The sequence below is a fragment of the Mesorhizobium sp. M1004 genome (genome assembly GCF_040318795.1).
Lineage (GTDB): Bacteria > Pseudomonadota > Alphaproteobacteria > Rhizobiales > Rhizobiaceae > Mesorhizobium.
The window spans coordinates 1-223,766 of sequence record NZ_JAMYNB010000001.1 but is presented as its reverse complement, the minus strand read 5'-3'; the positions used below and the strand labels follow the sequence as shown (position 1 = coordinate 223,766).

The 223,766-nt window shown below is 62.9% G+C and carries 219 protein-coding genes, 1 tRNA gene and 2 pseudogenes (1 of these 222 running past the window's edge); 124 read left to right on the top strand and 98 right to left on the bottom strand.

Features of this window, described 5'->3' with window-relative positions; translation table 11 throughout:
* On the bottom strand, positions 1-303 hold the 5' portion of the coding sequence (locus tag NKH54_RS01110; RefSeq protein ID WP_023669704.1) for a hypothetical protein. The gene continues 183 nt to the left of window position 1, outside the view; only the first 303 of its 486 coding nucleotides appear in the window; its start codon is at positions 301-303; its stop codon lies beyond the left edge, outside the window.
* 175 nt (positions 304-478) lie between these two features.
* Here NKH54_RS01110 and NKH54_RS01105 point away from each other — a divergent pair, with 175 nt between their 5' ends.
* Together NKH54_RS01105 and NKH54_RS01100 are read left to right on the top strand one after the other, a co-directional pair.
* Positions 479-844 carry a RidA family protein gene (locus NKH54_RS01105; RefSeq protein ID WP_023707576.1) on the top strand — a complete coding sequence of 122 codons (366 nt, stop codon included), beginning with the start codon at positions 479-481 and terminating at the stop codon, positions 842-844.
* Between the two features lie 104 nt (positions 845-948).
* Positions 949-2,175, top strand: coding sequence for an amidohydrolase/deacetylase family metallohydrolase (locus tag NKH54_RS01100; protein WP_352538408.1), 1,227 nt, complete (start codon positions 949-951; stop codon positions 2,173-2,175).
* Between the two features lie 154 nt (positions 2,176-2,329).
* On the opposite strand, the gene NKH54_RS01095 is transcribed toward NKH54_RS01100, so the two are convergent.
* Positions 2,330-4,120, bottom strand: a complete 1,791-nt coding sequence (locus NKH54_RS01095; protein WP_353027584.1) for a flavin-containing monooxygenase — start codon at positions 4,118-4,120, stop codon at positions 2,330-2,332.
* Between the two features lie 396 nt (positions 4,121-4,516).
* Here NKH54_RS01095 and NKH54_RS01090 point away from each other — a divergent pair, with 396 nt between their 5' ends.
* The 6 genes from NKH54_RS01090 (at position 4,517) to NKH54_RS01065 (ending at position 12,722) form a co-directional block, all read left to right on the top strand.
* On the top strand, positions 4,517-4,606 hold the full coding sequence (locus NKH54_RS01090; protein WP_023691936.1) for a K(+)-transporting ATPase subunit F: 90 nt from the start codon (positions 4,517-4,519) through the stop codon (positions 4,604-4,606).
* Between the two features lie 18 nt (positions 4,607-4,624).
* Complete coding sequence (kdpA, locus tag NKH54_RS01085) at positions 4,625-6,328, top strand: potassium-transporting ATPase subunit KdpA (RefSeq protein WP_353027583.1); 1,704 nt, start codon at positions 4,625-4,627, stop codon at positions 6,326-6,328.
* Positions 6,329-6,560: 232 nt separating this feature from the next.
* A complete protein-coding gene (kdpB, locus tag NKH54_RS01080; protein ID WP_353027582.1) occupies positions 6,561-8,654 on the top strand; it encodes a potassium-transporting ATPase subunit KdpB in 2,094 nt (697 codons plus the stop codon).
* 12 nt (positions 8,655-8,666) lie between these two features.
* Positions 8,667-9,233, top strand: coding sequence for a potassium-transporting ATPase subunit KdpC (gene kdpC, locus NKH54_RS01075; protein WP_023740849.1), 567 nt, complete (start codon positions 8,667-8,669; stop codon positions 9,231-9,233).
* A gap of 67 nt (positions 9,234-9,300) precedes the next feature.
* The gene (locus NKH54_RS01070; RefSeq protein ID WP_353027581.1) at positions 9,301-12,033 is read left to right on the top strand and encodes a DUF4118 domain-containing protein; all 2,733 of its coding nucleotides are present in this window, start codon (positions 9,301-9,303) and stop codon (positions 12,031-12,033) included.
* On the top strand, positions 12,030-12,722 hold the full coding sequence (locus tag NKH54_RS01065; protein ID WP_353027580.1) for a response regulator transcription factor: 693 nt from the start codon (positions 12,030-12,032) through the stop codon (positions 12,720-12,722). The genes NKH54_RS01070 and NKH54_RS01065 overlap by 4 nt, the downstream gene beginning before the upstream one ends.
* A gap of 15 nt (positions 12,723-12,737) precedes the next feature.
* Here the strand turns inward: NKH54_RS01065 and NKH54_RS01060 are convergent, their stop codons facing one another.
* Complete coding sequence (locus tag NKH54_RS01060; protein WP_023669715.1) at positions 12,738-13,328, bottom strand: invasion associated locus B family protein; 591 nt, start codon at positions 13,326-13,328, stop codon at positions 12,738-12,740.
* Between the two features lie 218 nt (positions 13,329-13,546).
* On the opposite strand from NKH54_RS01060, the gene NKH54_RS01055 reads away from it, so the two are divergent.
* Both NKH54_RS01055 and NKH54_RS01050 read left to right on the top strand, forming a co-directional pair.
* Positions 13,547-13,849 carry a hypothetical protein gene (locus tag NKH54_RS01055; RefSeq protein WP_352788425.1) on the top strand — a complete coding sequence of 101 codons (303 nt, stop codon included), beginning with the start codon at positions 13,547-13,549 and terminating at the stop codon, positions 13,847-13,849.
* Between the two features lie 120 nt (positions 13,850-13,969).
* Positions 13,970-14,446 carry an NUDIX hydrolase gene (locus tag NKH54_RS01050; RefSeq protein ID WP_023669717.1) on the top strand — a complete coding sequence of 159 codons (477 nt, stop codon included), beginning with the start codon at positions 13,970-13,972 and terminating at the stop codon, positions 14,444-14,446.
* Positions 14,447-14,452: 6 nt separating this feature from the next.
* Here NKH54_RS01050 and NKH54_RS01045 read toward each other — a convergent pair whose 3' ends face one another.
* The 5 genes from NKH54_RS01045 to NKH54_RS01025 all read right to left on the bottom strand — a co-directional run bounded on the left by NKH54_RS01045 (position 14,453) and on the right by NKH54_RS01025 (position 19,677).
* Positions 14,453-15,319 carry a citryl-CoA lyase gene (locus NKH54_RS01045; protein ID WP_031196006.1) on the bottom strand — a complete coding sequence of 289 codons (867 nt, stop codon included), beginning with the start codon at positions 15,317-15,319 and terminating at the stop codon, positions 14,453-14,455.
* Complete coding sequence (locus tag NKH54_RS01040; protein ID WP_031196007.1) at positions 15,316-16,494, bottom strand: CaiB/BaiF CoA transferase family protein; 1,179 nt, start codon at positions 16,492-16,494, stop codon at positions 15,316-15,318. The genes NKH54_RS01045 and NKH54_RS01040 overlap by 4 nt, the downstream gene beginning before the upstream one ends.
* 15 nt (positions 16,495-16,509) lie before the next feature.
* Positions 16,510-18,033 carry a tripartite tricarboxylate transporter permease gene (locus tag NKH54_RS01035; protein ID WP_023686551.1) on the bottom strand — a complete coding sequence of 508 codons (1,524 nt, stop codon included), beginning with the start codon at positions 18,031-18,033 and terminating at the stop codon, positions 16,510-16,512.
* A 4-nt stretch (positions 18,034-18,037) separates the two neighbouring features.
* Positions 18,038-18,574: a tripartite tricarboxylate transporter TctB family protein gene (locus tag NKH54_RS01030; RefSeq protein WP_353027579.1), complete on the bottom strand. Its 537-nt coding sequence runs from the start codon at positions 18,572-18,574 to the stop codon at positions 18,038-18,040.
* A 125-nt stretch (positions 18,575-18,699) separates the two neighbouring features.
* Positions 18,700-19,677: a Bug family tripartite tricarboxylate transporter substrate binding protein gene (locus NKH54_RS01025; RefSeq protein WP_023691946.1), complete on the bottom strand. Its 978-nt coding sequence runs from the start codon at positions 19,675-19,677 to the stop codon at positions 18,700-18,702.
* Between the two features lie 206 nt (positions 19,678-19,883).
* Here NKH54_RS01025 and NKH54_RS01020 point away from each other — a divergent pair, with 206 nt between their 5' ends.
* On the top strand, positions 19,884-20,657 hold the full coding sequence (locus NKH54_RS01020; protein ID WP_352840850.1) for an IclR family transcriptional regulator: 774 nt from the start codon (positions 19,884-19,886) through the stop codon (positions 20,655-20,657).
* Here the strand turns inward: NKH54_RS01020 and NKH54_RS01015 are convergent.
* From NKH54_RS01015 to NKH54_RS01005, 3 genes are all read right to left on the bottom strand, one after another.
* Positions 20,644-21,744 (bottom strand): OmpA family protein, encoded by a 1,101-nt coding sequence (locus NKH54_RS01015; protein WP_353027578.1) that lies wholly within the window; start codon positions 21,742-21,744, stop codon positions 20,644-20,646. The genes NKH54_RS01020 and NKH54_RS01015 overlap by 14 nt on opposite strands.
* A gap of 119 nt (positions 21,745-21,863) precedes the next feature.
* Positions 21,864-22,403, bottom strand: a complete 540-nt coding sequence (locus NKH54_RS01010; protein WP_023686555.1) for a GNAT family N-acetyltransferase — start codon at positions 22,401-22,403, stop codon at positions 21,864-21,866.
* A gap of 142 nt (positions 22,404-22,545) precedes the next feature.
* Positions 22,546-22,776, bottom strand: coding sequence for a YdeI/OmpD-associated family protein (locus NKH54_RS01005; protein WP_023683083.1), 231 nt, complete (start codon positions 22,774-22,776; stop codon positions 22,546-22,548).
* Between the two features lie 141 nt (positions 22,777-22,917).
* Between NKH54_RS01005 and NKH54_RS01000 the strand changes: the two genes are divergently transcribed.
* The 4 genes from NKH54_RS01000 (at position 22,918) to NKH54_RS00985 (ending at position 26,619) form a co-directional block, all read left to right on the top strand.
* Positions 22,918-23,373, top strand: coding sequence for a DUF2214 family protein (locus tag NKH54_RS01000; protein ID WP_023704193.1), 456 nt, complete (start codon positions 22,918-22,920; stop codon positions 23,371-23,373).
* Positions 23,374-23,551: 178 nt separating this feature from the next.
* Positions 23,552-24,529, top strand: a complete 978-nt coding sequence (locus tag NKH54_RS00995; protein ID WP_023683081.1) for a tripartite tricarboxylate transporter substrate-binding protein — start codon at positions 23,552-23,554, stop codon at positions 24,527-24,529.
* A 98-nt stretch (positions 24,530-24,627) separates the two neighbouring features.
* The gene (locus NKH54_RS00990; RefSeq protein WP_023683080.1) at positions 24,628-25,101 is read left to right on the top strand and encodes a tripartite tricarboxylate transporter TctB family protein; all 474 of its coding nucleotides are present in this window, start codon (positions 24,628-24,630) and stop codon (positions 25,099-25,101) included.
* 9 nt (positions 25,102-25,110) lie between these two features.
* Positions 25,111-26,619, top strand: a complete 1,509-nt coding sequence (locus tag NKH54_RS00985) for a tripartite tricarboxylate transporter permease (protein WP_352839790.1) — start codon at positions 25,111-25,113, stop codon at positions 26,617-26,619.
* On the opposite strand, the gene nth is transcribed toward NKH54_RS00985, so the two are convergent.
* The gene (nth, locus tag NKH54_RS00980) at positions 26,579-27,412 is read right to left on the bottom strand and encodes an endonuclease III (protein WP_353027577.1); all 834 of its coding nucleotides are present in this window, start codon (positions 27,410-27,412) and stop codon (positions 26,579-26,581) included. The genes NKH54_RS00985 and nth overlap by 41 nt on opposite strands.
* A gap of 22 nt (positions 27,413-27,434) precedes the next feature.
* Between nth and NKH54_RS00975 the strand changes: the two genes are divergently transcribed.
* A complete protein-coding gene (locus NKH54_RS00975; RefSeq protein WP_352839788.1) occupies positions 27,435-27,929 on the top strand; it encodes a DUF2244 domain-containing protein in 495 nt (164 codons plus the stop codon).
* On the opposite strand, the gene NKH54_RS00970 is transcribed toward NKH54_RS00975, so the two are convergent.
* Positions 27,926-28,756 carry a class I SAM-dependent methyltransferase gene (locus tag NKH54_RS00970; RefSeq protein ID WP_353027576.1) on the bottom strand — a complete coding sequence of 277 codons (831 nt, stop codon included), beginning with the start codon at positions 28,754-28,756 and terminating at the stop codon, positions 27,926-27,928. The genes NKH54_RS00975 and NKH54_RS00970 overlap by 4 nt on opposite strands.
* Before the next feature lie 115 nt (positions 28,757-28,871).
* On the opposite strand from NKH54_RS00970, the gene NKH54_RS00965 reads away from it, so the two are divergent.
* From NKH54_RS00965 to NKH54_RS00945, 5 genes and pseudogenes are all read left to right on the top strand, one after another.
* The gene (locus NKH54_RS00965) at positions 28,872-29,777 is read left to right on the top strand and encodes a methylated-DNA--[protein]-cysteine S-methyltransferase (protein WP_023669734.1); all 906 of its coding nucleotides are present in this window, start codon (positions 28,872-28,874) and stop codon (positions 29,775-29,777) included.
* A gap of 141 nt (positions 29,778-29,918) precedes the next feature.
* Positions 29,919-30,827: a ribokinase gene (locus NKH54_RS00960; RefSeq protein WP_023726465.1), complete on the top strand. Its 909-nt coding sequence runs from the start codon at positions 29,919-29,921 to the stop codon at positions 30,825-30,827.
* On the top strand, positions 30,824-32,284 hold the full coding sequence (locus NKH54_RS00955) for an amidase (protein WP_353027575.1): 1,461 nt from the start codon (positions 30,824-30,826) through the stop codon (positions 32,282-32,284). The genes NKH54_RS00960 and NKH54_RS00955 overlap by 4 nt, the downstream gene beginning before the upstream one ends.
* A 97-nt stretch (positions 32,285-32,381) precedes the next feature.
* A pseudogene (locus NKH54_RS00950) lies at positions 32,382-32,995 on the top strand (LysE family translocator).
* A 148-nt stretch (positions 32,996-33,143) separates the two neighbouring features.
* The gene (locus tag NKH54_RS00945) at positions 33,144-33,416 is read left to right on the top strand and encodes a hypothetical protein (RefSeq protein ID WP_352839786.1); all 273 of its coding nucleotides are present in this window, start codon (positions 33,144-33,146) and stop codon (positions 33,414-33,416) included.
* A gap of 209 nt (positions 33,417-33,625) precedes the next feature.
* On the opposite strand, the gene NKH54_RS00940 is transcribed toward NKH54_RS00945, so the two are convergent.
* The gene (locus tag NKH54_RS00940) at positions 33,626-34,567 is read right to left on the bottom strand and encodes a nucleoside hydrolase (protein WP_352839784.1); all 942 of its coding nucleotides are present in this window, start codon (positions 34,565-34,567) and stop codon (positions 33,626-33,628) included.
* Between the two features lie 144 nt (positions 34,568-34,711).
* On the opposite strand from NKH54_RS00940, the gene NKH54_RS00935 reads away from it, so the two are divergent.
* The gene (locus NKH54_RS00935; RefSeq protein ID WP_023669741.1) at positions 34,712-35,137 is read left to right on the top strand and encodes an Hsp20 family protein; all 426 of its coding nucleotides are present in this window, start codon (positions 34,712-34,714) and stop codon (positions 35,135-35,137) included.
* 64 nt (positions 35,138-35,201) lie between these two features.
* Positions 35,202-35,459 carry a BQ00720 family protein gene (locus NKH54_RS00930; RefSeq protein WP_023683072.1) on the top strand — a complete coding sequence of 86 codons (258 nt, stop codon included), beginning with the start codon at positions 35,202-35,204 and terminating at the stop codon, positions 35,457-35,459.
* Positions 35,460-35,530: 71 nt separating this feature from the next.
* Here NKH54_RS00930 and ptsN read toward each other — a convergent pair whose 3' ends face one another.
* From ptsN to lptC, 6 genes are all read right to left on the bottom strand, one after another.
* Positions 35,531-35,995, bottom strand: a complete 465-nt coding sequence (ptsN, locus tag NKH54_RS00925; protein ID WP_023669743.1) for a PTS IIA-like nitrogen regulatory protein PtsN — start codon at positions 35,993-35,995, stop codon at positions 35,531-35,533.
* Positions 35,996-36,103: 108 nt separating this feature from the next.
* The gene (hpf, locus tag NKH54_RS00920) at positions 36,104-36,688 is read right to left on the bottom strand and encodes a ribosome hibernation-promoting factor, HPF/YfiA family (RefSeq protein WP_023751408.1); all 585 of its coding nucleotides are present in this window, start codon (positions 36,686-36,688) and stop codon (positions 36,104-36,106) included.
* 396 nt (positions 36,689-37,084) lie between these two features.
* Positions 37,085-38,611, bottom strand: a complete 1,527-nt coding sequence (gene rpoN / locus NKH54_RS00915; protein WP_023683070.1) for an RNA polymerase factor sigma-54 — start codon at positions 38,609-38,611, stop codon at positions 37,085-37,087.
* A gap of 214 nt (positions 38,612-38,825) precedes the next feature.
* Positions 38,826-39,644, bottom strand: coding sequence for an LPS export ABC transporter ATP-binding protein (lptB, locus tag NKH54_RS00910; protein WP_023669746.1), 819 nt, complete (start codon positions 39,642-39,644; stop codon positions 38,826-38,828).
* Positions 39,641-40,225 (bottom strand): LptA/OstA family protein, encoded by a 585-nt coding sequence (locus NKH54_RS00905; RefSeq protein ID WP_023683069.1) that lies wholly within the window; start codon positions 40,223-40,225, stop codon positions 39,641-39,643. Before NKH54_RS00905 ends, lptB begins: the two co-directional genes overlap by 4 nt.
* The gene (lptC, locus tag NKH54_RS00900; RefSeq protein WP_023669748.1) at positions 40,212-40,925 is read right to left on the bottom strand and encodes an LPS export ABC transporter periplasmic protein LptC; all 714 of its coding nucleotides are present in this window, start codon (positions 40,923-40,925) and stop codon (positions 40,212-40,214) included. Before lptC ends, NKH54_RS00905 begins: the two co-directional genes overlap by 14 nt.
* A 295-nt stretch (positions 40,926-41,220) precedes the next feature.
* On the opposite strand from lptC, the gene sppA reads away from it, so the two are divergent.
* From sppA to lhpI, 4 genes are all read left to right on the top strand, one after another.
* A complete protein-coding gene (gene sppA / locus NKH54_RS00895; RefSeq protein WP_023698204.1) occupies positions 41,221-42,177 on the top strand; it encodes a signal peptide peptidase SppA in 957 nt (318 codons plus the stop codon).
* Between the two features lie 80 nt (positions 42,178-42,257).
* Entirely contained in the window at positions 42,258-42,542 is a 285-nt protein-coding gene (locus NKH54_RS00890) for an integration host factor subunit beta (protein ID WP_006200394.1), read from the top strand.
* 53 nt (positions 42,543-42,595) lie between these two features.
* The gene (locus tag NKH54_RS00885; RefSeq protein ID WP_353027574.1) at positions 42,596-42,940 is read left to right on the top strand and encodes a DUF1049 domain-containing protein; all 345 of its coding nucleotides are present in this window, start codon (positions 42,596-42,598) and stop codon (positions 42,938-42,940) included.
* A gap of 31 nt (positions 42,941-42,971) precedes the next feature.
* Positions 42,972-43,937, top strand: a complete 966-nt coding sequence (gene lhpI, locus NKH54_RS00880) for a bifunctional Delta(1)-pyrroline-2-carboxylate/Delta(1)-piperideine-2-carboxylate reductase (RefSeq protein ID WP_023714119.1) — start codon at positions 42,972-42,974, stop codon at positions 43,935-43,937.
* Here the strand turns inward: lhpI and NKH54_RS00875 are convergent.
* The 4 genes from NKH54_RS00875 to NKH54_RS00860 all read right to left on the bottom strand — a co-directional run bounded on the left by NKH54_RS00875 (position 43,927) and on the right by NKH54_RS00860 (position 46,098).
* On the bottom strand, positions 43,927-44,349 hold the full coding sequence (locus NKH54_RS00875) for a VOC family protein (protein WP_023714120.1): 423 nt from the start codon (positions 44,347-44,349) through the stop codon (positions 43,927-43,929). The genes lhpI and NKH54_RS00875 overlap by 11 nt on opposite strands.
* Positions 44,350-44,469: 120 nt before the next feature.
* Positions 44,470-44,901 (bottom strand): EVE domain-containing protein, encoded by a 432-nt coding sequence (locus NKH54_RS00870; RefSeq protein ID WP_353027573.1) that lies wholly within the window; start codon positions 44,899-44,901, stop codon positions 44,470-44,472.
* Positions 44,898-45,308: a VOC family protein gene (locus NKH54_RS00865; RefSeq protein WP_023683064.1), complete on the bottom strand. Its 411-nt coding sequence runs from the start codon at positions 45,306-45,308 to the stop codon at positions 44,898-44,900. Before NKH54_RS00865 ends, NKH54_RS00870 begins: the two co-directional genes overlap by 4 nt.
* Positions 45,309-45,399: 91 nt before the next feature.
* Positions 45,400-46,098: a helix-turn-helix transcriptional regulator gene (locus NKH54_RS00860; protein WP_023683063.1), complete on the bottom strand. Its 699-nt coding sequence runs from the start codon at positions 46,096-46,098 to the stop codon at positions 45,400-45,402.
* A 127-nt stretch (positions 46,099-46,225) separates the two neighbouring features.
* Here NKH54_RS00860 and NKH54_RS00855 point away from each other — a divergent pair, with 127 nt between their 5' ends.
* From NKH54_RS00855 to olsB, 6 genes are all read left to right on the top strand, one after another.
* The gene (locus NKH54_RS00855; RefSeq protein WP_353027572.1) at positions 46,226-47,308 is read left to right on the top strand and encodes an RsmD family RNA methyltransferase; all 1,083 of its coding nucleotides are present in this window, start codon (positions 46,226-46,228) and stop codon (positions 47,306-47,308) included.
* A 34-nt stretch (positions 47,309-47,342) separates the two neighbouring features.
* The gene (locus NKH54_RS00850) at positions 47,343-48,200 is read left to right on the top strand and encodes a TrmH family RNA methyltransferase (RefSeq protein WP_353027571.1); all 858 of its coding nucleotides are present in this window, start codon (positions 47,343-47,345) and stop codon (positions 48,198-48,200) included.
* Positions 48,197-48,685, top strand: a complete 489-nt coding sequence (gene lspA, locus NKH54_RS00845; RefSeq protein WP_023669760.1) for a signal peptidase II — start codon at positions 48,197-48,199, stop codon at positions 48,683-48,685. Before NKH54_RS00850 ends, lspA begins: the two co-directional genes overlap by 4 nt.
* Positions 48,686-48,790: 105 nt before the next feature.
* On the top strand, positions 48,791-49,780 hold the full coding sequence (acuI, locus tag NKH54_RS00840; RefSeq protein WP_023686577.1) for an acrylyl-CoA reductase (NADPH): 990 nt from the start codon (positions 48,791-48,793) through the stop codon (positions 49,778-49,780).
* 142 nt (positions 49,781-49,922) lie between these two features.
* Complete coding sequence (locus NKH54_RS00835) at positions 49,923-52,211, top strand: response regulator (protein ID WP_353027570.1); 2,289 nt, start codon at positions 49,923-49,925, stop codon at positions 52,209-52,211.
* 174 nt (positions 52,212-52,385) lie between these two features.
* Positions 52,386-53,261 carry a l-ornithine N(alpha)-acyltransferase gene (gene olsB / locus NKH54_RS00830; RefSeq protein ID WP_023683057.1) on the top strand — a complete coding sequence of 292 codons (876 nt, stop codon included), beginning with the start codon at positions 52,386-52,388 and terminating at the stop codon, positions 53,259-53,261.
* A 98-nt stretch (positions 53,262-53,359) separates the two neighbouring features.
* On the opposite strand, the gene NKH54_RS00825 is transcribed toward olsB, so the two are convergent.
* Both NKH54_RS00825 and grpE read right to left on the bottom strand, forming a co-directional pair.
* Positions 53,360-53,992: a trimeric intracellular cation channel family protein gene (locus NKH54_RS00825; RefSeq protein ID WP_353027751.1), complete on the bottom strand. Its 633-nt coding sequence runs from the start codon at positions 53,990-53,992 to the stop codon at positions 53,360-53,362.
* Between the two features lie 131 nt (positions 53,993-54,123).
* Positions 54,124-54,753 (bottom strand): nucleotide exchange factor GrpE, encoded by a 630-nt coding sequence (gene grpE, locus NKH54_RS00820; protein WP_023691975.1) that lies wholly within the window; start codon positions 54,751-54,753, stop codon positions 54,124-54,126.
* 259 nt (positions 54,754-55,012) lie between these two features.
* Here grpE and NKH54_RS00815 point away from each other — a divergent pair, with 259 nt between their 5' ends.
* Both NKH54_RS00815 and NKH54_RS00810 read left to right on the top strand, forming a co-directional pair.
* Positions 55,013-55,213 (top strand): hypothetical protein, encoded by a 201-nt coding sequence (locus NKH54_RS00815; protein ID WP_023669766.1) that lies wholly within the window; start codon positions 55,013-55,015, stop codon positions 55,211-55,213.
* An 84-nt stretch (positions 55,214-55,297) separates the two neighbouring features.
* Entirely contained in the window at positions 55,298-56,320 is a 1,023-nt protein-coding gene (locus NKH54_RS00810; RefSeq protein ID WP_023691976.1) for a fatty acid desaturase, read from the top strand.
* Positions 56,321-56,636: 316 nt separating this feature from the next.
* Here NKH54_RS00810 and NKH54_RS00805 read toward each other — a convergent pair whose 3' ends face one another.
* The 5 genes from NKH54_RS00805 to cysG all read right to left on the bottom strand — a co-directional run bounded on the left by NKH54_RS00805 (position 56,637) and on the right by cysG (position 61,473).
* A complete protein-coding gene (locus NKH54_RS00805; RefSeq protein WP_353027569.1) occupies positions 56,637-57,170 on the bottom strand; it encodes a DUF934 domain-containing protein in 534 nt (177 codons plus the stop codon).
* Positions 57,171-57,286: 116 nt separating this feature from the next.
* A complete protein-coding gene (locus tag NKH54_RS00800; RefSeq protein WP_353027568.1) occupies positions 57,287-58,051 on the bottom strand; it encodes a phosphoadenylyl-sulfate reductase in 765 nt (254 codons plus the stop codon).
* Positions 58,026-59,696 (bottom strand): nitrite/sulfite reductase, encoded by a 1,671-nt coding sequence (locus NKH54_RS00795; protein WP_353027567.1) that lies wholly within the window; start codon positions 59,694-59,696, stop codon positions 58,026-58,028. Before NKH54_RS00795 ends, NKH54_RS00800 begins: the two co-directional genes overlap by 26 nt.
* Before the next feature lie 35 nt (positions 59,697-59,731).
* Positions 59,732-60,025 carry a DUF2849 domain-containing protein gene (locus NKH54_RS00790; RefSeq protein ID WP_023669771.1) on the bottom strand — a complete coding sequence of 98 codons (294 nt, stop codon included), beginning with the start codon at positions 60,023-60,025 and terminating at the stop codon, positions 59,732-59,734.
* Entirely contained in the window at positions 60,022-61,473 is a 1,452-nt protein-coding gene (gene cysG / locus NKH54_RS00785; protein WP_353027566.1) for a siroheme synthase CysG, read from the bottom strand. The genes NKH54_RS00790 and cysG overlap by 4 nt, the downstream gene beginning before the upstream one ends.
* Positions 61,474-61,891: 418 nt before the next feature.
* Here cysG and NKH54_RS00780 point away from each other — a divergent pair, with 418 nt between their 5' ends.
* Positions 61,892-62,341: a baeRF12 domain-containing protein gene (locus NKH54_RS00780; RefSeq protein ID WP_353027565.1), complete on the top strand. Its 450-nt coding sequence runs from the start codon at positions 61,892-61,894 to the stop codon at positions 62,339-62,341.
* 187 nt (positions 62,342-62,528) lie between these two features.
* Entirely contained in the window at positions 62,529-64,319 is a 1,791-nt protein-coding gene (locus NKH54_RS00775) for a cation:proton antiporter domain-containing protein (protein WP_353027564.1), read from the top strand.
* A 22-nt stretch (positions 64,320-64,341) separates the two neighbouring features.
* Here NKH54_RS00775 and NKH54_RS00770 read toward each other — a convergent pair whose 3' ends face one another.
* Positions 64,342-65,151 carry an AraC family transcriptional regulator gene (locus NKH54_RS00770; RefSeq protein ID WP_023828327.1) on the bottom strand — a complete coding sequence of 270 codons (810 nt, stop codon included), beginning with the start codon at positions 65,149-65,151 and terminating at the stop codon, positions 64,342-64,344.
* Positions 65,152-65,262: 111 nt separating this feature from the next.
* On the opposite strand from NKH54_RS00770, the gene NKH54_RS00765 reads away from it, so the two are divergent.
* Positions 65,263-66,183, top strand: coding sequence for a zinc-binding dehydrogenase (locus tag NKH54_RS00765; RefSeq protein WP_023669776.1), 921 nt, complete (start codon positions 65,263-65,265; stop codon positions 66,181-66,183).
* Between the two features lie 15 nt (positions 66,184-66,198).
* Here the strand turns inward: NKH54_RS00765 and NKH54_RS00760 are convergent, their stop codons facing one another.
* The 9 genes from NKH54_RS00760 to NKH54_RS00720 all read right to left on the bottom strand — a co-directional run bounded on the left by NKH54_RS00760 (position 66,199) and on the right by NKH54_RS00720 (position 72,783).
* Positions 66,199-66,951, bottom strand: coding sequence for an SDR family NAD(P)-dependent oxidoreductase (locus NKH54_RS00760; protein ID WP_023669777.1), 753 nt, complete (start codon positions 66,949-66,951; stop codon positions 66,199-66,201).
* Positions 66,952-67,081: 130 nt separating this feature from the next.
* Complete coding sequence (locus NKH54_RS00755; RefSeq protein WP_023669778.1) at positions 67,082-69,358, bottom strand: transglycosylase domain-containing protein; 2,277 nt, start codon at positions 69,356-69,358, stop codon at positions 67,082-67,084.
* Between the two features lie 122 nt (positions 69,359-69,480).
* Complete coding sequence (locus NKH54_RS00750) at positions 69,481-70,716, bottom strand: site-specific integrase (RefSeq protein WP_353027563.1); 1,236 nt, start codon at positions 70,714-70,716, stop codon at positions 69,481-69,483.
* Positions 70,680-71,009 (bottom strand): hypothetical protein, encoded by a 330-nt coding sequence (locus NKH54_RS00745; RefSeq protein ID WP_023820563.1) that lies wholly within the window; start codon positions 71,007-71,009, stop codon positions 70,680-70,682. Before NKH54_RS00745 ends, NKH54_RS00750 begins: the two co-directional genes overlap by 37 nt.
* 55 nt (positions 71,010-71,064) lie before the next feature.
* The gene (locus NKH54_RS00740; RefSeq protein WP_352537099.1) at positions 71,065-71,505 is read right to left on the bottom strand and encodes a helix-turn-helix domain-containing protein; all 441 of its coding nucleotides are present in this window, start codon (positions 71,503-71,505) and stop codon (positions 71,065-71,067) included.
* On the bottom strand, positions 71,502-71,735 hold the full coding sequence (locus NKH54_RS00735) for a hypothetical protein (RefSeq protein WP_352792452.1): 234 nt from the start codon (positions 71,733-71,735) through the stop codon (positions 71,502-71,504). Before NKH54_RS00735 ends, NKH54_RS00740 begins: the two co-directional genes overlap by 4 nt.
* Positions 71,732-72,124 carry a hypothetical protein gene (locus NKH54_RS00730; protein WP_352499015.1) on the bottom strand — a complete coding sequence of 131 codons (393 nt, stop codon included), beginning with the start codon at positions 72,122-72,124 and terminating at the stop codon, positions 71,732-71,734. The genes NKH54_RS00735 and NKH54_RS00730 overlap by 4 nt, the downstream gene beginning before the upstream one ends.
* Positions 72,121-72,543, bottom strand: coding sequence for a hypothetical protein (locus NKH54_RS00725; RefSeq protein WP_353027562.1), 423 nt, complete (start codon positions 72,541-72,543; stop codon positions 72,121-72,123). The genes NKH54_RS00730 and NKH54_RS00725 overlap by 4 nt, the downstream gene beginning before the upstream one ends.
* Before the next feature lie 66 nt (positions 72,544-72,609).
* Entirely contained in the window at positions 72,610-72,783 is a 174-nt protein-coding gene (locus NKH54_RS00720) for an Arc family DNA-binding protein (RefSeq protein ID WP_081731199.1), read from the bottom strand.
* 84 nt (positions 72,784-72,867) lie between these two features.
* Here NKH54_RS00720 and NKH54_RS00715 point away from each other — a divergent pair, with 84 nt between their 5' ends.
* The gene (locus NKH54_RS00715) at positions 72,868-73,341 is read left to right on the top strand and encodes an Arc family DNA-binding protein (RefSeq protein ID WP_352534047.1); all 474 of its coding nucleotides are present in this window, start codon (positions 72,868-72,870) and stop codon (positions 73,339-73,341) included.
* 1 nt (position 73,342) lies between these two features.
* Here the strand turns inward: NKH54_RS00715 and NKH54_RS00710 are convergent, their stop codons facing one another.
* Both NKH54_RS00710 and NKH54_RS00705 read right to left on the bottom strand, forming a co-directional pair.
* Positions 73,343-73,702, bottom strand: coding sequence for a hypothetical protein (locus NKH54_RS00710; protein ID WP_155921514.1), 360 nt, complete (start codon positions 73,700-73,702; stop codon positions 73,343-73,345).
* Positions 73,703-73,790: 88 nt separating this feature from the next.
* Entirely contained in the window at positions 73,791-74,438 is a 648-nt protein-coding gene (locus NKH54_RS00705; protein WP_023820555.1) for a LexA family protein, read from the bottom strand.
* An 88-nt stretch (positions 74,439-74,526) separates the two neighbouring features.
* On the opposite strand from NKH54_RS00705, the gene NKH54_RS00700 reads away from it, so the two are divergent.
* From NKH54_RS00700 to NKH54_RS00585, 24 genes are all read left to right on the top strand, one after another.
* Positions 74,527-74,805 carry a transcriptional regulator gene (locus NKH54_RS00700; protein WP_245260507.1) on the top strand — a complete coding sequence of 93 codons (279 nt, stop codon included), beginning with the start codon at positions 74,527-74,529 and terminating at the stop codon, positions 74,803-74,805.
* Between the two features lie 10 nt (positions 74,806-74,815).
* Positions 74,816-75,688, top strand: a complete 873-nt coding sequence (locus NKH54_RS00695; RefSeq protein WP_050589090.1) for a hypothetical protein — start codon at positions 74,816-74,818, stop codon at positions 75,686-75,688.
* 33 nt (positions 75,689-75,721) lie between these two features.
* Positions 75,722-77,338 carry an AAA family ATPase gene (locus NKH54_RS00690; protein WP_081731198.1) on the top strand — a complete coding sequence of 539 codons (1,617 nt, stop codon included), beginning with the start codon at positions 75,722-75,724 and terminating at the stop codon, positions 77,336-77,338.
* A complete protein-coding gene (locus NKH54_RS00685) occupies positions 77,328-77,621 on the top strand; it encodes a hypothetical protein (protein ID WP_353027561.1) in 294 nt (97 codons plus the stop codon). Before NKH54_RS00690 ends, NKH54_RS00685 begins: the two co-directional genes overlap by 11 nt.
* Complete coding sequence (locus tag NKH54_RS00680) at positions 77,608-78,069, top strand: hypothetical protein (RefSeq protein ID WP_352792444.1); 462 nt, start codon at positions 77,608-77,610, stop codon at positions 78,067-78,069. The genes NKH54_RS00685 and NKH54_RS00680 overlap by 14 nt, the downstream gene beginning before the upstream one ends.
* A 176-nt stretch (positions 78,070-78,245) precedes the next feature.
* Complete coding sequence (locus NKH54_RS00675) at positions 78,246-79,097, top strand: hypothetical protein (protein WP_352499011.1); 852 nt, start codon at positions 78,246-78,248, stop codon at positions 79,095-79,097.
* A gap of 52 nt (positions 79,098-79,149) precedes the next feature.
* Positions 79,150-79,755 carry a DUF6456 domain-containing protein gene (locus NKH54_RS00670; RefSeq protein WP_352499010.1) on the top strand — a complete coding sequence of 202 codons (606 nt, stop codon included), beginning with the start codon at positions 79,150-79,152 and terminating at the stop codon, positions 79,753-79,755.
* A 240-nt stretch (positions 79,756-79,995) separates the two neighbouring features.
* Positions 79,996-80,730 (top strand): terminase small subunit, encoded by a 735-nt coding sequence (locus tag NKH54_RS00665; protein WP_353027560.1) that lies wholly within the window; start codon positions 79,996-79,998, stop codon positions 80,728-80,730.
* The gene (locus NKH54_RS00660; protein ID WP_353027559.1) at positions 80,705-82,237 is read left to right on the top strand and encodes a terminase large subunit domain-containing protein; all 1,533 of its coding nucleotides are present in this window, start codon (positions 80,705-80,707) and stop codon (positions 82,235-82,237) included. The genes NKH54_RS00665 and NKH54_RS00660 overlap by 26 nt, the downstream gene beginning before the upstream one ends.
* Positions 82,234-84,465 (top strand): hypothetical protein, encoded by a 2,232-nt coding sequence (locus tag NKH54_RS00655; RefSeq protein WP_353027558.1) that lies wholly within the window; start codon positions 82,234-82,236, stop codon positions 84,463-84,465. The genes NKH54_RS00660 and NKH54_RS00655 overlap by 4 nt, the downstream gene beginning before the upstream one ends.
* Before the next feature lie 13 nt (positions 84,466-84,478).
* The gene (locus NKH54_RS00650) at positions 84,479-84,730 is read left to right on the top strand and encodes a hypothetical protein (RefSeq protein ID WP_353027557.1); all 252 of its coding nucleotides are present in this window, start codon (positions 84,479-84,481) and stop codon (positions 84,728-84,730) included.
* Entirely contained in the window at positions 84,731-85,057 is a 327-nt protein-coding gene (locus NKH54_RS00645; RefSeq protein WP_353027556.1) for a hypothetical protein, read from the top strand. It abuts the gene before it with no gap.
* Between the two features lie 72 nt (positions 85,058-85,129).
* Complete coding sequence (locus NKH54_RS00640) at positions 85,130-85,792, top strand: DUF1353 domain-containing protein (RefSeq protein ID WP_353027555.1); 663 nt, start codon at positions 85,130-85,132, stop codon at positions 85,790-85,792.
* Positions 85,793-85,916: 124 nt separating this feature from the next.
* Positions 85,917-87,074, top strand: a complete 1,158-nt coding sequence (locus NKH54_RS00635; RefSeq protein ID WP_353027554.1) for a hypothetical protein — start codon at positions 85,917-85,919, stop codon at positions 87,072-87,074.
* 24 nt (positions 87,075-87,098) lie between these two features.
* Complete coding sequence (locus NKH54_RS00630; RefSeq protein WP_023831661.1) at positions 87,099-88,115, top strand: phage major capsid protein; 1,017 nt, start codon at positions 87,099-87,101, stop codon at positions 88,113-88,115.
* A gap of 17 nt (positions 88,116-88,132) precedes the next feature.
* Complete coding sequence (locus NKH54_RS00625) at positions 88,133-88,648, top strand: hypothetical protein (RefSeq protein WP_353027553.1); 516 nt, start codon at positions 88,133-88,135, stop codon at positions 88,646-88,648.
* Positions 88,649-88,729: 81 nt separating this feature from the next.
* Positions 88,730-89,551: a hypothetical protein gene (locus NKH54_RS00620; protein ID WP_353027552.1), complete on the top strand. Its 822-nt coding sequence runs from the start codon at positions 88,730-88,732 to the stop codon at positions 89,549-89,551.
* 6 nt (positions 89,552-89,557) lie between these two features.
* Complete coding sequence (locus NKH54_RS00615; protein ID WP_353027551.1) at positions 89,558-90,259, top strand: phage adaptor protein; 702 nt, start codon at positions 89,558-89,560, stop codon at positions 90,257-90,259.
* Positions 90,256-91,839, top strand: coding sequence for a hypothetical protein (locus NKH54_RS00610; protein ID WP_353027550.1), 1,584 nt, complete (start codon positions 90,256-90,258; stop codon positions 91,837-91,839). The genes NKH54_RS00615 and NKH54_RS00610 overlap by 4 nt, the downstream gene beginning before the upstream one ends.
* Positions 91,836-92,279, top strand: a complete 444-nt coding sequence (locus NKH54_RS00605; RefSeq protein ID WP_353027549.1) for a GNAT family N-acetyltransferase — start codon at positions 91,836-91,838, stop codon at positions 92,277-92,279. Before NKH54_RS00610 ends, NKH54_RS00605 begins: the two co-directional genes overlap by 4 nt.
* Complete coding sequence (locus NKH54_RS00600; RefSeq protein ID WP_353027548.1) at positions 92,272-93,285, top strand: tail fiber domain-containing protein; 1,014 nt, start codon at positions 92,272-92,274, stop codon at positions 93,283-93,285. Before NKH54_RS00605 ends, NKH54_RS00600 begins: the two co-directional genes overlap by 8 nt.
* A gap of 3 nt (positions 93,286-93,288) precedes the next feature.
* Positions 93,289-95,805 carry a glycoside hydrolase family 24 protein gene (locus NKH54_RS00595; protein ID WP_353027547.1) on the top strand — a complete coding sequence of 839 codons (2,517 nt, stop codon included), beginning with the start codon at positions 93,289-93,291 and terminating at the stop codon, positions 95,803-95,805.
* Positions 95,806-95,812: 7 nt separating this feature from the next.
* On the top strand, positions 95,813-97,933 hold the full coding sequence (locus tag NKH54_RS00590) for a hypothetical protein (protein ID WP_353027546.1): 2,121 nt from the start codon (positions 95,813-95,815) through the stop codon (positions 97,931-97,933).
* A 206-nt stretch (positions 97,934-98,139) separates the two neighbouring features.
* Positions 98,140-99,276 carry a pyocin knob domain-containing protein gene (locus NKH54_RS00585; RefSeq protein ID WP_353027545.1) on the top strand — a complete coding sequence of 379 codons (1,137 nt, stop codon included), beginning with the start codon at positions 98,140-98,142 and terminating at the stop codon, positions 99,274-99,276.
* Here NKH54_RS00585 and NKH54_RS00580 read toward each other — a convergent pair.
* Positions 99,273-100,235 (bottom strand): glycosyltransferase family 8 protein, encoded by a 963-nt coding sequence (locus tag NKH54_RS00580; RefSeq protein WP_023695655.1) that lies wholly within the window; start codon positions 100,233-100,235, stop codon positions 99,273-99,275. The genes NKH54_RS00585 and NKH54_RS00580 overlap by 4 nt on opposite strands.
* A gap of 239 nt (positions 100,236-100,474) precedes the next feature.
* Here NKH54_RS00580 and NKH54_RS00575 point away from each other — a divergent pair, with 239 nt between their 5' ends.
* Entirely contained in the window at positions 100,475-100,837 is a 363-nt protein-coding gene (locus NKH54_RS00575; RefSeq protein ID WP_353027544.1) for a hypothetical protein, read from the top strand.
* Here the strand turns inward: NKH54_RS00575 and NKH54_RS00570 are convergent.
* Both NKH54_RS00570 and NKH54_RS00565 read right to left on the bottom strand, forming a co-directional pair.
* Positions 100,827-101,606 carry a hypothetical protein gene (locus NKH54_RS00570; protein ID WP_353027543.1) on the bottom strand — a complete coding sequence of 260 codons (780 nt, stop codon included), beginning with the start codon at positions 101,604-101,606 and terminating at the stop codon, positions 100,827-100,829. The two genes, NKH54_RS00575 and NKH54_RS00570, sit on opposite strands and share 11 nt — an antisense overlap.
* Positions 101,603-102,172, bottom strand: coding sequence for a CatB-related O-acetyltransferase (locus tag NKH54_RS00565; RefSeq protein ID WP_353027542.1), 570 nt, complete (start codon positions 102,170-102,172; stop codon positions 101,603-101,605). The genes NKH54_RS00570 and NKH54_RS00565 overlap by 4 nt, the downstream gene beginning before the upstream one ends.
* Positions 102,173-102,236: 64 nt before the next feature.
* Between NKH54_RS00565 and NKH54_RS00560 the strand changes: the two genes are divergently transcribed.
* The 4 genes from NKH54_RS00560 (at position 102,237) to NKH54_RS00545 (ending at position 104,320) form a co-directional block, all read left to right on the top strand.
* Positions 102,237-103,088, top strand: coding sequence for a glycoside hydrolase family 108 protein (locus NKH54_RS00560; RefSeq protein WP_353027541.1), 852 nt, complete (start codon positions 102,237-102,239; stop codon positions 103,086-103,088).
* Entirely contained in the window at positions 103,088-103,387 is a 300-nt protein-coding gene (locus tag NKH54_RS00555) for a hypothetical protein (protein WP_353027540.1), read from the top strand. Before NKH54_RS00560 ends, NKH54_RS00555 begins: the two co-directional genes overlap by 1 nt.
* Positions 103,388-103,490: 103 nt before the next feature.
* Complete coding sequence (locus NKH54_RS00550) at positions 103,491-103,832, top strand: DUF1515 family protein (protein ID WP_352763360.1); 342 nt, start codon at positions 103,491-103,493, stop codon at positions 103,830-103,832.
* Positions 103,833-104,014: 182 nt separating this feature from the next.
* A complete protein-coding gene (locus NKH54_RS00545; protein WP_353027539.1) occupies positions 104,015-104,320 on the top strand; it encodes a hypothetical protein in 306 nt (101 codons plus the stop codon).
* A gap of 175 nt (positions 104,321-104,495) precedes the next feature.
* On the opposite strand, the gene NKH54_RS00540 is transcribed toward NKH54_RS00545, so the two are convergent.
* On the bottom strand, positions 104,496-105,467 hold the full coding sequence (locus tag NKH54_RS00540) for a hypothetical protein (protein ID WP_353027538.1): 972 nt from the start codon (positions 105,465-105,467) through the stop codon (positions 104,496-104,498).
* Positions 105,468-105,824: 357 nt separating this feature from the next.
* Positions 105,825-106,136, bottom strand: a complete 312-nt coding sequence (locus NKH54_RS00535) for a hypothetical protein (RefSeq protein WP_353027537.1) — start codon at positions 106,134-106,136, stop codon at positions 105,825-105,827.
* 137 nt (positions 106,137-106,273) lie between these two features.
* On the opposite strand from NKH54_RS00535, the gene NKH54_RS00530 reads away from it, so the two are divergent.
* Genes NKH54_RS00530 through NKH54_RS00520 form a run of 3 tightly spaced genes read left to right on the top strand, consistent with a single transcriptional unit; the run spans position 106,274 to position 108,324 of the window.
* Positions 106,274-106,540, top strand: coding sequence for a metal-sensing transcriptional repressor (locus tag NKH54_RS00530; RefSeq protein ID WP_353027536.1), 267 nt, complete (start codon positions 106,274-106,276; stop codon positions 106,538-106,540).
* Positions 106,537-107,571 carry a cation diffusion facilitator family transporter gene (locus NKH54_RS00525; protein WP_502907447.1) on the top strand — a complete coding sequence of 345 codons (1,035 nt, stop codon included), beginning with the start codon at positions 106,537-106,539 and terminating at the stop codon, positions 107,569-107,571. The genes NKH54_RS00530 and NKH54_RS00525 overlap by 4 nt, the downstream gene beginning before the upstream one ends.
* A 39-nt stretch (positions 107,572-107,610) precedes the next feature.
* Positions 107,611-108,324: a HoxN/HupN/NixA family nickel/cobalt transporter gene (locus tag NKH54_RS00520; protein ID WP_353027535.1), complete on the top strand. Its 714-nt coding sequence runs from the start codon at positions 107,611-107,613 to the stop codon at positions 108,322-108,324.
* A gap of 5 nt (positions 108,325-108,329) precedes the next feature.
* On the opposite strand, the gene NKH54_RS00515 is transcribed toward NKH54_RS00520, so the two are convergent.
* The gene (locus NKH54_RS00515; RefSeq protein WP_353027534.1) at positions 108,330-108,674 is read right to left on the bottom strand and encodes a hypothetical protein; all 345 of its coding nucleotides are present in this window, start codon (positions 108,672-108,674) and stop codon (positions 108,330-108,332) included.
* Between the two features lie 355 nt (positions 108,675-109,029).
* Between NKH54_RS00515 and NKH54_RS00510 the strand changes: the two genes are divergently transcribed.
* Positions 109,030-109,545 carry a GNAT family N-acetyltransferase gene (locus NKH54_RS00510; protein ID WP_353027533.1) on the top strand — a complete coding sequence of 172 codons (516 nt, stop codon included), beginning with the start codon at positions 109,030-109,032 and terminating at the stop codon, positions 109,543-109,545.
* 141 nt (positions 109,546-109,686) lie between these two features.
* On the opposite strand, the gene NKH54_RS00505 is transcribed toward NKH54_RS00510, so the two are convergent.
* The 7 genes from NKH54_RS00505 to NKH54_RS00475 form a co-directional block, all read right to left on the bottom strand.
* On the bottom strand, positions 109,687-110,097 hold the full coding sequence (locus tag NKH54_RS00505; protein ID WP_023669779.1) for a type II toxin-antitoxin system HicB family antitoxin: 411 nt from the start codon (positions 110,095-110,097) through the stop codon (positions 109,687-109,689).
* Positions 110,098-110,160: 63 nt separating this feature from the next.
* The gene (locus tag NKH54_RS00500) at positions 110,161-110,343 is read right to left on the bottom strand and encodes a type II toxin-antitoxin system HicA family toxin (protein ID WP_023669780.1); all 183 of its coding nucleotides are present in this window, start codon (positions 110,341-110,343) and stop codon (positions 110,161-110,163) included.
* 143 nt (positions 110,344-110,486) lie between these two features.
* Positions 110,487-110,633 carry a hypothetical protein gene (locus NKH54_RS00495; protein WP_023683048.1) on the bottom strand — a complete coding sequence of 49 codons (147 nt, stop codon included), beginning with the start codon at positions 110,631-110,633 and terminating at the stop codon, positions 110,487-110,489.
* Between the two features lie 25 nt (positions 110,634-110,658).
* On the bottom strand, positions 110,659-110,913 hold the full coding sequence (locus NKH54_RS00490) for a GlsB/YeaQ/YmgE family stress response membrane protein (RefSeq protein ID WP_023683047.1): 255 nt from the start codon (positions 110,911-110,913) through the stop codon (positions 110,659-110,661).
* 105 nt (positions 110,914-111,018) lie between these two features.
* The gene (locus NKH54_RS00485) at positions 111,019-111,225 is read right to left on the bottom strand and encodes a hypothetical protein (RefSeq protein ID WP_023683046.1); all 207 of its coding nucleotides are present in this window, start codon (positions 111,223-111,225) and stop codon (positions 111,019-111,021) included.
* A gap of 80 nt (positions 111,226-111,305) precedes the next feature.
* A complete protein-coding gene (locus tag NKH54_RS00480; RefSeq protein WP_023698188.1) occupies positions 111,306-111,926 on the bottom strand; it encodes a ribonuclease D in 621 nt (206 codons plus the stop codon).
* 77 nt (positions 111,927-112,003) lie between these two features.
* Entirely contained in the window at positions 112,004-113,389 is a 1,386-nt protein-coding gene (locus tag NKH54_RS00475) for a M20/M25/M40 family metallo-hydrolase (protein WP_353027532.1), read from the bottom strand.
* 444 nt (positions 113,390-113,833) lie between these two features.
* On the opposite strand from NKH54_RS00475, the gene polA reads away from it, so the two are divergent.
* Positions 113,834-116,761 (top strand): DNA polymerase I, encoded by a 2,928-nt coding sequence (gene polA / locus NKH54_RS00470; protein WP_023700122.1) that lies wholly within the window; start codon positions 113,834-113,836, stop codon positions 116,759-116,761.
* Between the two features lie 203 nt (positions 116,762-116,964).
* Here polA and NKH54_RS00465 read toward each other — a convergent pair whose 3' ends face one another.
* Positions 116,965-117,369: a Fur family transcriptional regulator gene (locus tag NKH54_RS00465; RefSeq protein WP_023669789.1), complete on the bottom strand. Its 405-nt coding sequence runs from the start codon at positions 117,367-117,369 to the stop codon at positions 116,965-116,967.
* Between the two features lie 293 nt (positions 117,370-117,662).
* Between NKH54_RS00465 and NKH54_RS00460 the strand changes: the two genes are divergently transcribed.
* The 5 genes from NKH54_RS00460 to amrB all read left to right on the top strand — a co-directional run bounded on the left by NKH54_RS00460 (position 117,663) and on the right by amrB (position 125,978).
* Positions 117,663-119,882, top strand: a complete 2,220-nt coding sequence (locus NKH54_RS00460; RefSeq protein WP_352460452.1) for a caspase family protein — start codon at positions 117,663-117,665, stop codon at positions 119,880-119,882.
* 101 nt (positions 119,883-119,983) lie between these two features.
* Entirely contained in the window at positions 119,984-120,364 is a 381-nt protein-coding gene (locus tag NKH54_RS00455) for a hypothetical protein (protein WP_245261352.1), read from the top strand.
* Positions 120,361-121,074: a DUF4760 domain-containing protein gene (locus tag NKH54_RS00450; RefSeq protein WP_023700125.1), complete on the top strand. Its 714-nt coding sequence runs from the start codon at positions 120,361-120,363 to the stop codon at positions 121,072-121,074. Before NKH54_RS00455 ends, NKH54_RS00450 begins: the two co-directional genes overlap by 4 nt.
* A gap of 33 nt (positions 121,075-121,107) precedes the next feature.
* Positions 121,108-124,110, top strand: coding sequence for a hypothetical protein (locus tag NKH54_RS00445; RefSeq protein WP_353027531.1), 3,003 nt, complete (start codon positions 121,108-121,110; stop codon positions 124,108-124,110).
* 149 nt (positions 124,111-124,259) lie between these two features.
* Positions 124,260-125,978, top strand: coding sequence for an AmmeMemoRadiSam system protein B (gene amrB, locus NKH54_RS00440; RefSeq protein WP_353027530.1), 1,719 nt, complete (start codon positions 124,260-124,262; stop codon positions 125,976-125,978).
* 29 nt (positions 125,979-126,007) lie between these two features.
* Here amrB and NKH54_RS00435 read toward each other — a convergent pair whose 3' ends face one another.
* Positions 126,008-127,810, bottom strand: a complete 1,803-nt coding sequence (locus NKH54_RS00435) for an MORN repeat-containing protein (RefSeq protein WP_353027529.1) — start codon at positions 127,808-127,810, stop codon at positions 126,008-126,010.
* Positions 127,811-127,998: 188 nt separating this feature from the next.
* Positions 127,999-129,078, bottom strand: coding sequence for a trypsin-like serine peptidase (locus NKH54_RS00430; protein WP_353027528.1), 1,080 nt, complete (start codon positions 129,076-129,078; stop codon positions 127,999-128,001).
* Between the two features lie 402 nt (positions 129,079-129,480).
* On the opposite strand from NKH54_RS00430, the gene NKH54_RS00425 reads away from it, so the two are divergent.
* On the top strand, positions 129,481-130,572 hold the full coding sequence (locus tag NKH54_RS00425) for a S1 family serine peptidase (protein WP_353027527.1): 1,092 nt from the start codon (positions 129,481-129,483) through the stop codon (positions 130,570-130,572).
* A gap of 76 nt (positions 130,573-130,648) precedes the next feature.
* Here NKH54_RS00425 and mgrA read toward each other — a convergent pair whose 3' ends face one another.
* From mgrA to NKH54_RS00390, 7 genes are all read right to left on the bottom strand, one after another.
* On the bottom strand, positions 130,649-131,695 hold the full coding sequence (gene mgrA, locus NKH54_RS00420) for an L-glyceraldehyde 3-phosphate reductase (RefSeq protein ID WP_353027526.1): 1,047 nt from the start codon (positions 131,693-131,695) through the stop codon (positions 130,649-130,651).
* A gap of 57 nt (positions 131,696-131,752) precedes the next feature.
* On the bottom strand, positions 131,753-132,895 hold the full coding sequence (locus NKH54_RS00415) for a Gfo/Idh/MocA family protein (protein ID WP_023683032.1): 1,143 nt from the start codon (positions 132,893-132,895) through the stop codon (positions 131,753-131,755).
* Between the two features lie 11 nt (positions 132,896-132,906).
* A complete protein-coding gene (locus tag NKH54_RS00410) occupies positions 132,907-133,653 on the bottom strand; it encodes a sugar phosphate isomerase/epimerase family protein (protein ID WP_023691997.1) in 747 nt (248 codons plus the stop codon).
* Positions 133,654-133,771: 118 nt separating this feature from the next.
* Positions 133,772-134,872 carry an ABC transporter ATP-binding protein gene (locus NKH54_RS00405; RefSeq protein ID WP_023704231.1) on the bottom strand — a complete coding sequence of 367 codons (1,101 nt, stop codon included), beginning with the start codon at positions 134,870-134,872 and terminating at the stop codon, positions 133,772-133,774.
* A gap of 5 nt (positions 134,873-134,877) precedes the next feature.
* Positions 134,878-135,813, bottom strand: coding sequence for a carbohydrate ABC transporter permease (locus tag NKH54_RS00400; RefSeq protein ID WP_353027525.1), 936 nt, complete (start codon positions 135,811-135,813; stop codon positions 134,878-134,880).
* Entirely contained in the window at positions 135,806-136,699 is an 894-nt protein-coding gene (locus tag NKH54_RS00395; protein ID WP_023704232.1) for a carbohydrate ABC transporter permease, read from the bottom strand. The genes NKH54_RS00400 and NKH54_RS00395 overlap by 8 nt, the downstream gene beginning before the upstream one ends.
* A gap of 81 nt (positions 136,700-136,780) precedes the next feature.
* A complete protein-coding gene (locus NKH54_RS00390) occupies positions 136,781-138,019 on the bottom strand; it encodes an ABC transporter substrate-binding protein (RefSeq protein ID WP_023683028.1) in 1,239 nt (412 codons plus the stop codon).
* A gap of 392 nt (positions 138,020-138,411) precedes the next feature.
* Between NKH54_RS00390 and NKH54_RS00385 the strand changes: the two genes are divergently transcribed.
* Positions 138,412-139,455 carry a LacI family transcriptional regulator gene (locus NKH54_RS00385; protein ID WP_023683027.1) on the top strand — a complete coding sequence of 348 codons (1,044 nt, stop codon included), beginning with the start codon at positions 138,412-138,414 and terminating at the stop codon, positions 139,453-139,455.
* A 33-nt stretch (positions 139,456-139,488) separates the two neighbouring features.
* Here the strand turns inward: NKH54_RS00385 and gnd are convergent, their stop codons facing one another.
* Entirely contained in the window at positions 139,489-140,916 is a 1,428-nt protein-coding gene (gnd, locus tag NKH54_RS00380; RefSeq protein ID WP_352711739.1) for an NADP-dependent phosphogluconate dehydrogenase, read from the bottom strand.
* Between the two features lie 206 nt (positions 140,917-141,122).
* On the opposite strand from gnd, the gene NKH54_RS00375 reads away from it, so the two are divergent.
* Positions 141,123-141,560 (top strand): VOC family protein, encoded by a 438-nt coding sequence (locus NKH54_RS00375; RefSeq protein ID WP_023692002.1) that lies wholly within the window; start codon positions 141,123-141,125, stop codon positions 141,558-141,560.
* A gap of 25 nt (positions 141,561-141,585) precedes the next feature.
* Here NKH54_RS00375 and NKH54_RS00370 read toward each other — a convergent pair whose 3' ends face one another.
* The 5 genes from NKH54_RS00370 to NKH54_RS00350 form a co-directional block, all read right to left on the bottom strand.
* Complete coding sequence (locus NKH54_RS00370) at positions 141,586-143,211, bottom strand: copper resistance CopC/CopD family protein (protein WP_352711741.1); 1,626 nt, start codon at positions 143,209-143,211, stop codon at positions 141,586-141,588.
* Between the two features lie 53 nt (positions 143,212-143,264).
* The gene (locus NKH54_RS00365) at positions 143,265-143,783 is read right to left on the bottom strand and encodes a YcnI family copper-binding membrane protein (protein ID WP_023669809.1); all 519 of its coding nucleotides are present in this window, start codon (positions 143,781-143,783) and stop codon (positions 143,265-143,267) included.
* A 38-nt stretch (positions 143,784-143,821) separates the two neighbouring features.
* The gene (locus tag NKH54_RS00360) at positions 143,822-144,361 is read right to left on the bottom strand and encodes a copper chaperone PCu(A)C (RefSeq protein WP_023824644.1); all 540 of its coding nucleotides are present in this window, start codon (positions 144,359-144,361) and stop codon (positions 143,822-143,824) included.
* A 104-nt stretch (positions 144,362-144,465) separates the two neighbouring features.
* Entirely contained in the window at positions 144,466-144,822 is a 357-nt protein-coding gene (locus NKH54_RS00355; RefSeq protein WP_023728562.1) for a DUF2946 family protein, read from the bottom strand.
* A gap of 216 nt (positions 144,823-145,038) precedes the next feature.
* Positions 145,039-145,941, bottom strand: coding sequence for a GntR family transcriptional regulator (locus NKH54_RS00350; RefSeq protein WP_023700141.1), 903 nt, complete (start codon positions 145,939-145,941; stop codon positions 145,039-145,041).
* A gap of 255 nt (positions 145,942-146,196) precedes the next feature.
* Between NKH54_RS00350 and NKH54_RS00345 the strand changes: the two genes are divergently transcribed.
* The 7 genes from NKH54_RS00345 (at position 146,197) to NKH54_RS00315 (ending at position 153,795) form a co-directional block, all read left to right on the top strand.
* Positions 146,197-147,702, top strand: coding sequence for a UxaA family hydrolase (locus NKH54_RS00345; protein ID WP_023728563.1), 1,506 nt, complete (start codon positions 146,197-146,199; stop codon positions 147,700-147,702).
* Positions 147,703-147,755: 53 nt separating this feature from the next.
* Positions 147,756-148,754: an aldo/keto reductase gene (locus NKH54_RS00340; protein ID WP_023735134.1), complete on the top strand. Its 999-nt coding sequence runs from the start codon at positions 147,756-147,758 to the stop codon at positions 148,752-148,754.
* 73 nt (positions 148,755-148,827) lie between these two features.
* Positions 148,828-149,043 carry a hypothetical protein gene (locus tag NKH54_RS00335; RefSeq protein ID WP_023669815.1) on the top strand — a complete coding sequence of 72 codons (216 nt, stop codon included), beginning with the start codon at positions 148,828-148,830 and terminating at the stop codon, positions 149,041-149,043.
* A 12-nt stretch (positions 149,044-149,055) separates the two neighbouring features.
* Positions 149,056-150,048 carry an ABC transporter substrate-binding protein gene (locus NKH54_RS00330; protein ID WP_023669816.1) on the top strand — a complete coding sequence of 331 codons (993 nt, stop codon included), beginning with the start codon at positions 149,056-149,058 and terminating at the stop codon, positions 150,046-150,048.
* Between the two features lie 147 nt (positions 150,049-150,195).
* Entirely contained in the window at positions 150,196-151,719 is a 1,524-nt protein-coding gene (locus tag NKH54_RS00325) for a sugar ABC transporter ATP-binding protein (protein ID WP_023751427.1), read from the top strand.
* A gap of 23 nt (positions 151,720-151,742) precedes the next feature.
* Complete coding sequence (locus tag NKH54_RS00320; RefSeq protein ID WP_023669818.1) at positions 151,743-152,708, top strand: ABC transporter permease; 966 nt, start codon at positions 151,743-151,745, stop codon at positions 152,706-152,708.
* 70 nt (positions 152,709-152,778) lie between these two features.
* Positions 152,779-153,795 (top strand): zinc-binding alcohol dehydrogenase family protein, encoded by a 1,017-nt coding sequence (locus NKH54_RS00315; protein WP_353027524.1) that lies wholly within the window; start codon positions 152,779-152,781, stop codon positions 153,793-153,795.
* Positions 153,796-154,092: 297 nt separating this feature from the next.
* On the opposite strand, the gene NKH54_RS00310 is transcribed toward NKH54_RS00315, so the two are convergent.
* The 3 genes from NKH54_RS00310 to NKH54_RS00300 form a co-directional block, all read right to left on the bottom strand.
* A complete protein-coding gene (locus NKH54_RS00310; RefSeq protein ID WP_353027523.1) occupies positions 154,093-154,944 on the bottom strand; it encodes a sugar phosphate isomerase/epimerase family protein in 852 nt (283 codons plus the stop codon).
* Positions 154,945-155,069: 125 nt separating this feature from the next.
* Entirely contained in the window at positions 155,070-156,257 is a 1,188-nt protein-coding gene (locus NKH54_RS00305; protein WP_352887795.1) for a Gfo/Idh/MocA family protein, read from the bottom strand.
* Between the two features lie 18 nt (positions 156,258-156,275).
* Positions 156,276-157,331: a sugar phosphate isomerase/epimerase family protein gene (locus NKH54_RS00300; RefSeq protein ID WP_023726430.1), complete on the bottom strand. Its 1,056-nt coding sequence runs from the start codon at positions 157,329-157,331 to the stop codon at positions 156,276-156,278.
* A gap of 399 nt (positions 157,332-157,730) precedes the next feature.
* Here NKH54_RS00300 and NKH54_RS00295 point away from each other — a divergent pair, with 399 nt between their 5' ends.
* The 5 genes from NKH54_RS00295 to NKH54_RS00275 all read left to right on the top strand — a co-directional run bounded on the left by NKH54_RS00295 (position 157,731) and on the right by NKH54_RS00275 (position 162,016).
* On the top strand, positions 157,731-158,618 hold the full coding sequence (locus NKH54_RS00295; RefSeq protein ID WP_023692016.1) for a sugar phosphate isomerase/epimerase family protein: 888 nt from the start codon (positions 157,731-157,733) through the stop codon (positions 158,616-158,618).
* A gap of 9 nt (positions 158,619-158,627) precedes the next feature.
* Positions 158,628-159,797: a mandelate racemase/muconate lactonizing enzyme family protein gene (locus NKH54_RS00290; protein WP_353027522.1), complete on the top strand. Its 1,170-nt coding sequence runs from the start codon at positions 158,628-158,630 to the stop codon at positions 159,795-159,797.
* 2 nt (positions 159,798-159,799) lie between these two features.
* A complete protein-coding gene (locus NKH54_RS00285) occupies positions 159,800-160,516 on the top strand; it encodes a FadR/GntR family transcriptional regulator (protein WP_023686625.1) in 717 nt (238 codons plus the stop codon).
* 85 nt (positions 160,517-160,601) lie between these two features.
* Positions 160,602-161,579, top strand: coding sequence for an NAD(P)-dependent oxidoreductase (locus NKH54_RS00280; protein WP_353027521.1), 978 nt, complete (start codon positions 160,602-160,604; stop codon positions 161,577-161,579).
* 68 nt (positions 161,580-161,647) lie between these two features.
* A complete protein-coding gene (locus NKH54_RS00275; RefSeq protein WP_245261902.1) occupies positions 161,648-162,016 on the top strand; it encodes a hypothetical protein in 369 nt (122 codons plus the stop codon).
* 3 nt (positions 162,017-162,019) lie between these two features.
* Here NKH54_RS00275 and NKH54_RS00270 read toward each other — a convergent pair whose 3' ends face one another.
* The gene (locus NKH54_RS00270; RefSeq protein ID WP_353027750.1) at positions 162,020-163,318 is read right to left on the bottom strand and encodes an amidase; all 1,299 of its coding nucleotides are present in this window, start codon (positions 163,316-163,318) and stop codon (positions 162,020-162,022) included.
* 116 nt (positions 163,319-163,434) lie between these two features.
* On the opposite strand from NKH54_RS00270, the gene NKH54_RS00265 reads away from it, so the two are divergent.
* Complete coding sequence (locus NKH54_RS00265; RefSeq protein ID WP_023669842.1) at positions 163,435-163,782, top strand: GFA family protein; 348 nt, start codon at positions 163,435-163,437, stop codon at positions 163,780-163,782.
* 225 nt (positions 163,783-164,007) lie between these two features.
* Positions 164,008-164,307, top strand: a pseudogene (locus NKH54_RS00260) (DUF4437 domain-containing protein); the annotation flags it as partial.
* Between the two features lie 27 nt (positions 164,308-164,334).
* On the opposite strand, the gene NKH54_RS00255 reads toward NKH54_RS00260, so the two are convergent.
* From NKH54_RS00255 to NKH54_RS00225, 7 genes are all read right to left on the bottom strand, one after another.
* Positions 164,335-165,420, bottom strand: a complete 1,086-nt coding sequence (locus NKH54_RS00255) for an ABC transporter ATP-binding protein (protein WP_023669844.1) — start codon at positions 165,418-165,420, stop codon at positions 164,335-164,337.
* The gene (locus tag NKH54_RS00250) at positions 165,420-166,523 is read right to left on the bottom strand and encodes an ABC transporter ATP-binding protein (protein ID WP_023683000.1); all 1,104 of its coding nucleotides are present in this window, start codon (positions 166,521-166,523) and stop codon (positions 165,420-165,422) included. Before NKH54_RS00250 ends, NKH54_RS00255 begins: the two co-directional genes overlap by 1 nt.
* Positions 166,520-166,741: a hypothetical protein gene (locus NKH54_RS00245; protein WP_023669846.1), complete on the bottom strand. Its 222-nt coding sequence runs from the start codon at positions 166,739-166,741 to the stop codon at positions 166,520-166,522. The genes NKH54_RS00250 and NKH54_RS00245 overlap by 4 nt, the downstream gene beginning before the upstream one ends.
* A complete protein-coding gene (locus NKH54_RS00240) occupies positions 166,738-167,697 on the bottom strand; it encodes a carbohydrate ABC transporter permease (RefSeq protein WP_023682998.1) in 960 nt (319 codons plus the stop codon). Before NKH54_RS00240 ends, NKH54_RS00245 begins: the two co-directional genes overlap by 4 nt.
* Before the next feature lies 1 nt (position 167,698).
* Positions 167,699-168,604, bottom strand: a complete 906-nt coding sequence (locus tag NKH54_RS00235; RefSeq protein WP_023682997.1) for a carbohydrate ABC transporter permease — start codon at positions 168,602-168,604, stop codon at positions 167,699-167,701.
* 67 nt (positions 168,605-168,671) lie between these two features.
* Positions 168,672-169,988 carry an ABC transporter substrate-binding protein gene (locus NKH54_RS00230; RefSeq protein ID WP_023669849.1) on the bottom strand — a complete coding sequence of 439 codons (1,317 nt, stop codon included), beginning with the start codon at positions 169,986-169,988 and terminating at the stop codon, positions 168,672-168,674.
* A gap of 360 nt (positions 169,989-170,348) precedes the next feature.
* Entirely contained in the window at positions 170,349-171,032 is a 684-nt protein-coding gene (locus tag NKH54_RS00225; protein WP_353027520.1) for a TetR/AcrR family transcriptional regulator, read from the bottom strand.
* Between the two features lie 111 nt (positions 171,033-171,143).
* Here NKH54_RS00225 and NKH54_RS00220 point away from each other — a divergent pair, with 111 nt between their 5' ends.
* The 3 genes from NKH54_RS00220 to NKH54_RS00210 are packed head-to-tail and all read left to right on the top strand — an operon-like array spanning position 171,144 to position 173,623.
* A complete protein-coding gene (locus tag NKH54_RS00220) occupies positions 171,144-172,334 on the top strand; it encodes a Tm-1-like ATP-binding domain-containing protein (RefSeq protein WP_353027519.1) in 1,191 nt (396 codons plus the stop codon).
* 13 nt (positions 172,335-172,347) lie between these two features.
* Complete coding sequence (locus tag NKH54_RS00215; protein WP_023712290.1) at positions 172,348-173,202, top strand: phosphoenolpyruvate hydrolase family protein; 855 nt, start codon at positions 172,348-172,350, stop codon at positions 173,200-173,202.
* A gap of 4 nt (positions 173,203-173,206) precedes the next feature.
* On the top strand, positions 173,207-173,623 hold the full coding sequence (locus NKH54_RS00210; protein ID WP_023698983.1) for a cupin domain-containing protein: 417 nt from the start codon (positions 173,207-173,209) through the stop codon (positions 173,621-173,623).
* Between the two features lie 171 nt (positions 173,624-173,794).
* Here the strand turns inward: NKH54_RS00210 and NKH54_RS00205 are convergent, their stop codons facing one another.
* Positions 173,795-174,985, bottom strand: a complete 1,191-nt coding sequence (locus NKH54_RS00205) for a M24 family metallopeptidase (RefSeq protein WP_353027518.1) — start codon at positions 174,983-174,985, stop codon at positions 173,795-173,797.
* 364 nt (positions 174,986-175,349) lie between these two features.
* Between NKH54_RS00205 and NKH54_RS00200 the strand changes: the two genes are divergently transcribed.
* From NKH54_RS00200 to NKH54_RS00175, 6 genes are all read left to right on the top strand, one after another.
* Complete coding sequence (locus NKH54_RS00200) at positions 175,350-176,954, top strand: ABC transporter substrate-binding protein (RefSeq protein WP_353004541.1); 1,605 nt, start codon at positions 175,350-175,352, stop codon at positions 176,952-176,954.
* Positions 176,955-177,224: 270 nt separating this feature from the next.
* Positions 177,225-178,211, top strand: a complete 987-nt coding sequence (locus tag NKH54_RS00195) for an ABC transporter permease (protein ID WP_353027517.1) — start codon at positions 177,225-177,227, stop codon at positions 178,209-178,211.
* Entirely contained in the window at positions 178,208-179,038 is an 831-nt protein-coding gene (locus NKH54_RS00190; RefSeq protein ID WP_353027516.1) for an ABC transporter permease, read from the top strand. Before NKH54_RS00195 ends, NKH54_RS00190 begins: the two co-directional genes overlap by 4 nt.
* A complete protein-coding gene (locus NKH54_RS00185) occupies positions 179,035-180,036 on the top strand; it encodes an ABC transporter ATP-binding protein (RefSeq protein ID WP_353027514.1) in 1,002 nt (333 codons plus the stop codon). Before NKH54_RS00190 ends, NKH54_RS00185 begins: the two co-directional genes overlap by 4 nt.
* The gene (locus NKH54_RS00180; RefSeq protein WP_353027513.1) at positions 180,033-180,818 is read left to right on the top strand and encodes an ATP-binding cassette domain-containing protein; all 786 of its coding nucleotides are present in this window, start codon (positions 180,033-180,035) and stop codon (positions 180,816-180,818) included. Before NKH54_RS00185 ends, NKH54_RS00180 begins: the two co-directional genes overlap by 4 nt.
* Positions 180,815-181,324: an L-2-amino-thiazoline-4-carboxylic acid hydrolase gene (locus NKH54_RS00175; protein WP_023704257.1), complete on the top strand. Its 510-nt coding sequence runs from the start codon at positions 180,815-180,817 to the stop codon at positions 181,322-181,324. Before NKH54_RS00180 ends, NKH54_RS00175 begins: the two co-directional genes overlap by 4 nt.
* A 10-nt stretch (positions 181,325-181,334) precedes the next feature.
* Here NKH54_RS00175 and NKH54_RS00170 read toward each other — a convergent pair whose 3' ends face one another.
* From NKH54_RS00170 to NKH54_RS00150, 5 genes are read right to left on the bottom strand one after another with little or no spacing between them, the layout of a single operon-like run.
* A complete protein-coding gene (locus NKH54_RS00170) occupies positions 181,335-182,117 on the bottom strand; it encodes a DeoR/GlpR family DNA-binding transcription regulator (protein WP_023686645.1) in 783 nt (260 codons plus the stop codon).
* A 2-nt stretch (positions 182,118-182,119) separates the two neighbouring features.
* Positions 182,120-182,923, bottom strand: coding sequence for an HAD-IIB family hydrolase (locus NKH54_RS00165; protein WP_023692036.1), 804 nt, complete (start codon positions 182,921-182,923; stop codon positions 182,120-182,122).
* 7 nt (positions 182,924-182,930) lie between these two features.
* A complete protein-coding gene (locus tag NKH54_RS00160; RefSeq protein ID WP_081731567.1) occupies positions 182,931-184,223 on the bottom strand; it encodes an iron-containing alcohol dehydrogenase in 1,293 nt (430 codons plus the stop codon).
* 14 nt (positions 184,224-184,237) lie between these two features.
* Entirely contained in the window at positions 184,238-185,695 is a 1,458-nt protein-coding gene (locus tag NKH54_RS00155; RefSeq protein WP_023754216.1) for a xylulokinase, read from the bottom strand.
* The gene (locus NKH54_RS00150) at positions 185,695-186,372 is read right to left on the bottom strand and encodes a beta/alpha barrel domain-containing protein (protein ID WP_023743084.1); all 678 of its coding nucleotides are present in this window, start codon (positions 186,370-186,372) and stop codon (positions 185,695-185,697) included. Before NKH54_RS00150 ends, NKH54_RS00155 begins: the two co-directional genes overlap by 1 nt.
* 237 nt (positions 186,373-186,609) lie before the next feature.
* Here NKH54_RS00150 and NKH54_RS00145 point away from each other — a divergent pair, with 237 nt between their 5' ends.
* The 5 genes from NKH54_RS00145 to NKH54_RS00125 all read left to right on the top strand — a co-directional run bounded on the left by NKH54_RS00145 (position 186,610) and on the right by NKH54_RS00125 (position 190,992).
* Positions 186,610-187,923 carry an ABC transporter substrate-binding protein gene (locus NKH54_RS00145; RefSeq protein ID WP_023826303.1) on the top strand — a complete coding sequence of 438 codons (1,314 nt, stop codon included), beginning with the start codon at positions 186,610-186,612 and terminating at the stop codon, positions 187,921-187,923.
* 67 nt (positions 187,924-187,990) lie between these two features.
* Complete coding sequence (locus tag NKH54_RS00140) at positions 187,991-188,920, top strand: carbohydrate ABC transporter permease (protein ID WP_155922446.1); 930 nt, start codon at positions 187,991-187,993, stop codon at positions 188,918-188,920.
* A gap of 10 nt (positions 188,921-188,930) precedes the next feature.
* Positions 188,931-189,764: a carbohydrate ABC transporter permease gene (locus NKH54_RS00135; protein WP_031196887.1), complete on the top strand. Its 834-nt coding sequence runs from the start codon at positions 188,931-188,933 to the stop codon at positions 189,762-189,764.
* 11 nt (positions 189,765-189,775) lie between these two features.
* Entirely contained in the window at positions 189,776-190,831 is a 1,056-nt protein-coding gene (locus NKH54_RS00130; protein ID WP_023743081.1) for an ABC transporter ATP-binding protein, read from the top strand.
* A complete protein-coding gene (locus tag NKH54_RS00125) occupies positions 190,828-190,992 on the top strand; it encodes a hypothetical protein (protein WP_023701459.1) in 165 nt (54 codons plus the stop codon). The genes NKH54_RS00130 and NKH54_RS00125 overlap by 4 nt, the downstream gene beginning before the upstream one ends.
* 22 nt (positions 190,993-191,014) lie before the next feature.
* Here NKH54_RS00125 and ggt read toward each other — a convergent pair whose 3' ends face one another.
* Genes ggt through NKH54_RS00100 form a run of 5 tightly spaced genes read right to left on the bottom strand, consistent with a single transcriptional unit; the run spans position 191,015 to position 197,562 of the window.
* Complete coding sequence (gene ggt, locus NKH54_RS00120) at positions 191,015-192,601, bottom strand: gamma-glutamyltransferase (protein ID WP_353027512.1); 1,587 nt, start codon at positions 192,599-192,601, stop codon at positions 191,015-191,017.
* 35 nt (positions 192,602-192,636) lie between these two features.
* Positions 192,637-193,938 carry an NAD(P)/FAD-dependent oxidoreductase gene (locus NKH54_RS00115; RefSeq protein WP_353027511.1) on the bottom strand — a complete coding sequence of 434 codons (1,302 nt, stop codon included), beginning with the start codon at positions 193,936-193,938 and terminating at the stop codon, positions 192,637-192,639.
* A 2-nt stretch (positions 193,939-193,940) separates the two neighbouring features.
* On the bottom strand, positions 193,941-195,323 hold the full coding sequence (locus tag NKH54_RS00110; RefSeq protein WP_353027510.1) for a glutamine synthetase family protein: 1,383 nt from the start codon (positions 195,321-195,323) through the stop codon (positions 193,941-193,943).
* Between the two features lie 6 nt (positions 195,324-195,329).
* The gene (locus tag NKH54_RS00105; protein ID WP_023698837.1) at positions 195,330-196,613 is read right to left on the bottom strand and encodes a glycosyltransferase; all 1,284 of its coding nucleotides are present in this window, start codon (positions 196,611-196,613) and stop codon (positions 195,330-195,332) included.
* Positions 196,614-196,623: 10 nt separating this feature from the next.
* On the bottom strand, positions 196,624-197,562 hold the full coding sequence (locus NKH54_RS00100; protein WP_023685712.1) for a GntR family transcriptional regulator: 939 nt from the start codon (positions 197,560-197,562) through the stop codon (positions 196,624-196,626).
* A 234-nt stretch (positions 197,563-197,796) separates the two neighbouring features.
* On the opposite strand from NKH54_RS00100, the gene NKH54_RS00095 reads away from it, so the two are divergent.
* From NKH54_RS00095 to NKH54_RS00055, 9 genes are all read left to right on the top strand, one after another.
* Positions 197,797-198,861 (top strand): polyamine ABC transporter substrate-binding protein, encoded by a 1,065-nt coding sequence (locus NKH54_RS00095; RefSeq protein WP_023685711.1) that lies wholly within the window; start codon positions 197,797-197,799, stop codon positions 198,859-198,861.
* Positions 198,862-198,955: 94 nt separating this feature from the next.
* Positions 198,956-199,798, top strand: a complete 843-nt coding sequence (locus NKH54_RS00090) for an ABC transporter permease (RefSeq protein ID WP_023672945.1) — start codon at positions 198,956-198,958, stop codon at positions 199,796-199,798.
* Positions 199,799-199,984: 186 nt separating this feature from the next.
* A complete protein-coding gene (locus NKH54_RS00085) occupies positions 199,985-200,776 on the top strand; it encodes an ABC transporter permease (protein ID WP_023672946.1) in 792 nt (263 codons plus the stop codon).
* On the top strand, positions 200,773-201,846 hold the full coding sequence (locus NKH54_RS00080) for an ABC transporter ATP-binding protein (RefSeq protein WP_023692047.1): 1,074 nt from the start codon (positions 200,773-200,775) through the stop codon (positions 201,844-201,846). Before NKH54_RS00085 ends, NKH54_RS00080 begins: the two co-directional genes overlap by 4 nt.
* 9 nt (positions 201,847-201,855) lie before the next feature.
* Complete coding sequence (locus NKH54_RS00075; protein ID WP_353027509.1) at positions 201,856-203,130, top strand: glycosyltransferase; 1,275 nt, start codon at positions 201,856-201,858, stop codon at positions 203,128-203,130.
* Entirely contained in the window at positions 203,127-203,477 is a 351-nt protein-coding gene (locus NKH54_RS00070; RefSeq protein WP_023672949.1) for a cupin domain-containing protein, read from the top strand. The genes NKH54_RS00075 and NKH54_RS00070 overlap by 4 nt, the downstream gene beginning before the upstream one ends.
* Positions 203,478-203,498: 21 nt before the next feature.
* Positions 203,499-203,840: a cupin domain-containing protein gene (locus NKH54_RS00065; RefSeq protein WP_023672950.1), complete on the top strand. Its 342-nt coding sequence runs from the start codon at positions 203,499-203,501 to the stop codon at positions 203,838-203,840.
* 23 nt (positions 203,841-203,863) lie between these two features.
* Positions 203,864-204,208: a cupin domain-containing protein gene (locus tag NKH54_RS00060; RefSeq protein ID WP_023672951.1), complete on the top strand. Its 345-nt coding sequence runs from the start codon at positions 203,864-203,866 to the stop codon at positions 204,206-204,208.
* Between the two features lie 20 nt (positions 204,209-204,228).
* Positions 204,229-205,746 (top strand): aldehyde dehydrogenase family protein, encoded by a 1,518-nt coding sequence (locus tag NKH54_RS00055; protein WP_353027508.1) that lies wholly within the window; start codon positions 204,229-204,231, stop codon positions 205,744-205,746.
* Between the two features lie 45 nt (positions 205,747-205,791).
* Here NKH54_RS00055 and NKH54_RS00050 read toward each other — a convergent pair whose 3' ends face one another.
* On the bottom strand, positions 205,792-206,331 hold the full coding sequence (locus NKH54_RS00050) for an invasion associated locus B family protein (protein ID WP_460221636.1): 540 nt from the start codon (positions 206,329-206,331) through the stop codon (positions 205,792-205,794).
* Between the two features lie 270 nt (positions 206,332-206,601).
* Between NKH54_RS00050 and NKH54_RS00045 the strand changes: the two genes are divergently transcribed.
* From NKH54_RS00045 to NKH54_RS00025, 5 genes are all read left to right on the top strand, one after another.
* Entirely contained in the window at positions 206,602-218,940 is a 12,339-nt protein-coding gene (locus NKH54_RS00045) for an inverse autotransporter beta domain-containing protein (protein WP_353027507.1), read from the top strand.
* A gap of 118 nt (positions 218,941-219,058) precedes the next feature.
* Entirely contained in the window at positions 219,059-219,565 is a 507-nt protein-coding gene (locus NKH54_RS00040; protein ID WP_023672955.1) for a phage tail protein, read from the top strand.
* 12 nt (positions 219,566-219,577) lie between these two features.
* Positions 219,578-220,099, top strand: coding sequence for a phage tail protein (locus tag NKH54_RS00035; protein WP_023672956.1), 522 nt, complete (start codon positions 219,578-219,580; stop codon positions 220,097-220,099).
* A 9-nt stretch (positions 220,100-220,108) separates the two neighbouring features.
* Complete coding sequence (locus tag NKH54_RS00030) at positions 220,109-220,636, top strand: phage tail protein (RefSeq protein ID WP_023672957.1); 528 nt, start codon at positions 220,109-220,111, stop codon at positions 220,634-220,636.
* 10 nt (positions 220,637-220,646) lie between these two features.
* The gene (locus tag NKH54_RS00025) at positions 220,647-221,174 is read left to right on the top strand and encodes a GNAT family N-acetyltransferase (RefSeq protein ID WP_031203583.1); all 528 of its coding nucleotides are present in this window, start codon (positions 220,647-220,649) and stop codon (positions 221,172-221,174) included.
* Positions 221,175-221,189: 15 nt separating this feature from the next.
* Here the strand turns inward: NKH54_RS00025 and NKH54_RS00020 are convergent, their stop codons facing one another.
* Entirely contained in the window at positions 221,190-221,768 is a 579-nt protein-coding gene (locus tag NKH54_RS00020; RefSeq protein WP_023672959.1) for a 2OG-Fe(II) oxygenase, read from the bottom strand.
* A gap of 39 nt (positions 221,769-221,807) precedes the next feature.
* On the bottom strand, positions 221,808-222,077 hold the full coding sequence (locus NKH54_RS00015; protein WP_023672960.1) for a DUF6916 family protein: 270 nt from the start codon (positions 222,075-222,077) through the stop codon (positions 221,808-221,810).
* Positions 222,078-222,315: 238 nt separating this feature from the next.
* On the opposite strand from NKH54_RS00015, the gene NKH54_RS00010 reads away from it, so the two are divergent.
* Positions 222,316-223,110 carry a SapC family protein gene (locus NKH54_RS00010; protein WP_023737477.1) on the top strand — a complete coding sequence of 265 codons (795 nt, stop codon included), beginning with the start codon at positions 222,316-222,318 and terminating at the stop codon, positions 223,108-223,110.
* A gap of 319 nt (positions 223,111-223,429) precedes the next feature.
* Here NKH54_RS00010 and NKH54_RS00005 read toward each other — a convergent pair.
* Positions 223,430-223,506, bottom strand: a tRNA-Met gene (locus NKH54_RS00005).
* Positions 223,507-223,766 lie beyond the last annotated feature (260 nt).

The following is a 223,766-nucleotide window of genomic DNA, read 5'->3' as shown; positions in this document are numbered from 1 at the left end:
CATGTTGGTGACGCGAAACAGCGCCTCGCGCAGCGGCTCGGCGAATCTGGCCGCCGCCGTCTCCTTGGCCTGGCGCAGCCATTCGTCGCGATAGACGGCAAGGCTCGGGAATTGCAGACGCCAGGCGTCGGCATCGCTGAGGAAATGCGCATGCATGCCGAAGAAGCTGTCGGCGAGGAAATCATCCTCGACCATCGACCAGTCCTGACCGATAAAGGCGTCGATGTCGCGCCGCACCAACATTTCCCAGAGCGCGTGGCGATCGGCATCGCCCTCTGGAAACGGGTTCTTGTCGAAGGTCATTGAAATCTCCTGTCGGGAAAATGCGACGCGCAAGATGCTGGCGAGCCTGCGATAAAGCAACACGCGTTTGGAAAAATGCTGCTTTCCAAAAAGCCCCCTATGAGGATCACCGGGACAGGCGTAGAGCGGTCGTCGAAAACGGGGCGCGGACCGCCATTCTGAACAGGAGTTTCCTTTGCCTAAAGAGTGTTTTGGAACATCCCACGTGCCGCTGTCGCCGGCCGTGCGCGCCGGGGATTTCGTCTACATCTCAGGCCAGGTGCCGGTCGACAGCGACCGCATCGTGGTCAAGGGCGGCATCACCGAGCAGACCGAGCAGGTGCTGCAGAATGTGAAGGCGGCACTCGCGCTGGCCGGTTGCACCATGGACGATGTCGTCAAGACCACGGTCTGGCTCGAGGACGCGCGCGACTTCGGCGCCTTCAATGCCGTCTACGCCAAGCACTTCCCGAAGAATCCGCCGGCCCGCACCACGGTCGAATCGCGGCTGATGATCGACATCAAGATCGAGGTCGAAGCCGTCGCCTACCGGCCGGTTTGACCAGCCGGGGCATGATCCCGAAAAGTGGAGACGGGGTTTTCTCGGACAAACGGAAACCGTTTTGTCCAGAGATCATGCCCCAAAACGAAGAGAGGCAGGCGCCGATGCAGTTCGATCTCCTGATCAAGGGCGGCCGTCTGATCGATCCGGCCTCGGGCCTGGACGCGCCGCGCGATGTCGCCGTTGCGGGCGGACGCATCGTGGCCATCGAGGCGGCGATCGATGCCGAGCACGCCACCAAGATAGTCGACGCTCGTGATTGCATCGTCACGCCCGGCCTCATCGATTTGCATAGCCATGTCTATTGGGGCGGCACCTCGCTTGGCGTCGATGCCGACCGGCTGGCGGCCAAGAGCGGCACCACCACCTTCATCGACGCCGGCAGCGCCGGCGCCGGCAATATTCTGGGCTTTCGCCGCCATGTCATCGAGCGCTCGAAGGTGCGCATCCTGGCCTATGTCAACATCTCCTTTGCCGGCATATTCGGCTTCTCGCAAAGCGTCTCTGTCGGCGAATGCAGCGATCTCAGGCTCTGCGAGCCACGCGAGACGGTGGCTGCGGTGCGCGAGCACGCCGATGTCGTCGTCGGCGTAAAAGTGCGCTCCGGCAAGCATGCCGGCGGCGCCAGCGGCATCGCGCCGGTCGATCTCGCGCTGGAAGCCGCCGACCAGGCCGGCCTGCCGCTGATGGCGCATATAGACGAGCCGCCGCCCGGCCGCTCCGAAGTGCTGCCGCGGCTGCGCAAGGGTGACATCCTCACGCACTGTTTTCGCCCGTTCCCCAACGCGCCGGTCTTCGCCTCCGGCGCGGTGCGGCCGGACATGCGGCTGGCCCGCGAACGCGGCGTCATCTTCGACATCGGCCACGGCATGGGATCGTTCGACTTCGCCGTGGCGAAAGCGATGCTGGCCGAGGGCCTCGCGCCCGACGTCATCTCCAGCGACGTGCATCTCTATTGCGTCGACGGTCCGGCCTTCGACATACTGGTCTGCATGTCGAAGCTAATGGCGCTGGGCATGCCGCTGGTCGAGGTGCTGCGCGCCGCCACGCAAAGGCCAGCCGAGGCGATCGCCAGGCCGGAGCTTGGGACGCTGAAAGTTGGCGGTGTCGGCGATGTCGCGGTGCTGAGACTGCGCCCCGGGCGCTTTACCTTCGTCGATGCGGTCGGTGCGGCGCTGATCGCGGATCAGCGGCTCACATCGGACGGCATCGTCGTGGGTGGTGTCTGGTGGCCGAACGAAGCCGCCGACCACAACGAGACCGAGCGCTTCGAGGCCCACACGCACCATACGCATGTCGAGGTCGCGGCACGGCATTTCGGGCGCGGATAATCTCCCTCCTTGAGGGGGAGATGGCCGGCAGGCCAGAGCGGGTCGGTTCGACCGGACGCAAGCTCCTCGCGGCAGCTGGAGGTCAGCGCTCCACGCGCGGCGACCCCCTCTGTCGCCTTCGGCGACATCTCCCCCTCAAGGGGGGAGGAGATCGCTAGCGCCCTGCGTTACTCACCGCCCCAAACACCGGCGTCGCAATCCCTTCCATCCGCGCCTTGATCTGCAGCGCCACATATTTCGAGTAAAACCGCGACAGCGCCAGATTGCCGCCGTGGAACCACAGCGCGTCCTGCGCCGTCGGCTTCCACATGTTGCGCAGCTCGCCTTGCCAAGGACCGGGATCGCCCTTGACGCCGGAGCCGAGGCCCCAGCATGGCCCGACCTTGTCGGCGACCTCGCGCGAGACGATGGCCGCCACGGTCTCGTTCATCGACTGGTAGCCGGTACAGGCGACGATCGCATCGACGGCCAGCTCGCTGCGGTCGTCGAACAGGATGCCGGTCGGCGTCAATGAACTGATGCCGACGCCGCTCTTCACTTTGATCTCGCCATTGATGATCAGTTCGCAGGCGCCGACATCGATGTAGTAGCCGGAGCCGGTGCGGTAGGCCTTCATCAACAGCCCGGTCTCGTCCTCGCCGAAATCGATGGCGAAGCCGGCGGCGCATAGCTGGTCGTAGAAGTCTGCGTCGCGTGCCTTGATCACCTCGTAAAGATCCCGCTGGCCCTTGGGTACAAGCGCGAACGGCGTGGACGCGACGATCAGGTCGGCCTTGTCGGTGCTGATGCCGCGCGCCAAAGCCTTTTCCGAGAAGATCTCGAAGCCGACTTCCATCAGAGTGTCGGATTTCACCACTGTCGTCGGCGACCGCTGGATCATGGTGACGTCTGCGCCGCTCTCCCAGAGGTCGACGCTGACATCGTGCCCCGAGCTTGCCGCGCCGATGACAGCGACACGTCTGCCGCGGAATTTCTCGCCGCTTGCATACTGGCTGGAATGCAGGAGTTCGCCCTTGAAGGTCTCGGCGCCGGGCAGCGCGATCTGGCGTGGCGGGCCATAGGCGCCGGTGGCAAAGACAATGTGCTTCGGCTTCAGCGTGATCTGCCGGCCGACGCGGTCGACCACCACAGTCCACACCTTCTCGGCCTCGTCATAGCTGGCGCTGAGGCATTTGGTGGCGACCCAGTAGTTGAGCTCCATCACCCTGGTGTACATCTCCAGCCAGTCGCCCATCTTGTCCTTGGGCGTGAACACCGGCCAGTTCTCCGGGAACGGAATGTAGGGCAGATGGTCGTACCAGACCGGATCGTGGAGCACGAGCGAGCGATAACGGTTGCGCCAGGAATCGCCGGGGCGCGCATTTTTCTCGATGATGATGGTGGGCACACCGAGCTGCCTCAGCCGCGCGCCGAGCATGATGCCGCCCTGCCCGCCGCCGATCACCAGGCAATAGGGCTGCTCAGTGGCGCCGAGATCGCGCGTCTCGCGCGCCCGCGCCTCCGCCCATGTCTCGCGTGCAGGGTCGGCCTTGTGGCGGATGCCGAGCGGCCGCGCCGGTCCCTTTTTCTCCTCGAACCCTTTGAGCTCCCGCACCGCCGTGAACAAGGTCCGGCAGCGGCCGTCCGTGAGGCGCACAATCCCTTCGCCCCGCGCGACCGACGTTTCGAACGTGAACCAGGCCTCGACGGTGCCCTCATCCGAGGTCGCCTCGCCGGACAGCGTCCAGTGTGAGGGCTTCGCTTCCGCCAGCGTCGCTTGCAGCATGTCGCGGATCGCACCGCGGCCTTCCATCGTGGTGATGTTCCAGGTGAAAGCCAGCAGATCGCGCCAGTAGCAATCCTCGACGAACAGGTTGGCGGCCGCCTCGGCGTCATCAGCTTCCAGCGCCCGTGCAAGCGCGCAAAGCCATGTCGCCGCCTGTTTCGATGGTGCCATGTCGAGCATCTGTTTTTCCCTCGTTTTGCGTTCCCATTGTTTCGAAAGACGGCGGCGCCGCAAGAGGGGTCGCGATGTCATGGCGTCGGTTTCTAGCGGCCCGGAACGGAGCCATCTCCCGGAAATCTTTATAGGAATTTTATATCTTTCCTCCCGGCCCCGTCTCGAACCTTTATGGCGATCGGGTCCATATTCCACCACGAGCAAAACGCTCCGGACGCCGTAGCCTTCGAAGCTACGGCGGGTCGTTCTCACGGAATTTACGGCCTGCCAGCAACTGGCGCCAAGTACAAGCAAGGACCAACACAATGGACATTGTCGTCATCGGGATCGAGGTTTTGTTTTTCGCCCTTTCCCTCGCCTACATCAAAGCCTGCGACGCTCTTTAAGCGGAAGGATCGCAACATGTTTGTCGATTACATCCTCGGTGGCGGCGTGACCTTGTTCCTGCTCGTCTACCTCACATACGCCCTCGTTCGCCCAGAACGCTTCTGAAGCAAGGCACGGAAAGCCATGACACTCAACGGATGGATACAGATCCTGGTCTATTGCGGGATCGTCGTTTTGCTGGTGAAGCCGCTCGGCGGCTACATGTACCGCGTCTTCAATGGCGATCGCACCTTTCTCTCGCCCATACTCGGGCCCGTTGAGCGCGGCCTCTACCGCATTTCGGGAACCAGCGAGCTCGAGGAGCAGCACTGGACGACCTACGCGGCAGGAATCATCTTCTTCAGCCTTGCCAGTTTCCTGGTGCTGTACTTTCTGCAACGCCTGCAGGGCGTCCTGCCTTACAATCCGGCCGGGATGGCATCGGTCGAACCCAATCTCGCCTTCAACACTGCCGTCAGCTTCGTCACCAACACCAACTGGCAGAATTACGGCGGCGAAAGCACGTTGTCCTACCTCGTGCAGATGGCCGGCCTGACTGTTCAGAACTTCATGTCCGCCGCCGTCGGCATTTCCATTGCGGTGGCGCTGATCCGCGGCTTCGCCCGCGCCTCGGCCAAATCGATCGGCAATTTCTGGGTCGATATGACCCGCTGCACGCTCTACATCCTGCTGCCGCTCAGCATCGTGCTCACCCTTGTCTATGTCTGGCTCGGCATGCCGCAGACGCTCGGGCCTTATGTCGACGCCACCACGCTCGAAGGCGCCAAGCAGACGCTCGCCCTTGGGCCGGTCGCCTCGCAGGTCGCCATCAAGATGCTCGGCACCAATGGCGGCGGCTTCTTCAACGCCAACGCCGCGCATCCTTTCGAAAACCCCGACGCCATCTCCAACATGATCCAGATGGTGACGATCTTCGCGCTGGGTGCCGCACTCACCAACGTCTTCGGCCGCATGGTCGGCAACCAGCGCCAGGGCTGGGCGATCCTGGCCACGATGGGTGTGCTGTTCATCGCTGGCGTCGTTATCTGCTACTGGGCGGAAGCCGCGGGCAATCCGCTGGTCCATGCGCTGGGCGTCGACGGCGCCAACATGGAAGGCAAGGAGAGCCGCTTCGGCATTGCCGCTTCGGCACTATTCGCCGTCATCACCACGGCTGCGAGCTGCGGTGCGGTGAACGCCATGCATGACTCGTTCACAGCACTTGGCGGCCTGGTCCCGATGCTCAACATGCAGCTCGGCGAAGTCATCGTCGGCGGCGTCGGCGCCGGCTTCTACGGCATCGTCATGTTCATCGTCATCACCGTGTTCGTCGCCGGCCTGATGGTTGGCCGCACGCCCGAATATCTCGGCAAGAAGATCGAGGCCAAGGAGGTCAAGATGGCAATGCTCGCCATCCTAGCTCTGCCGCTGGTCATGCTGGTCTTCACGGCAATAGCGGTCGTGCTGCCAAGCGCCGTCGCCTCGATGGCCAATGGCGGTCCGCATGGCTTCTCCGAGGTTCTTTATGCCTACACTTCGGCGGCGGCCAACAACGGCTCGGCCTTTGGCGGCCTTTCCGGCAACACGCCCTGGTACAACATCACGCTCGGCATCTCCATGTGGGTGGGTCGCTTCTTCGTCATCATTCCAGCGCTTGCCATTGCCGGCTCGCTAGCGACGAAGAAGACGGTTCCGGCTTCCGCCGGCACCTTCCCGACCGACGGCCCGCTGTTCGTCGGCCTGCTCGTCGGCGTCATCCTGATCGTCGTCGGCCTGACCTTCTTCCCGGCACTGGCGATCGGACCGATCGTCGAGCACCTGGCTGCCATCAACGGCCAGACATTCTGAGGCTTGTCATGTCCTGGTTCTACCCAAAACGCATGAAGGCCCGGCCGCGAGCCGGCCCACGAGCCGGCAATGAGGGGGAGGAACCGCCCCCTCCCTTCCCCGGCGTATCTACCTTCCTCGGCCTCGCGGCAGTCATGATCGTGATCTGGCTGCTGGCCTATGGTCCGCCGCCCCTTTTTTCGGCATCCGATCGGTCGGTGCCGGCCAACAGTTCAGATACTGGAGCCACCAAATGAGCCAGTCCAAATCCGCGAGCATCATGGATGCCCGCATCCTGTGGCCGGCCATCGGCGGCGCCTTCAGGAAACTCGACCCCCGCACGCTGGTCAGGAACCCGGTGATGTTCGTCGTCGCCATCGTCTCGCTTCTCACCACGGTCCTGTTCGTCAAGGATCTCGCCACCGGCGGCGGCGATTTCGGCTTTACGCTGCAGATCATCATCTGGCTGTGGTTCACCGTGCTGTTCGCCAACTTCGCCGAGGCCGTCGCCGAAGGCCGCGGCAAGGCGCAGGCCGATTCGCTGCGCAAGGCGCGCACCGAAACCCAGGCCAAGCTGCTTGCCGGCGAAGACCGCTCCAGGTTCAAGCTGGTGCCCGGCACCAGCCTGAAGGTTGGCGACATCGTGCTGGTCGAAGCCGGCGACATCATCCCGTCCGACGGTGAAGTGATCGAAGGCGTGGCCTCGGTCAACGAGGCGGCAATCACCGGCGAGTCCGCACCCGTCATTCGCGAATCCGGCGGCGACCGTTCGGCGGTCACCGGCGGCACGCAGGTTTTGTCCGACTGGATTCGCGTGCGCATATCAGCCGCCTCCGGCCACACCTTCCTCGACCGCATGATCTCGCTGGTCGAGGGTGCCTCGCGCCAGAAGACGCCCAACGAGATCGCGCTCAACATCCTGCTCGTCGGCATGACGCTGATCTTCGTGCTGGCCACCGCCACGATCCCGAGCTTTGCCTCCTATTCCGGCGGCTATATCCCGGTGACGGTGCTGGTCGCGCTGTTCGTCACCTTGATCCCGACCACCATCGGCGCCCTGCTGTCGGCCATCGGCATTGCCGGCATGGACCGCCTGGTGCGCTTCAACGTGCTGGCCATGTCCGGCCGCGCCGTGGAAGCGGCGGGCGACGTCGATACGCTTTTGCTCGACAAGACCGGCACCATCACGCTCGGCAACCGCCAGGCCACCGAATTTCGGCCGGTCAAGGGTGTGACCGAGCAGGAACTGGCCGATGCGGCACAGCTTGCCTCGCTCGCCGACGAGACGCCCGAGGGACGCTCGATCGTCGTGCTGGCCAAGGAAAAATACGCCATCCGCGCCCGCGACATGGCGACATTGCACGCCAGTTTCGTGCCCTTCACCGCGCAGACCCGGATGAGCGGCGTCGACATCGATGGCTCGTCGGTGCGCAAGGGCGCCGTCGATTCGGTTCTCGCCTATGTCAGCCAGTCGACATCGGCCACCCATGGCGCGCGCCCCGGCAGCGACACCGTCATGGATCTCCAGGCGATCGCCGACGAGATCGCCAAGGCCGGCGGCACGCCGCTGGCCGTCGAGCGTGACGGCCGCCTGCTCGGCGTCGTCCACCTCAAGGACATCGTCAAGGGTGGCATCCGCGAGCGCTTTGCCGAACTGCGCAAAATGGGCATCCGCACCGTGATGATCACCGGCGACAATCCGATGACTGCGGCAGCGATCGCAGCCGAAGCCGGCGTCGACGATTTCCTCGCCCAGGCCACGCCCGAGGACAAGCTGAAGCTGATCCGCGACGAACAGGCCAAGGGCAAGCTGGTCGCCATGTGCGGTGACGGCACCAACGACGCGCCGGCCTTGGCGCAGGCCGATGTCGGCGTCGCCATGAACACCGGCACGGTTGCCGCCCGCGAGGCCGGCAACATGATCGACCTCGATAGTGACCCGACCAAGCTGATCGAGATCGTCGAGATCGGCAAGGCGCTGCTGATGACGCGCGGTTCGCTGACGACCTTCTCGATCGCCAACGACGTCGCCAAATACTTCGCCATCATCCCGGCCATGTTTGCCGTCTTCTACGTTGCGCCGGGACATACAATCGGCCCCCTGCAAGCGCTCAACATCATGCACTTGGCGACGCCGCAGAGCGCCATCCTGTCGGCCATCATCTTCAACGCGCTGATCATCATCGCTCTGATCCCGCTGTCGCTGAAAGGCGTCAAATACCGCGCCATCGGCGCCGGCGCGCTGCTCAGCCGCAACCTCCTGGTCTACGGCCTCGGCGGCATCATCGTTCCCTTCGCCGGCATCAAGGCGATCGACATGATCGTCACCGGCCTCGGCCTCGCTTAAGGAAATACGTCCATGCTCACTCAGATAAGACCCGCTGTTATCATGATCGTCTTTTTCACCGTTTTGACCGGCCTGATCTATCCCCTGGGCATGACCGGCATCGCCCAGGCGCTGTTTCCGCACCAGGCCAATGGCAGCTTGATCGAGAAAAACGGCACGGTCATCGGCTCCGAACTGATCGGCCAGGGCTTTGCCGACGACAAGTATTTCCATGGCCGCCCCTCGGCTGCCGGCGACGGATACAACGCCGCAGCGTCCAGCGGCTCCAATCTCGGTCCAACCAACCCCAAGCTGATCGACCGCATCAAGGGCGATGTTGCAAAGCTGAAGGCGGAGAACCCGAACCAGCCGGTGCCGATGGATCTGGTGACGACGTCCGGCAGCGGCCTCGACCCCACCATCAGCCCGGACGCCGCCTATTTCCAGGTCGCTCGGGTGGCCAAGGCCAGGGGCTTCGACGAAGCCAAGGTCAAGGCGCTTGTCGACAGCCATGTCGAAGGCCGCGAACTCGGCTTCCTCGGCGAGCCGGTCGTCAATGTGCTGGCGCTCAACCTGGCACTGGACGATACCAAGCAGTGAGAGACAATCTCTGAAGCCAGGGGCCAGGGATCGACACGATCCTCGGCGCCGTTCATGATCGAGCCTGATGCCGGACGCCAGAAGCAACTATACCAGACCCTCTCCGGACGCGCTGCTCGAGCATGCGGAACGGGAAGAGCGCGGCCGCCTGCGGATATTTCTCGGTGCTGCACCCGGTGTCGGCAAGACCTACGAAATGCTGATGGCCGGCCGCGCCAGGTTGGCCGACGGCGTCGACGTAGTGATCGGCGTCGTCGAGACCCACGGCCGCAAGGAAACACTGGCGCTGGTCGACGGCTACGAGGTCATCCCGCGCCAGAAGGTCGACTACAAGGACCGCGTGCTGAATGAGATGGACATCGACGCCATCCTCGCCCGCCGGCCGGCGCTGGTGCTCGTCGACGAACTCGCCCACACCAACGCACCCGGCAGCCGCCACCCCAAGCGCTATCTCGACGTCCAGGAAATCCTTGCGCGCGGCATCGACGTCTACACCACGCTCAATATCCAGCATGTCGAGAGCCTGAATGACGTCGTGGCACAGATCACCCGCGTCAGGGTGCGCGAAACGGTCCCGGACTCCATCATCGACCAGGCCGACGACATCGAGATCATCGACCTCACGCCCGACGACCTGATCAAGCGGCTGAAGGAGGGCAAGGTCTATTTCCCCAACACTGCCCAGCGCGCAGTCGAAAACTATTTCTCGCCGGGCAATCTGACCGCGCTTCGGGAATTGGCGCTGCGCCGCACCGCCCAGCGCGTCGACGAGCAGTTGCTCAACCACATGCAGTCGCACGCCATTCCCGGCCCCTGGGCGGCGGGCGAAAGGGTGCTCGTCTGCGTCGATGCGCGTCCGGGCGGAGCGTCTCGTGTCCGCTATGCGCGCCGGCTGGCCGACCGGCTGCGCGCACCGTGGACGGCGCTGCATGTCGACACGCCGCGTTCGGCCGGCATGTCGGAGGAAGACAAGGACCAGCTGGCCACGCTCTTGCGCCTGGCCGAGCAGCTCGGCGCCGAGGTGACGACCATTCCGGGCCAGAACGTCGCCCAGGACATCGTCCGCCACGCCACAGTGAACAATTTCACCCATATCGTCGTCGGCAGGCCGACCCGCTCGCGCTGGCGCGAACTGATCGAGGGCTCGCTCACCTACGATCTGATCCGCAATGCCGGCGGTATCAGCGTCCATGTCATTTCAGGAACGGAGCGCGACAACGAGGCCACGTCGAGGGTCAAGGCGGCGGCCGAGCAGACGCCATTTCAAATCTGGCCTTATCTTTTCTCGACCGTCTATGTCGCCGGCGCGCTTGCCGTCAGTGCCGTCCTCGATCAGTTCCTCGACGTTCGCAACCTTGCCAGCGTGCTTCTGCTGGCGGTGCTGACATCGGCAGTGACCTTTGGCCTGTGGCCGGCGCTGTACGCCTGTTTCCTCAGCGCCATTGCCTTCAACTTCTTCTTTCTCGAGCCGCGCTACACGATGACGATCCGCGATCCGGAGAGCATCGTTGCCTTCGCCGTCTTCCTCGTCGTTGCCGTCATCGCCAGCAATCTGACGGCGCGTGTGCAGCGTCAGGCAGCCGCCGCCCGTTCACGCGCCCGGGCGACCGAGGACATCTACCTCTTTTCCAAGAAACTCGCCGGCGCGGGCACGCTCGACGACGTTTTGTGGGCCACCGCGTTCCAGATCGCCTCGATGCTGAAGCTGCGCGTGGTGCTGCTTTTGCCGGAAGAAGGCACGATCACCGTCAAGGCCGGTTATCCCCCCGACGACACGCTGGCCGAGGCCGACATCGCGGCTGCACGCTGGGCTTGGGAACACAACCGGGCTGCCGGCCGTGGCGCCGATACCCTGCCCGGGGCAAAACGGCTCTACCTGCCCTTGCGGACCGGCCGTACCGCCATCGGCATCGTCGGCCTCGACAATGACAAGCAGGGGCCGCTCTTGACGCCCGAGCAACAGCGCCTGCTCGACGCGCTGGCCGACCAGGCGGCGGTTGCCATCGAGCGCATCCAGCTGGTCGCCGATGTCGATCGCGCCAGGCTGGCGGCCGAGGCCGACCGCTTGCGCTCGGCACTGCTGACGTCGATCTCGCATGATCTGAAGACGCCCCTGGCGGCCATCATGGGCGCGGCCGGCACGCTCAGGGAATTTGCGCCGGCACTGCCCGAGAACGATCGGGCCGAGCTGCTGACCACCGTGCTCGACGAGTCCGAACGGCTGAACCGCTTCATTGCCAATCTGCTCGACATGACCAAGATTGAATCCGGCGCCATGGAGCCGAATTTTGCTCTCCACTATGTCGGCGATGTCGTCGGCTCGGCCTTGCAACGGGCGCGCAAGATCACTGCCGGGCACAAGACCGAGGTTGATATTCCGGCCGACCTGCCGATGCTGAAGCTTGATCCCGTGCTGTTCGAACAAATGCTGTTCAATCTGCTCGACAATGCCGCGAAATACGCGCCACAGGGATCGACAATCCGGCTGCAGGGCTGGGCCGACAATGGCTCCGTCGCGCTGCAGATCATGGATGAGGGACCGGGCATTCCGCCCGCCGACCTGGAGCGCGTCTTCGACAGCTTCTACCGGGTGCGCAAGCGCGATCAGGTCCAGGCCGGCACCGGGCTCGGCCTGTCAATCTGCCGGGGCTTCATCGAGGCGATGGGCGGCACGATCATGGCGGCGAACCGCAGCGATCGCCCGGGCGCAGTCTTCACAATCCGCATGCCGAGGTTGGTACAATCGTCCGATACGGACGTATCAGGTGTGGACGAGCAAGCATCTGGTGATCCGGCATGACAAATTCCAACGTCAGCATACTGGTCGTCGATGACGAGCCGCCGATCCGCAAACTGCTGCGCGTCGGCCTCGGCAGCCAGGGTTATGCGGTCAGCGAAGCGCCCAACGCCAACGCTGCGATCGAACTCGTCGATGCACAAAAGCCGGATCTGATCCTGCTCGATCTCGGCCTGCCCGGCATGGGCGGCCTCGACCTCCTGCGCAAATGGCGCGGCGACGGCCTCGACATGCCCGTGGTCATCCTGTCCAGCCGCACCGACGAAGCCGGCATCGTCGCGGCGCTCGAACTCGGCGCTGACGACTACATCACCAAGCCGTTCGGCATGAACGAGCTGGTCGCCCGCATCCGCGTCGCGCTGCGCCACAAATTCCAGCAGCAGGGCGAAAAGCCGGTGTTCCACACCGGCGATCTCAGCGTCGACCTGGTCAAGCGCATCGTCAAGGTCGAAGGCAAGGAGATAAAGCTCTCCCCCAAGGAGTACGACATATTGCGCATTATGGTGCAGCATGCCGGCAAGGTGCTGACCCACCATTTCATTCTGAAGCAGGTGTGGGGCGATTCGACCGACGTGCAGTATCTGAGGGTCTATGTCCGCCAGCTCCGGCAGAAGATCGAAAAGTCGCCCGACCAGCCGCGCTACATCACCACCGAAACCGGGGTGGGATACCGGCTGCGCGAGGTTGAGTAGCCGCGCGCTCGCTGCTCAGTCCGCCGAGAGTTCCGCGGTCCGTGCCAGTGCGCCGCCGAAGCCGTTGAGCGGGATGGTGAAACTCACCGCTTGACCGGTGTCGGCCGCGAAGGCGTCGATCTTCAGCGTGGTGGCTGCCTTGAGCAGCGGCGTGACGCTGGCATCGAACGCCACCGGCACCAGGCAGCCGACGGCCTGGCAGGTGTTGAACGGCAGGCTGCCTTCCAGCTTCTGGTCGTCGATGGTCAGGCTGACTCCTTTGGCGAGCGCCAGGCCGAACGGCAGCGCCAGCGTTCCGGCGGCATCCTCGCCGCTCTTGCTCGACAGCTCGATCGCCAGCAGGCGCTGGTTGGACTGCTTGTTGAACTGCTGATGCGACAGGCTGCAAACCTTGGCCGTGCCGGTTACCTGGCAATTGACCGTCCAGTCGCCATGTGTCTCGGACAGCGCCGAGGCGCCGCCAGGCAATGTCGGGCCGGCAGCAGGGGCGGGCGCTGCGGCGGCAGGCGCCGCCTTGTCGGTCTTGGTTTGCGCCGCGACTGCCACCGGGCCAAGAATACAGATGCTGCCCAGTAGCGCCGCGAAATATACTTGCCTGCTTTTCATCAATATGCTCCCGATTGTGCCTCGAGTCAGCCGCGATTGAGGCCGAGATCCGCGCCCGATAGAGCGGTCAATCGATCTTTTCTGTCAAGTGCGGCCGGGCCGCTTCCTCAGGGATTTCGCCAACCCGTGGCAGATCGGCCCATGGCAGACCGGCCCATGGCAGATCGAGACGAACGCCCTATATAGAGAGGAGGTTATATCTGTACGGGAATGAACTGATGTCGACGCTTCGCCTATCGACAGTTCTCATGTCGGCAATGCTGGCGGCGGCAACGCTCGTCGGCATCATGCAATCTGCTGCGGCTCAGTCCGTCAATCCCAGCGCCAACCGGCTGATCCAGCAGAACCAGCTGCAGCAATTGCGCAACAGCCTGCAGCGGCAGCAGTTCCAGCAACAGCAGCAGCAATATCGCGAGCAGGACCGTCGGATCGTGCCGCAGCCGCGCCCCGAAGTGCCCGTCGTCCGGCAAGCTTGTCCGATTCAGATCGTCAACAACCAGATTGTGCGTGTTTGCCGTTGATATCGGTCGCTTGCGATTTACTTAGTCGACTTATTTACTAAAAATGCTCATTGCCTCGCGGGCATATCAGGGTTTGCAGGCGGCGTGCGGCGGTGCGCCCGCCGACCGGATTTTCAGCACATGGCGACGACGAAGAAAAAGGCGGTACGCAAGGCAAGGCGAGGCGAACGCATTCGCCAGGTCGCCGCCATTCCCTTTCGTCTGGACGTTTCAGGCAATTTCGAAGTGATGCTGGTGACGTCGCGAGCGACGAAGCGCTTTATCGTGCCCAAGGGCTGGCCGATGAAAGGAAAGAGCGGGCGCAAGGCCGCCACCATCGAGGCGCGCGAAGAAGCCGGCGTGCTCGGCAAGACCCGCAAGGCGCCTGCCGGCAGCTATTCCTACTGGAAACGGCTGGAGCACAATTTTGTGCGCGTCGACGTCGTCGTCTATCTGTTGGAGGTGTCCGAGGAACTGGCCAACTGGCAGGAGGCCAAGAGCCGCCAGCGGGCATGGCTCAAGCCGCAGGACGCGGCGTTGCTCATCGATGAGCCGGATCTCTCGACGCTGATGGCCAACCTGGCGCCGCCTCAGCCGGCAGTGCCGGACCCGGCCTGACCAACCTCACTTGCCCTCGTCCCCTTCAGCGGGACCCTCATCCCCCTCAGCGGGAAATGGCCGCAGCGGCGTGCCCGTATAGGCCCACAGCCATTCGCGCGGCAGCGGCCCTTTGTTGCGCTCGCTTTGCTGCGACTGTTCCCATGCATGCGCCAGGATGCCGACCGAGCGCGAGAGCACGAACAGGCCGCGCGTCAACGGCGGCGGAAAGCCGAGCTCGCCATAGATGACGGCGGTGGCGCCGTCGATGTTGAGCGGTATTTTCTTCCCCTTGCGCCGTGCCACCTCTGATTCGACGGCCTCGGCGATGTCGGCAAAGCGTCCGCTGACGACGCCGCGCGCGGCAAACTCGCGCGTCACTGCGATCAGGCGCGGCGCGCGCGGATCGACCGGGTGGAAGCGATGGCCAAATCCCGGCACATAGCCTTTCTCCTCGGCGAAGAAACGGTCGAGCCGTGCGGCTACGGCTTGGTCCAGCGCAACACCCTGGTCAAGTGCCACGGCAATGTCGCCATAGAAGGACAGCGCCTGTTCGCCGGCGCCGCCATGCACGTCACCCAGCACGTTGACGGCGGACGCCATGGCGCTGTTGATGCCGACGCCGCAGGTGATGGCCATGCGGGCAATGGCGATCGACGGCGCCTGCGGCCCGTGGTCGACGGCCGCCCCCAGCGCAATGCCGAGCAGCGCCGCCTGCTCCTCGCTCGGCAATTCGCCGCGCAGCATCAGCCAGATCGTGGCCGGAAAGCTGACGCGGCCGATCAGCTCCTGGATTTCATAGCCGCGCAGCCGGATAATGCCGGGGCTCATCTCGATGATGCCGGTCTGCCACCATTCCTCGCCGCGTTCGCGGCCGGTTTTTCTCTCGCTCACGCGCTTCTCCTGGCGCGCGGCGGCAGGGTGGAAAAAACCTCGTCCATATGCTCGCCCAGCACAGGCGGCGGCAGGACCGGCAAGGGTGCCGCGCCATCGACCATGAAGCCGCCGCGCACCACGGTCAGCGGCTGCGCCATGCCGGGCAGACCCTGGAAACGCGTGGTCATGTCGCGCTCGACCACCTGGCGCTCGCCAAGCACTTGGGGGATCGTCAGCACCCGGCCCGCCGGCACGCCGGCGCGGTTGAATTTTTCCTCCCAGGCTGCGGCCGAGGCGCTCGCCAAGGCCGTCTCGATCAGCACCTTCAGCACAGCGCGGTTCTGCTTGCGCGTCTCGCGCTCGGCAAAGCGCGGATCGTCGGCCAGTTCCGGCTGGCCGATCAGCCGGCAAAGCGTGACGAACTGCTCCTGCTTGTTGGCGGCGATGTTGAGCAGGCCGTCGCCGGTGCGAAACGCGCCGGAGGGCGCAGCCGTCATGTTCTCATTGCCCATCGGCTGCGGCTCGACGCCGGCGGTCAGATAGTTGGACACCGGCCAGCCCAGCGCCGACAGCGTGCATTCGAGCATCGAGACATCGAGAAACGCGCCCTCGCCCGAGGTCTTCTGCTTGACCAGCGCCGCGGCGATGGCGAAGGCCCCGACCAGCCCGCCCAGCGTGTCGGCGACGGGATAGCCGACCCGCAAGGGTGCGGTCTCCGGCGTGCCGGTGATGCTCATGATGCCGGACAGCCCCTGGATGATCTGGTCGTAGGCCGGATTGTCGCGCATCGGCCCGGTCTGGCCGAACCCCGATATGGCGCAATAGACGAGACCCGGACGAACCGCTTTCAGCGCCTCATAGCCAAGCCCCAGCCGCCCCATCACGCCCGGTCGAAAGTTCTCGACCAGCGCATCGGCGGAGGCGACGAGATCGAGGAAGCGTTCGCGGTCGGCTTCGCTTTTGAGATCCAGCACCACCGATCGCTTGCCGGCATTCTGCGCCAGGAACGACGCGCCCATCCCCGCCTCGTTGAGCGCCGGCGAGGCGCCGAGCTGGCGCGCCAGATCGCCGCCTTGCGGCGTCTCGACCTTGATGACATCGGCGCCGAGCAGCGCCAGCTGGTAGGCACAATAAGGGCCCGCCAGCACATTGGTCAGGTCGAGAATGCGGATGCCGGCAAGCAGATCGGTCATGATGCTCCAGGTCGCTCAGGCATCGCCCGGCACATGCTCGGGTCCGCGCCGGCGCCGATGCTCGATGAAGGCCCAGATATGCGGACCGGCGAGCCCGATGAAGGCAAGGATCAGCAGCACCAGCGACAGCTTGTGGGTGTAGAACACCGACCAGTCGCCGTTCGAGATCGTCATCGCCCGGCGGAACTGCGTTTCGGCAAGCGGCCCCAGGATCATGCCGATGATGACCGGCGCGGTCGGGAAATCGAAGCGCCGCATCAGGAAGCCGGCGGCCCCCAGGAGATAGAGGATGACGAGGTCGATCGGCGATTGCGAGATGCCGTAGGTGCCGACGGTGGCGAACACCAGGATGCCAGCATAGAGCTGCGGCGCCGGGATTTTCAACAGCCGTACCCACAGCCCGATCAGCGGCAGGTTGAGAACGACCAGGATGACGTTGGCGATGAACAGGCTGGCGATCAGGCCCCAGACCAGATCGGCCTGCGTCGTCAACAGCAGCGGTCCCGGATTGATGCCGTAGCTCTGGAAGGCCGACAGCATGATTGCGGCGGTCGCCGAGGTCGGCAGGCCAAGGGTGAGCATCGGCACCAGCACGCCGGCGGCAGACGCATTGTTGGCGGCTTCCGGTCCGGCAACGCCCTCGATGGCGCCGACCGTGCCGAACTCCTCCTTGTGCTTCGACAGCTTCTTTTCGATGGCGTAGGACAGGAAGGTCGGGATCTCGGCGCCTCCGGCAGGCATGGCGCCGATCGGGAAGCCGATGAAAGCGCCGCGCAGCCATGGCTTCCACGAGCGCCCCCATTCGGCCGCGGTCATGTAGAGCGAGCCCTTGAGCGGCACGATCTCGTCCTTGCCGGCATAGCGGCGCGAGGCCATGTAGAGCGTCTCGCCGACGGCAAACAGGCCGACCGCGGCAATGATGACATCGACGCCATCGAGCAGTTCGTTCATGCCGAAGGTGAAGCGCGGCTGTCCCGTCTGCAGGTCGACGCCAATCATGCCGATGACGAAACCGATGAACAGGCTGGTGAGGCCGCGCACGGAGGACGAGCCGAGCACCGCCGACACCGTGATGAAGGCAAGCACCATCAGCGAGAAATATTCGGCCGGCCCGAAGGCGAGCGCGAACTTCACCACCACCGGGGCCAGGAAGGCGACGCCCATCGTGCCGATGGTGCCGGCGACGAAGGAGCCGATCGCCGAGGTCGCCAGTGCCGCGCCGCCGCGACCCGAGCGGGCCATCCTGTTGCCTTCCAGCGCGGTGACGATGGTGGCGCTTTCGCCCGGCGTGTTGAGCAGGATCGAGGTCGTCGAGCCGCCATACATGGCGCCGTAATAGATGCCAGCAAACAGGATGAAGGACGCCTCCGGCGCCACCTGGTAGGTGATCGGCAGCAGCAGCGCGATGGTCAGCGCCGGCCCGAGGCCGGGCAGCACGCCGATGGCCGTGCCGAGCGTGGTGCCGACCAGGCACCACAGCAGGTTCATCGGCGAGAAAGCGACGGAAAATCCGTGGGCGAGATGGCCGAGCGTCTCCATGGCGTCAGCCCCTCGCAGTGGCGATGATCGCGTCGATCACCGTGTTCAGCTGGTTTTCGATGAAGCCGGCGCCAATGTTGACGCCGAGCGCCCTGGCAAAGCCGAAATAGGCGGCAGGCGCCAGGATCAGGCCGGTCAGCGCATCGCGCAGCGTGTGCTTGCTGCCGAAGCCATAACAGACGAGCACGAACATGATGACCGAGGCGGCGGTGAAGCCGAGCGGCTGGATCAGCACCAGATTGGCGACCAGGCCGGCAACGACGATGCCCATGGCCTTCCAGTCGGTCGGCGTTTCCTTTTCCTCCTGCGGCTGCCAGCCGCCGCGCAGCGCGGCGACGATGAGCAGCAGCGAAAGCACGATCATGCCTGTCATGGTGATGTAGGGGAAGACGGTCGGCCCGACCTTGGAATAGAGCGGCGAAACCGGGATCGCCAGGGTCTGCCACGCCACGGCCGCGGCACAGGCGAGAAGCCCGATGCCGATCAACAATTCGGGCATGGCAAGGCGCGGGGGCGCCGGCTGCTGGTCGCTGGTGCTCATCGATGTCCTCCCGAGATGGCCGGCATCCTCCCGCCGGCCGCATCCGCAGTTTCACTCCCAGCGCATGATATGTCCATGCCGCAGGCTAATGTCGGAAGGGGCGGCCGTGGCCGCCCCTGAAGACATCAGGCGAGGCCGAGATCCTTGAGGATCGCGGTGATGCGGGCGGTGTCGTCGACGAGGAATTTCGCATAATCGTCGCCGGTCAGAAGGATGGGGGTCCAGTTGCGGTTCTTGCATTCGGCTGCCCAGGCATCGCTCTTGGCCATGGTCTCGATCATCGTGACCATCGCCGCCTTGTCGGCGTCGGAGACGCCTGGCGGTGCGAATACGCCGCGCCAGTTGAACAGTTCGACGTCGATGCCGGCTTCCTTCATCGTCGGTGCGTCGATGCCGTCCTGGCGCTTGTCGGCGGAGATCGCCAACAGCCGAAGCGCGCCCGCCTTGACCTGCTCGGAGAACTCGCCGAAGCCGGAAATGCCGGCCGCCACCTGGTTGCCGAGCAGCGCCGACAGGGCCTCGCCGCCGCCGGCGAAAGGCACATAGGAGAGGTTGGTTGCCGGAACGCCGACCGTCTTGGCGATCAGCCCGAACAGGATGTGGTCGGAGCCACCGGCCGAGCCGCCGGCCACCGGAACCTTGGTCGGATCCGCTTTGAGCGCGGCGACGAAATCGCCGGCCGTCTTGAACGGCGAATCCGCCGGCACCACCAGCGCCTCGAACTCGCCGGTGAGGCGAGCGATTGGCGTCACTTCGGAGAGGTTGTTGGCCGATTTGTTGGCGATGATGGCGCCGACCATGACCATGCCGGCCACCATCAGCGAATTGCCCTTGCCCTTCCACTGGCTGATGAACTGCGGCAGGCCGACAGTACCGCCGGCGCCGCCGACATTGGTGATCTGCGAGCCGGAGATCAGTTTTTCACTGCGCAGCACCTGGTCGATGGTGCGCCCCGTCTGGTCCCAGCCACCGCCGGGCGCGGCCGGCACGAAGATCTGGATCTGCGGTGCATCCTGAGCGAAAGCGGGCGTCAAATGCGTTGCAACGAATCCGGCAGCGCCTGCGGCCGCGGTGCTCATCAAAAATCTGCGTCTGTTCAGCATGGGATTCCTCCAAATCACGACACCTCCTCCGGTGCCTGCCAGAAACGTAGCCTGAAAACAGACCCGCTCGGCAAAAATTCATGCCGATTTCGGTGCGTTCTGTCAACAGGAACGCGGTTCTGCTAGACAGAACCATGGATGTGCGGCACAATCGCTTCGGCCGGCCTTTGTCCGAGCAGGTAAACTGGAATGAAACTGTTCGTGAGATGACCGAAGCGCGATCCCAGCCCTTACAGGTAGATGGCGTCGCCGCACTCGACCGTGCGATCGCCATTCTCGATGCGTTCGCGACCGCCGACCGCTCGCTCAGCCTGGCCGAGATCGCGGCGCGCACCGGGCTCTACAAAAGCACCATTTTGAGGCTGGCGAACTCGTTGCTGCGCGGGCAGTTGCTGGAGCGGCTCGACGATGGCCGCTACCGCATCGGACCCGCCACCTTTCGGCTTGGCGCGCTTTACCAGCGCTCGGTCGTGGCGGTCGACATCCTGCTGCCGATCATGCGCGATCTTGCCGAACGCAGTTGGGAAAGCGTGGCGTTCTATGTCCGCTCGGGCGACGCCCGCACCTGTCTCTACCGCGTCGAATCCAAGCATCCTATCCGCTACACGATCCGGGAAGGCGACCTGCTGCCGTTGCTCACCGGCTCGGGCGGCCGCGTGCTGGCAGCGTTTTCAGGCCAGCCGGGCGAACCATACGAGACCATCCGCAAGGCCTGCCACTATCTGTCGATCGGCGACCGCGACCCTGAGACGGCGGGCGTCTCGGTGCCGGTGTTCGGACCGGGCCGCGTTCTGCTCGGCGCCTTGACGCTCGCCGGCCCGTCGACACGCGTCGATACGGCGTTCCTGCGCCGCATGACACCGGACCTGCTGGAGGCCGCCGCTCGCGCCACCCGCGCCTTCGGCGAGGATGCCTCGATGCTGGAGCAGGCAGCGCGCCTAGCCGGCGCTGAAACCGTGATCGGCCTCAGTTCGCCTTGACCAGCACCACACGGCGGTTCTTGGCGCGGCCGGTTTCGCCGTCATTGCTGGCGACGGGCGCCATCATGCCGGCGCCGGCGGCGGTCAGCCGGCCGCCATCGATGCCGTATTTCGAGACCAGCGCCGCCTTCACCGACTGCGCCCGCCGCGACGACAGATCGATATTGTAGTCGAAGGCGCCCTGGTTGTCGGTATGACCGACGACGATCACCGCCATGCCGGGCTCGTTGGTCAGAAGCGTCGAGATCTCCTTCAGCGTCGGTTCCGATTCCGGCTTGATGTCGGCCTTGTCGGTGTCGAAGAAGATGCCGTAGAGCGAGATGGAGCCGGTGGCCGACAGCGAATCCGCCATCTTGGCCGCTTCGACCACCACCATCTTCTTGTCGCGCGCCTTGGGCTCCAGCACCTGAACGACGGCGATGGTGCGGCCGTTGAGTTCCTTGCAGTAGAGGTCGTCGATCAGCGAATAGGCCTGAACAGTGACATAGGCGTCGCCGCCATCCTGCAGCACCTTGGCAGCGAAGAAGCGCTGGTCGTTGATACCGGTGGTTACCGCACAGGCGCCATTGGAAAAGGCCGCGTCCTTGACGTCGCTTTCATGGAAGAAATACATCATCAGGCTCATGTCGCCGCCGCCACCGCTCGACGACCGGTCGGCGGCGCCGCCGCACTCTTCCTTCTTGCATTCGAACAGGACTTCGCCGCCGGCGGCCGCGATCACATCCTGGTAGTTGCGCAGCACTTCGAGCGGGGAGCGCTCGGCCGGCAGCACATAGGCGATGCGGGTCAGCGCGCCTTCGACCTCAGCCTTCTTGTCCGGCGCGAACACACGGTTGTTCATCGTGTCACGGGCATCCGGATCGGCGCTCGGCTTCAGCGGCGACAGCGGCACTGTAAAATCGGTATAGGCGAATTTTTCGTAGGAGACGATGAACGACCCCTCGTAGCGCTTGGCCAGATGATTGTCGGCACCGCCCTCGATGTCGGCGGTCGGCACCGTCGCATCGGCGCCCGCCAGTTGCACGGCCGCCAGGAGCAGCAGCCCCGCCCAGAAAAGCTTCAGAAATATCGCATTGATCGCACGCATGGTCGGCTCCCCCAAAGGGCAATTCCAGGAAAAGTGTGAGCGGTTTTCCCACAGGAATTGCTAGCTAGATTAGAATAGCCAATCCTAGCAGCGCGAGGCAATTGCGTCGATGAAGCGCTTCACACCCGCCGTTCGAGCAGGATCGTCAGCCCGTCGTGATAGGTGGTTTCCAGGACCTTGGTGTAGCCGCACTTTGCCGCAACGTTCAACGAGCCGGTGTTTTCCGGATCGATGATGCAGACGGTTCTCGCGCCGGCAAAGGTTTCGTCGCCCCAGGCCAGGGCCCTTCTGACGACTTCGCTGGCAAGACCCTTGCCATGCGCTTGCGGCGCCAGCGCCCAGCCGGCTTCCGGAATGCCCTCGAGCGACGGCTCGATGTCGCGCTTCAGATCGTGGAATCCGGCTTCGCCGATGAAGCGACCGCTGGCCTTGTCCTCGACCGCCCAGAAGCCGTAGCCGAGCAGCGACCACAGGCCGGCATGCCGCAGGAACCGCATCCAGCTTTCCTCCCGCGTCCGCGGCTTGCCGCCTATGAAACGGGTGGTGACGGGGTCGGCCCACATGACGGCATAGTCGTCGAAATCTTCGATCCGGTGCGCCCGCATGATGGTCCGTTCCGTTTCGAGAACCGGGACGCCGGCTGTTTTTGGACTGCCCATGAAACTCTGCCTCCGTTGACGGTCAGCGCTTAGCAAACCAGCGCGCCCGGACAAGGGCCAAGCCGGATCATCATTCAGCCAGGGAAGCTTCCGAACGGCCCGGCGCGACCAGGCGGTCGAAGCGAACAGCGTCGGCTTACTTTCAGCCGTGCCAGACCATCTTCATGTAGAGCCCACCGCGCCGCAATTCGTCCAGCATCTGGTCGAGCCGCTTCTGCCTGGTGTCGCTGCGTTTGGCGCGGGCGACCCAGCCGAGATAATCGTTCTTCTGGTAGTCCGGCCGCGCCTCGTAGGCCGCTGTCAGTCCTTTTTCGGTCAGGGCGATGCGGATGTCGTCCGGCATCGGGTTCAGGGCGCGCTTCAGTCCGGTCATTTCAGAAAACCCCAGCTGTCAGGATGGCGACGCCGATGGTCCAACCCAGGTCCGCCTCTGGGAATTCTGCCGAACGATGCTACCTTTCGCAACCGGTCCGGCAAGGGCCGGTCTCGATACCGCCAATGGGAGGAGAACGCCATGGACACCACCGATCTCGTGCTTGCCATTTTCCATCATCTGCTGGTGTTGTCGCTGGCCGGCATCATCGGCGCCGAATTTGTCCTGATCCGCGGCGACCTCTCCGCCGCCACGCTCAAGCGGCTTGCCGGCATCGACCGCCATTATGGCATCATCGCCATGCTGATCATCATCATCGGCATCTGCCGCGTCATCTACGGCCTGAAGGGCTGGGAATTCTACGTCTACAACTGGGTGTTCTGGGCCAAGATGGCGGCATTCGGCATCGTTGGCCTGCTGTCGATCATCCCGACCATCCGCTTCATCTCCTGGAAGCGGCAAGCCAGTGCAAATCCCGGCTTTCAGGTGCCGGTGGCGGAACTCGCCTCGGTGAAGACCTATGTGCGCGCCGAAGCCTTCATCTTCCTGCTGATCCCGATCTTCGCGGCGGCGATGGCGCGCGGCTACGGTTATTGAAGCAACGCCAACACCAAACCCATCTCCTCCGGGCATACTCCCCACTGATCGCCATGGTTGCGCACGACTGTATTTTGCAGTTTGCGTCAGGCGACAATCTGTTAGCTTGCCTTTGTTGCACCCTCGCTGCCTGACCTGCACAGCGATCGGAGATTGATATCCTGGGAGGAGAATTACGATGAGGAAAATTGTAGCCGCCCTGGCCGCCGCCGCGGCCGTCACGCTTTATTCGTTCACCGCCAGCGCACAGACCTATCCCGAGCGCACCATCACCGTCGTCGTGCCGTTTGCGGCCGGCGGTCCGACCGACACGGTTACGCGGCTCGTCGCCGAAGCCATGTCGAAGGATCTCGGCCAGCAGATCATCGTCGAAAATGTCGGCGGCGCCGGCGGCACGCTGGGCGCCGGCCGCGTCGCCAACGCCGACCCGGATGGCTACACGCTGCTCCTCCATCACATCGGCATGGCGACCAGCGCGACCCTCTACAGAAAACTCGCCTACGACACGCTCAACGCCTTCGAGTATGTCGGCCTCGTCACCGAGGTGCCGATGGCCATCGTCGCCCGCAAGGACCTGGAGCCGGCCGACCTGAAAGGGCTGGTCGAATACGCCAAGACCAACAAGGACACCATCACCGTCGCCAATGCCGGCATCGGCGCTGCCTCGCATCTGTGCGGCATGCTGTTCATGAGCGCCATCGGCACGCCGCTGGTCACCGTGCCCTACAAGGGCACCGGTCCGGCCATGACCGACCTTCTCGGCGGCCAGGTCGACATTATGTGCGACCAGACCACCAACACCACCAAGCAGATCCAGGGCGGCACGATCAAGGCCTATGCCGTCACCACGCCGGAGCGCCTCGACGTGCTGAAGGACGTGCCGACGACCATCGAAGCCGGCCTGCCCGCGGTGCAGGTCGGCATCTGGCACGGCCTCTATGCGCCGAAGGGCACGCCGGCCGAGATCACCGGCCGACTGTCGAAATCGCTCCAGGTCGCGCTGAAGGACCCCAACGTCATCGCCCGCTTCGCCGAACTCGGCACCAAGCCGTCGTCCGAGGCCGACGCGACGCCGGCAGCGCTGAAGGCCAAGCTGGAAGGCGAGATCATGCGCTGGAAGCCGATCATCGAAGCCGCCGGCCAATACGCCGACTGAGGCTTGAACGGGGCGCTGCCGGCGCCCCGTTTTCGCTTCGACGTCCGTTTTCACATTTGCAACGGCAAGCCCGTTGCAAGGGTCAGGGGAGGACCGCCATGAAACCTTTCGCCATCGACAGGGCAAACGGCCTGTGCGCCGCGCTGTTCATCTTTTTCGGCGCCTTTTTCGCGATACAATCGCTCGGCCTCGAAATCGGCACCGCCTTCCGCATGGGACCGGGCTATTTCCCGCTGGTGCTGGCGATCGTGCTGATCGTGCTCGGCGCCATCATCCTCGTCCAGGCGGTGCGCGTCGAGGGCGAGCCGATCGGCCCCATTGCGTGGCGCGGCATGCTGTTCATCCTGCCGGCGCCGATCTTTTTCGGCATGACCGTGCGCGGCCTCGGCTTCGTCCCGTCGATCTTCCTGACGGCGCTGATCGCCTCTTTTGCCAGCGCCCGCATGAAGCCGCTGACGGCACTTCTGCTGTCGGCCGGCCTGACGCTGTTTTCGGTGCTGGTCTTCAGCTACGCGCTCGGGCTGCCATTCCAGCGCTTCGGCCCCTGGTTGCCCCAATGGCTGGCATTGTGAGGCGCTGAGATGGACCTCCTCAGGAACCTCGAACTCGGCTTTTCGACGGCCACCACGCCGGCCAATCTGGGTTTTTGCCTCATCGGCGTTCTGCTCGGCACGCTGATCGGCGTCCTGCCCGGCATCGGCGCCACCGCAACCATCGCCATGCTGCTGCCGATCACCTTCCAGATCGGCGACCCGGTCTCGTCCCTCATCATGCTGGCCGGCATCTACTACGGCGCCCAGTATGGCGGTTCGACCACCGCCATTCTCATCAACATGCCCGGCGAATCCTCCTCGGCCGTGACCGCCATCGACGGCTACCAGATGGCCAGGAACGGTCGCGCCGGGGCGGCTCTGGCGATCGCCGCGATCGGCTCGTTCTTCGCCGGCACGGTGTCGACCTTTCTCGTCGCCGTCTTTGCCCCGCCGCTGACGGCAATAGCCCTGCAATTCGGCGCGGCCGAATATTTTTCGCTGATGATCGTCGGCCTCGTCTCGTCCATCGCGCTCGCCCACGGCTCGATCGTCAAGGCGCTGGCGATGGTCGTGCTCGGCCTGCTGCTCGGCATTGTCGGCACCGACATCTACACCGGCACGCCGCGCTTCACGCTCGGCATCCGCGAATATGCCGACGGGCTGAACTTCGTCGCGGTGGCGGTCGGCGTCTTCGGCGTTGCCGAGATCCTGCGCAATCTCGAAAACGAGCACGAGCGCTCGGTGATTATCAAAAAGGTCTCCGGCCTGATGCCGACCCGCGACGACTTCAAGGCGATGGCCGCGCCCATCGTGCGCGGCACGATCATCGGTTCGGCGCTCGGCATCCTGCCCGGCGGCGGCGCGGTGCTTGCGGCCTTTGCCTCCTACACGGTCGAAAAGCGCGTGTCGAAACACCCGGAGGAGTTCGGCAAGGGCGCCATCGCCGGCGTCGCCGGACCGGAATCGGCCAACAATGCCGGCGCCCAGACCTCCTTCATTCCGATGCTGACGCTGGGCATTCCGGCCAATCCGGTCATGGCGCTGATGATCGGCGCCATGATAATCCAGGGCATCGTGCCCGGCCCCAATGTCGCGATCGAGCAGCCGGCGCTGTTCTGGGGCATCATCGCCTCGATGTGGATCGGCAATCTGATGCTGATCGTGCTAAACCTGCCGCTGATCGGGCTATGGGTGAAGCTGCTGACGATCCCCTATTATGTGCTCTTCCCGATCATCATGGCGTTCTGCTCGATCGGCGTTTACAGCGTCAACACCAACGCCTTCGATCTCTACGCGGTCGCATTCTTCGGCCTGCTCGGCTACATCCTGACCAAGCTGCGTTGCGAACCCGCACCCCTGCTGCTCGGCTTCGTGCTCGGCCCGCTGCTCGAGGAAAACCTGCGCCGCGCCATGATCCTGTCGCGCGGCGACCCCTCGACCTTCGTGACGCGGCCGATCAGCGCCGGCCTGCTGCTCGTCGCACTGGCCGTGCTCGTCGTCGTCTTCCTGCCGTCGGTCAAGAAGAAGCGCGAAGAGGTGTTCGTGGAGGAAAGCTAGTTGTCGGGACGCCGGGCGCCGCGATTTCCACGAGCGGCGCCGGCACGTCTGTCGTCTTCACCTCGGCCTTGCAGAGATCGGCGATGACGCAGGCCGGGCAATCGGGCTTGCGCGCCTTGCAGACATAGCGGCCATGCAGGATCAGCCAGTGATGCGCATGGCGCATATACTCGTCCGGGATGATCCGCAGCAGCCTTTGCTCGACCTGTTCGGGCGTCTTGCCTGGCGCCAGGCCGAGGCGGTTGCCGATGCGGAAAATATGGGTGTCGACCGCCATCGTGTGCTGGCCGAACGCCATGTTGAGCACGACATTGGCGGTCTTGCGCCCGACCCCCGGCAGCTTGACCAACTCATCGCGCTCGCTGGGCACCTCGCCGCCGTAATCGCGTATCAGCGCCTCCGAGAGCGCCACGACATTCTTGGCCTTGTTGCGCCAGAGTCCGATGGTGCGGATGTACTCGCCAACCCTGGCTCCGCCCAGCGCCAGCATCTTTTCAGGTGTGTCGGCGACCTTGAACAACGCCCGCGTCGCCTTGTTGACGCCGGCATCGGTCGCCTGCGCCGACAGCACCACGGCCACCAGCAGCGTGAAGGCGTTGACGTGCTCGAGCTCGCCCTTCGGCTCGGGCCGCTGCACCGAAAACCGCCGGAAGATCTCATGCACCTCGGCGGCGCTGTAGAGCGAACGGAGCCGCGCCGGCCGCGGTCGCGGCTTGGCATTCGAGCCGTCGCGCCGCCCGGGCGGCAGTTCACTTTTGGATAGGGAAAGATTTTTGGACTTGGGGCTGGCCATTTCCCTCCTATAATATCCTGGGATGAGCGACACAAACGCCTCGTTTCAGGCCGACGAGCCATTCTTCCAGGCGCTGCTGACACCGCACCGCTCGCTGGGCCGCACCGGCTTTGCCGTGCTGATGGGCGCGCTGCTGTTCGGCTGGGTGGTGACCGGGGCGTTTTTCCTGTCGCGCGGCGCCTGGCCGGTGTTCGGCTTCTTCGGCCTCGACGTCATCGCCGTCTACATCGCCTTCCGCGCCAACTATCGTGCCGCCCGTGCCCGCGAGGAAGTGTCGGTGTCGCGCACCAGCCTCGACATCCGCAAGACGGCGCCCTCGGGAAAGTCGGAAGCGCATCGCTTCAACCCGTTCTGGGCGCGCTTTTCCGTCGCTCGCCATGCCGAGATCGGCATCACCAAGATGACGGTGGAAGCACAAGGACAGAATGTGCCGATCGGGTCATTCCTGGACCCTGACTCCCGCGAGAGTTTTGCCACTGCATTTTCACGTGCTCTGACGAAAGCCAGGACGCGTTAGAGCCGGCGCGTCAGAACCGGTAGCGTAAAATCCTGCCGACCTTGCGCAATGCGGGAATGTGTCTCCAGAGCCCGATGAACAGTTTTGCGGACCAGCTCATATGCGCTGTGCGTTCCGCGCTGTAGGCCGAGATATCGTCGACAAAGCGCAGCTTCGGAACGGCACGCTCCAGTACCTGCGGGTCGTCGATCGCCCAGTGAACCTCGGCGCCCGTCGCCCTGATGGTCGGATTGAGGCGCAGCATCTTCAGGCCGAAGTGGCTGTAGGCGTCGAACATCAGCTCGCCGCCGGCAAGATGCGCGACAAGGCGTGACAGCAGCCGTGGCCCCTCCTCTACCGGGGAGATAAGGCGTCAACCCCTCCATCACCACGACGGCCGGACGATTGCGCGGCACTTCTGCCAGCCAGTCTGGGTCGGTTACCGAAGAGCCGACGAGGTGGTAGTGGTCCCGGGACGGGTAAAGCTTGCGCCGGAGCGCGATGACATCCGGAAAATCGACATCGAACCACTCCACGCCTTCGGGTGGATCGACACGGAAAATGCGCGTATCGAGCCCGCAGCCGAGATGCAGCACGATGGCGCCGGGATTTCTGGCGATGAAGTCTTGAACTCGCACGTCGTAGGTCTTGGCTCGAATCGCCAATCCGATGCCGAGATTGGTGTCCACCTTGAGGTGCGAGAAATCATAGTCGATCTTGCGCACGGCCTCGTCGGCGAAGCGATCCCCGAGCAGCGAATGCGGCAGCCGGCTTTCCAGCGCCTTGCCATAAAGCGTCATCAGCAAGGTCTCCCTTGCTCCGCTCAGATTCACCCTTTCGCCGGCCATCGGCATCTCCCGGGGCGCAATCCAGTATTTATCTGGGAACAGGCGGCAACAAGGCAAGTTTCGGGTGGTTGCAAGGGGCGGAAAGACCGATATTCGCGGTCAAGGAGATATTGCCATGAACGCCCAGATGACCATGAATACGCAGATGAAACCGACAGCGATCCTGCAGCACGACATCACCCCCGAGGGCAGCGACTACGAGGTCGTGCGCCGCGCCATCGAGAAGATCAGCCTCGACTATCGCGACCAGCCCTCGCTGGAAGCCCTGGCAGCCGATGTCGGCGAGACACCCACGGGCCTGCAAAAACTGTTCACCCGCTGGGCCGGCCTGTCGCCAAAAGCCTTCCTGCAGGCGGTCACCCTCGACCATGCCCGCAAACTGCTCGATTCCGGCATGCCGCTCCTCGAAACATCGTTCGAACTCGGCATGTCCGGCCCCGGCCGGCTGCACGATTTGTTCGTCACCCACGAGGCGATGTCGCCGGGCGACTACAAGACGCGCGGCGCCGGCCTGACCATCCGCTACGGCTACCACATCTCGCCCTTCGGCATCGCCCTGATCATGGTCACCGACCGTGGCCTTGCGGGGCTCGCCTTCAACGATCCGGGCGGCGAGCGGGCGGCTTTCGCCGACATGTCGGGCCGCTGGCCGAACGCCACCTATGTCGAGGACATGAGCGCCACCCAGCCCTATGCGGCGCGCATCTTCGATCCGACATTGTGGCGCGCCGACCAGCCGCTGCGCGTGGTGATGATCGGCTCCGACTTCCAGCTGCGCGTCTGGGACGCGCTGCTCAGGATCCCGATGGGCAAGGCCTGCACTTATTCTTCGATCGCCTCCAGGATCGGCGCGCCAAACGCCAGCCGGGCGGTGGGAGCGGCGGTCGGCGCCAACCCATTGTCCTTCGTCGTCCCTTGCCATCGGGCGCTGGGCAAGTCCGGCGCACTCACCGGCTACCACTGGGGCCTGACCCGCAAACGCGCCATCCTCGGTTGGGAAGCGGGCCAGACCGCGTCCTGAAGCTGCCCGCATCAAACAACACCGGCGAAATCCCCTCGCCGGTGTTGTTCTTTTTGCGAGCTCCCGGCGCAAAACATCCGCACGCTCTGGCAAGCCGCCGGCTTACAGGTTAGCTTCCCGCGCATTCCGCAGGAGGCTTTCTTGATCATCGTTGTCGGCTCGATCAACCTCGACCTTATCGCCAATGTCGACCGCCTGCCTTCGCCGGGCGAGACGGTCCGCGGCTCCGGCTTCGCCACCGCGCCCGGCGGCAAGGGCGCCAACCAAGCGCTGGCTGCGGCGCGCGCCGGCGCCAAGGTGCGCATGGTCGGCGCCGTCGGCAAGGACAATTTCGCAACCGAAGCCCTGGCTTTGCTCGTGGCCGGCAAGGTCGATCTCTCCGGCGTCGGCCAGAGCTTCGCCTCCACCGGCACGGCGCTAATCCTCGTCGGCGCCGATGGCGAGAATGTCATCGCCGTCGTGCCGGGCGCCAATGATTCGGTGCTGCCCGGCGATCTCGCCAAGGCTTTCCTTGCGAAGGGCGACGTCGTCCTGCTGCAGCACGAGATCCCGCTGCAGACCGTCGATGCAGCGCTTGACGCCGCACGCGCCGCCGGCGCCGTCACCGTGCTCAACACCGCGCCGTTCCGTAGCGAGGCGGCAGCGTTGCTCGGCAAGGCCGACTACGCCGTCGCCAACGAAACCGAATTCGACCTTTACGGCGAGGCGCTGTCGCTGAAAGGCCGCGACCGCCCGGCGCGCATGCGCGACTTCGCCGGCAAAACCGGCCGCACCATCGTCGTCACGCTCGGCGGCGACGGCGTGCTGGCGGCGACCCCGGAGGATTTCCTGACCGTGCCGGCGCTGAAAATCACGCCGGTCGACACGGTCGGGGCCGGCGATACTTTTTGCGGTTATCTCGCTGCCGGGCTGGCGTCCAACCTGCCGCTGGAGCAGGCTCTCACCCGCGCCGCAGCCGCCGGCTCACTCGCCTGCCTGAAGCCCGGCGCCCAGCCGGCCATCCCGCTGGCCGCGGATGTGGACACCGCCCTGCGCAACAACGCCGGATGACTGCCCTGCGCCCTACAACGAAGCACGCCGTGCCCCCCGCCGGCGACATCTGCCGGATGTCCGCTGTCGACCTGGCCGAGGCGATCCGGCTGCGCCGCCTGTCCGTGCGCGAGTTGGTCGCCGCATTCCTCGACCGCATCGACGCGGTAAACCCGCTGGTCAACGCCATCGTCTCGTTGCGCGAGCGCTCCGAAATCCTGCGCGAGGCCGACGCGGCGGACGCGCATCTAGCGCAAGGCCGGCCGGCCGGCTCGCTGTTTGGCCTGCCGATGGCGATAAAAGACCTCGCCATGACGCGCGGCTTGAGGACCAGTTTCGGCTCGCCGATCTTTGCCGATTTCGTGCCGCAGGAGGACGATTTCTTCGTCGAGCGCATCCGCAAGGCCGGCGCCATCATCATCGGCAAGACCAATGTTCCCGAATTCGGGCTGGGATCCAACACCTATAACAACGTGTTCGGCCCGACGCTGAACGCCTTCGATCCGGCGCTCACCGCCGGCGGGTCGAGCGGCGGCGCTGCGGTCGCCCTTGCACTCGACATGGTTCCGGTCGCCGACGGCAGCGATTTCGGCGGCTCGCTGCGCAATCCGGCGGCGTGGAACAATGTCTATGGCTTCCGCCCGTCGCAGGGCCTTGTCCCCGGAGGGCCGGACCTGGAAGTCTTTCATGCTCAGATGGGCATAGACGGGCCGATGGGCCGCAGCATCAGCGACATGGCGCTGCTACTCGATGTGCAGGCGGGCTACCACCCGCACGCGCCGCTGTCTTGGGAGAAACCCGGCTCATTCCTCGAAGGGCTGGCAACGCCGGCAAGCGGCGGCCGCGTCGGCTGGCTCGGTGATCTCGGCGGTCACCTGCCGGTAGAGCCTGGCATCCTCGATCTGTGCGAGGCCGCACTCGGCCGCTTCGCGGAGGCATCCTTCCTGACCGAGCCCTTGCTGCCGGATTTCGATTTCGAGGCACTGTGGCAAGCCTTCGTGACGCTGCGGCAGGCGAGCAGCGGCTCGGCGCTGAAAGTCCATTATGACGACCCGCACAAGCGCGCCCTGCTGAAGCCGGAAGCCGTCTGGGAGGTGGAGAACGCCATGCGGCTGACGGCGCCGCAGATCCGCGCGGCCTCGGTCATCCGCACCTCCTGGCACCGGACGCTGCTGTCGCTGTTCGAGCACTTCGATCTCATCGCGCTGCCGACGGCGCAGGTGTTTCCTTTCGAAGTCGGCACGCATTGGCCAAGTGAGGTCGCCGGACGGACCATGGACAGCTACCATCGCTGGATGCAGGTCTCGGCCTTCGCCACGCTCGGCGGCTGTCCGGCGCTCAACGTGCCGGTCGGCTTCGACGACAAAGGCCGCCCCTTGGGCATGCAGCTGATCGGCCGGCCGCGCGGCGACCTCGCCGTGCTCAGGGCCGGAGCGGCCTATGAGGCGACCTTGCCTTGGCAGGTGGGGGCGTCCTGACGCGAGGGGCGGCACGGTCTGCGACCGGCTTGCACCAGCCCCGCCGCCATGCATTGATTGCAGCCAGCCGCCTAAGCGCATCCTCGAGGAAATCCCCATGTCGCTGGAACTCTACGCCGCCTATGTCCTTGCCTGCATCGTCATCATCCTGGTGCCCGGTCCGACTGTCACGCTGATCATCGCCAACAGCATCCGCCATGGCTACCGCGCCGGCCTTGCCAATGTCGCCGGCACGCAGGCTGGGCTCGCCGTGATGATCGCCATTGTCGGCATCGGCCTCAACACGCTGATATCGGGCATGGGCCACTGGTTCGAATGGGTACGCTGATCGGCGCCGCCTATCTGATCTGGATGGGGGTGCAGGTGTTCCGTTCCAAGGGCGCGCTGAATGCCGACGGCACCGCGAGAAAGCCGCGCGGCGGCTTCTTCCTGCAGGGTCTGCTCGTGGCGCTGAGCAACCCCAAGACGCTGGTGTTCTTCGGCGCCTTCTTCCCGCAGTTTATCGCCCCGCAGGGCAATTACACGCTACAGATCGTCGTCATGGGCCTCACCGCGATGATCTTTGCCGCCGCCTCGGATTCCACCTATGCTCTCGCCGCCAGCCGCGCCGGCCGCCTGCTCTCGGCCAGCCGCATCAAGCTGATGTCCAGGATCAGCGGCAGCTTTCTGGTCGGCGGCGGCCTGTGGCTAGCTTTTTCGAAGGCGAAGTAACAACCGTGGACGGTCGTTTCCAACGGCAGAATGAGCCCGTACGTGAAGGCTGATTGAAAGTCAGTCTCCACGCCACCACATGACTTTGTGCTGGGGATTCTTTCAAATGTCATGGACTTATAGGGATTTGAAAAGGAACGCGCCCGGCGTGGTCCTGATCGTCGCCATGTTCGCGATGATGGTTCCTTCGGCGCTCTACAAATGGACGAATGACGCGAGCCCTATCCGGTCAGTCGAGCCAATCCACGCAACGGTCAAAAGCGCCCAATCGGACCACGACCACACCCTTTATCTGGTTTCGCTCGAAAGCGGTTCGTCCATTCTTGTCGAAGACGACCTCCCGCATCTGATCGGCGCGCCGGCAAGATTGGAGCGCGTCACGCGCGAGAATGGAATGGTCTTCTATCGATTTGCAAAGTGAACGGCGGCGGCGCCTTCCTTCTCCCCTGTGGGAGAAGGTGGATCGGCGCGATAGCGCCGAGACGGATGAGGGGTGTTCCAGCGGAGTGAGACGTGGGCGTTCCCTGGAACACCCCACATCCGTCGCCTTCGGCGACACCGCCCGGGGGCGAGCCACTTGTCTCGCCCCGTCCCTTCGGAACCCACAATGGCGAGAAAGGAAAGACAGAGCTAAAGCCGAGCCAACCTCTCCACCAGCAGCGCAAAGAACGCGTCATGGTCGATGTCGCGCATCACCATGGCGTTCTTCGGCCGCTTGGTCACGCCCCACCAGTCGATCACGGTCATGCCCATGGTGAGTTCGGAGGTGGTTTCGACGGTGACGTTGCAGTTGCGGCCCTTGAACAGCTCCGGCTTCAACAGATACGCGATGACGCAGGGGTCGTGCAGCGGGCCGCCGTCGGTGCCGTATTTCTCCTCGTCGAAGCGCTCGAAGAACTCCAGCATCTCGGCCGTCGCGGTGCCGACCCGGGTGCCGAGCTGGCGGATGGCCTGCGTGCGCTTGGCCGTGGTCAGCGCCTTGTGGGTGACGTCGAGCGGCATCATGACGATCGGAATGCCGGATTTGAACACCAGGTCGGCGGCCTGCGGATCGACATAGATGTTGAATTCTGCGGTCGGCGTGACATTGCCGCCTTCGAAGAAACCGCCGCCCATCAGTACGATTTCCTTGATGCGCGGCGCGATCTTCGGCTCACGGATCAGCGCCAGCGCGACATTGGTGAGCGGGCCGAGCGCGCACAGCGTGATCGTGCCGGCCTCTTCCCTCATCAGCGTCTCGACGATGAAGTCGACCGCATATTGGCCCTGCAGCTTCATCTTCGGATCGGGCAGTTGCGGGCCGTTGAGGCCGGTCTTGCCATGCACTTCCTCGGCGGTGACCAGTTCGCGCGCCAACGGGCGGATGGCGCCTGCATAGACCTTGATATCGGGCCGTCCGGCCAGTTCGCAGATTTTCCTGGCGTTCTTTTCGGTCAATTTCAGCGGCACGTTGCCGGCAACAGCAGAGATGCCGACGATCTCCAGCTCGGCGCTGCCCAGCGCCAGCAATATGGCGACGGCATCGTCCTGGCCGGGATCCGTGTCGATGATGATCTTGCGGGTCTGGGGCATTTCATTTCCTTATGCGGGGGAGTCTTTCTGGCGGGGGTGTTCGGCGGCTTGAACTTGGCCGCGGCGCGGACCATATCAAGACCATCGGGAAAAATGCCATCCGGGTTTTTCCAGTTTATGTCGCTCCAAAGAGGACAGTGTAACATGAGCCGAATGACGCCCTTCTCCAGCCCGCTTCTCCTTGGTTTCGATGCCATGGAAAAGACCCTGGAACGACTGGCGAAATCCGGTGACAGTTATCCTCCCTACAACATCGAGCGCCTCAGCGGTGCTGACGGCAAGGCCGAAAGGCTGCGCATTACGCTGGCTGTCGCGGGTTTCGCCGAAAGCGATCTCGATGTCACCACGGAGGAAAACCAGTTGGTCGTGCGCGGCCGTCAAACCGACGACACCGAGCGCGAATTCCTCCACCGCGGCATCGCCGCGCGCCAATTCCAGCGCTGTTTCGTGCTGGCCGACGGCATGCGGGTGATCGCAGCGGAACTGAAGAACGGCCTTTTGTCGATCGATCTCGATCGGCCGGATACCGAACGGCTGGTACGGAAAATAAATATATCGGTGAAAGACTGATCTTTACCGATGGCTCTCATGCGGGATGGCCTTGAGCGGCGTCCTCGCGCCAAGGAGGCTTGAAATGACCAGAACTGACGAAACCATCACCATGACCAGCGGCGAATTCGCCCATCTCGGCGAAGGCTCGGTCGCTTACCTCCGCAAGGTCTCGAGCGACGAGCTGCTCGGCCGCTTCCCCAATCTGGGCGAAATCGCGCCCGGCATGGTCCTGTGGGCCCTGTTTGCCGCCAACGGCCAGCCGATCCTGCTTTCGGATGCGAAAGACCGGGCTTTGGCCGGCGCCATGGAAAACGACCTGACCACTGTCGCCATTCACTAAGGCGACTGCTGGCGGTTGAAATGGAGAGGGCCGCCTTCGGCGGCCCCTGGAAGACTTAAATCCGAAGAACTTCAGGCGGCGTGCGAGGCCTGCGTGTCCGAAAGCAGCGCGTGGATGGCGACCGCGTCGCGCGTACCCCTGATCTTGGCCACCGTGTCGGCGTCGCGCAAAACCCTGGCGATGCGCGACAGTGCCTTGAGGTGATCGGCGCCGGCGCCTTCCGGGGCCAGCAGCAAAAACACCAGATCGACCGGCTGGTCATCCAGGGCCTCGAAATCGACCGGCGTCTCCAGCCGGGCAAAGACGCCGGCGATGCGCTTCACCCCGGCGAGCTTGCCGTGCGGAATGGCGATGCCGTTGCCGACGCCGGTGGAGCCCAGCCGTTCGCGCTGCAGGATAGTGTCGAACACTTCGCGCTCCGGAATGCCGGAAATCGCCGCCGCTCTCTCGGACAGCAACTGCAGAAGCTGCTTTTTGGAGTTCGCCTTCAACGCCGGCAAGATCGCCGGAACGTTGAGAAGATCGCTCAGATCCATATTTGAAATCCCTTATTCGCCTGCCGTCACCAGTCCTCGCCCCTCGCGCGGCTGGCTATCATCTCTGTGCGACCATTGTCGTCACCTGTGCGACCATTGTCGTTGTCGTCACGCCTGTGCGACTTTGGTCGTCGACGGGTCGATCCAGCCGATATTTCCGTCCGGCCGCCGATAGACGATGTTGAGGTGGTCGTTTCCGGCGTTGCGGAAGACGAAAACCGGGCTGTCCTTGGTGTCGAGTTCGATGACCGCCGACGCGACCGACATGGTCTGCAGCGTCATGGTTGATTCGGCGACGATGGCCGGGGCGTAGTCCTCCGGAATGTCCTCATCGTCATCAGTCAGCGGCGCCATTACCGTATAGGCGATGTCGGTGATTTCGCCATTTCCATTGCCTGAATTGTGCGATTTCAGACGGCGTTTGTAGCGCCGCAGCCTGGTTTCGAGGCGGTCCGCGGCCGCCTCGAAGGCAAGTGTCGGATCCTGGGAATCGCCGGTTGCCTGCAGCGAAGCGCCGGAATCCAGCCTGATCATGCAATCGGCCGAGTAACGCGACCCCGATTTGATGACCGTGACGTGCCCTGAAAAACCGCGATCGAAATATTTTCCAATCGCCTCGCCGACACGATCGGTAATGCGCGTACGCAACGCATCGCCGATATCCATGTGTTTACCCGATATGCGCAATTTCATCTGAAAACTGACCTTCCTTGCTCAGGCTTCAAACTGGCCAGAGTTTATACTCGTGATCCGTGCGCACAAGCTTTGCGGCGTCAACTCGCGCCGATTTTAGATCCGAACTTTCCGGTTGATCACAATCCGCCTTCTTGGCCGTCCCGTGGCCTTCATCGTGACGGACCATCCGCATGCGGGCCGCGAGCCCGTCTCATGCGGGCGGGCTTCTAGACACTTCATTGCAGCTTGTCAATTAATGCATGTCGCCCAGAAGTGCGCTGCGGTTCTGGGACAACGACATGCATCAAAACAAAGACTTAAAGCGTGTCGTATGAATCCGTTTCAGCGCGATGCGCTTTAAGGTCGGAAAGTTGTGGAATCCAGCCATAGCAAAAGCCTTGCCGGGCAAGCAGCCTAGCGCCCCGCGCTCGCCAGAGCGCGCTTTTCACGCCGCCGCTGCACCGACGAGGGAATATTCATACCCTCCCGGTACTTGGCCACCGTGCGCCGGGCAATATCGACGCCGCTTTCCTTCAACATATCGACGATTGCGTCATCGGACAGCACATCGGCGGGCTTTTCCTCGTCGATCAGCTGCTTGATGCGGTCGCGCACCGCTTCCGAGGAATGCGCATCACCGCCGCCCGACGCCGCGATCGAAGCCGTGAAGAAATAACGCAGCTCGAACACGCCACGCGGCGTCAGCATGTATTTGTTGGCCGTCACCCGGCTGACGGTCGATTCATGCATGCCGATGGCATCGGCCACCGTGCGCAGGTTGAGCGGCCTGAGCTGACGCACGCCATGGACGAGAAAAGCGTCCTGCTGGCGCACGATTTCCGACGCCACTTTCAGGATCGTCTTTGCCCGCTGGTCGAGACTGCGCGTCAGCCAGTTGGCATTCTGCAGGCATTCGGCCAGGAAATCCTTCTCCGCCTGATTCTTCGCATGCGGCGAGACCTGGGCGAAATAGATGTGATCGACAAGCACGCGCGGCAGCGTCTCGGCATTGAGCTCGACCGTCCAGCTGCCGTCATTGGCGGCGCGGACTTCGACATCGGCGACGATGGCGTCGCTGGCGCCGCCCGAAAACGCCATGCCCGGGCGCGGGTCGAGCGCGCGGATTTCGGCCAGCATGTCGAGGAGATCCTCCTCGTCGACCCCGCAAAGCCGCTTCAGCGTCTGGAAATCGCGCCGCGCCAGGAGTTCTAGGTTGCCGATCAGCGTCTTCATCGCCGGATCGAGACGATCGCGCATGGCAAGCTGCAGCGACAGGCATTCGGCAAGGTCGCGCGCAAACAGGCCGACCGGCTCGAATGTGTGGCAGGCTGCCAGCACATTGGCCACCATCGCCTGATCGGCGCCGAGCCGTTTGGCGATCTCGGCGGGATCGGCGCGCAGATAGCCGGCCTCGTCCAGGCCGTCGGCCAGTTCGGCTGCGATCAGCCTTGCGGCCGGATCGGCAAAGGCAAGCGCGATCTGCTCGCCAACATGCTGGCGCAGCGTGATCGCTGCGGCTGCCATGTCGCCGACGTCGAAGCCTTCGGAAGAACCGGACGAACTATTGCCGGTGGCCGACTTCCACTGCGCCGTCAGGTCCGGGCCGAGCCGCTCGCTGGTGCCGGGATCGTCGGGGAACAGATTTTCCAGCGAGCTGTCGAGCTTGTCGGAGATCGCTTCGGCGCTCCACGCCGTCTCGTTTTCGAACCAGTCGCCATCGGCGGCAGGCTCAGGAGCGGCATCGCCCTTCTGCACCTGGTCGCTTGCGGCGTCATCCTGGGGCTCGGCGCGCTCCAGCAGCGGATTGCGCTCGATCTCGTCGTCGATGAAGTGGTCGAGCTCGACATGGGTGAGCTGCAACAGCCTGATCGACTGCATCAGCTGCGGCGTCATCACCAGCGACTGGGATTGTCGTAGCTGTAGTTTCGCCGCCAACGCCATGGTTCGGTTTCAAACGCCCTTCTGCACCCGGAAGCCTACACATCAGAAGCTGCCGGAAAATGAATTTTTCCGACCTTCCATAGAAACTGGCCCGGCTTTTGCTTGTCAAGGCGAACGATGGCAAAAGGCCCCTACCGAAGCATTATCTCACGCAAAATCGGAGAAAAAAGCCCGGCGGGGCGGCAAAAATCACGTCAGGAAACAAATTTCACGCTCAGAGCGTGAAACCTTCGCCGAGGTAGAGCCGGCGCACATCGGGGTTCGCCACCACCTCGTCGGCACGGCCATGAGTCAGCACCTGGCCGGCATGGATGATGTAGGCGCGGTCGATGAGGCCGAGCGTTTCGCGCACATTGTGGTCGGTAATCAGCACGCCGATGCCGCGCGCCGTTAGATGACGAACCAGCTGCTGGATGTCGGCGACGGCAATCGGGTCGATGCCGGCGAACGGCTCGTCGAGCAGCATGTAGGCCGGGCGCGTCGCCAAAGCTCGGGCGATCTCAAGACGCCGCCGCTCGCCACCCGACAGCGACATGGACGGCGACTTCCGCAGATGGCTGATGTGAAATTCCTCGAGCAGTTCGTCGAGATTGCGCTCGCGCACCTTGCGGTCCTTCTCAACCACTTCGAGCACGGCGCGGATGTTCTGCTCGACATTCAGGCCGCGGAAGATCGAGGCTTCCTGCGGCAAATAGCCGATGCCGAGGCGGGCGCGGCGGTACATCGGCATCGAGGTGACGTCGAAACCGTCGATCTCGATCGTGCCCTCATCGACCGGCACCAAGCCGGTGACCATGTAGAAACAGGTGGTCTTGCCGGCGCCGTTCGGCCCGAGCAGCCCGACAGCCTCGCCGGCGCGCACGCCGATGGTGACACCGCTGACCACCTTGCGGCCCTTGTAGCTCTTGGTCAGACCCTTGGCGATCAGGGTGCCCTTGAACTTCGAGGAATCAACGGTGACTGTGGCCGGTGCTGCAAGTTTACTGGCCGCCCGTCCCGGAAGGCGAGTCAGCAGCGAAGACACGCCAGTCATTCGGGCTTCGGGGCCTCGGATTTCGGTGGCGGCGTCATCGACATGATGACGCGCCCGCCGCAGCCATCGACCTGAGCAAGGCCGCTTTTCATCTGCACGGTGAGCTTGCAGCCCTTGAGGACGTTGGGTCCTTGGGACAAGACGACCTCCTTGCCCGACAGAACTAGCACCTGCGTCTTCATGTCGAACGTGGCGTTGTCGCCGGTGGCGATCTGGTCATTCGACTTGATGTAGACTTTGTTCTTGACCACCAGATGGTCGATATTGGCCGAACCGGTCATCGCCGAAGCGCCGGCGGCAGCACCTTTGGCGGCGTTGGGGTCCTTGACGTAGTAGACCTCCATGCTGCCGGCCTTGAGCAGCGTTGGCCCTTGCGTGACGGTGACGTTGCCGCTGAACAGCGCCATGCTGTCGGCCTGGCGGACCTCAAGTTTGTCGCTCTCGATCTGGATCGGCTGGTCGCCCGACAGTTTGAGCCCGGACTGGCTGCTGGCGCTGGACTGAGCCCAGGACGGCGCCATACCCAGCAACAGCAAGGCCGAAGCTGCGGCGACAAGCCGTGCCGAATTACTGGGACGCATTCGTTTCTCCGCTCTTTGCCTCTGCCGCCTTCATAGTGGCCGGATCGATGTGAACGCTTACCTTGTTCTCGAAAACGATGACCTTGCCATTGTCTTCGACCGACATTGAACCCGCGGTGATCCGCGAGCCGTTACGGCTGACATCGACCGCATCACCTGTCTTCATAGAGCCTTTGCCCATATCGAGGAAGACCGATTTGAAGATGGCAGCGACGCCGTCGGTGGTTGTGACGGTAACGTCGCTGGTCATGTCCATCGTGTTGGCGTTTCTGTTGTAGATGCCGCGCTTGGCGTCGACGGTCGCCACATTGTCGGCCGTCAGCGGCAATTTGGCATGAATGCCTTCGAGTTCGATGATGTCCTGCTTGCCGACATCCTGGATGGCGCGCAAGGCCGTCAGCGAATAGGGCAGCTTGTCCTTGGTGAAGCCGTTGAGCTTCGGATTGGCCATCACCAGCTTGCCATCCGCGAAAGCGGTGCCGTCTGCCTGTATCGAAATGTTGATCGGCGCCGCCAGATAGGAATAGACCGGAAACGCAACCGCGATCCCGGCGGCAAGCACCGGCACGGCAAACTTAAGCACGCGCACGCGGCGCGAGTGGCGCTGGGCGCGGTCGAAGGCGTCGCCACGCGTGCCCGCTGGCGCCGTGGGCGCCAAGGCCGCATCGGCGTTGGTCGGTTCGTTCGATCGCGCAAGCATGACTGACTTCTAATAAACCCTTGTCCGCCAAAACACCTGCTATAGGTGGGTTGCCGGCCCCCGCAAGCAAGCACAAGCGGAGGAAAACCGCAAAAATGTGACGGCCGCTGTTTTACAGACGGAACTCAGGCGACACAATTTCGTCACTTCATAGCAGAAACGAACGCGCCGCGTCATTTTTTCCTGAAATGCCTCCGTCGTGAAGGTCGCTTCGTCGCAGGCTCTTGAGGAAGAGGTAGCCGGGCGCGGACGCTTGCTTTAAAAGCATCGCTTCCCACCGACTGTGAGGCAGACCATGGCACTGAGAGCCGACGACCTGATCGACCGCCGCCGCTTGCGGCGCAAGCTGACCTTCTGGCGCGGCGCCGCCATTGCCATCGTGGCCCTTGGGGTGATTGCGCTTGCAAGCTGGTTCTATGGCGGCGACCTCGGCGGTTCTTCCGTCGACCACATCGCCAAGGTCAGGATCGAAGGCACCATCACCGAGGACGAGGAACTGATCAAGCGGCTGGAAACCATCCGCACATCCTCGCAGGTCAAGGGCGTCATCCTGGCGATCGATTCGCCCGGCGGCACCACGGTCGGCGGCGAATCGATCTACGAGGAGGTGCGCAAGCTTGCCGCCGACAAGCCGGTGGTGGCCGAGGTCGGCACGCTGGCCGCATCGGCCGGCTACATGATCGCCAGTGCCAGCGACCATATCGTTGCCCGCAAGACGTCGATCGTCGGCTCGATCGGTGTGCTCATCCAGTATCCCGATGTCAGCGGTCTGATGGACAAGGTCGGCATCAAGCTCGAGGAAGTGAAATCCTCGCCGCTGAAGGCATCGCCCTCGCCCTTCAAGCCGACCAATGAAGACGAGCGAGCCATGGTCCGCAAGCTCATCCTCGACAGCTATGACTGGTTCGTCGGCATCGTCGCCGAGCGCCGCAAAATGACCCGCGATCAGGCACTGGCCCTTGCCGACGGCTCGATCTTCACCGGCCGCCAGGGCCTTGCCAACGGTCTGATCGACGCTGTCGGCGGCGAGAGCGTGGCGATCGACTGGCTGGCGACCAAGGGTGTCGACGCCAAGCTCAAGGTGGTGGAATGGAAGGACACCGAGCGGCGTGGCGGCTTCCTGTTCTCGAAAGCAATAGCGCGCAGCGTCGGCAGCGCGCTCGGCCTGTCGGAGGCCGGCAGCGACGTGCTTCACGAAATTGGCGCGGATCGCTTGTTTCTTGACGGTCTCGTTTCCGTCTGGCACCCTTGATCTGCCGGTTGGGGCGAGTAAAAAAGCAAATAAAATCATCCTGATAATTTGACCGCAGCGCTTTCACGGGGACCTTTCTGATGATCAAATCCGAGCTTGTGCAGATCATTGCCACGCGCAACCCGCATCTTTTCCTGCGCGACGTCGAAAACATCGTGGGAGCGATCTTCGACGAGATCACCGATGCCCTGGCGGAAGGCAATCGGGTCGAGTTGCGTGGCTTCGGCGCTTTTTCGGTGAAGAATCGCCCTGCCCGCACCGGCCGCAACCCGCGCACCGGCGAATCCGTAGAGGTCGAGGAGAAGTGGGTGCCGTTCTTCAAGACCGGCAAGGAATTGCGTGAAAGGCTGAATGGCGGCAAGTAGGCGCGGACCACGCGCCGGCCTTATTCGAGGCCTGCCTTCTCCAGGGAATCTCTATGTTGAACCGCTTCATACTTATGGTGGTCTTCGTGCCGCTCGCCGTCATCCTGATTGCGCTGGCCGTCGCCAACCGCGAGCTGGTCGCCTTCACGCTCGACCCGTTCAACCCCGGCAATCCGAAACTGACGCTGACCTTGCCGATGTTCATCTTCCTGTTCGTGGCGCTCGCCATCGGCATGGTCGTCGGCAGCCTGGCGACCTGGGTCAAGCAGGGCCGCTACCGCAAGCTGGCGCGCCAGCGCGGCGTCGAGGCCGAGAATTTGCGCCAGGCGGTCAGCCGTATACCCGCCGTGCAGCAGGGCGCGGCCACCGGGCCGGCGCTGCCGAAGCCAACGGCCTGAAGCCGGCGCTTTTATCTTCGCGGAGTTTTGCATGCTGACCATTTCGGCCGACGCTGTCGACCAGGCGCTGACCTTTCCCGGGCTGGTCGAGACATTGCGCGCGGCCTTCCGCGAGGGTGCTGTGCAACCCGTCCGCCATCATCACGGGGTCGAGCGGCCCGACGGTGCCACATCCACGCTGCTTTTGATGCCGGCGTGGACCGACTTCCATGCGGCCGGCACGTCGGTCGGGGGTCATATCGGCGTCAAGATCGTCACCGTATCGCCCGACAACAACGCCATCGGCAAACCGGCGGTGATGGGGCTCTACCTCCTGCTCAACGGCGCCACCGGCGAGCCCGAAGCGCTGATCGACGGCCAACGGCTGACACAGTGGCGCACCGCTTGCGCCTCGGCGGTGGCGGCCTCCTATCTCGCCTGCGAGGACGCATCGCGGCTTCTGGTGGTCGGCGCCGGCGCGCTGTCGCCGTTCCTCGCCAAGGCGCACTCCGCGGTGCGGCCGATCAAGACCATCCGCATCTGGAACCGCACGCCCGCCAATGCCGAAAAGGTCGCGGCTGATTTGCGCGCGGACGGTTTCAACGCAGAGGCCGCAAGCGATCTCGACGCCGAACTCGCCGAGGCCGACATCGTCTCATCGGCGACGATCACGACGACGCCGCTGGTCAAGGGTGCGCTGCTCAAGCCGGGCGCGCATGTCGATCTGGTCGGCGGCTTCACGCCGACCATGCGCGAGAGCGACGACGACGCGATCGCGCGCGCCCGCGTCTATGTCGACACCCGCGCCGGCGCCACCAAGGAAGCCGGCGACATCGTCCAGCCGCTCGCCTCCGGCGTGCTGAAGCCGGAAGCGATCGTCGCCGATCTGCATGAGCTGGCGCGCGGGGAAAAACAGGGCCGGCAGAGCCCCACTGAGGTCACGCTGTTCAAGTCGGTCGGCGCCGCGCTTGAGGACCTTGCCGCCGGCATTGCCGTCTACAACGCGCTCAAGCAGTAGCGTCTGCGCCGGTTCTGCGATCGAACTTCCTGATCGCTTCCGCGCTGACCGGGGTGAAGAAGTTCACCAGATTGCCATCGGGATCGCGCAGCAGCAGCGACCGGTTACCCCATGGCATCGTCGTCGGCGTCTGTACGAAATCGCCGATAATTTTCGCCAGCCTGCTGTACTCAGCATCAACATCGGCGACGCGAAACTCGATGATCGCTGAGCGATTGGCGGCCGGCTGCGCCACATCAGTTCCGAACAGGGCCAGCGTGCGGGTGCTGCCGATCGCCAGTGTGCAGGACGGCGTTGCCAGTTCGGCGAAATCGTCTGTGAACCAGGTTGCGGTAAGCCCGGTGATCGTGTCGTAGAATGCCACCAAGGGCTTGATCTGATCGGTAATGATGCGGATCGAGACGAAGTCCATCTTATTCTCCTGGGGCAAGCGCGACGCTATCTGAAGACAATCGCTTGTCGCACAAGGCTGCTGACAACTTGGTGTCAGCAGCCTTGTCACGGTGCCTTGCCGATCCGGCGGCTGGATGCTTCAGCCTGCCTTCATGGCAGCGCCCATCGCCTCGGCGATCAGCGCGAAATCATGCGCCGTAATTTCGAACAGGCCAAAGCGCAGTTGATAACCCCAGTTCGATTTGCCCGCGGTGAAGTCGAGCTGCTGGAGCAGCGGCTTGATCGGCGCCTCCTCGGCCTTGGCCCATTCGACATCCCTGCGGAACGGCGTGAAGCCACCGCCCATGTCGCCCTGATAAGGCTCGCCTTCGCGCACGGTGCCGATTGCCGTGAAGGCCTGCAGGCCGTCCTTCTCGCGCAGAATTGTGGTCGGCGAGTAGTAGATGATGCCGTCGCCGGGCTTGATGCGGCGCAAAGGTGCCGCCTTGCCGTGGTTGACCTGCATGAAGCCGGCCTCGCGGCCGCGCCGGACATGTTCGGCGGAAGCGACCGCGATCCAGTGCGCACTCATTTCTGTTCTCCATTGGCCTGTTCCCCATTGGCCTGTTCTCCGTCGTTCAGCCAGTAGACGCGCAGCCGGTGCTTGTCGGGATCGAGCGCAACGAAGGTGCGGCCGAAGTCCATGTCGGTCGGCGTCTGCAGAACGGTCAAGCCGCGTCCTGCCCAGTCCGTGTAGGCGGCGTCCACCGCATCAGGCCGGTCCAACGCGAAGACGAGCTCCGCACCGCCGCCCGCGGCCGCGGCCGACGGCTCCACCGTGTGGCGCGACCACAGGCCGAGCTTGAAGCCATTGTCGAGCACGAACAGCACGAAGGTCGGCGACGTCTCCACCGGCTGGCGTCCCAGCAGCGCACCGTAGAAGGCGCCGCTCCGCTCCGGGCTGTCGACATAAAGGATGACGAAATTGGGGGTGTTCATGTCTGCTCTCCAGGGTTTCGATTGGAGGAGCATAGGTGACCCCACTGTCAGATTCTGGCAGCAGCGTCTTGTGGGCGCGTGGAAAGGAGCATTAAGCGCCAGGCTGGCGCTTCGGTGCGTCCAGCGTCGCGCGCCATTCCTTCAGCAGCGCCTGCCGACGACGCGGATAGCGGATATACGTGGTGTTGAGCCCCGACATCCGGTCGGCGCGAAAATGTCTGAAATCCTGCCGCGTCTCGCACCAGGCCACCACCACCCGCACCTTGTCGAAAAAGCCGAGCGCGAATGGCCAGATCAAGCGCTCGGAGGCGGCGCCGCCGGCGTCGCGGTAAAGAAAGCCGAGTTTTCTCTCGTTGCGGATCGCCTGGCGCACCAGGCCAAGGTCGATGCTTTCGACAGCATCGCCGTGCGGCCCGACCAAAAGCGCGGTCGCATCGAGGTCCTCGCGCAGATCATCCGGCAGCACAGCGGCGATCTTGGCCAGCGCGTCGGTGGCGGCGGCCGACAGCCGCTTGTCCGGTTGTCTGGCAACCCAACGCGATCCCAGAACGATGGCCTCGATCTCCTCGTCGGTGAACATCAGCGGCGGCAGCATGAAGCCGGGTTTCAGCACATAGCCCAGCCCAGCCTCGCCCTCGATCGGCGCGCCTTGCCCCTGCAGCGTGGCAATGTCGCGGTAGAGCGTTCGGATCGAAACGTCCATCTCGCCGGCAAGCGTGCGACCGCTCACCGGCCGGCGATGCCGGCGCAGGATCTGGATCAAGTCGAGCAGGCGTTCGGAACGGGACATGATTCCAGATTTGCCTGTTTCCTCAGCGAGGTCCACCACCTCAGACATTCGCACGCTGGACCATTTTGTTTGCGCAGCCGGTGACCCTATGTCAAAAGCGGCCTGCCGCCTCCGGAGACGCTCCTGCTTGAAGTCTTTTCGCGACAAACGCCGCGACAACCGTCCGCCCGCAAAGCGCAGGACCGAACACGCGCGGCCGCAGCCGGGCACCGTACCAGTCCGACCCGAAGCCAGACAGCCACGCCACGAAACAAAACCGGACGACCGGTCTGATCCGAAGCCCGCCCCCCGTATCCTGGCGCGTCGCGAAGGCGTCCTGCCCACTGAGCGCCTGCCGGTGATCCTCGAAGTTGCGCCAAATCAGGATTATGCACTGCTCGACAGCGGCGCCGGCGAAAAGCTCGAACAATACGGCCCCTACCGCATCGTGCGGCCCGAGGGACAGGCGATCTGGCAAAAGGCCTTGCCCGCCAGGGACTGGGACCGAGCCGACGCCATCTTCACCGGCGATACCGACGAAGAAGGCATCGGCCGCTGGCGTTTTCCGAAGGTGCCGCTGGGCGAGACCTGGCCGATGAGGCATGACGGCATCGACTATCTCGGCCGCTTCACCTCGTTTCGCCATGTCGGCGTCTTCCCCGAGCAGGCTTCGCACTGGGACCATATGGCCAGCCAGATCGTGGCGGCCAAGCGCCCGGTCAAGGTGCTGAACCTGTTCGGCTATACCGGGCTCGCGTCTCTGGTGGCCGCCCGTGCCGGCGCCGAGGTCACCCATGTCGATGCCTCCAAGAAGGCGGTCGGCTGGGCGCGCGAAAACCAGGAAATGGCCGGTCTCGGCAGCAAGCCGATCCGCTGGATCGTCGACGATGCTGTGAAATTCGCCGAGCGCGAAGAGCGCCGCGGCAGCCGCTACGACATCATCCTGTTCGACCCGCCCGCCTATGGCCGCGGCCCCAAGGGCGAGGTCTGGCAATTGTTCGAGGACCTGCCCGGCCTGACCGATCTTTGCCGCGCGATCCTGACGCCGAAACCGCTCACCGTGGTGCTGACCGCCTATTCCATCCGCGCCTCCTTCTTCGCCATCCATGCCTTGATGCGCGACACCTTTGCCGGCATGGGCGGCACGGTTGAATCAGGCGAACTGATCATCCGCGAGCAGTCCGCCGGGCGGGCGCTGTCGACATCGCTGTTTTCGCGCTGGGTGGCCTGAATGCCCCGGAGACCTGAATGCCCGGGAGTCCCGAATGAATGAGCGGCACATCGGCGCGCCCGGGCAGGTCAAGGACGTCACCAGCCTTGCCAATCCGCTGATCAAGGACATCAAGGCGCTCGCCCAGAAGAAATTCCGCGACCAGCAGAACGCCTTCATGGCCGAAGGGCTGAAGCTGGTCATCGACGCCCTCGACCTCGGCTGGTCGATCAGGACGCTGGTTTTCGCCAAGGCCGGACGCGGCAATGCGGCGATCGAAAAGGTGGCGGCGCGCACGGTTGCCGCCGGCGGCACCGTGCTCGAAGTGTCCGAAAAAGTGCTGGTCGCCATCACCCGCCGTGACAATCCGCAAATGGTGGTCGGCGTCTTCCGGCAAAAACTGCTGCCGCTAAGAGACATCCGCGCTCACGACGGCGACGTCTGGGTGGCGCTCGACCGGGTGCGCGATCCCGGCAATCTCGGCACCGTCATCCGCACCGTCGATGCCGTCGGCGCCAAGGGCGTCATCCTGGTCGGCGAGACTACCGATCCTTTTTCTGTCGAGACCGTGCGCGCCACCATGGGCTCGATCTTCGCCGTGCCGGTGACCAAGGCGACGCCGGAAGCATTTCTGGCTTGGCGAAACAGCTTCTCGGGCCTGGTGGTCGGCACCCATCTGAAGGGTGCGGTCGACTACCGCTCGGTCGATTTCTCCCGAGGACCGGTGCTCTTGATGATGGGCAATGAGCAGCAGGGCCTGCCCGACAATCTGGCGGAAAGCTGCGACCGGCTGCTGCGGATTCCGCAGGCCGGCCGCGCCGATTCACTCAATTTGGCGGTCGCCACCGGAATCATGCTGTTCGAGATCCGGCGCGGCGCGCTGAAACTTGCCCCCGAGGACGCCACATCGTGAAATCATGGTCTCCCTATGCGCTGCTGGTGGTGGTGGCAATCGCGCTCGACCAGTGGATAAAGCATCTGATCGAGACCGGCCTCGTCTTCCAGGAAAAGCTCGACCTGGTGCCATTCCTGGCGCTGTTTCGCACCTACAATACCGGCATCGCCTTCTCGATGTTCTCGTCCTTCGGCGACACCGGCCTGGTCGTCATCGCGGTCGTGGTCGTTGCCTTCGTGCTTTATCTGGCGACGCGCACGCCCTCCGGCCATGTGCTGGCCCGCATCGGCTTTGCCCTGATCATCGGCGGCGCGATCGGCAATCTGATCGACCGCGCCGTCTACGGCCACGTCATCGACTATATATTGTTCCACACGCCGGTATGGTCCTTCGCCGTCTTCAACCTTGCCGATGCCTTCATTTCGGTCGGCGCGGCGCTGGTCGTCTTCGACGAGTTCATCGGCTGGCGGCGCGAGGCCAAGCCGCAAGGCCCAGAAGCCTGACGGCCCGACTCTTTTGACCAATTGACCTCGCCGGACGGTCGCCGCACAGTTCGGCCAGAGCCAGCCAATGCCGACCGCCAGCCTTTGCGAAGCCGAGGAGAAGAGATGCCTGAAACCTTCAAAGCCATCCTCGTTTCGCGCGACGCCGAAAAGAAGCAATCGGTCGAGATCGTCGATTTCGGCGAAGCCGATCTGATGGAAGGCGACGTAACTGTCGCGGTCGAGGCGACGACGGTCAACTACAAGGACGGGCTGGCCATCACTGGGAAAGCGCCAGTGATCCGCCGCTGGCCGCTGGTGCCGGGCATTGATTTCGCCGGAACCGTCCTCTCCTCATCGCATGCCGACTGGCGCAAGGGCGACAAAGTCATCCTCAATGGCTGGGGCGTCGGCGAGACGCATTTCGGCGCCTATGCCGGGCGCGCGCGCGTCAACGGCGACTGGCTGGTGCCGTTGCCCGACGGCATCAGCGCGCACGATGCGATGGCGGTCGGCACCGCCGGCTATACGGCCATGCTCAGCGTCATGGCGCTGGAGCGGCACGGCATCCTGCCGGATCGCGGCCCGGTGGTAGTGACGGGTGCGGCCGGCGGCGTTGGGTCGGTCGCGGTCTCGATCCTGTCCAGCCTTGGCTATCACGTCATCGCCTCGACCGGCCGCAACGCCGAAAGCTCCTATCTGATCGACCTCGGTGCCGCCGAAGTGATTTCGCGCGAGGAACTCTCCCAGCCGGCCAAGCCGCTGGCAAAGGAGCGCTGGGCCGGCGGCATCGATGCCGTCGGCAGCCACACGCTGGCCAATGTGCTGTCGATGACCGCCTATGGCGGCGCGGTCGCCGCCTGCGGCCTGGCGGGTGGCATGGATCTGCCGTCGAGCGTCGCCCCGTTCATCCTGCGCGGCGTCTCGCTGCTCGGCATCGATTCAGTGATGGCGCCAAAGGCTGTGCGGCTGGAAGCCTGGCGCCGCATCGGCAGCGATCTTGATCTCAAGAAGCTCCCCGGCCTGTCGACGACCATCGGCTTCGACGGCATCATCACCGCCGCCCATGACATCGTCGAGGGCAAGATCAGGGGCCGCGTGGTTGTCGATATGTGAGGCTCCCGAAGCATGATCCCGAAAGGGAATCAGGTTTCGGAAAAGATCAGGCGATGCGGAAAACCGCCAAAAATGCATGACCGCTAAAATTCGAACGATCCGCCGCGCTTTTCCATAATCTCTATCTGGCAAGGAGTTCCGCATGATCGCGGAGTCCGCCAGGAAAGAGAAGAGCCGCGCCGAAAGCATCGACGGGCCGAACCCGGCGACGCCCAAGCGGCAGCATGTTGCCGCGCCGCCGCTGGCGCCGGATTTTCCGCGCGCCACGCACGAGGGCCTGCTGTTCCTGACGGTCGTCGCCAGCGTCGTGCTGGCGGGCCTGTCTCACCTCACCGGCGCGCCGATCTTCATCACCCTCGGTCTGCTGGCGACCGGCCTTGCCGGCGTCGCCATGCACCTGCGCAACCGCCGCACCGTCCACCGCGCGACGGCCTTGCTCGACGAAACCGCCGCCCGCAGCCGCGCCGAGATCGAGACGCTGGCCGACCGCATGTGGGAGATGCAGGAGAGCGAGGAGCGTTTTCGCGGGCTGATCGATGCGCTCGGCGATCTCGTCGTCCACCGCGACCGCGACGGCCACATCGTCTATGCCAACATGGTTTTCGCCGGCCTTGTCGGAACCGATCAGCGCGACCTTGCCGGCAGGACTCTGGCCGACCTCGGCATCGATGTCGGTATCGTTCCCGACGCCGCCTTTTCGGATCACGAATGCCTGAGTTCCACCGACGTCTCCATCCGCACGCCGAACGGTCCGCGCTGGTTCTCGTGGATCGAACTGTCGGTGCGCGACAAGGATAGCGGCGCCGTCTCGCACCGGGCGATTGCCCGTGACATCACCGCCCGCAAGCGCGCCGAATCCTCGTTGATCACCGCGCGCGAGCGCGCCGAATATGCCAGCCAGGCCAAGTCGCGCTTCCTCGCCACCGTCAGCCATGAGATCCGCACGCCGATGAACGGCATCATGGGCATGGCCAAGCTTCTGGCTGACACCAATCTGTCGCCCGAGCAGCGCACCTATGTCGGCGCTGTCTCGACCTCGGCCAGCGCCCTTTTGGCGCTCATCGAGGATTTGCTCGACTATTCCAAGATAGAGGCCGGCCGTTTCGACCCGGAGCCGCAGCCGACATCGCTGCGCGAAATCGCCGACAACATCATCGAACTGATGGCGGCGAAAGCCTTCGCCAAGAACATCGGCCTCGGCTGTCATGTCGAGCCCGACGTGCCACAGATGATCATGGCCGATCCGGGAAGAGTCAGGCAGGTGCTGCTCAACCTGATCGGCAATGCGATCAAGTTCACTGACACCGGCGGCGTGCTGGTTTCGGTTGCACGGGCCCGCACCGAGACCAGCGACCGCATCTGCTTCACCGTCGCCGACACCGGCCCTGGCCTGCGCGAAGAGGATATGGAGCGCATCTTCGAGGAGTTCGAACAGTCCGACGGCACCTCGACCCGCACCCATGGCGGCGCCGGCCTCGGTCTGGCCATATCGAGGCGCCTGGTCGCCGCCATGGGCGGTGCCATTTCGGTGTCGAGCCGGCTTGGCGAGGGATCGGAATTCGTCTTCGAGATCCCGGCCGCAGGAGCAACCGAAGCACCGCAGAACCGGCAGAACATCCTGGCCGGCCGGCGCGCCGTGATCGTGTCGAAGAACGCCGTCGAGGCCGACGCCATCGCCCGCACCATCCGCGCCCATGGCGGCGCCGTCGACGTCGCCGCAACCGCTTCCCAGGCGACGCCCTTCGCCGAACATTGCGATGTGCTGTTGATCGACGCGGCCCTGGAGGACGGCGACGGCAGACTGCTCAAGCGCCTGCGCCAGAGTGGCTTTGCCGATTGCGAGGCGATCACGCTGATCGCGCCGACCGACCGCGGCATGCTTGGCGAATTCCGCACCAGCGGCTACGCCACCTTCCTGGCGAGGCCGGTGCGCGGCGAAACCCTGCTGCGCGTGCTGCTGACCAGTCATGCCCCTGCCTTGCCGCCGCCCAAGCCGGAAAAGACCGGCGCGTCCTCGCTTCGTGCCCATGGCGGGCGCCAGCAAGGTTTGTCGGTGCTGATCGCCGAAGACAACGACATCAACGCCATGCTTGCCCGCGCCACGCTTTTGAAGGCGGGACATCGCGTGAAAGTGGTCGGCAATGGCAAGGCCGCGGTCGAGGCGGTGACCGAAGCCGGGCTGAAAAATCGCTTCGATGTGGTGCTGATGGATTTGCACATGCCGGTGATGGACGGGCTGGACGCGATCGCCGCCATCCGCCGCCACGAAGAGGAAATGGCTGTGCCGCCGGTGCCAATCATGGTGCTTTCGGCCGACAGCCAGGAAAAGACCCGCCACGCCGTGCTCGCCCATGGCGCCAGCGGCTTCGTCACCAAGCCGCTCGATCCCGACGCGCTGGTCCATGCCGTCGAGGGCCAGGTGGCCGCCTGAAGCGACGCTGGAGAAATCCTCGCGTCACGTAGGTAGCCGAATGAGGGTTTTCGCCAGCCGACGAAGTATTGCCCGTCGCGCCGTATCACGGTACTGTCACAATCCTGTTGCACCTACACCGTATCCCCGTGCCAAGAGGGATGGCTCGAAGGAGAATCACTCGTGCATACAGTTATGCCGGAATGTGACACTCGGCCCAGCGCAGGCGGCGCTTTGCTCGCCGCGCGGAACGCCGATGCCGTCGCAACAGGCGCACCGCTGGGCCGTATCGGCAATCTCGAAGTGCGGCTTGCCCGCAATGAGGCCGAGATCGCCGCCGCGCAGGAAGTGCGCTACCGGGTGTTTTATGACGAGCTTGGCGCCAGGAAGGACCTGTTCCAGGCGCAGGACCGGCGCGACGCCGACCGCTTCGACCCGCTGTGCGACCATCTCCTCGTGCTCGACACTTCGATCTCCGGCCCCGAGCATCGCCGCATCGTCGGCACTTACCGCCTGCTGCGGCAAGAGATTGCGGCGACCGCCGGCGGCTTCTATTCCGAAGGCGAGTTCGAACTGACCAAGCTGATCGCCCGCCATCCCGGCCAGCGCTTCCTTGAGCTCGGCCGCTCCTGCGTGCTGCCGGAATACCGCTCGAAGCGCACCATCGAGGCGCTGTGGCAAGGCATCTGGGCCTACATCAACCACTATGAGATCGGCGTGATGACCGGTTGTGCCTCGTTCCCTGGCACGGTGCCGGCTGCGCATGCCGAGGCGCTCACCTACCTTGCCCATCACTGCCGGACCAACTCCGCCTGGGATGTGCGGGCGGTCTCCGGCCGCTATTGCTCGATGGATCTGATGCCGATCGAGGCAGTCAACGCCAAGGCGGCGATCGCGGCCATGCCGCCGCTGGTCAAGGGCTATCTGCGCGTCGGCGCCCGCATCGGCGACGGCTGCGTCATCGACCGTGAGTTCTCCACCGTCGATGTGTTCGTGGTGATGCCGGTCAAGGAAATCGGCGCCCGCTACGTCAACTATTATGGCGGGGAAGCGCAGCGCTTTGCGGCGTGAGGCAGTAGGCAGTAGGCAGTAGGCAGTGCAGTAGTGAAGGCTGCCGCGAATTTCTGACTACCGACTATTCCCTATTCCCTATTCCCTATTCCCTCTCCCTACGGAATATCCTCCGGTCGCCGTCCCGGGCGGCTCTTGTAGGACGGAAAGGTCCAGCCGAATTTCAGCGCGCCGCCGCGCACCAGGAAAGCCGCGACGAAGCCGGCAATATCCGAGGCGAGCGGCGGCAGGCCGGCAAGATCGCCAAGTGTGTAGAGGCCGGCGCCCGCGAGTGCGGCGGTGACGTAGATTTCGGGCCTGAGCAGCACCGATGGCTCGCCGGCCAGCAGATCGCGCAGGATGCCGCCAAATGTGGCGGTCAACACGCCCATAACAACGGAGACGACCGGCGAGCCGGTGATGGCCAGCCCCTTGGCCGCGCCCATTACGGAAAAGGCCGCCAATCCGATGGCGTCGAGCCAGAGCAGCCATTTCCAGCGGGATTCGACGCGGTGGGCGATGAAGAAGACCAGCACCGCAACCGCCGCGCAAACCAGCACATAGCCGGAGTCGGCGACCCAAAAGACGGGCAGGTTGAGGATGACGTCGCGAAGCGTGCCGCCGCCAATGCCGGTGACGCTGGCCAGAAACAGGAAGCCGATAATGTCGAGCTGCTTGCGCGAAGCCGCCAACGCCCCGGTCGCGGCAAAGACGGCGACGCCGGCATAGTCGAGGAGGTCGATGGGTGTCAGGGACATGAGGTAGTAGGGATTGGGAATTAAGGAAAGTATGAATAACACGAAGCCGCGCGATTGATACGCCTGCCTATTCCCTATTCCCTATTCCCTATTCCCTATTCCCTATTCCCTACTGCCTACCCTACTCACGCATCCTTCTCGGCCTGCTCGTTCACCGGCCCCGGCTCGACCGGCGCTTCGGTGGCCGCGATCTTGGGGCCGCCCTTGGCGACCCCGACCATGGCCGGCCGCAGCACGCGCTCGCCGATCGAATAGCCCGGCTGCACGACCTGGACGACGGTGTTGGCCGGCACATCGGGATTGGGCACTTCGAACATCGCCTGGTGGAAATTCGGGTCGAACTTCTCACCTTCCGGTTCGAGCTTCTTCACCCCATGCCGTTCCAGCGTCGACAGCATGGCGCGCTCGGTGATCTCGACGCCGTCGATCAGCGCCTTGAAGCCGGCATCTCCGGCCGCTTTCGCCTCGGCGGGGATAGCATCGAGCGCGCGGCGCAGATTGTCCGACACCGACAGCATGTCGCGGGCGAAATTGGCCACCGCATAGGCGCGCGCATCATGCACGTCGCGGGCGGTGCGGCGGCGCAGATTCTCCATCTCGGCTGCGACGCGCAGCGCGCGGTCCTTCAGCTCCTCGTTTTCCTTCAGCAACCGCACCAGCGCTTCATAGTCGCCGTCGATGCCGCCTTGCGTGCGCTCGGCCTCGGCCGTTTCGATATCCTCGGGCGCGCGTTCGTCTTTTGTCTGGTCGCTCATCGCCATTTCCCGTCATTCGAATGGTTTGGATTTGCGCCCGATATCGAGGTTTGGCGGCCAAAAATCAAGGGGCAAGCCCAGGAGGACGCCCCACAGCAGGCAATGTTGCGGGCAGCCCGTCGGACTTGGTGCGGGGCGCAAGGACGTTCAAAATTAATTCAAACTTTACCGTAACGGCAGCCTTTGCTTGCCAATACCCCGCTATGGGGAACCATTCAAAGCTTGGAGGAGTTTTGAAACCGACACAGGATTTGAGACAATGGACCGCAATACTGGCAACAGAAGCGAAGAGCTCGCCGCCGACATCAGGCGCCAGTTCGGCACCGAGGCGACGACGCGCTTCTTGCGCACCTTGCCGGCCTTCCGCACCGAGGCCGACATTCCCGCCCGTTTCCGGGACCTGCTCGACCGGCTGGACGGCATAGAAGCCAGCATGGCCGGCGGCCAACGCCGTCAATAGCGATGCTATCGCGCGACAATTACGCGCAGTAATTTTGCGTGAGCTTTTCCTTGCGGCAGCGGGACGCCCCGCCTATGCTTCCTGATGAACATGATTTCCCCCGAGACGGCCGCCAACAGCAAGCGCGCCTGGTTGAAGATCCTGGCGCGCTACAAGAAGCCCGACCGGCGACGCAGCACTCTTGAACTCGCCATCACCCTTATTCCTTTCGTTACGCTGTGGGCGCTGTCTTCGGCAGCCTATTCCTATGGCCACTGGTGGGGCTTGATCCTGATCCTTCCCGCCGCCGGTTTTCTGGTGCGGATCTTCATGATCCAGCACGATTGCGGCCACGGCTCCTTCTTCGCCAACCGCACTGCCGACGACTGGATCGGCCGCGCGCTCGGCGTGCTGACGCTGACCCCTTACGATTGCTGGCGCCGCGCGCACGCCACCCATCACGCCAGCGCCGGCAATCTTGACGAGCGCGGCATGGGCGATATCAGGACGTTGACGGTTGCTGAATACCGGCAGCTGTCTTGGCGGGGACGCCTTGCCTATCGTCTCTACCGCCATCCCCTGGTGATGTTCGGCCTTGGCCCGATCTGGCTGTTCATCTTCGAGCAGAGGCTGCCGGTCGGCATGATGCGCGGCGGCCTGACGCCCTGGGTGTCGTCGATGACCACCAATCTCGGCATCGCGGTCGCGGCAGCGCTGCTTATCTGGCTGGTCGGCCCCGGCGCTTTCCTGATCGTCCATTTGCCGATCGTGATCCTGGCCGGATCGGCCGGAATCTGGCTGTTCTACGTCCAGCACCAGTTTGAGGAGACGGAATGGGCGAAGGACGAAGAGTGGGAATTCCAGCGTGCCGCCCTGCACGGCTCGTCCTATTATGATTTGCCGCCGGTGCTGAACTGGTTCACCGGCAATATCGGTGTCCATCACGTGCACCATCTCTCCGCCAAGGTGCCGGGCTACCGGCTGCAGGAAGTGCTGCGCGACTATCCGGAATTGCGCGGCATCGGCCGCGTCACGCTTCTCGACAGCCTGCGCTGCGTAAAGCTGGCGCTATGGGACGAGAATCGCCGCAAGCTGATCTCGTTTCGCGAAGCGCGGGCCTTGGCCTGAAAGCAATCCCAGCAAAGTGTGATGCGGTTTTCCCGGGCTTTCGCTTGGGAATTCCGTAAGACAAAGAAATAATCCGCCGCATCAAAGGCGCGGCGGCATCTCCCAAAAACCGGCTCAGGCAGCCTTGCGTTAGTCGCGCATCATCTTGCAGCCCTGATCATGTCTGCCGCCTTTCGGCGATCATGATGGTCGGCGCATTGGTGTTGCCGCCGATGAGCGCCGGTTCCTCCCTCGCGCCCGGCGGATATTTCCGTCCGGACAGCCAAGAGAAGGCCCGATCACAGTCTTTGTAAAGACAGGCGAAATTACCGCTGCGTCAGCTGTTGCGAACGCGCCGCCAGGAGTATTTCGGCCCCTTCGGCTCCGACGCTTCGGTCGGCTGATAGTAAAGGCCCAGCCCGCCTGTGCGGCCTTCTTCGAGGCGCTTCAGCAGAACCGGGTTGGAGATCTCGAACTCGTCGAAGCCGAGGCGCAGCATATGCGGCAGCTGGTCGACGAGCACCTGGCCCGTGGCGCGGACCGAGCCCTCGAAATCGTAGCGGCTGCGCAGCAATTCGCCCTTGGAAAACGAGCGGCCGTCGCTGAAGGCCGGAAAGGCCAGCGCCACCAGCGACAGCTGGTCGAGCAGATCCACGATCTTTTCCAGCTGGTCGCCCGGCAGCAATGCGACGCCCAGCCGCTCCTTGGCCGAGCGCCGCACTTCGGCATCGAGGCCGAGAAATGCCTGCAACGGCAGGATGAAGCGGCCATTGCCCGCCAGTGCATCCGCACTTTCGGCATGTGTCCACTCGTCCTCCCGAAAACCCGTCCGGGTCCAGAGGCGGGTCTCCGCTGTCGTCGGTTCAGTCATCGAAAATTCCTAAAAGCCCCAAAATCGAAGTCCGCGAAAGCCGGTCCACACGAAACCGGCGGCCTCCGGGCGGAAGCCGCCGTTGCAGGCCAACCTCACCTGAATATCACCATAGCTTAAAGGGATGCGTCGGTCAGCGACACTTCCAGTCCCGACAGATGGATGCCGCACTCGGTCTTGGCATGACCGGCCCAGCGTCCGCTGCGCGCATCTTCGCCCGGCTGCACCGGCTGCGTGCATGGGAAGCAGCCGATCGACAGATAGCCGTACGCAACCAGCGGATTTTCGCGCAGCGCATGCGCGCGCATGTAGTCGGCCTGATCGGTTGTCGTCCAGTGCGCCAGCGGATTGATGCGTACGCGCGGGCCGACCGCCTCGAACACCGGCAGCGCGGCTCGCGTCGCCGCCTGGAAGCGCTTGCGGCCGGTCAGCCAGGCCCGGAAGGGGGCGACGCCGCGCGCCAGCGGCTCGACCTTGCGCACGTCGCAGCAGGCATCAGTGTTGCTCTGGTGCAGATTGCCGGTCGGATCGACCCGCTCGAGCGCCGCGTCTTCGGGCTTGATCACCCTGATGTTGGTCAGCCCGAAATCGGCGACCAGCGCATCGCGATAGCCCAGCGTCTCTTCGAAATGCTTGCCGGTGTCCAGGAAGATGACCGGCAGCGTGCGGTCGACCTTGGCGATCATATGCAGCAGGACGGCGGAATCCGCGCCGAAGGACGACACGGCGGCGATCTCGTCATGAAACAATTCGCTCGCCGCGCGTTCGATGATGTCGAGCGGGCTCAGATGTCCATACAGCGCGTCGAAGCCCGCCGCTTTGGCGGCGATGCTGTCGTCGACGTCGACGATGCGGTCAAGCGGCTTTGGTTTCGCCAGCATAGAGCGCCTCCTTGAACGGCCCGGGACCGACACGGCGGTAGGCGTCGATAAAACGTTCACTGGGACCGAGCCGAAGGCCGAGATAGGTGTCGACGATCTGCTCGATGGCGTCCGTGATCTCTTCCGAAGAGAAGCCGCGGCCGATGATTTCGCCAACCGAGGTGTTCTCGTCGGCCGATCCGCCAAGCGTCACCTGGTAGAGTTCGGAGCCTTTCTTCTCGACGCCGAGGATACCGATATGGCCGACATGGTGATGTCCGCAGGCATTGATGCAGCCGGAAATCTTCAGCTTCAATTCGCCGATCTCGCGCTGCCGCTCCAGCGAGGCGAAGCGAAGCGAAATCTCCTGCGCGATCGGGATCGAGCGCGCTGTCGCCAGCGCGCAATAATCGAGGCCAGGGCACGCGATGATGTCGCTGATCAGGTTGGAATTGGCCGTCGCGAGGCCAATGTCGACCAAAGCGTCGTAGACCGCTTTCAAATCGGCGCGCGCCACATGCGGCAGGATCAGGTTCTGCTCATGGCTGACGCGCAGTTCGTCGAACGCGTATTTCTCGGCGATGTCGGCGACCGCTTCCATCTGGCTGTCGGTGGCATCGCCCGGCACTTCGCCGATACCTTTCAGCGAAATCGTCACCGCGGCATAGTCGGGATGGCGATGCGTCACGACATTCTGGTCGAGCCAATCCGAGAAGCTTTTGGAATCGAGCCGCGCCAGCTTGATCGCCGCGTCGCCTTCCGGCCGGGCGGTCAGTGCCGGCGGCGCGAAATAGGCGTCGATGGCACGGATGTCGGCTTCCGGCAGCTTCAGCTCGGCGTCCTTCAGCTCCTGCCATTCGGCCTCGACCTGCCGGGTGATTTCCTCGACGCCGGTCTCGTGGACGAGGATCTTGATGCGCGCCTTGTACTTGTTGTCGCGGCGGCCATAGAGGTTGTACACGCGCAGGATCGCCGTGCAGTAGGACAGCAGGTCGGCTTCCGGCAGGAAGTCGCGGATCTTGCGCGCCACCATCGGCGTGCGGCCCTGGCCGCCACCGACATAGACGGCAAAGCCGAGCTCGCCGGCGGCGTTCTTCTTCAGATGCAGACCGATATCATGCGTCTGGATGGCGGCGCGGTCGCGCTCGGCCCCGGTCACCGCGATCTTGAACTTGCGCGGCAGGAACGAGAATTCCGGATGCACAGACGACCATTGCCGCAGGATCTCGGCATAGGGGCGCGGATCAGCGACCTCGTCGGCGGCGGCGCCGGCAAAGTGATCGGCGGTGACGTTGCGGATGCAATTGCCGCTGGTCTGGATGGCATGCATCTCGACGCTGGCGAGATCGGCCAGGATCGCCGGAATGTCGGACAGCGCCGGCCAGTTGAACTGGATGTTCTGGCGCGTGGTGAAGTGGCCGTAGCCCTTGTCGTATTTGCGCGCGATGTGGCCGAGCATGCGCAGTTGCGCGCTGTTCAGCGTGCCATAGGGCACCGCGATGCGCAGCATGTAGGCGTGCAGCTGCAGGTAGACGCCGTTCATCAGCCGCAGCGGCCGGAACTGATCCTCGGTGATCTCGCCGGACAGCCGGCGTTCGACCTGGTCGCTGAACTCGGCGACGCGGGCCTGGACAAAATCGTGGTCGAACTCATCGTAGCGGTACATGTTTCGTCTTTCAGGGCGCGTCCGCCCGTATTTTGTTACGCTGCCCGCGCAGCCTGCTTGCCCAGATCTTCCCGGATGGTCGGGCCGGCGGCGCGGATCTTTTCGCGCAAGCGTACCGGCACGACGACGCCATTGATGACTTCAACGTCGATCAGATTGACGTCGACAACCTGATTGTTGGCGTTGGCCTTGGCGCCGATTGCTTCCAGCCTGTCCTCTGCCGCTTGGTCATGGGCAAGGTCGGCATGGTCGACCGTCTCGGCCCAGCCGCCATCGGCGTACCAGACGGCGATGCCGTCGGAGAGGCGGTTTGCGGTCAGTATCTTCATGGCTCGACCTCTGCGTCGGCCGCGTTGGCGGCGCCCTCATAGTTATGTGCCGCGAGCGGCTCGGAACGTTCAAAGTTGGCGCCGGCAACCGCGTCGCCGATGATGGTCATCACCGGACCGGCCAGATCGGCGCGCTCTTCCAGCGACGGCAAATCGGCCAGTGTGCCGTGGAAACGGCGGCGGTTCTGCAAGCTGGCATTCTCGACCACGGCAACCGCCGTGTCCGGCGACAGGCCGGCCTCGATCAGTCGTCCGGCGACTTCGGCGGCGACCGAGCGGCCCATATAGACGGCGACGGTGGCGCCGGAAATGGCGAGCTTGGCCCAATCCGGCAGCGAATTGCCCTTCAGATCATGGCCGGTGGTGAACACCATCGACGAGGAGACGCCGCGCAGCGTCAGCGGCAGCTCGAAGTCGGCGGCGGCGGCAAAGGCGGCGGTGACGCCGGGGACGACATCATAGGCGATGCCGGCATCGCGCAGTGCGGCCATCTCCTCGCCGGCGCGGCCGAACACCAGCGGGTCGCCCGACTTCAGCCGCACGACGCGCTTGCCCTGCCTGCCGAGATCGACCAGCAGCGCATTGATCTCGGCCTGGCTCTTGGTGTGGCATCCCTTGCGTTTTCCGACCGGCAGCCGCTCGGCGTCGCGGCGGCCCATGGCGACGATCGCCTCCGGCACCAGCGCGTCATAGACGATGACGTCGGCTTCCATCAAAAGCCGATGCGCGCGCAGCGTCAGAAGATCCTCAGCACCTGGCCCGGCGCCAACCAACGCGATATGGCCCGAAGCCGGAGCCTTCGACAGCAACAGATCGGCGGCGGCGTCATGCGCCTGCGAAAGCTCGCCGGCTTCGACGGCGCGCGCCGGTGCACCCTGGAAAAAACTGCTCCAGAACTGGCGGCGGGCGTTGCCTTTCGGCAGCAGCTTTTCGGCGGCACCCCGGAACGAGGCGGCAAGCACTGCCAGCGGCCCGAGCGACGGCGACAGCATGCGGTCGATGCGGCTGCGCAGCATCTGCGCCAGCACCGGACCCGCGCCTTCCGTGCCGATGGCGATGGCGACCGGGGCGCGGTTGACCAGCGCCGGGGTGAAGAAATCGCATAGCTCCGGCCGGTCGACGGCATTGACCGGAATGCCAAGGCGGCGCGCATCGTTGGCGACGCGGCGGTCGAGCGTCTCGTCGCCGCTGGCGGCAAACACCAGGACCGCGCCTTCGAGATGCGCGGCGTCGTAGGGGGCGTCGATACGGATGGCGCCGGTCGTGGCGATGAAGCTCAGCAATTCGGCGTCGGCAACATCGGCAATGATGCGAAGCACAGCACTCGACTGATCAAGTAGCCGCGCCTTGGCCAACGCTTCGACGCCGCCGCCGACGATGGCCACGGCTTCGCCTTCGACCCGCATGAAGACCGGGAACGCGGTGAGCTTGGGATTGGCGTGCGGCATGACGAACAGATTCCGGAACAATTCGGCAGTTTTAGGCGCGGACGCGAAAAAGCTGAAGGAACCCACTCGCGCATCCCCTTGCGGGAGGCAATCGCTTTTCCGCAAGCCAAAGGGCCAAGAGAAAAATATTCCACATCCGCATACCAGGCGGATTCAAGCTGCTGCCGCAGGCCTTGTTCTGCGGCTCTTTTATCCGGCAGTCGGCCAAGCTGCAAAATTGTTTTTTCTAAATTCTACCAATTTAGTAGATTAAAGCCGTCACCTCGGACATTGCTCCGATGGACGATAGATCGGGCTCGATATGGCTGTGTGCGATCTCGGCGAACGAAGTGGAACGTTCCCGCTTCGCGACGCGTTCTGCCCCTGCCGTAACAGACAATCGTCGGCTGGATTTGAACCTTCAAACAGGAGCCCGCAAATGAGCAAGATCAACCTGAAACATGGCCTTCTGGTCATGGTGGCCGATGGCGAGAAAGCGCTGTTCCTGAAGAACGAGGGCGACAATCTCTATCCGCACCTGCAGCTCTTCCAGGAGATGAAACAGGACAATCCGGCAACGCGCGAACAAGGCAGCGACAGTCCCGGCCGCTACAATGACGGCCCCTCTGTGCATCGCAGCGCAGTTGAGGAAACCGACTGGCACCGGCAGGGCAAGGAACGCTTTGCCGAAGAGATCGCGGACCGGCTCTACAAGCTCGCCCATCACGGCATCTTCGACGACATCGTGCTGGTCGCGCCGCCGCTGGTGCTCGGCACCATGCGCAAGAAATTGCACAAGGAAGTCACTGACAAGGTGCAGGCGGAGATCCCAAAGACACTGACCAACCGCCCGCTGATCGACATCGAGGCCATGCTGCAGGCGGCGTGACGCTCATCGATCATTCGCTATTGGCGCGCGCAGCGGTTTTGCTGCGCGTGCCTTTCGTTTTCGGTGCCTCTGGCCACCAATTTACGTCTTGCGGGTTGCGTCGCCCGCACCCCCTCCACCATATTGAAAAAGGCGGCGGCTTCGGGCGGCGCACACCCGACATTTCCCGAAAGGCGCTCCATAGACAATGCCGCATGACACGCCCCTTATCGCCACCATCGTCGCCGGTCTGGGGCTGGCATTCATCTTCGGGGCGCTCGCCAACCGTTTTCGCATCCCGCCGCTGGTCGGCTATCTCGTCGCCGGCGTGCTGGTTGGACCGAACACGCCGGGTTTCGTCGCCGATGCCGGTCTTGCCAATGAGCTGGCCGAAATCGGCGTCATCCTGCTTATGTTCGGCGTCGGCCTGCATTTCTCGCTGAAGGATCTTCTCTCCGTCCGCGCCATCGCCGTACCCGGCGCCATCGTCCAGATCGGCTTTGCCACCGCGCTGGGCGCCGGCCTTGCCTGGATGCTCGGCTGGTCGATGGGCGCAGGCCTCGTCTTCGGCCTGGCGCTTTCCGTCGCGTCCACAGTGGTGCTGTTGCGCGCGTTGCAGGAGCGACGGCTGATCGAGACCGAGCGCGGCCGCATCGCCGTCGGCTGGCTGATCGTCGAGGACCTCGCCATGGTGCTGGCGCTGGTGCTTTTGCCGGCGTTGGCCGGCGTGCTCGGCGGCCAGCCGCAGGTCGATGACCATGCGAGCCTTTTGTCGCTGCCGGCCAGCTTCGGCATCTGGGGCGTCGTCGGCCTCACGCTGGCCAAGGTCGTCGCCTTCGTCATCGTCATGCTGGTGGTTGGCCGCCGCGTCATTCCGTGGATCCTGCATTACGTCGCCCATACCGGCTCGCGCGAACTGTTCCGGCTGGCGGTGCTGGCGATCGCGCTCGGCGTCGCCTTCGGCGCCGCCAAACTGTTCGGCGTCTCGCTGGCGCTCGGTGCCTTCTTCGCCGGCATGATCATGAGCGAATCCGAGCTCAGCCACCGCGCGGCGGAGGAATCACTGCCGCTGCGCGACGCCTTCTCGGTGCTGTTCTTCGTCTCGGTCGGCATGCTGTTCGATCCGTTCAGCCTGATGAGCAATGGCTGGCCGATCCTGGCGACGCTGGCCATCATCGTCATCGGCAAGTCGCTGGCCGCCTTCGTTATCGTCATCGCCTTCCGCTATCCGCTGGGAACCGCCTTGATGATCTCGGCCAGCCTCGCGCAGATCGGCGAGTTCTCCTTCATCCTGGCGGAGCTCGGCGTCGGCCTGAAGCTGTTGCCGCAACAGGGACGCGACCTGATCCTGGCAGGCGCCATCCTGTCGATCCTGGTCAATCCGCTGATGTTCCTCGCCCTCGACTGGATGAAGCCATGGCTGGACGCGCGCGCCGCCAAGGCAGCACCACCGGAAGAGGCCAAGCCGGTCGGCCCGGCGACGCAGCCCGGACAAGTGGCCTCGGTGGCCGCTGCTGCCAAAGAGGACGGCCCGCCGCCACGCACAACGCTTTCGGGCCACACCATCCTGGTCGGCTACGGCCGCGTCGGCAGCCTGGTCGGCGCGGCGCTGAAACAGGCATCGCTGCCCTTCCTGGTCATCGAGGACGCCGACAAGACGCTGGCGAGGCTCAGAGACGACGGCGTCGAAATCGTCTCCGGCAATGCGGCCAGCGCGAGCGTGTTTGCCGCCGCCAATCCGCAGGGGGCCAAACGCTTGATCCTTGCCATCCCCAACGCGTTCGAGGCCGGGCAGATCGTGCTCAGGGCGCGCGCCGCCAACCCCGGCATCAACGTCATCGCGCGGGCCCATTCCGATGCCGAGGTCGAGCACCTGATGGGGCTCGGCGCCGACACCGTCATCATGGGTGAACGCGAAATCGCCCGCGGCATCGTGCAAGAAGTGCTGGAGCAAAAGCTGATGCCGCGCCCCGAAGCCATTGAGCCCTCCCCGGCCTGAGGCTTGCCCACAGGCGCGTTGATCACGCCACGAAGGCGGAGCCGCCATTGTGCGCGACGCTGGCGAGATACTTTGCCGGCGGCTTGCCGAGCGCTTTCTTGAACATGGTGATGAAGGCGGTGACGGAGGCGTAGCCGAGATCGCCCGAAACCTGCTGGACACTCGCACCGGAGGCCAGCTCCCGTATGGCGACGATCAGGTGCAATTGCTGGCGCCAGCGGCCGAAGCTCAGTCCGGTCTCCTTCACCACAAGACGGGCGAGACTGCTTTCTGAGAGCGCGACGCGGGTGGCCCACTCGGCAAGCGTGCTGCGGTCGGCAGGGTCTTGCGCCAACGCATCGGCGATCCGCCGCAAGCGCGGCTCGGCGGAGATCGGCAAATGCAGCTGCTGGACCGGCATGCGCGGCAGTTCGGAGAGCAGCATCCCAGTCAAAAGCGCGTCCTTCCCTTCGTCTTCCTCCATGCGGTCGGCCAGCTCGATGATCAATTCGCGCAGCAGTGGCGAGATCGACAGCGTGCAGCACCGGTCCGGCAGATCGGCGGCTCCCGGCTCGATATAGACGAAGAAAATCCGCGCATTGGCGGTCGCGATATTGCTGTGTTCCATGCCGCCGGGAATCCACACCCCGCAATGTGGCGGCACCATCCACAGGCCGCTCGGGACGCGGCATGTGACGCCACCGCCGAGCGCGAAGACGAGTTGGCCCTTGCGGTGCCAATGGGTCGCCACTTCCGCTTTGGTTTCGGTGACATCGACGCGAACCGCAATTGCAGGAGCGATCACATCATCGACGTCGAAATTGACCCAGGGGTAGCGGAGAGGCTGTCTTATGATTGACGGCTTTTAGCGACTATTCGCTATGATAGCTAAATTCTTTGATCCGGGATGTCGATAGGCTCTGGTTCGTGGCTGGCATTTCACAAACCGGCAGGAAGGCTTCCCATGCGCGCCCTCGTCATCTCTCCCGACAGCCCCACCGGACTGACGTTTGCCGAGGCCAACGAACCTCAACCCCTCGCCAACGAAGCGCTTGTCTGCGTCCACGCAACCTCGTTGAACCGCGGCGAACTGCGCCTGCTCACCATACGCCCAAAAGGCTGGATACCCGGCCAGGACATCGCAGGGATTGTCGAACGGGCGGCAGCCGATGGCTCCGGGCCTGCCGTCGGCGCCCGGGTTGTGGCTTTGGTCGACGAGGCCGGCTGGGCGCAACGGGTCGCCGTTCCGACCGACCGCTTCGCCGTCATCCCGGATGAGGTCAGCTTCGTTTCCGCCGCCACGCTTCCCGTGGCGGGCACGACGGCCCTAAGGGTCTTGCGCCATGGCGGCGACCTCGCGGGACAGCAGGTGTTGATCACCGGCGCCAGCGGCGCGGTCGGCCGTTTCCAGATCCAGATCGCCCGCGAGCAAGGCGCCGCGGTGACTGCAATCGCCGCCGCCCGGCACGCCGAGGATCTCCGCGGTCTTGGTGCTCACGAAGTCGTCGAGTCGATCGAACTGGCCGAAGGGCCATTCTCTCTGATCACCGAGTCGGTCGGCGGCCAAAGCCTCGCCCATGCCATCGAACGCGTCGCCCCCGGCGGCACCATCGTCATGTTCGGTTCGAGCAGCGGCGAACTCACGCCGGTTGGCTTCAGACAGTTCGTTCCGGGCCATGAGGGAGCGAGGCTTCAGACTTTCGCCTACTACACATCCGGTCCAGCCATTGGCGCGGACATCGCCTCGCTGCTCGCTCTGGTCGCGGCTGGCCGGCTGGAAACCCGTGTGTCCATGACCGTGCCGTGGACAGACATCGCCCAGGCTCTGGACGCCTTGCGACAGCGCAGCTTCAGCGGCAAGGCTGTTCTCACCATCGCCGAATGAGCAGTCTGTCAGTGCTCAGACGTGCTGGCCGCCATTGATGTGGATTTCCGAGCCCGTCACATAGGACGCCTGCTGCGAGCACAGGAAGAAGATGATGTCGGCGACTTCCGAGGTGGCGCCAAGGCGCCTGAGTGGGATCGTCTCGACGATCTTGTCGGTGCCAGGCGACAGAATCGCGGTGTCGATCTCGCCCGGCGCAATCGCATTGACGCGGATGCCGTGCGGGCCGAAATCATGCGCCATCTCGCGCGTCAGCGAGCCGAGCGCCGCCTTCGAGGTCGCATAGGCGGTGCCGGCGAAAGGATGCACGCGCGTGCCGGCGATCGAGGTGACGTTGACGATCGAGCCTTTTGCTGCAGCAAGCTCCTTGAAGAGGCCCCGCGCGAGCATGATCGGCGCGAAGAAATTGACCTGGAACACGTCGCGCCAGACATGCATCGGCGTGTCGATCGAATCCATGCGGCTGTTGCCGTCCTTGAGCTTCGGCGAAATGCCGGCATTGTTGACCAGCGCGTGCAATTGCCCGCCATGCGCTTCCAGCCGGTGACGGATCTCCGAGACGGCGATGCCGACATCCTCCTGGTCGGCGAGATCGACCTTGATGTGGTCCTCTGGGCCGGCTGGCCACGGGCAATCCTCGGCAAAAGCCTGGCGCGAACAGGTGATGACCCGCCAGCCCTCACGCGAAAAGCGCTTGACCGTGGCATGTCCGATGCCGCGGCTGGCTCCGGTCAGCACGATGGTTTTTCTGGTGTCGGTCTCAGCCATGTCTGTCACTCCGGCCGGAGATGTAGCCGAATGCCGCGAAGGTGGCGAGAGGCCGAATTGTCACCGCAGCTCTCATATGAGGAACGGATTGCCAGCTCGCATTTGGTTCGAAGCTAGAATGACGAGCCACTCAGCCGCCGCCGAGAATATCCAGGATTGAGGTTTTCCGCTTCTTGGTCGGGCCGCCGACGCTGCCCGGCGGTACCGGATGCTTGATCGAGGCCGTGGTGCCGCCGTCGCCCGGCATGTTGAAACCGTCGGCATCGACGGTTTCGGCCGGACGGCGGACCGGTGCTTGTGCGGGTACAGCAGCAGGTGCCGGTGCGGCAGCAGGCTCAGAACGGCTGACGGCCACGGCAGGCAACGGCGCCGCCTGATTGTTATCGACTGACGGAATATCGTCGGGCACGATGGTGTCGGGCGGCGTCGACTTCCAGGTGCCGGGCAGCGGCCGGACCGGCACACCTTCATGCGCGGCCACCATGAACTCGTGCCAGGCCTGTGCCGGCAGCGCGCCACCGGTGACCTTCTTCATCGGCGTGCCGTCATCGTTGCCGAACCACACGCCGGTGGTGAGGTTTGCGGTGTAACCGACGAACCAGGCGTCGCGCGAATTCTGGCTGGTTCCGGTCTTGCCGGCAGACGGCCAGGCGAAGGCCGCCTTCTTCGCCGTGCCGATCTCGACCGTGCCGGTCATCATCGAGTTCATCATGCCGACAATGTTCGGCTTGACGACGCGCGGCGCGCTGCCGCCATTGTCGTCATAGAGCACCTTGCCTTCGGTCGTGGTGATGCGGCGGATGAAATGGATGTCGGGCTTGTAGCCGCCATTGGCGAACGGCACATAGGCCGATGTCAGCTCCAGCGGCGTCACTTCCGAGGTGCCGAGCGCGATCGAGGTGTTGGCGATCAGATCGGATTGGATGCCCATGCGATGCGCCGCCTCGACCACCGCGTCGGGGCCGACCTCCATGGTTAGCTGTGCCGCGACGGAATTCAGCGACTTCGCCAAAGCGGTCGCCAACGTCACCTTGCCGAAATACTTGCCGCCGTAATTGTCCGGTGTCCACTTGCCGATCTTGATCGGTGCGTCGTTGCGCACGCTGTCGGGCGTGCGACCAGCTTCCAGCGCGGCCATATAGACGAACGGCTTGAAGGCCGAGCCCGGTTGACGGCGTGCTTCGGAGGCGCGGTCGAACTGGCTGGTCGAATAGTCGTAGCCGCCGACCATGGCGCGCACGGCGCCGGAATTGTCGATCGAGACCAGCGCGCCCTGGCTGACATTGAGCTTCTTGCCGCTCTCGTCGATCAGCCGGCGGATCGACTCTTCGGCGAGCTTCTGCAGGTTGAGGTCGACGGTGGTGTCGACGACGATGTCGCTGCGCACGTCGCCGATCAAATCGGGCAGCTCTTCCATGATGGTGTCGGCGACGTAGTTTTCCGAACCGGTCCAGTAGGATGGCGCGCGCGTTGCCGGCGCGCTCATCGCCGAGGCCAGTTCCTTGGCGCTGATCTTGCCTTCGTCGCGCATGGCGGCGAGCACCAGCTGCGAACGCTCCTCCGCCGCCTTCGGATCCCGCGCCGGCGACAGTCGCGACGGCGCCTTCAAGAGGCCGGCGAGAAGGGCCGCCTCCGACAGAGTGACGTCGCGCGCGCTCTTGCCGAAATAGCGGCGCGAGGCCGCCTCGACGCCATAGGCGCCGGAGCCGAAATAGACCCGGTTGAGGTACATTTCGAGGATCTGGTCCTTGGTATGCTTGTGCTCCAGCCACAGCGCCAGCAGCACTTCCTGCACCTTGCGCTCCAGCGTGCGGTCGGGCTTCAGGAACAGGTTCTTGGCCAGTTGCTGGGTCAGCGTCGAGCCGCCCTGCGAGAAACGCCGGCCCAGAACATTGGTCACCATGGCGCGTGACAGGCCGATCGGGTCGATGCCGAAATGCGAATAGAAGCGGCGGTCCTCGATGGCGATGACGGCTTCCGGAATGTAGGGCGACATTTCGTGCAGGCCGACCGCCTCGCCGCCGCTCATGCCGCGGTTGGCAAGCAGTTGCCCGTCGACCGAGACGATCTTGATGTTGGGCGCACGGTCGGGGATCGACCAGGTGGTCGCCGCCGGCATCTTGGCGCCGTAATAGACGACGATGCCGGCCACCGCGATGCCGCCCCAGATGCAGAGCACGAAGCACCAGTAGAACATCCGGGCCATCACGCCGAACAGCCCGCGCCGGGGTTTGCCGCGCTTGCCGCGTGACGATGATTTTGCCTTGGAGGTTTTGCGCGCCGAAGATGATTTGCGATTGGCCGGCACGACCCGATCCTCCTCGTTCACCGAAAAACCGGCCGCGGATTTCGCCTTTGGCGATCCCTCGAAGCTGGGTTCGACGCGACTGTCTCTGCGGTTCGCCATGCGTTGCGCTGTCTTCCCGGTATCAATGGCGCTCGGGTTGGAGGGTAGATGCGGCGGTTTAAGGGCGCGTTAAAGCAGGGCTCGTGCAGGCCGTTGAAATTCCTTACGAAATTCTTAATCCGTTACCGCGCGTTACCGCCGCCGTTACCGCTCTGTTCACGTCGCTTGACGCGCGCGTCAGCAAAGCGGTCCGCAGCCTCCAACACGGCGCGATCATACTGCTTGGTGGTGGTGGTTGCGCTATGCCCGGCGACCTTGCTGGCATCGTCCAGACTGGCATTGGATGCCCTGCCCTCGGTGATGCCTGAAGCCCGCAAGTCTCGCGCCCAAAGGGTCACCGGAAGACCTGCCACCTTGCGGTCGACCGACCAGCGCTGCGCGAAAATCGTGGCGCGCCAGGGCAAGCCGTTTTCCTCGGCCACGATGATCGGCCCCTTGCGCTTCTCGATCGGCCAGTGCTGCAGCTCTTCCATGACCATCGGCGCCTTCCTCAGCGAATAGGAAATGCTGATGCCTGTGCTATCGGCGGTCTTGGATGGCGTGTAGTGCAGCACCATGTCGGCGTCGATGTCTTCCCAGCGAAGGCCAAACCATTTCAGATCCCGGTCGGCGTCAAGCACTTCGGAAATTCCGCCCATGTCCATCGGCCACCACTGGCCGATCACGTCCCACAACCGAAGCACCGTCTCGAAGCACAAGGCATAGGCGAGCGCCGACGAAGGCCGGCCGGCCTGATGCGCTGCCGCGCGCGCCGCGATGATCTGGGTGGCGGTGGCGGACTGTTTGCGGGGCTTGGGGTGCGGGAGCCTCTTTGCAGTCTCGCGCATGACGACCGACAATTCCGAACAGCCGGGCAAGCGCATCATGATGCCGAAGCTGACTGCAGCGAAAAGAACGGCGCGCGCGGTCGACGCAGCGGCGAGATAACGCCCGTTCTCCGACCAAACGTCATGCCAGTCGATGAGGTCAACGCCGGTTGTTTCGTCAAGCCGGACGCTGCCTATGTGGCCCTTCAGGTTCTTCAGATAGTGGTTATAGGGCCGCAGCGAACCGGGTTTCAGCTTCCGGTATGGGCTGCGCTTGTGCGTCTCGTAGATGGTCAGGAGCGACTTGATCGTTCCGTCGAACTTCAGAGGGTCGGCACGGTAGCCGGTGCGCCATAGAAGCATCTCGGCTTGGAGCGAATGGCATTTCGCCTTCAGCATCTCCGGCTGATCGGCCAGATAGTAGAGGTTCACCGTTTTCGGGATGTAGCCGTTCTTTACGTCATTTTCGTCGGCAACCCAGTGCGGCACTCGGCCGCCAGCGCGCTTGATCCATTTCAGACCTGGGGCCTTTGTCGCGTCTTCGTTTTCCATTGGCTTGCGTCCGCTTTGCCGGGTGGCGCTGTTGCCGTGGTCGAGCCGGTTCCAAGGTAATTTTCATAGAACCGCTGCACCAAGGCGACCGGGCGCCCTCCGTGAAATTCATCAATAGCCGGGAAACCGGGCTTGTTGGCAAGGGTCGGCAGGCGCTCGCGCATCCATTTGCCTGCTTTATCCTTCCCGACGATGGCCTCTGCGATCTGCTCGTCCGATGCGAACATGGGCAGATCGTCGAGGGTTGCCCCGGCGCGGGTCATCTGCCCGCCCTCGCGCAGGTCCAGAACCACAGGCCGGCGTTGTCACAATGTTGCTGTGCTTTCGAAAAATTGCTGAAATCGCCGTTCATCCGGCGCGCTCCATCGATTGGCAAGCGTCTTCGAGCCGATTGGTTGAGCCGTTCAGCGCTTCGCGTATCGGCGTCAATGTGCCGTCATCATCCAGATCTGACGTGTTGCCCAGGGCCAACCAAATGGTGCGCAGTTCGTCTCGCACTTGGTGAAGCTGGTCGATCGCTGAGAGCGGGACAACCCGGCCGCCTCCTAGTGGATCGCCCTCCCCGCTGAGCAACCATTCCCACCGGACGCCATAGCCAGCCGCATACAGGCGGGCGACTTCATAGTCGAAAGCGCGGTTTCCGCTCTCGTGGCCCGCATATGTGCCGGGCGGCACTTTCAGCGCTTCGGCGCCGCCGCTGACGGTGTGGATACCGGCCTGAGTTCTCGCCCAGGCCAGCCGGGCGCCAGCGGTCTTGATCTTGCTCGTAATGCTGACGACTTGGATCACTTCGCACCTGCCTTCGGACCTTCATGGCCCTCAAGCGCATCGGTAACGGGTCCAAGGAGTTCGTCGGCGGCGGCAAGAGCATCAACGATGCTGGTTGCCATATTCACATGGCCGCCTTCCTGGATCGCCCAGGCCGCTGCACCGCAAACCCGGACGATTGCAGCCGCTTGGATGCAGCAAGACATTATCAGATCTGCAGACATGTCTCTGTGATCGATGAAGCGGCTCATTTGCCACCTTCCCGGGTAAGCTGCCAATCGATGTCCCCGGCAATCTTGGCCAACTCCGCGACAACCGATGCAGGGCTGTCGGTGCCCCCGTCATACTGGCCGACTATGATCCCAAACTTAAGTTCGCCTTCGTCTCGGGTGCTGACTGGCCTTTGCAACACGGCCTCGCGTATGTCGTCGATCTCGCAGCCGATATTGTTGCGGAGGAACTCTAGTATCTCGCCAGCTTCGTTGTACGGTTGACCGTCATCCGGGCCGTTGAAACGAGGCTGCTCCTGAAGACCGCTGAGAACTTGGGCGACAGTGGTCAGCGTCTCGACGAGTGCCGACAGTTGCTTGAGCGAGAGATGGTCGGTTTTGAAGCCGAGCGGGTGCGCTGGGCGGCTCATTCCGCACCGCCTTCCGACTTGCCCATGGTTTTGACCACGGCAACCATTGTCGCCATCGCGTAGCGGTTGACCTCGCCCAGGAAACCGATCTCGACGCCGGTCAGATGGTTGCGGGACGGGAAGCGTTCTTCCTGCCGGAGTCGGCACATATCGTTGACGATGCAGCCGAGAAGTGTGGTTGCGCCGTTGGTCGGGTGACGGCCGATGAAGTCGAGATATTCGCGCGCCAGTTCGTGGCCTTTGTCGCCGTCCTTGCCGAAATGGCCGGTTGCGTCGACATTCCAGTAGCAGATGCCACCGCCGGCATCGCGGCCTTTGCGGTGCATAAACGACAGGGTGTCAGCCTCATGCGCTATCTTCGCAGCGGGGCGACCAGTTTGAATTTTCGCCGATGCGGTGTTATGTAACGCCTTGGTCATCTTCAATATCCTTTGTCGGTGATCGTGGGGAGCCGCCGTGCAAGGCGGTTTCATTTCGAACGACGATCAGATTGAGCTTGCCGGCTCGCTGGTCGTCGTTTTCGTTTCGTCCATGCGGTTACGGATGCACCGCACGATTTCAGAATTTTGAGAACTTCCGTTCCGCGCGGCCTGCGTGGCGATGAATGCCTTTACGTCTGCCGGCAGTCTCACCAGAAATTTCGGGTCCGCCCGACTCATGTCCTTTCCTTTCCGTTAACCAAGACGGAATATAGCACCGTGCTAGGTTGCGAGCAATAGCACCGTGCTATATATCCCCAGCCTATGGCGCGCGAAGATCCCCAGATAAACATCCGGCTACCGGCGAACTTGAAAGAGCGCCTGGAGGAGCGCGCCGAACGCAACAACCGCAGCACCACCGCTGAAATCGTCGCTCGGCTGGAACAGTCCTTTCTCGGCCCCAAGCATCCGCCGTCGATCACGATCCGCTTGGAGGCGTTGCCGTTTGGGACGCCTGCCATCGACGTATCTATCGGCACATTCTTTTCCGACCTGTCGAAGACGCTGAAAGAAAGCGTCGAAAGCATTCGCGCCGCTGAACGGGTCGAACGGCTTGCGGAGCGCGAGCGCGCCGCAAATAGCCTCGAACCCGCACAAGATGCCGGTATCGACGACGCAAGAATCGTTGTCTCGGTCGCGGCGGAAAATACCGAACGGCGCCGACTAAAACGGTTGGCCAAGCTCGAACGCGACGCTGCCGCCGCTAAGGCAGCCCAAGACGATGAAAGCGGCGAATAGCTCACGCCGCGCAATCCTTCAGCAGAAACGTTAGCACCTTGTGGACGGCGCGGGTGTCGGCCGCGTTGCTGAATTCGCCGCCGTCGTAAACGCCGGGCTGACTGTTGAGATAGTGGCACCAGCCCCAAACCATCGCGGCGACCCGCGCCCCATCCATGGTCTCGGGCGTGAGCGTCAGGATTCGGTCGGAGAGCTCCGAGCATCGATGGAATGCGGCCGCAATAGAGGGGTCTTTGTCGAAGTCCTCTCCTGAATCGCTGAAGGCGGCGCGCTCGTCCGCCCAGGCCTTGCGGAATTCGACGCCAAGGGCGATCAGGTCAGCGTCAGTATGCATAAGGCTTGATAAGGGGGTGGGGTTCATTGAAAGCTCCATCGGATGCGATGGATACTATTCAAGCACCGCTTAACCATATAGTCAAGCCACGCTTAACATCTTTTCAAGTTCCGCTTCACCTTGTTCGGCGCCGGAACCTTCGATGCTCGTTCATTGTCCCGACAATGCGGCCAGGATTCTTGGCTGAGATGGTCAGCGTAGGATAGTCGGGGTTGAGCGGGTAAAGTTCGATGATCGGCTGGCCGTTGTCGTCCAAGCCGCGCGGGCGGTACTTCTTGAAAGTTGCCTCTTCCTCACTCTCAATGGCGGCCACCACGCAATCGCCAGGCAGAGGCCGAAGGCCGGTGTCGACTATAATCACGTCGCCGCTCTGAAATTCGGGAAGCATGCTGTCGCCATCGATTTCCAAAGAAAAGGCGTATCCGGCCGGCTCCCAATGGATTTCAAAAGCTTGGGTATCTGGGGGCAGTGGCTGCTCGGCAATGACTGGTGACCAAGAGCCTGCTGTCACGCGGCTGATCAGCGGCGCGGCGAAAACCTTGCCTTCCGCTTTGAAAGGGAGCAACTCGCGCCGGCCACCAGCTGGGGCTAGATCGATACCCAGCAAATTGCTGAGCTTGATCAATCTGCCTCCAGTCGGCGTGGTGGTGTCACTTTCCCATTGGGATACAGCCTGAAGACTTACGCCCATGGAATTGGCGACCGAGGCCAGCGTCAAATCCTTCGCCTTGCGCGCGGCTTTGATGGTTTCCCCCAAGGTCATGAAAAAATTCTCCGTTTCAATTCAAGAGACTAAAGCCAGACTTGATTAATTCAAGCAAGCTGCACTTGAACTTATGGTTAAGCCGTGCTTGAATTTCACTTCGCAAATCAAGCCAGGGGTGCAGAACTTCATGAGTGATCCGGACGGAAAGAGCGGCCTCGAACTGGCCGTTGAAGCAATCGGCCAGGCCAAGAAGCTTGCCGAGATGCTGGATATCACGCCGCAGGCCGTAAGCCAGTGGAAGCAGATCCCGCACGACCGCGTGATTGCAGTCGAGCGGCTGACAGGCATCCATCGTGGCCGCCTCCGTCCCGACCTGTACCCGCCGGAACTGCCGTCAGTTGATTTGGTGCGAGCATCGGCATGACGGCGGCGCAATGACCAGCGGCGTTTTCGCGGTGTCTCGCGACATCTTCGAACATCATTTTTTCGCGGCGGAACCGTTCACCGAGCGCGAGGCATGGGTTTGGCTGATCCGCGAGGCGGCATGGAAAGCGCGGCGCGTTCGGGTCAAGGACGGCATGGTAGCGTTGAAGCGCGGCCAGCTCGCGTCATCGGTCAGGTTCATGGCCGATCGCTGGCAATGGCACCGGTCCAGTGTCGACCGCTTTCTAAAGCGTCTAAAAACCGAGACAATGATCAGCATCTCCGTCGAGACAGGGCAGAGCGTCATAACTATCTGTAAATACGACACTTATCAGCGCGTCAGCCTTCCAGCCGAGACAGCTAGCGAGACACCAAGCGAGACGACCGCGAGACAACCCCGAGACAAACAAGAAGACATTAAAGGCATTGAAGGCATTAAAAAGAAGAACAACGCGCCTTCGGCTGTGGTCGACAAAGTTCCCCCTCAAGCCGTCCAACCCAACCCGGCAGAAAACAAGAATGACCGCGAGGGCGGGCCGGATTGGCACGGGTCGGCCGAAGAGAAGTTTTATGCCGCCCTGCCCGGATGGCAGAAAGCCGGAGTGCCGCGCGGGATGCTGTTTCAGATCGGCGAGCATCTTGGCGGCGACTTCGATCAGTTGATTGACATCGCTGGTCGAGCCGCGAGCGCCAAAAAGCCAAAGGCCTATCTCGGCGGAGTGCTGAAACAATACCGCCCCCCGGCGCCGGCAAAGGTCGATCCCAAATTACCGGCATGGATCACAGACGCGCGCTGCCAGGGTTACCCGGTCGAGCGGGAAGGCACGTACTGGCGCTTCGCTGGCGGCCTCTACGACGACACCAAGCAACAGGTCGGCAACTGATGCGCGAGCTGAGCGAACTCGGAATTTTCATCAATGATCGCGATGGCGAGCAGCGGACTACCTGCCCGTCTTGTTCCCCGCATCGCCGGAAGAAAAAGGACAAATGCCTTGCTGTCAGGATCGACGGAGACGGAGCAACCTACTTCTGCCACCACTGCGGTTTCAACGGTGGCGTTCGAACAGGGCAAGCTTTCGGCGGCGGCAAAGGACTACGCAAAGACGGTCCGGGGCATAAGCGCGACGACTTTGGCGCAGCTCGGCGCCGCCTCAGGAACGGTCTACTTTCCTCGCCGTCTTGAACGCAAAAGCGAGGCCGTTTTCTTCCCCTACACGCTCAGCGGCAAGCGGGTGAACTACAAGGCCTGCGCCTTCCCAGAGAAGGATTTCATCGGCGAGAAGGGCGGCAAGCTTTGCTTCTACAATCTCGACCGCGTGTTGGCCGCGCCCCCCGGCGATGTCTACATGGTCGAAGGCGAATGGGACTTGGCCGCCATGGTCGAGGCCGGTTTACCGATCGGCCGGATTCTGTCTGTGCCAAACGGCGGCCGGGAGAAGAAGGAAGGCGCGGACGACAAGCCAGCGGAGCCCGCCGGCTATGAGTACGTCGAACAGGCTCTGGCGCGCGGCCTCGGCAAGCACAAGCGTTTCATCTGGTGCGGGGACATGGACGACACCGGGCTTTCGCTCCGGGCGGACATGGCCCATCTGCTCGGCGCCGCCAAGTTCTGGTTCATCGACTGGCCCGAAGGTATCAAAGACGCCAACGACATGTTGCGCGCTGATGGCATCGAAGCGCTGAAAGACCTGGTCACCAATGGTGCATTGCCGTGGCCGGTCGCCGGTCTCTACAGGCTCGCGGAACTGCCGGAGATGGCGCCGATCCGAGCTTGGGAGGTTCCCCGCATGCCGGCCTGGCGCGGCAAGATCCTTTTCGCGCCCGGCACCATGTCAGTGGTCACCGGTCACCCTGGCCACGGCAAGACGGCAGTGATGGCGCAGGTTTGGGCCGACATCGCCGACAAATACGGGCTGGTCATCGCCACGGCCACGTTTGAGACGCGGGCCAAGCCACACTACCGGCGCATCCTGCGGACGCTGCATGCAGGCCGTCTGGAGCGAGAAATGACGCCGGAAGAAATCCGGTACTCGGACCAGTGGATAAACGACCACTACCTGTTCATGCAGCACCCGGAGCAGACGCCAACGCTAGGCTGGCTACTTGAAACGGCAGAGGCCGCGGTGGTCAGGCACGGCGCATCAGTGGTGCAGCTCGACCCATGGAACCGACTGGAAAGCCAGCGCGAGGCTCGGGAAACAGAAACCGAATACATCGGCCGCTGCCTGACGGCGATCTACAAATTTTCGCAGGACATGGGCTGTCACGTCCAAGTGTTGGCCCATCCGGCGAAAATGGACGGGCCGCGCAAAGGTTCGCCCCCGGAGCTCGACGACATAGCCGGCTCAAAGCATTGGGACAACCGCGTTGACCAGGGCTTGGTCGTGCACCGCCCGAAGATGTTCGACGAGGGCCAACGCTGCACCGATGCGGTGATCTTCCACAAGAAGACCCGCTTCGACGAGCTGGGCCATCCCTGCAAGCTGAAGATCAACTTCAACATCCAGAACGGGAGGTTTGAAGATGCCGAATAAGGAAAAATCCGAGCGGCTTCCGTGGTCTGTTGAACAGGCGTTGCTTGTCCACACGAGCATCAATCTCGCGGCCCGCGACGCTGTAATCGGCATCTTGTGCGAGTTGCCAGACAAGACTTGGTTGGCAATGAAACCCGTCCTGGAGCGGTGGATAGCGATCGGCAACGCCAATAGGGCGGATCTGCGGCGGATCATTGACGAGGTTGATTACCGGCGCCGCGAATTTCCCCGAGGCCTGACACTTTCGAACGACAACAAAGGGCGTTGCCATGACCGTGATTGAAGCTTCGGGCGGGGGCTGGATTGTGGTTTCTCGCGGCGAAACCTTGGCGGGGCCGTTTCCGACCAACGCGGAAGCCTGGCGCGCGGCTGATCGCATCGAGGGCTCGCCCATATCGCCAGCCGAAAAGCGGGCTGACTGGATCTCGAACAAGATCCTGTCGAGCGGGCCGGCAGAAAACGGGTTGCAGGAAAACCCGTTTCCCACCCTTCCGAAGCAGACCCGGCAGGAGAAGAAACAGGCCGCTAAGAAACGGCGGACGAAAGAGCGGCGGAAGCGCGCTGCAGCAAAGGCTCCGAAATGGCTGCGGACAATAGCGGCGACTGACTTCGACCCGAAGGGAAAGCGCAATTATCGGGATGCGCAGCTCGGGACATTTGGCGCGGCATCGCCCGTCCGCCACATCAGTCCAGCGGAATATCTAGCGGCAAGCGAAGGGAACGAAAATTGAGCGGTTCGCAAGCGTTCGTTCACCAATCTTTCGGCTACCGGTGGGCAGACACCGAGAATGTCGGGGAAAGCTCGGCGCGCTTGGTCGTTGTCCACAGCGAGGCCTGCAACCAAGCAGCCGCGCACTCATGCAGAGGCGTCCCCGCTCAGGTTGAGCTGCGTAACAGGAAAAACTCTGTGGAACTTCTCAATGGTATTGCCGCGATCTCAACAACCGGCCTCAATCCACGTAAGCCCAGCACAGGTGAGCCGATCTGCGAGCGCGTAGATCCGTCGGCCCTATTCGTCGACCATGAGTACCAGCGTGCTATTGGCGAAAAAGGCCACAGACAAATCCGGCAAATCATCGAGAGGTTTTGCTGGACGAAATATAAGCCGCCGATCTGTGCCTACGCCGAGCATGGCGGCAAAACTATCTTGAAGGTGCTTGACGGGCAGCACACTGCAATTGCAGCTGCGAGTAATCCTCATATCGATCTTATCCCGGTGATGATCGTCGACGCGCCCGACACCCAGACCCAGGCAGCGGCATTCGTCGGTCAAAACACTCAGCGGCTTGGAGTTACCGCACTGCATCTCCATCACTCTGCGGTCTTAGCGGGTTTTGAGGACGCTGTGGACGTTGACCGTACCTGTCAGCGGGCCGGGGTCAAAGTTCTTAAGAATCTGCCCAAGTCGGGCAAATATCAGCCTGGCGATACGATTGCGATTTCGGCCATCAGGGGCCTCGTCGCCCGTCGTGAACCACTGGGAGCGCGGATCATCCTTGAGGTCTTGGCCAAGGCTCATTTGGCACCCATCACCGCAACTCACATCAAGGCTGCCGAGTACGTCATGACCGACAGTGAGATGTCGATAAAGCTCGATCCCGATGATCTGTCGAAAACGATAGGCGATCTGTACCTGTCGGCCGAAGACGAAGCGAAACTAATGGCGAAGACCCATCGCACGTCGGAATGGAAGGCGCTCGGATCAATCTGGTACCGCAAGACAAAGAAGAAGCGACAGGTGATGCGCTTGGTCGCCTGAAACGGCGCGCCGCGGCGAATTGACGGCGCGGCGCACCCCAACGGAGTTTCGTATGACGAAAGCAGCAAAGAAAACCAAGCCGACCGCGCCAAAGATGCGCAAGGGTGAGGCCGAACAGGTGAAAATCCGTCGCGACCTCGGCCATGACTTCGCTGTCCAGACGGATGATTACGGGCGCGATCGGCTTATCGCCGGGACGGCAGAAGCGCGTCGGGTCTACGATGTCAGCAATGGCGGCTATATCAGCACGGGTGGCATAGCCCGGGTTCGCAAGGTCGATCCCCTCAAGGGCATCTCGAGCCTGACGTACAAGCAGCGGGAGGCCGGTACTCGCTATCGCGCTGACTTCGAACTGGCCACGCGCGAGGGCCTGAAGACCATGGGCATGGGCGAGCGCGTGGACGGAGGGCGGTCCGGAGCGAGTGTCCCGGCCAAGCTGATCGACAACCATGCTGTCATGGCGCGGGCGCGGCAAGCTCTGGTCTATCCCGAGATACTGGCTGTAATCGATGCGGTATGCGGTCTCGGGATGTCAATCAAGGAAGTGGCGCAGCGGGAGAACGTGGTCCGAGACATTCCCGCCCAGCTTTTGCGCATGGGTCTGGAACGCCTCGTTTTCCACTACGGGTCGCAGTCAGCAACGCGTCACAACAGTTGAAACGTGCCGTCACGTATGGTAGATATTTGGGCACGGTGACGATTTGCGCCGGAACCCGCCTAAGTCAGGCGGGTTTTTTGTTGAGCAGCGAAGCAGGAAGCTCCTCCAGAGACGCGGTTCGCTCTTCTTGCAGCCTGACCGTCTCAAGTGAGCGTTGGCTCGATCCCCGGCGGGTTAAGCCTTATCCGCTGACCGGCCGCAAAATTCCTGGCAAATTCTTCGTTCTCGAAAAGATGCTGGGTGGTTTCGCCGTTCTCAAAGATCTGCACCGCCCATTGGCCGTCGATCCTTTCGACACGAACACCATTTGTACTCTCGTCCACGGTCGCCACTCCCAAACACGAGCCCCAACGAACCATTTCAGTCGCAAGGTTCAAACGTATAATTCCGCATGCGCTCAGACCGCAAGGTGCCTCAATGCCCGCAACAGAGCTGACCCCGAAGCAAGCGCGCTTCGTCGAAGAATTCATGATCGACCTGAACGCCACACAGGCGGCAAAGCGGGCCGGCTACAGCGAATTGACAGCCCAGGTGCAAGGATCGCGCCTATTATCGAATGTTATGGTTGGCGAGGCCATCGCAGCCCGCCAGGCGGCCATCGCTCAGAAGCTCGGCGTCACGCAGGAACGCATCGTGGCCGAGCTGGCGAAGATTGCCTTTTCCGATATTCGCAAGGCGGTGCAGTGGGGCCGCAGCCCGATCGACACGGAATCGGAAAACGCCAAGCCGAATGGTCTCGGCATCTATCCGGTCGAGTTGGTCGGCAGCGACAAGATTGACGACGACACGGCCGCAGCGGTGTCCGAGGTTTCGCTCACCCAAACCGGTATCAAGATCAAGATGCACGACAAGAAATCGGCGCTGGTCGACCTGGGCAAGCATCTCGGCATGTTCAAGGAACGCGTCGAGCTCACTGGCAAGGACGGCGCTGCGCTCGTCCCCGTGGTCAATGTCCGCCTCCGCAGCCGCAGCTGAAATCAATCTCGACCTGCACGACAAGCAGGCGCTGGCATTCGAGACGGAAGCAACCGAAGCGCTCTATGGCGGTGCTGCTGGTGGTGGCAAGTCGCACCTGATGCGCGCGGCCGCAATCACGTGGTGCGCCGAAATCCCAGGCCTTCAGGTCTACCTCTTCCGCCGCATCCGCGACGACCTGATCAAGAACCACATGGAAGGCCCGCAAGGCTTTCGCCAGATGCTCGCCGGCTGGGTGGAATGCGGGTTCGTCACCATCGTCGAGGATGAAATTCGGTTCTGGAACGGATCGAGGATCTACCTTTGCCACTGCAAGGACGAGAAGGACCGTTTCAAATATCAGGGCGCTGAAATCCATGTGCTGCTGATCGACGAGCTCACCCACTTCACCGAAGTGATTTACCGGTTCCTCCGCAACCGCGTGCGCATGGTCGGGATCAAGGTTCCACCGCAATACGCCGGCCGGTTCCCGCGCATCCTGTGTGGCGCCAATCCGGGCGGCATTGGTCACCAGTTCGTCAAGGCAACGTTCATTGACGGCGCGCTGCCGCTGAAGGTGTACAAGGCCGAAATCAGCGAAGGCGGCATGCAGCGGCAGTTCATCCCTGCCCAGCTCGAAGACAATCCGTCGATGAACGACAACGATCCCGGCTATGAAAGCCGGCTGATGGGTCTCGGCTCGGAAAGCCTGGTGCGCGCAATGCGCTTTGGCGATTGGGATGTGGTCGAGGGCGCCTATTTCGAAAACTTCGAACGTCGCCGGCATGTCGTCAAACCGTTCGCCATTCCAGACCACTGGACACGCTTCAGGGCGGGCGACTGGGGCAGCGCCAAGCCGTTCTCATTCGGTTGGTATGCGGTGGCGTCCGACGACACGATCGTGCCGTCTGGCGTGGCTGGCGCGCCGGGCATCGTCATTCCACGCGGAGCGCTCGTAAAATACCGTGAGTGGTATGGCGTGAAGATCGATAAATCGGGCCGCTATCTGCCTAACACAGGTCTGAAGCTGCACGCCGAAGCCGTCGGCGCCGGTGTCCGGCAGCGCGACTATGACGACACGATCAGCTACGGCGTGCTTGACCCTGCTGCCTTCAGCCAGGACGGCGGACCATCTCTCGCCGAGCGCATGGCGAACGGGACGAACGCTAACGGATCGACCTTCCGGCGCGCGGACAACAAGCGAACGGCTGGACGCGGCGCAATGGGCGGCTGGGATCAGTTGCGCGGTCGACTGACTGGCGACGAGGACGGCCGGGCGATGCTGTTCTTCTTCGAAACCTGCATCCACACGATTCGGACACTGCCGGCGCTGCAGCACGACGAGGCGAACCCGGAAGACCTCAATAGCGACCAGGAAGACCATGCGGCCGACGAGACGCGCTACGCGTGCATGTCGCGGCCATGGGCAGCCAAGACCAAGACGCCGGCTCCCAAGGTGCCACAAGGCCATGTCCAGCTTCCCGGCGTGCCTGACGACGGCAACGGGCGTCGAAGGATTCGCATATGATCAACGACACTGATGACGAGATCGACAGCACCGCAGATGATGCGGTCGACTCGTCGCTGAAGCCGAAGGGCTCCAAGGGCTGGCTGAAGCTGATCACCGATCAGGAGAAGGCCGGCTTTGCCGACTATCAGACACGGTGCACCAACATCCAGAAGCGATATGCCGATCTGGAGCGCCTGGCCAACGTCACCCGCGACCGCGAGTTTCAAATCTTCTGGGCCAATATCGAAGTCCTGAAGCCTTCCATGTATTCCCGCCCACCGGTTCCGGTGGTGGCGCCGCGCTTTCAGGACAGGCGACCGCTCCCGCGCACGGCATCGGAGCTTGTCGAGCGCTCGACGGCGGTCACGTTCGATCGACAGAATATTGACGGCGTGATGCGGCTGGTCCGCGACGACTTGGCCACGATTGCGCGCGGCTGCATGTGGATCCGGTATGAGACCAAGAGCCGAGAGAACGGCTACACCGAAACCGTCTGCATCGAGCACAAGAACCGTCGCGACTTCGTGCATGATCCCGCCCGAAACTGGAAGGAAGTGGACTGGGTCGCCGGCGGCGCATGGATGACGCGCAAAGAGATGCGCAAGCGCTTCAAGGCAACGTCGGGCAACGCCTATCAGGATGCCGAGTTCGCCAAGCGCAAGGACGACAAGAACAACACCGACGGCAAGCTGAAGGCGCGCGTCTGGGAACTGTGGTCGAAGTCCGAAAACAAGGTGGTGTGGCTGTCACCAGGCGTTGATGTCGTGCTGGACGAGGGAGCGCCGCACCTGACGCTGGAAAACTTCTTCCCGTGTCCGCAGCCGGCCTATGGCACGTTGCAGCCGGAGAGCCTTATCCCGGTCCCCGATTACGTCTTCTACAAAGACCAGATCGAGGAAATCAACGACATCACCAACCGCATTTCGGCATTGACCGAAGCGCTTCAGGTGCGCGGCTTCTATCCGGCCGGCGCTGGTGAAATCGGCGATGCGATCGAGGCTGCGGTTAAGACGCGCGATCCGCGCCAGATCATGGTTCCGGTCAGCAACTGGGCCGCGTTCGGCAATGGATCGGCCAAGGACACGATTGTCTGGCTGCCGACGGACATGGTGGCGTCGACCATCACGCAGCTGATCGCGCTTCGCAAGCAGCTCATCGAGGACATTTACCAGATCAGCGGCCTGTCGGACATCATGCGGGGCGAGAGCAACCCGAACGAAACGCTCGGCGCGCAGCAGATCAAGACGCAATACGGCTCTGTCCGCATCCGCGACCGGCAGAACGAGCTGGTGCGCATCGCTCGCGACGCGGCGCGCATCATCGCCGAGGTCATGGCAGAGAATTTCCAGTCGAAGACGCTGCTGGAAATGAGCCAGATGGAACTGCCGAGCGACGCCGATGTCGCCAAGCAGGTAAAGCCGCTGGAGGCCCAGGCCAAGAGCATCGAGAAGGAATTGCAGGGCGCGTCGCGTGATCCCGAAATCGCCGCGATGGCGAAGCAGAACCCGGAAGCCGCGCAGCAGATCATGCAGCAGGCTCAGGGCCAGATTGCCGAGATCACGAAGCAGATCGAGGAGCTGAAAAAGACCGTCACTATCGATCAGGTGATGGACTTCCTGCACGATCAGAAAATCCGGCCGTTCAGCCTCGACATCGAGACCGACAGCACCATCCAGCCCGACGAGAATGCCGAGAAGCAGCGCCGCAGCGAGTTCCTGACGGCGCTTGCTGGTACGCTCGCCCAGCTTGGCCCGATGGTGCAGGCGCAACCTGAGACGGCTCCCTTTGCTGCCGAGGTGCTGAAATTCGCCATGGCGCCGTTCCGCCCCGGTCGCAGCATGGATGCGACGATCGACGAGTTCGCCGAGCAAATGAAGGCGATGGGTTCCCAGCCTAGGCCAGATCCCAGCGCCGGCAAGGCGGAAGCTGACGCCAAGGCCAACGAAGGCAAGATGGCGGTGGAAAAGGCCAAGTCTGACGCCGCAATGGCCAAGTCACAAAGCGACGCGGACATCGCAAGGACCAAGGCGGAGGCCGATATCGCCAGGATCAACGCCGATGCCGCGCAAAAGCAGCGCGAGGCCGATATCCGCATTCGCGAGATCGAGGCCAACTCGGCCGCCGCAGCTCAGAAGCACGAGCAGGACATGCAGAAGGGTCAGCTCGAAATCGAAAAGCTGCGCCTTCAGGTGCTCGGCCAAGCGCAGAAGAACGCCGCGCCTCAGCCAGCTGCTGCCCAACTTTGAAAAGGACAACACCATGCCAGTCAGTGCTGATGAACTCTGCCGGGGCGGCATGAGCTATCCGGTGGCAATCGAGGTTGCCCGCCAGATGAACGCGGGCCTCACCAATGGCAACGTCTACCGGCTTATGGCCGTCGGGATTCCGGGCGAGCAGGCGAAGGAAATTGCCAAGCAGATCAACGCCGGCGCCTTTGATGCCCACAAGCTGGCGCTGACCAACGTTAACCCGGGGGTCGCAACGACGCTGAAGCGGGCCAGCGGTCTTTAAATGGCTTACACGTGGACCAATCTCGGCGACGGCCGGCAGGTTTTCCGCAAGGTCGAGACGACCAAGCCGAAGCGCTCGCATCTGTCGGCACCAATGATCAATTCGGACACCATGTCCGCAGTCCAGTCGATGCACGACGGCAAGGTCTACACCTCGAAATCGGCACTGCGCGCGACTTACCGCGCTGCCGGGCTGGAGGAGGTGGGGAACGACCCCGCGAGGCTTCGGCCCCGCAAGCGTCCGAAGATCGACCGCAAGGCGATCAAGGACAGCGTGCAGAAGGCGCAGGCCAGGTTCAACCGCGGCGAGAGAACCCCAAGCAACTGATCTCGCAGCTGCATTGTAAATCATCCGGCGAAGTCCTACCATCGATAGTCAAATAGCGGAGGGCGAAGATTCATGCGAACGTCGCGCACTATTTTTTCTGCGATTGCTGTTCTGTTGCAAGTTTTCCCGGCTAGAGCCGGTCATTTCGTCGGAACTTTCCAAGCCGAGTTTCTGGACGACGGGCGCAAGATAAGACTTTTGCAGCCCTACGAGTTTGATGATGACAATGGCAAACAGTGGAACGTGCCCAGTGGAACGGAGGTAGATGGAGCTTCGATTCCAAAACCTCTCTGGAGCATTACAGGCGGGCCATTCGAGGGCAAGTATCGGAATGCCTCTGTCATTCACGACTACGAATGCGACAAAGAAACAACCCCTTGGTGGTACGTGCACCAGATGTTTTATGATGCGATGATTGCCTCAGACGTAGGACCGATAGAGGCCGAAATTTTGTACCTTGGTGTTTTCAACTTTGGCCCACGCTGGACCGTCGAAGACCCACCCATCCAGCATCGTGTGTGCACGACAGGAATTAACGGATTGACATCGTGCATCGTAGAGTTTCACGCGGGCGTGCCGCATGGATATCCCCAAAACGCCTACAGTGAAGAAGACATGGCGAAGATAGAGGCGTTCGTAAGAGCCCAGGTGCAGGCCGGCGATCTACCTATGGGCCGAGATGCCGACAAAGTTTTAACTAAAATACTTGGCCACTCGTCGGTAGTTAAGAACTAACATCCCTCAGGGTTTCCCCGGCGAAACCCTCGGCCCGAACAACTGGGTCATGCAGAATTCTGCGGCGCAATCGCGCCCGGGACATGCGCCTATTTATCCGCAATCCCTCAGACGGAGCAATCCCATGGAAGACTTGAACGGAGGCGCTTCGGCGCCCGCCGAAATCTCGACTGTTGCAGACGACGCGCAGACGCCGAATCCGATCAGCACCGAATCCAACACCGCCGAGCCCAAGCCCGAACCGGAAGCAAAGAAGGCGCCGACCGCTCGCGAAGCGCTGAAGGCAGCGGCCGAAAAGGTCAATGAGAAGGCCAAGGCCGAAGAGACCGACACCGGCAAGAAACCAGTGGAGACCCAGCCCAAGCCGAGCGAGAAGCCTGCTGACAAGGCCGACAAGACGCTTCCCGATCCGAAGCCGATCAAGGACGCGAACACCACTCAGCAGCCTGGCAAGCCGGCAGAGACGGCCAAGACTGAGCCCGGCAAGACGCAAACCAGCCATGCCGAGGCGCCAGCGCGCTTCAAGAGCGATGCCGCTGCGATGGCCGAATGGGAGAAGGCTCCCGACCCGGTCAAGGCAGCCGTTCACCGCTCGATCCGCGAGCTTGAAGCCGGCATCGAAAAGCACCGCGTGCCAGCGGAGGAATTCGAGAAGGTCCGGGACTTTCACGAACTGGCCACCAAGAACAACACCACGATGCGCGATGCGATGACGCGCTACACCAATCTGGAGCGGACGCTACTCTCGGACCCGCTGAAGGGCATTGAAGCCGTCTGCGACTATGCCGGCATCTCGCTTCGCCAGCTCGCTGCGCATGTCATGGGTCAAAAGCCCGACGAGGTGCAGGGCCAGAATGACGCCACCATCCAGCAGCTCAAGCGCGAGATCGAGACGCTCAAGCATAGCGTCGGCGGCGTGACCAACACGATGCAGCAGCAGCACGTCGCAACGATCGATGCGCAGGTGCAGAAGTTCGCGGTTGACAATCCCCGGTTCGAGGACCTGGCCGAAGATATCGCCTTTTTCCTGAAATCAGGCAAAACCGCCGATCTGGCCGAAGCTTACAAGCTCGCGGAAATGCTCAATCCCGACCCGGCCGCATCGACAACCACAGTTTCAGCAGCGCCTCAGACGCGCACCGCTCAAGACCCCCAGGCTCAGACCCTGAAGGGCCAGAAATCCATCACAGGCGCGCCCTCGGCTGGCTCAGACCCGGCAACGAAGCGAGCTTCCACCTCAATCAAGGATTCGCTCCGGCGGGCTGTGTCCCAGATCGGATAATCCATCGCAAAAAGGAGGGCCGAAATGGCTCTTACTTCCGTAGAAAAGAACCAGGAGATTTTGTCTCTGGCGCTTGAGGATCGAGCCTCGGGTTACCAGGACCTGGTCTCCAATTCCAACGCCTTGCTCAACGTGCTTAAGCGCAAGGGCAAGTTCAAGGAATACTCCGGCCCGAAGATCCGCCAGCGCCTGCTCTATACCAAGACGGGTTCGGCGGTCTGGTATAACGGCTTCGACTTCCTCAACCCGGTTCCGGCCGAGTTGTTCAACGACGCCGAATACTCGCCGAAAATGTGCGCCGTCGCCGTCACTCTCGCGAACGAGGACATCCTCAACAACGAGGGCGAAAACCAGCTCATGGACATTCTGGAGTCTCACATCGAGGCTGCGGAAGGTGAGTTGCAGGACGAGGTTGATATCTCGCTCCACGGCAACGGCACCCGCTTCGGCGGCAAGGAACTTGGCGGCCTCCAGCTGGCGGTTCCGACTGTGGTCAATTCCGGCGTCTATGCCGGCATCGATCGCGGCGCCAATGCGATCTGGCGCACTTCGGTGTTCGACGCGAATTCTGCCTTCCCGGCTATCGGAACGCAGGTCACGGCGACCACCATCCGCCCAATGCTCAACTCGATCATGACGCAGCGCTCGCGTGGCACCAGGGCGGCCGATCTCCTGCTGATGTCGCCGGAGCATTACGCGGCCTATGACGCGGCCACCGTGGCAATCCAGCGCGTCAACGATGTTTCTGGGCTCGGCAAGCTCGGCTTCACGTCGCTGAAATACTTCGGCGCCGGTCGCTCTGCTGAAATCGTCCAGGAAGGCGGCATCGGCTCCAACATGCCGGCGAACACGACCTATGGTCTGGACACCGACACGCTCTGGCTCCGCTACCACCCGGAACGCAACTTCAACAAGATCGGCAAATCCATGATGCCGATCAATCAGGACGCGAATGTCCAGTACATCGGCTTCATGGGCGAACTGACGATGAACAATCCGCTGTTCCAGTGGAAGCTCATCGACAGCAACCCGGCCGCGTAAAGGAGAGGATCCAGAAAATGGCTTACGTTCCTCACACTCCGCACCTCGGCCTCCCGCCGATCGCCGCAACCCTCCCGGCCTCTACGGCGGCCGGGCGCTCCACTCCTGGCCCTTGGCTTGGTCAGATCATCCAGGCGCAAGATCCGGTCTACGGCGTCGGCGAGTTCGTCTATCTCGCCGGCGTCGCCACCACTGGTGTCGGCTCGTGGGTGCTCTACAACCCTGACGACTGGTCGACGGTGCTTCTCGGCCCCGACATGATCGGTTCCGTTGCTGTCGCCATGTCCGCGAATGTCGCCAGCCAGTACGGCTGGTATCAGATCAAGGGCAAGGCCATCGGCAAGGCTCTGGTCGGGTTCCTCGACAATGCCAACGTCTACGCCACGGCGACCGCCGGTAGCGTCGACGATGCTGTTGTCGCTGGCGACCGCGTCAAGAACGCCAAGGGCGCTTCTGCGCTCGGCGTACCGTCTGCCGGTCTCGCCGAGTTCGAGATCGATCGACCGTACGTTGACGACGCTCTGGCCGCGTAAACAGGCCAATTCCAACAGGACACTGAAACGGGGGCTTCGGCTCCCGTTTTTCTTTGCACCCTCTCAGACAGGAGTTTCGCCATGAGCGCGAACCAGAATATCGTCAACGTTGTTTTCCGAAATCATGTCATCCCCAACGAACAGGCCAGCAGGTCCGCCGGCCGGCCGATCTTCACCGATATGGAGGTCTGCGACCTTTCATTCCCGGCAAACCGCCAGACCAAGGCGACCTATCCGGCCCATGATGCCGAACCGAACGCCACGCGCGAGAGCATTGCGGCCGGCGGCGGTCTCGTCACCTATGCGCAGCTTTACAACAAGCAGTATCTGGCCTTCAAAGACGGCACCTCTCAACCGCTCTCCGGCACGCCGCTTTCCGAAGCGCCGTTCCTGAAGGAAGGCAAGCGCCGCGAACTGAAGGCTCTCGGCGTCCACACAGTCGAGCAGCTGGCTTCGCTGGACGGAACCCCGCTGAAGCAGCTCGGCATGGGCGGCCGCGAACTGAAGAACCAGGCGCAGGCCTATCTCGACAACGCGGCCGGCAGCGCCGACATCGTCAACCTTGCGGCTCAGGTCGCGGCCCTGACCCAGCAGTTAGCCGATGAACGCCGGTTGCGCGAGGAGTTCATGCAGGCAGGAAAGCCACTGGAGGGCGCCACCGCGACGGCCAAAGATACCGCCGCCGACCATGAACCCAGCGACGAGGACGAGGAAACCAGGGAAGACGAGGACGGCGACGAAGAAACCGAGCAGACCACGCCGCCAACCGCTGCCGAGATCGAGGCCATGGATGATGAAGCCCTGAAGGTCTACATCGCTAAGGAAACCGGCTCCCGGCCGCGCGGCAATCCTAACCACGACACCTTGGTCGCTGCGGCCAAGGAACTGGCGATGGTGGATTGATCCGCCATGTCGATCCTCAGCGTCATCAAGGATGTCGGCACGGTCATCGGTTTGACCGTGCCGACGGCTGTCTTTTCATCGACAGATCGTGAGCACGTTGAATTGCAGTCGCTCGCGAACGAGATGGCGCAGAGGATCGCATTCGACACACGGGACTGGACGAAACTCAAGACGCTTGCCACGCTCACCGGCGACGGCGTTTCGACCGGCCTCAATCTTCCGGCCGACTACCAGCGTATGCTGAAGAAAGCGCGCGTCTGGCCGTCGGCAAGCCCCTATACATCGCTCACGCACTATCCCGACAGTGACCAGTGGCTGGGCCTGGCGGTGCAGAATTTTCAGATCCTCGTCGGCGCCTGGACGATGATCGGCGATCAGATCCAGATCAAGCCCGCCATCCCCAACCTGGCCACGGCGCAATTCTATTACCTGACCAACAAAATCGTGAAGGATAAGGACGGCGCCGCAAAAGCAGCTTTCACGGCTGACGATGACGTGTTCCGCCTCGATGAGCGCGTTTTGAAGCTCGGCATGATTTGGCAATGGAAGGCCAACAAGGGGCAAGCCTATTCCGAGGACATGGCGACCTACGAGGATGCCATCGCGGTGTCAGCCGGTGCCGACAAGGGCTCCAACATCCTGGCCGTCGGTCGGCGCCGCTCGACGATTGACGCCGACTTTGCCTTTCCGGGAGTAATCACGCCATGAGGGCCGGCTTCAGGCGCGTTCCTGTTGCGGCCCAATCGCAGCAGCGCCACAGCACACTTACATTTCCAGCACCGATCCGGGGCAAGATTTCGAACGAAAATCTGGCTGCATCGAAGCCGCAGGGTGCCCGCGTCCTCGAGAACTGGTTTCCGACGACAACCGGCATCCGATTGCGTGGCGGCGAGAAGAAGAAGGCGACGATCGGCACTACCGCAGTGGTCAGCATGATGTCCTATGACGCGTCGCCGGGCCGCTTCATGTTCGCCGCGGATGGCACGAAGATTTTCGATGTTACAAACCCTGCCAACCCCAATGTAGCGCCGGCTCCCGTCGTTTCCGGGCTGACCAGCGGCTATTTCTCCTACGTGCAGTTCGAGACCGCTGGCGGCGACTATCTGTCGGCCGTTAACGGCACGGACAGCATGCGCCAATTCGACGGCACGGCATGGACCACGGTGGCCGCGCTGGGCACCATTGCCACGAACAAGCTCTCGCACGTCTGGACCTATCGCAACCGCGAATTCTTCATCCAAAAAAACAGCCTTACGGCGTGGTTTCTACCAGTCGACACCATTGCCGGCACCGCCGTCGATCTCTCACTTGCCGGTGTCTTCCAGAAGGGCGGATCGCTGCTTTTTGGCGGCACCTGGTCGCTTGATGCCGGCGACGGTGTCGACGACAAATGCGTGTTCGTGTCGACCAAGGGCGAGGTAGCGGTCTACGAGGGTGCAAACCCCGCCGATCCGAATGACTGGTCGCTCGTCGGCCGCTATGACATGTCGCCGCCTCGCGGCAAGCGCGCAGTGATGCAAGCCGGTGGCGAACTGCTGATCGGCATGGATGATGGAATCATTCCGATCTCCCAAGCCATCCAGAAAGACCGTGCGGCGCTTTCGATGATCAGCGTTTCGCGCAACATCGAACCGGACTGGCGCAGGGAAGCTGCGGCTCGCGCCAACCTGCCTTGGGAAATCCTGAAGTGGCCGCTGTTCAACATGGCAATCGTCTCGCTGCCGGCGGATGTCGGACAGGATGCGAGGTGCTTCGTCGTCAACCTGCAAACCGGTGCATGGGCGGACTACACAGGTTGGGATACGCGATGCCTGGTCCTGCATGACGGCTGGGCGTATTTCGGGACGTCGGACGGCAAGATCATGCAGTGCGAGGTCAGCGGCAGTGATGATGGCTCGCCTTATACCTGCACCTATGTTGGCCTGTTCGATCACATGAAGTCGCCGGCGCGGAGCAAGATCGTCCACATGGCGCGGACGGTCTTCCTGGCCAGCCGGAAGTTCATCGCGAAGCTCTCGGTTTCCAAGGACTATCAGGTCTCGCTGCCGTCGGCGCCGTCGTCGGTTGCCGACGATGTCGTTTTCGATGAATGGGATCTGGGCCTCTGGGATGTTGCGAAGTGGGACGCCAGCGCAACGAAGACGGTTTCCACGAAATGGGTCTCTGTCGGACTGACGGGTTTCGTCATCGCCCCTCAGGTGCAGGTGACATGCGGTATCACTCCAACGCCTGACGCCGAGCTGGTGGCGATCGACATGACCTACGAGGTCGGGGGCGTCGTCGTTTGAAGCTGATCTTTGGCAATGACCTGGTGGTGGCGAGGTTCGTCGCCGACATGACGCCAGGCTGCGAGGCCGGATTTGGCAACTGCAAGGCGATCGGTGTTCGTGACGATGAGACCGGCGAACTTGTTGCTGGCATGGTGTTTCACGACTGGCAACCAGGCCCGGGGCTGATCCAGATTTCGAGCGCTTCGAAAACGCCGCGATGGCTGACGGCGGATGTCCGCCACATCATGTTTTCATATCCGTTCGACCAGATCGGTTGCCAGATGGTCGTTCTGCAGGTTTCCGCAAAGAACGAGCGCATGGTTCGGATCGCGAAGGCTTTCGGCTTCACCCCTTACTTGATCAAGCGCATGCGCGGCCGCGACGAAGACGGCTACGTTTTCACGCTCACTGAAGAAGACTGGCGCAACGGCCGTTTCACGAGGAAGACAAATGGGTAAAGCCTCAGCACCTAAGCCGCCAGATCCCAAGGAAACTTCCGCGGCCTCGACGGGTACGAACATCTCGACCGCTATTGCCAACTCATATTTGAACAATGCCAATCAGGTCGGGCCTGATGGCACGATCACATATACGAACAGCGGTACGCAACCGATCACTGACCCCTATACGGGCAAGACCTATCAAATCCCGACGCGCACCGCGACGACCACGCTTTCCGCTGCGCAGCAGGCGATTAAGGACCAGACCGACAAGGCACAGTTGAACCTTGGCACGCTTGCCAACAACCAGTCGTCATTCCTGAACGACTATATGGCCAAGCCCTTCGATGGATCGAACGATGCCACCGAGGCGCGACTGCTGCAGCTCGGGAAAGCGCGCCTTGATCCGATCTTGGCTCAACAACAGGATGCCTTGGCGACGCGGCTATCGAACCAGGGCATCAAGCTTGGCTCAGCTGCTTATGACCGTGCCATGGCCCAGCAGGGCCAGAACGCCAACGATGCCAACAACCAGCTCATCCTTTCAGGCCATGGGCAGGCGTTCGCCGAGGGCCAGGCAATCCGCAACCAGCCCATCAACGAAATCACGGCGCTGCTTTCCGGATCGCAGGTCAGTTCGCCCCAGGCCGCTGGCGATACCGGCAGCACCATTCCGACAACCGACAACGCTGGGCTGATCAATCAGAACTATCAGGACAGGATGGCCGCCTACAACCAGCAGCAGGCGCAGAGCGGAAGCTTGATCGGCGGCCTCTTCGGTCTCGGCAGCAAGCTCATCGGACTATCCGACGACGAGGCGAAAAAGGACAAGGAACGGCTCGCCGACATCACCCCGGAAATGGGGCTGTGGAAGTTCCACTACAAAGGCGAGGCGAAGGGCGCTCCGATGCGGCTTGGCCTCATGGCCAGCGAAGTCGAGAGCGTGCGACCCGATGCTGTTTCGCGCCGGCCTGACGGTTATCGCCAGGTCGATTACGGCAAAGCTCTGTCGTTGGGGGCCTGAGGCATGGCGCTGTCATTCATCTTCGATGCCGAGAAAGGCGAGACGCCTGCGTCCGTCGCCAAGAAGCGGGCAATTGTCCAGGCGCTGATGTCTTCCCAGCGCGCGCCGCAGAACATCGGCGAGGGCTTGAACGCGCTTGGGGATGGCATCGTTCAGAATGTTCTCACCAGGCGCGCCGATGCGGCAGAGATCGCAGGACAAGCCCACGCGACCGACGCGTTTGGCGGCATGATCAATGCGGGCACCTTCCCGGCGGCTCCGGGCTCTCCAGTTGCGGCCTCCGCGAGCGGCGCGGCCGACTACGGCGGCGACCAACTCGCATGGCAGGACGCAAAGCCCTACCAGAAGGCGCTGCTCAACACGATTTCCGGCCCAGAAAGCGGCGGTCGCTACAACGTCATCTATGGCGGCGGAAAGTTCGATGATTTCTCCCACCATCCGAACCAGGCGGTGCGCATCCAAACCGGGCCGAATGCTGGCCGCACCTCGTCGGCCGCCGGCAAGTATCAGTTTCTGGGTTCCACATGGGACGATGAGGCCAAGGAACTCGGCTTGCCCGACTTCTCGCCAGTCAACCAGGACAAGGCAGCATGGAACCTCGCCGCCAAGACCTACAAGGCCAAGACGGGCCAAGTGCTCGATGACGTTCTACAATCCGGCGATCCGGACGCTATCGCCAACGTCGGCCAGGTCTTGAGCGGGACGTGGACGAGCCTTCCCGGTGGCATCGAGCAGGGCACAAATAGGAACAGGTTCGTTGCGACCTACCAGAAGGCGCTTGGCGCCGGCGCTACGCCCGCACAGGCAACGCAGGCGGCCCAGCAGGAGCAGTCACAAGACCCAGTTCAAGTTGCCTCGCTCGATCCCTCCGCTGGTATGACACCGGCCCCGAGCCTCGCCACCATGTCGCCCGGCACCACGGCTCCTGCGTATGATCCCAGCGGCCTTCCTCCGCTCGATCCTAACGACCCGATGGCACCCGCAACGCGTCCGACTTATCCCGGCGCTCCGCAAGGATCTGGAAAAGCTGGTGAAGTTCGCCGCGGCGCCGACGGCAAGACCTATCAGTTTGTCGAGACAACTGGCATGGCCGGCGCGACCGGTGATCAGGGCTGGATTCCAGTCAATGCCAATTCGCCGTTGCCCAATCCCGGCCCCGGTGAGCCTGCCGCGACCACGCCGGCCGGCCAGCGCGTGCTGTCGACAATGATGAGCCCGGAACCGCTGAGCGGTCGCGGTGGCGTCGTGCAGGCCCTCAGCGCGGCTCAGCAGCCCGCACCAGCAGCGGCAGCCCCGTCGCCGGTCGTTGCGGCACTCGCGGGCGCTCAGCAGCCTCAGGCCGCGCCAGCCTCTCCCGGCGTCCAGAAGGTCGCTCAGGCGATGTCTCCGCAGGAAGACCTGTCCAGCATCCCGGTAGAGGCTGGCGGCACTGGCGGCGCTATCCAGCCCGGTCAGGGCGGTCCGTCTATTCAGCAGATCATGCAGGTTGCCGCTGACCCGTGGGCATCGCCTGAGCAAAAGGCGATGGCCAATATGATGCTCCAGCAGAAAATGCAGGAGGCCGATCCTTTGCGGCAGCTGCAAATTCAGGCTGCGCGCAAGTCTCTGGCCGTTCCGCCGAAGCAGTGGCAGAAGCTGGACGACGACACCCTGTTCGATGCGGCCAGCGGCGAGACGAAAAGCATTTCAGGCGCCGGCCCGACGAAGTTCGAGGGCAACGGCCTCGATGCCCAGGCTTGGAACATCCTCTCGACCGCCGATCCCGCTTCGCGAGAATATGCGACTGCCTACGCCATCATTTCGCAGCCAAAGACGCAGATGGTGCAGACGCCTGATGGCATGGTGCCTATTCAGGTGCCGCCCAACCTTCCGGCATGGCTACAGGCTCCCGGTGGTGGTGCCGTGCCTGCCGCGCCAGCCGCGCCAGGAGTGACTTCGCCCGCTCAGGTAGCGCCTCCTGCTGCTGGGGCACCGGCTCCCGCCGTCGTTGCGCCGCCTTCGGCCGCTCCTTCTGCAGGAGTCGTCATCCCCGGCACAATGAAGCCGACAGAAACACAGCGGAACCGGGTTTCCTCCGTCAACCAGGCGTTCGATGCCATCACCGGCGAACTCGACCGCTATTCGGAGCTGGTCGCCAAGACCGGCATCGAGGCAATGCCCGGCGCGTCCAAGGACAATCTGAACACCGTCCGCCAGGGCATCATGTTGCAGATGAAGGAACTCTTCAATCTAGGCGTTCTCAACGGGCCTGATCTCCAGTTGATGGAAAACATGATCTACGACCCGGTTGTCGACGTGACCAAGGACGGCGGGGCATGGAACCTTCCGAGCCAGGTCTACACCGCAGCTACTGGCGGGGCGGGTGACAGGGCGGCCAACAGCGTCAAAGAGCTGAAGCGCATGCTGGAAGGCATCAAGGCCTCGGTTGACAGGACGACGGCCGAGCCGAACGCTCCGGCACCATCGCCAAATCCGGATGGCTGGAAAGATGTCGGCAACGGCGTGCGCGGATCAGGGTGAAACCATAATGGCGACGTTCGAAATTCAAGGCGCGGACGGCAAGACCTACGAAGTCGATGCGCCCGACGAAAAGACCGCGCTGAGCGCCCTCGGACAGGCGGGCGCATCCTCGGGTCCGGATGCCCGCGCTCAAGCGGGCATTGGGCTCGCTCAACAGATGCATGCGCTGTCACCCGAGCAAAAGCGCGCGATTGCCGGGGTCGATCAAGAGACGTTGCAGCCGAACCGCGTTCCTGCCTTCGCACCACCTGGCTACAATGCACTCACCGACAGGATCGAGGGCGACGATGCTCTGAGCAAAATGCGCACCACCTCGGGCGGGATTCTGGAGGGCATCCCGATCTTGGGCCCAATGATCCGGGGCGGCGTCGATCGTGCAGCTGCTGCGACAATCGCAGGAGCGTCTGACGAGACCTATGACCAAGTTCTGAAGCGCATCCAAGCGGGCACCGTCGCTGAAAAGTCGATGAACCCGAACCTCGACAACGCGTCACAAGTCACGGGCGCTGTCGCGGGCACTATCCCGGCGATGGCGGCAGCGCCTGGGGCCTTCGGTATTGGCGTGACGTCGGCGCCGTTGCGCTTCGGCGCCAGTGCCTTGACCGGCGGACTTATCAACGGAACCGATGCGGCAGTCCGTTCTGGTGGAGATCCTACGGCAACAGGCATTGGCGCGGTTACTGGAGCCGGCCTCGGTGTGCTCGCCCCAGTTATCGGCCCTCTCGTCGGCCGAGGCGTCAAGTATGTTGCCGATGGCTGGAACCTCGGCGGTGCAGCCAAGGAACTTGGCATCGACAAGGTTGCCGCGGCGATGCTGTCAAGGGCGGCAGGGCGCGACGCGCTCGATGCCGGCGCGCTGGGTCAGATGGACAAGCTCGGCCCCGGCGGAATGATCATAGATCTGGGCGAAAATCTTCGTTCGCAGGCCGGCGGCTTGGCAGCGTTGCCCGGAAAAGGCAAAGCCATTGTTCGCGGGGCCGTCGACGCGCGCAATGCCGGTGCAAACCAGCGCATCACCAGCACGATCGACCAGGAACTTGGCCCAGCCCCTATCCCATCGCGCATCAATGCCGGCATCGACTTGAACCAGGCCAACCTGTCACCGGAATATCGGGCGGCCTTTGCCAACGCTTCGCCGGTCAATACGCGACCCATCGCCACCTATCTTGATCGGGAAATCCAGACCCTTCGCGGCGAGGCGCAGCGTGGTCTACAGCGTGTCCGCACGATGCTGAACCGCACCGGCACCCAGGAACTGGAAAGCAATCCCGTAACGTTGCTTGAAACCCGCAAGGCTATTGATGGCATGCTGGAAACGACGGTGGAAACGAACGCCCGCAACGCGCTTCAGACGGCCAGACAGGCTGTTGATGACGAGTTGCGCGCTTCCGTGCCCGGCATCAAAGAAGTCGACAGCAAATTTGTCGAGCTGGCCCGCCAGCGGGAGGCGGTCGGACGCGGTCAACAGGTGCTGTCCAGCGGCCGGGAAGCGCCGAGGCCCGCCGAGCTCGCCCAAGAAGTGCAGGAAGGTGCGTTGCCGCAAGGCATGCAGATCGGCCCGTCTGCTGTCCCTATGCGGCTGCGCGAGGGCGCGCGTGCCGAGATTGAGCGCATCGTGGGGACAAACGCAAATGACCGCGTTGCCCTTCAGCACCTCATCAAGGGCGAAGGCGATTGGAACCGCAGTCGTCTTGCAACGCTTTTCGGCAAGGACCGAGCCGACCGCATCATCGGTCTTCTCGATCGCGAGAAGCATTTCGCAGACACAACCGATATTGTGACGCGGAATTCTCTCACCGCAGCCCGCCAGGCTTCACAGCAGGAACTCACCGGCTCCGGCGCCGAGGCCTTTGGTGTCCCTCAGGCTTTCATGGCAGGCGGGGTAGCGGGGGCGGCCCGGGCCACGGCCATGAAAGGCGTCGACGCGGTCGTTGAAGCACTCAGCGGCATCAAGAACGAAGCCACGCGCAGCGCTATGGCCAAGATCCTCACCAGTAACGATCCGGAAGTGCTTGAAACGCTTCTTCGTGCCGGCCGTGGCTCGCGTGTAAATGCGTCAGAGGTCGATAAAGTCTCTCGCGCGCTGCTCCTCTCGCAAGGTCAGCGTTCGGCGCTCCCACAGCAATAGCGCAACGAAAACCGCTGTCGTTCCCATAACGCCAACGGCAAGACCGATGACGAATTGGGGCTCGAGGCTTCGGAGAAACCCTCCAAGCACGTCGTGCAGCACGACCATGATGCCAATCGTGATCACAGCAGCGATGACCTGAAGAATTCTGACGCGCATGGGCGCGGAACATAAACCAATCCCCCAAAAAGCAAAAGGTGCTGCCAATGCCTATGAATGGAGCCGGCGTCACGTCCTGGCCGCCGAACACAACGGCGATTCCGAACACGACGATTGAGAGCGGAAAATACAATGCCTTCTTGGCCGATCTCCTGTCGATAATGAACACGCCGCGCCCGATCACGATGGGCGGCACGGGCGCGAGCACGGCGGTTGGTGGCAATGATGCTCTGCACACTACCAGCAGTGTCGCATCAGCCGCAACGACTGATCTGGCCGCGGCAACCGGTGTCTCCGTCACTGTGTCGGGCGCGGCGGTGATCACCGCTTTGGGCGTGCTGCCCAGCGGCGTCTTGCGTTTCCTGACCTTCTCCGGAGCGGCGACGCTTACCCACAATGCCGCCACGCTCATCCTGCCGGGCGCCGCCAACATCGTTGCCGCCGCCGGTGATACCGCCGTGGCGCAGTCCCTGGGCGGTGGCAGCTGGCGTGTTCGATCCTACATGCGCGCCTCAGGCCAGCCGATCGCCGTAATCTCCGACGCCAACCTCCCCACGCGCCTGGGCGTGGTGGCCAAGACCATTGCCGATTGGAACACGGCGCTCGACAACGGCTGGTATATGGGCAGTGGGGCGGCCAACGCCCCTGCGGCAAACACCGGGTGGAACATCGGCACGGTCGAAGCCCACGGTGCTGCCGGATACAGGACGCAGACAGTCTATGACTTCACCACGGCAGCAGCAGCCAACACGACAATCTGGCGGCGCCACCAGAATGGCGGCGTCTGGGGTGCTTGGTACAAAATCCAGTGGTCTCAGGCCGAACAGGATGCGCGATACCTTCAGATCGCCGGCGCTAAATTCCAAACAGCCTATGAGAGCGCGCAGCAGACCTACACGCTAGGGGGGCTTCTGACACTCGCGCACGGTCTTGGTGTCAAGCCAAAACTGTATGGAATGTTTGCACAATGCTCCACAGCAGATAACGGCTGGGCTATCGGTGACGAAATTCCGCTGTTCATGAGCAACGGTGCCGGTAACAAGGGGCATGGTATTTGGCCGGATGCTACGAACATCAACGTCAGGATCGGTAACACCGTTTTCGATTACATCAGCAAAGCCGGTGGTAGTGGTTTTGTGGCCACAGCCAGCAGTTGGAAAATTGTCGTGAGGGCATGGGCCTAGGCGAAGCCGCCGACAACCTCCGGAAAACTGATCGCCATTTCCCCAGCATCAGCTTGCGCTGAATATAAAGCATGCGTCTTCCGTCCATCGTAGCGAGCGCGTCGCTGATAGTATTCTTTGCTCGATACCATGGCCGTCAGACCATCAAATCGGCGCTTGAACCTTTTGATGACACCTCGCTCAAATGGGATCAGTTGCTTGAAAGGTTCTGCCCAAGGCGTGTCCTTCGCCAGATCGCGCCAAACTTTGAGGGCTTCAAGTTCGACACCCACCTGATTGCCCCAAGGCTTGCCGCCGGCGAAATGGCGGGCATAGGCATGGGCGAACCGGAATTCCCTTGTGCCGAGTGATTGCAGGTTCCAGTTCGGGTGCATTGTCTGCCACTTGCCCTCGAAGACGATGTTCAGCGCGTTCTGATCGTTCAGTTTTCCGAGAACGGCCGTCTTGCGGGTTAGCCCCAATAGGTCGTCAGCCCGAATCGAGTTCATGTCCATGACGACGACGCCGGAATTGAAGTATGGCGCGCCGGGCTGCAGGCCCAGCTTTTCGCGATATGATGGCCGGAAATACATGTAATCGTCATGAGCGGCGAGTAGTGGGGCGCGCAATTGCTGCCCAACCAGATCGTTGATGTCGCGGTTGAAAAGGACGTCGGAATCTGAATATGCGATGCGATCGTAGCCCGTGAAAACAGGCAACCGATCGGAGAAGAGGCGAACGTAGGCTGCTATGCTGTGGCTTGCGGCCTCAAATCGAGCATTCGCGATGAAGGCGGCGACATCAACCAATTCGACGCGGCCGCTCAATATACGCTGGCCGATACCGAGATCCTCTTGGCGAACTCCGGTATAAAGAAGGTAGCCATCGATCGGCGTCGAAACGTCTGTGATCCGACGCGCTGCAAGGCAGGCGTACGGGAAATATTCCGCGTCAGCGGCCAAAAAGAAGCATGAGTTCATTTGGTCAAATCTGCCCGTCTAAATCGGTGCCGAGAAGGCACGCGCCTACCGCGTTTCCCCTCGCCTGATCTCAAAATCATCGTGGTGCGTCCAATAGTAAACGACGGCTGACATAGCGACGACGCCCAACGCAAAGCCGATCGCCAATCCCAAATAGAACATCTTCGCCTCATCGCAAAAAGAGCGTGCTTGGCCAACACATACATCAATCACAATTTCTGGGTAAGGGACCGGTAGATATGACCAGATTTTTCGTCGACGCCGATGGCGTCTATCTCGGCGGCTTCAACGGTGAAGGCGTCGTGCTGCCTGAAAATGGCATAGAGGTGCCCGAGGCGCCCGGCGACGCGCGCCAAATCTGGAACGGCAACGCTTGGAGCGAGCAGCCAGTCTTGCGCCGTTTGATTCTGAAATCTGTTGTGCAAGCTCGGATCATAGATGCGGGCAAGATGCCTCAGGCGTATGCCATGCTAACTGGCAACCCGGTCTATTTCGCACGCTGGTTCGCACCCGATCGCCCGGAAATTTACTGCGATGACCCTGATGCGATCGGCCTGGTTCGTGCCCTTGGTCTCGATCCAGCCGTCATTCTCACGTCGTAAGTTTTTGGCGAATGATATCTATCAGCGTTCGGCGCAAACGATATCGGCCAGCTTCCCGGATTTGTCGTGAAATCGGCTCGGCACCGTAGGCAGCGAAGAACCGATGGACACGAGGCGCTGCAAAGGCCTTCTTGCCTCTGGTGTTGTAGTCCGCAATCTGGAGCTGATGCTCGCTGATCGTCCGCTCCCCCAAGGATAACGCGATGCCTATGCAGAACTGTTCAGCAGCGTCGATCTTGGATATCTCGTGAACGGCAAGCATCGGCGGATAAGCATCGACGAGGGCAGAAAGATTGGCGCGGTGCACGCCGAGGATGCCGCTTTGCCACATAGGCTCTCGGCCCGTCATCACGTAGTCGCCGATACGAAGGTCCTTTCCTTCCAAGACAGGGGTCCATTTGTGCGGCTTCTCCTGGCGCCGCATTACGGAGTGCTTGGGTGTGATGGTCTCAAATCCGCGAGAAAGGTCTGCTGTCGCGTAATGGTCGGTGTCCATGAAAATTAGCCGATCTGCCATTTTCAGAAGTTCGATCATCGCCCTCGCTTTGATGCCGAAATGGTAACGGGCATTGAACGACCAGGCCTTTTTCTGCTCACTAGTGAGAAGCATCGTCTCCACAGGATAGCCGAGAAACAATTCGGGCCGGTCGGTTGCAACTATGATCCTGGCTGTTGGGCAATAATGCAACAGCTTCAACGCGCTCAGCAGAGCGCCTTGATGGTAAAAATGGTTTTCGCCATAGGCGATGTATCCGAATATGTCCGTCATCGGCCGCCCGAGTGCTGCGCGACGAACGCTTCGATCGGCCCTGTCAATGACGCCGCTTCCTGCTTGACCTTTTCGTCATTCCACTCCCACCAGCGAATGCTGAGCATTTTCGCAATGACGTCGTCGGCGAAGCGATAGCGTATCAGTCGAGCAGCATTGCCCGCGACAATCGCATAAGGCGGCACGTCTTTGGTGACCACCGAACCGGCACCTACTATTGCTCCGTCTCCGATCGAGACACCAGGCAGGATGATGGCACCGTGCCCAATCCACACATCATTCCCGACAGAGATACCGCCGGCCTTACCCCCGTTGGGTACGGGCCCGGCCTGGTCGAGGAGCCGACTATAGATCGGGAATGAGGTCGCACTCTGTGTCTGGTGCTGACCGGTGCACATGAAAAGAACTTGGCCGGCGACCGAACAGAAGCTTCCGACCTTGAGCGGCGCTTCGCTGGTTGGAAAAAGCACTTTTCGCCAAGTCACGCCGTAGGTGTGCCGCCCGACGGAGACATGGGCCGGAAGCTTCCCGCGTGCGTCTCTAAACCACTTTGAGAAAAACGACATCCTTCCCCGCCCCTGCGCCATTCGGCGCACCTGAAAGCATCTCAACATAACCCAAAGGTTTAACATGGCTATTCCACGTGAAAAGGAATCACTTGCCAAGGTGCTCGCGCACGAAGGCGGGTATTCGAACAACAAGAGAGACCCTGGCGGGCCGACCATGAAGGGCGTCACCCAGCGGGTTTATGACGCCTATCGGAAGGGCAAGGGGCAGGCCACGCGCTCGGTGCGGAGCATCACGACCGACGAGCTTAACGAGATTTACGACCGGCAATATTGGGACGCGGTGAAGGCCGATCTGCTTCCCGATGGCGTCGATTACGTGTTGTTCGACGGCGCCGTCAATTCAGGGCCTGGCCGCTCCATCATGTTCCTTCAGCAAGCCCTGCGGCCGGTCTACACCGGCAACATCGACGGCGTTATGGGCATGGGTACGATTACCGCGCTCAAGGCGATCAACAACAACGACGCGCTGATTGATCGGATCTGCGATGCGCGCATGAACTTCCTGCGCCACCTTGGCACCTTCGCCGTCTTTGGCAAAGGCTGGTCGGCCCGCGTGAAGGAAGTCCGATCGATCGGAAAGGCTTGGGCAACCAGCGAAACGCCGCAAGCCGCGAACTTCATTGAAGGCGGGCAAGCAAAGGCACTCGTGCAGGACGCGAAGACTGCGCCGTCGACCGCGCCGGCAGATGCTGCCATCGGCGCCGGGGGCGGTGGCCTCGGTGTGTCTGGTACGCTCCAAGGCCTTCAGGAACAGCTCTCGCCGCTGTCCTACGCCAGCGAGTGGATCACCAAGATTGTGGTCATCCTCGCACTGGTTAGCGCTCTGCTGCTGATCTGTGGCGGCGCCTACCGCTGGTGGACCAACCGCAAGGCCAAGCGCCTGGCTGAAGCGCTCGGCACGGTGCCGGCCTGATGCTCGGGTTGCTGGACTGGATCAAGCTGGGGGTCGGCGCTGCGGCCGGCGCCGTGCTCGCTGCTGCTGTCGTCTATCCGGTCGCGCACTGGAAGGGCGACACCCAAGGTTACAACCGCCGCGTCGCCGAAGTGGCGGCGGCCGACCTCAAAGCCGAACTCGAAAGGAAGGGCGACAATGCGAAGCTCAACGGCATGTCTGACTTTAATTTGTGTGTCTCTGGCCTTCGCGGCAACGGCTTGCCAGTCGACGCCTGCGAGCAGTTGCGCGGGGTTTCTATCGAACAGCCTGAGCCCTGAAGGGACCATAGCTTTGATCAAGGCAAACCGCCATGGCTACGAGCGCGTCATAGGCAATGACCGCAACGGCCAGCGGCGCAAGTGCTGGAAATAGCAGGGGCAGATGTCGCAAAGCAGCGTGGAGCGGACCCTTGGAATTCTGCTGGGAAAGGTCGAAGGCATCGAGGATCGGCTCGACCGCGCCGACGAAAGCCGCACCAGTATTCACAAAGCCCTTGATGAAGTGGTGATGCGCACGACACACCTTGAGTCCGATGTGCTTGCCGTCAAAAACAAGACCGATGCCATCCAAACGGTCACCGACGATGTGAAGCAGCTTCGCCAGCGCGCGCAAGGCGCCGGCACGATGGGGCGCTGGCTGATTAGGATCGGGATCGGCGTTGTCACGTGTGCCGGCTGGCTGGCCGCAATGTACACTTGGGCGACTGGTCGGCCGCCGCCATGAGCCGGCGAACCATTTCAGCGCAAGCAAATTGACCCGGTTTTGCGAGTCAGTCATGCGTGAAATTCATCTCGCCTTTTAGACATCATTAATTTATGCGTGCTTTCTAACAAGCTATGTCATTCAACACCTTCACCCGGATCTGGCTTGGCCTGGGCCTCCTAAAGCGGGCCACGAACGCTAATATGACAAAGATTTTTGAGATCCTGGTGGGAAGCATAGCGATTGGAGCCGTTCTCGCAAATCTTTCCATGCCGGCGAACGCCGCAGTTGGCGTCGACGGAACCACTGCACCCATTGGCGCGAGCGGTGCCACTGTCGGAACCGAGTCCCCCGACAATCCGACCAATACGGATCTGCCTCGCATTGTTGACGCTATGTCGAGCGCCGAAATCACTCGGTTCAAGAAGCGCTGCATCGACGTGATCGAGAGCCGGGGCGTTTATGATCGTGACCTGCGCCAGCTCTGCCTGCTGATCTGGCGCCACTAACCAAACCGTTCGCAAGTGCCGGAGCTGTCGACATGACACTCTCCAGTTCCGACAGTAGAGGCCCGCCCACCGAAAGGCTGGCGGGCTTTTAGCTAGCGGCCGTTACCCTACGGTTGGGTAAGTGTTTCCGCCCGATTATCCGCGCCCTAAAAGCGCATCTCCTCGACCCCCATCTTCACTGCACTTCCCAATCATACCCACCGTCTAAGTCCGAATGCTTGGCCCTGAAGGTTTCAATATAGTCGACTATCTGAGGGTCGTTCGGGTCGAACGCTTGCCAATCTGGATCGTCATCGACGTTGGCCAGATCGAGAAACTCGGTGATGTCCACCCCGCCATTGAGGGCGGCGACGCCAGAGTTCAAGCCGATGTATCTCAGGTTGAAGTCAAAACGAAAATCGGGTGACCGGAAGAACTTGGCCCTGTCGCAGTCCGGGAAAGGCCGGGCTCGGAAGTGGTCCATCAAGCGCTGCTTTTCCGCGATGCCTTCAGTAACTGAAAGCATGTATGTTTCCGGCCGTGACAGACTTTCGTTGATCCGGCCGGCCGGCTTCCTCATGGCGCCCCAGAGGTGAGGCAAGCCAATTGCAGAGAAGAAATCCTGACCGATCGATTCGCCGGGCCAGAATTTAGGGTTGTATGGTCGAACGACCACACGATCAGGTCCGAGTGCCTCAACAAACGGTCGCAGGATTTCGCAGAAATCAAGTTGATATTCCGCGACTTCGATGGGGCCCGTCAGGTAGTCTTTGGCGCATTGCGAATACACGCTCTCAAGCAGATGATCGAAGCGCCTGAGGTAAAACACCACCTTCACCTCGTCGCCAATATCCAACAAGCCTTGGAAAAAAGAGGGATGAGCACTCGCTCGCGAAAATTCCTCGCCTGACATCAGCAACGTTTCGCAATCGGAATCGATTGCGAAGAACGCGCCAACGTTCTGCTCAAACGACTTGCCCTCGTCGTAACCGATGGCTGCGATGCTGTGCTGCGGCCCGAACGCTTCATTCGCCGGGTCGTTGGATTCGGGGTAATGGATCGAGTTGGCCGCCAATACGTCGCGGTTGGAAGCCAGGCTCGCCTGAAGATAGGAGCTTCCAGTCTTGTGAATACCGCAATGCAAAATAAACTTCTTATAACGCCTCAATGGCGGCCACTCCCGTTCACTCCTGATTTTTTATCCAGGCGCCTCTGCGTGCGCTCGGGAACCACACCCTGGACCGCAGATGGTGGCATTACCCCGAATGCATACGGCAAGGCAAATGACGGATGCTAGGCGGTCGCGACGTAGCGGCGCCGCTTCCAATCGAACGAAACGCCGGCCGGGGCCGGAAACCTCGCGCCGGTTTTTTTGTGCCTTCGTGCCGGGCCTGCTGGCGCTTGGCCTTCCTGATCCTCGGCAAGTCATGGGTGTGGGTCTTGACCTCGCCACACCTGAAATGTGCCGGGGCACAGTCGGTGTTCAAGTCCGGGCCTAACAAGGCGAGGGCGCGCTTGTGTTCAATTATCCAGCGGTCATCCCGGCGGTGGATCGGCTCGCCGCATAGGCAGCAAGGCGCGACGTTGTGCCCGGTGCAATGCTCGGTGAAGATGGCTTGCCGGCGCGCGGTTTCACCGGCACCGCGGTTAGCTTCTCCACTGCAGCGTAGATCGCGGTCGCCAACGCCTCGGCTTCATGGATTGGTTCGGGGCCATAAAGCCCGTTGACCGCTTCCTCGCTCGGCAGGACACCGGGCGGGCATGTCTCCTCGATCGCCATTCTGATCAGGCGCAGCGCCACGCGGCAGTCGGATATGTCCACATCAACCATAAGCACTTAAACATGCATTTCCCCTAAAATGTTCCGGAACCATTTCAGCGCAAATGGGATACGCGTTCTGCGGCGTGCTTGATCAAGAGCCGATCTGCGCTCACGCTGCTTGACGCATCCCCCTAGGGGGGATACCGGTGGGCATGTCCGAAGGCATCCATAGTTCTCATCCGGCTATCGTGAAGCGCTTAAAGCGCGCACAGGGGCATCTTGCATCCGTGCTTGGCATGTTCGAGGCGCAGCGATCCTGCCTGGACCTGGCGCAGCAACTCCATGCAGTGGAGAGCGCCATCAGCAGCGCAAAGCGAGAACTGATCCACGATCATATCGAACATTGCCTGACCGATACCGCCGAGGGCGGAGCGCACGACTCGCTTGCGGAACTCAAGCAGTTGGCCAAGTATCTATGAGCGATCTCGGCAGGCGCACCCTCGACTGGTTCGGCTTCGGTTCGCACGACCATGCCGGCCGCGATCACGATCACCACGGTCCGCATGGCCATACACACGGCGTCATCGATGCAACCATCGCGACGACCGATCGGGGCATCTGGGCCATAAAATGGTCCTTTGTCATCCTGGCGGTCACGGCAGCAATGCAGATGGCAGTGGTGGTTGTCTCGGGCAGCGTGGCCCTTCTTGCCGACACCATTCATAATATTGGAGACGCAACCACTGCCATCCCGTTGTGGGTCGCCTTTATGCTGGCGAGACGCAAGCCGTCGTCAACCTTCACCTACGGGCTCGGTCGGGTCGAAGACCTCGCCGGTATCGTCATCGTCCTGGTCATTCTGTCTAGCGCCATCGTCGCCGGGTACCAGGCTATCGAGCGCCTGATCCATCCGCAGACAGTGACGCATCTCGGTTGGCTGACGGCGGCGGGCATCGTTGGCTTCCTCGGCAATGAGGCCGTCGCGGTGTTTCGCATCCGCATCGGCAGGGAAATCAACAGTGCGGCGCTCGTCGCTGACGGCTACCATGCCCGCACCGACGGGCTGACCAGCCTTGCCGTGGTCATTGGCGCTATCGGCGTCTGGTTCGGATTTCCGCTGGCCGACCCGATTATCGGGCTCCTCATCACGGTCGCCATTTTCGGCATCGTCTGGCAATCAGCGCGCTCGGTGCTCACCCGTATGCTCGACGGCGTCGAGCCGGGTGTGATGGCCGAGATTCATCATGCTGGCGAGCACGTGCCGGGGGCTCATATCGTCGATGCCAAGGCCCGCTGGATTGGCCACAAGTTGCATGCTGACATCGCCATCGCTGCAGACGAAACGTTGCCCCTCTCAGAAGCAAACAAGATCACGGCGGCGCTGGAGAACGAACTGTTCGAACACCTGCCGGCGCTCGCAGCTGCCAACATCCGGTTTTCGACCGACCAAGGTGAGCACGAGCATCCGCACTCTCATGATCAGGGCGAACATCACGGCCACCAGCACTGACAACTGCCGGAAACCACTCGCTTTTGCCGGTCTCGGCTGATGTTCCAGGCGCTTGTCGAATTTCAGCGCTCCATATACCTGGCGCTCGCAGATCAGATAAAGCTGCTGTCAGTTGGCGGTGATTGGCTTGCGTTCCTTGCCTTTCTGCCGATGGGCGTCCTGTTCGGTGCGGCACATGCTCTGACGCCCGGCCACAGTAAGGCTGTCTTGGCGACGTACCTTGCCGGTTCGGATGCGAAGGTTTCGCGCGGCCTCCTGGTGTCGATTACGTTGTCCTTCACTCATGTGACGACAGCGGTCCTGATCGCCGTATTTTCGCTGCCGCTTGTCTCGATTGCATTGGGCAGCGTTGGACGCGCGCCACTGCTTGAGGATGTCAGTCGCGGCCTGCTCGGGCTGATCGGCGTCTGGATGCTTTGGCGCGCATTGAGCCACGGCCACCATCACAAGCATGAGGGTGAGGCCGTGGGGGTCATGGCCGGTTTGATTCCGTGCCCGCTGACGCTTTTTGTCATGACGTTTGCGATTTCCAGAGGGGTGCCAGGAGCTGGCATTCTGTTCGCGATCACCATGATGACCGGCGTGGCCCTGACGCTGTCCAGCGTGGCGGTACTGTCGATCTTGTTTCGGGAGCGCCTGGTGCATTTTTTCGACAGCAGGCCACGGCTGTTCGATACCATATCGCGAGCCATCGAAGGCGCAGCAGGTTTAGTGCTCGCTGGCGTAGCAATCTGGCAGATCTCGGCCCGATAGGCGGCCTAGTGCCGCGACGGTGACGGCCGATGGATGTGCTTGAACAAGAAATTGCCGATCTCCTGCAACGTCGCCATATCCGGGTAAGCCGCTAGAACGGAGCCCTCACCGCCGACGCTGCCGAGCATCGGGATCAACACGAAGCTGTCATCCCGAAACTTGCTTACGGTGGTGATCGTAAAATCATAGTCGGGAAAGGCGTCATCGAGCAGGACGCCGATCTCGGCGAGGAATTCAGGCGTCTCGAACTGTGCGCCGATCGGCGGCACAACAATCATGTCTTTGCATACTTGTATGTGGCGCCCTCTCCCAAGCCATCGCATCGTGAGCGGCTGTTCCGCCAAGGTCAAATCACGTCTTCTCCATGCCGATGATCTGGCGTCAGCAAAGTTATCCACACGTCGACAAGATGGTTAGAATTGTCGCGGTTCGGTTAAGACGTCGATCATGAGGCGTGGCGCATCGTGTCGTTGGGTCTCCATTTTGCTCTCCTGACCCGACGCCATAGCTCAAGCCCGTTGCCAATCGCGGCAACGGGCTTTTTTACGTCGTCATCTTCTGGCACAGAAACGGCACAGAAACATTTGAATGTTTTCGCTCCGTTCCCGCTCTGTTGGTACCGCATTGACATTGCATGGGTCACAGGTTGAATCCCTGTCACGCCCACCGGTATCGTGACCCCTGGGTGCGAGAGGAGGGCTTTAAATGGACATCGTCATTCGCGAACTGATGGGGCTCGAAGAGATCGCGGCCATCTACCCGCTTTATCAGCAAACCGGATCCATGCCGGAGGACATGTTTCAGGAGCGCCTAACCGCCATGATCGCCCAAGGCAACTATCGCTGCATTGCCGCCTTCGTCGGTGAAAGAATGGTCGGCATGTCAGGCTTCTGGATAGGGGTGCAGCTATGGGCAGGAAAGTGGGCGGAGGCCGACCATGTGGTTGTCGACGCTGATATGCGCAGTGCTGGTATCGGCGCCAAACTGATGGGATGGATCGAGAAGGAAGCAGCGCGTGTCGGCTGCGACATCACCCGCATCTCAATGGTTCTCGGCAAAGAGCGCACACACAATTTCTACAGCCGCAACGGCTATGCCGATGATGCGCTCATTATGGTTAAGCCGCTGAGTGCGTGGGCCGAGGCAGAGTTCCCAGAATATGCTACGCACAAATTGGCGATGGCGCCTACCGGAGATGGAACCGGTAACGCTTTGCAATAAAATCAATGACTTACCTTTAAGGGCGCGTTAAAGCAGGGTTTATGCACCCTTCTGAAATTCCTTAAGAATTTCTAAAATCCGCTGCCGCTGGCTAACAGGCGTCGGCAACGCGGTACTTTGGCGGGTGCCCGAGATCACTGTTCAAACAGTTTGACGGATCTTGTCTCGCAACGCGGCGGCGACAAAGGCCGATCGGGTGACCCCCAACCGATTGGCTGTTTCGTCAGCCTCGGCGAGCAAACCGGCATCCAACGAGATATTGGCCCGGGCCGGACGGCCGGCATCTCGGATCAAGGGCACGGACATCAAGATAGCGCCAGCGGCGAGCGCTGCTCGAACCTCAGCATCTTCTAAAAGCGCCTCGACTTTGCGAGGAGTGGGGATTTTACGGCCGTCCGCGATTTCTTCAGCCACCCATTCGGCCAACGCGGCCATAGCGTCCTTTACAGCCTCGTCCCGGCTTTCCGACTGCGCGACGCAGCCAGGAGCATCGGGAAACGAGACGCCGACAAAGCCGTCGGCAGCATCCACGAGTGCGACATAGCGAGACATATCTAACAGCTTTCCTTATTCCGACTTTATGTCCATTAGGCTTCGGAACGCGATGAGGTCGGTTTATTCCCAGCCTGCCGCCTTGGCTATAGACCGAGCTACCAACGGCGTCAGAGTCTTGTGGCGAGGAACCATGATCGTCGGCATGCCGTCTTTTTTGTACTTGTCATGCTTCGTGCCGCCGACGTTCTTCCAGCCTTCCCTCTCGAGCCGGGCCTTGACTTTGGCGGTGTTGGTTTCGTTCATTTCTCGGCTCAAATCTATGTGCAAATTTTTGCACATAGTGGAAACGAAAGTCAATCACGATGTGCAAATATTTGCACAAGGAAACTCCCAATCGCCGTAAAATGCCTGGATGACAAATCAGCGCCACCCGCAGGCGGACATCATCAATTCTGCTGGATCGAAATGCCTTTGTCGTCGATCTTCAGCTCCACGCCCTTTGGCTTGGTCTGCTCGTGATAGACATAGATACCTAGCGCAATGACCACGACCAAGAGCGCGCCGATGAGGAGATAGAGGGTGTTCTGTTTCATGGCGCGCTCCGTTTCGTATCGAGCGTCACGCTCGCTTCAAGACCTTGACCAGCACCAGCAGGATGACAGCGCCGATCGTGGCGTTGATGATGGCAGCCAGAATGCCGCCGCCGATTGCGAAGCCCAGCCTTGGAAACAGCCAGCCGGCGATCAGGGCGCCGATAATGCCGACGACGATGTTGCCGATGAGGCCGAAGCCGAAGCCCGAGACGATGAGGCCGGCGAGCCAGCCGGCAATGGCGCCGATTATGATGAAGATGAGAAGGCTTTCGATGCCCATGACGCGTTCCTCCAGGAAGAGAGGCTACGGAGCGGAAGGCCCCGAATCGGCCTCGATATCAACGACTTCAGGCTATGCGAAAGCAGTTGCACCCGCCAGCGGCGCTCATTGATCGTCGTCATCGTCGCTGGAGACTGGCCGCCAGCTGGTCGGGTCGACCTTTTTCTGGGTATCGCTGTCGGTGTAGACCCACCAGGCGCCGTCGCGATATTGCCCGACGGATTCGCTGACGACGCCGGCGCCGTCCTTCCACAGAACAGTGACCTTGGATCCATCCGTCGGGGCGGTCGCTATCGGTTTGCGGTCTGCCACGTCATCCCCCTCATTGAGTCGACAGAACGCCACGACGCGTGTCTGGTTGCAAGGCTGCCGGAAGCGTTATCCGAAGGCCATCAGCTGTGGGCAAAAATATCCTCTTCGTCCCAACCCATCAAATCGAGCTTGGCACGCGTCGGCAGGAAGCGGAAGCAGGCGTCGGCTTCCTTGGTGCGCCCGTCCCGCGCCAGGCGTCCAGCCAGCACCTCGCGCAGACGGTGCAGATAGAGAACGTCGGAAGCGGCATATTCGAGCTGTTCGGGCGACAGGGTCTCGGCCGCCCAGTCCGACGATTGCTGCGCCTTCGACAGGCCGACGCCAAGCAGTTCGAAGCAGATGTCCTTCAAGCCGTGCCGGTCGGTATAGGTGCGGGTCAGCCGCGAGGCGATCTTGGTGCAGAACACCGGCTCCGGCATGACGCCGAAGGCATTGTACAGCACGGCGAGGTCGAAACGGCCGTAGTGGAACAGTTTCGATATGCCGCGGTTGCGGAGCAGGCTGACGAGGTTCGGCGCTTTCTTCTGGCCGGGCGCGATCTGGATCACGTCGGCCGAGCCATCGCCGGGCGAGATCTGCACCACGCAAAGCCGGTCGCGGTGCGGGTTCAACCCCAGCGTCTCGGTATCGATGGCCACCGCGTCGACATTGTAGTGGGCGAGGTCGGGCAGATCGTTCTTGTGGAAGCGGATGTCGGGCATAGTTGTCTCCGGATCGCGGCGTAACTCGTCCTCGCCGCGATCCGCTGAAAAATCAACAAGAAAACTTCCCAGCCTCCTCAGCGCGTCAGCGCATCGAGAATGCGCGCCCAGGAGCGCTGGCCCTTGTGGAAGGAGGTCAGCTCGTATTTCTCGTTGGGCGAGTGGATGCGGTCGTCGTCGAGCCCGAACCCGACCAGCAGCGATTCCATGCCGAGATAGGTCTGGAAGTCGCCGACCACCGGTATCGAGCCTCCGCTGCCGGTCGTCACCGCTGGCTTCGGCCATTCATCCGACAGCGCAGTCTTGGCCTTGGCCAGGAATGGCGAGTCGTAGGAAAGCTGAATTGCCGGCCCGCCGCCATGCGGGTGGAATTCGACCGAACAGTCCCTGGGAATGCGCGCCTTGACGAATTCCCGGAACGCGGCGCGGATCTTCTCGGGGTCCTGCTTGTGGACGAGGCGGAAGGAGATTTTCGACGACGCTTCCGCCGCGATCACCGTCTTGAACCCCTTGCCGGTGTAGCCGCCGATGATGCCGTTGAACTCGGCCGTCGGCCGCGCCCAGGTCAGTTCCATCACCGAGCGGCCTTTTTCGCCCGACGGGATCGAGAGGCCGATCGGTCCGAGGAAGGTTTCGGCGGTCTCGCCCAGAGTTTCCCATGATTTCAGGATCTGCGACGGCGTTTCCTCGACCCCGTCATAGAAGCCGGGAATGGTGATGTGGCCGTTCTCGTCATGGATGTCGGCGAGGATTTTCGCCAGGATGCGGATCGGGTTGGCGGCGGCGCCGCCATAGAGGCCCGAATGCAGGTCGCGATCGGCGGCCTTGACGGTGACCTCCTCGCCGACCATTCCGCGCAGCGAAACGCAGATCGACGGCGTTTCGCGGCCCCACATGCCGGTGTCGCAGACCAGAGCGAAATCGGCCTTGAGCTCATCGGCATTGGCCTCGAGGAACGGCTTCAGCGACGGCGAACCGGACTCCTCCTCGCCCTCGAACAGGATGGTGATGCGGCAGGGCAGATTGCCATGCACCTGCTTCCAGGCGCGGCAGGCCTCGACGAAGGTCATCAGCTGCCCCTTGTCGTCGGCCGAGCCACGGCCGGTGATTACCTTGTGACCGGGCTCGATCTCCTTGACCGCCGGCGCAAACGGGTCGTTCTCCCAAAGCTCGATCGGATCGACCGGCTGCACGTCGTAATGGCCATAAAACAGCACATGCGGCGAACCGGCGGGGCCTTCATGGTGCGCAACCACCATCGGGTGTCCCGGCGTGTCGCGCACCGAAGCGTCGAAGCCGATCAGCTTGAGGTCCGCCACCAGCCATTCGGCGGCCTTGCGGCAGTCGGCGGTATAGTCTGAATCGGTGGAGATCGACTTGATGCGGAGCAGGCCGAACAGGCGCTCCAGGCTCTGGTCGAGATTTTTGTCGAGACGGTCGAGGACGGAGGAAATGGTGGACATTACTGCGGGCCTTTCTTTTCGGTGCCGGGACCGTAAAGGCAGCGCATCAAAACGAAAAGCCCGCGATCGTTGGACCACGGACCGTAAACACTTGTCAGAAGGCAAAAAAGAACCGCCGTGGTGGAGGGGAACCACGGCGGTCTTTTACTCGAAACGATGCGGCAGCCCGGAGAGGGGGGATAGGCTGCCGCAATTGTCCGGGATAGGCGGGGGACGGGCCTTGCTCCGGACTCGGCGAAAACTGCCGATGACCTTTATTTGTGTCTCGGATCGTGGCGTTTCAAGGGCACAAAAATTACACTTTTGTAACATAGCCGTGAGCGCCGAGGCAAACAGCAGCAGGACCTATCGGCAGGCAGGCTCTGTCAGCATGTCGCCGCAACACCTGTTGGAAGCCCGCCTTTGCCATGGACCGCGCCGTCCTGCCGCGCTATCCCTGCCGGCATGAAAAAAGGCGACCATCTCTTCCTTATCGACGGCTCCGGCTACATCTTTCGCGCCTATCATGCGCTGCCGCCGCTGACCCGCAAATCCGATGGGCTGCCGGTCGGCGCGGTCTCCGGCTTCTGCAACATGTTGTGGAAGCTGATGCAGGACGCCCGCAACACCGATGTAGGCATCGTGCCGACGCATTTAGCGGTCATTTTCGATTATTCGTCGAAAACCTTCCGCAATGATCTTTACCCGGAATACAAGGCCAACCGCAACGCACCGCCCGAAGACCTGATCCCGCAATTCGGTCTGATCCGCCAGGCAACCGTGGCCTTCAACCTGCCTTGCATCGAGATCGAAGGCTACGAGGCCGACGACCTCATCGCCACTTATGCCAGGCTGGCGTGCGAGGCCGGCGGCGACACCACTATCATCTCCTCTGACAAGGATCTGATGCAGCTGGTCGGACCCACGGTCGGCATGTACGACCCGATGAAGGACCGCCAGATCGGCATCCCCGAAGTCATCGAGAAATGGGGCGTGCCGCCGGAAAAGATGATAGACCTGCAGGCGCTGACCGGCGACTCCGTCGACAATGTGCCGGGCGTACCCGGCATCGGGCCGAAAACGGCGGCGCAGCTTCTGGAACAGTTCGGCGACCTTGACGGGCTGCTCGCCCGGGCCAGCGAGATCAAGCAGGACAAGAGGCGCGAATCCATCATCGCCAATGCCGACAAGGCGCGCATATCGCGCCAGCTGGTGACGCTGAAGAACGACGTGCCGGTGACCGACGGGCTCGACGATTTCGTGCTGCATGCGCCGGATGGGCCGAAGCTGATCGGCTTTCTCAAAACCATGGAATTCACCTCGCTGACCCGCCGTGTGGCCGAGGCGACCAGCACCGAAGCCGGCGATGTGCAGGCTGTCGCCGTCACCGTCGAGCGCGCCGACACCGCGCACGGCCCCGATGTCGGCTCCGGCACACCGGTGCCTGCGGCAACACAGGATGAAGCCAAATCCGAAACCGCAAGGGCCGGGGACGCGCCTTCGCTGCTTGCCGCACTTCGCCTGGAAACGGCCGCCGCGGCCAAAATCGATCCTGCCGCCTATGTCGCCATCCGCGACACGGCAACGCTCAAGACCTGGCTGGCCCAAGCCAAGGAGACCGGAACCGTCGCCTTCGACACCGAAACCACGTCTTCCGATCCGATGCTGGCCGACCTCATCGGTTTCTCCCTGGCGATCGGCCCCGGCCGCGCCGCCTATGTGCCGCTCGCCCACAAGAGCGGCGCTGGCGACCTGCTCGGCGGCGGCACGCTGGAGAACCAGATTCCGGTCCGCGAGGCGCTGGCGCTGCTGAAGCCGTTGCTGGAAGACAAATCGGTGCTCAAGATCGCCCAGGACGCCAAATACGACATCGTCGTCATGAGCCGCCACGGCATCGATATCGCACCCTTCGACGACACGATGTTGATTTCCTATGTGCTCGACGCCGGCACCGGCCACCACACTTTGTCCTCGCTTGCCGACAAATGGCTCGGCCATGCCACGACGCCGCTCAAGGATCTCGCCGGTTCCGGCAGAAGCTCGGTCGGGTTCGAGCAGGTCGACATCGACCGGGCGACCGCCTACGCCGCCGGCCATGCCGACGTAGCGCTGCGGCTATGGCAGGTGCTGAAGCCGCGACTTGCCGCCAAGGGCCTGGTTTCGGTCTATGAGCGGCTGGAACGGCCGCTGGTGCCGGTGCTGGCGCGGATGGAACAGCGCGGCATCTCGGTCGACCGCCAGATCCTGTCGCGGCTCTCCGGCGAGCTGGCGCAAGGCGCTGCACGGCTGGAGGAGGAGATCTACGGCCTTGTCGGCGAGCGCATCAACATCGGGTCGCCAAAGCAACTCGGCGACATCCTGTTCGGCCGCATGGGCCTGCCCGGCGGCTCCAAGACCAAGACCGGGCAATGGTCGACCTCCGCGCAGCTTCTGGAAGACCTCGCCGCCGAAGGCCACGAACTGCCGCGCAAGATCGTCGACTGGCGCCAGCTGACCAAGCTGAAATCGACCTACACCGACGCGCTGCCCGGCTTCATCCATCCCGACACCAGGCGCGTGCACACATCGTATGCGCTGGCCGCAACGACGACGGGCCGGCTGTCCTCCTCCGATCCCAATCTGCAGAACATCCCGGTGCGCACCGCGGAGGGACGCAAGATCAGGACGGCCTTCATCGCCGACAAGGGCCAGAAACTGGTCTCGGCCGACTACAGCCAGATCGAACTGCGCGTGCTTGCCCACGTCGCCGAGATCCCGCAGTTGAAGCAGGCCTTCGCCAATGGCGCCGACATCCACGCCATCACCGCCTCGGAAATGTTCAACGTGCCGGTCGAAGGCATGCCTTCCGAAGTGCGCCGCCGCGCCAAGGCGATCAATTTCGGCATCATCTACGGCATCTCGGCCTTTGGGCTGGCCAACCAGCTGTCGATCCCGCGCGAGGAGGCCGGCGCCTACATCAAGAAATACTTCGAGCGTTTCCCCGGCATCCGCGACTATATCGAGGCAACAAAAGCCTATGCCCGCGAGCATGGCTTCGTCGAAACCATCTTCGGCCGCCGCATCCACTATCCTGAGATCCGGTCGTCAAACCCGTCGATCCGTGCCTTCAACGAGCGCGCCTCGATCAACGCCAGGCTGCAAGGCACCGCTGCCGATATCATCCGCCGCGCCATGGTGCATATGGACGAGGCGCTGGAAAAGGCCGGCCTGTCCGCCCGCATGCTCTTGCAGGTGCATGACGAATTGATCTTCGAGACGGTTGAAGCGGAAGTCGAGGCGACGATCCCCGTGGTGCGCAGGGTGATGGAGAACGCGCCGATGCCGGCCATCTCGATGTCGGTGCCGCTGCATGTCGATGCCCGCGCAGCGAACAACTGGGACGAGGCGCATTAGCGCCGGATACGCCGCGATCCTTCACACCCCCCTCTGCCCTGCCGGGCATCTCCCCCGCAAGGGGGGAGATCAGCCGCCACTTCCGGTTTCGCCAATCTCCGACGTTGCTGCAATGGGCGCAGCGCTTGAACTGCCAATCTCCCCCCTTGCGGGGGAGATGTCCGGCAGGACAGAGGGGGTGCTGTCCCGCCAGCGTCGAAACGTTAGGCAGCCTCAGCCAGGCACTTGGCACACGTCCCTCGAAACTCGATCACCGCCTTCTTCGCAGCAAACCCGGTCGAGCGCACCCATTCGTCCAGCCGATGGTCGACGTCATGGTCGGACATCTCCATCACCTGCCCGCATGTGTCGCAGATAGCGAAGGCTGTCATCGAATGCGTATGGTCGTGCGGTTCGGCGCAGGCGACGAAGGAGTTGAGGCTTTCCAACCGGTGCACGAAGCCTGACTTCACCAGGCTGTCGAGCGCCCGGTAAACCTGTAGCGGCGCGCGGAAACCGCGCTCGCGCAGCTGGTCGAGAAGCGTATAGGCGCTGAGCGGTCCGCTGGCGGCCTCGAGCTTTTCGAGCACGCTCAGCTGATTCTTCGTCAGCACATCCCTTGCCGCCATGATCCCGTTTTCCGATCGTTTAGAGCATGATGCCGAAAAGTGTGGAGCGGTTCTCGGACGACATCGTTCCATCTGTTTGATCCAGCGCCGCTCGCAAATCATTTCTGCCATGCGACGGTCTCAATTCTCTTGAGATAGCGATGAAGCAGGCTTTTTGCCACTGTTTCCGTTATCGCCATCGACACCATGACCACCACCGCCGATTGACGGCACCGACCACATTCAAAATACTGACAAAATTCGCGACGAAAGGTGCCGCACTTGCAAATTCGATCGGGCTTGGGGAAGCAATTATGATCAAACTGACACGACGGACGCTGCTCGTCGGCACGTCGGCGCTTGTGGCTGCCGGTACGGTTTCGTTCCGCGCTCTCGCCGCCTCGCGCACCTATCACGCGCTGCTGGTTGCCTGCACCGACTATCCGAACCTGCCGCAGAAGAACTGGCTGATCGGGCCGAAGAACGATGCCGGCCTGGTGCGCGACTATCTCCTGAAGAACACGCCCGATCCGGTGAAGTTCTCGGCCGAGAATGTGATCCTGCTCGCCAAGGACGTCGAAGGCGCCAACGGCCCGCCGACGCATGCGGCGATCAAGGCCGCCCTTGCCGACCTCGCCGGCAAGGTGCAACGCGACGATTTCGTCTATCTGCATCTGTCGGGCCACGGCGCCCAGCAGCCGCAAGCCAAGGCCGGTGACGAGACCGACGGCCTCGACGAGATTTTCCTGCCGTCCGATATCGACAAATGGATCAACCGCGAAGAGGGCGTGCCGAACGCGCTGGTCGACAACGAGGTCGGCGCCGCACTCGACGCCATCCGCGACAAGGGCGCCTTTGTCTGGGTGGTGTTCGACTGCTGCCATTCGGGCACCGCGACGCGCGCCGCGGAAGTCGATGACGAACTGGAGCGCAAGGTCGAGTTCGCCGACCTCGTCGGCGGCGACAACGCGGCGAGAGCAGCGGCGGTGAAGGCCTATGACGACATCTCGGCAAGCGCATCGCGCGGTTTCGACGAGAATGGCGGCCGCAAGCCGGCCTTCAACCTGACGCCGACCGGCGCAGAGCCGATCGCCAGGGGCAAGCTGGTCGCCTTCTATGCCGCGCAGACGGTCGAGACGACGCCGGAAATGCCGCTGCCCAAGGGCACGCCCGACGCGCCGCGCTTCGGCCTGTTCACCTTCACCATCCTGTCGAAATTGGCCGAGAACCCCAACGTCACCTATCGCCAGCTCGGCCAGGCCGTGCTGCAGCAATATTCGGCCGACGGCCGCACAAGGCCGACGCCCCTGTTCGAGGGCGAACTGGACGCCCGCGTGTTCGGCACCGACAAGACCGACGCCGTCATGCAATGGCCGATTGCCGTCAAGGACGGCGATGTCGCGATCGGCGCCGGGCTGCTGCAGGGTCTGACCCCCGGCAGCAAGCTCGCCATTTTGCCTTCGGCGCTGTCGAAGCTCTCCGACGCCGTCGGCTATCTCGAAGTGAAATTGGCAAAAAACCTCGAAAGCCAGCTCGCACCGGTCGAATTCGACGGCAAGCCGGCGCTTGCGCCGACGGCGGTGCCCGCCGGCGCCTATGCGCGCGTTGCCGAACTCGCAGTCGACTACAAGCTGCTGGTGGCAAAGCCGGCGCCGACCGCAGGGCTCGATAAAGAAACCGAGCTGGTCAATTCGGTTCTGGACGAATTGGTGGCGAAGCCGAAGTCCGGCTTCCACATCGCGCTGGTCGAGCCCGGCAAGAGCGCCGATCTGCGGCTTGCGGTGCTGCGCGAAAAATCCATGGACGGCGCTGCCGCCAACGCCAGCGACGAACCGGCGCTGTGGTTCCTGCCGGCGTCCGGCGACATCAGCTTGAAGGACGGCAGCAAGCCGCCGCGCATCGTCATCCATCAGGATGGCCGCGACAAGCTTGCGGAAAACACAGCCAAGAACCTGACCACGATCTTCCGCGCCACCGGCCTGTCGCGGCTCGCCGCGGCGTCCGACTACCGGCCGGACGAGGTCAGCGTCCAGTTCCTGATCAAGCGCCAGGACAGCGATGTGCTGGAGCCGATCGAATCCTCGACGGTGCCGCGCGTTTCGCCGGGCGATCAGGTACACATTGCGGCCAAGAACGGGTCCGACGAGTTCGTCGACATCAACGTGCTCTACATCGGCAGCGACTATTCGATCACCCATATCGTCGCCGAGCGGCTGGCGCCGATCAACCAGCAGGCCGATCAGGGCCTGAAGGAAGGGCTGCTCGCCTTCACCGACACCAGCTTCGGCATGGAGCGCATGATTGCCGTGCTGACCGAGGCGCCGCCGCAGAGCGAGAAAGAGGATCTGAGCTTTCTTGCCCAGGAAGGCGTGCGCGCCGTGACGCGTGCCGCATCGGGAACGCCTGGTTTTTCCGACATGCTGGCCGACATCGGCATGGCGCCGGCGACGCGCTCGGTGATGCGGCTTGCCGACGAGAGCGGTCCCAAAGGCGCGGTGATGATCTTCCCGATGGAGACGGTGCCCCGCGCCTGACCTGACATCGCTTCGCCGGCTCTTGCCGGCGTGATATATGAACATTCCCGGCTCGCGACACTTCTATGCGCCGCGGCTGAATGCAACAGATGAGGACATCAGTGACTATCCCCGTGCTCTCCTGGCGTGCAGCGACGGCCGGCCTTGCCGGAAGCCTGTTGCTGGTTGCCAGCGCCTCGGCGGACGAGAATTGCGGCCTGTGCGCCAAGCAGATCGTCACCAACTCCGAGCTCGCCACCTGCTTTCTCGACCAGTACGACCAGATCGCCAAGACCGGCAACACGGCCGTTGTCGTCGATCTCTCCAGCTGCGCCTCGCGCGGCGTGGTCGAGCCCTTGCCGTCACCCAGCAAGGCGGCTGCCGAACCGGACGTGCAGTTCATGATTTCGCGCACGCAGCTCGATTGCCTGAAAAAGAAGCTGGAGACACCCGGCATCGTGCTCGATCCCACCGCCATTATCCGACTGGACAGCTGCGGATGAAAAAGCCGGGGGGCACTGCAACGCAAAAATCGCCAGCCACATCGGCGCCGGCACCGGCCAAGAAGCCGGCGACCTTGCCCGAAACCACCGAAGGCTTTCCGTGGCCGAGCAGTCACGAGATCAAGAAGGAAGCCAACCCGTTCACCGACCGCGACTGGCGCATGCTGATCTATGCCTGGTCGGGTCTCGCCGTGCGCCTGGCGATCGTCTTCACCTTGGGCTTCTCGGTCTTCCAGTTTCTGGCAAACCAGGAACAGAAGCGCGTCGAGCAGACGATGTCGCTGGTCGAGCTTTGGGAAAGCAAGGATTTTCAGCAGGCGCAGCGCGCGCTCAAGGAGCGCCTCTCGTCGCTCAACGCCAAATACGACAATCTGCTCAGCGCCACGCCGTCGCCGACCGAGGAACGGGTCTTCCGGCAACGCATTGGCATTGAGGCGATGACTGCCGGCGGCGGCACCATGCCGATCGCCGATTTCAACGACAATTTTGATCGCATCGTCTATTTCCTCAATCGTCTCTCCATCTGCGTTGAGGGCAAGCTCTGTTCGCGCGATGTCGCCGATGCCTATTTCCGCGACTATGCGGTGTCGTTCTGGAGCTATTTTGCCGGCTACATCGAAAAAGAGCGCAAGGCCGGTTCCGCCAGTTATGCCCAGGCGATCGAGAATTATGTGCGTCACGGGTCGGCGCCGCCCGCCGACTCCAAATAGCGGCGCAACAAGGTGCCGGGCAGCTCCCATCCCTTGCGTGCTATCCGGTGGCTAATCCTGGTCGGTCTTCTGGCGTTAACGTCAACCGCCGGTGCCGAGGACCTCGATTTCCACCTCGATCTCAACACCGGCGGCCACAGCGCCAGGGTCACCGACCTTGCCTTCACGCCGGACGGCGAGGAACTGGTCTCCGCATCTGACGACAAGACCATCCGCATCTGGGACTGGCAGAGCGGGGTGACGCTGCGCACCATTCGCGGCTATCTTGGCAATGGCAATGACGGCAAGGTCTTTGCGATTGCCGTGTCGCCGGATGGCAAGACGATCGCCGCCGGCGGTTATTTCGGCGCCGGCATCGGCGACAAGCCCCCTTATGGCGATATCAGGCTGTTCGATTTCGCCACCGGCAGGATCAAAACCGTGCTCAAGGCCGCCGACTATGCCATCTATGATGTCGCCTTTTCACCCGACGGAAACACGCTCGCCGCCGGCGGTGGCGATGGTTTCGTCTACCTCTGGCGGGCGGACGACAAATCCGCGTCGGGCTGGACGCTGGCGGAAAAATTCGATGCCGATTCCTGGCGTGTGGAAAAGCTCGCCTTCGCCGCTGCGGGAACCCGGCTGGCAGCGACGACCACCGACAATGGCATCCGGCTCTGGGACGTCGCCAAGTCAGAGGAAATCGCTTTGCCCGCCGAGGCCGAACCGCTGCGCGATGTCGGCGTCGCCGCACTCGCCGTGTCATTGGATGGCAGCCTGTTCGCCACCGGCAGCAAGGACGGCGACGTCCAGCTCTGGCAGGCCAGCACCGGCAAATTCGTCCGCGCCATGCCGAAGCAGGATTTCCAGATCGGCGCTCTGAGCTTCGCGACGGGTTCGCGGCTTGTGGCGTCATGCAGCTATCGCTGCGCCGACAAGCATCGCTCGGTGGTCTGGAATACCGACAGCGGCGAGCAACTGCTCGACTATAACGGCCATGACGGCACGGTCTTTGCTGGCGCCGGCAATGCCGACGGCTCGCTGGTGGCGACAGCCGGCGGCACCCGCAACGCCATCCAGGTCTGGAACCCCATGACCGGCGAGCGCAAGGCGCTGCTGCAAGGGGTCGGCGAACCGGTGACGGCGATCGGGATCGATGCGGCGAGCAGCTCCATCGCTTGGGGCAACACCAACCCCTGCCCTGAACGCGTGTCCTGTCCCGAGCTGCAGGGCACGCTGGACAAGGTGCTGGCGCTACCGACGGCCGAGCGGTTCTTCGAGGACCCGGTGGCGTTTGCGGAACAGGGCGCCTATGCCCGCGCGGCACTCGCAGAGGGTGAGTGGTCGCTCCGTGCTGCCCCCGGCGGCAAGGACGGCCTGGAGAATGCCGTGCTCGAAATCGCGAGCGGCGGAAAGGTGATGCACAGCATCGAGAATGCCGCCACCAATGGCTTCGTCCATTCGGCTTACACGCTGATCGGCAATGGGCTTGGCCTGATCACCGGCGGCAGCGACGGCACGCTGTTGGAATACAAAACCGCGACCGCCGAGCTATCGGGTGAATTCACCGGCCACACCGGCGAGATCAACGCCATGGTTGCCGCCGAGAAGGAAGGGCTGTTGGTCACCGGCAGCGCCGACCAGACCGTGCGGCTGTGGAATTTGAAGACACACAAACTGATAGTGTCGATGTTCTTCGCCGGCTCCGAATGGATCGCCTGGATGCCGCAGGGCTACTATTATTCCTCCGCCGACGGCGACAAGTTGATAGGCTGGCACGTCAATCAGGGTCGCGACCACGAAGGGCGTTTCATCAGCGCCGGCCAGCTGAAAAAATATCTCTGGAGCCCGGAAATGGTGCGCCGGGCCATCATCCTGCGCAGCGCCGAACAGGCGGTTCAGGAAATGCGCCCCGGCGTCGACCGCCAGCTGGAAAAGCTGCTCGAGCGCAAACCGCCGGAATTCGGCATCAAGCTTGCCGCCGACCAGAGCAACGTCCGCGAGGGCTATGTCGCCGTCGAGATTTCGGGCGCGCAGGAAGCCGGCGCCGATGTCGCCGGATTTTCGATCCTGTCGAACAGCCGCAATGTCGGCAATGTCACGGCGCGCTCGGCCGATGGCGGCAAGAGCACCATCGTCGAAGTGCCGGTCGAGAATGGCGAAAATACCATTCGCATCACCGGCACCAACGAGTTCGGCTATCTGACCGAGCGCAGTGTCACAGCACTTGGCAGGAAAACCGAAAAGCCCGCCAACAAGGGCAAGCTCTACGTCGCCGTGATCGGCGTCGACAAATATCCTTTCCTCACCGATGCATGCGCCGGCCACGCCTGCGATCTGCGCTATCCCGTCGATGACGCCACCGAATTCCTCAAGGTGATCTCGCAGAAATCCGCGCCCTTGTTTTCGGCGATGGAGACGCTGGTTCTGGTCAACCGCGAAGCGCTGGATGAGGCGCCCGATTCCGGCAAGGACGTGTTCAAGGTCGCCAGCGCCGACACCATCCTGGAACCGGATTCCGACACGATCAACGACCAGCTCGCCGACTTTCTCGACAGACCCGGCGAGAACGACACCACCATCATTTTCGTCGCCGGTCACGGCATCAACATCGACGAAGATTATTATTTCATCCCCACGGACGGCCGCAAACAGGATGCCGACCGCTGGAAGCGCTCCTCGCTGGTCGACTGGGGCGACATCCAGAAATCGGTTGAGCGGGCCAAGGGCATGCGCTTCATGCTGCTCGACACCTGCCACGCCGCCAACGCCTTCAACCCGCGCCTGGAAAAAGACGCGCAGGACGCACGCATCGTCGTCTTCTCGGCCACCGCTGCCAACAACACCGCCGCCGAACTGCCCGAGCTCGGCCATGGCGTCTTCACCTATTCGATCCTCGAAGGCCTGCGCGGCCGGGCCAAGACCTCCGACGGCGGCGTGACGCTGTTCGGCCTCGCCGACTACATCTCGCGCGAAGTGCTGCGGCTGACCGCGTCCAAGCAGAAGCCGTTCTACTATGTCGGCGGCGTGGAGAACATTGTGCTGGCTGAGCCGTGAGAGGTCGGCACCCAGGCACCCGCCTCTGGCCTGCCGGCCATCTCCCCCGCAAGGGGGGAGATCAGTCTCTTCATTGCTGGAGATCTATTTTCAAGGTTGGTGATTGGCGAAAGTCGAGGCGACATCCAATCTCCCCCCTTGCGGGGGAGATGTCCGGCAGGACAGCGGGGGGTGCCTGGGCACGGACCAGCATTCTGATCTTTGCCACCGCCTTGCTTATCCTCTCAGTGCTTCAAGCGTCTGCCGCCCCCATCACCTGCCCGCCCGGCGACACAAACTTCCCGTCCTTCTACTCCGACCCCACACTCTTCACCGACGCCATCGCCGCCGTCGCCAGAATCGAGCCGTCCAACCAACGCCTCACCGGCATCACAGTCCCCCACCACCTGCTCGTCGCAGATCTCGTCGCACTCGGTTTCCACGCCGCGTCCGGCTTCCGCTACAAGCGCATCGTCATCCTGTCGCCGGACCATTTCCATAAGACGCAGAAACTCTTCGCCACCACGACGCGCGGCTTCGACACTGTGCTTGGCCCGGTCCTGGCCGACACGGCAGCCCTGCGCCTTATCCAGGCGAACAGCGAGATGGTCGAGGACTCCTGCCTCTTCGCCAAGGAGCACGGCGTTCAAGCCATGCTGCCCTTCCTGCACCATTATTTTCCCGAGGCAACCATCGTGCCGGTGGCGATGTCGGTCAAGGCGAAGCGCGGCGACTGGGACCGGCTGGCGCAGGCGCTGAAAGCGATCGTCGACAAGGACACGCTGATCGTCGAATCCACCGATTTCTCACATTATCTGCCGCAGCACGAAGCCAGGCGTTTCGACCAGCAGACGCTGAACATGCTCGCCGCCGGTTCGCTCGACGGCATCACGGCGCTGCGCCAGCCGGATCACGCCGATTCGGTCGGTGCGCTCTATATCCAGACCAGGCTGCAGCGCGAACTGTTCGGTGCTGCGCCGCTGGTCGTCGCCAACGAGAACTCGCAGGCGCATTCAAGCGACTATGTCGAGCGCACCACCAGCTATGTCGTGGCGCTGTTCGGCGCCTTCGGCCCCGGCTTGAACAATCCTGCCCGTCCCGACGACAAGCTCTATTATTTCGCCGGCGACGTGAATTTCGGTCGCGCCATGATGAGGATCGTGGTCCGCGACGGTGTTGCCGAGAAGATCGTCGACAGCGTGCTGGCCCTGACCCGCTCGCGGCCGCTGATCGTCAATCTCGAAGGCGTGATCCTGCCCAACGTCCCTGAGGCGATCGACGACATGACGCTGGCCATGCCCGCAGACCTCGCCATCGACATGCTCAAGAAATTGCATGTCGCCGCTGTCAGCCTCGCCAACAATCACGCCTACGACCTCGGCCCGTCAGGCTATGCCGAGACGCTGGCCGCACTCGATGCGGCCGGCATCGCCCATTTCGGCCAGGGCGAGACGCTGGCGCTTGCCGATCTCGACTTGGTCGGGCTGACCGACATCGATACCAACGGCTCCAGGAACACCGACCTTCTGACGCCTGCTTTGCTCGACCGGCTGCTGCACGACAATGCCGAGCGGCCGGTGATTGCCTTCGTCCATTGGGGCCGCGAGTACAAGACGGAGCCGTCGCCGCACGAGGAGATGCTTGCCGACCAGATGCGGCTGCGCGGTGTCACGGCAATCGTCGGCGGTCATCCACATGTATCGAGCGAGGCGATCCTGCCGCTCGGCGGTGGCGATGTTGCGGAGATCTATTCGCTCGGCAATTTCCTGTTCGACCAGAAAGCCGAACGATCGTCCGGGTCGATGCTGGAACTCAGGGTGTTCAGCCAGGGCACGATCTTTGCCCGGCTGATCCCGCTGCCCAATTTTTTCGAGATGGGCTCGAAATGACGCGATTCCCGAAAGGACGTGACAGGACCTCAACAGCCTTGCAGATCTTCCGGCAGATAGCAGACCGCCGGCTTGGTGCTGGTTTCGAACAGCGACTGCTTCGGCCTGAAATAGAAGAACGTGGCCGGCTTGCTCTCGCGTGTGCTGCCATCGGCGAAATGGGCGGCGATGCTGAAGCGATGGATCGACGACATTGACGACCACATTTTCAGCCGTGCCGTGTAGGCGCTGAGATTCTTGTTGCCGCGCACCGGCATGGGGATGCTGTAATCGGTCTTGCCGATCGGAAATTCGATGTTCTGGTAGCGCAGCGCTTCGGGCGACGCGCCGCCGCCATCGCCGCATTCGGCGAGCGATTCTGGGACCTCGATGCTGACCAGCGAGACGATGACGCGAAACGGCTCGCTCTGCTGGTAGACAGCGCCCTGATCGTCCGCCCAGGAATAATCGAGCTTGCCAATCCCGGTCACGCTCATTTTCTCGACGCTGCCGCTGATGTAATCGGCAACGTCGCCGAATTTGACCTTGTTGGCCACCTGGGCGCGGCAGACATCCAGGCTGTCCCTTGACGGGCAAGTGAAGCGCTCGGTCTCGAGCGTGGTTGTGTCGACGCCGGCTTCAGTCAGCACGTCCTTGATCGAGACGTCGACGCCATCGCCGAAAGTGCCGATGTCCTTCGTGAACATGCGGCTCGGCTCGCCGGTCGCGTTGTCCTGCTCGTCGGTCCTGGTGAACTGGATCGACATCTTCATGTCTTTCACGTCGCCCCAGCCATTGTTGACGATCGAGAAGTCGGGGCGGAAGCCGACGCAGCCATAGTGCTCGCTGATCGACAGCATCGGCTTGCGGTAGGCCTCGCTCGCGGCCACCTTCATTTCCAGGCTGTCGATCTTGACCCTCGACCGGTCGGTGGTCTTGAGGTCGACTTCGGCGAAGGCCGGCGCCGTCTCCCAGTCCATGCCTTCATAGACATTGCCGGTACGAATCTCTCCGGTGCCGTTCCAGGCATCGTTGTACTGGTCCGACACCGGATAGATCGCGATGTCTTCGTCGCGCACCAGATGCTGGTACTGCATGTCGGCCTGCTGCGTCATGCGCTGGTCGACGGCAATGCCGATCTCGACCTTGTCGGCGGAACCGCCGCCGGTCTGCGCCTTGAGCAACCCGCCCACTCTGGCATCGGCCAGCACGTCGGGGCGCGCACCGCCGATCTCCTTGCCCATCGCCCATTGCGACCAGTAGACGGTGCCGCCGGACAGCCGGGTGCGGCCCTTGCCGTCCTTCAGCCCATCGGCAAAAGAGCCGACGAATATCTCGCCTGTCTTCGTCTCCAGCCTGCCCTCGCCATTCGGCACACCGGCCCTGAATTGCCCTTCATAGCGATTGCCGTCGGCATCGACATGGATCGCATGGCCGTAGAGCTGGCCGGCGACCCAACGGCCGTCGAGAATCTCGCCTGAACGCAGCTCCAGCCGGCCTTGTCCTTCGGGGCGGCCATTCCTGATCTCGCCGAAATAGCTGGAATAGATCGTCTTGGGGTCATAGCTCGCCGAGCCGCGTACGCGCCAGACCAGCCTGCCCTTGCCGTTGACGGTGCCGTCGGCTGCGACGGTGCGGTCCGGCGACACGCCGGCTGCCGGCTCCCAGGTGAAATCAAGACCCAATTCCGGGTGGGAATCCCAGACCCGTACATTCTTGCGCAGCACCGAACGTGTTTCGCTTTTATAGAGGATTTGCACCCGCTCGGCCCAGGCGCCATCGGGTGTGGCACCGCCTTGATCGGCCATAGCGGAAAAGCATGTCAGTGCGGCCAGCATGGATGCAGCCGCCATCGCTTTGACTCCGAAGATCATTCTTGCCCGCGCCATCTTACCCAACCCCTTGGATCGCCTAGCGTAAGCACCGCTGTAACACAGTGCAAGAGAGGTGTTCCGATACAAAAAAACCGGCGGCAGGAACGTCCCGCCGCCGGTTTGCTAATGCTGTTTCTCGCCGCTGTTTGCCGGCGAAAGATCGGGCCTTATTTGTACAGGCTGTTGATCCACGCCACGTTGGCAGCGTTCAGGCGCACCGCTGTGTTGGCGTTGGGGCTTTCGGCCACGTTCACGCCGGTGACGACGCGCTGCTTGGCGCCATTGTCATAGGCGTAGACCGAGCTGCCGCTCGACCCCGGATAGGTGTCGCAGTCGTACTGGAAATACTCCGCGCCGATGTTTTCGGCTTTCACTTCGCAGGTCGCCTTCCACATCGTACCCATCGGCTTGTCGCCGGGGTAGCCAACGATGTTGGCGGTGAAATCGCCGAGGTTCTCATAGTTGGCATAACCCAGCCAGCCGAGATTGGTGCCGACATCCTGCTTCAGCGTGATGATGCCGAGGTCCCACGGAATGACCGAGCCGTAGTAACCCTGATAATTGTCGATGAAGCCCTGCAGGATGTAGACGCTCTCATAGCTGAAAGCGCCAAACGGTGCATCGTCGGCGGTGTTGCCGTTGAGCGACGGCACGAAGATGACGTCGTCGAGCCAAGCCTTGTCTTCATTGCTGTAGAGACAATGCGCGGCGGTGAGCACCGTGCGCGGACCGATCAAAGTCCCCGAACAGCTGCCGTAACCGCTCTTGGCTTTGCCTTCGATATAGCCGATCGCGGTGAACGGGTAGGTCTTGGTGTTCTTGATCTGCTCGCGGTCGTCGGCCCCGAACACCTGGCGGCCGGCTTCGTCGCCGCCCGTCAGTCCGGTCTTGTCGGCGTTCGGTGTGTTGGCGGGCGCGTTCAATTCCTTGATGACAAGGTCCTTCAGCGTCTCGCCTGCATCGATCTTGATGTCCTTGCCATCGGCGGAACGTCCGACGATGCCATAGGATTTGACCGCCGTGCCCTCGTCGGTCAGCGGCGCTGCCCGGCTGGCTTCATCTTCGGTCAGTTTCGGCGGAGCGATCGGCTTTGCCCGGCCGGGCTGGTAGTCGCCCGTTCCGAGATCGCGCATGCTTTCGCCATTGCCGGCATTCGCTGAGCCGGGTTCGGCGGCGAAGGCAGGCATCGTCCACAGTGCGGTGGATAGCAGTGCGGACGCAATGATAGTGCTTGTCAGTTTCGTCATGGTGAGACTCTCCCAAAAGTCAGCAAGGAGTGGAGCAAAATACAGAAATATTGTCGAGATCGTGGTGGAGTTAAAAAATTAGTTTGGTTACCCGCCCGTATCGGATCATCGGTCCGGGCGGCCTCGTTAAAGCCCTCCGCCAAACGCACCCGCGTCGATATACTGCCTAAAATAATCCAACATTGGCAATGACAAATCGCTTCCACGTAGGCCGTGGGGGGCTATAGGGTTTGGGTGGGCTCTGCCCGATGGGGCACGATTAGCAAAAGTGGTATTTCGGTTTTATGGCCGCGCGGACGTCGTTCGTTCTGGCGGAAGGCGATCGAGGTACCGGTACCGCTTCTGTTGGTTATGCGTCATGGCGGCATGGCTCGGCAATTTTCATCTCAGGAGGGTTTCAAGGTGAACATTATCCATCGGTTCAGGCCGCTTGCCGCTGCATCGCTGCTGGGCATCGCGGCCGCTTTCCCCGCTGTCGACGCGCTCTATGCAGCCGACGACGCCGTCAGGCCGGAAGCGGCGGTCTCGCCGATGCAGCGCGTTGCCGAAGCCCGGGACAAGGCCAAGGCCGAGAACCCCGACGGCGCCGACCGCGTCTATGGCGGCAAGGAAGCCGACAAAGGGGCCTATCCGTTCCAGGTGGCGCTGCTGACCAGCGCCCGGCTGGACCCCAGCCCGGCCTCGCAGCCGAACGCGCAATTCTGCGGCGGCAGCCTGATTGCTCCGCAATGGGTGCTGACGGCGGCGCACTGCCTCAACGACAAGGGCCGGCCGATTTCGCCCGACACGGTGACCGTGCTGACCGGCGCCACCGATCTTACCGAAGGCAAGCGCTACAAGGTGGTCGAGGTCATCGTCAACGAGGGCTACAGCGAACAGACGCTGGACAATGATCTCGGCCTGCTCCGGCTGGCGGAGCCCGCCGATGCGCCGGTCATCAAGATCACCAATGAGCCGACGCCAGACAGCGGCAAGACCACGGTCATCGGCTGGGGCAAGATGCAGGACGGCACCTTCCCGACCGCGCTGATGGTGGCCGATCTCGATCTCGAGCCGAGCGCTGCCTGCAACAGCGGCATCAAGTCGATCTATGCGCATGACCTAAAGGCGGCACTTGGCGATCTCTCCCACCGGATGCGTTATTCGGAAAAGGGCATCGATGCCGCCGCCAATGCGATCGCCGCCGATATGTCGGATCCGCTGACCAAGAACATGATCTGCGCCGGCACCGACAGCGGCGAACGCGACGCCTGCAACGGCGACAGCGGCGGTCCGCTGTTCATGACCGGCGCCAGCGGTCCGGTCCAGGTCGGCGTCGTCTCCTGGGGCGAAGGTCCGTCCGACGGCACCGCCGCTTGCGGCCACAAGAATGCCTATGGCATCTACACGCGATTGGCCAACTATACGGGTTGGATCGAAGCCAAGATGAAGACCCCGGCTCCGGCAGCCGCGGCGGCGCCCAAGGCCGGTCTCGGCACGGCCAAGAAGCCCTGAACGGGCCCGAAGCTTGATAAACGCAAAACGGCGGGATCTTTCCCGCCGTTTTGTTGTCCGGTGCCGGCTGTTCCGCTTACTTCCGCGGCGGGCCTTTGCGCTCGGCCGACGCCGCCCACAGATTGATGTCGGACTCGCGTGCGTAAGTGTCGATTTCGGCGAGCTCGGCATCGCTGAACTCGAGCACCTTGAGCGCGCCGACGCAGTCCTCGACCTGTTCGGGCCGGCTGGCGCCGATCAGCGCCGAGGTGACCCGGCCCTTGCGCAGCACCCAGGCTAGCGCCATCTGCGCCAGCGTCTGGCCACGCTTGCCGGCGATCGCGTTCAGCGCCTGGATGTTGGCGATGGTCTTTTCGTTGATGAAGGCGGGCCGCAGCGACTTGCCTTGGCTGGCGCGGCTGCCCTCGGGGATGCCGCCGAGATATTTGTCGGTCAGCATGCCTTGTGCCAGCGGCGAGAACACAATCGATCCGACACCGAGCCCTTCCAGCGTATCGAGCAGTCCGTCCTCTTCGACCCAGCGGTTGAGCATCGAATAGCTCGGCTGATGGATGATGCAGGGCGTACCGAGCTGCTTCAATATGTCGGCCGCCTCGCGCGTGCGCTGCGAATTGTAGGACGAGATGCCGGCATAGAGCGCCTTGCCGGAACGCACCGCATGGTCGAGCGCGCCCATCGTTTCCTCAAGCGGCGTATCCGGATCGAAGCGGTGCGAATAGAAGATGTCGACATAGTCGAGCCCCATCCGCTTCAGGCTCTGGTCGAGGCTCGCCAGCACATATTTGCGGCTGCCCCATTCGCCGTAAGGCCCTGCCCACATCTCATAGCCGGCCTTGGTCGAGATGATCAGCTCGTCGCGATAGCCGGCGAAGTCGGTGCGCAATATCTCGCCGAAGGCGATCTCGGCCGAGCCCGGCGGCGGGCCGTAATTGTTGGCGAGATCGAAATGGGTGATGCCGATATCGAAGGCCTTGCGCGCGATCGCCTGCTTGGTCTTGTGTGGCGTGTCGTTGCCGAAATTGTGCCACAGGCCGAGCGAGATCGCCGGCAGTTTCAGGCCGGATCGCCCGCACCTGTTGTAGAGCATTTTCTCATAGCGGTGTTCAGCCGGCTGCCAGCGCATGGGTACAGATCCTGGATTGTATGGGTGTCGGCGCGAGCGCGCCGACACCCTTCTACCTCATTTCTGCTTCGCCAACAGTTCTTTTGCGTCCTTGACGCCGAGTGCAGCCGGCCGCTCGCAGCTGGTCTGCATGGCGACGAACTTGCCGGTCTCGCCCGACCGCAACAGGCCGGTCATGACGTCGACGGCATGCAGCGCGAGCTCCATCGAGCAACGATGCGGCCGGCCCTCGGCGATCGCCAGCGCCATGTCGGCAAGGCCTGCGGTGCGGTAGTTGGCCATCATGCCCTGGCCGTGCATTTCGTTGGGCACGCCGAACGGATGCTGCCATTTCGGCAGTTTCTTCACCGGTTTTGCCGCCTTGGTTATGCGCACGTCGCCACCGAAGAAATTCGGATCCGGCACGAACACCGTGCCCGTCTCACCATAGAGTTCCATCGGCGCGTGACCATGCGCCCAGACGTCCCAGCTGGTGTTGAGCGTGATCACGGCGCCGTTCTCGAACTCCAGCAGGCCGTGGATCGTTGTCGGCGTGTTGACCGGGATTTTCTCGCCCGCGCGCGGTTTCGACGAGATCGTGCGCTCCTTGGCAGGCGTTGTCGCGAAGGCCGCCACCTGCTTCACCGGCCCGATCAGCTGGATCAGGTTGGTGATGTAGTAGGGCCCGATGTCGAGCACCGGCCCGGCGCCCGGCTGGAAGAAGAAATCGGGATTGGGGTGCCAGTGCTCCATGCCGTGGCCCATCACATGACAGGTGCCGCTGGTGATCTTGCCGAGCGCGCCGGTGTCGATGAGGTTGCGCACCAGCTGGTGCGCGCCGCCGAGGAAAGTGTCCGGAGCCGAACCGATGCGCAGCCCTTTCTTCTCGGCCCGGCTCTTGAGGTCGAGCCCTTCCTTGACCGACAGCACGAACGGCTTTTCCGAATAGACGTGCTTGCCGGCATCGAGGATCTGCTTCGACACCCCGTAGTGCACCGCCGGGATGGTGAGGTTGACGATGATGTCGATCTCGTCATCCTTGAGCAGTTCTTCGACGGTCTCGGCGCGCAGCTTGAACTCCTTCGCCCGTGCCTTTGCCGCGTCCATGTTGATGTCGGCGCAGGCGCGCATCTCGATGCCGCGAAACAGAGGCGCCAGCGAGAAATACGCTTTCGAGATGTTGCCGCAGCCGATGACGCCGATACCCAGTTTCTTTGCCATGATGATTGTTCCTAGTAAGCCTTGACGGATGCGAGCGAGCGGCTGGCGAAGCGCTCGATGTCGTTGGGGTTGTCCTGTTCCATGACGTAATATTTGGCCGCGCTCTTCGCCCGAAGTGTCTTGATCAGGCCGGCCCAGTCGATGGTGCCGTGGCCGACATCCGCCCAGCCGTCCTCGTCAAGGCCTTCGCCTGACTTGGCCATGTCCTTGACATGGACGGCGCTGATGCGCTTGCCGTGCTTTTCGATCCACGGCAGCGGATCAACGCCGCCGCGGATTACCCAGGCGACGTCCATCTCCCAGCCGATGTCGGGCGCAGCCGACAGGATGTGATCCTGCGGCACCGAGCCGTCGGCGAGTGTCTTGAACTCGAAATCATGGTTGTGCCAGGCAAAGCCGTAGCCGGCTTTTTTTGCGGTCTCGCCGACCTTGGCCAGACGCTCGCCAAAGCCGCGCCAGCCGGCAGCGTCGGCCGGCCGCTGCTCGGCCAGCAGATAGGGACAGATGACGAGCGTGATGCCGAGTGCGTCGGCTGTTTTGCGTACGCCGTCGAAATCATTCTCCAGCGCATCGATCGAGAAATGTCCGGTCGGCATCGAAAGCCCGTTCTTGTCGAGTTCGGCGCGGAACGCCTTGGGGTCGTCATAGACGCCGCCGAAACCTTCGACTTCCTTGTAGCCGAGCTTACCAAGCATTTTCAGGATGCCGTCCCACGGCTGGAAATTGCGGGCGCTGTAGAGTTGGAATGACCAGTTCATCGTCTCTGTCCGTTTCTTGGGTGGTTAAGGCTTGGGGATGTTTTCGGGGGATCGTTTTCGCGAGATCGTTTTAGGGGGATCGTTCTTGGGAGGATGGTTTGCGGATGATTCTAGAGGGTCACAGGCGATTGCCGGTCGCAGCGTCGAACAGCGAGGCGCGCGCCGGATCGAAACCGAACTGGATCGGATCGCCGCTGCGCAGCGTCCGTTCCGCCTCGACGCGGAAGGAGAGGTTGCGGCCGGCAAGCTTCGTCCACACCAGCGTGTCGGAACCCATCGGCTCCACGATCTCGACCGAACCGCCGGCGGAAAACGGCATCGACTTCGCCGCGTCACCGAAAGCGATATGTTCAGGCCGGATGCCCAGCACGCAAGCGCCGGCCGGGCGCTCCGTGCCGTCAAAGGTATAGCGATCGAGCGGCACCGAAACACCGTCGGTCCTGAACACTGGAGCAGCATTGGCCTCCAGCTCCCCTTCGAGGAAATTCATCGCCGGCGAGCCGAGGAAGCCGGCGACAAACCGGTTGACCGGCCGGTTATAGATCGTCTGCGGCGCGTCAAGCTGCTGGATGACGCCGCCGCGCATGACCGCGATACGGTCGGCCAGCGTCATCGCCTCGATCTGGTCGTGGGTGACGTAGATCATGGTGTTCTGCAGCTTGCGATGCAGAAGCTTGATTTCGACGCGCAGTTCCGAGCGCAGCTTGGCGTCGAGATTGGATAGTGGCTCGTCGAACAGGAAGACGTCGACGTCGCGCACCAGCGCCCGCCCGATCGCCACGCGCTGGCGTTGGCCGCCGGACAAGGCCGCGGGCTTGCGCTGCAAAAGCGGCTCGATCTGCAGGATCTCGGCGGCGCGGGCGATGCGCTTGGCGATCTCGTCCCTGGGCACGCCGGCAACGCGCAGGCCGAACGACAGGTTCTTCTCCACCGTCATTTGCGGATAAAGCGCATAGGACTGGAACACCATGCCGATGCCGCGATCCTTGGGCTCTTCCCAGGTGACGTTCTTGCCCTTGATGAAGATGCGGCCTTCGGAAATATCGAGCAGCCCGGCGATGCAGTTGAGCAAGGTCGACTTGCCGCAGCCCGAGGGACCGAGCAGCACGATGAACTCGCCCTCTGCGACCTCGAGATTGAGGGTCTGCAGCACCGATACAGAGCCGAAGTTCAGGGACAGGTCCTGGATCGAAACGCTGGTGCCGTTGGCTGCCGTCATCGCCATCACCCTTTCACCGCACCGGCGGCGATGCCGCGCACGAAAAGCTTGCCGGAAATGAAGTAGACGATGAGTGGCACAAGGCCGGTCAGGATGGTGGCGGCCATGTTGACGTTGTACTCCTTCACGCCTTGCACCGAATTGACGATGTTGTTGAGCTGCACCGTCATCGGATAGGTGTCGGGACGGGTGTAGACGACGCCGAACAGGAAGTCGTTCCAGATGCCGGTCACCTGCAGGATGATGGCGACGACGAAGATCGGCAGCGACATCGGCGCCATGATCCGCAGGAAGATGCCCCAGAAGCCGGCGCCGTCGACCCGTGCCGCCCTGAACAGCTCTTCCGGCATCGAGGCAAAATAGTTGCGGAACAAAAGCGTGAGGATCGGCATGCCGAAGATGGAATGGACGATCACCAGGCCGCTGAGGCTGCCGTAGAGGCCGATCTCGCGCAGGATGATGACGATCGGATAGATCATCACCTGATAGGGGATGAAGGCGCCGACGATCAGGATGACGAAGAATGTGTCGGCGCCCTTGAAGCGCCAGTTGGCGAGCGCATAGCCGTTCACCGAGGCGATCGCGATCGACAGCAGCACCGACGGCACGGTGATGCGCACCGAATTCCAGAAGCCGCGCGAAAGCCCGTCGCAATTGAGGCCGGTGCAGGCGGTCGCCCACGCCTTCACCCACGGTTCGAACGTGATTTCGAGCGGCGGCGAGAAGATATTGCCCATCCGTATCTCGGGCATGCCCTTGAGCGAGGTTACGACCATCACGTAGAGCGGCAGCAGATAGTAGACCGCCACCACGATCAGCGTGCCATAGAGGAAGATATTGCCGCGCGAGAAGACATGCCGCGGCTTCGGCCCGCGCGGCCCGGAGGCTTCGCGCTCGGCGGCACCCGCGCTGGCGGGCAAAGGGACGGCCGGGTCAGCCACGCTTCCTGCCTCCAAATTCAAGGTAGGCCCACGGCACGACGACGATCACCACCGAGAGCAGCATCATGGTCGAGGCGGCAAAGCCCTGGCCAAGATTCTGTGCGAAGAACATGTAGTCATAGACATATTTGGCCGGCACTTCGGAGGCGATTCCGGGGCCGCCGCTGGTCTGGGCGACAACGAGGTCGTAGACCTTGACGATGCCCGACGCGATGATGACCAGCGTGGTGATGAAAACCGGCCGCATCATCGGGATGACGATGAACAGATAGGTCTTCCACATCGGGATCCCGTCTACCCGCGCCGCCTTCCAGATGTCCTCGTCGATGCCGCGCAGGCCGGCCAGCATCAAGCACATGATGAGCCCGGTGCCTTGCCACAGCGCCGCAATCGAAATGCCGTAGATGACGATGCTGGAATTGTATAGCGGGTCGAAGTTGAAGCTCGTCCAGCCGAGGTCCCGCACCACATGCTGGATGCCGAAATCCGGATTGAGCAGCCACTGCCAGACCAGGCCGGTGACGATGAAGGAAAGCGCGAACGGATAGAGGAAGATGGTGCGGAACGTGTCCTCGAAACGGATCTTCTGGTCGAGAAGCGCTGCAAGCAGGAAGCCGATGACCAGTGAGAACACCAGCGAGATCGCGCCGTAGATCAAAAGGTTCTCGATCGAGATCAGCCAGCGCGGCGTCACCCACAGCCGGTAATACTGATCGAGCCCGGCGAAATTCAGCCGTGGCAGCAGCTTCGAATTGGTGAAGGAATAGAACACCGTCCAGACGGTGCCGCCGACGAAAACCACCGACGCGGTGAGGATCATCGGGATCGAGGCGACCTTCGCATTGAGGTTGCGGAACAGCGGGTTGGGGCGTTCGCTCTTGCTCATCTCGTCAGCCGGCTGGGTAAGGGCGGTGCTATCCCGGCCCTGCTTTCGCAAGACCGGGAGCGAGGTGTATTGCCTCCAACGTCAGTCTGCCGAAGCGATGAGGTCGGCGAAGCGTTTCTGCGCGTCTTCGATGGTCAGGTCCGGCTTGGCGAAGAATTCGGCGAAGAGATCTTCCTTCTGCTTCTGGGTGTCCTGCGAAAGCAGTTGGTCAGTCCACGGGATGACGGCGCCCTTGGCGAGGATCGCCAGACCCTTCTTCATGCAGTCGTTCGCCGCATTGAGATCGACGTCACCGCGCACCGGCAGCGAGCCCTTCTTGAGATTGAAGGCGACCTGAGTCTTAGGGTCGAGCAGCGTCTCTGCCAACACCTCCTGCGCCTTGGACTTGTCGGCATCCTTGAGCAGCGGGAAATAGAAGGCGTCGCCGCCGGTGGCGATCACTTCGTTCAGACCGAGGCCCGGCAGGCAGGCATAGTCCTTGCCGGCGACCTTGCCGGCAACCTGGAACTCGCCTTGCGCCCAGTCACCCATGATCTGGCCACCGGCCTTGCCGGTGATGACGAGATTGGTTGCCTGGTTCCAGTCCTGCACATTGGTGTTCTTCGCCATCTTGCGGGCATCGTCGGCGGCCTTGAAGACCTTGGCGATCTCGGGCCCGGCGGCGAACTTGGCATCCTTGTCCTTGTAGACCTTAAGGAACGCGTCGGTGCCGCCGACCGCCGCCAGCAGCACGTCGAAGGCGCCGGAAGATTGCCAGGCCTGTCCGCCGACAGCGAGCGGGATGATGCCCGCCTTTTCCAGGGCGGGCGCTGCCGCCACGAATTCATTCCAGTCCTTCGGCAGCGGCACGCCGGCCTTCTCGAAGGCTTCGTTCGACAGCCACAACCACTGCCAGGAGTGGATATTGACCGGCACGCAATAGATCTTGCCGTCGATGGTGCAGCTGTCGAGCAGGCTCTTCGGCCGCACGATTTCCGTCCACTTGCCCTTGGTGGCGACATCGGTGAGGTCGCGCATCAGGCCGGCCTGCACCAGTTCTTCGGCCTGCCGGCCGTGATTGAACTGGGTGGCGCCCATCGGATCGCCGCCGGTGATGCGGCTGATCATGATCGGCCGTGCCGTGCCGCCGGATCCGGCAATGGCGCCGTCGACCCAGTGATTGCCGGTCGCGTCAAAAGCCTTCGCGAATTCCGCAACCGCCGCCGCCTCGCCGCCCGACGTCCACCAATGGGTCACTTCCAGGTCGGTGGCGGCCGCCGGGCCGGCAAGCTGAAGCGCGGCCGTCGCGGCAAGGGCAGCGGTCAAAAGTCTATAGCGCATTTCGGTTCCTCCCAGAATCTGAAACGTTACAGATTTTCGATACGGCAATTATGCGGAGCGTGCAACCCCTGAGATAAACGCGCTCGAATGTTTTTTCGAGGCGCGAACAAATTCGTTGCGTGCAAACCGGCAAACTCCGCGCAAAACCGGGTGCTGCGCTGCAAAATCATGCTGCAGCGCAAGAAAACCGTCTCGAACCTGATTCTCGCGCAACGTTTCTGGCCGCCAAAACCCTGCCAAAACCATGGCTTGAGAGACCCACGCGCTGCGATGTTGGAAATCTGTAACGTTTCAGTATATTGAGGTCTGACGGCGAAGAACCGTGCCACATCGTCATCGAAGCGATTGTCGGCTGGTCCGGCGGCTGCTATGCGCCTGACGGGGCGGGACGAATGGACAGGGACCAGACGGAGAAGGACGACGAGGCGTCGGCGCATGAGCGGCCGACGCTGAAAACGCTTGCCTTCATGACCGGGCTCGGCGTCACCACCGTCTCGCGCGCGCTCAAGGATGCACCCGAGATCGGCGCCGAGACCAGGCGGCGGGTTCAACTCGTCGCCAGGCAGATCGGCTACCGGCCGAACCGCGCCGGCGTGCGCCTGCGGACTGGCAAGACCAATGTTATCAGCCTCGTGCTCAATACCGAGCGCGAGATCATGAGCTTTGTCTCGGACATCATCTACGGCGTCTCGGAGGTCATTGCCGACACACCCTATCACCTGATCGTCACGCCCTACTCGCGCTCGCAGGATCCGCTGGACCCGGTAAAGTATCTGGTCGAGTCCGGCTCGGCCGATGGCGTCATCATCTCACGCACGCAGCCCAACGATCCGCGCGCCCGCTACATGCTGGAGCGTGGCATTCCCTTTGCCACGCATGGCCGCACCGATATGGGGCTTGTCCACCCCTATCACGACTTCGACAATTACGCCTTCGCCGCCGAAGCGGTGCGCCATCTGGCCAGCGTCGGCCGGCGCCGGCTGGCGCTGGTAGCGCCGCCGGTCGGGCTCACCTATTACGACCACACGGTCAATGGCTTTGCCGACGCACTGAGCGAGGTCGACGCCAGCGAAGTGCCGTTCAACGCTGTTTCGATCGACCAGTCGATCGATCAGATCAGGACGCGGACCGCGCAGTTGATGCGCCGCGACGTCAGGCCGGACGGTTTCGTCAGCAGCGCCGCCGCAGCAACGCTGGCCATCGTCGCCGGCATCGAGGATGCCGGCCTGAAACTCGGCCGCGACGTCGATGTCGTGTCCAAGCAATCGTCGGAACTGCTGCATCTGTTCCGCCGGGAGTTGCTGATCGTCAACGAAGACTTCCGCCTCGCCGGCACCGAGCTTGCCCGCGCCGTGCTGGGCTGGATAGGCGGCGCGGCACCTGGCTCTTTGCAGACTGTGGTCAAGCCAGGCGACGTCGTCGCGTATCAGGGCTGACTGGCACGACCTGAGAGGCCGCCTCACCTGACCCTAGCCGGCAGCACCGCTGCCCCATGGGCCATGGAAAGCCCCCTGCTCGCCGATGCGCTCGAAGCCATGCGCGCCGAAGAAATCGCGCTGCGCCTGGATCAGGTTCGAGGTGCCGCGGCCCTGGCGGTAGCTGTCGAAATAGGCAAGTGCCGACGCCAGTGCAGGCACCGGCGAGCCTGCTTCTGATGCCTTGGCAACGGTGCGCCTAAGCGACGGATGCGCCTCCTGCATCATGGTGGTGAAAGCCGGCGCCATCAAAAGGTTGGTGGACGCGCCGCCCGAGCCGAAGGCTTCCGCCATGGTGTCGAGCATCTGCGAGCGGATAATACAGCCGGCACGCCAGATCTTGGCGATGGTCGGCATCGGCAAGTTCCAGTTGAACTCCTTCGAGGCGGCGCTCATCACCGCGAAACCTTGTGCATAGGCGGCGATCTTGCCGGCGAGCAGCGCCAGCTCCAGGTCTTTCAGAAGTGCCGCCTTGTCGCCGGAGATCTTGGTGACGCCGATATTGCCATAGGCTTTTTCGGCCGCCTGCCGCTCATCCTTGATCGAGGACAGCACGCGGGCCGCCACCGCCGCCTCGATGGCCGTCGCCGGAATGCCGAGCTGCTGCGCCTCGATGACAGACCATTTGCCGGTGCCCTTCTGGCCGGCACGGTCGAGGATGATGTCGACCACCGGCTTGCCGGTCTTTGCATCGTCGGCGGCCAGCACCTTGGCGGTGATCTCGATCAGATACGAATCGAGCCGGCCCTTGTTCCAGTCCTCGAAGACCTTGCCGATCTCCTTCGGCCCCATGCCGAGACCGTCACGCAGGATGCCGTAGATCTCGGCGATCATCTGCATGTCGGCATATTCGATGCCGTTGTGGATGGTTTTCACGAAATGCCCGGCGCCGTCTGTGCCAAGCCAGGCAGCGCACGGTTCATCCTTGAACTTGGCCGAGATCGCGGTCAGCACGCGTTCGACGCGCTTCCAGGAGTCTTCGGTGCCGCCGACCATGATCGACGGCCCGTGGCGCGCGCCTTCCTCGCCGCCCGATACGCCCATGCCGATGAAGGTGAGACCCGAGCCCGACAGTTCCGAAAAGCGCCGCATCGTATCGCGGAAGTTGGCGTTGCCGGCATCGATGACGATATCGTTGTCAGACAACACGCCGCGCAGCGCTTCGATCTGTTCGTCGACCGGCTTGCCGGCCAGCACCATGATGATGATCGGGCGCGGCGGCTTGATCGCAGCTGCCAGTTCCTCCAGGCTGTAGCAGGGCACCACCATGTCCCTGAGCGAACCGGCGCCTTCGAGGAAGGCATCGGTGCGCGCCTTGGTGCGGTTGAAGACGGCGATGCGGTGCCCGTGCTCGGCAATGTTGAGCGCGAGGTTGGAGCCCATTGTGCCAAGGCCGATCAGGCCGATTTCGGCTTTTTCCATCGTTTCTTCCCTGCTTTCGGATTTTGTTGAGGCCGCGTTTTTCGGGATGCCCATTTTTCGGCGAGATGATTGACGGGCCTTTCGCGCCACGTCAACCGCCTCGCCGAATTGTGTTGCGTCGGCGTTGTGTCAAACCGAGTCAGGAAGGGTCAGTTGGTGACCAGGCGACGCCTTGCCGATCGAACATATGGCGATAGGTTGGACATATGGCAGTCAAACGGATGGACAATGTCGGAATCGTCGTCGATGACCTCGACGAGACGATTGCTTTCTTTCGCGAGCTCGGCCTCGAACTGGAAGGGCGGGCGACGATCGAAGGCGAGTGGGCCGGACGTGTCACCGGGCTCGGCGATCAGCACGTCGAGATTGCCATGATGCGCACACCGGATGGCCATAGCCGGCTCGAGCTCTCCCGCTTCCTCACGCCGACGGTCGTCGCCGATCACCGCAACGCCCCGGTCAATGCCCTGGGCTACCTGCGCGTCATGTTTACCGTGGACGACATCGACGACACGCTTGAAAGGCTCCGCAAGCGTGGCGCGCAGCTGGCCGGTGAAGTCGTCCGTTACCAGGACGTGTATCGGCTCTGCTACATCCGCGGGCCGGAAGGGCATCTCATCGGGTTAGCCCAGGAACTCGGCTGAGCGCCCTTCGCAGGCGGGCTGAATATCACTCGGCGCGGATATCGATCGGCGCTTCGATCTTTACCACTTCGAAATCCGAAACCAGAATATTGAGCCGCGCCGTCCAGCGGCCAGGAATCGGAATGACGAGATTATCGACGCGCCAGGTGCCGTCGCCTGGCTTGGTCGCCGGACGCTTGATCGGCTCGATCCCCGAATCGGGCTTGGACAGCACCAGCGTCACTTCCTTGGCGTCGAGCGGGCCGAAATCGCCATCCATGATGACGATGGAGGCGGTGACCTCCCCGGTATGGCCGGGCGTGATGTCGATGTCGGCCATCGCCTTCATAGTGTGGATATGGGTCGACGTCGGTTGTGCCGCGGCGATTGCCAGGGCCCGTGGCGGCGGCGTGAAGCGCCAGCCGGCGGCAACGCCGAAGATCAGGAGCACGATCAGCATTTCGACTGAGATCGAGCGGCTAAGCCGTCGCCGCACTTCCGTCGCTCCGGCCTCGGCCAAGGCGGTGAGCCGCCATCGATTGACCGCCGCCAGCGTGAACAGAAACACCAGCAGCGCCAGCTTGATCAGCAGCAGCCGGCCATAGGCGGTGTTGACCAGTGCCGCCGGTGTCTGCACCTGGATGATGGCGAGCACCACACCGGCGGCGGCAAGCACTACCACCACGGGCATGATCGCGCGCGAAAACCGCCGCAGGAACGCCCCGGCTTCCACCGATTGGCTGCTCAACGCCAGGCCGAGCGGCAGCAATGCTCCAGCCCAGAAAGCGATGCCGGCGCCATGCAGGAACACCATAGGCCGCGTCAGCCATTGCGGTTCGGCTGCACTGGCATGGCCGCTGGCGGCAAGGGCTGCACCCACACCGGCCAGCCCGGCGAGCGCCAACGGCCTGGCGCCAGCACGCGATCCGACCAACGACAGCAGGCCAAGCCCGAGCGCCGCCAGCGAAATCAGCACCGTCCAGCCGAAGCTGGTGCCAAGCGCCGTCCGCCAGACCACCGGTTGCGCCAGCCGGGCGAGTGGCGCGCCCAGCGCGTCCAGCCCCTGGAACCCGAGCGACAGGGGTGCTGCGACCAGCCCGCACAGGATGGCGGCAATGACGAAGCGCTGGCCTGAGCGCTGGCCTTGCGCCAGCCATGTCAGCGCGAAGGCGCCGCCAATGCCGAGGAAAAGCCCGATGTAGAGAAGAACCTTGCCGGTCCAGATCGCTGACCGCAAATCTATATCGACAGCTTCCCCCACCGCCGGCGCCGCACTTGGCGCGCCAACGGAAAACAGCACCGAGCCGCCGACCGGATGGCCATCGGCGGAAATCACCCGCCAGCTCAAGACATGGGTGCCCGGCCCGAGCTTTTGTGGATTGTCGATCTCAACCGTTTGGTCGCTCAACCGAAACGAGGTCAAAGCGACAGGCGTACCGTCGGGCCGCACCAAGGTCAGCACCAGCGGCGACACAGGCTCGCTGAAGGTCAGCGAAAATTGCGTCGGCGCTCGCTCCAGAACCGCGCCGTCGGCAGGCTCGGCCTTGATCAGCGCCGCATGGGCAAAGGCCTGGTTTGGCGTGGCAAGGACGGCAAGCAGCAGGATCGCGGCCAGCAGGCCGAAGCACCTGCCGGCTGTCCGTTCTATCCGCTGAAAACAGGCCACGTTCATGCCATCCACCAAAACAGCGGCGCGCCGCTTCGAAGCAGCGCGCCGCCAATGCATCATTTCTTGGGCAGCAGGTTGAGGCCGGGCGCCGGATCTTCCAGCGCATCCTCATCCTGACCAGCCGCCGGAATCTCTATCCAACGCGTGGTGGCGCCATCGCATTCCTGCACCACCGGAAAATAGAGTTTTTGCCCGGCCGGCAGATCGGCGGCCAACGTGCCGCGGAAGACGAACTCGTCATAAAATTCATCCGGCAGGCTGCCGCCGCTCCAGTCGACTTCCTTGACGCCCGAGGTCACCGCCTCGCCATAGAGCTGGTAGGATTTCTCGTACTTGCCTTTCTTGACCTGCAGCGTCCAGCCCGGCTTCGGCATCGGCTTCACTCCGATCACCCCTTCCGGGATCTGCACGCGCACGGCAATCGTCGCCTTGCCGTCGCAGCCATGCGGCACCCGCAGCACGGCCTTGTAGGTCGAACCGACCGGCGCTTCCTGGGTTTCGAGCGTGATATGGCCGAAGGCAGCGCTTGTCCCCAGGACAAGGAATGCAGCGGCCGGCAAAAGATACTTGTTCATGATGGTCCCTCTCGAAAAATCGGTGGCAAATTGATTGGTCAGTCGTTGTCTTCGAGGGGTGGCGCGCTGCCTATGGCTTGCACGGCAAACTCGACGGTCACGGTTCCGGCCTTCTCGAAAGTCAGCGTGGCGGCAAACATCTGGCCTTCTTTAGGCGGCTGCTTCAAATCCATGAACATCACGTGGTAGGCGCCAGGACCCAGCGTGATCTTGCCGCCCGCCGGAATGTCCAGGGCGCCACTGACCGGGCGCATGGTCATGACGCCATCCTTCACCCCCATTTCATGCAGTTCGGCCTTCCCCGAAATGTCGGAGGAAATCGACAGCAGCCGGTCTGGTGCGCTGCCCTTGTTGACGATGGTGAAATAGCCGCCGGCAACCTTGGCGCCGGCTGGCGTGGCACGGGACCAGGGATGCTCGATCTCGATGTCACCGGCCTTGAACTCATGCGCAAGGACGGAATGGGCGCCGACGAACAACAGTGCAAAGGCAAAGAGGGCGCTGCCGAGACGCTGCTCGATAGTGGTGAAGATAGGGGTGCTGCGGCGCAACGCGCCGGCATGACGAAAACGGGACATGGGTAGGCTCCATGAATATGAGGTCGCGCCTTTGTCCGGCTGCGAACGAGTTTATCATTGGATGATTATCGCCTGCGCAGGTTACGCAAAGCGAGCGGCGGTTTTCAGCCCGCAAGCGGCGGCGCGCGCGGATTGGCCGGAGAGCGCTCGCGCGTGACGTCGGGATGCCTGACTGCCGGCGGGGCAAAAGCGACTGTTTCCAAGTACTGGCTGACCGGCGCCAGGCCGACGCCTGCCGGCGGCGCATAGGCGACGGAGGCCATGCTGCAGCCGAGCATGCAGCACGCCGGCATATGCTGCTGGTGCGGATCGCCGCCGGGAAGCTTGACCGCTCCCTCATGGCTGCAGATGACATTGCCGAAAGCGTCGAGTTGCGAGGCATCCGGCGCAATGCCGAAGGCAAACACGCCGAGCGTCGACTGGAGCAGCAGCACACAGGCCGCGACAAAGGCGGCCGTCATGCTCCATCTCTTACGCCGGAAGTCCAAAGACCTGCCTCTTCACGCAGCAACGCGTGGATATCTAGCACGCGGCATGTCGGCGGAAAATCGCCAAATCATCGCTGCGGCAACGCGGCGCGTTCGATCCATGTCGCACAAAAGTGCGCAGCGGTTTGGGATAACGCATGAGGCAGAGATAGAGATCTTGTGCGCATAACGTCCCTTCGGACGTCGCGCTCAGGAAGCCGGGCGGCCGCCGATTTCCGGGATCGACGTCAACAGCGTGTGGCGTGCCGACTTCAGATGCTTGCGGCAGGCGGCGTCGACCTTGCCGAGATCGCGCGATTTCAGCGCCGCGATGTAGGCGAGATGCTCGCCAACCGCGACTTCGTTGCGCTCGCGCTCCTGCGCCTTGTTCCACTGGTAGTGGTAGTGAAAGATCATGGCGATGACGTCGTAGAAATCGACGATGAAGCGGTTGTGCGACGCCCGGTGGATCAGCCGGTGGAAGCGCTCGTCTAGCTCCGAGAATTCGTTGAAGCGGATGGCGATTTCGCTGGCCAGAAGCCGGTGCTCGTCTTCCAGCCGGTCGAGATCCGCCCAGACCGGACTATCCCCAGGCAAGGCGGCAAAGGCCGCCGCCGAGCGTATCTCGAACATTTCGCGGATTTCAGTGAGTTCGAGCGCAAAGGCACGGGTAAATCCTTTCAGCACCCAGTGGCTGTTGCGCCGCTTCTCGATCAGGCCGAAGCGGGAGAAGCGGATCAGGAACTCGCGCACGCTGGTGGTGCCGACGCCGATCTCGCGCGCCAGTTCGAGCTCGTTGATCTGCATGCCGGCCTCTGCACCGCCGGCCAGCAACCTGCGCATAAACGACCGCTCGATGATCTGGGCCAGTGTGTCTGTCTCCTCCTCGGGGAAGAAATCATCCGGCTTCGGCGTCCTGAGCACTGTCTTGCTGCGTTTGTTCCACGCGATCAGCCCGGTCTCTTCCATGCGCGCCAGAATGGTGCGCACGGTGGTACGGCTGACGCCAAGCAAAGTGCCCAGCTCCGGCTCTGACGGCAGGCTCTGCGTCTCATCGAGCAGCCGCAGACCCCTATTGTAAGCGTCCTTGTAGACGTTGTTGCTCTTCGACATCCCTGCCCCGTTGCGCGCCAGCGCTTGCTGTGGCTGGCTTGAAGCGCGATATCATATGTCCTGGCGCTCACCCGGCTAAGCAAAACGCTCTGCGTGTCAGACGCCGCTCCCCACAAGCCAAGCGTCCATCGGACGCATGGTCTCCTCCTGAAAAAACAATTGACGCACAAATGTTTTTTCACGATAAAAGACATTATATGTAAACAGACGCGTGTCAATCCGCGCATCCCCAGGAACAGACCCAGGAAACTGCCCGTGAACGCTTCGAACAGCATTCTTCTGTCCCCCGCCGACAATGTCGCGGTCGCCAATGGCCGCATCGAGATCGGCACCCCTCTGCCCGGCGGCGCCGTCGCCACGGCCTTGATCGAGCCCGGCCACAAGGTGGCGATCAAGCCTATCGCCGCCGGCGAGGCGGTGGTCAAGTATGCCCAGGCCATCGGCCGCGCCACCCAGGACATCGCGCCCGGCGACCACGTCCATTCGCACAACCTGGTCTTCGAGTCCGGCCGTCTGCCGGTCGTGCCGCCGAGCGAAGCGGAGCATGCCACCGAAGCTGACCGCGCCCGGACATTCATGGGCTATCGTCGCGCCGATGGCCGTGCCGGCACGCGCAACTTCATCGGCATCATCGCCAGCGTCAATTGCTCGGCCACCGTCTGCCACGCCATTGCCGACGAGGCCAACCGCGTGCTGTTGCCGAAATATCCGGGGATCGACGGCTTCGTCCCGATCGTCCATGGCCAGGGCTGCGGCATGAGCGGCACCGGCGACGGCATGATGGTGCTACACCGCACGCTCGCCGGTTACACCCGCCATCCGAATTTCGGCGGCGCGTTGATGGTCGGCCTCGGCTGCGAGGTCAACCAGCTCACCCTTTACGGCCAGAAGGGTGCGGCGGCGGGAAAACGCCATTTCAACATCCAGGACGCCGGCGGTTCGCGCAAATCGGTCGCAAAGGCGATGGGCGTGCTCGCCGAAATCGCCGAGGAAGTCGGCCAGTATCAGCGCGAGCCGATCCCGGTCTCGGAGATCGTCGTCGGCCTGCAATGCGGCGGTTCCGACGGCATGTCGGGCATCACCGCCAATCCCGCGCTGGGAGCGGCGGTCGACATCCTGGCCGGCGTCGGCGGCATCGGCATCCTGTCGGAGACGACGGAGATCTATGGCGCCGAACATCTGCTCGCCTATCGCGCGGCAACGCCGGAGATCGCCAAGAAGCTCGACGGTTTCGTCAAATGGTGGGAGGACCATGTCGCCAAGCACGGCGCCTCGATCGACAACAACCCCTCGCCCGGCAACAAGCGCGGTGGCCTGACCACCATCCTGGAAAAGTCGCTGGGCGCCGTGGCCAAAGGCGGCCAGACTCCGCTCAACGGCGTCTTCGGTTATGCCGAAAAGGTCACCGGCAGTGGCCTGGTGTTCATGGACACGCCCGGTTACGACCCGGTCTCGGCGACCGGTCAGGTGGCGGGCGGCGCCAACATCATCGTCTTCACCACCGGCCGCGGCTCCTGCTTCGGCTGCCGGCCCACGCCGTCGATCAAGGTCGCCACCAACTCGACCATGTACCACCAGATGGAAGAGGACATGGACGTCAATTGCGGCGTCATCGCTTCGGGTGAGAAGACCATCGCCGGCATGGGCCGGGAACTCTTCGAACTCATCGTCGAGACGGCATCGGGCCGCAAGACCAAGAGCGAGGCGTTCGGCTACGGCGACAACGAGTTCGTGCCGTGGCACCTCGGCGCGACGCTCTAACCACCGACGAAAAAAAACGGGCTGCAACGACGGCTCACAAGGGGAGGCTTTGGATGGACAAACGCCGCATCGGCACGACTGCGCTCGAGGTAACCGAGATAAGCTTCGGCGGGGCGGCGATCGGCGGGCTCTACCGGGCCTGTCCGCGCGAAGCGGCGATGGAGACGCTGCAGACAGCCTGGGATGCCGGCCTGCGCTATTTCGACACCGCGCCCTTCTATGGCTTCGGCCTGTCGGAGCGGCGGACCGGCGACTTCCTGCGCTACAAGCCGCGGGATTCCTATGTGCTGTCGACCAAGGTCGGCCGCCTGTTCCGCCCGGTGCCGGAAGACCAGGTTCCCGATCATTCCTATGTCGACCCGCTGCCTTTCGCGCTCGACTACGACTACTCCTATGACGGCATCATGCGCTCGGTCGAGTTCTCCTATGCGCGGCTCGGGCTGAACCGGATAGACATCCTGTTTGTGCACGACATCGGCACCTACACACATGGCGTCGAGAAGACGAAGCTGCACTTTCGCCAGCTGATGGACGGCGGCTTGAAGGCGCTGGACGAGCTTAAAACGTCGGGTGTAATTTCCGCCTATGGGCTCGGCGTCAACGAGGTGCAGATCTGCCTCGACGTGCTGCGCGAAGCACCGCTCGACTGCATCCTGCTGGCCAGCCGCTATTCGCTGCTCGACCGCTCGGCTGAAGCCGAGTTGCTGCCGCTGTGTCGTGAGCGACAGACTTCGCTGATCATCGGCGGCGTCTTCAACTCCGGCATCCTGGCGACCGGACCGGTGCACGGTGCGCATTTCGACTATCTGCCGGCGACGCAGGACATACTCGAGCGTGTCGGCGCGATGGAGAAAATCGCTGATGAGGGCGGATATCCGCTGGCGGCGGCTGCATTGCAGTTTCCGCTGCAGGAGCCTGTCGTGGCCAGCGTGCTGACCGGAACGGCCAAGCCTGCCAACCTGACGCGCAACCTCGACCTGTTCGACGTCCAGGTGCCGCAAGCGGAATTCGCCCGCTACGCTCCCTACACCATCGTGCAGGAGCTCGGCTGACGAAACGCCACAATCACGGTTCTCAAGAAGGAATGAATATTCCATATTGACTCGACGGTGGAATTAATATTCCATGATGATCAAGGAGGATCGGGAGCGTCTGGACGTGGCACTGAGGATCGGCAGGGAGGTTTCCCCGCCAAGCCATGCGCAGGCCGATATGAAACACCGCTTGCGTCGGCCGGACCGATGCACTATCAAAAAGCGGCAACTGTTTTTTATTGATAAAGTTCTGTTTGGGCCGCGCCTATCCAAATGGAGCTTCCGTAACCTTCACCGGGCGATCTAGGGAGGATTCCTAATGAAATTCGTGACCAGCATTCTCAACCGCCGCTCACTGATGGCACTAGCTGCCGCCTCGATGCTTGCCGGCACGCTGCATACGGCGCCGGCTTCGGCGGCGGACGTGACCATTCCGATCATCGTCAAGGACACCACGTCCTTCTACTGGCAGATCGTCCTGGCCGGCGCCCGCAAGGCCGGCAAGGATCTCGGCGTCAACGTACCCGAACTCGGCGCCCAGGCTGAAACCGACGTCAACGGCCAGGTCTCGATCCTCGAGAATGCCGTCGCCGGCAACCCGGCCGCGATCGTCATCGCGCCGACCGAATTCAAGGCGCTCGGCAAGCCGATCGATGAAGCGGCCAGCAAGGTCAAGGTCATCGGCATCGACTCCGGCGCCGACTCCAAGGCGTTCACCTCGTTCCTGACCACCGACAATGTGCAGGGCGGACGCGTAGCCGCTGACGGTCTTGCAGCAGCCATCGGCGAAGCCAATGGCGGCAAGATCGAGGGCGACGTCGCCCTGATCACCAACGCGCCGGGCGCCGGTTCGCTGGAGCAGCGCAAGCAGGGCTTCACCGAGCAGCTGGCCGCGAAATATCCGGGGCTGAAGCTCGTCGCCGACAAATATGCCGACGGCCAGGCAACGACCGGTCTCAACATCGCCACCGACCTGATCACCGCCAACCCGAACCTCAAGGGCATCTTCGCGTCCAACCTGATCATGGCGCAGGGCGTCGGTCAGGCAGTCGCCGAGAACAACCTTGGCGGCAAGCTGGCGCTGGTCGGCTTCGACAGCGACGAGAAGCTGATCAAGTTCCTCAATGACGGCGTCATTTCCGCGCTCGTCGTCCAGGATCCGTACCGGATGGGCTATGACGGCATCAAGACCGCGCTCGCCGCCTCGAAGGGCGAGAAGGTCGAGGCCAATGTCGACACAGGCGCCAACCTGGTGACCAAGGCAAACATGAAAGACCCCAAGATCGACGCCCTGCTCAACCCGAAGCTCTGAGCCCGTCGACCAAAAATCCTTTCCGGGGCCTCGCGCCCCGGAAACACCGGATACAAGCTTGAATATCCACCGGCTTGAATCACCTCGACGATGCGGCTTGACTGCATCGCGACGTGCCAATCGTAAGGCCAATCTGGGAGGATTGTCATGACGCCCATGGCGCAGGAACTGCACCCGGCCCCAACGCTAGCGCCCGGCAGGACGATCCTCGAACTGCACGGGCTGGAAAAGCGCTATCCCGGCACGCATGCGCTGAAGCCCGTTCACCTTGCCTTCAAGGCAGGTGAGATCCACGCCATCGTCGGCGAGAACGGCGCCGGCAAATCCACCCTGATCAAGCTTCTGACCGGCGTCATGCCGCGCACCTCCGGCGATGTCATCTGGGAGGGCAAGCCGGCAGCGCTGGCAACCCCGCACGAGGCAATGGCGCTGGGCATCAACGCCGTGCATCAGGAGGTCGTGCTCTGTCGCCACCTCACCGTCGCCGCCAACATGTTCCTCGGCGAGGAGAATTCGCGCTTCGGCATCCTGCAGCAGCGCGCCATGGTCAAGGAAGCGCAGAAGATCATCGACGGTCTCGGCTTCGACCTGCCGGCGCATGTCATGCTGGGTGACCTCACCATCGGCCAGCAGCAGCTGATCGCCGCCGCCCGCGCCACCGTGCGCGGCACCAAATTCCTCATCTTCGACGAGCCGACCGCCTATCTCACCCGCAAGGAAGCCGACCAGCTGTTCACGCTGATCCGCAGGCTCAAGGGCGAAGGCGTCACCATCATCTACATCAGCCATCGCATGGAAGAGGTGTTCGAACTCGCCGATCGCGTCTCGGTGCTGCGCGACGGCACGCTGGTCGGCACTCGTAACATTGCCGAGACCAATGACGCCGAGTTGGTCAAGATGATGATCAACCGCTCGATCGAGCAAGTCTACCACAAGGAGCATTTCACCCCCGGTGCCGTGATCGTTGAAGCGAAAAACCTGTCGGGCAAGGGCTTCGAAGACGTCTCGATGACAGTGCGCGCCGGCGAGATCGTCGGGCTCTATGGCCTGATCGGCGCCGGCCGCAGCGAGTTTGTCACCACGCTTTATGGCCGCCACAAGAAGTCGGCCGGCCAGATCCGCTGGCAAGGCAAACCGGTGCTGATCAATTCCGAGCACGACGCGATTAAGCTCGGCATGGCGCTGGCGCCGGAAAGCCGCCGCGACCAGGGCCTGTGCCTGAACCTGCCGGTCGGCCTCAACCTCAACTTGCCGATCTACAAGCGCATCTCCAACAACCTGCTGATTTCGAACACGAAGGAAAAGGCTGAAGCCGATCGCCAGATCGCCGGCCTCCGCATCAAGACGCCGACACGCGGCGCGCTGGCCTCCAGCCTGTCCGGCGGCAACCAGCAGAAGATCGTCATCGGCAAATGGCTGGCGCACGGCGCCAAGCTGTTCATCTTCGACGAGCCGACCGTCGGCGTCGATGTCGGCACCAAGGCCGAGATTTACCGCCTGTTCGGGGAACTGTTGTCCAAGGGCGCCGGCATCATCCTGATCTCGTCCTATCTGCCCGAGGTTTATGAGCTCGCCGATACGCTGCACGTGTTCCGGCGCGGCAAACTGGTCGCCAGCCATGGCTTTCGCGCCGCCAGCCACGAAGACGTGCTGACACAGGCGATCGGCTGACAAAACAAGAAACGGGAGGAACCATGAGCATCGAAACCGCCGCGATCGAAAAACCGAAACGGAACTACAACGTCCTGTTCGGGCTGACGCTTCTGGCGTTGCTGGTTCTGCTCTGGATCGTGCTGTCGGTGGCGACGCCGAGCTTCGCGTCCTCCAACAACATCGCCAATCTTTTGCGGCAGGGCTCGATGATCGCCATCATGGCGGTCGGCCAGACCTTCGTGATCATCACCGGCGGCATCGACCTCTCGGTCGGCGCCGTGGTCGGCTTCGCCACCGTCATTGTCGCCATGATGATCAATGCCGGCTTCCCGATCTGGGTCGCCATTCTGGTGACGCTGCTGGTCGGCGTTGCCATCGGCCTGTTCCATGGCTTCGGCATCGTCAAGATGGGCCTGCCGCCCTTCATCATCACGCTGGCGACGCTGACCTCGTTGCGCGGCATCGGCCTGTTGATGACCAACGGCAATTCGATCAACATCAACAGCGACAGCTTCACCGCGTTCTCGCGCAGTTCCTTTGTCGGCATCCCCAATCTGTTCTGGATGGTGATCCTGGTCGGTATCCCGGCCTACATCTTCCTGCACCACAGCCGCTGGGGCCGCTATCTCTTCTCCGTGGGATCCAATGCCGAGGCCTCGCGCCTCTCGGGCGTCAATGTCCAGCGCACCATCTACATGGCCTATACGCTGTCGGGCCTGTGCGCGGCCTTCGTCGGCGTGCTGCTGGCGGCGCGCATCGGCATCGGCAACCCTACCCAGGCGGAAGGTTGGGAGTTGCAGGCGATCGCCTCATCGGTGATCGGCGGCACTTCGCTGTTCGGCGCCGTCGGCTCGGTGCATGGCCCGCTGCTCGGCGCCTTCATCCTGGCCACCATCAACAACGGCGCCAATCTGCTCAACGTCAACTCGTTCTGGCAGCGCATCATCACCGGCGCGTTGATCATCATCATCGTCTATTTCGACGGCCTGCGCCGTCGCGGCAAGTAATCCTCCCTGACCTTCCGTGTCGGTCCGCTCAACAACGGACCGGCGCCTTTTTGAACACTGGAATTGCCGAATGAAAGCTGTTGTCTGCCGCTCGCCCGGCGAGCTTGTCCTGGAAGACCGGCCGGCGCCAGGAGCGCCGCCTGCCGGCTGGGCGCTGGTCGCCGTCAGCCATGTCGGCATCTGCGGCACCGACTACCACATCTTCGAAGGCAAGCACCCGTTCCTCGCCTATCCCCGCATCATGGGCCACGAAGTGTCGGGCGCCGTCGTCGAGACCGGCGAAGATGTCGACCTTGCCGTGGGCGAGCCCGTCATCATCAATCCCTATCTCGCTTGCGGAAAATGCATCGCCTGCCGGAACGGCAAGCCGAATTGCTGCGTCAGGATCGAAGTGCTTGGCGTGCATCGCGACGGCGCCATGGCCGAGCAGATCCTGGTGCCGGCGCAGAATCTTTATCCGGCAAACGGCTTGTCGCTGGCCGACGCGGCGGCGGTGGAATTCCTCGCCATCGGCGCGCATGCCGTGCGGCGTGCCCGCGCCGAACCAGGCGCCCGCACGCTGGTCATCGGCGCCGGGCCGATCGGCCTTGGCGCAGCGCTGTTTGCGCGCATCGCCGGGCTCGATGTCAGCCTGCTCGACATGAGCACGGAGCGGCTGGATTTTGCAAAAGGCGAACTCGGCTTCGCCACGCTCGACGGTTCACAAAAAGCGGCAGCCGAACTGGTGCGCCAGGCAACCGGCGGCGAAGGGTTCGACGTCGTCTTCGACGCCACCGGCAACACCGCCTCGGTGCAGTCGGCCTTCGCCCATGTCGCGCATGGTGGCACGCTCGTGCTGGTCAGCGTCGTCAAGGACGACATCGTCTTTTCCGATCCGGAATTCCACAAGCGCGAAATGACATTGATCGGCAGCCGCAACGCGCTGAGAGTCGATTTCGACCACGTTGCTGCCTCGATCCGCAACGGCGCCGTGCCTCTGGCAAAACTCGTCACCCACCGCACCACGCTGGCCGGCACGCCGGATGATCTCGCTCGCTGGGCGCATGAGAAATCGGGGTTGATCAAGGCTGTGATCGAGGTGGGGTAAGACATCCGAAAAATTTGGTGGAGCGATAAGTGCCGAGTTAAGGCAGATCGCATACCTCGGCGATTTGCGAAAAGGCCCGTCGCTTCCTCATCCACGGGCGGAGCAAGGAGCGAAGCGACGCGGCGCAGACCCGAGGTTTCATTCGGTGACGTCTGCGCTAGAACCCAGCGGTGCAAAAAGAGGCGTCCATTCGCATCTCCTACCTGCACCGCTGCGGCGCGCGACAGTCGCGGCATGGGTCCTCGGGTCTCCGCTCCGCTGCGCTCCCGCTCCGCCCGTGGATGAGGAAGTGAGCGGCTAAGCCGCCCGCTTCCACCCATCCCTGATATGCCTGTATCCCTCGCGATAAACTGCCTCCGGCGTCTCGGAAAAATCCCGCCACACCTTGGTCGCCGCCGCCAGATCCTTCAGCGATCTGCCAAACGCCTCGATCGTCAGCCAGTCGTCATAGCCGCTCTTGCGGATGGCCGCGAAAGTCTCTTTCCACGGAATGTTCCCGCGCCCCGGCACGCCGCGATCGTTCTCCGAAATGTGGATGTGCACGACATTCCGCCGGTGCTTCATGTAGGCGCCGATCGGGTCGGCTTCCTCGATATTGGCGTGGAAGGTGTCGTACATCGCCTTGATGTGCGGCCGGTCGATGGCATCGACGTGCTCGGACAGATCGGCCATCGTGTTCAGCAGATAGCACTCGAAACGGTTGAGCGCCTCCAACCCGATGGTAACGTTCCGCTTGCCGGCATGATCGCCAATGGCGCGCTGCGAGGAGATCGAGCGCTTCTTCTCGGCAGCGGTCGGCCCGCTGCCGGAGAAGGCGCCGAGCGTCGAATGCAGCGGCCCGCTCAGCGTACTCGCGCCGAGCGCCTGGGCACAATCGATCGCCCATTTCATGTAGCCGATGCCGGCCTTGCGGGTCGCGGCATCCGGCGAAATCAGATTCATCGCCGGGTCGCCCATCGCCGTAACAGCCGTGCGCTCCAACCCGATGCGGTCGAGCAGATCGCCAAGCTCCTTGTAGTCCTCTGGCGTGCCTGAGAAGATCGGTATCTCGACGCCGTCGAAGCCGGTCGCCTTGATGTCGCGCAGCAACGGCTCGTGTTTCTTAGACACGGAAGTCGTCCACAAAAACATGCACATGCCGATTTTCATCGACAGCCCCTCCCCGTTTGACGGCGCGCGCTGGTTTCTTTCGCACCTCGCACCATGCGCCCTCATTCGGCCGCTTCGCGGCCACCTTCTCCCCGAAGGGAGAAGAGAATTGGCGCCGGCGCTCCCTAAAGTTTCGTCCACGCCCCGTTCTTCTTCGATGACTTAACGCAGGCCTCGATGAACGCCATACCTTCGACGCCGTCCTGGATGGTCGGGAACACCACGTCCTTGCCCGGCTTGCCGCCCTTCTTGCGTGCCGCGCGGATCGCCCGCGCCGCCTCCTGGTAGATGTTGGCGAAGCCTTCGAGATAGCCTTCCGGATGGCCAGACGGAACGCGGCTGACGCGTCCCGCAACTGGCAGCGCGCCGGCGCCGTTGCGGGTGAGCAACTGCTTGGGCTGGCCGAACGGCGTGTACCAGAGATAGTTCGGATCGGCCTGCACCCATTCCAGCCCGCCTTTAGAGCCATAGATGCGCAGCTTCAGCCCGTTCTCGTGGCCCGGCGCCACCTGGCTCGCCCAGATCATGCCCTTGGCCGGATGCACCTTGCCGACCGGCTTGAAGCGCAGCATGACATTGACATTGTCGTCGAGCAGCCGCCCCGGCACGAAAGCGTCGAGATCGGCCGACAGGGAATCGAGCTCCAGACCCGAGACGAAGCGCGCCAGATTGTAGGCGTGCGTGCCGATGTCGCCGAGCGCGCCGCCCGCGCCCGCCTGCTTGGGGTCAGAGCGCCACGCCGCCTGCTTCTGGCCGGTGGCGGCAAGATCTTCGGTCAGCCAGTCCTGCGGGTACTCGGACTGCACGATGCGGATGTCGCCAAGCTGGCCCTTGGCCACCATCTCGCGCGCCTGCCGGATCATCGGATAGGCAGTGTAATTGTGCGTCAGCACGAACACCTTGCCGGTCTTTTCAACCACGGCCGCGAGCTTTTTGGCCTCGGCCAAAGTCGTCGCCAGCGGCTTGTCGCAGATGACGTGGATGCCCGCCTCGAGGAAGGCCTTGGCCGCCGGCACGTGCACATTGTTGGGGGTGACGATCGCCACCGCCTCGATGCCGTCCGGGCGCTTGGCCTCGGCCTTGGCCATCTCGGCATAGGAGGTGTAGCTGCGCGCCGGGTCGAGACCGAGTTCGGCGGCGGAAGCCTTGGCGCGCTCGGGACTGGCCGACAGGGCGCCGGCCACCAGCACGAAGTCATTGTCCATGCGCGCCGCGATCCGGTGCACCGCGCCGATGAAGGCGCCTTGGCCGCCGCCGACCATACCATAGCGGATCGGGCCGCCCCCCGCTTCCGACTTCGATGCGCCGACCATGTCTTTCTCCTGCTTGTCTCAAATACCCATCATGGCGCGCAGCATCTTCTTGTCGGTGGTGCCGCCGGCGAAATCATCAAAGGCCTTTTCCGTCACCCGGATAATGTGGTGCTGGATGAAGGGCGCGCCTTCGGCCGCGCCGTCCTCCGGATGCTTGAGGCAACACTCCCACTCCAGCACCGCCCAGGAATCGTAGCCATACTGGGTAAGCTTGGAGAAGATGCCGCCGAAATCGACCTGCCCGTCGCCAAGCGAACGGAATCGCCCCGCGCGATTGGTCCAGCTCTGATAGCCGGAATAGACGCCTTGCCGCCCCGTCGGATTGAACTCGGCATCCTTGGCATGGAAGGCCTTTATCCGCTCGTGATAGATGTCGATGAATTCGAGATAGTCGAGCTGCTGCAAAAGGAAATGCGACGGGTCGTAGTTGATGTTGCAGCGCTTGTGACCGCCAACCGCATCTAGGAACATCTCGAAGGTTGCGCCGTCGAAGATGTCCTCGCCAGGATGGATCTCGTAGCCGACATCGACGCCGTTTTCGTCATAGACGTCCAGGATCGGCTTCCAGCGTGTGCCGAGCTCGGCGAAGGCCTCCTCGATCAGCCCGGCCGGCCGCTGTGGCCAGGGATAGAGGTACGGGAAAGCTAGGGCGCCGGAAAACGTCACCGAGGCTTTCAGGCCAAGATTCTTCGAGGCCTTGGCGCCGAACTCCATCTGTTCGACCGCCCATTTCTGCCTGGCCTTGGGGTTGTTGTGCACCGCAGGCGGTGCAAAGCCGTCGAACTGGGCATCATAGGCCGGGTGCACCGCCACCAGCTGCCCTTGAAGATGCGTCGACAGTTCGGTGATCTCGACGCCGGCATCCGCGCAGATGCCTTTCACCTCGTCGCAATAGGTCTTGGAAGATGCCGCCTTCTTGAGGTCGAACAGGCGTGCATCCCAGGTCGGGATCTGCACGCCCTTGTAACCGAGACCGGCCGCCCATTTGGTGATCGAGGCCAGCGAATTGAACGGCGCGGTATCCCCCGCGAACTGCGCCAGAAACAGCCCCGGACCCTTCATTGTCGACGGCATCGGCATCCTCCCAATTCATTTTTCCAAGGACCAAGCATAGCGTCTGATGAAAGCAGGGCCAGCCTCTTTGGTCTCTCGTGATGTGCATTCTCGTATCGGCATTCTGGTATTACCAAATACGGAAAATGGGTCAAGCCATTTGACTCACGCGCAAAGCTGCCAGGGCATTCCATTTTTGGCGATATATACCAGCATAATCAATACGGTACACAGATGTCGATATCGCATGGCGGCGGTTCTTGCCGCGCGACAAAAATTGCTGTAGACCTCCATTAGGGCCCAATTGGTCGAACCAGTTGCGCAAAAACGCTGGAGCGCCTTGGGGAGGAAACACGCGACGCGCCTTGTGGGGCGCGTCGCAGGCGAACTGGCACAGACGAATTCTGGGAAGGATAGACCATGCATCTTTCGACGCACAACTGGATGCGCGCGGAACCGTTGGAGGTGACGCTGAAGCGCATCAAGAAATTCGGCTACGAGTCGATCGAGATTTCCGGCGAGCCCGAGCAATACAAGACCAAGGAGACCCGCGCGCTGCTGAAAGAATACGGCATCCGCTGCTGGGGGTCGGTGACGCTGATGCTGGGCGAACGCAACCTTGCCGCCAGGGACCAGGGCCAGCGCGAACGCTCGGTGCAGTACGTCAAGGACGTGCTGACCATGGTCAGCGAACTTGATGGCGAGATCATAACGCTGGTGCCCGCGACCGTCGGCAAAGTGGTACCGGACGGCACCGAGGAAGAGGAATGGAAGTGGGTGGTCGACGCCACCCGCGAATGCTTCACCCATGCCAAGAAGGTCGGCGTCAAGATCGCGGTCGAGCCGCTCAACCGCTTCGAGACCTATCTGTTCAACCGCGGCGCGCAGGCGTTGGCCCTGGCCGATGCGGTCAGCCCCGAATGCGGCGTCTGCCTCGACGCCTATCACATCCATATGGAAGAATTTAACGTCCATGACGCGATCCGTCAGGTCGGCAAACGGCTGTTCGACTTCCACGTCGCCGACAACAACCGCTTTGCCGCCGGCCTTGGCCAGATTGATTGGCCACGGATCGTGCAGACGCTGAAGGAAGTCGGCTATGACGGCGCGCTGACGAACGAATTCGTCGCGCCCGTCGACCGCACACCCGCCGCGCCCTATCCCGACATGGTCGAGCGCAATCCGGTCGACATTTCTCCCGAACAGTTGAAGTTCATCCAGGATCACGGCTCCAGCGTGCTGACGGAGAAATTCTACACCGACCAGATGCGCATCACGGCCGAAACGCTGCTGCCGCTAATCAAGTAGCCGATCGGGATGCGCATCAAAACGGTCCAGGCGTGGTGGGTCCGCGTGCCGATTGAGGCCGCGAAGCAGCATCGCAGCGACTTTGGCCAGGTGACGACGTTCGACGCCGCCATCCTGCGCATTGAGACTGACGACGGGCTGATCGGCTGGGGCGAGGGCAAGAACGCCGCCGGCAGCGCCGGCAGCTATGGTGCGCTGGTCTACATGCTGAATCACGAGGTCGGGCCGCAGCTGATCGGCCGCGACCCCGCCGACATCGGCATGATCTGGGAGATGCTCTACAACGGCGTGCGCCATGACAGTGCCGCGCGCGCCGGCCATGCCATGCCGCACCTGGCGCGGCGCGGCATGAGCATTGCGGCAATCAGCGCCGTCGATATCGCGCTCTGGGATATTCTGGGCAAGTCGTTGGGACAGCCGGTGTGGCGGCTCATCGGCGGCCGCAAGCTCGACCGCATGCCGGCCTACGCCTCCGGCGGCTGGGCTGCCGCCGACGCTATCGGCGAGCAGCTCAAATCCTACATCGCCAAAGGCGGCTTCAAGGCGCTGAAGATGCGCGTCGGCGCGATGGACGGCGCCCCGCACATTTCCGCCGCCCGCGTCCGCGCCGCACGGCAGGCGCTCGGTCCTGACGTCGAGTTGATGGTCGACGCGCATGGCACCTATACGGTGGCCGAGGCCAAGCGCTTCATCAGCTTGGCCAGCGATCTCGACCTCGCCTGGTTCGAGGAGCCTGTTATCGCCGACGACAAGGCTGGTATGGCCGAGGTGCGCGCCTCGGGCTCGATCCCGATCGCCACCGGCGAAAGCGAAGCGACGCGCTACGCCTTCCGCGATCTCGCGGTGCTGAAATCCGCCGACATCTTCCAGCCGGATCCGGCCTTTTGCGGCGGTATCAGCGAGGCGATGAAGATCGGCACCATCGCCAGTGCCTTCAATCTGCGCTTTGCCCCGCATCTGTGGGCCGGCGCGCCATGCTTCTTCGCCGGCCTGCATGTTTGTGCGGCCTCGCCTGCCAGTTTTACCGTTGAATATTCGCTCGGCGCCAACCCGATGATCCACGATCTTATCGAAGAGACTGTCGAAGCAAGGGACGGTATGATAGCGATCCCTGAAAAGCCGGGTCTGGGATTCACCATTTCGGAGCGGTTCCTGGAGGCGCACGCGCAACGCGGTTGACGATGAAAGAAAAGAACCTTCTCGCCGAGCTCGCCGCCTATCTCTTCGCCCATTCGGACAAGGAGACCGGCCGCACGCCTTCGGAGCGCGAACTGGCGGAGCATTTCGTCGTCAGTCGCGGCCAGATCCGCGAGGCGCTGGCCATTCTGGAGGCCATGCGCATCGTCGAGCGCCGCGCCAAATCAGGCATCTATGTCGACACCAGGCAGGCCAGTGTCGAGGCGCTGGCGCTGTTTGCCCGTGCCGGCCTGCCGCTCGACCCGGTGCAAATCTACGAGACCGTCGAACTGCGCAAGATCCACGAGATAAAGGCCGCCGAACTTGCCTGTTCCCGCGCCACTGAAGAGAATTTCGAACGCCTGCGGGAGATCCTGAAAGCCTCGGAGGAGTGCATCGCCGCCGGCGAAGGCCTCGCCAAGGAAGACCGCGAATTCCACCTCGAAATCGTGCGGGCGACCAAGAACGGCGTCTTCCACAATATCTGCAGTGTCTATTACCTAATGGGCGAGCAGCGGCTGCCGATCTACTTCAACGATCCCGAGCGCTCAGTGCGCTCGCATGCCGAGCATATCCAGATCTACGAGGCGCTGCTGCGTCGCGACGGCAATCTCGCCCAGGCGCTGATGAGCGCCCACCTGCAAGGCGCGGAAAGCTACTGGAAGGGGATCATCGAGGGCCGGGAGGCGCAAGCGCAAAGCCTGGCACTTGAGAAGGTCTAGTGCAATTCCAGGAAAGGTGTGAAACGGTTTTTCTGGGAAAAGCGCGCGGCGCTTTCCTTTGAGAATTGCGACTAGCGAGAGCCCCATGCCCAGAATCCTGTCGACGCACACGCTGCACCCGCGTGCCTCCGCCATGCTGGCGGGCGCCGGCGAACTCGTCGTCGCCTCAGCGCTCGATGCGGCAACGCTGACCGCCGAGGCGAAGCATGCCGACGTCATCATCGTTCGCGCACCGCTGCCGCCGTCGCTGTTCGAAAACGCCACGAAACTCAGAGCAGCGGTCCGCCACGGTGCCGGGCTCGACATGGTGCCCATGGAGGCCGCGGCCGCGGCCGGCGTGCTGGTCGCCAACGTGCCGGCGGTCAATGCGCGTTCGGTCGCTGAATATGTGATGTTCGCGGCCCTTGCCCTGCTTCGGCGCTTCCGTTCGGTCGACCGCGACTTGCGCGCCAAGGGCTGGAATGCCGGCCGCGACCACGCCAGCCATGCCAGCGAGCTTGCCGGCAAGACCATCGGCATCATCGGCTTCGGCGCCATCGGTCAGGCAGTCGCCCAAATCGCCGCGCACGGCTTTGGCCTCGACGTCGTGGCGACGACCCGCAGCATGCAGCCGGCACCCGACAGGATCGGCTTCCTGTCGATCGATGCGCTGATCGAACAGAGCGACATCATCGTGCTCTGCTGCCCGCTGACGCCGGAAACGCGCGGACTGATCAGCCGCGAACGCATTGCCCGCATGAAGCCGGAAGCGCTTTTGATCAACATTTCGCGCGGGCCGGTGATCGATAACGAGGCGCTGATCGAGGCCTTGCGTCAAGACCGGATCGGCGGCGCCGCACTCGACGTCTTTGCCACGCAGCCGCTGCCGGCAAACCATCCCTATTTCGGTTTCGACAATGTCATCGTTACCCCGCATATGGCGGGGATCACCGAGCAATCGATGATGCGCATGGGGGTGGGTGCTGCCGGCGAGACCTTGCTGGTGCTGGCCAACCGGCTGCCGGTCAATCTGCGCAACCCCGACGTGGTCGAGCACTACCGCCGGCGGTTCCCGGCGGACTGACGTTTCTGCAAGCCGCCTCAATTTTCGCGGATTTGGCGTCGACCTTCGCCGATATGGTCAAGAGCGTCGTGAGAGTTCTTCTTCTGATTGCCGGTACAAGCGTAGGGACAGCCAAGGCTCAGGCCGAAAGCAGCTACGTGCCTTGCGACAACGGCCTGCGCTGCGTGATGGCGCCCTGCCCTTCTACCAGCGCGCTCGACCTCGCCACCGGAAAGGTCGTCAAGGGTGTGTGGGTCGACATCGACGGCTTGCCGCAGCAGGACAAGGCGCTTGACCTTTCCGACAAGCTCTATGCCGGCAAGCTCGTTGTCACAGGAACAATCGAGAACCGGCCACACAGCTTCAACGGCAAGCAGCACGACGTGCCGACATTGTTCGCGACGGGCATCCTGCGCACCGCCAAGGACAGCGAACGCAAGCACTGCTCGTCGGGTTGACTATTACCGACCAAGCAGCCGCTCGATTTCAGCCGCGATGCGCAGCAGATGGTGGTCATGGCCATTGCGCGCCACCAGCATCAGCCCGGCCGGCAGCGTCATGCCGGGCATCGGCAGCGAGATCGCGCAGAGGTCGAACTGGTTGGCGACCTGGGTATTGCGCAGCAGCAGACCTTCGGTGTGTTCACGCAGAGCCGTATCCTCGGCCATCGAAACGATAGTCGGCGCTGTCACCGGCGTGGTCGGCAGAGCTAGCACATCGACCGAACCCAACCGCTCGTCCATGGCTATGCACAGTGCCGCGCGACGACGCATTGCCCTGATATAAACCGGCGTCGGTATGGCCGCCGCCCGCGACAGCGGCCCGCTGACATGGGGATCGACCGGCACCGATGCGCCCGTCGCCAGCCAGTCGGCATGGATTTCAGAACCTTCCATGGCCGCGATCGAGCCGCGTTTGGTGGCCAGGCGCAGATCGGCAATGAGGTCGTCGATCGAAATGTCCGTGAGCCACGCGCCTGCCTGCTCGATCCCGGCAAGGCTGCGATCGAACGCGGCGGCAATCTCCGTTTCCGTGTCTTCGAAAAGCAGGCCGCGCGGAATGCCGACACGAAGCCCGGCAAGCGCTAACGGCAGGTGCAGTTGCGGCATCTGCTCGCCCGTCATCGCGGCGTCAGCCAGGGCACACGCAGCAACACTCAGCGCCAGCGGCCCGATCGAATCCAGCGTCGCGGAAAGGGGATAGGCACCAGTCAGCGGCACGCGCCGCGCCGTCGGCTTGAAACCGACGACGCCGTTCAGCGATGCCGGGATGCGCACCGAACCGCCGGTGTCGGAGCCGATGGAAATGTCGCTCGTCCCCTCGCCAACGGACACGGCGGCGCCCGACGACGAACCGCCTGGAATGCGGCTGGTGTCGGCGGCATTGCCCGGTGTGCCGTAGTGCATGTTGTCGCCGATAGCGGTGAAGGCGAATTCGGTCATGTTGGTCTTGCCGATGATGACGGCGCCGGCCTGGCGCAGACGGCTGACGACCGCAGCGTCGTGCCGACGGGGCGCGGTGTCCCTCAGCATCAGCGACCCGGCCGTGGTCGGCTCGCCGGCGACATCGAACAGATCCTTGATCGACACGATGGTGCCGTCGAGCGGCCCGAGCGATACGCCGGCCTTCTTGCGCGCATCGGTGGCCTCGGCCGCTGCGCGCGCCGCCTCGGCATAGAGTTTGGTGAACACCTTCTCGCCTGCCGCGCAACTGGCAAGACGTGACAGGATGATCTCGAGACGATCGCGGATTGATTGCATGTCGATGTCGGATTCCGTCAAGGTGGAGCGTCTTTAAGGCATATGGGCCGCTAGGTCAGCGGAAGGAATAGCCCGGACAGCGTGCCTTTGCACCTGCCAGCGATAGGAAGGGACTGATGCTGTACAAAGGCAGCTGCCACTGCGGCAAGGTTGCGTTCGAATTCAAGGCGCAGCTGACCGGCGCCGTGCGGTGCAATTGTTCGATCTGCTCGCGCAAGGGCGCGCTGTTGGCCGCCATCCCGCATGACAGCCTGACGGTGCTGGCGTGGGGCGACGATCTCGGCACCTACACATTCGGCAATCATGCAATGGCGCATCGCTTCTGCCGCACCTGCGGCATCCATCCCTTTGCCGAGGATGTCAGTCAGGGCAGCGAACGCAGCGCCTACATCAACCTCAACTGCGTCGCCGATTTCGATCCCACCGGCCTGCCGGTCTTCGACTTCGACGGCCGCGCGGTCTGACCCTACGGTGGCCTCTCACCACAAAAGCAACGCCCCGAAAACCTTGATAGTTCTCGGGCCCGCTGCTTCAGCCAAGGATGGCTATCGGCTATTCGACGCGCTTAGGGCCGCGCGCGAACACAACGATCGCCGCCAGCAAGGTCGCAGCGCCACAAGGCGAAGGCGCTGGCCACACCGGCATTGTCGACCACCAGGCCGCCGAAGACGGCGCGTTTCTGGTGCTCGCCGTTTCTTGCGTCTTTCCCGCTCGCGCCTTTGCCCTCGAGGACAGCCTTGCTGAAAGTTCCCGGCAACTGGCGCGCGCCGGTTCATGCGCACACCGCCGACTATCGCGCGTTGGTCATCAAGGGACTGTGGGCGCATTGGCAAATGGACGGCGGCGAAGCGACGAAGGTCGAATTGCCGCCGGGATCCTACTGGACCCAGAAGGCCAACGAGATGCACGACGACGCCTGCCTCTCGGAGACGGAGTGCGTGATCCTGCTGATCAACGATACGCCTTACGAGACCTACTTCCAGAAATAGTCAGGCGGCGCCGTCGTTCGACCGCAACTAGCTGGCGTGCCGCAAGCTCACGCCGCTGCCCTTGTCGAACAGCACCACCTTGTCCTGATTCCAGGCAAAGCGCACCGGCTGCTCGATCTGGACATCGGTTCTGGCCGGCACCGTGGCGCGCAGCGTCGTGTCGCCGACCCGCAGAGTCAGGATCTTTTCCACGCCATGGTTCTCGACATCGTGGACGCGTGCCTCGACCGGCGCACCGCTTTCAAGATACACATCCTCAGGTCGAATACCGAAGACGAGCGGGCGACCGTCGGTCGCACCGCCCGCCTTGGCACCCCCAGAGAAAGGCAGTTCGAAATTCAGCGGCGCCATCACCGCGCGGCCGTTGACCAGCTTGCCATCGATCAGGTTCATCGGCGGCGAGCCGACGAAGCTCGCCACATAGGTATCGCGCGGATTGTTATAGATCTCGTGCGGCGTGCCGGTCTGGATGATGCGGCCATGGTTGAGCACGCCCACCTTGTCGCCCATCGACATCGCCTCGATCTGGTCGTGGGTGACGAACAGGAAGGTGGCGCCAAGCTGGATCTGCAGGTTCTTCAGTTCCGTGCGCAGCGCCTCGCGCAGTTTGGCGTCGAGCGCCGACAGCGGTTCGTCCATCAGGAACACGCGCGGCTTGCGCACGATGGCGCGCCCGATAGAGACGCGCTGCATTTCGCCGCCTGAAAGGCGGTCGGTCTTGCGGTCGAGCAGATGCTCGATCCGCAGTGTCTTGGCCGCTCGTGCAACACGGTCCTTGATCTCGGCATCCGGCAGCCGACGTATCTTTGGCTTCAGCGGGAATTCGAGATTTTCGCGGACTGTATAGCGCGGATAGAGCGAATATTGCTGAAGCACCAGCGCCACATCGCGCTCGGCCGCACCCCAGTCGGCGACGTCGACGCCGTCGATGAACACCTGACCCTCGGTCGGCTTTTCCAGACCCGCGATCATGCGCAGCGTCGTCGTCTTGCCGGCGCCGGTCTCGCCGAGCAGCACGAAGAACTCGCCATCGGCGATCTCGAGATCGAGCCCGGTCAGTGCGGTGTGGTTGCCGAAGCTCTTGGAAATATTCTTGAGCTGGATATGAGCCATCAGAGCCTCACCTCAAGCGACTTGCCGCTTGCCGTGTCGAAGAAATGTGCTTGCGTCGGATCGATCCTGGCGAAGACCTTTTCGCCCGGGCCGCCGACGAAGCCGCTCTTGGTGCGCGCGCGCAGCATCTTGGAGCCGACCTTGAGATCGACAATGTCGAACGAGCCGAGCGGCTCGACGATCTGGGTCTCGACCGGCAAGAAACCCTCCGCTGCTTCATGGCGCACCAGCACGCCTTCGGGCCGGATGCCGAGCGCCAGCTGGCCGCCGGCATGGCCGTTGAGCTTGGACAAAAGCGTGCGCGGAAATTCGAAGCCGGCGGCAGCGCCACCGACGGTGACCGAGGCCGCCGATGCGGTCTCGGCGATCGCCGCATCGGCGACGTTCATCACCGGGCTGCCGACGAACTGCGCCACGAACAGATTGGCCGGATGCGAATAGACCTCGTCGGGCGAACCGACCTGCTGCAGCACGCCCTCATGCATGATCACGATGCGGTCGGCGAGGCTCATCGCCTCGATCTGGTCGTGCGTGACATAGATGGTGGTCGAGCCCTGTTTGATGTGCAGCCGCTTGATCTCGGCCCGCATCTCTTCGCGCAGCTTGGCGTCGAGGGCGCCGATCGGCTCGTCCATCAGCATCGCCTTCGGCCGCCGCACCAGAGCCCGGCCGATGGCCACACGCTGCATGTCGCCGCCCGACAGCGCCGACGGCTTCTTGGCCAGCAGTTCCGTGATCTGCAGCGTCTTGGCGACCGAGCGCACCTCGCTATCGATCTCGGCCTTGCTCTTGCGCGTCGCGCGCAAGGGAAAAGCAATGTTCTCATAGACGCTCATATGCGGGTAGAGCGAGAACGACTGGAACACCATGGCGATGTCGCGGTCGGCGGCCTTGAGGTGTTGCACCGGCTTGCCGTCGATGAGGATGTCACCGCCGTCGATCGTCTCCAGCCCGGCAACCGCCCTCAATGTCGTCGTCTTGCCGCAACCCGACTGACCGAGCAGCACGATGAACTCGTTGTCGTCGATCTTGAGGTTGAGGTCCTTGATGACCTGGACCGCACCGAAGAATTTCTGGACGCCGCGAAGCTCAATCTGGGTCAATGCTCTGCTCCCGGATTGCGCACCTGGCCGGTACCGGCCTTCTCCGCCGGCGCGATCTTCGAGGTGATGTTGAAGCCGATCAGGCCGATCAGGATGATGGTCACGCCATAGCTGTGCAGCAGCAGGTTCCACGGCTGGCAAAGCGCGATGATGCCGAGGACCATCAGCACCTGAGACCCCGGTTCGAGATATTTCTGGTTGATGGCTCGAAAGCTCATTTGCGGATCGCTCCGAAGGACATGCCGCGCAGCAAATGGTTGCGGAGCAGGAAGGTGAAGATTGCGACCGGCAGCAGGAACAGGAAGGTTCCGGCGGCGATCACCGTCCAGTCGGGCAGGCCGGCGCCGACCTGGCTGGGGATGAAGGGCGGCGCCGTCTGGGCGCGGCGGTTGGTCATGATCAGCGCGAAGGCATACTCGTTCCACGCCGTGATGAAGCAGAAAACCGCGGTCGCGGCGATGCCGGTGGCGGCCTCCGGCAGCACGATCTTGAAGAAGGCTTCCATGCGGGTGTAGCCGTCGACCAGCGCTGCCTCTTCATACTCCTTCGGGATCTCGTCCATGAACCCCTTCATCAGCCACACCGAAAAGGACAGGTTGAAGGCGGTATAAAGGATGATCAGCCCGATATGGGAATCGTTGAGGCCGACGGCCCGGTACATCAGGAACATCGGGATCGCGACCACCACCGGCGGCAGCATGCGCGTCGACAGGATGAAGAAGAGCAGATCCGCCTCCCCCTTCACCTTGAAGCGCGAGAAGCCGTAGGCGGTGAAGGTACCCATGCCGACAGCCAGCACCGTCGAGGTGATGGCGATGATCAGCGAGTTCATGAAGCGGCTCGGATAGCCGGACCATTGCACCTGGCCCTTGCCGTCGCGCACGATCTTTTCACCGCCGTCGAACACGACACGTTCCCACCAGGGTGCCGCCGCATACTCTTCCGGCGACGGCGGGTTGCGCATCTGCGAGCGCTTGGTGAACAGCTTGACGAACGGCGATATCTCGGGCTGGAACACCACCGTCGGCGGGATGGTCGTGGCAAGGTTGCGCGGCTTGAACGCCGTCGAGGCGATCCAGTAGATCGGCGCCAGGAAGATGATCGTCACCAAAAGGACGGCGACGATGGCGACGCGATTGAAGCCTATTTCGGAAGAAGTGCGGACGGCGGCCATCTCAGCGCTCCTTCACCTTGTTGAGGTACTTGACGTAGATGTTGGTGATGGCCAGCACCATGATCAGCACGATGTAGGCGAGCGCGCAGGAGCGCCCGGTCTGCCATTCCTGGAACGCCATCTTGTACAGCCGGATAGAGATCAGCTCGGCCGTCGGCTGGCTGGTCAGGATATAGGCGAGGTCGAAGGTCTTGAACGCTTCCATGGTGCGGAAGATGACCGCGATCATCAGGATCGGCGCGACCAGCGGCAGCGTGATGCGGAAGAAGGTGTAGAACGGTCCGGCGCGGTCGATCGCCGCTGCTTCGTAGAGATGCTTCGGCACCGCTGAAAGGCCGGCCAGCGACAACAGCATGACAAAGGGCGACCACATCCAGATGTCGGTCAGCGCAACCGCATAGAGCGCCATCTTGGGGTCGGCCAGCCACTCGAAATTGCCGAGGCCAAGCGCATAGTTGATGACCCCCCATGACGGATCATAGAGCAGTTTCCAGAACAGACCGACGACGGCCATCGACAGCATCATCGGCAGCAGCAGCAGCGTTGTGATGAGACCCTTGAGGGGAATATCCCTGTTGAGCAGCATGGCCACGCCGAAGCCGACGAGCAGCTGACCCGCGACCGAGATGATGACGTACTTCGCGGTGATGGCGAAGTTGGACCAGACATAGGGGTCGTTGAGCAGGTCGCGATAATTCTGCAGCCCGACGAAATTCGCCGGCGCGTTGGTCGACGCGCGGAAATCGGTGAAGGAATAGCCCAGCGAATAGATCAGCGGGAAAATGTTGAAGACGATCAGGAACAGGATCGTCGGGATTATGAATAGGTTGCGGATCGACATGTCGCTCAAGCCGCGTGCAGCGGCCCGCGAGGAAGTGTCCAGCGTGGTGATCATCGTGGTCGCCAAGACCCTGCTCCCGTTTCGGAAAAAAGAACGGAGGAGGCACGGATGCCTCCTCCGCGAGAAAAGCTGCTTATTGGCCGCGGCCGTATTTCTTGAACGTCGCGTTCCAGTCGCCTGCGAGCGCGTCCAGCGTTTCCTTGGCGGTGCCTTCGCCGCCGATCATGTAGGGATAGACGCGCTGGTTGAGCTGCTGCAGCAGCTCGGCATATTCCGGCACCGCCCAGAAGTCCTTCACCTTGAACATGGTCTCGTAGAAGGCCTTGTTGTACGGCGTGGCGTTCTGGAACTCCTCCGACTTGAGCACGGCGGCACTGCAGGTGTAGCCGCCGAGCGCCGCCCACTTCTTCTGGGTCTCGTCCTTGATGAACCATTCAAGGAACTTCGTCGCCTCTTCCTGCTTCTTGGAGTAGGAAACGATGGAGATGCCCTGACCGCCGAGTGCGGCGAACTGATCGCCGTTCGGGCCTGGAGGATTGGCGAAGAAGCCGGTGTTCTTGGCGTTCGGGTTCGACGCCTCGTTGATCAGCGAGGGGAAGAACGCGAAGTAGTTCATGCTCATCGCGGCCAGATTTTCGGTGATCGCCTGATTGTCCTCGACGAAGAACGACTTGGCCCAGCCCGGAGGCGTGAACGTGTAGAGTTCCTTGTAGGCGTCGAGTGCCGCGATTGCCTTGTCGGAGTTGATGAAACCGTCGACCTTGTAGGTCTTGTAGTCACCCAGTTCGCCGCCGAAGGAGAACAGCGCGTTTTCGAAGCCCATCGCCATCGCGTCATAGGAATTGTCGGTGTAGATGGCGATGCCGTATCGCTTCTGATCCGGCCGATAGAAGAACTCCGCGATGTCGCGCAGCGCCTTGAAATCCTTCGGCACGTCGAGATCGTAGCCGTACTTGGCCTTGAAGGCTTCCTTTTCCTTCGGGTCCTCGAACCAGTCCTTGCGATAGGACCAGCCGACAGCGTCGCCTTCGAGCGGGATCGCCCAGTACTTGCTGCTGCCGCCCGGATACTCGGCGTAATATTTCACCGTTGCCGGCGCCATCACTTCGCCAAGCTTGTGCTTGTTGAAGAAGTCGGTCAGGTCGACATAGTGGCCGCCGGTCGAGCCGGCGCCGAGCCATTGCGAGTCGCCGACGACCATATCATAGGCGTCGCCATGGGCGTTGAACTCGGTGAAAGCCTTGGTCTGGAAGTCGGACCAGGGCGTGGTTTCCACCGTGATCTTGACGCCGGTTTCCTTCTCGTACTCGTTGCCGAGTTCCTGCAGATAATTGGCCGGATCCCATTCCGCCCAAAAGATGGTGAGCTCCTTGTCCTGCGCGTAGACGGACGTTCCGCAGGCAAGTACTAAGCCGATACCAGCAAGCAGGCTGGTCATTGTCTTGCGCATAATGATTTCCTCCCTTGTGCGCATTCTACCTTGTCATGCGAGCCGGCGGTGAAGCCGGCCCTGGTAGTTCCTCCCGAGATCGCACCTTTCCGGTTCCAAGCCTCCTCGCTTTGCCGGAAAATGGATCGCAGCTCTCACTTTTGATCCGCTTTTTCTGTCCTGATCTGGTATTACCAATTTTGGATAGCCGTCAAGCTCTTTCTTGGATCACCACCGGACCTTGTATAACCGGATTTTTCATGTATCCGACTGTTTTCCCTGAATTTTCCTACTCGTTGATATAGGAGAGCCTTGTTTCGGCACTGCCATCCCGGTTAACATCAATAGTGGGCATCCAAATCTGGTCGAACCAGATTGGCGCTATTTCGCCAATGCCGCTGTCGGGGCCGCATCGATTTCAGCCGTTGATTCCGCCACCGCGGCGCGCACAAGGGCGCCCGCCGCCCATTGCGCGACCGACCGCATGCCGCGGCTATCGAGCCCCCATATATCCTTCAGCACGATCAGCACTTCGACGCCGAACATCATCGACAGCGCCTGCGCCAGGCGCTTGAACTCGCGCGGCGGCAGCCGGCCCTTGAGCGGTGCGATGGCGTCCTTCAGCAGCTGGACGCGATGTCCGCGCGTGAATTGCGGTTCGCCGTCCAACGTGCCCGCCTGCCGCTGCGCCCATTGGTCGAGCGACAGTTTCAGCGCCGCCTTGAAAGTTGCCTCGAAAGCCTCGATGCGCGGCATGGCGGTGTCGAACAGTTCGGCGACGCGGCGCCCGGCATCGGTGGACGTCGATTGCCAGGTCAGGATCGGCCCAAGCCCCTCGTCGACCACCGCCTGCACCAGGGCTGCCTGGCTTGGGAAATAGCGATAGGCGGTGGCGCGCGACACTTGCGCCGCCTCCGCGACTTCGCTGACAGACGGGGTGACGCCCGCCTGCATCAGCCGCGTCGCCGTCTCCAGCATCAGCCGTTTTGTGCGGGCCCGCGGGCCGCGTTCGGCAGCCTCGTTGGCGTCGTCGTTCCCAGGGGCTTGTTGACGTGAGACTTCCATGTCAATACGATACGCGCGTCTCAAAAAATTGCAATGACCTTTGCCTACCGAAAGGCCGGCAAAGGGCGACAGGCGGCCCGGCGCCGGTCGGCCGGTGACGGGAGAAACGCGATGAAGCGCATCTACGTGGTGGGCACAGCCGACACCAAGGGCGAGGAACTTGCCTTCCTGGCCGATGCTATTGCCGCCACCGGCAGTTCGGTTGCCCGTGTCGACATCGGAACGCGCGGCGCCACCGTGCCGGTCGATATCCCGGCCAGCGAGGTCGCGGCGCATCATCCGGATGGAGCCAGTGGCGTGCTCGGCATCGTCGATCGCGGCACGGCGGTGGCCGGCATGAGCGCCGCCTTCACAAATTTCATTCCGTCGCGCGACGACATATCAGGCGTGATCGGCATTGGCGGCGGCGGCGGCACGTCGATCATCACTGCCGGCATGCGCGCGCTGCCGCTTGGGCTGCCCAAGATCATGGTCTCGACGCTCGCCTCCGGCGACACCGCGGCCTATGTCGACGTCTCCGACATCATCATGATGCCATCGGTCACCGATATGGCGGGACTGAACCGGCTGTCACGCGTCGTGCTGCACAATGCGGCGCAGGCAATCGCCGGCATGGCCGCCAGGCCGGCGCCAGTCGCCACTGGCAAGCCGGCACTCGGGCTCACCATGTTCGGCGTCACCACGCCTTGCGTGACCGCCATCGCGGATCAGTTGCGCGCCAACTACGACTGCATGGTCTTCCACGCCACCGGCACCGGCGGCCGCTCGATGGAGAAGCTCGCGGACTCGGGCCTGCTCGCCGGCGTCATCGACATCACCACGACGGAAGTCTGCGACCTGTTGTTCGGCGGCGTGCTGCCGGCGACGGAAGACCGCTTCGGCGCTATCGCCCGCACCAAGCTGCCCTATGTAGGCTCGGTCGGCGCGCTGGACATGGTCAATTTCTGGGCGCCGACCATTCCCGAGAAGTTTAGGGGCCGGCTGTTCTACGAGCACAATCCCAACGTCACACTGATGCGCACCACGGTGGACGAATGCCGCGGTATAGGCGAGTGGATCGGCACCAGGCTCGCTCGCTGCGAGGGCCCTGTGCATTTCCTGATCCCCGAAAAAGGCGTCTCGGCACTCGACATCGAGGGCGGCGCCTTCTTCGACCCCGAAGCCGACGCCGTGCTGTTCGATGCCGTCGAGCGCACCATCAAGCCGAACGCCGCGCGCCGCGTCACACGCCTGCCGTTGCACATCAACGATCCGGAATTTGCCAAAGCCGCAACCGCGGCCTTCCTCGACATCGCCAGATAGTGAGAGCCAACAAATGCCCGCAATACCGCGCAAAGACATATTGAAGAAGTTCAAGGCGATGATCGCCGACGGCGTGCCCATCGTCGGGGGCGGCGCCGGCACCGGCCTGTCGGCCAAGGCCGAGGAAGCCGGCGGCATCGACCTCATCATCATCTACAATTCCGGCCGCTACCGCATGGCCGGGCGCGGCTCGGCTGCCGGCCTGCTCGCCTATGGCAACGCCAACGAGATCGTCAAGGAAATGGCCTACGAGGTGCTGCCGGTGGTCAAAAAGACGCCGGTGCTGGCCGGTGTCAACGGCACCGATCCCTTCGTCATCATGCCGCTGCTGCTTGCCGAGCTGAAGACGATGGGCTTTTCCGGCGTGCAGAATTTCCCGACCATCGGCCTGTTCGATGGCAGCATGCGCCAGAGTTTTGAGGAAACCGGCATGGGCTTCGGGCTGGAGGTCGACATGATCGCCGAGGCGCACAAACTCGATCTTCTGACCACGCCCTATGTCTTCAACCCCGACGAGGCGCGCGCCATGACAAAAGCCGGCGCCGACATCGTCGTTGCCCATATGGGGGTGACGACCGGCGGCTCGATCGGAGCCACGTCGGCCAAGTCGCTCGACGACTGCGTGGTCGAGATCGACGCCATCGCCAACGCGGCGCGCTCGGTGCGCAAGGATGTCATCCTGCTTTGCCATGGCGGGCCAATCTCGATGCCGGATGATGCCCGCTACATCCTCGACCGCTGCAAGGGCCTGCATGGCTTTTATGGCGCGAGTTCGATGGAACGGCTGCCGGCTGAAGCCGCGATCGCCAGGCAGACGGCGGATTTCAAGGCCGTCACGCTGCACGACCAGAAGAAAAAGAAGGGATGAGATCATGACCGACAAGAGCAAGGTGTTCGTATACCCGAAGGACGTGAGCGCCTTCGGCTTTGACTGGGGCAAGCTGTCGCTGACAGTCGCGCCGGAAGTAAATGGCGCGACGCGCTTTTCCGGCGGCGTCGTCGACCTGCCGTCAGGCAAGGGCCACACGCGCCACAACCATCCCGGCGCGGAAGAGATCATCTTCGTCATCTCAGGCAATGGCGAGCAGATGGTGGAGGACGAGGAGGGCAATCCGGTCGTCGCCAAGGTCGGCCCCGGCTGCACCATCTATGTGCCGGAAAGCCGTTTCCATTCGACACTGAACACGGGCGATGGGCCGATGCAGCTCTTCGTCGTCTATTCGCCGGCCGGACCCGAACTGGTGCTGCGGGAGTTGCCGGATTTCAGGTTGATCCCGGCGGGGAAGTAATCGCGAAAGGCCCCCTTCATCCGGCCGCTTCGCGGCCACTTTCTCCCCGAGGGGGAGAAGAGGCAGAAGCCAGCGCCGGCGCAAACTCCTCTCCCCTCGGGGAGAGGTCGGATAGCCCCGAATTGCCCTTCGCAATTCGGATGGCAATCCGGGTGAGGGGGTAGCGCCGAGCTAGGCTATCCCACCTCTATTCCACCCCCGTGCCCGATCCCCAAACATCACATACCCCGCATCCGTCACCGCCAGCGTATCCTCCAGCTTGATGAACCCCCGCGTCGGGTGAAGCATGGTCGTCTCCACCGACAGCACCATGTTCGTCTCCAGCGGCTTGGCCGAATAAGTGCCTTCATAGGTGACCGGGTGGTTGGTCATCAGGAACGGCGCTTCATGGGTGATCAGGCCCATGCCATGGGCGAAGAAATCCGTATAGGGCGCGACCTTCGACGCCTTCAGCACGCCCTCCGCGTGCGAAATCATATCGCCGCCGATGGTGCCTGCCCTCACCTTCGAGAACGCCGCCTGCTGCACCGTCTCGACCTCGGCCAACAGATCTTCCAGCTCGGCATCCGGTTCGCCCAGAATGCCCATGCGGCAGAGATCGCCGATATAGCCGTGATAATTGCCGCCGGAATCGATCGACAGCACCTCGCCCTTTTTCCAAGCCTGCGGTGACGCCGCACGGTTGTGGCTGGAGCCCAGCGTCAGCAGGCAATATTCGAAATGCGCGCCGCGATTGGTCTCCTCGCGCCTGAGCTGCTCGATCATCTCGGCCTTGGTCGTGCCTTCGCGCGCCCACTGGATGGTCGCCAACATGGAATCGGTGATCAGCTCGGAGGCGATGCGCAGCTTCTCCAGCTCGGCGTCTGTCTTGATGGCGCGCATGCGCTCCAGCATGTCGGTCGCGTCGATCAGCTTCGCGTCCGGCAACGCCTTGCGGATCAGCGCATAGGCATCGGACGGCAGGAAGGCCGGCTCGATGCCGATGCGGGCGCCTGCCTTGCCGATCTTGCTGACATGCTCGACCGCAAGATTGGCGGCGTCGAGCGTACCCCAGCAGGCGGCATGCAGCGTCGGCGTCCAGAACGGGTTGTTCTGGTGCTCGGCGCCTTCCATGCGGTTGCCGATATAGGCGGCATGATCCGGCCCGCCCTTCTCATAGACGACGACAGGCAGATAGCGGCTGTGGCCAATCGCATCCATGGCGGCGAAGAAGATGAATTTGTAGCCATCGAGCAGATATTGCGTGTTGTGCTTGGACGTCGCCAGCAGCACATCGATGCCGGCTTCCTCCATCAGCCGGTCGACCCTTGCCTGGTCGAACGGGATATTGCTGACGGCATTCTTGCCCGGGGCAATGTTCATTGTTCTCTCCCTGATTTCCGTGGGATCGCCGGCCGCGCTGCGCCCGATTCCCTTGGCTGTCGGTCAAATCTGCATCATTGTCCACTCTGGTCCAGCCAGAAATAGGGTCAAATTGCTTCAGCGGGCGGTCGCCAAGTCGTCTTTGCTGCATATCAAGGCAATCTGGTCCTACCAGAATATCAGAATAAAAGGGCCACCTCTAAACTGGTCCAGCGGACGAAAATTTCAAAGCCAAGCAAGGATGCGCCAATTCCGTCTCTGGCGAAACCCTTGGCAAGGGCCATAATCGCCGCGAGGATGCTGGCGGGTGCCGCCAGCTTCGAGGGGTGCGCCCATCTGGTCGCGGAGAGGACGGAGTTCGGTCATGTCAGATATTTCCAGACGCACGCTGCTTGGCGGCTCAGCTTTGCTGCTGGCCTCCACCGCCCTGCCCACATTCAGCTGGGCGCAGACGCCGAAGAAAGGTGGCCGGCTGGTGCTCGCCGCCGATTCCGAGCCGCGCAATCTCAACCCGGCAATCGTCGCCTCCAACGGCGTTTTCTTCATCTCCAGCAAGATTGTCGAGACGCTGGCCGAAGCCTCGTTCGACGGCAAGGACGGGCTCGAGCCCCGCTTGGCGCTCTCCTGGGAAGGTGCTGCCGATGGGCTGTCGGTGACCTTCAAACTGCGCGACGGCGTCAAGTGGCATGACGGCGAGCCGTTCACCTCGGCCGACGTCGCCTTCTCCGCGCTGCAGATCTGGAAGCCGCTGCAAAATCTCGGCCGCACCGTGTTCAAGGATCTGGCCAGCGTCGACACCCCTGACGATCTGACCGCCGTCTTCAAATTCGCCAAGCCAACGCCGTTCCAGCTGATCCGCAACGCGCTGCCGGCGCTGTCAAGCGTGGTGCCGAAGCACATCTACGAGGTCGGCAAGATCGAGGACAACCCGGCCAACAATGCACCCATCGGCACCGGGCCGTTCAAGTTCGGCGAATACAAGGCCGGCCAGTATTACAAGCTGACCAGGAATGCGGATTACTGGGCCAAAGACGAGCCGTATCTCGACGAGATCATCTACCAGGTGCTACCCGACCGCACGTCGGCTGCAGCGGCGCTCGAGGCCGAAGAGATCCAGCTCGCCGCCTTCTCCGCCGTGCCCCTGGCCGACCTCGACCGCATCTCCAAGGTGCCGGGCCTGAAGGTGATCTCCAAGGGCTATGAGGGGCTGACCTATCAGCTCGTCGTCGAGATCAACCATCGCCGCAAGGAACTGGCCGACGTGAAGGTCCGCCAGGCGATCGCGCATGCCATCGACAAGGACTTCGTCGTCAAGACGGTGTTCCTCGGCTATGCCGCTGCCGCCACCGGCCCGGTGCCGAAGAACGATCCGCAATTCTACACTGCCGACGTGCCGATCTATCCATTCGACGTCGCCAAGGCCAACGCCTTGCTCGACGACGCGGGGTACAAGCGCGCCGATGACGGCAAGCGTTTTGCGCTGAAACTCCTGCCGGCACCCTATTTCAACGAGACCAAGCAGTTCGGCGACTATCTGCGCCAGGCGCTGGCGGCAATCGGCATCGACGCCGTGATCGTCAACAACGACTCGGCCGCGCACATCAAGGCCGTCTACACCGACCACGCCTTCGACCTCGCCGTCGGCCCGCCGGTGTTCCGCGGCGACCCGGCGATCTCGACCACCATCCTGGTGCAGAGCGGCATTCCCGACGGCGTGCCGTTCTCCAACCAGGGCGGCTACAAGAACGCCGCGCTCGACGCGCTGATCGCCAAGGCTTCGGAGACGCTGGATACGTCAGCGCGCACCGACCTCTACAAGGAATTCCAGAAACAGGTCGCGGCGGACCTGCCGCTGATCAACGTCGCCGAATGGAGCTTCATCAGCGTCGCGCGCGATACCGTGGGCAACATCGCCAACAACCCGCGATGGGCGGTTTCGAACTGGGCGGACACGTATCTGGAATCGTGACAGTATTTCGCGGATGAAAGTTCGCGAAGAAATTGGTGTGAAGGCATGGCGTGGGGCCGCGTTTCGTCACACCCCCCTCTGTCCTGCCGGACATCTCCCCCGCAAGGGGGGAGATCAGCAGCTTCGCTGTCGCGTAGATTCGGCATCGAAGATTGGCGAAGGCAGAGGCGAAATCCAATCTCCCCCCTTGCGGGGGAGATGTCCGGCAGGACAGAGGGGGGTGCCTAGACACCGCACTTCTCCCGACTGGCGCGCCGCCATGCGTCCCCCATGACCCGCGCCCTCACCCTCATCCGCCGTCGCCTCGCCGGCAGCATCTTCGTGCTGCTGATCGTCATCATCGGCACATTCCTCCTCCTGGAAGCCGCCCCCGGTGACGCGGTCGACGCCTACATCGTCTCGACCGGCGGCGACGCCGGCATGATCGAATTGCTGCGTCATCGCTGGGGCCTCGATCAGTCCGAGTTGACCCGGCTCGCGAACTATCTCTGGGCGCTGCTGCATTTCGACCTCGGCCAGTCCGTTACCTTCTCGCGGCCAATTCGCGATGTTATCCTGGAACGCCTGCCGACGACACTGCTCCTGATGGTGACCGCCACCGCGCTCTCCTTCGGGCTCGGCTCGGCGCTCGGCATCTATGCCGGCGCCAGACCCGGCAGCTTTCGCGACCGCTTCCTGTCGATCGGCTCGCTGGCGCTTTATGCCGTGCCGGGTTTCTGGCTTGGCCTGGTGCTGATCGTCGTCTTTGCCGTCGACCTGCGCTGGCTGCCGATCGGCGGCATCGAGAGCCTGGCCTCGGACAAGACCGGTTTTGACCGCGCCACCGACATCGCCGTCCATCTCATCCTGCCGGTTTCCGCGCTCGGCTTCATCTATCTCGCGCTCTATCTGCGCATGATGCGCGCCGGCATGGCCGAGGCGTGGCGGCAGGATTTTGTGCTCGCCGCCCGCGCCAGGGGGTTGTCGCGCCGCCGCATCGTGCTCGCCCATGTCGCCCGCAACGCGCTCTTGCCGCTGGTCACCATGCTCGGCCTGCAATCGGCGCAGATGCTGGGCGGCAGCGTCGTCATCGAAAGCGTCTTTGCCGTGCCCGGCCTCGGCCGGCTGGCGCAGGAAGCGGTCGCCTCGCGCGACACGCCGCTGTTGCTCGGCATCATCCTCACCAGCGCCGTCCTCGTCATTGCCATCAACCTTGCAGTCGACATCGCCTACGCCTTCCTCGACCCGCGCGTCGGTGCCAGCGAGGCCAGCGCGTGAGCGCGCTGCCGCGGTTCCTGCGCCGGCCGGAAGCGGTCGCCGGCGCGATCATCCTGGCGCTTCTGTTCGCCATGGCGCTGTTTGCGTCGCTGCTCTTCCCCGGCGACCCGCAGGCCATTGCCGGACCAGCACTGCTGCCGCCGTTCCAGGACTGGTCGCTGCCGCTCGGCACCGACCGGCTCGGCCGTGACGTGCTGGCCGAACTGTTCCACGGCGCCCGCACCTCGCTGGCGGTCGGCCTGGCGGCGGCAGCGGCGGCACTCTTCATCGGCGCGGTCGTCGGCACGCTGGCCGGCTTTGCCGGCGGCCTTGTCGACGAGGGGCTGATGCGCATCACCGATGCCTTCCAGACCGTGCCGAGTTTTCTCCTGGCGCTGGCCATCGTCAGCGTCGTCGGGCCGTCGCTCGGCGTCGTCGTCACGGCAATAGCGCTTGGCGCCTGGACTGGACCGGCGCGTGTAGCGCGCGCCGAAGTGCTGTCGATCCGCGAGCGCGATTACGTCGCCGGCGCCCACGTCATCGGCATGCACCCGCTTGAGATCGCTATTCGCGAGGTGTTGCCCAACGCGTTGCCGCCGGTGCTGGCCTTGTCCTCGGTGATCGTGGCGGCCGCGATCCTCACCGAGGCGGCGCTGTCCTTCCTTGGTCTCGGCGACCCCAATCGCGTTACCTGGGGCGGCATGATTGCCGAGGGCCGCACTGTGCTGCGAACCGCGCCCTTTCTGTCGATCGCTCCGGGCATTGCCCTGGTGCTGACCGTGCTCGGCGTCTATCTCGCCGGCGAAGGCGTGGTCGAAACGACGGCGGTGCGGAGGAGCCTGTCATGACCGCACTGGCTGAGGTACGCGACCTGTCGGTGCGCTATCGGCGGGACGGGGGCGAAGTGACGGCACTGAAGGGGGTCAGCCTGGATGTTATTGCCGGCGAGCGGCTGGCGATTATCGGCGAAAGCGGGTCGGGGAAGAGCACGCTGGCGCTGGCGGTGGCTGGACTGCTGCCGGCGAGCGCCAAGATTGAAGGGCATTTCAAGTGGCAATTTCAGGCGCCGCGATCCTTCCCACCCCCCTCTGTCCTGCCGGACATCTCCCCCGCAAGGGGGGAGATCAGCAGCTTTGCCGACGACTTCCCTTCTGCAACGTTCGTGGTTGGCGAAGGCGGAGATGAGAGAGCAATCTCCCCCCTTGCGGGGGAGATGTCCGGCAGGACAGAGGGGGGTGTGACGGAACGCCGACCTCTCAAATTAACCGAGCCCAGCACGCTCCCCCTTCCCGGCCGCGACATTGGTTTCGTCTTCCAGGACCCCTCCGCCAGCCTCGACCCCGTCATGGCCGTCGGCAAACAGATCGCCGAAGTCGCCCGCACCCACCTCGGCCTCGACTGGCCACAAGCTTACGCCAAAGCCAAAACCCTACTCCAACGTGTCCGGCTGCCCGACCCACAAACCGCCATGCGTGCTTTCCCGCACCAGCTCTCCGGCGGCCAGAAGCAGCGCGTTGCTGTTGCCGCGGCCATTGCAGCCGGTCCGAAACTGCTGATCGCCGATGAGGCGACCAGCGCGCTGGACACCATTGTGCAAGCCGAAATCGTCAGCCTCATTCGGCAACTGGTGGCGGAGGACGGCATGACGCTGCTGTTCATCAGCCACGACATCGCGCTGGCCGCCGAACTCGCAGAGCGTATCGCTGTATTCCGGAACGCCGAACTGATCGAACTCGGCCCGACGGAGCAAATCATAAACGCCCCGCGCCATGCCTATACGCGAACGCTGCTCGACGCCCATCTCGGCCTCGACGCCGATCCGCTGCTACGACGGGCGCCGGCATGAACTTGCTCACCGTCTCCGGTCTTACCAAGCGATACCGTCGTGGCGGCAAGGCCATCGCGGCCGTCGACGGTGTCTCCTTCGCCATCGAATCCGGCGAGACGCTGGCGCTGGCCGGGCCCTCCGGCAGCGGCAAGTCGACGATCGCGCGGCTGGTGCTTAGGTTGATCGAGCCCGACGCCGGCACCGTCCAGTTCGAAGGCGATGACTTTCTGCTCTTGAAGGGTGCGGCCCTGCGCACCAAGCGCGCGCGCCTGCAAATGGTGTTCCAGGATCCGCTCGCCGCGTTCAACCCGCGCGCCACGGTGGCTCGCGTGCTTGACGATCCCTTGCGCATCCATGCCATCGCTTCCCGCGCCGAGAGGCCGGCCCGCATTGCTGCCTTGCTGGATCGCGTCGGGCTGGCAGCCGATCTCGCCACGCGCGCCATTCACGAAATCTCCGGCGGCCAGCGCCAGCGCGTCGCCATCGCCCGAGCCATCGCGACCAAACCGTCGCTGATCGTGCTCGACGAGGCGGTGTCGGCGCTCGACGTTTCGGTCCGCGGACAGATCCTTGAGTTGCTGCTCGACCTGCAAGCCAGGGAACGGATCGCCTATCTCTTCATTTCGCATGATCTCGGCGTCGTACGGGCCATCGCCCACCGCGTCGTTCTTCTCAACGCCGGGCGGATCGCCGAGAGCGGCGACCCCCGCAACGTAGTCGACGCGCCGCAATCGGCAATCGGCAAGGCGCTGGTTGCGGCGGCGCCAAGATTGGACAGAAGCAGCAGGCAAGTAGCATGACCGAACCAGAAGCCAGAGCCGAAAAACTCTCGCGCGAACTCGATTCCGCCTTCCGCAACCGCGCCGATCTCTACCGTCTGTTTCTCGACGAGCTGACCGGCGAACTCGGCGCGGAAAAGGCCGAGGCGATCATGATCCGCACCATCGAGCAGCGCGGCAAGGAGGTGGCGGCGGCCGCCTTCGCCCGTTTCGGACCTAACGACGCGCCGGCCATCGGCGAGGCATTTTTGGCCGTCAGCCCGGATGGCGGCCTGATGTATCCGACCGATGTCGAGCGCGGGCCGGACCACATCGCCTTCAAGGTGAAGCGTTGTCCGCTGAAGGACGCCTGGGTCGAGGCCGGTGTCGGTGATGAAAAACTCGCCACGCTCTGCCGCATCGCCGGCGCTTTCGACCGTGGTCTGTTCGAGGCAACGGGCGTGCGCTTCGACAATGTCACCTGGACGCCGGGCCACGGCCCCGGCTGCTGCCACATCGCGCTGACCAACAGGGATGCGGCCGGATAGCCAATGCTGATCAGTCGGCGGCAAACACATGCAGCTCCGTGCCCGCCTGTTCGGCAGCAGTGCGCAGGTCGGCCTTCGGTTCGCTGTCGGTGACGATATCGGCAATGTCATCGAGCCCGCAGATGCGTTCCAGACTGCTGCGGCCAAACTTGTCGTGGGTCACCACCAGCACCGTCGACAGTGAACGCGATATCATTGCGCGTTTAACGGCTGCGGCGCCCGAGATCATGTCGCTCGGACCATCGGCGCTTATCCCCGATGCCCCGATAATGGCGACGTCGGCATTGTAGCGGCGCAGGAACTCGACGGTGTCTTCGCCAAGCACGCTGCCTTCGCGGCTGTCATAGGTCCCGGGGCAAAGCAGCACGCGGAAGGTCGGATTGGCGCCGGCCACCGAGGCCACGCCGGTGGAATTGGTGATGATGGTCAGGTCGCGCTTCAGCTGCGAAAGGTTGCGCGCCACCTCATAAGTGGTCGAACCGCCATCGATCATCACGATCTGGCCCTTCTGGACCAGGCCCGCTGCGCCGCGGCCGATGCGGGCGCGCTCCTCGACCAGGGTCAGGCCGCGCTCCGAAATCACCGGCTCTGATGTCACCAGCGAGATCGTCGCACCGCCATAGGTGCGGTTGATCAGCCCGGCATCGCCGAGTTCGATGAGATCGCGGCGGATGGTCTCGCCGGCGACGCCGATGCGCCGTGCAAGTTTGGAGATGCGGATGGACGCCGACCGGCGCACTTCCGAAAGGATAAGCGCGTGCCGCTCCTTCTTCGTCAGTCGGCCCTGATCCATGATTATTCCATTCCCTTTGCAGCAATCAGTGCGTCGGCAAGCTCGGCAAACCCTTGCGCGCCGCGCCCGCTTGTGACGAAGGCAGGAGATGCCGGAAGTTCGCCGGCGAAGTCCAGCACATTAGCGACACCGACGCTGTTGGGGAAGAAGCCGAACATTGGCGCATCGTTTGGACTATCGCCGACGAAGACAATGCTGTCCTTGTCGTGGTCTATGTCTATACCAAAACAGTCGCGCAAGAATAGCCGGCTTGTTGACAGTTTGTCGTATTTGCCGAACCAGCCATTGACATGGATGGACGAGATTTTCGCCGCCGCTCCATAGCGCTGAAAGATAGCGACGATCTTCAGCACTTCAGATTTGGGCAGCGGCGCGACATCCTCGCGAAAATCGATCGCCAAATCGGCTTCGCGATAGGCCTGGTCAGCGGCGACCGCCGCACCCGGAATTTCCGCGAGCACGGCGCGTTCGATCTCGCGCAGGCGCGCCGCGTCAGCCTGCCTTTCGCCGGCACTCCTGGCATAGTGACGAACGATGCGCTTGGCAGTGCCGTCATAGCGGAAATAGAAAGCGCCGTTCTCGCCGATCACGCCATCGACCGGCCATTGCCGCGCGATCAGGTCGCACCAGCCGGCAGGGCGGCCGGTCACCGGCGCGACAAGGAAGCCGGCCTGCTTCAGCCGCTCGAGCGCCGCATAGGCTTTTGCCGGCAGCCGTCCCTTGTCGGTCAAGGTGTCGTCGATATCGGTCAGAACGACGGCGATGTTGCGCCGGTCTAGCGCGGTGAAGTCGGCAAGCGGACGCAGCACCCGCTCAGGCTCCCGCCGCAACCGTTTCGAGCGAGGCAGCCGCGACGTCGAGCATGGTGAACCTGTCGCGGATCAGCCGGGCATTGGCGACCGCCTCGTCGTAGAAGCCAGCCGGTATGGCGACCTCTTGCGGCGTGGTCGGCGCGCCGGCGGCGCGCAGTGCTGCCGCGATCTCGCGCGCCGGGCGTGCCACCCGCACCAGCCTTTCACGATGCGAGCGCCATTGCTTGGCCAGCATGGTGTTGATGGCGTTTGCCCGTTCGCGGTCCAGCAGCTTGGGCTTGAATGCCGCCCAGCAGGAACGTCCGAGCGTTTCGCCGAAGATTTCGATGAAGCGGTCTGGCGTATCGGCGGACGGCGCGAGCTGCAGCTCCCGCAGCGCCAGCACGCGTTCCTGCAGCCGCGCCATCGTCAACGTCGTCACCGCTATGTGTTCGCCGTGATGCGTCTCAGGCAATCCCTGGCCCCGCATGTCGATATAGTGGGCGATCAGATGTTCGCCCTGGCTGGCCGGATAAGAGCCGCCGCACAGTGTCATGCCGAGACCGGACATGACCAGCGTGCGCACCAGCACTTCCATCGCCTCAAGGTCGCCGGTCCCGAGTTCGCCGGCCTTGGCGATGAGCGCCTCCTCGTCCTCGGCCAGAAGCATGAACGGCGCCTCCCGGTAGGGCGTGCCGAGCAACAGATGCGCCATCAGCCAATCGGTCTGCGCGGTCGGCCGCGCCATCGAATCGCCGAAGCCGGCAGCGATCAGCCGGTGCGGCGCTCGCGCCATGACATCGAGATCGAGGAAGACACCGACCGGCAGGCTCGCCGTCAGCGATTTCTTCAGGCCGTCCTCTGTGATTGCCGCAGACACCGAGGTGTAGCCGTTCATCGACGGCGCGGTGCCGAACACCGCATAGGGCTTTTGGGTCAGATGGGCGGCATATTTGGTGATGTCATTGATCGAGCCCGATCCGACCGCGACCAGACCGCTGGCGTCTTTCGTGCGGGCGATCACCGATCGCACGGCGTCCATGTCGGGATGCGGATGGCGCGGCAGGATGATCTTGTCGACATCGATCGAGCCGCGCAGCGCAATCGACACTCTCTCGCCGAGAGCCAGCCTTGTGTCGGGATCCATGACAACGGCGAGCCTGCGGCCGAGCGGCAGCGGCTTGACCAGCGCATCGGCTTCGTCGCCGAGACCGCGCCCTATGACGATGGTCTTCAGCGGCACCGACAGCATTCCCTGGCTATCCGGGTCAGGCAGCGTGCCGGCAATAAGGCGATCGAGCATTTGTCTGGACATAGGATGCAGTCCGGTCAGTCAGCATGAAGCGGGGTCAGGGCATCGAACAAGGTGCGATACCGGCGGTAACTTCTGTCGTAGGCGGCCTTGGCGGAAGGATCAGGGTCGATCGTCTCGATGTGGCCGGCCAGCCTTTCAGCCGCCTGCTGCACTGAGGAGGTAAGGCCGATGGCTGCGGCGGCAAGGATTGCAGCACCGATCGGCGAGGCATCGGCCGCATCCGCGATCTCGACCGGCCTGCCGCTGACATCGGCACGGATTTGCGCCCATACCCGGCTGCGCGCGCCACCGCCTGAGAGCCGGATGCGCCCGGTTGTTATGCCGAGCTCGTCCAGCCGGTCGACAACGTCGCGCATGGCGAAGGCGCAGCCTTCCAGCACTGCGCGAGCGCAGGCCGCTTTGCCGTGGAAGGATGTCAGGCCGTAGAAAGCGGCACGCGCTTCGGCGATCCAGCGCGGCGCCATGGCACCGGACAAGGCCGGCAGGAACAGCAAATCGTCGCTGCCGGCAACCACCGTCGCCGCCAGTTCCGACATCGCCGCCGGCGAATCGACGCCGAAGGTTGTTAGAAACCACGTCACCGCGCCGCCCGAGAGCCATCCGGGATTGGAGATGAAATAGCCGTCGCCGAGAAAGCCATGGGTCTCGACCAGGCCGCCGGGGTCGAGGCGAAGCGTGCCGGACACCGCGCCGACCACTTCGGCCGTGCCGAGATTGCAGGCGACGACACCGGGCACGACGACCCCGGCGCCTATGGCGGCCGAAAAATCATCGCCGGTGCCGACCGCCAGCGGCGTGCTCACAGGCAGACCGGTGAGCTCGGCGCCGGCGTGCGTCAAGGCGCCGGCGATCTCAGATGCATCGTCGATGCCGGGCAATTTATCTGCATCGATGTCGAAGGCCGCCAGCAGATCGCCGGCATAGTTGTGCTCCTTCAGCCCATAGAGCATGGTCGTCGAGGCCAGCGCGTGATCGATGACGGCACGACCGCACAACGCTGCGACCACGAATGATACCGGTTGATGCCAGAGCGCCACTCGGCGCGCTTCGGGCAGGTTGCGCGCGGCCCAGCGGATTTTCGCCGCCATATGCGTGGCGTCCAGAACGAGACCGGTGCGCTCGCGGATGAAGTCCGGATCGATGGCGGCGATCTCTGCCGCCGCGCGCCGATCCATCCAGATGATGCACGGCGTCAGGGCCTGGCCGCTGCTGTCGACCGCAACACAGCCGTCGAGTTGGCCGGCAATGGCAATGCCCTTGATGTCGGACGGCGCAAGCCCAGCCTTGTCGAGCGCGCCGGCAATGGCCGGCTTGAGCGCCGCCAGCCACAGCGCCGGATTCTGTTCGGCCCAGCCGGGCGCCGGGAAGGCCGGCTGGTACAACACAGCGGCCTCGCCACGCAGCCGCAATTCGTCATCGACAACGATCGCCTTCAGGCTTTGTGTGCCGAGATCGATGCCGATGACTGGCATTAGACACGCTCGCAATCCGCGAGAACATCCCGCAGTTGCGAGAGGATAGAACCTTTCGTCGGCGAATAGGAACCGTCGAACACCGCTGTGCCAATGGTAAAAGCGTTGGCGCCGGCCAGCTTGATCGCCTTGATCCGATCGGCTGATGCCACGGCGCCGGCGACGATCAGATGCCGCGACGGACCAAGCCCGCGCCGGGCTGCGCGCACCAGTTCGGCCGGGTCGGCCTCGGTGGCGCGATAGGCGAGGATGTCGCATCCCGCACAACCCTTCTCGGCGAAGGCGCGGCAGTCGGCCTCGACATCCTCGGCCGAACCGCCGAGCTTGGTCGGATGGCCGACCGGCCGACCCGGAAAAGGGTAGTATTCGGTGCCGCTCCCCTCCAGCAACGCCATGATCTCGTCGACCTGGGTTCCACCGAGCAGGCGCCGGACGCCGAGATCCCTGGCGATGCGCGCGGAATTAAGGCAGGCCTCAGCCGTCGTCGAGACAACTTCCATGTAAGTGGTGGCGCCTGTCCGGCCAATGGCGACAGCGAGCTTGCGCAGCACATCCGGCGCGACGCCAATATCCTTGAAGCCGACATGCTTCAGGCCGACCGGCTCAATCAATTCGACCAGGTCGAGACAGTCCTCGACCGTGCGATCGTTGCGCGTCAGCATGAAGATGAAGTCCATCCGAAAGGTCCCTCGCCTGGTCGGGAAAGCCGGTTTGCTGCCGGTCTGTTAACACCTCCCAGCCATTTGTTGCAAGGTGCCACATTTTGATTTGCAGTACCACACATTTTATGACAGAACGGGCGCCAGCCCGCCAGGCACGACTTCTAGGGAGAGGGAAGAATGCTCAAGCCGCTGAGACGTACTGCGTCCAGACTGCTCGTCGCAGCCGTATTTGTGTGGCCCCTGACGTGGCAAGTGACACAAGCGGCCGCGTGGGATCTGAAAGAGGCGTCGAAACCCTATAGCGGCCAGACCATCCGCATGGTCGGCGAGGCGCTGCCGCCGCTCGAAGCGCTGAAGAAGATGGCGCCGGAGTTTGAAAAACAGACCGGCATCCATGTCGAAGTCGAGATGTACGAGCACTCGGAAGCCGTCAACAAGGTGCAGCTCGATCTCAACTCGCACCGCGGCCGCTACGACGTCATCATCCAGCCGCATCGCGAACTCGGCAAGTTCGCCACCAACAACCATCTGGTCGAAATCGCCAAGATGATGGCCGACCCGGCTTTGCGCGATCCGAGCTTCGAGCCGGAGAAGCAGCTCTACCAGACCGCCTGGCACGAAATCTCCTGGTATGACGGCAAGGAGTACGGCTTCCCCTTCACAGTGCTCAACATGTTCATGTGGTATCGCTCGGACCTGCTCGCCGATCCCAAGGAGCAGGCAGGCTTCAAGGCCAAGTATGGCTACGACCTCGCTCCCGCCAAGGACTGGAAGCAATATCGCGATATCGCCGAATGGTTCTATCGCCCCGACCAGGGCTTTTACGGCACCGCCCTGCAGGGCAAGCGCCACGAGGCGCTGTGGTATGAGTGGCTCAACTTCCTTTATTCCTTCGGCGGCGACGTGCTCGACGTGAAGAGCGGCTCGGCCTGCGGCCCGGTCATCGTCAACAGCCCCAAGGCCGTCGCCTCGCTCGAATATTACAAGAGCCTGCTGCAATTCTCGCCGCCGGACAGCCTCAACTATTTCTGGGATGATGTCATGGCGCTGATGCAGCAAGCCAAGGTCGCCGAGCTGATCATGTGGAACGACGCAACCTATGCCGTATCGGTCGACACCACGGCCTCCACCGTGGTCGGCAAGGTTGGCTTCGATCTCGTGCCGCAAGGCGACGGCGGCAAGATCGGCCAGGTCGAGGGCTGGACCTATCTGATCCCGGTCTATTCGAAGAACCAGCAGGCCGCCTTCCTCTTCGTCCAGTGGATGATGGGCTATGACCGCCAGCTCGAGCAGCATCTCAATGGCGGCGCCTCGGGCCGGCCCGATGTCTATGCCTCGGCGGAGGTGCAGAAACTGCCCTACGCCAAGGCGTCGATGGAGGCCAACGAGCATGCGGTGCCGAAGGCGACGCTGCCGCAATCGGCCGAGATGACCGACATACTGGTGCGCGAACTGTCATCCTACCTCGCCGGCGAAAAGGAGGCGCAGGCCGCCCTCGACACCGCCGCCACCGACATCTCGACACTGCTCGGTTCTTGCGCACCCATGACCTATCCGGCACGATAGGCCTTGAGATGTCGCGCAGAGGCTACCCGCACAAGCGGGTAGCCGATCTTGTCCGCAGGAAACGCCCGTGACGAACCGCACTCCATCGCCGCGCGGAATGCCGCTTCTCGACCGTGGGGTGGGGCCGCTCTTGATGCTGCCGGCGACGCTGCTCGTCGTCGTCTTCCTGGTCGGCCCGTTCTACTACATGGTCTACACCGCGCTGACCGACCTCAGCTTCGCCGACGCCAGCCATGCCGGCGCCTTCGTCGGTTTCGACAATTTCCGCAAGCTGATGCGCAACGACCCATTCTTCTGGGCATCGTTCCTGCTGACGCTGAAATTCGTCATCATCGCCGTCGGCCTGGAATTCCTGCTCGGCTTTGCGCTGGCCTTCCTGATCTTCCGCTTCGTCGCCAGCCAGCGGCTTCTCACCACACTGCTGCTCATCCCGATGATGATTGCGCCGGTCGCCGTCGGGCTGATCTGGCGGCTGCTGTTGCAGGGCGATTTCGGCATGCTCACCTTCTACATGCGCAAGGTCGGCCTGCTGGCGCAGAATTCGGCGGTGCTTTCGGCACCCGACCTGGTGTTTCCGACCATCGTCGCCATCGATGTCTGGCAGTGGACGCCTTTCGTCACCCTGATCATGCTCGCCGGCATGATGAGCCTGCCGCGCGCGCCGTTCGAGGCGGCGATGATGGATGGCGCAAAACCGTTTCAGATCTTTCGCGATGTCATGCTGCCGCTGCTGCGGCCCGTCATCGCGCTGGTGCTATTGCTGCGCGGCATCGATGCCTTCAAGGAGTTCGACAAGGTTTTCCTGATGACCGGCGGCGGTCCCGGAACGCTGACCGAACTGGTGTCGATCTATGCCTACCGCGTCAACTTCCGCAACTGGGACCTCGGCTACGGCGCCGCGGTCGCCTTCATGATCTATCTCGTCGTGCTGATCCTGTGCTCCGTCTTTTACAAGGCCGTCTACTGGTCGAGCCGCAAGCAGGCGGCGGCGTTTTGAGGGCGCGGCGATGATCGATCAGTCCACCAACCGCGCCTGGAAAAGCTTTGCCTGGTCGGTGTTGCTCGTCGCCGTCGTGGTCGCGCTGACGCCTTACGTCTGGATGGTGCTGGCGTCGTTCAAGAACCGCGTCGATCTTCTGTCTTCTGTGCCGAAATGGATTTTTTCACCGACGCTTGCCAACTATCCCGCCGTCTTCATCGACAAGGAATACTGGCCGCTGGCAATCAACTCGGTGCTGATCTCGGTGTCGTCTACGGTGCTCTGCATCGTCATCGGCGCGCCGGCTGCCTATGGCTTTGCCCGCTCCAATTTCCCCGGCAAGGAAGACCTGTTCTTCTTCTTCCTGACCACGCGCATGGCGCCGCCGATCTCGATCGCCGTGCCGCTGTTCCTGTTCTTCACCTCGCTTGGCCTGATCGACACCATCTACGCCGTGGTGATCGCCCACACCTCCTTCAACCTGTCGCTCGTCGTCTGGATGATGCGCGGCTTCTTCGCCGAAATCCCCAGGGAGATCGACGAAGCCGCGATGATGGACGGCCGCTCGCGGCTCGGCGCATTCTTCTTCGTCGTCGCGCCGCTGGCCGCACCCGGCATGGGCGCCACAGCGGTGCTCTGCTTCATCCTGTCGTGGAACGAGTTCCTCTATGCCTTCATACTCGTCGCCTTCGACGGGCGGCCGCTGACCGTCGGCATACCGGGGCTGGTGACGCCGCATGGCACGCTATGGGGCCAAGTCGCGGCGGTCGCCATCGTGGCGACGCTGCCGATCGTGCTTTTCACTTTCCTTGTCCAGAAACAGCTCGTGCGCGGCCTCACCTTCGGCGCGGTCAAGGGTTGAAGGGATCTCGCATGGCAATTGTTTTCGACGGCGTCACCAAGGCTTTCCCCGACGGGACGGTGGCGCTGCAGGCGCTCGATCTTGCTTTCGAGCCCGGCGAATTCCTGGTTCTGCTCGGGCCCTCTGGTTCCGGCAAGACGACAGCCTGCCGGCTGCTTGCCGGCCTTGAACGTCCCACGGCCGGCCGCATCATGGTCGAGGGTCGCGATGTCACCGACCTGCCGCCGCGCCTGCGCGGCATGGGCATGGTGTTCCAGAACTATGCGCTCTACAGCCATAAGAGCGTCTACGAGAACATCGCCTATCCCTTGCGCATCCGAAAAATGCCGGCCGCCGAGCTCGACCGCTGCGTGCGCGCCATGGCCGAACTCTTGGAAATAACCCGCTACCTCGACCGCCGCCCTTCGCAATTGTCGGGCGGCCAAGCGCAGCGCGTGGCTGTGGCCCGCGCACTCGTCTGGCAGCCGAGCCTCTGTCTGATGGACGAGCCGCTGTCCAATCTCGACGCCTTGTTGCGGCTCCACATGCGCACCGAGCTGAAGCGTCTGCATCGCGAGCTGAAAAAGACCTTCGTCTTCGTCACCCACGACCAGGAAGAGGCGATGACGCTGGCGACCAGGGTCGCGGTATTGCGCGAAGGCGCACTGATCCAGTACGACGACCCGCGCGAGATCTATCGGCGGCCTGCCAATCGCTTCATCGCCGAATTCATCGGCCGTCCAGCGATGAACACGTTCGATGGCGATGTCCGCGCCGGCGTCTTCCACGCCAGCGGTTTCACTTGCCCGCTTCCGGGAAAGCCTGATGGTCCCATCGTGCTCGGCATTCGCCCGGAGCAGATCCAGCTTGTCGACGCGACTGCCGGCGACGCCATCCTGTTTGCCGTCGACGTCGTCGAACCGGTCGAGCCGGACGTGCTGATCTTCGCCAATAGCGAGGCCAACGCGCTGATCGTCAGGACCGTGAATGACGATCGCGCTTTCGATCCCGGCCAGCCGCTTTATCTACGCTTTCCGCCGGCAGCGCTGCACACATTCGATGCTGTGTCGGGAGCGCGGCTGCCGTGAGCACGCTGCTCGCTTTGGTGCCGCTGGCCGCCGCAGCCTTGGTCTGGTGGCTGTTCTACAGCTTCAACCGGTCGCGGCGCTGGTTCTCGACAGGCGAACTCATCTTCTGGGACGCCATTGCACTGGTAACCCTGCAGCTTGTCTGGCTGATCTGGTTCTGAATGCGCATTCCAGCAACGCAGATCAGTAGCCCAGCGCACAACCGTCCTTGCGAGGATCGGAGGCACCGGTGAGCGTGCCCTTTTCCCAATCGATCAGCACCAGCTGGCCGCCGCCATGCGGCTCCTCGGCGATCGAAACCTGATGGCCGCGCTGACGCAGGCCGGCGATCGCCTCAGCCGGAATCCCGCGCTCGGCCAGCACGGCATTGTCCTTGTAGAACACCCGTGGCGCATCCAGTGCCTGCTGCGGGTCCATCCCGAAATCGATCATGTTGGTCAACAGATGGACATGGCCGAACGGCTGGTAGCCGCCGCCCATCACCCCGAACGGCATCACCACCTTACCCCCTCGCGTCGCCATGCCAGGCATGATGGTGTGCATCGGTCGCTTTCGCGGCGCGATACGATTTGGATGGCCTTCCGTGAGGCGAAAACTGCTGCCGCGATTCTGCAGCACGACGCCTGTCTTGGGACCGACGACGCCGCTGCCGAAGGAACCGAAGGTCGAGTTGATGAAGCTGACTGCATTGCGGTCGCGGTCGACCACGGAGATATAGACGGTGTCGCTGCGCGGCAGCTCAAGCCGCGGCAGATGCGTCATGGCGAGGGCCGGATCGATGGCGGCGCGCAGCCGCTCCGCATGGGCTGCCGACAGCAGTTGTTCGACGGGGACCTGGACGAAATCCTGGTCGCCGATGAAAGTATCGCGGTCTTGGTAGGCAAGCCGGCCGGCTTCGATCTCGAGATGCAGCCGCTCGGCGCTGTTCGGCTCCAATGACCCGAGCGCAACGCCGGAAAGCACGTTCAGCATGATCAACGCCGTCATGCCCTGATTGTTTGGCGGCATCTGATGGATGTCGTAGCCGCGATAGGACGTGTTCACCGCCTTGACGTAGTCGCCCTTGGTTGCAGCGAAATCGTCCAGCGCATGCAGCCCGCCCAGCGCGCCGAGACGCGCCACCAGATCACCGGCGACCTCGCCCTCATAGAAGCCGGCGCGACCTTGCTTCGAGATCATGCGCAAGGTTTCCGCGAGTTCCGGCTGCCGATGCACATCACCGGCCTGTGGTGCCCGGCCGTTCGGCAGGAAGATCCGCGCCGCATGTTCGTCGGCGGCGAGCAGGGCGACCTCGTCAGCCCAATCGAAGGCGACGCGATCATGAACGACATAGCCTTGTTCGGCATAGCGAATGGCCGGAGCCAGCGCGGCGTCGATGCCCTTCCTGCCGTGATCTTCAAGCAGCCGGCACCACGCGTCGATGGCGCCCGGAACGGTGACGGCATGCGGTCCGGTTCCAGGCAGTTCGCCATGGCCCCGCTCCAGAAACCAATCGGCATTTGCAGCAGCAGGCGATCGCCCCGAGCCGTTGAAGGCCAGCACCTCGCCCTCGCCTTTGGGGCTGTAGAGCACAAAACAGTCGCCGCCGATGCCGGTCGATTGCGGCTCGACGACGCCTTGCACCGCCGCCGCGCAGACGGCGGCGTCCATCGCATTTCCGCCTGAGCGCAGCATGTCGATGGCGGCCAGCGTCGCCAGCGGATGCGATGTCGCCGCCATGGCTTCTGTCGCGCGAACCGGCGAGCGGCCGGGGAACTGAAAATCACGCATGCAATCCTCCGATGATCCACCCGCCGGTACTAACCTCAATGCTTGATACGGTCGCGCATCGCGTACCACAACATCCCCAGCACATAGAGCGGGCCCCGCAGCGCCGTACCGCCCGGGAACGGCATCGGGGTCAAAGTCGAGAACAGGTCCAGCCGCGAGGCGTCGCCCGTAATCGCTTCGGCCAGCAGCTTGCCCGACAGCGTTGACAGGATGACGCCCTTGCCGGAATAGCCATGCGCGAAATAGACCTCGCCATAGTGCCCGACATGCGGCAGCCGCGACGTGGTCACCGACACCAGGCCGCCCCAGGCATGATCGATGCGGCAGCCCTTCAATTGCAGGAAGGTGGCCTCCATGTGCGGCCGCACGAAGCCGGCAATGTCGGCCGGCGGCGATGGCGTGTAGCGCTCGCCGCCGCCGAACAGCAGCCGACCGTCCGCCGACATGCGGTAGTAGTTGACGACGAAGCGCGTGTCGGACACCGCGACATTGGCCGGGACGACATTGCGTTTACCCTCCAGCGGTTCGGTGGCGACGATGTAGTTGCCGACCGGCATGATGCGGCTGTTGACGCGCGGCTCCAGCCCATGCAGCAACGCGTCGCCGGCCAGCACGACATGTTTGGCCCTTACCGACCCCTGCGCCGTCGAGACCCGGATCGAAGGCTCGCGCTCCAGCTTTACCGCGACGGAATTTTCATGGATGACGACACCGGCCGCTACGGCGGCACGGGCAAGGCCGAGCGTGTAGTTCAGCGGATGCATATGGCCGCCAAGCGGCTCATACATCGCGCCATGATAGGGCGTGTCCACCTTGCCGCGTGCCTGCGCCGCCGACAGGATCTCGACGTCGCGGAACTTCATCACGCTCTCGAGGCATTTGGCCTCGTCTTCGAGATCCCTGAGGTCGGAGCCATTAACGGCGCCGACGAGATGGCCGGTCAGCCGCAGATCGCAATCGATGGCGTGGCGCTCGATGATGTCGAGCACCAGGCCCCGCGCCTCGAAGGCGAGGTCGAACAGCGCCTTCGCCCGCTCGGGGCCGTAAAGCTTGACCAACCCCTTGGCGCCTTTGCGCAGGCCAGGGATCATCTGGCCGCCATTGCGGCCCGACGCGCCCCAGCCGATCTTGCCGCCTTCGAGCAGCACCACCTTCAGGCCGCGCTCGGCGGCATGAAGGGCGGCCGACAGGCCGGTGCAGCCGCCGCCGACCACCACCAGATCGGCGCCGACATCTCCCACCAGCGCCGGATGTTCCGGCGCCGGATTGGCGGTGGCGACATAGTAGGATTTGCCGATATCGAGGCCCGAATTGAAACCCGTTGAGCCGGAGGCCATGATCACACCTTCAGCAGCAAATGGTCGCGTTCCCAACTCGTCACCACGCTTTGGAACAGGTCGAGTTCGACGCTCTTGACGCGCAGATAGGTCTGGAAAAAATCCTCGCCGAGCAATGCCCGCACCGGCTCGCAAGCAGTGAAACGATCAAGCGCCTCCTCCATCGTTTTCGGCAGCGTGCTTTTGATCCTGTAGGCATTGCCCGAGGCCTCAGCCGAGCGCGCCAGCTTCTGCTCGACGCCGAGATAGCCGGCAAGCAGCGAACCGGCGATCGCCAGATAGGGATTGCAATCCGCACCCGGCAAGCGGTTCTCTACCCGCCGGGCGGCGCGGCCACCTGCCGGCACGCGCAGGCCGCAGGAGCGGTTGTCATGCGACCATTCGATGTTGGCCGGCGCGCTGTGGTTCGGCCGGATGCGGCGGAACGAGTTCACGTTGGGTGCGAATAGCGGCATGATCTCGGGCACATATTTCTGCAGGCCGCCGATGAAATGGCCGAACATTTCGGTGTCTGCATCATCTCTGTCGGCAAACAGCGCGGCGCCTGTCGTTTCATCGACGACAGACATGTGCAGATGCATCGAGCTGCCGGCCTGCGCGGCGATCGGCTTGGCCATGAAGGTGGCGTGCATGCCGCTCTGCTGCGCTGCCTGGCGCGTCAGCCGCTTGAACAGCAGCACCTGGTCGGCGAGTGGCACCGCGTCGCCGTGCAGCAGATTGATCTCCAGCTGCGCGGTGCCCGATTCATGGATCAGCGTGTCGAGCGGCAGGCCGGCGGCTGCGGCATAATCATAGACGCGCCTTATCACCGGCTCGAATTCTTCCAGCGCCACCATGTCATAGGGATGCTGCGAGCCCTCGGCGCGGCCATTGGCGCCAACCGGTGCCGTCAGCGGCCGGTCGGGATTCGGATTGGGCGCGGTCAGATAGAATTCGACTTCCGGCGCCACCACCGCGCGCCAACCGCGCTTCCGGTAGAGATCGAGCACGGCGCGCAGCACATGTCGTGGCGAGGCCATCCAGGGCTTGCCTTCCATGTGGAAGGCGTCGGCGAAGACATAGGCTTTGCCAGCGCCACCGCCCGGCGCCAGGCACAGCGTCGACATATCAGGCACCATGCGCATATCCGGGTCTTGATAGGCAAAGCCTTCGTCGATCGAACCGGAGTAGCGGCCATCAATGCTGACCAGGAAAGCGCTGCTCGGCAGGTAAAGTGCGCGGTCTTCCAGCGCCTTGAGGAATTTTGCTGTCGGCAGCGCCTTGCCGCGCAGCACGCCATTCATGTCGGGCACCAGGCACTCGACCTCCGTGATGCCGTGCTGGGCGAGCCAGGCCTTGGGATCGTTGCCGGTGAAGAGAGCGGTGTTGGTATTTTTGTCCTGCATTTTGCTTCACGTACCTATGAGAGAGAGTATGGCTTGCGCGGCCACATCCGTTCCAGGGGTCAGCGCCATCTTGGCAGCATTGTCCCTGAGGCGGGCGCGCATCGCATCGTCGGCCAGCAGGCCGAGAATGGCTCTCTCCAATCCCCCTTCGGTCCAGGCGTCGCGGCCGATATGGTCGCCCACGCCCGTCTCTCCCGCGCGTTGCGCATTGTCGTGACCGTCCCAGCAATAGGGCATGATCAGCGACGGCACGCCGAAGCGCAGCGCCTCGCAAAAGCTGTTGTTGCCGCCATGGTGGATGAACAGGTCCGACTTCGCCACCACCGAAGGCTGCGGAAACCAGGCGTCGAGATAGACATTGTCCGGCACCGCGCGGTAGGCGTCGCGCAGGCCGCCGGCATTGACGATGAAGCGCGCCGGCAGCCGGTCGAAGACGGCGAGCATGCGTTCGATCAGCCCGACATCCATGGCGCCGAGACTGCCGAAGCTGACATAGACCAGCGGGCCGCCATTGCGCGGAAACACCGGCACCTCGAATGGCCCTTCCGAACGCACGCAGCCTTCGAGATAGACAAAGCGTTTGGGGTCGAGCGGCTCGGCCCGCTCACGCCGTACGATCGCTGGCGTCAGCAGCAGATTGAGGTCGGGTGATGTCTCGAGGAACAGGCCCTTGGGCAACGGCGCCAAGCCGGCATCCGCACGAAAACGGTTGAAGCGCTCATGCGCGGGTGCGGAGGCCGCGAGATAGCGCGCTTCGAACGCCGCACGTTGCGGGTCGTCGGCACCCATCCCCGAGAGATAGGGCGGCACCTCGGCATCCGGCAGTTCCGTCTCGGCACAGGAGACGACGCGCACCCACGGGCAGCCGGCGGCGGCGATCGCCGGGAACATGATGACGTTGTCGAGCACCACCGCGTCCGGCTTCAGCCGCGCCAGCAATTGGCGCAGCGGCGCCTCGGCGTTGACGGCGGTGTCGACGATCGCTTGCCAGGTCGGCGCGACATAGGTCTCGAGCTGGTCGATCGGGCTCAGCCGGAAATGCGGCAGGTGCCGGCGCACGAAGGCCTGCCAATAGCTCTGGCGGTCGCTGTCGCTCAGCGGCTCATCCGTCGGCAGATGGTATTCCTGGAAGCCATAGTCGGTAAAGACGCCGGAGAAGCCGGCATGGCAGATGAAGACGGGGCGAGCGCCCCGTGCGCGCAATGCCTGTGCGATACCGACGCAATTCAACGCGGCGCCGAAACTGGCTTCGGGAAACAGCGCGATGGTCGGGCTGGCTTTACGCGTCAATTATTCCTCTTCAATCCGGCCGGCTGATCATGCCGAACAGTGCGGGAGCTCCGCGGCTGGCTGCTTGCGGTCGCTGGCTGCGGGAGAGCCGCAGGTGGATGCGAAGCAGATCGGCAGCCACCTCATACTGCCGGCTTTCAAGATAGTCGAGTATGCCCGAGTGTTCGCGCAACGATTGCCGCAGCCGAAACACGTTGACGCCGGAATAGATGCCCGGCAGCCGGCGCAGGCGGAGATGATCGGCCAATGCATCCGACACAAAACGGTTGGCGCAGCCCTCGGCGATCATGCCATGAAAATCCATGTCCAGCCGCTGGAACTCGCGCGTGTCGAATGTCTCGTCCGGCAGCGCTGCAAGCGCTTCCATGCCTTGCCGCAACATTGCTGCCCGCGCCCCGTCCAGCCGAAAGCCTGGCGTCAGGATGGCCGCCGGCTCCAGCACCAGGCGGAACTCGTAGCTTTCGCCTTGCGCCTCCGGATCGTCCGGCGCGCGGCGAAACAACCAGGATTGCCCAGGCGCACGATCCAGAAGATTCTCGTCGGTCAGTTTGTTAAGTGCTTTTAGTACCGTCTTGCGATCAGCGTCGTAGCGTCGCATCAGCCCCGCGATGGTCACCGTCTGGTCCAACCGTCGCGCCGAGCGGTCGCGCAGGATGGCTTCGGCGAGCTCGTCTTCCTCCGCACTGGGTAGTTCGGCGGCAATGGCGGGCTGGGCGGCGAGGTCGACCGTCAGATGATAACCGCTGTCGGCCTCCCAGCGCACCACGCCCCGTTCCGCGAGCAGGCCGAGTGCGGCGCGTACGGGCGTGCGCGAGACATTGCACAGCGAGGCGATCTGCTGTTCGGGCAGGCGGGCGCCAGGCTCGAAGCCACGCTGCCGCGCCACATCCAGGATGCGCTGCGCCAGATCGAGATGGTTGGTGCGAGGTCGTCTGGCTACGGCTTGCATGACTTTTCTCGAATGCGAATGTGGCGCATTGGTCTGGCTGATCGCCGGAACAGGGACAATCGGCCAAATTCCTCCGTCGTTGACAGATTATGGATTGACGTACTTTTTTCTGCAATAGTACTGTCGGCACAATCGGCGAGAAAAGACCGAGGGAACAGGATCAAGGCAGGCGCGCGCGTCGCCGGCCTTGGTCCGGCAAATGATTTCGACGATCAAACCGAATGGGAGACTGCCATGACCGCTACCAGCCTGCGGCGCCGTGCGCTCAATACATCCTCAATCGCTCTCGGTCTCGCCCTGACGCTCTCGGTGCCGGCCGCCGCAGCCGACCTCGTTATTTCGAACTGGGATGGGTACATGGCACCCGACGCCATGGCCGCTTTCAAGACCGCCACCGGCGTTGCCGGCGAAGTGGTGGTGCACGCCACCAATGAAGAGATCATGGGCAAGCTGATTGCCGCCGGCGGCAAGGGCTATGACGTGGTCTTCGTCTCCTCGCCCTTCGCCGAAGTATTAAACAAGCTTGGCCTGACCGAGCCGATCGACCATGCCAAGATCCCCAACCTCGCCAACCTCTATCCCGAAGCGACCAAGCTGCCGCACGATGTCGGCAACGCTTTCTCCGTGCCTTACACCTGGGGCACGACGGGCCTCTGCTACCGCTCTGACCTTGTCAAGACGGCGCCCACGAGCTGGAGCGACCTGCTCGCCCCTTCCGACGAGATGAAGGGCAAGACCACCATGCTGGCGACCGATCGCTGGCTGCTGGCCGCCGGGCAGCTCGACAAGGGCTATTCGGTCAACGAGACCGACCCGGCCAAGATGGCCGAGGTCAAGGACCTCTTGATCTCCGCCAAGAAGACCCTGCTCGCCTATGACGACACCACCTTCTATTCCAAGCTGGTTTCCGGCGAGGCGCTGATGGTGCAGGCCTGGGACGGCTGGTGCAATTACGGCATCGCCGACAAGCCGGAGATCAAATACGTCATCCCTAAAGAAGGTTCGGACCTGTGGGTCGACACGATGGTGGTGATGAAGGCGTCCGAGCACAAGGACGACGCCTTCAAGTTCATCAACTTCATGCTCGACGCCAAGAACCACGCCTGGGCGGCGCAGAACATCGACTACAAGGTGCCGAACAAGCCGGCGATGGAAAGCCTGCCGGCCGACTTCCTGGCCAAATTCCCCAACATGGCGATGCCGGTGGCCGATCTCGTCAAGTTCGAGCAGTTGCGTGACGTCGGCGAAGCCCAGCGCGACTATTCCAAGATCGTCAGCGAGATCAAGGCCGCGCAGTAAGCGGCGCAGACTTCACGGCCGGCAGCACTTCTGCCGCCGGCCCTGAGCGGTACCCGAGAAATTGTCCCAGACCCGACTTCGTTCCTCTCTGCTGATGGCCCCGGCGCTGGTCTGGCTGACCGCGCTGATGGTGGTGCCATGCGCCCTGGTGCTGGCGCTCGCCTTCTTCCGGCGCGGCGTCTATGGCGGCATCGACTACACTTTGACGCTGGAAAATTTCGGGTTGGTCTTCGACCCGCTCTATGCCGGCATCTTCCTCAACTCAGCACGTATCGCCGGCACCGCGACCTTGATTGCGGTGGTGATTGGCTATGCCGCAGCCTATGCGATCGCGGCCGCACCGCGCCGGTGGCAGCCAATTTTCCTGTTCTTCGCCGTGCTGCCGTTCTGGTCCAACTATCTGATCCGCACCTATGCCTGGATCGTGCTGCTGAACCGCGAAGGGCTGATCACCCAGTTGCTGCGCTGGTTCGGCTACACCGGCGAACCGCCCTCGATGCTCTATACCGAAGGCTCGGTCATCGCGGGCCTCGTCTACAACTATCTGCCCTTCGTCATCCTCGCCTGCTACGCGCCGCTGTCGCGCCTCAACCCGGAACTGGCCGAGGCATCGCGCGATCTCGGCGCCTCCGCTGCCACCACTTTCCGACGTGTCATCCTGCCGCTGACCGTGCCCGGCATCGCTGCGGGTGCTGTCTTCGTCTTCGTGCTGTCGATCGGCAATTTCGTCACCCCGGCGCTGCTCGGTGGCGGCCGCTTCCAGATGATCGGCAACCTCGTTTACGACCAGTTCCTGACTGCCAATGACTGGCCGTTCGGCGCAGCGCTCGCCATGGCGCTGATCGCCATCATGCTTCTGGTGCTGATGGCGCAGGCGCTCGCCGCCGACCGCGCCGCGGGGCGTGCGGCTGAGGCAAAGGGTGACGCCGATGGCTGAGCGCTGCGCAATTATTGCCTTCTCCCCGTTCACCGGGAGAAGGTGCCCCGAAGGGGCGGATGAGGGGCGGCGTCAACCTTTGCGACGCTCAGCGCTGCCCCTCATCTGCCTGCCGGTATCTTCTACCCGTGAACAGGGAGAAGGACTCTGGTCGTTCGCTTGCCTTCCAATTGTCGGAGGCCGGCGATGACCCATTCCTTCACCCGTACGCTCGGCATGCGGACGATCCTCACCCTCGTCTTCGCCTTCCTCTACATCCCCATCGCCGTGCTGGTGGCGCTGTCCTTCAACGAAGGCGGATTGCCGACGGCATGGTCGGGCTTTTCGCTGAAATGGTATGCCTCGCTGGCCGGCAATTCCGCCATCCTTTCCGCTGCGCTCAACACGCTGATCGTGGCGTTGGTCTCCACGGCCATCGCCACGCTGCTCGGCACGCTGCTGGCCATCGGCATCGAGATGCGCCGGCAATACGGCAGGGGTCTCGAGGCGCTGATCTTCGCACCGATGATCATCCCCGACATCGTCCTGGCGATCGCTCTGCTGTCGTTCTTCTCCATGCTAAACCTGACCATGGGCCTGCACACCATCATCCTCGCCCATGTCGTCTTCAACCTCGCCTTCGTCTGCTCGGTGGTGCGCGCAAGGCTAAAGAGTTTCGACTGGTCGATCGTCGAGGCCTCCGCCGACCTCGGCGCCTCGGCTCTGACCACCTTCCGGCGTGTGACATTGCCGGTCATCGCGCCGGCAGTGATTGCCGGCGCTCTGCTTGCCTTCACGCTCTCGGTCGACGAGTTCATCATCGCCTTCTTCACCGCCGGTGCCGGCCGCGCCTCGACGACGCTGCCTATGCAGATCTACGCCATGATCCGCTTCGGCATCACGCCGGAGATCAACGCGCTGGCGACCATCGTCATGGCGGTATCCATCACCGCGCTGACCCTGTCGCAGCGGCTCAACCGTGGGATCATCGGCCAATGAGCGAACCGCGCACGCTGCTGGCCATTGATAACGTTTCGAAGAAGTTCGGCCGGGTCACCGCCGTCGACGGCATCTCGCTCGACATCCGCGAAAACGAGTTCTTCGCGCTGCTTGGACCCTCCGGCTGCGGCAAGACCACGCTGCTGCGCATGCTGGCCGGCTTCGAGACGCCAACCGACGGCCGCATACTGCTCGATGGCAAAGACATCGCCCGGACCCCGCCCAACAAGCGGCCGGTCAATCTGATGTTCCAGTCCTACGCGCTGTTCCCGCATATGAGCGTGCGCGCCAATGTCTCCTACGGGCTGGAGATGGAGCGCTTGCCGAAAGCTGAAATCCGTTCCCGCGTCGAGGCCATTCTGGCCACCACCGAGCTTGTCCCCTTCGCCGACCGTAAGCCTGAGCAATTGTCGGGTGGCCAGAAGCAGCGCGTCGCGCTCGCCCGCGCGCTGGTCAAACGGCCTCGGTTGCTGCTGCTCGACGAACCGCTGGGCGCGCTGGACAAGAAACTGCGCGGCGCCATGCAGATGGAGCTGAAGCGCCTGCAGCACGAAGTCGGCATCACCTTCGTCATCGTCACCCACGACCAGGAAGAGTCACTCGTCATGGCCGACCGCATGGCGGTGCTCAAGGACGGCCAGCTGCTGCAATGCGACACGCCGCACGTGATCTACGAGCATCCCACCGACCGTTTCGTCGCCGACTTCATCGGCGTGATGAATTTCGTACCGGGCAAGATGTCTGCGGATGGCGTGATCGCCGCGAACGGCGCGCGCATCACCGGCAAGGTTCCCGCCAAGCTCACACCCGGCGCTTCCGCTGTCGCTTCGGTGCGACCCGAGCGCATCCGGCTGTTCCCGTCAGCCGAGACCGCCAACCGCATCGCCGGCACGGTTGAGGCGCTGGCCTATCACGGGCTCGACCTGCAGCTGCATGTCCGCACGCCTCTGTCGCCAAAACCATTTCTGGTGCGCGTCACCGCCGATGCCGCCGACCGCCGGCCGGTCTCGTCGGGCGATCAGGTCGAACTCGGCTGGGACGCCGCCGATGTCAGAATTTTTCAGGAATAGGAGAGCTTGATGGCGCAGAAGACGATCGCGTTTTTTCCCGAAGCGGCCTACGGCCCGGCGCTCAATTCGGTCGGCATCGCGCAAGCCGTCGAGGCGCGCGGCCATAAGGCAGTGTTCCTGTCCGACCCCGGCTTTGTCGATGTCTACAAGGGTTACGGCTTCGAAGCGCATCCGGTGAACCTGTCGGAGCCGATGCCGCCCGAGCAGATGGCGAAATTCTGGGAAGACTTCATCAACGGCCACATCCCGAACTTCCGCAAATCGCCCTACGATCAGGTCGACAATTACGTGAAGGATTGCTGGACCGCGATTGTCGACAGCGCCAAATGGGCGCAGAAGGATTTGCCGCGAGTCCTGGCCGCCATCAAGCCTGATGTCATTTGCGTCGACAATGTCATCCTGTTTCCGGCCATCAAACAGTTCGGCAAGCCTTGGGTGCGCGTCATCTCCTGCTCGGAAAACGAGATCGAGGATGAGGACATCCCGCCGCATCTCTCCGGTTGCGGCGAGAACGACCATGTCGGCCACCAGCGCTATCGCGATCATTTCAATGCGGTGATCAAGCCCATCCACGACGACTTCAACGCCTTCCTCACCGCAAACAATGAAGCGCCATACCCGGTCGGTCAGTTCTTCGAGGCCTCGCCCTATCTCAATCTGCTGCTCTATCCCGAAGCGGCAAAGTTCAAACGCCGCCATCCGCTTGATACGACGAAATTCCAGTATCTCGAAGGCTGCGTGCGGCAGGAAAAGCCATACGCCGTGCCGACCTTCGCCGAGAACAATGACGGGCCGCTGCTCTATGTCTCCTTCGGCAGCCTCGGCGCTGGCGATGTCGATTTGTTGAAGCGCATCATCACAACACTGGGCAAGACCCGTTACCGCGCGCTGGTCAATGTCGGCGGCTACAAGGACCTGTACACGGATGTGCCGGACAACGTCATCGTCGAGAGCTGGTTTCCGCAGCCTTCAGTCATCCCGCAGGTCGATGCCGTCATCCACCATGGCGGCAACAACTCGTTCACGGAGTGCCTCTATTTCGGCAAGCCGGCCGTCATCATGCCCTATGTCTGGGACGGCCACGACAACGCCACCCGCGTCCAGGAAACCGGCCACGGCTTCGGCATGCCGCGCTACGACTGGAGCGACGCCCAGTTGGTCAGCAGGATCGAGGCTTGCCTGACCGACCCCAAGATGAAGGCCAAGCTGGCGAAGACCTCGTCGCAGATGCGGGCACAGAACGGACCGGAAAAGGCCGCAGGGTTGCTGGAGAAGTTGCTGTGACCTCCTCCGCCCCGCACCTTTACCAAGCCTCCACCCGCACCGACCTCGTCGACTGGGGCGCCCAGTCCGACGCGCTCGACGGCGCGTCGCACTCGACCGGCAGGCTTGTCCACAAAGGACCCAACAACCAGCCGGAATCCGGCATCTGGGTCTGCACGCCCGGCCGCTGGCGGCTCTCGATTCCGCGCGACGAATTGTGCCATTTCGTCGCCGGCCGCGCGACGTACCGGTCGGATGCCGGGGAGGTGGTAGAAGTCGCAGCCGGGACCGTGGTCATGTTCCCTGCCGGCTGGACAGGCGAATGCACCGTGCATGAGACCATGCGCAACGTCTACATGCTGGCTTGAACAGCAACGGAGCTTCCCAATATGCCGACACCGCACTGGCCAAAGGCCTCGACCGTGAAACTGGAGGACTGGGGCGGGGGCAGCAACACGCTTGCCGGCTCGCCGCGCGCCTCGGGCAGGATCCTCTCGCAGAACCCGGACGGCTCAAGCGAATGCGGCCTGTGGTCGTGCACGCCAGGCAGCCGCAAGGTTACCTTTGCCGCCGACGAGTTCTGCCATTTCCTGTCGGGCCGCGGGACCTATGTCCGCGAGAATGGCGAAGAGATCCCGGTCGAGGCCGGCATGCTGGTGTTCTTCCCCGCCGGCTGGGCCGGCACCTCCACCATCACGCAAACACTGACCAAGGCCTTCATGTGCCGCTGAGCACTTTTTTAAAGGAAATCGCCATGACCACGCCCATCATGCAATCCCCGCTTGCCATCACCGACCTCGTCGACTGGGGCGTCATCCCGACCATGATCGAGGGCGTGTCCCACACCTCGGGCAAGCTGCTCTACAAGGGGCCGGAGGGCCGTTCGGAATGCGGCCTGTGGGTCTGCACCCCCGGCAAATGGCACTGCCATGTCACCCGTGACGAGTTCTGCCACTTCCTCGAGGGCCGCTGCACCTATGTGCACGAATCGGGCGAGGTCATCCAGATCGAGCCGGACACGGCGGCGTTCTTTCCTCAGAATTGGAAAGGCGTCTGCACCGTCCATGAGACCATCAAGAAGGTCTACATGATCCGCTGAGCGGACCTGAAAGGACGACCATGCAATTCTCCGCTGAACGGCCGGCTTTCTTCGTCAATCCGGACTACCGGCCGATGACCGGCACGGCAAAACCGGTGATCGATCCGGCGACGCTGGAGACCGTCGGCTCGATCTCCGCCGCAACGGACGGTGAGGTCGATGCGGTGCTGTGTGCCGCAACCACGGCACAAGCCGCCTGGAAGAAGCTCGATGCCAAGAGCCGGGCAAAGCATCTGCATGCGGTCGCCAACGCCATCGAGGCGGCGGACTTCACCCGCTGCGCAGAGCTGATGGTGCGCGAGATGGGCAAGCCTTATCCCGAAGCAATCGGCGAGATCGCCAATTGCGCGCCGATCTTCCGCTACTATGCCGAGATGGCGCGCGACGACGCCGGCAAGATCGCCGGTACGACGCAGGCCGGGTCGTTCCAGTATGCGCGCTACGAGCCGTATGGCGTCTCCGTGCACATCATGCCTTACAACTTCCCGATCCTGCTGATGTGCTGGACCGTTGCGGCCTCGCTTGCCGCCGGCAATGGCTGCGTCATCAAGCCGGCCGAAGCAACGACGCTGTCGACGCTGGACTACATGACGGTGTTCCGTTCACTGCCGGAAGGGCTGGTCGCCTGCCTGCCTGGCACGGCCGCCACCGCGCAGGCGCTGATCGCCTCCGAGCGCACCCACGCTGTCGCCTTCACCGGCTCGGTCGCCGCCGGCAAAGCCGTGGCAGTCGCCTGCGCCGAGCGCATGAAGCCTTGCGTCATCGAAGCCGGCGGCAGCGATCCGCTGATCATCAGCGAGCACGCGCCGCTCGACGTGGCGGCAGCCGGCAGCGTCACCGCCGCCTTCCACCTGACCGGCCAGGTCTGCACCTCGGCCGAACGCTTCTTTGTCGTCGACTCGGTTCACGATCGCTTCGTCGAGCTGTTCGCCGAGAAGACGCGGGCGCTGCGCATCGGCAATGGCATGGACAAGACCGAGATCGGCCCGCTGGTCAGCGAAGCCGCCCGGGCGAAAGTGATGCGGCTGGTCGATGATGCTATCAGCAACGGCGCTATAGCCGTTGCCGGCGGGCGCATTCCGCCGGCGCACAACAATGGCTGGTTCTACGAGCCAACGATCCTGACCGGGGTTACACCCGATATGGCGATCGTGCGCGAAGAGTGTTTCGGGCCGGTCGCAGCGATCTGCCGCGTAAAGGATTTCGACGAAGCGATCCGGCTTGCCAATGACAGCCCGTTCGGGCTCGGCGCCTCGGTCTTCACCACCGACCTCGCCGAGGCGCATGAAGCGGCCGAGCGGCTCGAGGCCGGCATGGTCTGGGTCAACAACCCGCTGATCGACAATGACGCCCTGCCCTTCGGCGGCTGGAAGGCATCAGGCCTTGGCCGCGAGCTGGGACGCCAGGGACTCGACGCCTTCCGACGCTCCAAGATGGTCATCATCGACCACAGACCGGCGATCAAGGACTGGTGGTACCCCTACCCCGACAGCTGGTTCCGCGAGACAGGCGGCCGAAGCACGTGTGAGCCCGGCTAGTCCATAACGTAAGCTGATGCTTACGCATCTGCCGAGATAGGCCGGCTATTTCAACGCTTGAAGCTTGTCGATCGCGGCAGTGAATCCGGCAAGCGAGACCGGAATGGTCACCGGCTTGCGCGTCACCGACTCGATGCCGATGTTCAGGTTGGTTCCCGATTTCATCGCCTTGAGGAGGTCCGCCGACAAAGGGGTCGCCGCATAGGCGCCGTTCTGGTCACTGGTCTGGATGGCGATGGTCGTCTTCTGCCCCTGGTCGATCTGGTACGAGGCGCCGGAAGGCAGGAACAGCCCGTGCGGCAAGGCCAGCAGCATCGCGAGGTTGCCATTGCCGTTGCCGCGGCGAACCGTAACGGTAAGAACGCGCTGCCCCGTCTTGGCCTCGGTAAGGTTTTGGGAGACCTGGCATTGAAGCTCGGTGCCGGCCGATCCGCTAGCGCAGTTTAGCGACCATGGATTGCCTTCTGCAGGCTTTGTCTCGGCAGATTTGGTTGACTTCGGCTCTTCGGCAAGCGCCGACCCTGCCGACACGACCAGCCATAGCGCGCCGACCCAGGCGGCCCGCCCACAAACGGTTCTCAGCAATGAAGCCACCCGATCCTCGTCGTGTCAGGGTTTCGCCCAGCGCGTTGATACAACAGCCGAGCCTGGCGGGGAAGCCAATACGGTACATGAGCGCCGGCTAAATTACTGTTGCTGGATTACCACAATAAACAACTTTGAAATCTTGTACGTGTAAAGCAAACAATCATGCTCGCTATACACTGGGATTCGGATAGTATTAGCGACGGAGCGTGTACTCGTCGGGGTTCGCAAGGGATGGAGACGACCGAGAAAACTCGGCAGATCAATGACATGGCGACGCACGGAAGAAGCTTCCGGGCGAATAGCAAGTATCGCCGGTCAGGTTTTTCCAGGCATCTCTGGAAGACGACTGCGCTGTCCACTCTGGCACTTGCCCTTACCGGCATAGCCGCCCATGCCGGCGACACCGGACTGTGGCAGCCGCAGGTCCGCGCCATCATCGGCGCCAACAACAATGGCGGCAACACGGCGATCGAGGGTTTCCTGCCGCTGAAGCAGAACCTCGAATCCGTTCTCTTTCTCGATGTGCGCTCGAAATACGATTTCGACGACGGCTTCGGCCAGGACGTCGGCCTCGGCGTTCGCCGCATCGTGAATCCGGATCTGATGATCGGCGGCTACGCCTATCTCAACATCCAGAACCACGACAGTCACCAGTTCGTCGCCTCGACGCTCGGCCTCGAGGCCATCACCTCAAAATACGATGCGCACGTAAACGTCTATCTGCCGATCAGCGGCGACCGCAGCACGGCCGGGCAAGAGTCGAGCCTGTCGCTGGTCGGTCATCAGCTGATCGAGCAGATATCGGCCATCGCCCACCGCGATTACGCGGCCTGGGGCATCGAGGGCGAGGTCGGCGTTCAGGTGCCGCTCAACCTGCCCGAGAACCATTCACTGCGTTTCGATGTCGGCGCCTACCATTTCGGCGATCCCGACGGCGACGACGGCAGCATCACCGGCGCCAAGGCCGGCCTGGAATATTCGATCGGCGACGTCATCGGCAAAGGCACGTCGCTGACCTTCACCGGCGAGGTGCGCAACGACAACCGCGATGACACCCAGTTCGCCGGCAGCATCCGGCTGACGGTGCCGCTCAACGCTTTCGACAAGGGCTCGTCTTCGGCCGATGACGGCGCCGAGCCGGTCTATCCGGTCAGCCCCGGCCTGCGCAAACGCGTCAACGAGCGCGTGCGTGGCGACATCGGCGTTCGCATCGAGAGCCAGGACAAAGTTACCGGCACGTCGACGCGGGTGGCGATCAATGCCGCCACCAACACGGCATTCGGCCAGTTCTTCTTTGCCGATGGTGACAACGACGCGCTCGGCCTCGGCACGATCGGCGACCCGACCACGCTCGACAATGCGGTCGCCGGCGCCGGCGCGAACGGCGTCGTCGTCGCGCTCGGCGGCAAGGGCAACATTACGACAGCCGGTGTGACGCTCGCCAACGGCCAGACCGTCATCGGCGGTGGCGGGGGCGTCCAGGCGCGGCTCGTCGACGGCAGCATCGGCACCTACAATTTTGGCGGATCCAACGGCACCCTCCAGGGCACCAACCCCGCCAACAACGTCCTGACGCTCGCCAACGGCAACACGCTGAGCGGCATCATCATCACAGGCGGCAAGGACGGCATCCTCGGCAACAACATCACCGGCGCCACGTTGACCAACGTCACGGTCACCGGCACCGGCGGCCACGGCGCCGACTTCACCGGTACATCGACCGGCGTCAATGGCTCGAACTTCACCGCGACCGGCAACGGCCTCGACGGACTGCACATCGAAGGCGACGGCACCTATAACCTCACCGGCACGACGCTGCTGCAGGGCAATGGCGACGACGGCCTGGATATAACCGGCCACGGCACCTACACTTTCGCCACCCTCAACTCGCTCGACAACAACGATGCCGGCATTACCGTGAAGGGCACCGGGGTCGCCGGCTCGATCGACATCAGCGGCGGCCAGGTGTCGGCCAACAAGGCGCTCGGCGACGACGGCGTCGGTGTCTTCATCGATCCGATCACCGCCCATATCGTGCTGGATTCGATCACCCAGACCGGCGGCGCATCGGGCGTCGTGCTCGAGAATCTTTCGGGCAGCTTCACCGTCAACGGCGCGACGACGATCTCGAACACGACCGGACCGGGCATCGCGATCACGGATTCGCCGGCCGCGATCCGCTTCGGCGACATCGACATCACCAATCCCGGCACCGACGGCATGGTGTTTGCGGGCGCCAACACATCAATAATTGCCGGCAACATCGTCATTGCTGGCCTCGGCTCCGGCGTCGGCCTCGATTTCTCCGGCAGCCAGACGAATTTCACCGCGCAGTCGCTCAACATCACTGGCACAGGCGCCGCCGGCTCGATCGGCATCGATCTGTCTTCCCCGAGCGCGGGCGGGGCAACGATCGTCATCACCGATGGCGGCGCGATCGCCAATGTCGACACCGGCGTGCGCTTCGGCATTTCCGGCTCGCCGGCCAATTCGGCCAATGCCCAATTCAGTTTCGGCGGCGGCTCGATTGCCGGCATCACCGCCTCCCTCGACGCGCGGGGGCTCAACCAGACGCTCGGGCTCTATGCTTTCGGCTCGACGACCTTCAGCGGCCCGCAGCTGTTCGACCAGCAGAATGTGATTTTCGTCGGCGGCGTCGGATCATTGGGTGACGGCTCTTCCACGTCTAGTCTGCTTGCGATTAACCAGGCTGACCTTATCACCAACGGCACCGCGATCTTCGTGCTGGTCAATGACGGGACGCCCATCGACGCCTCTGGCGGCTTCTCGCTGAGTGCCGGACAGACAATGGCTTCGTTCGGCAACGGGCGTACTTTCTCGCTCGGCGGCATTCCCGTCAACGTCACCGGTGACAACGTCAAGCATGACCAGGTCGTCTCGGATCCAGGCGGCGCAGCCACGCTGACCAATACCGGCACCGGCGACGCCGTGACGCTGGCCAACAACACGTCGCTGCTCGACTTCAACATCGCCGGTGTGGCGAACGGCAATGGCGTGCATGGCAGCGGCGTCAGCAATGTCACGATGTCGGGGCTGAATGTTTCAGGCGCCAGCCTGAACGGCGTGCTGTTCGATGGCGCCATCAACGATGTTTCCGCCGACAATTTGAACTCAAGCGGCAATACCGGCAGCGGCCTGCTCATCGACAATGGTGGCGGAACTTACAGTTTCACAGGCACGACGACACTCTCGAACAATACCGGCCACGGCCTGTTCATCGTCAGCGGCGGAAACTATGGATTCGAGACGCTCGATGCAAAGGACAATGGCGGCTTAGGCATCTTCGTCAACTCGACGGGCGGCGGAAGCCTGACGACGACCGGCGGCACGGTTTCGGGCAACGGCCTCCAGGCCGTCTATGTCGTCACTTTCGGGCTTATCAACCCGATGGCGCTCAATGTCACGCTGGACATGGTGAGCCAGTCCGGCGGACAGAGTGGAATCGGCCTGGGCAACGTCGGCGGCAATTTCTCCGTTACCGGCACGACGACGACCTCCAACACCCTTTTCGACGGCATTTTCATCACAAACAGCGCCGCCACGGTTGATTTCGGCGGCGCGGCCACCATCACCCAGCCATCGCGCGACGGCATCTCGATCAACAACAGTTCCGGCGCCACCACGTTCGGCACGGTGACGATCAACCAGGCCGGCGTGAATGGGATCCTCCTCAATGGCAATTCCGGCGCGGTAACGTTCGGCGACGCCAGCATCGGCCAGCCGACCCAGAGCGGCATCGACGTCCAGGGCGCCAACGGCACGATCAGCTTCGCCAACGTCGACATCACCGGCCTGCCCACAGGCAAGACCGGGCTCGACCTGTCGGGCAGCCAGTCGACCTTCACCGCCACGTCGCTCGACATTGCCGGAGCTGGCACTTCCACGGGCATCGACCTTTCCGGCACCACCGGCGGCTCGGTGACGATCGGCACCGGTGTGATCTCCGCCGGCACCGGCGTCCAGATGGGCACCAACGGCGCGGCAGGCACCAGCGCAAACACGACCTTCTCGTTCGGCGCCGGTGTCGGCACCAGTTCGATCACCGGGACGACCGCCTCGCTCGACATGCGCGGCCTGCTAGCCGGCAACGGCACCTATGCCTTCAACGCCACCCATCTGGTCGGCCCGCAGCTGTTCGACACCGCCAACGTCATCTTCGTCGGCGCAGCAAACACCGGGACCGGCTCCGGCGCGAGCGTTGGCGACCTTATCAACGCCGACGCCGCCGACGGTCTGACGACCGACGCCAACACCATCTTCGTCCTTGTCAACAACGGCGCTGGAACCATCAACACCGATGCCGACGGCTTCACGCTTGCCGACGGCCAGCAGATCGTCTCCTTCGCCAACGGCAACACCGTCGCTCTCGGCGGGCCGCCGGCCAACGTCACCGGCGCCGAGGTGGTTACTTCGGGCACCCAGGTCGATCCGTTCGGCAATGGCGCCGCCACTCTCAACAACTCGGCCGGCAGCACCATCGATCTCGCCAACGGCAACCGCGTCGCCGACCTCAGCGTCAGCAATGCGGGTTCGGGCTCGGCGATCAACGGATCGAATGTAAACGCGGCCACCATCACCGGGGTGACGATCAGCAGCGCCGTAACCGGCATCGACCTGACCGGCGCAGCGGGTGCGATCAACATCACCAACACGACGATGGGCGGCGTCAGCGGCACCGGCCTGCTGGCCAGCAACTTCGGCGGCACCGGCACCTTCAACAATTTGGATATCACCGGCGCCGGTATCGGCGTCAGCGTCACGGGCGGTTCCACGGGCACGCTGACCTTCGACAATGCGAGTTCGATCGCCGGCACGACGGGCACGGCGCTCAGCATTCTTGGAGCAACGCCTAACCTCACCTACAACGGCACCATCAATCAGACGAGTGCCGCGAGCGCGGTCATGATCAGCGGCATGACCGGCGGCTCCGCCACCTTCGCCGGCCAAATCACCGCCAGCACCGGCGCGGCCAACGCCATCGACCTGACCGGCAATGCCGGCGGCACGATCAATTTCACCGGCGGGCTCGACCTCACCACGGATGGCGGCCTTGCCTTCAGCGCCATCAATGGCGGCACGCTCACCGTCACCGGCACCAACACGACCGCATCTGGGCTCGGCCCTGTCGAAAACGGCATCCATCTCGGTGGCGCCGGCGGTTTGACCATCGGCGCAGGCGGCGTCATTTTCGACAGCGTCACCGTCGACGGCTCAGGCGGCGCCGTGCAGACCGGCATCCTCATCGAAAACACCAGCGGCGGCAGCGTGACCTTCGGCGCTGTCGACATCAATCGCGTCAATGGCGACGCCATCCGCCTCACCAACGTGGCCAACGCCGTTACCTTCAATGGCACGACGACGATCGACACGGTTGTTGGCGGTGGCCCCGGCTTCGTGGTGCAAGGCAGCGCCGCGACGGTCAATGTCAACAATCTGGTGACGACGCTGGTTTCGGGCGACGACGTCAGCCTGACCAACAACACCGGCACGATCAACATCGGCGGCACCATCACCGGTTCCGGCACCGGCAACGGCGTCGTGGTTTTTGGCGGCAGCGCCGCGATCACGGTCTCGGCCAACATCTCCAGCTCGGCAACAGCACCAGGCACGGCGGTCAAGATCGACGGCACCATCGGCGGCTCGGCCCAGTTCAGCGGCAGCGTCACGTCGACCGGCACCGGAAATCTGTTCGCCATCGGCTCGACATTGCCCCCGGCAGGCGGTGCGTTCAGCTTCACCGGCCCGACCCTGTCGGCGAGCGGTGGCGGCGGCGCGGTGGTCGGTGGCCTGATCGGCACCGCAACGTTGAATGTTACCACCCCGCTATCGATCACCAATGCCTTGGGCACCGGCCTGTCCGTCTCCGGTGTCGCGAGCACCGCATCGGCAACCTTCGGGGCGGTGATCGTGACGGGCGCCGGCGGTATCGGCATCAACATTGTCGGCAATGCCGGCCCGGTGACCTTCGGCACGACCCAGGTCACGCTGGGCACCACGAGCGGCACTGCCGGCATCAACTTCGCCGGCACCAACAACGATGTCAGCTTCGGCACGACCACCATCGACGATGTCGGCGCCAACCAGACCGGCATCGACTTCAGCGGCTCCTCGACGACGGCCGATTTCGGCCTGACGACGATCACCGGCCTGGGCGACCTGACCTCGCGCGGCATCGACCTGTCGTCGACCACCGGCAACAAGGTCATCACCTTCCTGCAGGGCTCGAAGATCGACAATGTCGGCATCGGCGTCGAATTGTCGTCCGGCCAGACCACGGCGACCTCCGCCAATGCCAACTTCACCTTCGGCGACGGCGATTCGACCGACGGGCTGGAATCCTTCATCATCGCCGCCGCCGGCGGCTTCACCGTCAACACGGTCGGTCTCGATCCGACGCTCGGCAACTACGATTTCGACGACGTGTTCTTCACCGGCAGCGCCAACCTCGCCACCGCGCCCGGTTCGATCACGCTGGTCTCGCAGTCGGGCGGCTTCATCGCCGCCGGCACGACCGGCAATCTCAGCATGGGCGTCAACACCATTTCGCTCGCCGCCGCCGATGCGCTGACCGGCACGCAGAACTTCGCCTTCGTCGGCACGATCAATCTCGGCGCCACCGCCTTCACGCTCGATTCCGGCCAGACGATCACCGGCTTCGGCAACAGCAATGTGGTTTCGACCGGCACGATCCAGCCGGCCAACGTCCAGGGCAATCTCGGCGCCACCGGCGGCAACATCACCGGCGACGAGGCCGTGGTCAGCGGGACGGCCAACCTGATGCAATTGCTCGGCGACAACGCCGTGCGCCACACCGCTTTCGACTTCAGCAGCGCGACCGGTGCCGCCTTCCTCATCGATCAGAGCGCGGTCGGCTTCAGCAATGCCAGCGGCATCACCATCGAAGGCGTGACGATCAGCAACGTCGCCGCTGGTCAGACGGCCATCCAGGTCGCCGGCCTCAACGGCAATCTGTCGATCATCAACAACAACATCAACGTTGCCGGCACGCTGCTCGACGTCAACGGCGGCACCGGCACCATTTCGGTGTCGCGCGGCATCCTGCCCAACAGCGCCACTCCGGGAACGCTGACCGGTGGCGGCATCAATATCGCCAACCGCACCGGCGGCGCGGTGACCTTCACCGACCAGGTGACGATCACCGGCGGCAACGGCGTTTCGATTTCGGGCGGCAGCGCGGCAGCTGCGGTCAACTTCAATGGCGGCCTCGACATCACGACATCGTTGGCCACCGGCCTCAGCCTTTCGGGACTGAATGGCCTCACCGTCGCCAATGCCGGTTCGACGACGATCAACGCCACGGGCCAGACCGCGCTGTCGCTGCAAGGCACACTCGGCGCCGGCGGCGTCAATTTCGACAGCATCACCTCGAGCGGCGCCACCAGCGGCATCATCCTCAACGGCGTCACCGGGGCGGTGAATGTCTCCGGCGCAACCAGCATCACCGGTACCGGCAGCTTCGGCATCGACGTCACCGGCGCCAACACCGGCACGTTCACCTTCAACACGGTGACGGTGAACAACGTCGCGACGACCGGCGGCGGCATAAACTGGGTCAGCGGCAACCTCAACATCGCCGGCCTCGCCAACATCGACACGAGCAGCGGCGTCGGCTTCTCGCAAAGCGCCGGCACGGTGAACTTCCTCAACGGCCTGACCATCGATACCACCAGCGGCACCGGCATTGTCGGGACCGGTGGCGTTATGGGCATCACCGCTTCCGCTGCAGCCCAGACGGTAAATTCGACCAGCGGCCAGGCGATCAACCTCATCAACGTCGCCGCCAGCATTGCGCTCGACTCGACCTCGTCGGGCGGCGGCACCAACAATGTTGGCCTGGCCAATGTCACCGGAACAGTCAGCCTCGGATCCGGCGCATTGAGCGGCGCTTCGGGCGTCGCATTCCAGCTCACCGGCGGTGCTGCGACCGTCAGCTATGGCGGCACGGTCACCAAGACCACCGCCGGCAAGATCGTCGACATCTCCGGCGTCACCGGCGGCACGGTCACACTGTCCGGCGCGCTCAGCGCCACCGGCGGTTTCGACAATGGTATTTATGTCCACGGCAACTCCGGCGGGACCATCACTCTCAGCGGTGGCACGAAGACGCTGACCACTGGCGCCAATACGGCGGTCGACTTGACGACCAACACCGGCGCGACGATCAACTTCGATACGGGTGGCCTGGTGATTACCACCACCTCCGGCACGGGCTTCAACGCCAGCGGCGGTGGCACGGTCAGCGTCGGCGCGCTCCTCAGCGACAACAGCATCACCACGACGGCCGGCGGCACCGCGTTGAACCTCAATGGCGTTACGATTGGCGCTGCGGGCATGAATTTCGACAGTGTTTCGGCCACTGCCGCCGCAACCGGCATCTCGCTGACCAATATCGCCTCGTCGGGCGGCGGCGCCATCATTCTCGGCACGGTCAACCTGCAAGGCATCACCACGCGTGGTGTCGATGTTTCCGGCGCGCTTGGCGCGGCGCTGTCCTTCAACGATCTCGACATCGGCCTGAACAGCACCACGGGCGTGGCCTTCGACCTCAACGGTGCCACCATCAATGCGGCGGTGACGGCCAATGACTTCGATGTCACCAATGCCGCCGCCGCCGGCACCTCGATAGGCGTCGACCTGCGCGGCGCCATCGGCGGCCAGACGGTGCGCCTCGGTGATGCCGTGGTCGGCGGCGCCAGTTCGAGCATAGCCGGGGTCAACACCGGCGTGTTCCTCAACAGCGCCACCAACCTCGCTTTCACCTATGGCGACGGCGAATCGGCGACCGACCAGCTTTCGACCATCGGCGCCAATGTAGGCATCGACGCCTCCAGTGCGCCGGTTGCCGGCACCTACAATTTCCAGGATGTGAACTTCCAGTCGGCTCCCGGCCTGGGCTTCGGAGTCGGCAAGGTCTATTTCGTCGGCGCGTCCGCGACCGGTGACGGCAGCGGTCGCGACCAGAACAATCTCGCGACGCTGGCCACCGCCGAAGCAGCAGCCGTGGCGACGGACATCCTGGTTCTCGTCAACGATGGCGGCACCATCACCGCGGCAGGCAGCAATGGCAACGACACGCTGGCTCTCGCCACCGTCGAGCAGGTGCGCGGCTTCGGCAACGGCAACATCAATCTGGCGCTGACGGTGCCCTCCACCATCCAGCTCGCCAGCAACAGCATCTCGATCATCGACCAGACGCCCAATGGCGCCGCGACGCTGACGACGAGCGCCGGCAACAATGTCATCACGCTTGGCGCCAGCGGCAACATCATCGACGGCTTCATCCTGAATGGCAGCCCGGCGGGTGCCGCGCGTGGCGTCAAGGACAATGGCGCGGGTGCTGCGAATACCGTCATCAGCAACATGACCATCAGCAATTTCGCCACGCAGGGTATCGAGATTACCCCGTCGAACAGCACGACGATCAACAACGTTACTTTCTCCGGCAACGCCAGCGATGTGTGGCTGAACGCGTCCAACACCACCATCACCAACGTCACCAGCACCGCCGCCACCGGCATTGCCTTCAGGCTCGACAACACCGTCGGCACGACGACGCTGACCAACGTCAACATCACCACCGCAGCGACCGGCACCGGCATCGCCTTCGGCGGCGCGTCGGGCGCTGGCGGCACGATTGCCGGTATCAATGTCGATATATCGGGCGGCAGCGGCCTTTCGGTGACCGGCGGCAACGCGGTGATCAGCTTCGACGGCGCCAGCTCCATCATCAGCACGTCGGGCGCGGCGGCCACGATCTCGACCCGCGCTGGCGGCAGCTTCACCTTCGCCGGCTCGGTGATCGCCAACGGCGCTGCGAGCGGCATCAGCATTTCCGGCGCGACGGCGGCCAATACGGTGAGCTTCACCGGTACGGTCGATCTCGGCACCACGACGCCGATGACCGGCACCGCAGTCGCAATCAACAACGGCGCCACGGCCTCGACCGTCAGCTTCGCAAACCTCGACATCGTCACAAGCGGCACCACCGGATTCAGCGCCAGCAATGGCGGCACGGTCAATGTCACGACCGGCACGGTGAGCTCCACTTCCGCGCAGGCGGTCAACCTCAACGGCATCGCCACCACCGGCATCAATTTCACCTCGACCAATTCGACCGGCGGAACCAACAACGTGTCGCTGACCAATGTCACCGGCGCCGGCACTGTCAGCCTCGGCTCCGGTGCGCTCGGCGGCGCGACCGGCGCGGCCTTCCTGGTCACCGGCGGCTCGGCCAATGTCAGCTATGCCGGCTCGGTCACCAAGACCACGGCCGGAAACGTCGTCAGCATCTCCACCCGTACCGCCGGCACCACGACATTGTCGGGCACTCTCAGCGCCACCAGCGGCGTGGCCAACGGGATCCTCGTCAACGCCAACACCGGCGGCACGATCAACTTCTCCGGCGCCAGCAAGATACTGACCACCGGCGCCAACAATGCCGTCGACCTGACGGCGAACACCAACACGGCGGTCAACTTCACCGGCGGCGGCCTGGCCATTACCACCACCTCCGGCACCGGCTTTAACGCCACGAGCAACGGCACTGGCACCGTGACCGTTGTCGGCTCGGGCAACACGATTTCGACCGGCAGCGGCGTCGCCGTCAACATGGACACCGTCGCTATCGGTGCGGGCGGCGTGACCTTCGCTTCCACGAACAAAGGCGCCGGCGGCACCAGCGCCGTCATCCTCGACACCGTCACCGGTGCCGGAGCGATCGATCTCGGCACCGGCGCGCTGGTCGGCGGCACCAGTGCCGTGATCCGCATCGGCGACGGCGCCGGGACTGCCAACAGCGGCGGCACGGCGGCGTTCACCTATGCCGGCGCGATCACCAGCGGCAGCACCGGCCAGGCGGTCAACATCCAGGATCGCGCCCTGACCGCCGGCAACATCACCCTGTCGGGCAACATCACGCATAATGCGGCGGGCCAGATCGGCATCCTGCTGGACGACAATGTCGCCGGCATCATCACCTTCTCCGGCGCGTCGAAATCGATCACCTCGACCACGGCGGCTGGCGTCAGCCTGAGCGACAATGCCGGCGCGACGATCAACTTCACCAATGGCGGGCTGGTCATCGCCACGACCAGCGGCGCCGGTTTCAGCGCCACCGGCCCCGGTCCGGCAGCCACCACCGGCGGCACGATGACGGTGCAGGGCACCGGCAACACCATCGTGTCCGGCACGGGCACGGCCCTTAATGTCGCCAACACGACGATCGGCGCCGGCGACGTGACGTTCAGGAGCATTGCGTCCAATGGTGCAGCCAACGGCATCGTGCTCAACAACACCGGCACCAGCGGCAATCTGGTGGTGACCGGCACCGGCGCGACGGGGGGCAGCGGCGGCACGATCCAGAACTCGACCGGCGATGGCGTCAGCCTGACCGACACTCAGGATGTCAGCCTGAGCAACATGATTATCAGCGACAATGCGGGCAACGGCATAAAGGGCCTGCGCGTCAACGGTGTGGTGCTCAACGGTCTGACCCTGAACAGCAATGCCGATGCCAACACCGAGTCCGGAATCCTGTTCAACGAACTTACCGGCAACGCCTCGCACGTCACCACGTTCACCAACCTCACGGTCTCCAACTCATTCACCCATAACGTGCAGGTCATCAATTCCGGCGGCACGTTGGCGAACCTGGTGGTGAGCGGCGGCACGTTCTCGAACAACGGCGCCTCAAACAATGCCGGCAGCGACTTCATCTTCGAGGCGGACGGCGCCGGTGTCGCCGGCGCGCCGACGATGACGCTGACCGTCGACGGCGCAACCTTCACCGGCAACAACGCCTATCCCGGACCGGGAGTCATCCCTGGAACCGGTCTGTTCGTCATTGCCAATGACGGCACCGTCAACGCTCACATCGGCGAGACCACGGGAAATCTATTCAACAATCTGAACAACGGCATCAACCTTACCCAGAGCAGCAATTCCGGCGCCGGCACGGGCGGCAATCTGAATTTCACCGTCCGGAACAACACCGTCACCAACAGCGACTCGACGGCCATCAACGTGTTCAGCAGCGGCGACCTCGCACGGACGCTTGACGGCACAATCGCCAACAACGTCATCGGTACGCAAGGCGTAGCAACCTCGGGATCGCGAACCGGCAACGGCATCAGGGTTGGGCATGAAAGCCTCGGCGTCGCCAAGGTGCTGATCGACAACAACATTATCCAGAGCATCGGCGTCAACGGCATAAGCGGTGGCGACAGCGTCTCGATCACGCAGCTCGTGCAGCCGGGCACCGTGCACGCGACGGTCACCAACAACACCATTCGCGACAATGCCGACAGCCGCGGCATCACGGTCACCGCCACATTTGCCGGCGCTATCATCAATGCCGACGTTCATGCCAACACCATCACCAACGTCAACAACGCCAATGCCATCCGCTTCCTCGCGGACGGCCTCGGCGGCGCCGACGGCACGATCAACGTACCGCAGGCGAGCGAGGCCGGTATCGAAACCGTCAATGGCGGGGCAACGGCACTGACGGACACCCGGACGTTCTTCAACCAGCCGCTGCCACTGCTGCCTGCCGCGACACCGTAGTCAGCAACCTTGGATTTCGTCCTAGGAAATATATTTTATGAATTTGATATCGACTTGTTGTCTTACTTAGGCATAATACAAGAATTCAGACAGTAAGCGGCCAACGGAGGGAACGGGGATGAGTGAGCCTTATTTAGGTGAAGTCAAGATCATTTCCTGGAACTATGCACCGCGCGGCTGGGCATTTTGTAACGGCCAGTTGTTGCCGCTTAACCAGAACCAGCCATTGTTCTCACTTCTTGGCACCAGGTACGGCGGCAACGGCCAGACAAATTTTGCCCTTCCGGATATGAGGGGACGTGCGCCGGTTCATACGGGCGGCCCTATTGGTGCAATTGTCGGCGGCCAGGGCGGCGAAGAGTTTCACACGCTCACGCTCGGCGAAATGCCGACACACAACCATTTCGTCAACGCATCGAACACTGCCGGCAACGTCAACAATCCATCCGGCGCGCTGTTGGGGGCGAACGCCAGCCCGATCTATCAGCCGCCTGGCAGCGCGGTGGCTATGGCGAAGGAAAACATCACTTTCGTCGGTGGCGGCCAGCCGCATGAGAACAGATCGCCCTATCTCGTCTTGAATTTCATCATTGCCCTGCAAGGCATATTCCCGTCGCGAAATTAAGAGGACGCTTCGATGAGCCAACCTTTTGTCGGCGAGATCAGGATGTTCGGTGGCAATTTCCCTCCGAATGGCTGGGCGTTCTGCCAAGGCCAGTTGATGCCGATCTCCGAGAACGAAACCTTGTTCAATCTGATCGGTACGACCTATGGCGGCGACGGGGAGGAAACATTCGCCCTGCCCAACCTCGCATCCCGCATCCCCGTCCATGCTGGCAAGGGCCCGCTGGTCAGCCAGACCTATATCATCGGAGAACTGGGCGGGGTCGAATCCGTCACTGTTTCAACCCAACAAATGCCGAACCATTCCCATACCTGGACCGGTTCGTCGAATATCGCCAAGAATCCGGGTCCGTCCGGCGGTGTCCTGGCGACATCGAGCCTGCTGACGCCCTATGTGGGTATCGCACCTGATGGCAACATGGCCGCCGGAGCCATTTCGCCGGCCGGCGGCAGCCAGCCTCACGACAATATGGTGCCGTTCCTCGCCGTCAGTTTCATCATCTCGCTATTTGGCATCTTCCCCCAGCAAAGCTAGAGACTTGCCATGACCAATCCGTTCGTCGCCGAAATTCGAATTTTTGCCGGAGATTTCGCCCCGACGGGGTGGGCGACCTGCGATGGCCAGCTCCTGCCAATCTCGCAGAATACGGCGCTGTTTTCGCTGCTGGGCACAGTTTACGGCGGCGACGGCAAGTCGACCTTCGCGTTGCCGAATATGGCTGGCTCCGCGCCCATGGGGCAAGGACAGGGCAATGGCTTGTCGGAGCGGTTTCTCGGCGAGACGGGTGGCGAAACGTCCATCACCCTTCTGCAAACGGAAATGCCGCAACATAATCATTTTGTCGCGATATCCACCGAGAGTGGCGCCCAGGGAACTCTTACCGATGCGGTTGTTCTGGGGAAATCGGGGGGCGGAACGCTGTATCAGAACAACACTTCGCAAAATCTGGTCCAGATGGACCCCCAGGCACTGAGCATGACGGGCAGTACGTTGCCTCACAACAACCTGCCTCCCTATCTGGCGATGACGTTCATCATTGCCATGCAAGGCGTTTATCCGGCGCGTCCGTAAGCGCCACTCCATGATCCAGCTTCCGATTGTGGACAACGGGCCTGTTATATTTTGCTGGGTGCGCGCGGCGCGGATTGATCTGACGTTCCGCCCGATGGCGGACACCGATCTGCCGTTCCTGTCGGCGCTCTACGCCTCGACCCGCGCCGAAGAACTTGCCGTCACGCCGTGGAGCGACGCGCAGAAAACGGCGTTCCTCGACATGCAGTTTCAAGCGCAGCACGCGCATTACCAGAAATACTATCCCAACGCCGACTGGCTGGTGATCGAGCAGGCAAGGCAAGATATCGGTCGCCTGTATATCGAGCGCTCGGCGAGCGAGCATTGCATCATAGATATCGCCTTCCTGCCGGCGCATCGCGGCAAGGGGTCTGGCGGTGCGTTGCTCGCCGATCTCATCGATGAGGCCGCCGCCGTCGGCAAGTCGGTCTCGATCCATGTCGAGAAGAACAATCCAGCGCGGCGGCTCTACAAGCGCCTCGGCTTCACCGTTGCCGAGGACAAGGGCGTCTACGACCTGATGATCCGTTCGCCGTAAGGGCCGTGCCGGTCGTCACGTGCCGCGATACCAGGAGACGATGGTGAAACGTTCGTTGCACGTGACCGGGGTGACTTCATGCGTCGTTTCCGAGCGAAAGGCGACGAGAGAGCCCGGCAACGCCGGCATGGCAATGCGCAGGTCCGGGCCGCTGTAAGGCCCATGCAGGACCAGCGAGCCGCCTGCATAGCTTTCTGGCGAAGGGTTGTCCGATTGACGGTTGAGAAAGATCACCACCGAGATCTTTCGGAACCGCGACTCGTCGTGAATGAGCGGCGTGTTGCCATCCTGGTGCGGCACAAAGAAATCGCCTTGCCGATAGTGAAGGAACTGAGGTTTCTCGACCTGGCCGAGCAGCAGCCCGAAATGCCGCTCCAGAGCCGCCTTCTGCTGCGCCAACAGGGCACTCACTCGCTCTTCAGTGGCCTGCGAAACATCGGCGCGCACGGTCTTTCGGATCTCCGGCCATGCCATCTTCTGGTCGGCACGCCCCAGCAGGCCGGCCGGCCGGCCCAAGGCCGCCCGAATTTCCGCGCACAGTGCGCTACACGCCGCTCCGTCAAATACGTCCGCAATCTCGATATAGTCGATCATATGTCGGAGCGTCCCCGTGGCCGATCCGGTCGAAAAAAATCAGTTGAATACCGCCTCGTAAAGCCGCCCTGCCTCATCGGCAGCGATCGGCACGATGAAGATCTCATGGGCGCCGCTTTTGCCGTTGAACCGATAGATAGCCTGCGGCAGCGCCGCGTCGCGCGGCCCCCTGAACAGCAGCGTGAAGCCACCGCCGTCGCGCGGGCTGTTGGCAATGGGCTGCACCGCGCTCAGTTCCATCGTGAGCGTCTGACCGCCGGCTTCGACGGAAAAGCTCTGCCCCTGCTCGAAATCCGAAAGCGATGCCATGCGCCTGCCCTGGTTCGTCTGTCTTTCAGACGGCTCTCTTGAGATGTCTATCCCGTCAGCCAATCTCGCCGCTTCATGGCGTGCTGTCTATAGAGCTCGATCTCCAGAAGTACAAAAGAGCACGATCAAACAAACAGATAGATTTATCTTGGCCACGTAGGGTGAAGCAGCCGTCAACGCGTTGCGCACCGGCAGCCACTGGCCTAAACCGGAATGGTATAAGAGGAGAACACTAGGGATGACTGACGCGAAAACAGACACGGCCCCGGCCGGAAGCACCGCGACCAACACGCTGCCGCTGTTCTACAAAAAACCCGAGGCGCTCAATCCGCTGCGGCACGGCTCACTCGGCCTTACGGCGCGGGCCGATTTCTCCTTTGCCCGCACCGCGCACGCCATCCCCGTCGTCGCATCGGAAATGCCGGCGGCGATGCGCTCCTATCCGATCGTTTTCATTGGCGACGCCAAGGCGCCTGTCATCATCACCGGTCTGCGCCAGGACCAGAACCTGTTCGTAGGCGCCGACGGCAAATGGGCGGAGCCGCATTACATTCCCGCCTATGTCCGCCGTTACCCCTTCATCCTCGCCGATGAATCGAAAACGACCGGCCGCCTGACGTTGTGCATCGACCGTGCCAGCGAACGCGTCGTCGAGCAGATGCCTTCGTCCAAGGACAGCGACGAGATCGCGCCCTTCTTCGACGGCAACGAGCCGGCCGAGGCCTCGAAGCAGGCGCTCGCCTTCTGCAGCCAGTTCCAGACCGACTTCAATGCGACTCGCGCCATGATCGACAAGATCGACGCGCACGGCCTGTTCGCGCCGCGGCAGAGCAAGGTGACGCTGGAGGGCGGCGAGACCCTCAACCTCACCGACTTTCAGGTGATCGACGAGCCGGCCTTCAACAAATTGAGCGACGAGGCGTTTCTCGATCTCAGGAAATCCGGCGCGCTTGCGCTGCTCTATTGCCATCTCGCCTCGAGCAACAGCTGGACCTCGCTGGTCTTCCAGGCGTCATTGCGGCGAGCTGGCTGACGCGGCCCGCGACGAAAAGCTTCGGCAAGGCGCGGGTTGTTTAAATCAACGGTTCGCGCCTTCGTACGACGATCTCTCCGCCGCTCGAATCATGCTGTTGTCGTGCAGATCGCTTGCCATGACGGGCTGGCGAACTCCCAATGCTCGACGTGTAGCTCTCGCCGAAATGCGCCGAGGCGGCATCACCCCCCGGTTCGCGGACCTGTCAATAAAGTCGAGCACGCCAGCCTTGCTGCCCTCCTCGATCGTTGAATATCCGGTCGCGGCCATCGATCACGGTCCGAACGCAAAAAGCCCGCGTGAAGCGGGCTTTTTTTGTTGGTTGCGGGGACAGGATTTGAACCTGTGACCTTCAGGTTATGAGCCTGACGAGCTACCGGGCTGCTCCACCCCGCGTCACCTCCAGGGCAAGCTCTTGCTTGCTCCGGACTCTCCAGGGCAAGCTCTTGCCTGCTCCGGATCTGAAGCAAGCGTTTGCTTGCTTATCTGGACGTAAGCCTGGGCCTATGAACAGGATGGCTTACAGATAGGTATATGGCTGACCAAATGAAAGTCCCTTGGCGGGCCTTTTCGTAGAGAGAAGATTTCAGTTTCATCCGGTTTGCGGATGAGAGTTCAACGTGCGTTTTGCAGACCTGGCAGCGACCTACTCTCCC

What these genes read in the sequence shown, in the direction of transcription:
- NKH54_RS01100 (WP_352538408.1), top strand. Translation starts at nt 949, where the DNA reads ATGCAGTTCGATCTCCTGATCAAGGGCGGCCGTCTGATCGATCCGGCC.
- NKH54_RS01095 (WP_353027584.1), bottom strand. Translation starts at nt 4,120, where the DNA reads ATGCTCGACATGGCACCATCGAAACAGGCGGCGACATGGCTTTGCGCG.
- NKH54_RS01090 (WP_023691936.1), top strand. Translation starts at nt 4,517, where the DNA reads ATGTTTGTCGATTACATCCTCGGTGGCGGCGTGACCTTGTTCCTGCTC.
- kdpA (WP_353027583.1), top strand. Translation starts at nt 4,625, where the DNA reads ATGACACTCAACGGATGGATACAGATCCTGGTCTATTGCGGGATCGTC.
- kdpB (WP_353027582.1), top strand. Translation starts at nt 6,561, where the DNA reads ATGAGCCAGTCCAAATCCGCGAGCATCATGGATGCCCGCATCCTGTGG.
- kdpC (WP_023740849.1), top strand. Translation starts at nt 8,667, where the DNA reads ATGCTCACTCAGATAAGACCCGCTGTTATCATGATCGTCTTTTTCACC.
- NKH54_RS01070 (WP_353027581.1), top strand. Translation starts at nt 9,301, where the DNA reads ATGCCGGACGCCAGAAGCAACTATACCAGACCCTCTCCGGACGCGCTG.
- NKH54_RS01065 (WP_353027580.1), top strand. Translation starts at nt 12,030, where the DNA reads ATGACAAATTCCAACGTCAGCATACTGGTCGTCGATGACGAGCCGCCG.
- NKH54_RS01060 (WP_023669715.1), bottom strand. Translation starts at nt 13,328, where the DNA reads ATGAAAAGCAGGCAAGTATATTTCGCGGCGCTACTGGGCAGCATCTGT.
- NKH54_RS01055 (WP_352788425.1), top strand. Translation starts at nt 13,547, where the DNA reads ATGTCGACGCTTCGCCTATCGACAGTTCTCATGTCGGCAATGCTGGCG.
- NKH54_RS01050 (WP_023669717.1), top strand. Translation starts at nt 13,970, where the DNA reads ATGGCGACGACGAAGAAAAAGGCGGTACGCAAGGCAAGGCGAGGCGAA.
- NKH54_RS01040 (WP_031196007.1), bottom strand. Translation starts at nt 16,494, where the DNA reads ATGACCGATCTGCTTGCCGGCATCCGCATTCTCGACCTGACCAATGTG.
- NKH54_RS01035 (WP_023686551.1), bottom strand. Translation starts at nt 18,033, where the DNA reads ATGGAGACGCTCGGCCATCTCGCCCACGGATTTTCCGTCGCTTTCTCG.
- NKH54_RS01030 (WP_353027579.1), bottom strand. Translation starts at nt 18,574, where the DNA reads ATGAGCACCAGCGACCAGCAGCCGGCGCCCCCGCGCCTTGCCATGCCC.
- NKH54_RS01025 (WP_023691946.1), bottom strand. Translation starts at nt 19,677, where the DNA reads ATGCTGAACAGACGCAGATTTTTGATGAGCACCGCGGCCGCAGGCGCT.
- NKH54_RS01020 (WP_352840850.1), top strand. Translation starts at nt 19,884, where the DNA reads ATGACCGAAGCGCGATCCCAGCCCTTACAGGTAGATGGCGTCGCCGCA.
- NKH54_RS01015 (WP_353027578.1), bottom strand. Translation starts at nt 21,744, where the DNA reads ATGCGTGCGATCAATGCGATATTTCTGAAGCTTTTCTGGGCGGGGCTG.
- NKH54_RS01010 (WP_023686555.1), bottom strand. Translation starts at nt 22,403, where the DNA reads ATGGGCAGTCCAAAAACAGCCGGCGTCCCGGTTCTCGAAACGGAACGG.
- NKH54_RS01005 (WP_023683083.1), bottom strand. Translation starts at nt 22,776, where the DNA reads ATGACCGGACTGAAGCGCGCCCTGAACCCGATGCCGGACGACATCCGC.
- NKH54_RS01000 (WP_023704193.1), top strand. Translation starts at nt 22,918, where the DNA reads ATGGACACCACCGATCTCGTGCTTGCCATTTTCCATCATCTGCTGGTG.
- NKH54_RS00995 (WP_023683081.1), top strand. Translation starts at nt 23,552, where the DNA reads ATGAGGAAAATTGTAGCCGCCCTGGCCGCCGCCGCGGCCGTCACGCTT.
- NKH54_RS00990 (WP_023683080.1), top strand. Translation starts at nt 24,628, where the DNA reads ATGAAACCTTTCGCCATCGACAGGGCAAACGGCCTGTGCGCCGCGCTG.
- NKH54_RS00985 (WP_352839790.1), top strand. Translation starts at nt 25,111, where the DNA reads ATGGACCTCCTCAGGAACCTCGAACTCGGCTTTTCGACGGCCACCACG.
- nth (WP_353027577.1), bottom strand. Translation starts at nt 27,412, where the DNA reads ATGGCCAGCCCCAAGTCCAAAAATCTTTCCCTATCCAAAAGTGAACTG.
- NKH54_RS00975 (WP_352839788.1), top strand. Translation starts at nt 27,435, where the DNA reads ATGAGCGACACAAACGCCTCGTTTCAGGCCGACGAGCCATTCTTCCAG.
- NKH54_RS00970 (WP_353027576.1), bottom strand. Translation starts at nt 28,756, where the DNA reads ATGGCCGGCGAAAGGGTGAATCTGAGCGGAGCAAGGGAGACCTTGCTG.
- NKH54_RS00965 (WP_023669734.1), top strand. Translation starts at nt 28,872, where the DNA reads ATGAACGCCCAGATGACCATGAATACGCAGATGAAACCGACAGCGATC.
- NKH54_RS00955 (WP_353027575.1), top strand. Translation starts at nt 30,824, where the DNA reads ATGACTGCCCTGCGCCCTACAACGAAGCACGCCGTGCCCCCCGCCGGC.
- NKH54_RS00940 (WP_352839784.1), bottom strand. Translation starts at nt 34,567, where the DNA reads ATGCCCCAGACCCGCAAGATCATCATCGACACGGATCCCGGCCAGGAC.
- NKH54_RS00935 (WP_023669741.1), top strand. Translation starts at nt 34,712, where the DNA reads ATGAGCCGAATGACGCCCTTCTCCAGCCCGCTTCTCCTTGGTTTCGAT.
- NKH54_RS00930 (WP_023683072.1), top strand. Translation starts at nt 35,202, where the DNA reads ATGACCAGAACTGACGAAACCATCACCATGACCAGCGGCGAATTCGCC.
- ptsN (WP_023669743.1), bottom strand. Translation starts at nt 35,995, where the DNA reads ATGGATCTGAGCGATCTTCTCAACGTTCCGGCGATCTTGCCGGCGTTG.
- hpf (WP_023751408.1), bottom strand. Translation starts at nt 36,688, where the DNA reads ATGAAATTGCGCATATCGGGTAAACACATGGATATCGGCGATGCGTTG.
- rpoN (WP_023683070.1), bottom strand. Translation starts at nt 38,611, where the DNA reads ATGGCGTTGGCGGCGAAACTACAGCTACGACAATCCCAGTCGCTGGTG.
- lptB (WP_023669746.1), bottom strand. Translation starts at nt 39,644, where the DNA reads ATGACTGGCGTGTCTTCGCTGCTGACTCGCCTTCCGGGACGGGCGGCC.
- NKH54_RS00905 (WP_023683069.1), bottom strand. Translation starts at nt 40,225, where the DNA reads ATGCGTCCCAGTAATTCGGCACGGCTTGTCGCCGCAGCTTCGGCCTTG.
- lptC (WP_023669748.1), bottom strand. Translation starts at nt 40,925, where the DNA reads ATGCTTGCGCGATCGAACGAACCGACCAACGCCGATGCGGCCTTGGCG.
- sppA (WP_023698204.1), top strand. Translation starts at nt 41,221, where the DNA reads ATGGCACTGAGAGCCGACGACCTGATCGACCGCCGCCGCTTGCGGCGC.
- NKH54_RS00890 (WP_006200394.1), top strand. Translation starts at nt 42,258, where the DNA reads ATGATCAAATCCGAGCTTGTGCAGATCATTGCCACGCGCAACCCGCAT.
- NKH54_RS00885 (WP_353027574.1), top strand. Translation starts at nt 42,596, where the DNA reads ATGTTGAACCGCTTCATACTTATGGTGGTCTTCGTGCCGCTCGCCGTC.
- lhpI (WP_023714119.1), top strand. Translation starts at nt 42,972, where the DNA reads ATGCTGACCATTTCGGCCGACGCTGTCGACCAGGCGCTGACCTTTCCC.
- NKH54_RS00875 (WP_023714120.1), bottom strand. Translation starts at nt 44,349, where the DNA reads ATGGACTTCGTCTCGATCCGCATCATTACCGATCAGATCAAGCCCTTG.
- NKH54_RS00870 (WP_353027573.1), bottom strand. Translation starts at nt 44,901, where the DNA reads ATGAGTGCGCACTGGATCGCGGTCGCTTCCGCCGAACATGTCCGGCGC.
- NKH54_RS00865 (WP_023683064.1), bottom strand. Translation starts at nt 45,308, where the DNA reads ATGAACACCCCCAATTTCGTCATCCTTTATGTCGACAGCCCGGAGCGG.
- NKH54_RS00860 (WP_023683063.1), bottom strand. Translation starts at nt 46,098, where the DNA reads ATGTCCCGTTCCGAACGCCTGCTCGACTTGATCCAGATCCTGCGCCGG.
- NKH54_RS00850 (WP_353027571.1), top strand. Translation starts at nt 47,343, where the DNA reads ATGAATGAGCGGCACATCGGCGCGCCCGGGCAGGTCAAGGACGTCACC.
- acuI (WP_023686577.1), top strand. Translation starts at nt 48,791, where the DNA reads ATGCCTGAAACCTTCAAAGCCATCCTCGTTTCGCGCGACGCCGAAAAG.
- NKH54_RS00835 (WP_353027570.1), top strand. Translation starts at nt 49,923, where the DNA reads ATGATCGCGGAGTCCGCCAGGAAAGAGAAGAGCCGCGCCGAAAGCATC.
- olsB (WP_023683057.1), top strand. Translation starts at nt 52,386, where the DNA reads ATGCCGGAATGTGACACTCGGCCCAGCGCAGGCGGCGCTTTGCTCGCC.
- grpE (WP_023691975.1), bottom strand. Translation starts at nt 54,753, where the DNA reads ATGAGCGACCAGACAAAAGACGAACGCGCGCCCGAGGATATCGAAACG.
- NKH54_RS00815 (WP_023669766.1), top strand. Translation starts at nt 55,013, where the DNA reads ATGGACCGCAATACTGGCAACAGAAGCGAAGAGCTCGCCGCCGACATC.
- NKH54_RS00810 (WP_023691976.1), top strand. Translation starts at nt 55,298, where the DNA reads ATGAACATGATTTCCCCCGAGACGGCCGCCAACAGCAAGCGCGCCTGG.
- NKH54_RS00805 (WP_353027569.1), bottom strand. Translation starts at nt 57,170, where the DNA reads ATGACTGAACCGACGACAGCGGAGACCCGCCTCTGGACCCGGACGGGT.
- NKH54_RS00800 (WP_353027568.1), bottom strand. Translation starts at nt 58,051, where the DNA reads ATGCTGGCGAAACCAAAGCCGCTTGACCGCATCGTCGACGTCGACGAC.
- NKH54_RS00795 (WP_353027567.1), bottom strand. Translation starts at nt 59,696, where the DNA reads ATGTACCGCTACGATGAGTTCGACCACGATTTTGTCCAGGCCCGCGTC.
- NKH54_RS00790 (WP_023669771.1), bottom strand. Translation starts at nt 60,025, where the DNA reads ATGAAGATACTGACCGCAAACCGCCTCTCCGACGGCATCGCCGTCTGG.
- cysG (WP_353027566.1), bottom strand. Translation starts at nt 61,473, where the DNA reads ATGCCGCACGCCAATCCCAAGCTCACCGCGTTCCCGGTCTTCATGCGG.
- NKH54_RS00780 (WP_353027565.1), top strand. Translation starts at nt 61,892, where the DNA reads ATGAGCAAGATCAACCTGAAACATGGCCTTCTGGTCATGGTGGCCGAT.
- NKH54_RS00775 (WP_353027564.1), top strand. Translation starts at nt 62,529, where the DNA reads ATGCCGCATGACACGCCCCTTATCGCCACCATCGTCGCCGGTCTGGGG.
- NKH54_RS00765 (WP_023669776.1), top strand. Translation starts at nt 65,263, where the DNA reads ATGCGCGCCCTCGTCATCTCTCCCGACAGCCCCACCGGACTGACGTTT.
- NKH54_RS00760 (WP_023669777.1), bottom strand. Translation starts at nt 66,951, where the DNA reads ATGGCTGAGACCGACACCAGAAAAACCATCGTGCTGACCGGAGCCAGC.
- NKH54_RS00755 (WP_023669778.1), bottom strand. Translation starts at nt 69,358, where the DNA reads ATGGCGAACCGCAGAGACAGTCGCGTCGAACCCAGCTTCGAGGGATCG.
- NKH54_RS00750 (WP_353027563.1), bottom strand. Translation starts at nt 70,716, where the DNA reads ATGGAAAACGAAGACGCGACAAAGGCCCCAGGTCTGAAATGGATCAAG.
- NKH54_RS00735 (WP_352792452.1), bottom strand. Translation starts at nt 71,735, where the DNA reads ATGAGCCGCTTCATCGATCACAGAGACATGTCTGCAGATCTGATAATG.
- NKH54_RS00730 (WP_352499015.1), bottom strand. Translation starts at nt 72,124, where the DNA reads ATGAGCCGCCCAGCGCACCCGCTCGGCTTCAAAACCGACCATCTCTCG.
- NKH54_RS00725 (WP_353027562.1), bottom strand. Translation starts at nt 72,543, where the DNA reads ATGACCAAGGCGTTACATAACACCGCATCGGCGAAAATTCAAACTGGT.
- NKH54_RS00720 (WP_081731199.1), bottom strand. Translation starts at nt 72,783, where the DNA reads ATGAGTCGGGCGGACCCGAAATTTCTGGTGAGACTGCCGGCAGACGTA.
- NKH54_RS00715 (WP_352534047.1), top strand. Translation starts at nt 72,868, where the DNA reads ATGGCGCGCGAAGATCCCCAGATAAACATCCGGCTACCGGCGAACTTG.
- NKH54_RS00710 (WP_155921514.1), bottom strand. Translation starts at nt 73,702, where the DNA reads ATGAACCCCACCCCCTTATCAAGCCTTATGCATACTGACGCTGACCTG.
- NKH54_RS00705 (WP_023820555.1), bottom strand. Translation starts at nt 74,438, where the DNA reads ATGACCTTGGGGGAAACCATCAAAGCCGCGCGCAAGGCGAAGGATTTG.
- NKH54_RS00695 (WP_050589090.1), top strand. Translation starts at nt 74,816, where the DNA reads ATGACCAGCGGCGTTTTCGCGGTGTCTCGCGACATCTTCGAACATCAT.
- NKH54_RS00690 (WP_081731198.1), top strand. Translation starts at nt 75,722, where the DNA reads ATGATCGCGATGGCGAGCAGCGGACTACCTGCCCGTCTTGTTCCCCGC.
- NKH54_RS00685 (WP_353027561.1), top strand. Translation starts at nt 77,328, where the DNA reads ATGCCGAATAAGGAAAAATCCGAGCGGCTTCCGTGGTCTGTTGAACAG.
- NKH54_RS00680 (WP_352792444.1), top strand. Translation starts at nt 77,608, where the DNA reads ATGACCGTGATTGAAGCTTCGGGCGGGGGCTGGATTGTGGTTTCTCGC.
- NKH54_RS00670 (WP_352499010.1), top strand. Translation starts at nt 79,150, where the DNA reads ATGACGAAAGCAGCAAAGAAAACCAAGCCGACCGCGCCAAAGATGCGC.
- NKH54_RS00660 (WP_353027559.1), top strand. Translation starts at nt 80,705, where the DNA reads ATGTCCGCCTCCGCAGCCGCAGCTGAAATCAATCTCGACCTGCACGAC.
- NKH54_RS00655 (WP_353027558.1), top strand. Translation starts at nt 82,234, where the DNA reads ATGATCAACGACACTGATGACGAGATCGACAGCACCGCAGATGATGCG.
- NKH54_RS00650 (WP_353027557.1), top strand. Translation starts at nt 84,479, where the DNA reads ATGCCAGTCAGTGCTGATGAACTCTGCCGGGGCGGCATGAGCTATCCG.
- NKH54_RS00645 (WP_353027556.1), top strand. Translation starts at nt 84,731, where the DNA reads ATGGCTTACACGTGGACCAATCTCGGCGACGGCCGGCAGGTTTTCCGC.
- NKH54_RS00640 (WP_353027555.1), top strand. Translation starts at nt 85,130, where the DNA reads ATGCGAACGTCGCGCACTATTTTTTCTGCGATTGCTGTTCTGTTGCAA.
- NKH54_RS00635 (WP_353027554.1), top strand. Translation starts at nt 85,917, where the DNA reads ATGGAAGACTTGAACGGAGGCGCTTCGGCGCCCGCCGAAATCTCGACT.
- NKH54_RS00630 (WP_023831661.1), top strand. Translation starts at nt 87,099, where the DNA reads ATGGCTCTTACTTCCGTAGAAAAGAACCAGGAGATTTTGTCTCTGGCG.
- NKH54_RS00625 (WP_353027553.1), top strand. Translation starts at nt 88,133, where the DNA reads ATGGCTTACGTTCCTCACACTCCGCACCTCGGCCTCCCGCCGATCGCC.
- NKH54_RS00620 (WP_353027552.1), top strand. Translation starts at nt 88,730, where the DNA reads ATGAGCGCGAACCAGAATATCGTCAACGTTGTTTTCCGAAATCATGTC.
- NKH54_RS00615 (WP_353027551.1), top strand. Translation starts at nt 89,558, where the DNA reads ATGTCGATCCTCAGCGTCATCAAGGATGTCGGCACGGTCATCGGTTTG.
- NKH54_RS00610 (WP_353027550.1), top strand. Translation starts at nt 90,256, where the DNA reads ATGAGGGCCGGCTTCAGGCGCGTTCCTGTTGCGGCCCAATCGCAGCAG.
- NKH54_RS00600 (WP_353027548.1), top strand. Translation starts at nt 92,272, where the DNA reads ATGGGTAAAGCCTCAGCACCTAAGCCGCCAGATCCCAAGGAAACTTCC.
- NKH54_RS00595 (WP_353027547.1), top strand. Translation starts at nt 93,289, where the DNA reads ATGGCGCTGTCATTCATCTTCGATGCCGAGAAAGGCGAGACGCCTGCG.
- NKH54_RS00590 (WP_353027546.1), top strand. Translation starts at nt 95,813, where the DNA reads ATGGCGACGTTCGAAATTCAAGGCGCGGACGGCAAGACCTACGAAGTC.
- NKH54_RS00585 (WP_353027545.1), top strand. Translation starts at nt 98,140, where the DNA reads ATGCCTATGAATGGAGCCGGCGTCACGTCCTGGCCGCCGAACACAACG.
- NKH54_RS00580 (WP_023695655.1), bottom strand. Translation starts at nt 100,235, where the DNA reads ATGAACTCATGCTTCTTTTTGGCCGCTGACGCGGAATATTTCCCGTAC.
- NKH54_RS00575 (WP_353027544.1), top strand. Translation starts at nt 100,475, where the DNA reads ATGACCAGATTTTTCGTCGACGCCGATGGCGTCTATCTCGGCGGCTTC.
- NKH54_RS00570 (WP_353027543.1), bottom strand. Translation starts at nt 101,606, where the DNA reads ATGACGGACATATTCGGATACATCGCCTATGGCGAAAACCATTTTTAC.
- NKH54_RS00565 (WP_353027542.1), bottom strand. Translation starts at nt 102,172, where the DNA reads ATGTCGTTTTTCTCAAAGTGGTTTAGAGACGCACGCGGGAAGCTTCCG.
- NKH54_RS00560 (WP_353027541.1), top strand. Translation starts at nt 102,237, where the DNA reads ATGGCTATTCCACGTGAAAAGGAATCACTTGCCAAGGTGCTCGCGCAC.
- NKH54_RS00555 (WP_353027540.1), top strand. Translation starts at nt 103,088, where the DNA reads ATGCTCGGGTTGCTGGACTGGATCAAGCTGGGGGTCGGCGCTGCGGCC.
- NKH54_RS00550 (WP_352763360.1), top strand. Translation starts at nt 103,491, where the DNA reads ATGTCGCAAAGCAGCGTGGAGCGGACCCTTGGAATTCTGCTGGGAAAG.
- NKH54_RS00545 (WP_353027539.1), top strand. Translation starts at nt 104,015, where the DNA reads ATGACAAAGATTTTTGAGATCCTGGTGGGAAGCATAGCGATTGGAGCC.
- NKH54_RS00530 (WP_353027536.1), top strand. Translation starts at nt 106,274, where the DNA reads ATGTCCGAAGGCATCCATAGTTCTCATCCGGCTATCGTGAAGCGCTTA.
- NKH54_RS00525 (WP_502907447.1), top strand. Translation starts at nt 106,537, where the DNA reads ATGAGCGATCTCGGCAGGCGCACCCTCGACTGGTTCGGCTTCGGTTCG.
- NKH54_RS00520 (WP_353027535.1), top strand. Translation starts at nt 107,611, where the DNA reads ATGTTCCAGGCGCTTGTCGAATTTCAGCGCTCCATATACCTGGCGCTC.
- NKH54_RS00510 (WP_353027533.1), top strand. Translation starts at nt 109,030, where the DNA reads ATGGACATCGTCATTCGCGAACTGATGGGGCTCGAAGAGATCGCGGCC.
- NKH54_RS00505 (WP_023669779.1), bottom strand. Translation starts at nt 110,097, where the DNA reads ATGTCTCGCTATGTCGCACTCGTGGATGCTGCCGACGGCTTTGTCGGC.
- NKH54_RS00500 (WP_023669780.1), bottom strand. Translation starts at nt 110,343, where the DNA reads ATGAACGAAACCAACACCGCCAAAGTCAAGGCCCGGCTCGAGAGGGAA.
- NKH54_RS00495 (WP_023683048.1), bottom strand. Translation starts at nt 110,633, where the DNA reads ATGAAACAGAACACCCTCTATCTCCTCATCGGCGCGCTCTTGGTCGTG.
- NKH54_RS00490 (WP_023683047.1), bottom strand. Translation starts at nt 110,913, where the DNA reads ATGGGCATCGAAAGCCTTCTCATCTTCATCATAATCGGCGCCATTGCC.
- NKH54_RS00480 (WP_023698188.1), bottom strand. Translation starts at nt 111,926, where the DNA reads ATGCCCGACATCCGCTTCCACAAGAACGATCTGCCCGACCTCGCCCAC.
- NKH54_RS00475 (WP_353027532.1), bottom strand. Translation starts at nt 113,389, where the DNA reads ATGTCCACCATTTCCTCCGTCCTCGACCGTCTCGACAAAAATCTCGAC.
- polA (WP_023700122.1), top strand. Translation starts at nt 113,834, where the DNA reads ATGAAAAAAGGCGACCATCTCTTCCTTATCGACGGCTCCGGCTACATC.
- NKH54_RS00465 (WP_023669789.1), bottom strand. Translation starts at nt 117,369, where the DNA reads ATGGCGGCAAGGGATGTGCTGACGAAGAATCAGCTGAGCGTGCTCGAA.
- NKH54_RS00460 (WP_352460452.1), top strand. Translation starts at nt 117,663, where the DNA reads ATGATCAAACTGACACGACGGACGCTGCTCGTCGGCACGTCGGCGCTT.
- NKH54_RS00450 (WP_023700125.1), top strand. Translation starts at nt 120,361, where the DNA reads ATGAAAAAGCCGGGGGGCACTGCAACGCAAAAATCGCCAGCCACATCG.
- amrB (WP_353027530.1), top strand. Translation starts at nt 124,260, where the DNA reads ATGTCCGGCAGGACAGCGGGGGGTGCCTGGGCACGGACCAGCATTCTG.
- NKH54_RS00435 (WP_353027529.1), bottom strand. Translation starts at nt 127,810, where the DNA reads ATGGCGGCTGCATCCATGCTGGCCGCACTGACATGCTTTTCCGCTATG.
- NKH54_RS00430 (WP_353027528.1), bottom strand. Translation starts at nt 129,078, where the DNA reads ATGACGAAACTGACAAGCACTATCATTGCGTCCGCACTGCTATCCACC.
- mgrA (WP_353027526.1), bottom strand. Translation starts at nt 131,695, where the DNA reads ATGCGCTGGCAGCCGGCTGAACACCGCTATGAGAAAATGCTCTACAAC.
- NKH54_RS00415 (WP_023683032.1), bottom strand. Translation starts at nt 132,895, where the DNA reads ATGGCAAAGAAACTGGGTATCGGCGTCATCGGCTGCGGCAACATCTCG.
- NKH54_RS00410 (WP_023691997.1), bottom strand. Translation starts at nt 133,653, where the DNA reads ATGAACTGGTCATTCCAACTCTACAGCGCCCGCAATTTCCAGCCGTGG.
- NKH54_RS00405 (WP_023704231.1), bottom strand. Translation starts at nt 134,872, where the DNA reads ATGACGGCAGCCAACGGCACCAGCGTTTCGATCCAGGACCTGTCCCTG.
- NKH54_RS00395 (WP_023704232.1), bottom strand. Translation starts at nt 136,699, where the DNA reads ATGAGCAAGAGCGAACGCCCCAACCCGCTGTTCCGCAACCTCAATGCG.
- NKH54_RS00390 (WP_023683028.1), bottom strand. Translation starts at nt 138,019, where the DNA reads ATGCGCTATAGACTTTTGACCGCTGCCCTTGCCGCGACGGCCGCGCTT.
- NKH54_RS00385 (WP_023683027.1), top strand. Translation starts at nt 138,412, where the DNA reads ATGGACAGGGACCAGACGGAGAAGGACGACGAGGCGTCGGCGCATGAG.
- gnd (WP_352711739.1), bottom strand. Translation starts at nt 140,916, where the DNA reads ATGGAAAAAGCCGAAATCGGCCTGATCGGCCTTGGCACAATGGGCTCC.
- NKH54_RS00375 (WP_023692002.1), top strand. Translation starts at nt 141,123, where the DNA reads ATGGCAGTCAAACGGATGGACAATGTCGGAATCGTCGTCGATGACCTC.
- NKH54_RS00370 (WP_352711741.1), bottom strand. Translation starts at nt 143,211, where the DNA reads ATGAACGTGGCCTGTTTTCAGCGGATAGAACGGACAGCCGGCAGGTGC.
- NKH54_RS00365 (WP_023669809.1), bottom strand. Translation starts at nt 143,783, where the DNA reads ATGAACAAGTATCTTTTGCCGGCCGCTGCATTCCTTGTCCTGGGGACA.
- NKH54_RS00360 (WP_023824644.1), bottom strand. Translation starts at nt 144,361, where the DNA reads ATGTCCCGTTTTCGTCATGCCGGCGCGTTGCGCCGCAGCACCCCTATC.
- NKH54_RS00355 (WP_023728562.1), bottom strand. Translation starts at nt 144,822, where the DNA reads ATGACGGCCGCCTTTGTCGCGGCCTGTGTGCTGCTGCTCCAGTCGACG.
- NKH54_RS00350 (WP_023700141.1), bottom strand. Translation starts at nt 145,941, where the DNA reads ATGTCGAAGAGCAACAACGTCTACAAGGACGCTTACAATAGGGGTCTG.
- NKH54_RS00340 (WP_023735134.1), top strand. Translation starts at nt 147,756, where the DNA reads ATGGACAAACGCCGCATCGGCACGACTGCGCTCGAGGTAACCGAGATA.
- NKH54_RS00335 (WP_023669815.1), top strand. Translation starts at nt 148,828, where the DNA reads ATGATGATCAAGGAGGATCGGGAGCGTCTGGACGTGGCACTGAGGATC.
- NKH54_RS00330 (WP_023669816.1), top strand. Translation starts at nt 149,056, where the DNA reads ATGAAATTCGTGACCAGCATTCTCAACCGCCGCTCACTGATGGCACTA.
- NKH54_RS00325 (WP_023751427.1), top strand. Translation starts at nt 150,196, where the DNA reads ATGACGCCCATGGCGCAGGAACTGCACCCGGCCCCAACGCTAGCGCCC.
- NKH54_RS00320 (WP_023669818.1), top strand. Translation starts at nt 151,743, where the DNA reads ATGAGCATCGAAACCGCCGCGATCGAAAAACCGAAACGGAACTACAAC.
- NKH54_RS00315 (WP_353027524.1), top strand. Translation starts at nt 152,779, where the DNA reads ATGAAAGCTGTTGTCTGCCGCTCGCCCGGCGAGCTTGTCCTGGAAGAC.
- NKH54_RS00310 (WP_353027523.1), bottom strand. Translation starts at nt 154,944, where the DNA reads ATGAAAATCGGCATGTGCATGTTTTTGTGGACGACTTCCGTGTCTAAG.
- NKH54_RS00305 (WP_352887795.1), bottom strand. Translation starts at nt 156,257, where the DNA reads ATGGTCGGCGCATCGAAGTCGGAAGCGGGGGGCGGCCCGATCCGCTAT.
- NKH54_RS00300 (WP_023726430.1), bottom strand. Translation starts at nt 157,331, where the DNA reads ATGCCGTCGACAATGAAGGGTCCGGGGCTGTTTCTGGCGCAGTTCGCG.
- NKH54_RS00295 (WP_023692016.1), top strand. Translation starts at nt 157,731, where the DNA reads ATGCATCTTTCGACGCACAACTGGATGCGCGCGGAACCGTTGGAGGTG.
- NKH54_RS00290 (WP_353027522.1), top strand. Translation starts at nt 158,628, where the DNA reads ATGCGCATCAAAACGGTCCAGGCGTGGTGGGTCCGCGTGCCGATTGAG.
- NKH54_RS00285 (WP_023686625.1), top strand. Translation starts at nt 159,800, where the DNA reads ATGAAAGAAAAGAACCTTCTCGCCGAGCTCGCCGCCTATCTCTTCGCC.
- NKH54_RS00280 (WP_353027521.1), top strand. Translation starts at nt 160,602, where the DNA reads ATGCCCAGAATCCTGTCGACGCACACGCTGCACCCGCGTGCCTCCGCC.
- NKH54_RS00270 (WP_353027750.1), bottom strand. Translation starts at nt 163,318, where the DNA reads ATGCAATCAATCCGCGATCGTCTCGAGATCATCCTGTCACGTCTTGCC.
- NKH54_RS00265 (WP_023669842.1), top strand. Translation starts at nt 163,435, where the DNA reads ATGCTGTACAAAGGCAGCTGCCACTGCGGCAAGGTTGCGTTCGAATTC.
- NKH54_RS00255 (WP_023669844.1), bottom strand. Translation starts at nt 165,420, where the DNA reads ATGGCTCATATCCAGCTCAAGAATATTTCCAAGAGCTTCGGCAACCAC.
- NKH54_RS00245 (WP_023669846.1), bottom strand. Translation starts at nt 166,741, where the DNA reads ATGAGCTTTCGAGCCATCAACCAGAAATATCTCGAACCGGGGTCTCAG.
- NKH54_RS00240 (WP_023682998.1), bottom strand. Translation starts at nt 167,697, where the DNA reads ATGGCCGCCGTCCGCACTTCTTCCGAAATAGGCTTCAATCGCGTCGCC.
- NKH54_RS00230 (WP_023669849.1), bottom strand. Translation starts at nt 169,988, where the DNA reads ATGCGCAAGACAATGACCAGCCTGCTTGCTGGTATCGGCTTAGTACTT.
- NKH54_RS00225 (WP_353027520.1), bottom strand. Translation starts at nt 171,032, where the DNA reads ATGGAAGTCTCACGTCAACAAGCCCCTGGGAACGACGACGCCAACGAG.
- NKH54_RS00220 (WP_353027519.1), top strand. Translation starts at nt 171,144, where the DNA reads ATGAAGCGCATCTACGTGGTGGGCACAGCCGACACCAAGGGCGAGGAA.
- NKH54_RS00215 (WP_023712290.1), top strand. Translation starts at nt 172,348, where the DNA reads ATGCCCGCAATACCGCGCAAAGACATATTGAAGAAGTTCAAGGCGATG.
- NKH54_RS00210 (WP_023698983.1), top strand. Translation starts at nt 173,207, where the DNA reads ATGACCGACAAGAGCAAGGTGTTCGTATACCCGAAGGACGTGAGCGCC.
- NKH54_RS00205 (WP_353027518.1), bottom strand. Translation starts at nt 174,985, where the DNA reads ATGAACATTGCCCCGGGCAAGAATGCCGTCAGCAATATCCCGTTCGAC.
- NKH54_RS00200 (WP_353004541.1), top strand. Translation starts at nt 175,350, where the DNA reads ATGTCAGATATTTCCAGACGCACGCTGCTTGGCGGCTCAGCTTTGCTG.
- NKH54_RS00195 (WP_353027517.1), top strand. Translation starts at nt 177,225, where the DNA reads ATGACCCGCGCCCTCACCCTCATCCGCCGTCGCCTCGCCGGCAGCATC.
- NKH54_RS00185 (WP_353027514.1), top strand. Translation starts at nt 179,035, where the DNA reads ATGACCGCACTGGCTGAGGTACGCGACCTGTCGGTGCGCTATCGGCGG.
- NKH54_RS00180 (WP_353027513.1), top strand. Translation starts at nt 180,033, where the DNA reads ATGAACTTGCTCACCGTCTCCGGTCTTACCAAGCGATACCGTCGTGGC.
- NKH54_RS00175 (WP_023704257.1), top strand. Translation starts at nt 180,815, where the DNA reads ATGACCGAACCAGAAGCCAGAGCCGAAAAACTCTCGCGCGAACTCGAT.
- NKH54_RS00170 (WP_023686645.1), bottom strand. Translation starts at nt 182,117, where the DNA reads ATGGATCAGGGCCGACTGACGAAGAAGGAGCGGCACGCGCTTATCCTT.
- NKH54_RS00160 (WP_081731567.1), bottom strand. Translation starts at nt 184,223, where the DNA reads ATGTCCAGACAAATGCTCGATCGCCTTATTGCCGGCACGCTGCCTGAC.
- NKH54_RS00155 (WP_023754216.1), bottom strand. Translation starts at nt 185,695, where the DNA reads ATGCCAGTCATCGGCATCGATCTCGGCACACAAAGCCTGAAGGCGATC.
- NKH54_RS00150 (WP_023743084.1), bottom strand. Translation starts at nt 186,372, where the DNA reads ATGGACTTCATCTTCATGCTGACGCGCAACGATCGCACGGTCGAGGAC.
- NKH54_RS00135 (WP_031196887.1), top strand. Translation starts at nt 188,931, where the DNA reads ATGATCGATCAGTCCACCAACCGCGCCTGGAAAAGCTTTGCCTGGTCG.
- NKH54_RS00130 (WP_023743081.1), top strand. Translation starts at nt 189,776, where the DNA reads ATGGCAATTGTTTTCGACGGCGTCACCAAGGCTTTCCCCGACGGGACG.
- ggt (WP_353027512.1), bottom strand. Translation starts at nt 192,601, where the DNA reads ATGCGTGATTTTCAGTTCCCCGGCCGCTCGCCGGTTCGCGCGACAGAA.
- NKH54_RS00115 (WP_353027511.1), bottom strand. Translation starts at nt 193,938, where the DNA reads ATGGCCTCCGGCTCAACGGGTTTCAATTCGGGCCTCGATATCGGCAAA.
- NKH54_RS00110 (WP_353027510.1), bottom strand. Translation starts at nt 195,323, where the DNA reads ATGCAGGACAAAAATACCAACACCGCTCTCTTCACCGGCAACGATCCC.
- NKH54_RS00100 (WP_023685712.1), bottom strand. Translation starts at nt 197,562, where the DNA reads ATGCAAGCCGTAGCCAGACGACCTCGCACCAACCATCTCGATCTGGCG.
- NKH54_RS00095 (WP_023685711.1), top strand. Translation starts at nt 197,797, where the DNA reads ATGACCGCTACCAGCCTGCGGCGCCGTGCGCTCAATACATCCTCAATC.
- NKH54_RS00090 (WP_023672945.1), top strand. Translation starts at nt 198,956, where the DNA reads ATGGCCCCGGCGCTGGTCTGGCTGACCGCGCTGATGGTGGTGCCATGC.
- NKH54_RS00085 (WP_023672946.1), top strand. Translation starts at nt 199,985, where the DNA reads ATGACCCATTCCTTCACCCGTACGCTCGGCATGCGGACGATCCTCACC.
- NKH54_RS00080 (WP_023692047.1), top strand. Translation starts at nt 200,773, where the DNA reads ATGAGCGAACCGCGCACGCTGCTGGCCATTGATAACGTTTCGAAGAAG.
- NKH54_RS00075 (WP_353027509.1), top strand. Translation starts at nt 201,856, where the DNA reads ATGGCGCAGAAGACGATCGCGTTTTTTCCCGAAGCGGCCTACGGCCCG.
- NKH54_RS00065 (WP_023672950.1), top strand. Translation starts at nt 203,499, where the DNA reads ATGCCGACACCGCACTGGCCAAAGGCCTCGACCGTGAAACTGGAGGAC.
- NKH54_RS00060 (WP_023672951.1), top strand. Translation starts at nt 203,864, where the DNA reads ATGACCACGCCCATCATGCAATCCCCGCTTGCCATCACCGACCTCGTC.
- NKH54_RS00055 (WP_353027508.1), top strand. Translation starts at nt 204,229, where the DNA reads ATGCAATTCTCCGCTGAACGGCCGGCTTTCTTCGTCAATCCGGACTAC.
- NKH54_RS00045 (WP_353027507.1), top strand. Translation starts at nt 206,602, where the DNA reads ATGGCGACGCACGGAAGAAGCTTCCGGGCGAATAGCAAGTATCGCCGG.
- NKH54_RS00040 (WP_023672955.1), top strand. Translation starts at nt 219,059, where the DNA reads ATGAGTGAGCCTTATTTAGGTGAAGTCAAGATCATTTCCTGGAACTAT.
- NKH54_RS00035 (WP_023672956.1), top strand. Translation starts at nt 219,578, where the DNA reads ATGAGCCAACCTTTTGTCGGCGAGATCAGGATGTTCGGTGGCAATTTC.
- NKH54_RS00030 (WP_023672957.1), top strand. Translation starts at nt 220,109, where the DNA reads ATGACCAATCCGTTCGTCGCCGAAATTCGAATTTTTGCCGGAGATTTC.
- NKH54_RS00025 (WP_031203583.1), top strand. Translation starts at nt 220,647, where the DNA reads ATGATCCAGCTTCCGATTGTGGACAACGGGCCTGTTATATTTTGCTGG.
- NKH54_RS00020 (WP_023672959.1), bottom strand. Translation starts at nt 221,768, where the DNA reads ATGATCGACTATATCGAGATTGCGGACGTATTTGACGGAGCGGCGTGT.
- NKH54_RS00015 (WP_023672960.1), bottom strand. Translation starts at nt 222,077, where the DNA reads ATGGCATCGCTTTCGGATTTCGAGCAGGGGCAGAGCTTTTCCGTCGAA.
- NKH54_RS00010 (WP_023737477.1), top strand. Translation starts at nt 222,316, where the DNA reads ATGACTGACGCGAAAACAGACACGGCCCCGGCCGGAAGCACCGCGACC.